Source organism: uncultured Bradyrhizobium sp., from assembly GCF_947648125.1.
Classification (GTDB): domain Bacteria; phylum Pseudomonadota; class Alphaproteobacteria; order Rhizobiales; family Xanthobacteraceae; genus Bradyrhizobium.
In genome coordinates this window covers 114615-343546 of record NZ_CANSMR010000001.1, presented here as the reverse complement: position 1 = coordinate 343546, position 228932 = coordinate 114615, and the positions used below count along the sequence as shown (strand labels likewise).

The window sequence follows — 228932 nt, the reverse complement described above, 5'->3', positions numbered from 1 at the left end:
ATCACGGTAAGGATCGGCGTTGATCGGGATTTCAACGCCAATAGGATTGCGGGGCCAGAAAGCGAAGTGTGGCAGGATCACTGGCTTGTAGCTGGCCACCGTGGGCGCATAGTCCCCCGACCATCGAGCAGCGACCAGCTTTCATGGCTTGCAAGAATCCCGGCACCGGCTGGAGGATCGATATTCTATGGCCCGATGGCGAAACGGAAGTTATCAAGGGTTTTGTTACGGAGCACGACGCGACCAAGTGGATTTCTGAGCACTCGACGACGTGGCAAGAAAATCCGGACCAATCGCGCTAGACGATTGACCCACCATTGGTGATCGCCGCCCATAGGCGACCGCTTCCTAGCGGCTTCTCTCCGCATGCGATCGGCGCCATCATCTGGCCCATGCACCAGCGTCGATCCTCCGATGGTCCCGTAGAGCGTTTTGGTCTAGCATGAAGCTGGGGCAGCGTTCGAACTCCCGAGTGGACAGCGATCTTGCGGTCCGACCGCGATGCTCCAGCGCGTACAATGGGCGGAGCCGCCTCTCTGGGCGGCGTCGGGTGGCCGTGGCCATGGGCCGTGCTGGCGTGGACCGCGCTGCTGGTGGCGATCGTCGTGTCGTTCAGGCCGACGGTCCCGGTTATCTGGGGCGACACGCCGCCCTTCGTGGAATCTGCGCTTCTTACGCTCGAGACCGGAAAGCCGACCGTGGCGGGTGGGCGCGATCCGGGTTACCCGGCGCTCCTGGCCGTGACGTTCGCGTTCGGAGGTGACCTCAGTACGGTGGTGCGGCTGCAGCAGGCGGCGTGGGCCCTCCTGATGTTGGCACTTGCAGCAACTGCCCAGACGGCGACGCGCAATGCCGCTGGGCTCGTGCCGATCATCCTTGTGGCTTTGTATCCGGGCCTGCTGCTGTTCAGGCACGTCCTCACCGCAGACCTTCTCTTTGCGGTGTTCGTCAATCTGGCAACGGCTGGATTGCTCGTTGCCACCTGCGCCGGCAGAACGGCGCGGTGCTGCGCGGTCGCAGCCGCCGTCCTGTGTGCAGCAGTCGCGGCGTGCCTCAGGTCGCAGGGAATGCTGGTCCCAATCGCCGTCGTCCTGGTGGGTGCCTGCGTCGCCCGGCCAGACACGCCCGCCCGCCTTGCCGTGATCGCCCTGTCCGTCGCGGCGGCGCTGGCCCTCCTCGCCGCCGGTTCCCGGTTCGGGGCTTCCAACTCCGACCAGTCGTCCACTGTGTTCCTCCCCAAGACACTGTTCTGCAATCACCTGAACATCGTACTTACAAGTGATGCAGCGCGACGCGAGATAGTGTCGGCGGCCGGCGACCGCGCCGACGCCACGATGGCACGGCTTGCCGCCGACTTCGCCGCGGAGCCGGGTCGCTGGCCCGTACTCGGGTTCTTCGGCGACGCGTGCCTCTTCGACGCTGCACTGGATCGAGACGTCGCCGACGATACCGGGAATGCTGTCGGCGCGGCCTCAGCCTATCGCAGCATTTTCCTGGCCGCCGTGCGCGATCGGCCGCTGGCCTACGCGGGCAAATTCGTCCATCAGATGGCCTATGGAGCGTCGGTTGCATGGCCGCCCTACGGACTCGAGCCCGCCATACCGGTGTCGACCGACGACGTGCCGCTCGTGTCCGACATCATAACGCGGCACGGCCGGGCGGCTCAGCCCATCGATCGGCAAGGCGGACCAGTTCGGATTGGCCTATTGTCCGACCTCCCTGGCATCTCCGCCTATCTGTTCAAGGCGTTGTCCACCGCCTTCGTTATCGCCGTCATATTTTGGGCGGTGACCGCCGTGTGGCGTCGGCGCCCCGAGTTCTCGGCGCGCGCAGGGATCGTGGTTGTGATGTGGGCGGCTTCGATCATGACCGCCGCCGGCGCCCACACCCTCGATGTCTGGCGATATTTGGTTCCCGCAGTGCCGATGGTGAGCCTCATGCTGTCCCTTTGCGCCGTCGAACTGGCCGCATGCCGGCGGAGGGACTAGTTGCGCCACTCGCGAGTCTCGTATGCGCGGAAGATCCGGGCGCATCGCCTGCGTGGGACGAGTCCTGACGGGACGCCGATCGGGACAGATCGGATGACGTCTCTCGCCCCGGAGGGCGCAGGGCCAAATAAGCAAGCCGCCGCAACTCGCGGCGGCCACGCACGACGGTGTCGAGAATCATTCCAGTGAAGAAGCTAAGGAAGGCGAGTATCATCAGTCCTGTCGAAAGAACCGCGGTGGGCAAACGCGGCACCAAGCCGGTCTCAGCATACGTGACGGCAACAGGCACCGCGATCACGATCGAAACGAACCCGAGCACCGCGCCGGCTGTACCGAAAAAGAACATCGGCTCTTCGGTTCGAAACAGCGTCAGGATTGTTAACAAGATGCGCCAACCGTCGCGGAATGTGGAGAGCTTGGACGTCGAACCTTCCGGCCGTACTTTGTAAGCGGTCACGACCTCGGCCACCGGCATGTGCAACTCCAGAGCATGGATGCTCATCTCCGTCTCTACCTCAAAACCTTCCGAGAGAGCTGGGAAGCTCTTTGCGAACCGGCGCGAGAATACGCGATAACCCGACAGGACATCGCTGAACGAGCGACCGAAGATACGCGATAAAATTCCAGTGAGGATCGCATTGCCGAGGCGATGGCCTGGCCGATACGCGGTCTTGGCGATCGAACTTCGTGCCCCTACCACCATGTCCAGCTGGCATTCGATCAACTTCCGTATCATCGTCGGAGCAGCCGCCGCGTCATAGGTCGCGTCGCCGTCGGCCATCACATAGACGTCGGCATCAACGTCTGCAAACATCCGGCGGACGACGTTGCCCTTTCCTGGCGTCGGTTCTGTTCGAACTATCGCCCCCGCAGCGCAGGCTACACTCACAGTGCTATCAGTCGAATTGTTATCGTAGACATAAATGACAGCGTCAGGCAAAGCCGCACGGAATGCTGTTACCGTGGCGCCGACGGCCGCCTCTTCATTGCGACAAGGAAGGATTACCGCCACGCTGTGTTGTTTCATGGCCTGACCACAAGGCCTGCAGTCTGCTCACCGGACGCCCGCCGACCGTCAGATCACCAGGCTCGGGGAGAACAGGCGAGTCACCTTTTTGCAGTCGCACATCATTGCCGGGTCGATCTTCCTGAGCCGCAGCAGACCCGCCCATCGCCAGGCACACTCCCATGGCGAGCGCCATCAGAAGAAGCAAGTGTCACGTTTGCTTCGGACACTGCATCTGTCTTCCCAAGCTCCACCACGACCTGGAATTCAGCCACGTGCCGTTTCAGCGCTAGCCTCTGCCAAACAAAGAAATCGCTTCCTCTTTCGCCCGTCACCTCTCGCGATTGAATCAGCGTCGCCACAAACCCTGCGCACTCGCGCCCTGGGCTTGAAGAGCGGAGTCATGGGGATTCGCAAATCAACACAAGCATCCGCTGATCGTTCCGTCGCCTGCCAAATTCATTGCGGCGCGCGATGATCCCCCGAGGGGTTGGCCACGCGATCCTCCCGCGGCTCCCAGGCACATGCTTCGACCCCGAGCAGATGCTCGCGATGTCCGGTCCGCGACGCGGTGCGAAGCGGCGATTGGCTCCAAGCGAGATATTGTCGCGCGCGGTTCCGTTTCGAAAAGCTGGGGCGTCTGCATCTTGATGCCGACACCCAGATTCACGGTGGCGTTCGTGCTGCGATCGGTGATGTCGATGCCGCGGAGACGGATGCTGCGCGCGCTATGGCGAAGCTGGCCGGTCAGCATCTTGAAGAGGGTGCTCTTCCCCGCTCCATTCGGCCCGATCAGGCGGTGGACATGGCCGGCGGACAACTCGAAATCGACCTGACGGAATCCCGTCCCTCTCAAGTGCGCTCAGACCTGGTCGACGAGGAAGACTGCTTTCCGGTTTGGCTTGCGAAAGCCGATCTCCATGGCGGCGCCTCGTCACCGCCGTCACCTCATTCCGGACTCGAAAGCCTACAGTCGGCCGGCTTTCGAGGCGGTTGAACCCTGGGCGGTCAACCTGTTCTCCTTGGACGATGGAGATCTGTCGTCGCAGTTCGCGCGGGGGAAAGGCGCCGAGAGCGGAATAGGATCGCGGAGCACCGTTACTCAAGGCGTGCTGCGCGCCACTTCGTACATTTATGATGGCGGGGATACCATCGGTCGCCGGGATCAACTTGCCTTCACGTTATCACTAACAGAACGCAACGCCCTAAGTCCAAGTTTCAATTGGACGAACAGCACCAGTTCTGCACCAAAAACGAACTCGACAGGCCACAACGAACACGACCGAAATCCAACCGAAAAGACAGTAAAATCAACGAAGCTAATCGTTATTCTGCCGCTCATAACGGTCTGGTTGCAGGTTCGGGTCCTGCCGGGCCCACCAATGAAATCAGTCCTCTAGCTCGTCTCTCTTGCGCCCAGCGGGATCGCCGCTCCAGAAACCGCACCAGATACGTGCTGCATCTGTTCGGCCCCTCGCGCGTCGAGCAGTCGTCAATCGCTTCCAGCTCGATCTCCGGGCCAACCGACACGGGCTTGGATCATTTGCTACCAGCCGGCAGATATCGTTCCTTGGCTCGAAACCTTTGGCTCATTCGCGCTCGCGGGCCAACCTGCCGCAGTCACAGGGAATGCATCTTGAACGAACTGCAGCGGAATGCCGGCTTGACCAACGTCGAGCTTGCTTCCCGCGTCAACCTCTCGCCGTCGCCCTGTCTTGCCCGCGTTCGCACGCTCGAAAAGCTCGGCGTGATCGACCGGCGGATCGCCGTGCTGGATCCTGCGATGCTCGGTATCGGCGTAACCGCCTTCATCCAGGTCAAGCTCGAAAAGCAGGTTCAGTTGTCGCTCGATAACTTCACCCGCTCGATCGATCGCTTGAGCCAGGTGATGGAATGCTACCTGATGACGGGAGATAGCGATTACCTTCTCCGCGTGATGGTGCCCGACATCGACGCGCCTGAAGACCTCATCGTCAGCAAGATTTCGCGCATACCGGGCGTTCTGAGCATTCGTTCAAACCTGGCCTTGAAGCGAATCTCGCACAAGACGGTGCTTCCGATCGACTCCAGCCAGCCGGTTCAAATCAAGTCGTGCAACTCCAATTCCCGACGCGTCGACCGGTCGGCCAAGCCGCAACACGACGCAGCGCCTCAGACGAGGTTTGACGGCGGCGTGAGCATTGATGCTTTGCGCACTTTTGATCACAACGCGAGCCTCTAGCGAGCGAGCCCGTACGCAATGCTATGGAACCACCGCCGACCACGGCCAGCAATCGGCCGCTCTCGTGGGTTTATGGTGCGCTCGGAGGGCGTTCGCATTTGCTGCGATTTCAGTCGCTTATCCCAACGATGAAGAGCTAGAGGTTCCTATCAACCTCAAGGGGCCGTTTCAGCTCCCGTTGCCGACCCGCAGCCCTGCGTCCCGAACGTAAGCAGCAACCGAAAAAGCCAACAAAAGCACCGAAGACCGATCCCAGTTGACCACCTTTATCGCCGTTTGTTCACGGTGTTTCGGTGGCTAATCGGTGGTTGGCGAAGCCCGATTCCAAACGCGAGTAAGGGATTTCTTCTCGCGGGTTGCAGGCTCGAATCCTGCCGGGATCGCCAGCTCATTTTCCTGCTCCAGTCTTCTCAATGGGTAGCGGTTGATTTTGGCTCACCGGGTCAGAAGGTGAGCCAACGCCTGTACCTGAAATGATCTTCGCGCCAGCACTCTCCGCGAGCCGGATGCGAGTTGCCTCCTCGATGTATCGTTGCGCTTCGCCTTATGGTTTTCCAACCATGCCGCGCCATCAGCTCAGGCGCGGTAACACAGTTCAGCGCGTGTCGGATTGCTGACGCCTTTCGGAGCTCGTGTGCGCGGCCGGGCGCGCCTGCCACGCGGCATCGATCAGCGAACCAATTACCAAATTCTGCGGCTGTGAAGGGCTTGCCGTGCAAGGTGCTGAGGAAGACCAATTGCTCCGACCTCGGACGCAGCTAAAGCTCATGAATCGGGCCAGATCATCGTCCAATGACCTCCGGCTCGGCCGCCCGCGGCCCCCAGCCAGCCCGGCTGGGGCAGCCGGCTCCATCATGATCTGCAGTTCTCTGTGAATGGAATCGCGTGGCTCGCCATGCCAGTGCCGGCCACGCCGCACACAGCGGCGAGTTCGCCAAGAACCCGACCCGGAAGGACTTCGTGCCGTCAGAGATCGAGGTGATCAGGGCGCTCGCCGCTCATCCGCGATGCTGAAGCGGTCGGCCAAGCGCCGTTTCGCCAGAGCCTCGATCTCAAAAGCATCAGCCTGCGCGCGCGATACCGGCGTCGACTGCCTACCTTCCAACAAGGCCTTTTATGAGTGTTTCCAGTTGCCTGCGTATCGCACGCCTAGCTTTTCTTTCCGCCGCTGCCAGCCAACGCTGGACTTCCCTCTTTCGACACGGTGTCCGAAGCTCCCTTGTCACACGTCGAGGTGCCTTTGATCGCTTGCGCCGTTGAGGTACGGATGATCCGATCGAAGGGATTGCGCACGATGACCTTGAGCGCTGCGAGATCGTCTTTGTTCAAGTAAGACATCTTTCCCGGTGGGGTCGTCACCATCTTGCCGATCGTCGAGGGAGAAATCCCGTGCTTGGCCATCAACCGCGCCAGCTTGATCGTGTCGCGTATGGTCTCGCTATCTTCGTTGCCGTGCACATTGGAGACGGAATGAACGCCTATCCTGGCATTCGGCGACACATAACGTTTCCTGCTTGTCAGAAAAATGAATGCGCAGGCTGAGTCGCATTCTCCGGAAACGTAGGTTGTGAGCTGCCGTCGATATGCAAGCATGGCAATCTGGAAGCCCTCATCAAGCGAGCCGCCGCCTGAGTCGAGATCGACACCATGCACGCGCCTCTCCGCGCCCACAAACCCGCGAAAGCGGACGAAATCGCCGGGCCCGATGTCGCCGCTCAGCTTTAGGACATCTCCCGTGCAATTGGGCACACGCACGATGTCCATCGCAAGACAGCTGGTTGACATCAGCAGCATCGCGGCGCTCAGCCCGGCTTTGGCCGCTTCTACGATCCGAGCCATGCCAATCCAACAGATCCTGACGACGCAGGTATTACCTCGATTGACGTTAAGCCATCGACGGCTGTCAGCGTGATCGGAGGAGCGGCCATGACGCTTGACTTAGGTCAACCGCGCGGCTGCCGTTCTCAACCGGGATTGATCGACGGGAGATCAGATGGTCAGCCCCACGCAGGCGATCGATCGCGCGACCTCCGTGACACCAATGACGATGATCTGCACGCCGATGCAAAGCAGGAGGAACGCAGACAACCGTGTCACCACGCTGGTTCCTTCTTCGCCGAATAGTCGCGCCATCGCACTCGACTTGCGATACGCATGGTAGATTGTAGCCGTCACGACGGATGCGATGAGGAACGAGACGACGTACGACGAAAAACGGCCGTCCAGGTCTGACGGTCGGGCGGTCCCGATGGCGATTGCCGTCGCAATCGTCCCCGGTCCGGTCGTCAGCGGGATAGTCAGCGGAAAGAAAGCCATCCTCTGGACAGTCGCAAAGCCGACCGTCGACGTCGCGTGGGTCCCGATTGCCGCGGGCGCCGCATGAAGCATCGACCACCCGGTCGCAGCAACCACGAGGCCCCCCGCGATGCGCAGCGCCGGCATGGTGATGCCGAAGAAATTTAGTATCTGGGTGCCGAGAAACAGCGATGTCAGCAGAACGCAGAATGCGTAGCCAGCGACTCGCAGAGCAATCCTGGCGCGCTCCGCCTCCGATAGTCCCATCGTCCTGTCGAGGAAGATGAAGGCCAAGCCATAAGGATTGATTATCGAGAAGAGCGCACCAAAGCCGAACAGGAATTCACCGATCCATCGCGATGCCAGAAGATCCGTCATGCCGCTGTGACCATCGCCCGATCAATTGCCCGCCGGGGACGACCACCGGGGTTCGATCGACACAGACGATACCGGGCTAGTCGAGCCATCTTGATCCAAGCTAGCGAAGGGGTTCATCGGTAGCGGGCCTTGCTAGCAGGAAATGACCTGTCAAATCCCACTGTTCAGGAAATGCCGCGCGACTTCAGATCAGTCCAGCTCGGTCTTTGACCGGCGTAACGGCGTGCTCATCTATGCGATTTTCGCCATGACGCTGCATATAGTGCCGCCTGGATCGCACGGTCCGATTTAGGCAACGACAAATCACCTAGTCGCGGTTACGTTTGGGCCGATCCAGGCGGAGCCTCTGCGCTCTCATGCGCTTCATTTCTTCGTCGAGCGCACTTATTTTCTCCGCGTGGCGCTCGTCCTTCGATTTTGGGTTTGTCGCTATTGCGTAACTTTTCGAGCGCTCTCTCGACCGAGAGCTTTGGGGTTTCGGCCATTGGTCCTCCGAAGCAATCTAATCGTCGTCCAATGCGGCTGGCAGCGGTGTTGCCGGGGTGGTACGAACTCCCTTTGCTTGCGGCATTTGGACAACGATCTGGGTGCCGCGTTACGCTCCTCTTCTCCCAAAAAGTAATCGGCAACGGTTTACGCCCTCCTCGCCCCTATAATCGGCTTACTGACAGAGGTGCTGGCGGCCATCCTCCCCGCGGAAATACGTGCCAGGTTGACATACAAAGCCCTGACCGTTGGATGGATAGTGATAATATCCGTAAGCGCCGGCCGCCGCTGCTGCACCAACAGCCGCGGTGCCGTAAACAGCCCTTCGTGTCTGACGGCGGGCAACACCCGCAACGCTCACGGGCGTTAGGGGACGGCCTACCCGGGCTTGTACGCTATCGACAGATATTGACACGCCGCGTTGTTCCGACCAGTCGAAGGACAACAGCATGGCACATCCGAAGACGCACGTCGCCAATGCAACTCTCTTCGCATTTATCATCATAGGTTGTTCTCCGATCCGACGTTCCCAACGAGGCAGGTTTGCAGCCATGGGCTCGTGAACCATTGACCTGGATCAAGCTCTGCGAAAATACGATGTGGAGCGTCTCGCCCCACAAGCGCAAGACGTTGCCACGCATATGTGTCACAATCGGTGGTCTTTCAAGCCGCCAAACCACGCGCCAAAATAGCCGGCGTAGAGCGGAGGCTTTTCCAGGTTCATCGAGTGGCCGACGCCCGGCACGATCACCAGCCGGCAGTTCGGCATCGCCGCCGCCATGGTCCGCAAATCGTCGGGCGCGATCCAGCCGTCGCCCTCCCCCCAGACAACGAGATGGGGATGACGGATTTCGGGCATCCGCCGCTCGAGTTCGCGGCTCTCCCGTTCCCGCGTGAGATTGACCGGAGTGCCGATCCATACTCCTTCGGAGACGCCAAACGTCTGATCCAGGATGCGCTCGAACAGGGTCTGGATTGCGCCCAGCCCCTCGCGGAACACCGGCACGGCATTCGGCCCAATGCTGTCCGGAAGGAACAAGGAAGATGCGGCCGTCGCCATCATCGCGCGCGTGACCTCACGGCTCGCCATCATTGCACGGAATAGCCCAATCTGCTCCGCGCTGAACGCAAGCCCAAGTGGCGTCACGGGATCGAGCGCAAATACCCGGCCAAACCGCTCCGGCTGCATCAGCAGCATGCGCGCCGCGATGATGCCGCCTGTGGAATGCGTCGCGAGATGACAGAACGGGATCTGCAGTGCATCGAGCGCCGCCAGCATATCGAGCGCATGTTGCTGCATCGAGTAGTTGGCATAGCCAACTGCCGCGGGCGGGCGATCGCTGTCGCCACAACCGCGCCAGTCGATTCCGATGACCCGAAGGCCGCTCGGGAACAGGGAGGCGGCGAGTTCGATCCAGTCCTTGCTGGCAAGATTGCCGTGGATGAAGACGACCGTGGTGTCGCCTTGGCCCCACTCCCGCCAACCAAGGCTGACCTCTCCGGCACGAACTTTGGGCATTGCAAGCTACCGATTCAATCCGAAACCCGACAGACAACCCTCACTTCTCATCGACGCCTTGGCGCGTGTCTTATGACGCGCTGCCGAGGGGCGATCTGACGATCCGGAAGCCCCTCGCTTCCAGCTCACGCATAATGGCCTAGGTCAAGTGCGCGCATTCCTCGGGCAGCATCCAATCGGGACCCCGCCAATCTGGATCGCCTTCCTTTGGATAGAAGGCAAACGCCGACCGAATGGCCGTTGCTATGGCATCTGCAGGATCGTCTGACATAGCCGTTGCTTCCCACTGATGACGAGACAACGCTACAAGCCAAGCCAGGGAACCGAGGACGGTGCTGCCGCGCTGCGTTCACTGCAGGCTTTATCTCCTGATGCGCAACTCACCTTCGAATCTACTTGTTCAAACCGGCCGTCGGATTCGGTCCATCCGGCGTCGGCGCAACGGCCATCGCTGAAACGACGCCATTGATGAGGCGATCGGTCTCGATCGGCGAACTGGTATCGAGATTTCCAGTCAACGCGAAATCGGTCACGTCAGCCGGAAATTCCACCGGATTGTCGGTATGGATGAAGTGTCCTGTATCCGGATAGATCTTCAGGATCGGGCGGTTGTTCGCGCGCGTCATCCGCATCATGAACGGCGTGATGATGTCGCGCCCGAGGTCCTTCAGCCCGTTAAAGGGAGTGCCGGGAATGAAGGGCTCCTTGTCGCCGAAGGCCAGGAAGATCGGGGCCTTGATGTCGGTCAGCCGCCGGTACAGATTCTTGGGATCATCCTGCTGCAGCTCCGAGACCATGCCGTAGATGTCGAGAATATACACAGTGGCCCACTGCTCAAGCTCCTTCGGATCGCCCCTGGTGAGACCGACGCGCTGCGCGGTATGGAACCGTGCATACTCGCTGTCGTTCATGAAGTAGCCACTCTTGCTGCGCCCAACCACGCCGGTGACGGGATCGCGCTTCTTGAAATAGAAGAAGTCGCGAATGTTCTGCTCGGGACGGGCGATTTCGTTCGCGAGTATCTGGGTCGGTCCCCAGACATCCTTCCATTTCTCGAAGTTGTGCTCGAGCGAGGCGTCGAACAGCTTTGCGGTCTTGCCCGGCGCAATCGTTATTTCGCGCGGATATTCCTCCAGGCCGGCCGGCGCCTCGAGGATCAGGCTCTTCACGGCGTCGGGATATGTCAGCGCGTAGCCCAGGATCAATTGGCCACCCAGCGAATGGCCGAGATAGGTCGCCTGCTTGACCTTGAGCTGGTTGACGACGAGGTCATAGACCACCTCGCGCATATCCTGCATGGTGCGCGCAGGGCTCTTGTCGAGATTGCCCGGACCTGACATGCCATAGTGCGGCAAGTCGGGCGCGATAACGCGCAGCCCGCTACGCAGCGCGTACTGCATGATATTGCCGTAGTGGCCGGCGAACGCCCCCTTGCCATGAATGATGACGAGGACCTTCGGATCCTTCTCCGTGCCATTGTATTCATCCATGTAGCCGATCTGCCAGGTCGTACCTTTGGCGTCCTTGGCGTTGGCGTACTTCACCGGATAGGGATAGGTGACATACTCCTTCCAGAAGGATTTCTTCGGATCGATGTCGGATGCCACACCCGGCGTGCGGAAGTTCTTGTCGACGAACTGCTGCGCTCGGTCGAGGCTGGCAACGTCCTCCATGAAGGCCACGAATTTCGGGTCGTTCTTGTGGCCATTGATGATCGAGAATACGCCGTAATGTGCAACCGGGCTCTCTTCGGCAATTAGGTCGGCGCCCGGGATGTTTTCGACTGCTTTCTCGGCGAGCTTGAAGTTGAGCCACAGGTCGTTCTTGATGTGCATGACCAGTGTGCGCGACTGGATGCGGCCGAGGTCGTTGTTGATATTGTGAAGCTCGCCAACGCGGTTGCGCCAAACGAGGTCAACGGCGTCATATAGCTTGGAGCGATTGATCACGTTGAGGCCGGCCTTCTCGTTCGGCGGATCCCAATAGAAGATTTCGGGCTGCACTGCGGTGAACGCCTGCGTGGTCCGGTACGAGAGATCGTATCCGGTCAGGCCCAACACCGACCAGCCGAATGCCATGCCCATCAACGGGTGCTTCTCCTTGGGCAGCTTGTAGTAGTCACCGTCGGTCTGCTGCCAGACGGGATCGGACTCGATCGCCGCCGTCATCAACTGGAACGTCCAATTGCCGACGGGATCTCCGGCGTCCGATTGCGTCGTGCCGCCGATCGGCATCAGCGCACTGACATATTCCGGATGCATGACGCCCCAAACATAGGTCTGGGTGCCACCCATCGAGACACCGGCCGCGAGCGCGACCCTGGCGACTTTCAGATGATCGCGAAGCATCCGGTAGTTTGCCTGCACCATGTCGAAATAGGTGTACTGGGGAAACTTGATCCCGAGGCCATCCGAGGGCTTGCTGGCGCCCCAGGTCCCAAGCGGATCGACCATCACGACGTAGTAGCGGTCAGTGTCGATCGGCCGGCCCGGTCCGATGATCGGGACGCCGCCCGACAGTGCGGCGCCCTTGACCCACTGCTCATACATGTCGGTCGAGTCGCCGGAGTAATAGGAGTTGATGACCACAGCGTTGGTGATTTCGCCGGCGGCGTTTCGCCGCGGCGTACCAACCGCGATGTAGGCGGTGCGCAGTTTTCCGCCGCCGAGTGATTCAAGGGTGACCCCCCCTCACCGCCATTTTCCCACTTCGAAGGATTGGCCAGGTCATACTTGCCGCCGAGCTTGAAGTCGGCGATCTCGTAGTATTGCTTCAGGCCGTCATGCTGGACTTGCGACGAGCGGCGCGTGAACGGCTGGGCGGCCGCAACCGATGCGCAAAAAGCGAGCAGCAACAGGCCAATGAAAAGGCGCCTCATGGAAATCCTCCCTGACCGGATTTTGGGGAAGGTTCCGGCGGGCATGCGCGGCCGTCGTTGACCTAAGTCAAGGGAACGGCCAGGTGCGCGCCGCAACTTGACGCTCGAAGCATCGACCAAGTGAAGCGAATGCCGTTCCTGTCGCATGGGTCGCACCGCATCCGTTATGAGCTGGACGGCCCCACTGACGCGCCGGCCTATGTGCTCGTTAACGGGCTTACCCAGTATTCGGAGCTCTGGGCGGCCTATCGGGACGCGCTGATCGCTAAGGGATTTCGTGTCGCGACTTTCGATCTGCTCGGCCAGGGCGCCTCGGCCAAGCCGGAGCTGTTCATCAGCCAAGAAGACCAGGTTGAGGCGCTTAGGCTCCTGATCGAAGCGCTCGGTGATGGTCCGATATTCCTCGGCGGCATCAGTTTCGGCGCACTGATCGCGCTGCGCTATGCGATCCTGCACGGAGATCGGCTGTCGGGCCTGGTGCCTATGAGCGCCTTCGCAGAATTGTCGCCGCAGCTCATGCTGCTCGGTAATGCACTGCGCACCGCCTTGATCCTGGGCGGCACCAGCTATTTGCAGGATTTGTTACTACCGATGAACCTTTCCGATTCATGGCTCAAGCCGCTGCTTGGCAAGCTCGACGCGGTGAAGCGGCAGGGCTGGTTGGTCAACGACGTCTATGCGCTGCAAAATCTGATGGAGTCCTTCCTCGAGTTCCAGCCGCTGACGCCGCAACTGGCCTCGATCAAGACGCCGACGATGATCCTCAACGGGGAATTCGACTTCCTCACCCCGCGTTCCCTGCACGAAACCCTACGCATTCACATCTCCGACAGCTCACTTGTCATCATTCCGAATGCCTATCACGCCTTCACGCTCGAGAAGGCCACACTGACGGCCGACCTGCTGGCACGCTTCGCCGAAGACGTCATGGCGAAGCGCTGGCAGGGCAAACAGGCGGTATGGATCGCACCCGACGACGCAGGTGGCGAGATGATGCCTTTCCCTGCCGGCTTCGACCACCTGCGCGCGATCCCTGTGCCAAGGACCACGTCATGAACCAGTTCCTCGGCCCGCTGGACCCTTCCGGGCGCGTGCCGCCGCTGCAGCAAACTCGGGTCGCATCATTCCTGGTCTCGGTGCATGGCGCGCTTGCACGGCAGCTGGCTTTCGCCTTGCCAGGCCAGTTCAAGGCCGGCTGGCAAACCGAGCTAAACACACAGTTGCATCGCGAGACCGAGATCGTTTCCCTTCTCCTGCGCGCGACTTCGTGGGCGCCTGATGTCACGACCTTCTACAACACGCTGATCTGGGAAATGGCTTGGATGCCCAATCCGGTTTCAGGCGTTGCCGATCACCGGCTTGCCACGACGATCGACATTGCGGCCCTCGGGCACGCCGCGCACGGCGCCGTCCGGCCCGCCGCCCTGCTGCCCGTCGAGGCTTCCGCGGATGATCCCTTTGTCGTGGCCTTGCGCCGGATCGAATTTGAAAGCAGCCGCCTGATCCAGGCGCAAATCCATTTTCTGAAAGGTGACGATCTCAAGCCCGTCCGCGACGCCGTCAGCGCGGCCGTGAACGATCGGCATCGGCAGGTGCGCAAATTGTGGACGGACGTGCTGACCAGCATTGGGATTGACCGTCACGCAGACGACGAATGACGCGGGCCTTGACCCAGATCAACGTAAGGACCACGCCAAACGGCAGTGTTCGCTGAAACATCCCGCCTCGGATTGATTGCCGGAGCCCAATCATGAAGGCCGTATCCGCCGAAGAAGCTGTTGCGATGATCCCGAACAACGCGCGCATCATGGTCGGCGGCTTCATGGGCGTAGGCACGCCGGAGCGCTTGCTTGACGAACTGGTCCGACAGAACAAATCGGGCCTCTTGCTGATCAGCAACGATGCGGCAACGCCCGGAAAGGGTGTCGGCAAACTGTTCGAAGGCTCGCAGGTGTCGGGCATGATCGGCACCCATATCGGGCTGAATCCGACGGCGCAGAAGCAAATGCTGGGCAAGCAGATCACGGTAGACCTCATTCCCCAGGGTACCTTCGTTGAACGCATCCGCGCAGGCGGCTGTGGTCTTGGCGGCGTCTTGACGCCCACCGGCGTAGGTACGCTGGTCGAGGAAGGCAAACAGAAGATCGAAGTCGACGGCAGGCCGTATCTGCTGGAGACCGCACTGCGCGCCGATTTCGCGCTCGTACACGCCTTCCTGGCCGACTACGCAGGCAACCTGTCCTATGCTCTCACCGCACGGAATTTCAATCCGGTAATGGCGATGGCAGCCGACACCGTGATCGTGACCGCCGAACATATCGTTCCGGTCGGCGTCATTGCTCCCGATCACGTCGTCACGCCAGGACCACTGGTCGACTATCTCGTCGCGAATGGGTGAACCATGGATGCCCAAACCATCATCGCGCGCCGTGTGGCGAAGGAACTACGCCCGGGTAACCTCGTCAATCTCGGCATCGGCATTCCGACCTTGGTTGCGAACTACGTTCCCGCCGAGCTCAGGGTGTTCTTCCAGTCCGAGAACGGCTTGATCGGCACCGGCCCAATTCCCGAACAAGGTATGGCCCATCCGCTGCTGACCGATGCCGGCGGCAAGCCGATCAGCGCGTTGCCCGGCGCGGCCACTTTCGATAGCGCGATGTCGTTCGGCCTGATCCGTGGCGGCCATGTCGACATCACGGTGCTGGGCGGCCTGCAAGTCGACGCCGCGGGTCATCTCGCCAACTGGATGATCCCGGGCAAGATGGTGCCTGGCATGGGTGGCGCCATGGACCTCGTCAGCGGTGCCAAGCGCGTCATCGTCGCCATGCAACATGCGGCAAAAGGAAAGTCGAAGATCGTGGCCAAATGTAACTTGCCTCTGACATCCGCGCGCTCCGTGGATCTCGTGGTGACCGATCTTGCGGTGATCGCTTTCCCGGGCGGCAAGGCGACCCTTCTGGAAACGGCTCCGGGCGTGACTGTCGCCGAGGTCTTGGCGGTGACGGACGCCGGGCTCACAATTCCCGATGCTGTTCCGGAAATGATCCTCTGAAGGGAGCAAGCCGACGCCATGCGGATTTTCAACGGGTTTGAACAACTCAAGGAAGCGGTAGGCACCGAAATCGGCGTCAGTGACTGGCTCGAGGTAACGCAAGAGCGCATTAGCAAATTCGCGGATGCCACTTGCGACGAGCAGTGGATTCATGTCGACCAAGAGCGCGCGAAGGCCGAAATGCCTGGAGGCATGACGATCGCACATGGCCTTCTGTCGCTCAGCTTGACACCGATGTTCATCCGCTCGGTAATGGGCCTGAAAGGGCTGAAGAACACGCTCAACTACGGGGCAGATCGGATCCGGTATCTAGCGCCGGTCCCGGCTGGATCGAAGCTGCGCGGTCGCGTCAGCATTGTCGAGGCCGTCGACGTGCCGCCGAACGGGCTGAGGGTCCACTACCGCGTAGCGATCGAGATGGAGGGCGGCACGCGCCCGGCTTGCGTCGCCGACGTCATCGGCCTGCATTACAGCTAACTGGACCTCCCACCCTCTAATCGATGATGTGGTAGCCCCCATCGACATAGAGTACGTCTCCCGTGATCAGCTTTGCACCATCAAGGGCAAGGAACGCTGTAGCCTTACCGACGTCGTCGATGCTGACGAGGCTGCGCGTCGGCGCCTGCGACTGCGCCTTGTCCATCAGTTCGTCGAATTCTGGAATGCCGGATGCTGCGCGCGTGGCAAGTGGCCCAGGCGAGATGGCATGGACCCGAATGCCTTTTGGTCCGAGCTCCGCGGCGATGTAGCGCACCGCCGCCTCGAGCGCCGCCTTCGCGACGCCCATGACATTGTAGTTCTTCACCACCATCTGGCTGCCGTAATAGGTCATGGTGAACATCGTGCCGCCGTTCTTCATCAGCGGTTCGGCGAGATGGGCCATGCGCATGAACGACCAGCAGGACACATCCATGGTCTTCTGGAAGCCCGCCCGGTCGACGTCGACCACACGGCCATGCAAAGCTTCTTTCGGTGAGAACGCGATTGAGTGAAGCAGGAAATCGAGCTGCCCCCACTCCTTTCCGATCCGCTCGAAGACTTTTTCGGTCTCGCCCTCGACCATCACGTCGAGCGGCATGAAGATCGGCGATTCCAGCGCCTTCGCCAGCGGTTCGACGTGCTTCTTGGCCTTCTCGTTCAGGTAGGTGACAGCGAGCTCGGCACCGAGCGCGCGAAACGCCTTGGCACAGCCCCAGGCGATCGATTGGTCATTGGCTATGCCGACGATCAAGCCCTTCTTGCCTTTCAGCGCGACGTTGGTCTCGGGATAAACCGGGATGTTCATGACACTCTCTCGCGTTTTGGATTTGGCGATGGCTTGTTCATGAGCAGCGTCAGCGTATGCTGCGCGATCATCAGTTCCTCGTCGGTCGGCACGACGTAGACGGGGGTTCGGCTGCCCGATCGAGATATCCTGGTGGCATGCCGTGCGTTCTCGACTGGATCGAGCTCGATCCCGAGCCATGCCAGCCGTTCCGAGATGCGGGCACGGATCGAAACGGAGTTTTCGCCGATCCCCGCGGTGAAGACGAAGCCGTCTAGCCCCTCCAGCGCGGATGCCAGCATGCCGGCGTTGAGGCCAACGCGATAAATGAAATAGTCGATCGCAAATACAGCCCGCGGGTCCGCGCTATTCTCGAGCTCGCGCATGTCGTTGCTGACGCCGGACAGACCTTTCAGGCCGCAGTCGCGATACAGAAAGTCTTGTACCTTAGGCACGGACATTCCCTTCTCGGTAAGCAGGTACAGGACTACACCGGGATCGATCTGGCCGGGCCGCGTTCCCATCGCGAGGCCATCGAGAGCCGTAAATCCCATCGTGCTTTCGACGCTCCGGCCTGCCCGCATCGCACACATCGAGGCGCCGCTGCCGAGATGAGCCACGATCACACGACCGACCGCGACCTCCGGCGCCACCTGCGGCAGCCGCTTGGCCACATATTCGTAGGACAGGCCGTGGAAGCCGTAGCGCCTGATGCCCTCGGCGTACAGCTGGTGCGGAATGGCATAGTGGTCCGCCAGCGGGTCATGATCGCGGTGGAACGCCGTATCGAAGCAGGCCACCTGCGGCAGGGTCGGAAAATTGGCTAGCAGGGATTTAATGGGCGCCAGATTGTGTGGCTGGTGCAGCGGCGCCAGCGGCGCGTAGCGTTCTAGCCGCGACACGACCACAGGGTCGATCAGCACCGGGTGCCCGTAATCCGGGCCGCCGTGAACAACCCGATGGCCGACAGCCACAGGGTTGATGTTGAGCTCATCTCTCAGCCAGGCGCCGGCGACGGACATAGCGGCAGGAACGTCGGCAACTGCTTCGATCGGATAGGCCCGGTCGGCCAGCGGCTCGCCGCTGGGGCCGCTGGCACGCATCCGCGGCCGGCTGCCGATGCCATCGATCTGGCCCTTTAGCTGCCGCGCCAGCCGGCCCTCGGCCTCCACCACGAAGACCTGGAATTTCACGCTGGAGGAGCCGGCATTGACGACGAGGATCGTATCCATGACAGTCACGCGGCAGCGATGGGAGCACCGCGACGCCGGGCCGCCGCGTACAGGCAGGCCACCGCAGCGGATGCCATCCGTGACCGCGCAGAATCGGCGCGCGACGTCAGCACGACCGGCACCCGTGCGCCGAGCACGATGCCGGCGCCATCCGCCTTGGCGAAATAGGCCAGGTTCTTCGCCAGCATGTTGCCTGACTCGAGGTCGGGCACGACCAGAATCTGCGCCCGGCCAGCGACCTCGGACCTGATGCCCTTGATCCGCGCCGCCTCCATGTCGATCGCATTGTCGAAGGCAAGCGGACCATCGAGTAACGCGCCGGTGATCTGCTTGCGGTCTGCCATCTTGCAGAGCGCCGCCGCTTCAATCGTCGACGGAATCTTCGCCGTCACCGTCTCGACTGCCGACAGGATCGCCACCCGAGGTGTCGTGCCGAAGCCGGCCTGATTGTAGAGGTCGACAGCATTCTGGATGATATCGCGTTTGTCGTCCAGGTCGGGGAAGATGTTGATGGCGGCATCGGTGACGAACACCGTTTCGGAATAGGCCGGCACGTCCATCACGAATACGTGGCTGATGCGCCGGTCGGTGCGCAGCCCGCCGACCTTTGCTGTCACGCTGCGCATCAGTTCATCGGTGTGGAGGCTGCCCTTCATCAGGACTTCGCCTTGACCTTCATGAATCAACTCGACGCCCCTGGCCGCGGCAGCAGCTTCAGTTGGCGGCGTATCGACGACCTCATAGCCCGCAATATCAATATTGTGCTTCACCGCGGTATCTCGGATCCGCCCAGCCGGGCCGACGAGAATCGGCTTGATGATGCCAGCCTCGGCGGAGTCGATCGCACCTCGCAGTGAGCTCTCATCGCAGGGATGCACGACGATCGTAGAGACCGACGGAACGCCCTTCGCGGCGACGATGAGACGATCGTATTTTGATCCCGGCTGGGCTTGGTTCGGTCCGGTTGCCATGACATCCATTACTCCGCTCCGAATTGCTATGACGCCCGGGCCTTCGGATCGAAGGGGACGGTGTTGTTGTGACCGTCGAGCCCGAACAGCTCGGCGACCTGGTTCAATCGCCTGGCCACCTCGCCGGATATCTCCGCGCTTGCCGACAGCACGTCCTGAATGGCGGCAAACGCTCTGCGGCGCTCGTCCATGTTGTCCGGCAGGAGTTTTGGAATGGCCGCTAGTGCGGCCTCTCGATTGAGCAGCAGCATGAAGAACTGCTCGCGGACCAGCATCTTGAACTCCGCGAGCGTCACGCGCGCGGCCTCATCGACTTGGCGAAGCCGCCGCAGCGCCTCGAGACTGCGCTCGTCCACCATGCCCCGGGCCGATCCGACATAAAGCAAGGCTCGAATGCCGGCCTCTCGCATACCACCGGACCTGATCCGGGATGTCAGCTCCGCGATGCGGGCTTGCAAGAGCTCTCGATGCTTTGAATCCATGTCGCGGCGTTGCGAGGGGGTCGACTGCGGATCAACCCCGACCGCGGCCTGCAAGGCCGGCGAGCCATAGATGGCAAGGAACATCGCCTCGCTCAGCGCCTCCTGCGAGTCGCGCCACTGATCGAGCGAACTGACGATCTGCTTCGATAAGCGCTCCTGGAACGCAAGGAAGGGATTGTCCTTGGCTACCGGCTTGCGCGCTTCGCGGGCCTTGTCCGCAGCGTTCTCCACCATCTTCATCCAGGGGTTCTCGCTGCTGAACGCCTCGTATTGCAGGCGGAGCGGATGCCAGTTGCGCATCATCTCCGCCATCTGTGGCGTCACCATCGATTTGACCCAAGGCTGCACGAATTTCTGATAAGCGGCGAGATTCATTTCGGAGACCCGTTTGGCAGTCTCGAACCGCCGCTCGTCCTCCGGCGAGTTCCCGCCCATTGCGCGGATGTCGTCGAGCGTACGGGCCTCGCAGCGCATCACCCACTGCCCAACCGCAAGCTCATCATTGAGCGTGTCGGATCCCCTCGCCTCGAACGTCGCCTCGTAAAGGCCGGGTGGCAGCACGTCGATCAAATCAATGTTGCTCGAGAATTCCGCATGCTCTTTCTTGGCGACGCCACCGGAAACGAATATACCGAGATGACCGACCGTCTCATGCACGGTGTAGACAATGGTCTGCCCATGCGCCCTGATCTCGTGGACATCCGCATAGAGATCCAGAATCCAGTCCAGCGCCTGTTGCGGAGGCGTGATGTTGTCCCCTTTTGAGCAGAACACCACGATCGGCGAACGAATATTGCGCAGATCGACTGCGGTTCCGTCGAACATCTTGACGCGCCCCGCGGCCAAGTTGTTGCCGATGAAGAGTTCATCGACAATGAACTGGATCTCCTCGGCATTGAGGTTGACGTGCCCGCCCCACCAGCGTTCGAACTCGAGATAGCGATCCGCCTCCGTGTCGACCTTGGTGTAGACGTTGTACTGCTTGGTCCACAACGTATTCGATGGATTCTGGTTCTCGAAGTTTTGCACCAGCCAGGCACCGTCAAACTTGCCTGCGCCGAGGTCACTGGAAAGCGCCGTCAGCCAGCTTCCGCCAAGCAGCCCGCCGGAGTAACGCATCGGGTATTTGCCGTGGACGCCGGCCCAATATGCGAGCGGCGCGCCCGCCACGATCACCGGACCGAACAGTTCCGGCCGTAATGCGGCCAGGATCATGATCGCCCAGCCGGCCTGGCAGTTGCCGATCACGCACGGTTTGCCATCAGCCTCGGGATGCCGCTCGATGACCTTTTCGATGAAGACGGCTTCGGCGCGCGCAATGCGCTCGATGGTCTGGCCCGGCATTGGCTCGGGCAGGAAGCCAATAAAATAGCAGGGATGGCCTGCCTTCATCGCGACGCCGATCTCACTGTCGGCCTTGAAGCCGCCGATCCCCGGGCCATGACCCGCACGTGGGTCGACGACAACGAACGGGCGGCGGTCGCGGTCGATTTCCACACCCTTGGGCGGGATGATACGCACCAACGCATAGTTGACAGGCTGCTCGAGCGTGCGGCCGTCCAAGATGAGCTCAGCTGCATAGCTCAGGACGTGCGGCGCCGTCTGGGCAACATGCTCGCGATACTGATCGCCGCGTTGGCGCAGGATATCCAGAAGCAGCACGCTACGCTGCCCGGCATCTACCATGTACTCCACGGCCTTGGCGACGACCCCAGACATTGGGCCGCCCGGGAGTTGCGGATTGTCCAGCGACATCGTTTCGGTCCCTCCGCCAACGCCCCGATTGAAAGCAGCTGGCGCGCCCGGATCGTTGATTTAGGTCAAGCCACGGGCGCGGCCGTGCGCGTTTCTGGCGCCGGAGGACAGGTTGATGCCCGTGCCTGAGAATTATGCAGCGAGCGAACGTCTGCGCGATGGCCGGAGCGTCGAGATCCGCATGTTACGGGCTGATGACGAGGAAGATATGTTGGCTGCGATCGGTCGCACGAGCAGCCAGTCGCTGCAACGTCGCTTCTTCGGCCCCAAGCGAAGCTTCTCGAAGACGGAAGTCGACTTCTTCATGAACATCGATTTCACCAGTCACGTCGCCTTGATCGCGCTTGCCGATGAGGACGAACACGAGGTGATCATCGGCGGCGGTCGCTACGTCGTCACGGACTCCGGAATGGCCGAGATCGCCTTCGTGACCATCGACGACTATCAGGGACTGGGCGTTGGCACCTTGCTCATGCGCCACCTTATTATTCTGGCGCGCGCGGCCGGGCTCGAGCAGCTCGTCGCCGACGTCCTGCCGGAGAACACGGCGATGCGGAAGGTTTTCGCCAAATTTGGCTTTCAGGTCCGCCGCGGAAGGGATCCGCAGGTCGTTTGCCTAGCGCTACCCCTGTGATGGCGGTGGAATTCTCCGCCCCCGCACTTCGAGGTGGAAGATTACCGGTCGGAACGACCCTCAATCGCCTTGGAGGAATATGTCATGAAGAAGTTGCCTGCCGAAGAGCGAGCCAAGAGCAGCCTCCCGAAAGACAATCGAACAAAACCGAAGGACGCGGCGGATAGAAATGACGTTCTGTCCACGATCGAGCCCTGGGATTGTGCAACCGTCGACCTGACTGCGTGGCTTCGAGAGAACGGTACGTGGCAGGTCTATCGCAAAAGGCCGTAATACGTGAGCGAAAGCACAACGTCAGCTTGACCAACGTAGCTGCGGGGTTCCGCGTCGCTCTAAAGAGCAGACGTCGGTGACGTCAAAGTGAATATGCACCAACGGCCATAAGCGGAAGTTGCCGTTCCGGCTCAATGAACGAGGCCACCAACTGAGGCGACCTCTTTATTGAGCGGTCCCAGCAACCTTGGGGGAGCCTGTGTGAGAGCCGGTGCTGGGGCCATCTACCTGCCGGTTGGTGCGTGTCGGGCCAAGTTCGCGCTTAGCCTTAAGGAGGCGGCGTAGCTATTGGTGACGACGGCCATCTAGCCAATCTTTCCGCCGCATCCATGATCTGAGCCTGAGATTTGATCTTGAGCTTTCTGAGCAGGCGCAGGCGTTGGACCGACACCTGCGCTTCGGTCCCGCCGATCTGCGCAGCAATGTCCGCGTCACACCGCCCGAGAGCCATTCGCCTCAGGAGCTTCTTTTCACGCGGGCTTAATATCAGTGCCGTCACGGCACGAGCATAGCGATGCCGATGATGGCGAGCGGGCTCAACCCGAGTAAAACAATGCAAACGCTTTCAAGTAGGCCATTGCCCATGACACAACTCCTGCGTTGGAGTTTAAACCTACTTCCGGTGGAACTCGGCAGGTAGTGCAAATTGTGCCATAGCAATTTGCTGAAATAAAAATGGCCGGAACAGATTGAGTTTTTCCTGCAGCAAAGCCTTCCCTTGGAGGTGAACTAGATTGAGCGGCGAGGCGCGCTGCGATCTACACGGTGCCCATCAGCGCCGAGACGCTCACCGAGCCGAAGCTACCGCTTGTTGGTAAAAATGGGCCATCGATCGCTCCTCGGCGCCGAGACAACACAGCGCATGCCCAAGTCTATTCCTAGAATTCAACTCCCCTTGCTTTAGGGCACAGTTCCGCCCTTTCCCTCCCTCCGGTCTGACTTCCCGGCTGGCCACTGGCGAAGTGGAACCCATCATGTTGATGAGCTGAGTACTCGCTTCCCTATGGCATCGCGCCCACCGCGGTGCTAGCTGAGAGCTGTCTTGGGCGCTCTCGCAAATCGAGTCGGTGCGGGTGGTCATCCCGTTGACGAAATGTTCTGCCTCTCGACCCTCGCCCGGGGATGCCGGACCGTATGGTCGCAGGTCGCAATGGGCACAGCGTTGCCTGCACATTTTGGATATCGCTCGCGCGAAGGCGTGTGGCGTCCGGCTCGCCGCTGCGGTTTGAGAGTGCTGCGCTCTGCGGTCATCATCATCGGCGGGGCGAACAATTTCGCCTTCCGGCGACGGGGGCATGGCCGATCTCGACCGTCGCTATTCTCACGCTGACTGCCAGTGGTGTGTTGATGGCGCCAGGACCTCCGAGCGGACAGCCCTCGCCCACACCAACGCCAAGCAGGCGTGGTGGTAACGTCAGCGCTCGCGCGCCGAACCATTGCTCAGATCGCCCCGGGCCCCCGAAAGGCCTTGGGAAGCCTTCGCGGTCGAGGTCAAGGTGGGTGGCGCAGGTCGGCGAAAGACTCTTGCCGGAGGCCCACCATAACAGTGGGTCATACGCGGTAGCGGGGGAAGGACCCGAACCTCCACCCCAAGTTTATGACGCCAGTGTCCGGGCCAACCATTGACTGTCGTAATAGGGCTGGTCCCACGAAGCGAAATTATCGCCCTCGTGGCCCCATCGTGCGGGCACCTTACAACTTTCGTAATTGGCGGGGCGCCTGCTAGTCATCGTCGACGAACCAACTCCTCCGGATCGACCCTTAGAGCCTTGGCTATCCGCTCAATCACCAAGAGCGACGGATTTCTTTTGCCGCTTTCGACCCCGCTCATAGACGCGGCCGCTTGTCGGAATGGCAATTACGAGGGCTAACCTAAGCTATTGAAAAGCTTGGTGGGCGCACCAGGGCTCGAACCTGGGACCCGCTGATTAAGAGTCAGCTGCGGGTTAAGAATAATCAATGACTTGCCAATCGCACACCTGGGCTTATCCGGCCGAAAATGGGCATTCGTCGCACGATCATAGTGATTAGGTGCACCGCGTTACCGAGAAGGCGGGACGAGCGCGATCGGCAGGCCCTTAGTCGCGCTTCAGCCACCGGATAGGTCGGCAGGCCCCAAATAGGTGATGTTTATCTGGCCGACGTCCTGGGCCACCTGTGCGCGGAGCAGTCCGGCTCTCCCAGGGTTAAGAGCGGCCTGGACCGTGCCAAGCGGCGAGCCATCGGTCGATAGGACACGCGGTTGACCGCCCCAGTGATGAATCTGGACGGACGTGCCCGGCGGCGGCGGCGCGCCAAGCCATGCCACGTTCGCCCAGTAGCGACGATCCGCCCAGGTGCGGTTTTCACGCGGTGTGAAACTCTGCACGAAGTCCGTCCACATGGCCTTGGTTTCCGCTGTCGGCCAATCCGGCTGCGCGCTCCATGCCGCGACGGCTTCCGAGTTGAGCCATTGCCGAAGCTCCTGACCCGTCCGGAAGGTGGCGCCGGTGTCGGTGACAGCCTTGATGGCACCGAGCCTCGAGTTGAAGCCGGCTTGGATAAGGATGGAGGCGGAGCGATTCAACGTGCCGGTTTCGACGGCGGGAACGGCGAGGCCAAGCTCATGGTCTTCGAGGAGAAGATCAAAGACGCCGACCGTATCGCCGTTTGCGGCCGCACGGACGCGGATCGCCTCCATGGCCCAAGGAAGGCGATAGACCAGGCCGCCCTCGATGAACTGCAGCGTTTCTGATTCCTGACCGGCAGCGATGCCGGCAAGAGGCTGGCCAAGAAGCCAGGCACGTAGGATATCCCGCCAATTTGCGGGCATGGGATCCGGCGTGAAGGGGTAGAAGATGAAGACGCGCTCGGCCAGCGCCGTGATGGCCGCGATCGCCGCCTCGGCGTCGCCTTGAACAATCGCGCCATTGGCCTGGATCAGGAGAAGATTTGCGTCTGGCGCGATCGCATCGAGCGCATGTCCGGTCGTCAGTCCGACCCCAGCCAGGAAGTACCCTCGGCGGCGCGCTGCTGTCGATTGGCTCCAGATAAGCCGGCTGCGGGAGACTAGGCCCGCCTTGAGGGCCTGTCGTACCTGCTCGTTCTGGCGCAGTAAACGCCGGTGCCAGAGGGAGGACTGAAGGATGTCGTCCAGCGCAGCCTCGATTCCCTCATCAGGGATGTCATTTTCGCCGATCAGGCTGAGGATGGCCGTGTCGAGCGTCGCAACATGCCGCTCCCAGTCGGCAAGAGCGCGCTCGCGTTCCTGGGGTTCCTCATTCGCGATCTCCGGGAAAGTCCAGGCAGCGGCGCTGTTGACGACATAGTTGACGAGCTGATTGAGATCACCGCCGATCCGTGCATGCATACGAGACAAAAGGGTCCAAACCAGAAGCGCCAGCCCGCTTTCCATGTTTCGCGCGCCGAGATCGTTGATGAGCGCTTCCCAGTTACGCCGCTTCTTCGCGATATCGTCGAACATCGGGAAGAGCACGATGCCTTCGACATCGACATAGGCACGGCCGGCTCGCCCGATCACGTTTTTGAACTCGGAGATTTCTATTCTTTCGCCATTGCGGTGGAGAGAGTGCATGACGACGGACGTGGCCGACAGGTTGAGGCCCTGCGCCAAGGTCGGCGAGGAGATTGTCACCTTGAGCACATTGTCGCGGAGCAGTCGTTCCACCTCCTTGCGGTACGCGGTTGGCAGGGCGCCATGGTGGAGCGCAACACCTAGGCGAAGGCATTTGAGGATTGCGCTATTCGGCCCCAGCCACTCCTCTCCCAATGCGATCGCGGTGCTTAGAACCGAAGGATCGGCTTCGAGCAGGGAACGCAGCGCACCGCGCTCACGAAGATCCACGATCACGTCTGCGAAGGGTTCGACACTTCGTCGCTCCGGGCAGAAGACCAGGACGGTCTGTCCATCCTCAACCAACCGCCAAGCCGTCGCCAGGCAAAGTTCGCGCTGATCGTCGGGAAAGAGGCGCTTTCGTTGGCGCTTTGGCGGAATCCAGTTCGGCGGCGCGGCCCCGGTGAGAAAACGCTGTACCCACGGACGTTCGTCTCCCACCCGAAGGTTCAATCGCGCGGAGGGCGACGTCCACACCACCTCGCCGAACCGCAGCCGGGTCGGTCGCCAGTCGTTTTTGATCAGGCCACCAGGGTGATCACGCCTCAACCACCCGGCAAAGTCGTCGAGTTGATCGCCGTCGGGCAAGATCGCCGAAAGGCACACAATTCGCCGCTGGAGCGCGTCCGGACGGCGAAGAAGCCGCTGGATCTGCACCTCGTAGCGGACCTCGCGCTCGTTGAGCCCGATCATATGCCCCTCGTCGAAGACCAGAAGACCAACGTCGTCAAGAAGAGATGGATCGTTACGCAGCGCGAAGTCGAGCTTCTCCGGCGTCGCCACCACGATGTCACGTTCCCGGATCGCGTCCTCGTCGAAGCCACTCACACCGATGCTGCCGTAGAGCGCCGAGATCGTCTTGCCGAGCGGGCCGAAGGTCCTCTGGAGGGTCGTTTCTGTCTGAGCCGAGAGGGCACGTAGCGGAGTGACGAAAACCACCCGCTTGCCGCCGGCGAGGCAGCGCAGGATGCATAGCTCGGCAATGCGTGTCTTACCGGCGCTTGTCGGCAGCGAAACCACCAGATCGTCGGACTGATCGACGGCGCGGGTTGCGGCCTCGATCTGCGATGGCCAGAGGTCGACCTCCGCCTTGGGACGCCGTTGAAGCAGTGCGATAAACAACTCGCGCAGCCGCGGCCAATCGGCCGCTTCGCCGCCTGCCGGTTGCAGCGGCACCCTCTCGTGGAAGGTGCTCGACCAGAGGTCGGACAGGAGATGAATCGCAATGCGATGCGCCCACCACTGCGGAAGCATGTTCAACTCGCTGCAAACGACGAGGCTCACACGAAGCCGCTCCAGTGCCTGATCGAGCAGCGGCCGCTCACCACGTTCTAGAGCCAGGAGAAACAGCGACATGGCCGCCAGGAAGCTGTCGGTCAGCGCAGTATCGAGCCCGTCGAAGAGGAAGTCGTTACCGCCATCGATGGGATTGGCCACGGCCTCGGTCTGATCGAGGTTGGCCTGGATGGCAGTGGCGATTCGAGCATCGCTACCTTCGCCGGAGGCCCGGTAGTCGAGCACGCTGGCGCGAAGAGCCCCGAAGTTACGCCGCATCAACTGGGCCAGGACACGTTCGATTGGTGAGAAATTCTCATCGGCTTCGACGATCGAAAGCAAGGAATAGGCGCGCGCGGAAAGATGCGCGAGATGATAGCTCGCGGCCGTCATCACGAAGTGGAAGTCGCGATCGATCTCCTGGCGGTTGCCCTTGGCGATGACTGCCTCAAGGGCAGTGGCGGCTTGCTCGAAGGCGGTGCGCGCTTGGGCAGCGTCACCGCCAAGTTCGCGGAGGCGCAGGCCAAGCCCGAGAAGCGCATAACCATAAGAGTGCAGATCGTGACTGAGCTGAGGTGCAAACGCTGGAGCTCCCGCCGGCAAAACGCCGTCGCGCCAGATGATCGCTCGCGCCTGGCCGCGAGCGATCAGGCGTCCGCGAAAGCCTGCGGTTGCGGCTTCATTGATGTCTGCGACTATCGCCTCAGGCGTTGTTGGCATTGGCGATCACCTGATCATAGACAGCGCCGATAAAGGCAGCATGGCCGTCGATGCGGAGGCCAATCCCCCACTGGTTGAAAGCACCTGGGTAAGCCTGAAGTGAGGTCGTCAGCATCGCCTCCGGTGAATTGCCGGAGAACGTGAATAGCAAGTGTCGTACACTCGCAGGCGGAATTCCGTGCTTGAGCAGGGCATCGTCAATCGCGTCCGCCAATGGCAAACTGCCGAGCTCGAGCAGACGCGCAGAAATATATGAAAGGGCATGCGCCGACGGTAGCCCCCCATCCTTGTCGAGGTTAGCTCGCGCCTCGGCTACAACCTGTGCCGTGAGTGTGGCGCGACTTTTCGCCTCTGTCTTCAGGAAGCGCAGTAGCTGGGTTTGCGGATCTTGAAGAATGCCAATCACGTCTTCGCCGCGCATCGCCATGTTGCGATGATCCTTCCATCGCAGCCGTTTAATCGGCGCGTGATAACCACCACTATGGGCGTCGATCCATTCCGTCGCATAAATTTCGCCAAGGTCGCCCGAGCGAATGGCCTTCGTCGTCGGGAGCTTACCCTCGATCAAGGCCGCGGCCGCGGGCTTTCCAAGCCGGCGGAGTGCTCGGGCGACGTGCTCCTCGGAAGCGTAGTGCCCTGGGATGACCGCCGCGGTCGCCTGAACGCCCGTTGCGAGGTTCGCAGCCTCGCCCGTCATTACTCTGCGGAAGTGATGTCCAACCTGCCCATCGGCAGAAACGCACCAATCGTTGAACTGTACCACCTGCACGCCCCTCCCTGCGGGTCAATAGTTCCGACGGGCTGGGCTATGACCGGGTGGTGCCTGGTTGAGCTTCTGTTCAATCGCTGCCACGCTCGCAAGCACATCCTCGAATGTCGGTGGCTCGCCAAAGATCATCCCGCGCATCGCGCGGTAGTCGGTCCGCAGCTGATCGACCATGTGGTCATGCGGCAAGAGCGCGAAGCTGCCTGGCGCCGCGCTCGCAAGATCGAAGTCCGGCCTGTTGAAGAACATTCGTGCATGCGCGACGCAGTCAGCGCCGAGGTCCGTGTCTGCCGCTGCCCCCATACCGACCGGCGCCTGCGCGAGAAGATAAAGATCATAATAATGTCTCGATACGCGCTGTCCGCCACCACGGAGCTCACCGCGCTTGTCAAACCAGCGACGTAACCCGTGGAGGATCGCGACCTTGTCCCAGAAGGTGCGCTGGGGCTCGACGGTACGCACTGACGGCACCGTCAAATCGAGCGCCGGCAGATCATCGTCGACGTAGGGTTTGATCGGCACTTCGCGGTTGGGATCGAGCGCCGACTTTGCGCCCGCCTCGATCTTGATCGCGGCCCGCACATAGTCCGAATGGGGGGTCGTTGCGGGATACCAGATCAACAGCGTCTGGCCGTCGGGGTCGGTGTCGTCGAGCTCGATGCGCCCGCCATTCGGAGTGAGGCCAGCGGTGGTCAGGCGGTTCGAGAGGATCCGGGTCAGCGCCTGACGCATGGGGCCAGCGATGTAGGCCTGGCATGCGTCCCTGATCGCATCGAGCCGGGCTTTGCGTTTTTTGCCGCTGAGCGCCTCGAGTTCGGCGACCGTCGCCGGGGCGTCGATGTCATCGCGAAACACGGTGATGTCGACGTCTTCGGAGAAGCGGTTGATCAAGCCGAACCCCTTGGACAAGGATGTTCCGCCTTTGAAGAGAAGGCGCGGGCTTCCTTTCGGCAGGCCGTGAAACAGCGCGTCCAGTGTCCAACAGACCCAGAAATCCTTCTCGATGTTTTGAGAGGTCGTGCCGAGCCGAGCCGCGGTGGTATCGAAGGCACTCAGCATTGCCTCGGTGCCTGCAGAGAAAACCTCGTCAAAAGCCGCGTTCATGCGTTCGGCGTCCGTCGAGTTGAGCGCGGTCCTGACAATGGCCTGGACGAGATGGCGGCCTTCGAGCGGGACCGATTGGCTGCGCGATCCTGCTGGCGACTGGCCGCCGAACGTCGGCGGCGACGATGATGATGATGATCATCGTCATCATCATGATCATCGTCGGCAGCGGCGGGATTTGCCGGTACATGCTGATCATCCTGGAGCACGGGTTTCAGAAAGACCTGCATCCAGGTCGGGACCTTCGTCAGCCCATCAATCAGATCTGCCTTGAGGGGCGGACCTGCCGCAGGATCATCGAGGAGCTTGCGAAGCTTGCGGCGCACCCGGTTGGCTTCGCCCTCGCGCGAGAGCAAATCGCGCATCCAGTGGAGCGCCTGAACGACGCGCATCCCAGGCCGTCCAGCCCAGAAGAGCTTGCTTGCCGCCGTCGGGCGAAAACTGATGGTGACATTGCCCAGTCGCAGCGCGCGGCGTCGTGCGTCGGAGTGGACGACAATCTTGGCTGGTACGGCATCCGTCAGGCCGAGGTCATTGGCCGCGGTCATGCCATCGACCAGCATGCGGACCTGGTCGCGGCGGCCGAGCGCCTCGATCACGGAGCGCGGATCTGGCGGATTGGATTTCTGCGTCAGCTTGTTGAAGCCGGGCCGGTCATAGAGCCCGCGATCGATCCGGCGCAGTTGCTCCGCCGTAGTGAGTCGCTGGAGCGCCTTGTCGATAGCGTCGCGCGAGCCGAGGTCGAGGAAGTCCGATGGCGTCCACGCCTTGCGTGGCACATCGCTTTGGATGCGCTGCAGGACGGCAGCTTTGAGGTCGGGCGCCTGGTCGCTCATGTCCGAAACTTGTAGACATTTTTCGGACAATGGCCAAGCCGGCTGTCCGAAATACGTATACAAATTTCGGACAACACACCCAAATTCCTCACCCGGAAAACTGGGGAAAACCCAGTCGCGCCCCCGGATACCCTTGACGGTCTCCGATTCAATCACCACCTTCACTCGTGTGAAGTGAGGATAATGAATTGCGGCACCGACTATTCGATCTAACGGGCGGCCAAACGGTCCTTTCAGGCGCTACCTCGGGACGCAAGCTGCTGAGTGCCCTGATCGCGGCGACGCCTTCGTCGGAGGCCCCGACACCGGCGTTCCTCGACTTCACTCAAATCGAGGTCGCTACCGCCTCGTTCCTGCGCGAAGCCGTGATCGGTTTTCGCGACTACGCCCGACAGTCATTGCGCAATGTCTACCCTGTTGTCGCCAATCTCCAGCCGGCTGTCGCCGAGGAGCTCGACTTCTTCGTGCGCGCCCGCGGAGACGTGCTCTGGAGCTGCGAACTTGACGCGGACGACACCGTCATCAGCGCACGGCTGATCGGCGAGCTCGATACCGCCCAGCGCTCGACCTTTGATGTGGCTCGCGAGCTCGGCACCATCACGGCCCCCGAACTTGCCGCGCGGTTCACCGACCAGCGAATCGGCCCCACCGCCTGGAACAATCGGCTGTCCGCGCTCGCATCCAAGGGCCTGCTTGTCGAACGCAAGCAGGGCAAATCCAAGTCGTTCAGTCCCCTCCTGGAGATTGCTTGATGGGCCTCGATTACATCCGTGCGCAGACTGGCAAGCCATGGCGCAAGCGCTGGAACGGTGGTCTCGACCGCCTGAAATTGCCGACGTTGTTCGAACTCACCATGTCCGAGACAGCGCGCACGGTGACCGCCCAGCTCGATGCCAGTTGCCGTCTCAAAGCGGGTGACACATTGATCGTCCAAACAGCGCCCGACGGCCTCACCGTCAGTGACGGCCTTCGCGCGGTCGGACACATCGCAAATCCCGCGTCCGAAATGACCGCGGCCATCGCAGACGGCGGCGGCTATGCCGAAGGCGTGGTCCAGCGCGTCGGACTGTTCGGCGATACCGCGGAGATCAGCGTGAAATGAACGACCGGCCGCCCCACGAACCGTCACGCCGTTTCCCGCAACCGCAGCGGCTTTGGGATGATGCGACGCAGCACACACAGTCGCTGGGCTGCCCGACCTGCCTCGAGCGTGACCGTTGTGGCGGCGTCCATACCGACGCCGGCATCGTCGATTGCCGCGACCTCTGCTCCTGCAAGGACAAGAGCAAGTGCGACATGGTCTGCCGGTTCAATCCAAGCCTTTTCGTCGCCCGCATGCGCGAAGTGCGTGGCTTGGGCTTCGAGAACGCGCCGCGCGTTCCGGCGAACGGCGTTCCCGACCTGCCGATGATCGTGCCCTTCGTTGACCACGGCTACCGGCGTGTGGCGGCCCTTGACGAGCCGGTGGTCGCGCTGTCGCTGTACGAGCTTATCAATCTCGCAACCGGCAAGCCGCATGTTACCTCCCGTGCCGAACTCGCCGATCGCTTCCGCTTCACCGAAGGCGCGACGATCGTCGTGTCGGGTGTCGACAAGGATAGCCCGATCGAACGCTGGTGGGAGCTGAAGGAACGCGGCGCGATTCTCGCCGCGCTGAAGGCGCTCGGTGTCGCGCTCATCAGCACGCCGAATTACAGCGTGCTGACCGACGTGCCGCGTACCGACAATCTCCACGGCATGAAGCGGATCCTGCTGGCTTGGACGGAGATGGCTGCGGCAGGCCTGCCGGCTGCGCTGCACATCAACGCCCGCACGCGGCATGATTACGTCCGCTGGGGCAACCTCATCGCCGAACGTCCCGAGATCGAGATTCTCGCCTTCGAGTTCGCGACGGGCTGCGGCCGCGGCGAGCGGTTCGACTGGCATGTCGCCCAGCTCTCTGCGCTCGCTGACCGCGTCAATCGTCCGCTCGCGCTGGTCATCCGGGGCGGTGGCCGCAGACTCGGCGTGCTGCGGTGCCATTTCGACAAGGTTTCTCTGATCGAGACTGAAGCGTTTTCCCGCACCATGCGGCGGCGACGCGCCTATTTGACCGAGTCCGGGCGTCTCAAATGGGCGAAATTCCCGACCCTGAACGGCGCGCCGATCGACGACCTTCTAGCGCACAACGTCGCGCTCGTCCGGGCTTCCTATGAGGCGGAAAGCCCCCCGGTGCGACTACGTCCGACGTCGCGCCGCATCCGGCGCGCAGCGAACGGAAATGGAGAGGCCGTCCAGCCAGGCCTTTTGCATCAAGTCCACCTGCCCGGTGAGGCTCGGGGCGTCGCCCCAGAGCCGCAGTGCGTGATCGCCACTGCGAAACCTTAGCTCGGCGGCATCATGGGCAAGGGCGCGAAACAACTGACCAATGCCGTAACCGTGGCCCGTGCTGCGCGCGTACCGCGAGGCGCCGTCGGACGCCGCGACCCGCAACGCCGCACCAGAGTCTTCGAGGCCGGCAAACTCCGGATTTTCCCGCAGGCTTGCAAGCACACCCCGGCCGGCGTCGGCGACGACAAATTCGAATGTGCCATCGCCGGCGGCATAGGCGATGACGCCAGTTTCAGGACGGCCGCTGTGCTCGAACACATTGTCCTGAAGCTCGCCGAGGGCTCCCATCAGGCCGGCGACAAGGCCCTTCGCCAGGCCCGCCGCCACCGCAGCGTTTTCCGCGTGCATGGCCCATTGCTCCCAGGCGATCTCGTCCGCACCGTCTCTCCCGGACTTGAGGCGCGACAGGGGAAACACGCCGGCGCGATCGTGCGCTGCGGCGCCGCTGATTACGCTGTCGCGAAGCGCTCGCGTCACCTGGTCAAATACCGGAGGCTCGACCGTGACGGCCTGATAGGCCTCTGGCGCGGCGACCGCCGCCATCGCGAGCTCGATGAGCGGCCCGATCCGCCCCGACCGGGCGAGCGCAATCGATCCGAGCTCCGGCAATCGGCCCGCAACTGCCTGCCACAGGAGATCGTCAACAACGTCGAAGTGCGCGCTGACGCGCCGTGGCTCGTCCAAAACGCCCCCCACCTTTTCCCTCATGGTCACTCGACCGAGCGCTCGGTGCCGGACAACTCAGCGCTAGCGGGACGGACTCACGTCCTGGTTGCAGTTTCACCGAGATCGTCTTCAGATACCACAAGATTTCATTGCCATTTGAGTTGAGGTCACCGCCATAAGCTCCGCCCGTTCCATAAAGCCGTCAGGTTTTGTCCGCCCCGTTCCCTCAGAGGACACATCCGCCGTTGCGCCCGGGACGGACGACGAGGCCATTCGGCCGCTCGACATTCCGGCGTTCCTTCGTCTCTTCCAGCTTCGCGGAGCGCAGATCATGTGGTTTCTCGGCGCCGGCGCGTCCCGGGCTGCCGGGATCAAGACTGCCGGCGACATGATCTGGGACTTCAAGCAGCGGCTCTATCGCTCGCAAAAGAAGCTGCCGCCCTCGGCGATCACCGACATCGGGGAGCCCGCCGTCCAACGCAAGCTGCAGGCGCATTTCGATGCCATCGGCGGCTTTCCGGGTGCGGGGTCGGAGACTGAATATTCCGCCTATTTCGAGGCGACCTATCACTCGCCGAAAGACCGTCGCGCCTATCTCGATGAGCTGATCGCGCGCGGAAAGCCGTCCTTCGGTCATCATGCGCTCGCGCTTCTGATGGCGCAGGATCTCTGCCGGATCGTCTGGACCACCAATTTCGACCGCTCGGTGGAGGATGCCGCGGCAGAGCATCTAGGTGGCACAGGACGGCTGGTCGTCGCCGACTTGAAGGAGCCCGAGAAAATTCGACGAGCTGTCGATGAAAACCGCTGGCCTGTCTATGGCAAGTTGCATGGCGACTACCATTCCGACTCGCTCAAGAATACTGACGCGGAGCTCCGCCAACAGGATGCCGAGATGCGGCGCAACCTCGTTGACGCCTGCCGCCGGCAAGGGCTTGCCGTCATTGGCTATAGCGGCCGCGACGCTTCGATCATGGACGGGTTGAACGAGGCCCTCGACGAGGGGCGTGGCTTCCCGGGCGGCCTCTTCTGGTTCAAGCGCGGCCAGGACACGCCCTACCGCGCGGTCACCGAACTGATCGCCCGCGCCCGCACGGTGGGGATTGACGCCCATATTGTGGAGGCGGAGTCTTTCGACGAGCTTTTTTCTGATCTCCTCCGGTTCCTGCCGCAGACCGCTGACAAGCTCGCCAGCCTTACCGGCGCCCCTCGGCCGCGGCTCGCGACCGCCAAGCTCCGGCCGAGCACTGCGGCGGTGCCGGCCATACGCATGAACGCGCTCGCGGTCAGCTCGGGGCCAGCGCTTTGCCGTATCGTCGACTGCACGATCGGCGGCGACAAGGAGATCGAGGAAGCCATTGCGAAGATCGGTGTCGACATCATCGCGCATCGCACCCGTGACGGTGTTCTGGCCTTCGGACGGGACAACGATATTCGCAAAGCGTTCGAGCCTTTTGGCATCAAGGTCTTCGACCACCATCCCCTGTCCTCGAAGAGGCTGGTCAAGGAGGGAGGTGAACGCGCCCTTGTCCGCGATGCACTATTCCGCGCAATTGCAGGCCGGCCCGGCTTAACCCTGGAACGTCGGGGCAATCGAGTGCGCCTTCGACCGGTGCCGGAGCAGGTAAAGCCGTCGATTTTCAACACCGCGACTGCCAAGCCCGTGGATATCGTATCGGGCACTGTACCCAACACCGACGTCGTCTGGAGCGAAGCTTGTGGCCTGCGCGTCGATTTCCGTCTTGAACAGCTCTGGCTTCTGGTTGAGCCTATCGTCGTCACTGAGCTTGCCGCAGACGCATCTGACGAAACGGTCGAACTAACACGCGAGTTTGTACGCGAGCGGCGCGCGCGTCGACACAATCGCCTCGCCAACGCCATGCTGGACGGCTGGATCAGCTTGATTGTGGGTCGAGAGCCGACCGTGCGTCTCAAGGCGTTCGGCATCGCGGACGGCATCGACGCAGAATTCGAGATTCTGCGGATCTCTGCGTTCAGCGGGATTGGAAAGAGATGAGCACCGCCACCCAGCCTTTCCGCCTGCCCGGCCATGTCGTGCTGCCAGAACCGAAGCTTCGCTTTGGCTCCAACGATCCGCAGGCCACCGATCTCCATCCGATGGAAGGACTCATCCGTTTCGGGCCCTATAGCCTTGGCAAGTTGTCGCCGGTCCCGAACCCGATCCGGGTCGGGATGATCGTGCCGGCCGAGCTCGAGGAAGCGCTGGTACGCCAAATGCGCGAACTCGAACAGGTGCATCAGCCGCGGGAGCGAAAGCAGTATCTGCCGCCCTTCCCCGGCTTTGAGAAGGTGTTCGGAGTGCGAATGGCGCGCGGGGCCGCGGCGAGCCGGATCCTTTTGTCGCAAGACCTCGACGGAGAGATCGAAGCTGCTGCGAAACCCCACGTGGTGTTGGCTGAAGCCCTGACGCGAGCACTTTTTGCGTTGCGTAACGCGCGTGACAGTTTCGATATCGTTGTCATTTTGCTCAAGGAGAGCTGGTCGCCGGCCTTTCGGGGACCGGCAGGCGACGATTTCGATCTCCACGACTATGTGAAGGCTTATGCCGCGTCCGAGGGGATTTGCGTGCAATTCCTGCGCGAGGACAGCGCGCTGAACTATTATTGCCGCTGCAGCGTTGCCTGGCGCCTGGGCATCGCGCTTTATACCAAAGCCGGCGGCACGCCTTGGGTGCTTGCCGATGTCGAGCCCGGCACGGCGTTCATCGGCATCGACTATGCGCTGCGCGCCGGCGGCGAGTCCACGCAACGCTTTGCGATCTGTTGTAGTCAGGTCTTTGACGCTGAGGGATCGGGTCTCGAGTTCGTGGCCTATGAGGCCGATGGCGTCCAGATGTTTGGCAAGAACCCGTATCTTCGCCGCGATCAGATGCTGAAGGTGATGGCCCGCAGCCTGGGCATCTATCAGCGCAAGCACTCGGGCGATCCGCCACGGCGCATCGTTGTTCACAAGAACACCGAGTTTCGGTCCGACGAGATCGAGGGGGTTTTCGATGCCCTCCCGAACGCGGATTCGATCGAACTGGTTCATGTGCAGCAGAGCTGCGGCTGGCGCGGAGTGCTCATCGCCGGACCACAGCGCCCGCACGGCTATCCATGCCAGCGCGGCAGCACGTTCCAGCTTGGTCCGCACGAGGCTTTGCTTTGGACGCAGGGTAACCTTCCGGCCGTGGCCAAGGGCAAGGACTACTACAAGGAGGGCAAGGGCACGCCGGAGCCGCTGCTTCTGGTTCGTCACGCTGGCCTGGGTGGCATTGATGATCTCTGCCGCGAGACCCTCGCGCTGACCAAAATGGACTGGAACAATGACGGGCCTTACGACCGCCTGCCCGTGACACTTAATTTTGCTGGGACGCTCGCCACGATCGTCAAGCGCATGCCCAGACTTCAACCGCACTCATATCCGGTGCGTTTGTTCATGTAGCCAAACCGCGCGCGCGTACGCTCATTTTTTCGCAGCAGTCTCGCGCACTGTTCAGACCCGCGTCCTTTGCTTCTCGTTCGAATGAAGACTTATGAGAGGCACCCAGGTGCATTATTCGACGGGTTGTCCGATTTGTTCGCCGCAGCCCTCTATTCTACGATGAGAGCATGGCCAGCCTATCCAAGTGGTCTCCACGGTATATGTTGGTGATGAGACCGATGGAGATAAGCCAATATGGCCAACGCAATGCTCGTTTAACTCGATACTCAACCGAGCCTTAAAATCTATTTCCAAACGCGCTCGAAGTATTCGGTGGGAATGGAGTTTGTTTCGACAACGAACTCAGCAGCTTAAGCGCTGGCTGGGGCGGGAGGGATCGAACCCCGCAATAATCCGTTGCCACACAAGGATTTTTCCATTCCGGCCCGCCCGTTTGATTCCATCTTTGATTCCAAAGCAAAAGCCCTCGTCGGAATGACCGACGACGAGGTGGCCTACATCGAGGCCATCGATGACAAACGCGACGTAGACGAAGCCGGTCCAGGTCGCGACATAGGTGAAGTCGGAAAGCCAGAGAACGTTCGGTCTGGGGACCTTGAACTGGCGGTTGACGTGATCCAGCGGGCATGGCGCGGCCTTGTCGCTGATCGTGGTCTTGACGGGCTTGCCGCGGATGACCCCTTGCAAACCCATGTCCCCCATCAGTCGCGACACTGTGCAACGGGCAACATCGAAGCCTTCGCGCTTGAGCTGTCGCCAGATCTTGCGCACGCCGTAGACAGAGAAGTTCTGATCGAACACGCGCCGAACCTCGATCTTCAGGGCAGCGTCCTGCCTGGCGCGCGCCGACAGCTTGGTCGGATCGCGCCGCCTAGCCACATGGGCGTGGTAGGTCGAGGGGGCGATCGGCAAGACCTTGCAGATCGGCTCGACCCCATACGCCCCACGATGATCGTCGATGAAGGCGATCATGGCTTGGACCGGCGGTCCCGTCGCAAAATAGGCGCTTGCCTTGCGCAGGATCTCGTTGGCCTGCCGAAGCTCGCGGTTCTCCCGTTCCAGGGCCTTCAGCTTCTCGGCCATGTCGGTCGGAACACCGGCTCGCTGCCCGCTGTCGACCTCGGCCTTCTTGACCCAGTCATGCAGCGTCTGCGGCGTGCAGCCAATCTTGGCCGCAATCGAGGTCACCGCCGCCCAGCGCGACGGATGCTCGCTCGCCTGATCCAGAACCATCCGAACCGCACGGGCCCGGACCTCGGGTGAAAACTTGTTCGTCGTCTTGCTTGTCATGGCTCCATCCTCTCAGGAGTTGGAGCCTCCGGCAAACCCGGGGCGGTTCACTGCTGCCGGTTTGATGGACACCGAGATTAGGTGTTTCATGAAGCCGGAGGTGGGCGATGAAGAGACGGAAGTTCAGTCGCGAGTTCAAGGTCGAGGCGGTCAAGCTGGTCAGGGAACGCGGGGTATCGGTGGCGCAAGCCGGCCGCGACCTGGACGTTCATGAGAACGTGCTGCGCAAGTGGGTCAAGGAGTTCGGCTCCGACCCGGTACAGGCCTTTCCCGGTCATGGCCAGATGAAGCCGGAGCAGCAGGAGATCGAGCGGTTGCGCCGTGAGGTCGCCAAGTTAAAGGCCGAGCGGGATATCCTAAAAAACTGTCCAGCGTTGTGACGCACCTGCGCGGGGTAGAAACAGCCTTGTGCTATCTTCTTGGCTGGGAGGGTAGCGGCCGTCAGCTTATTGGAGGCAGAATCCCCGTTAAAAAACGTGGTCCATGGGTGCATGCGGACTTGGGAGTGGTGACGCTGCTCCGGCGGCGATCCCGATTAGGAAGATGACGATTGGCATAACCCAGACCCTCCTGCCCATCATTAAATGGAGGACCCGCTTATGCCCAAGAGGACGACTAGTAACCGCCCGGAGCTGAAGCCGGTCAATGTCGGCGCGGCCGCCATCGACATCGGATCAAAGATGCACATGGCTGCGGTGAACCCAGCCTGCACTGATATGCCGGTGCGCACGTTCGGCACATTCACAGAAGACCTGCATCATCTGGCAGACTGGTTTAAGGCCTGCGGCGTGACGAGTGTCGCGATGGAATCCACCGGGGTCTATTGGATCCCGGTTTACGAGATCCTGGAGCAGCGCGGGTTTGAGGTCATTCTGGTCAACGCTCGCTACGCAAAGAACGTGCCCGGGCGCAAAAGCGATGTCAGCGATGCCGCATGGTTGCGCCAGCTTCATTCCTATGGCCTGTTACGCGGCAGCTTCAGACCTGATGCCGAGATTGCAACCCTGCGCGCCTATTTGCGCCAGCGGGAGCGGTTGGTGGAATATGCCGCTGCGCATATCCAGCATATGCAGAAGGCCCTGATGGAGATGAACCTGCAGCTCCATCACGTGGTCTCGGATATCACGGGTGCGACTGGCATGCGGATCATCCGAGCTATTGTTGCGGGCGAACGCAATCCCGACGTGTTGGCGACCTACCGGGATGCACGCTGCCATTCTTCCATAGAGACGATCCGCGCCGCACTGGTGGGCAACAACCGACATGAACATATCTTCGCCCTGACCCAATCGCTGGAACTCTACGACGTCTACCAGGCGAAGATGCTGGACTGCGATCGCAAGCTCGAAGTCTTGATCGCTGCGTTGGGCGACAGAGGGACAAAACCGGGCAGAAAGTTACCCAGGCCACGCGTAAAGACCAAGCAGGTCAACACACCCACGTTCGATGTCAGGACCGCGCTGTATGGTGTGCTCGGCGTCGATCTGACCGAGATCCATGGGTTGGGTCCGTCGCTCGCCTTGAAGCTCATCGGCGAGTGCGGCACAGATCTGAGGGCATGGCCGACCGCCAAGCACTTCACCTCCTGGCTCTGTCTCGCACCGGGCAACAAGATCTCCGGCGGCAAGGTGCTGTCTTCGCGTACGCGACGATCCTCCAGTCGGGCAGCCGCGCTGTTGCGGTTGGCGGCCACAACGGTCGGTCGAAGTGATACAGCGCTGGGAGCATTCTATCGTCGGCTGTCCTCACGGGCAGGTAAGTCGAAGGCCGTAACGGCGACCGCCCGCAAGATTGCGGTCTTATTCTACAACACGCTCCGGCACGGCCTGAGCTACAGGGATCCGGGTGCCAACCAATATGAGCAACAATATCGCAGCCGCGTCGTCGCCAACCTTCAGCGGAGGGCCAAATCGCTAGGCTTCCTGTTGCAGGCCATTCCGGGGGACGCCAATCCGGCTGTTTCTTAGGAAGGCCGCAGCCTTCTTCGCGAAGGAAGCGACATGAAGTTCGTCTTCATCGCGAAGCACCGGGCGATCTGGCCGGTGGCATGGCTATGCGATGCGCTGGGGGTGTCGCGGTCGGGCTTCCATGCCTGGCTGAACCGCTCGCCCAGCGCCAGATCTCGCAGCGACGAAGAGCTCGGCGGCAAGGTCAAGGCCAGCTTCATGGCCAGCGACCGCACCTATGGCGCGCGCCGGGTGTGGCGTGATCTGCTCGCCGACGGAGTGGACTGTGGCCTCCACCAGATCGAACGGCTGATGCGCCTGCAGGGGTTGCGGGCACGGCCGCGCCGGCGGCGCCTGCCGAAGGACAGCGGCGATCGGCAGCTCGAGACGGTGCCGGCGAACCTGCTGGACCGGCAGTTCGCTGCCGAGCGACCGAACCAGAAGTGGATCGCCGACTTCACCTATCTCTGGACCGCCGAGGGCTGGCTCTATGTGGCGGCGGTGATCGACCTGTTCTCACGCCGCGTGGTGGGTTGGTCGATGAGCGCCGCCATGACGGCTCAGTTGGTGACCGATGCCTTGCTGATGGCCGTCTGGCGCCGCGGCAAGCCGGATGCGCTGTTACACCACTCGGGCCAGGGCAGTCAGTACACCAGCGAGCAGTTCCAGCGCCTGATGGCCGACCACGGCATCGTCTGCAGCATGAGCCGTTCCGGCAACGTCTGGGACAACGCGGCGATGGAGAGCTTCTTCTCCTCGCTCAAGACCGAAAGGACGGAAGGTAAAACCTACAGGACCAGAGACGAGGCACGCGCCGCTGTGTTCGACTACATCGAACGATTCTACAACACGACCCGCAGGCACTCGACCATCGGCTACCTCAGCCCGGTTGAGTTCGAGCGCAAGGTGGGATTAGCTTAACCCGGTGTCCATCAAACCAGCAGCAGCTCATTCCTCCAATTCCGAGACAGCGGGCGGGGCAATCGTCGAGCTCTCATCGTCGAGATGCAGTGTTAGTTGCTCAACCATCCGCCGCAACCCTGACAACATCGCGGGGCTAGTAAATTCCGTTGGTTCAAACTCAAGCTGTTGGCGAACCGGCGCCCCCTAGCATTCACCTCGATTCACTTTGGAGCAAGCGACTACGCCCGGCTACAGCTGCCTTTACGCGGTATTGGGATGACGAGGAGCGGCGAAATGTCTGCCGAGGTTACCCCCAGCAGTCCCTGCATCACATCGGCGGGTCGCCCAGTGCAGCTGGAATACGGCTCGGACTTTGAGCAGGTTTTCGTACGGGTCAACGCAACCGCACTCTGTCCCACATGCTCCGAAGCCCAAGGCGATGTCTTGAAGCTGAACGAAGTTTCCGCGCGCATTTAAGTTGGCCGGGTCGCGCAGGTCGAAACCGATTGCACCATAGACCTCTTTCAATCGGTCCGCGAATTCGTCCACTTTATGAGCGTGAATCGCGGGATATCGAAAAAGAGGGTCTTTCGCTTTCGCCATGAAATTCAGCAACCATTCTACTTTGTCCAAACAACAAGTTTGATCCGCCTGAGATAAACGCTACGCGACGCTGAATGGCCCATGCCTTTACTTCGTCAGTGAATGCCGCGCCGCAGTCGCGCGTGTGCAGTCCCCGGGGTCGCACCTCGCTACGGCCGGGCCGGACCGCCCGCATGCCTGACCCAGTCGCCGCAGCCCTGCGGCAAGAGGAAGCGGCAACTGTTATGTTGATTGTGCCGGGAGGTAGGGTTTGCGATCGCGCATCATTGCGTTGAGGATTGCTAGCAGCTTTCTAGCTAGCGAAGGCAATGAGGGCGAGTTTGGCGGGTTTGCCGGCCTTTCGCAGCCTTTCGTAGAAGACTTTGAAGGTGCCGGCGCGGCGAACAGCGTTGAGGGCGGCCATGTAGAGGGCGTCACGGACGCGCTTTCGGCCGCCGCTGATCTTGCGCTTGCCACGGTAAACACCACTATCGACGTTGATGGGAGCCAGGCCGGCAAGAGCCGCCACCTCCTTCGGCCCGACATAGCCGAGCTCCGGCATTTGGGTGATGAGCTGCATGCAGGCGACGGGTCCCACGCCGGGCAGGGAGCGCATCAATTGCGCATCGTCAGCAAGCGCCGGCTCGGCTTTGATGAGTACGCTGATCTCGGCCTCGATCGCGGTAATCTCGTGATCGAGGACCTCGATGAGGCGAGTGATGCGTTCGGCCATGGCGCGGTCATCGGCTTCGCTGCGGCGGTTCTTCTCCTGGGCTCGCATGTGGACCAGTTGATCGCGCCGTTTTGCCAACCTCGCCAAGGCGTCGCGGGCGGGTGTGGCGGCCTGATCGGTGGCGGGCTTCATAGCGCGCGCAAAGGCCGCCAGCATCCGCGCGTCGATCGGATCGGTCTTGGCGAGCTGGCCGCTGGCGCGGGCAAAGTCGCGGGCACGGGCCGGATTGATCCGGGCAAAGCGGATGCCGGCCTGACGCAGAGCCTGGCGAAGCTCGAGGTCATAGACACCCGTGGCCTCAAAGACGACCAGCGCAGCGCATCGCCAACGCGCCACCAGCTGCGTAATGGCCTGTGGCGCGTTGGCGATGCGCTCGGACGCACCGACGGCTTCATCGAACACATCAAGATATTGTTTGGAGACGTCGATTCCGACGCAACGGAGAGGTATGATCACGGTGCCTGTCCCTGTGATGCGAGGTCTGTTGGCGCAGCCTCGTGCAACTGTTCAGGTTGAAAGATGGAACGGGCGGGAGACCGAGCCGGATCACGGCGTCAGGCGCCAAGGACCCAACGGCTTCCCGCCCACCTCATCATGACAGACCTTCCAGACACAGGACCTCGAAGCTGCGCGATGTTGATCGCCAACATGCCAAAATTCCACAGCTCACGATATAGTGATTTCATGAAACATATGATATTGTGACGTCATGAAGACGGTTACTTCGCAATCACTCAATGGGGTCGATGAGTACCTGCAGATTCAGGTACCGTCGGTCACGAAGCACCACCTCGGCATTCGAGCTGCGGAAGCGCGCGAGCCGATCCGGGTCGTGGTTCTGCGTGCACTGAAGGCCTAAGGCGTGACCGTTCCCGACGAAGCAATCTCCGATCGTCGAAAGAGGCGGCCATAGTGACGGACGAGTTCACCCCGCTCAGCATTCAGGACTATGTCTCGCAGGCGTTGACCACCGATCAGCGAAGCGACAGCGGTTCGCTCACGTTTCCGCTGCTCGGCCTGTTTGGCGAAACCGGCAGCCTGCTCAGCGAGGTCAAAAAGAAGCAGCGAGATCGAGCCTCGTATCTCGGCTACGCTGGTGCCGTCGTCGAGGAATTGGGCGACGTACTTTGGTATCTCACGGCGGTTGCCGCGCGTGGCGGGCTGTCCCTCGGCGATATCGCAGGAAATCTAAATCGAGGATATGCGGACTGGCAGCGTGCGCCTGATGACCTACTTTCATTCGCTTCCCTCCAACCCGCGATAATGACTCGACGATCGGAGCCGACGCTGGCGTTCGAGAAGACGCTGCTCCAGCTCGCGGGCGAAGTCGGCCTACTGATGACCGACCACGAGGCCGGCCGCCTGACCAATAACCAAGCAGCTTTGGCGGGCCGCCTGGTTGCGATCATGAGAACTGTGATTCAGGCCGCGAACGAGGCGGGCGTGACGCTTGAGGCGGCGGCGGTCAAGAATCTGAGCAAGATCTTCGATCGCTGGCCTCGCGAACGTATCTACCCGGCGCCGCTTGACGAGTCCGCGGAAGCTGAGGAGCAGTTGCCCCGCGACCTCTACGTCGACGTGTTCGAACGCAAAGTTCGCGGCCAGACCTACGTGTTTCAGCGCTGCAACGGCCTGAACATTGGCGATCGTCTGACCGACAACGCCATGACGGCCGATGACTACCGCTTTCACGACGTTTTTCACTACGCCTACGTGGCGGTCTTGACTTGGTCACCTGTCATCCGCAGTCTTTTCCGACTCAAGCGCAAGAGCGATCCCAAGATCGACGAGGCACAGGATGGAGCCCGCGCCACGCTGATCGAAGAAGGCGTGGCGACATGGATATTTGGGCAAGCCGTGGCCCTGAATTTCATCGCTGACGTTAGAGTTGGTGAGTTGCCGTTCGACATGCTCAAGCATGTCCGCCAGTTCGTCGCCGGGTATGAGGCGGAGCAAATTCCGTTGTGGCTTTGGGAAGAGGCGATCTTGCAGGGCTATGCCGCTTTCCGCTTTCTGCGCGAGCATCGGCGCGGACGTCTCCACATCGATACGAATAACCGTCGTTTGACAATCGAGACACTACCTTGAAAACGCCGAAGTCCTTTACCCAAGCCCTCGCCGAAACCCACCTGCCTTCGGTGTTCAACCCTTATGCCGATTGTTGTGCGACTTATGATCGAGCAGATGCGGCGCGCGTCCGGCGGCGGAATCTTGTGCGCTGCCTGGACGCAGCCCTAACCGCGCATGTCGACACGATCTGGATCGCCCGCGATCTGGGCTATCGCGGCGGCCGCAGAACAGGCGTGCCGCTGACGGACGAGGTCCATTTGGGCCAGGCGGCGGCGCTGATGGGCGGCATAGCGCTGGATCGCGCGACAAGAGGTCCGGCGGTCGCGGAGCGGACCGCCGCCATCGTCTGGAGCGTGCTCACTCGAATCGGCGAGCCCGCAGTGTTGTGGAATATATTTCCTCTTCATCCGCATGAGGCGGATGACCCCTTCTCGAATCGCTGCCACACAAGGGTCGAGCGCGAAGCCACGTGGCCATTGCTCATGGCTCTCGTTGCGATGATCAAGCCCCGCCGGATCGTGGCAATCGGCCGCGATGCCGGTATGGCGCTAAACGGCCTCGATATAACGGTCGAGATCGTCCGCCATCCAAGTTACGGTGGCCAAGCCGGGTTCATCTCGGGCGTCAATCACATCTACGGTCTCGCAGCCGACGATGACGACCGACAGACGCTCGAGCTTCCCTTCTCCGGCACTCAAGCCGCGAGAGGGGCTGCCGCCTGATCGAACTTTGCGATCATCGCAGTAATGTCGGACCGGCTGGCAGGCTTTCCGTTGCGGCGGGGCTGGTCGATTTCGGCATGGGTGGAAATGACGGTGAGCGCGCCGACCTTGAGGCCCGCCTCGTGAGCGACAAAGTCCATTAGGCGACCAAGGCCGATCAGGTTGCCCAGCAGCTTTTCGATGTAGAAGTGATTGCGATACATCGCCGTCAGGGTCAGCGTCTTTTCCGTGCCAGGTATGACCTTGAAGCTCATGAAACTGAGGCACTGTCCGCCATAAGGCGAATTATCGACATCCCTGACCGGATCGAACAGCGACAGCTCGAACTTGTTGAGGGCCCGCACATCCTCGTTTTTCAGGCGTTCTACGATATCCCAGAGCTGATTGGGCGCGTCACCCTCGGCCACCGGATATTGGATCATGCGCTCGAAATAGTAACCGGACCAGCGTTCGCTTCGCCGAACCTTCTTCAGAACATTGTCGCGGAAAATATCGAAGAAGGCAGGTGCGCCAAAGCGGCGATAAAGGCCTGCTGGAAAAATGGTGTTCGCCACCGTCTCCACCGACTTGTCGCAGTCAGACAGGAACTCGTCAACGACCGCGACTCGGGTATCCGCCGACGTTGCATTGGCGATCGGATCTGCAATATCGATGATCACATTATAGGCCGAGTGGCCCGGTCGATTATCGACGGCGCGCACGGCTTCGCGCCAGGCGCTCGCGCAGTCAGGCTGCGATGGGATCGGCAGGTACATCGACCTCCTCCAACAAGGTTGCGGCCGCATAGATGCGTGTGCCAAGGAACCGCTCCGTAAGCCAGCCGTAGCCGGCATCGCCCCAACTCGGCCCCCAACTGTTGCGCACCAAGACGGCGCGCTGGCCGTCGACCTTACCGTGGCCGACGGCGATGACGGCATGGCGTCGGTCCGGCTCGGGTTGCTCGCCGGGCGCTGGATCGACGACACCTTGTGGAGTGCGCTGATAGAAGGCGCGCGACAGCATCGTGAGGACGATCACCGGGCGCCCCTGATCTAATTCCCGGATGACGCGATCGATCGAGTGTGTAGCGATCGCGCCGTTGCGGCCGAACAGCTTGCCGACCTCGCGCGGCGGCGCCCATGACGCTGCATCTGCGGGTGTTGCCGATAGATAGGGCCAGCCGCTCTCTTCGGGTTGCCCATCCTTGCGGAGCGCCTCCAGCATTGAGGACAGGACTGCGCCGGTGTTCGGCATTCGGCCGGCGCGCCGTTGCGCCTGATAGAAGGCATATTCGCAGGACAACGGTACCCAGCCCTCACGTAGAGCGGCGTGTGCATCGCTCGCCGCGAAGGCAAGGCAGGTAGGGCGTGCCCCTTGATTGCGGGCAGCGCCGAAAGAAGCCCGCAGATCGACCGAAATCGTAATGTCGCTCATGCCGCCTCAAGCAGCCTCCGCCGTTCGGCGCGCGAAAGCCCCTCTTGCTCAGGACCGGTGAGATCGATGTCCATGGCAAGGGTGGCAAGCGGCGGATCAGGATCCCATGGTCGACGTTCGTCGATCGCGAGCCGTCCGCGATAGGTGTCCGGTGGCGCCGCCGTCACGCGCCTGATGACAGGCCCGCCGACGCCGTCGGCGTCAATCGCCTGCAGGTCATCGCGAACAATGGCGAAACCGCTCTCCTTGAGCTGATCGATGTCCCAGAGATAGCCTCCGCCGCTGTGTTCTTCGAGCCTGAGAACAAACAGATCGTTGCGGCTCCCATCGATGCGCGCTCCTGCGTCGCGCTCGGTGAGCAGCCAGACGTCGCCGCGGTAGTCTTGCGGCTGATACGCCTCAAGCAGGGCGACTTTCATCTCACGCGGTTGAGTCTGAAGAAGCTCCCGGGCCTGCGCCGCTTGGATGAATCTGTGGCGGGCGAGCGTCCAGCAAGTCGCCTCATAACTCGCGCCGATCCGCAACGAGAGCTGATAGACTGCACTCGGTCGCCGAAAGTTGGGAGCGGTCCAGCCCTGACGGGCCGCATGCCAAGCGACGAGCCAGCGCGGCATCATGAACTCGACCGCGAATGCGTCGGCCTCAACCTCCTGAAAGTCGCCCGTCGGCTGCGCCTGCAGCAGCATCCGTCGCAGAATGCTTTCGTCATCGAGACTGGGCTGATGCTGTAGCCGGAAGTGACCGAGCTCATGAGCCGCCGTGAACCGTTGAATGCTCATCGGACGCTGCGTCGTAACGAGGACGCCGGGCTCAGGTTCGCTCAGATAGGCACCAAGGAGTCCTTGCAGGGGCCGCACGAGCAGGGGCAAATTTAAGGCATGGATGGCCGCGAAGACATCGACGTTGCCGCCGGCCGCCTCGATCTGCTTACGCAGGTCAAGTTGCTGATGTAGCCGGGCCGCGGCCATCGTGCCGGCACGTACCGCGCTCGGATAATCCGCGGCCACCATCGATCAGCCTTGCGCGGCGCGCGAGCGTGCGCGCAGGTATTCGGCGAAACGCCCGAGCTCGGTGCGGTCCTGCTCCGATAAGTCGGCCGCCTTGCGCGCCAGGTGGGCCACATCGATTGGCAGGCTCGCTGCAGCGTCCTCCCCGGTGAAATAGCCCACCGGCTGACGGTACAGCTTAGCAAGCCGGGCGAGTTCGATCGCCTCGACGCGGCGCTGACCGTTTTCGATATCCGTGAGCGCCGTTCGTGGGATTTTTAAATAGCTTGCGACTTCTTCCTGCTTAAGACCGAGATACTTGCGCGCTTCACGTAACCGATCGCCCAAGAGTCGGCGCGCTTCGTCATCGTTGTCTTGATGAACTGCGAGCTCGGTCATGACTTCGTTCCTTTCTTCTTCGTCCACTCTTTCTCCAAACGGGGTAGTAGCTGGCCGAGTGCGCTGTCGACTGAAGTGTATCCGCCTGCCCGGACAACGCTTTCAGGCAGCTCAAACCCGACAATCGGTTCAACTGCGCATAGGATTGAAACGACCACCAACGAGTCCACGTGAACGGATGCTTTGGCGATATCTGCCGGTGCCGCCGGCAGGGCCAAGCCTCTAATCGAAGCCTCAATCTTGACGGCCTCAACCAACTCATCGCGCAGTTTTGCCTCGACGGCGGCCAAGGGAAACGGCGCAATCTTGACGGGCGGAGGCGCGAGTGTAACGGTTACCATCGTTGTGTCTATCTAGGACCCGTAGCCAATATAATGTCTGATTTTCCGACATTCAAGCGGTATTTCTTGCCTTCGGTCGAGGGCACCGTCAGCGCCCCCGCGCGGTGCAGTCGGAAGAGCTTCGCGAAGAAATCGGTGATCCTCGATTCGGCGCCATCGCCGACCAACTCGTTCCCGCCGAAACGGTAGAGCTCATACCCAGCGAGGCGAACTCGCGGTCAGCCGAGACCATGTCGCAACAGAAACCTAACGGGTTGCTTTCATTGGGTCGCTGGACGGCTAAGGCGTGAATGGCGAGCAGGTTTACCTATGGTCTTCCATAACAAGCCGCAGCGCCTTCGGGATGCGCTGTGCTTTTCCGCCTGAGATAAAGGCCACGCGTACACGCGCCGTGACTAAGAGATCGTCTGCGCGCCTGCATTCCTGCAGCAAGGTAATGGACGCGCCTCTCACCTCTTGCGGTAGCGTGACGACGTCAAGCACGTCGTCCAAGACCGCCGGCTTTAGAAAATCGATTGTCATCGAACGGACAACAAAGGTAAAGCCGGGCGCATCGTTCCGCGCTTCTTGGAGCAGCGCGTGCTGATTGGTTCCGAGCAGGCGCAAGTAATTCGTTCTGCCGCGTTCCATGAAGCGCAAAAAATTCGCGTGATAAACAATCTGACCGGAGTCAGTATCTTCAAAATAGACGCGGACCTGCATCTGATGGCGTCCGTCGCGAATTTCGCCGTCAAGAGAGGCTGTCACATTGCGATTCCCATTATTGCGGTTCCGAGAACCAATTGTCTTGCACAGAGGCGCTTTTCTGAGCAAGCGCCAAAACTCTTGGGCTTGGCTCCTGCAGTCGGAAGCTCTAGCGCCCTGCGGTGTGAATGCGGCATGCACTTTGCCGAGGATCAATAGCGGCCAGCCAGACAAAGTATCGCGAAGTGACCTGCTCCCCTGAGAGGCCCCCGGTTTAAGTTAGGGTTCTGCACTCCTGAAGTGCTCCCCGAAACTAGGCCAGGCTGTGCTGGAATTTTCCGGGGTTATGCTCATGCCGGCGGGGGCGCCGATGAGCCATTCAACAGCGATGTCGGCGCCGCCGTCGCTGGATTGTAAACGGCCGTGCGCTGTTCCAAGGCGCGATCGCGCCATCTTCCATCGATCAGGAGTCAAGTGTCAGAGTAAATTATCTTCATCAAACCACCAGAGGTGCAGCTTTCGTTGGGTCTTCGCCGAAGCCAACTGCGCGCCGGTTACGCATCGGCCAGAATTGCCCGACCAACGATCTTGCCTGCGGCGAGGCTGTTCAGCACGGTTTCTGCCTCGTCCAGCTTGTAGCAGGTCGTGGGAATTGGATTGATCGCGCGATTTCGGGCAAGCTCCATCAGTTCCGAGAACTCTCCGGGTGAACCGGCATAGCTGCCGCGGATCGTGAGAGAGCGCAGGGCAATGAGGGGAAGCGCCCAAGGGGCAGCACCGCCGAAAAGCCCGACGATGACGTATGTTCCGCTCTTGCCCAGGGCGTTGAACCCGAGTTCGGCAGTCGCCTCGGCGCCGACGAAATCGATCGCCGCCACAGGCGCCTCGCCAGCCGCAGCATGAATTTGCGCCACGGCATCCGAGGCGCTGGGGTCAATTGCCGCGCACGCCCCCGCGGCGAGGGCCGACGCCCGTTTGACAGGATCGATGTCAACGAACACGGGAGCCTTGGCATCCAGCGCTTGCAGCAGCTGTGCGCACATCAGCCCCAGCCCGCCGGCGCCGATGACCAGAAGAGCGTGATCCTTCAGCGTACTCTCGACCTTCTTGAGCGCGCCATAGGCCGTAAGCCCCGAACAGGCCAGCGGTGCGGCGGTTTCGGGAGGGATGCTTCCGATGTCATAGAGATATTTCGGATGAGGCACGCGGATCTGCGTGGCATAGCCGCCGTCAACGTGAATGCCGAGAAACTTTGGCGTCAGGCACAGTTGCTCTTCCCCCGAGACACAGGTCGCGCAGGTGCCGCAACCGATCCAGGGATAGACCACATAGATCTTTCCGGTGTCGAACTTGCCCGCATCCGGACCCTTGGCGACCACTTCACCTACGGTTTCGTGCCCCATCACCCGCGGCAGTTCAATCCCGCGCTTCGCGAATTCCAGTCGGCGGCCGTGACCAAGATCGTAACCGCCGTCGCGGATATGCAGGTCGGTGTGACAGACACCGGCGGCGGTCACGGAGAGGACGACTTCGGTTCCCTGAGGGGTCAGATCCGGCCTGTGATCCGCGCGCAGGGGCTGGCCAAATTCATGAACGCACTGACAATGCATGATCATATTCCTCTCTCTCAGAGCGCATCCACGATTGTTGCCGTGTGGATGCGCGGTCATTGGAATCCGGCAGGAAACCATCGCTCTTTTTCGGACGATCGACGCTTCCGCCTTGCCGAAGGGGGTTCTCCAACCCTCGCTTCTGCAGCGTTAGAAGAACTTCGCGATCCGGTTTCCCTCCGTTTTGATGTCCAATTTCGCAACTTGACCTATCACACCACAACTAGCGCGCTTTCCGACCGCCCCGATTGCTGACTGCCGACAGGCAAACTGCCAGCAGTAGCGGATCCGCAACCGGCAAAGATGGCGTCAGTTGGCGGTGTAGCCACCGTCGACCACCAGTTCCGCACCGTGCACGAACGAGGATTCGTCCGAAGCAAGGAACAGAACTACCTTCGACACCTCAATCGGCTGGCACGGCCGGTCGTAGAGCGTAGCGCCCATGATCGCCTTGCGGGTCTCGGGGTCACCGTGGAGCAGATCCTTGGTCATGGGCGTGTCGATGACACCGGGATGGACCGAGTTCACACGAATACCGAACTGGATCAGATCGACCGCGCAGGATTTCGTCAGAAGCCTGACAGCCCCTTTTGAGGCGATGTAGGCCCCTGCTGAGGGCGCGCCAACGATGCCATATATCGACGAAATGTTGATCACCGACCCGCCGTTACCTTTCATCAGCGGGACGAAGGCCCGAATGCCAAGCCATACACCGCGCACGTTCACGTTGAAGACGCTGTCCCACTCCTCGTTCGTGGTTTCATGCGCGGGTTTCAGGATGAGAATGCCCGCGTTGTTGACCAGGATATTCAGCTTCCCGGCTTTCGCCTTGACGGTATCGACGGCGACCGCCCAATCGCCTTCCTTCGTGACGTCCAGTGCCAGGAACTCGGCCTTGCCACCTTTCGCAACGATGCCGTCGGCTACCGCCTTGCCCGCAGCCGCGTCGCGGTCGCAGACGAAGACATAGGCCCCTTCGGCAGCCAGAACCTCGGCATGGGCCTTGCCCATGCCCATGGCGGCGCCTGTGACAAGCGCCACCTTGTCTTGAATTCGTTTCATTGGTTTTCCTCCCTTGATCTGCACAGTCATTCATGCCGAAAGCCATTAGTTGGCTTTCGGCGAGGTGGGCGAACTCAGGCCACTTCTTCCGTCGCTTGATCGAAGATCAAAGTCTGATAACCGCCATCCTTCACCGTGTTGATCGCGTTACGATAGTTGCCGAGGCCCGCCATGTAGAACATCACTGCGTTCTTCTTGCCGGGGATGTTTGCGCCGAAGATCCAGGATTCGGCTTTCGGGAAAAGGGTCGCGTCGGCGATCGTGCGGCACTGGCCCACCCATTCGTCGCGCGCCGCCGCGGTCGGCTCGATGGAATTCAGGCCCTTGACCTCCATCATCTCGATCACATCGGAGATCCATTCCACCTGCGTCTCGATGCTGGGCGGGAGGTTGGTGAAGGGACCGTTGGGGCCGAGGATCATGAAGAAGTTCGGGAAGTCCGTCTCCATCATGCCCAGATAGCCAAGTGGGCCGTCCTTCCACTTATCGCGCAAGGTCACGCCGTTCCTGCCGCGCATGTCGATCCGGGTGTAGTTGCCGTCAACGGCATCGAACCCGGTGGCGAAGATGACAACGTCCAGCTCGTGCTCTGCCCCGCTGGCAAGCCGAATGCCCGTTGGGGTGAACTCGGCGATCGGGTCGGCCTTCACATCGGCCAGTGTAACATTGTCGCGATTGTAGACGTCGTAGTAGTCGTTCCCGCAGAGCGGACGCTTGGCATAGATGTCCTTGGGCGTCAGCTTCTTAGCTATTTCGGGGTCTTTGACGATCTGGGTGATCTTCTTCTTGATGAAATTCGCCGCCGCGTCATTGGCGACCTGGCTGGTCGCGATGTCGCAGAAGGTGCCAAACATGAAATAGAAGCCGCCGCCGCGTCGCCACGCCGCCTCGAACACGCGCTCAAGTTCCTCGGGCGTGGCGGTCTCGGCCGGAACGGTGCTTTCCTCGAAGCCGAAGGCCACGACCGACGATTTCACCTGCTTCCAGATCTCGTCGTAGCTGGCCTTCTGGCTTGCGATCGTCTCGGCATCCTGCGGCGTATTGCCGATCGGAACGACATATTGCGCCGAACGCTGGAACACAGTCAGGTGCTTGGCGATCGGTGCGGTGGCAGTAATCACCTGAACGCCGGTCGAACCGGTGCCAATGACACCAACACGCTTGCCGGTCAGATCCACGCCTTCGGGCCAAGCGCCGGTATGCAGGATCTTGCCCCTGAAGGTTTCGATTCCCTTGAACTTCGGAAGGTTCGTGGCCGACAAGAGCCCGAGACCAGTGATCAGATACTTTGCCGTGACGCTCTGGCCCTTGTCGGTCGTCACCTTCCACAACCCGGTTGCTTCATCGAAGTGGGCGGCCGTGACCTTGGTGTTAAATTCGTAACTGCGGCGCAGATCGAGATGGTCGGCGACCTCGTTCATGTATTCGAGGATCTCGGGCTGGGTCAGATAGCGAGTCTTCCAGCGGCCCCGCTGCAGCAACTTCTTGTCAAAGGAAAAGCGGTAGACGAAGCTTTCGGTATCCGACAGCGCGCCGGGATAGCGGTTCCAGTACCACGTCCCGCCGACATCGCCCGCACTGTCATAGGCCTTGACGTTCATGCCCTGTTCGTTGCGCAGCTTGTGGACGGAATATAAGCCACCGAACCCGGCGCCGACGACGACGGCGTCATAATCCGCGCCTTTGGTCCGGGTCTTTTCAAGTGTCTTGTGCATGGTCTTCCTCCTTGGATATGGCTCCGCCGTCGCGCCGAAGACGCGGTTAACGGACCATTCGATTGTGATGGATGAAGGATGGCACTACGCCCGCCCGGGACGCAGGGCCACTCGATTAGAGCGAGCGATACCAAGCGGCGATGCGCGCCAGTTCCTGATCCGCCTCGGGGGCGCGGCCCGACAGGGCCGGGAAGACGTGCTGCATGCCCGGCACGACCGAAAGCGTCGCCTTCACACCTTGCGCCTTGGCCTTGTCAAAAAGCGTCTTGGAATCGCTCTGAAGCGTCTCTGCTCCACCGCAGGTGATATAGAGCGGCGGGAAGCCCGTGAAATCGTTCTCCAGCGGGTTCGCCAGCTTGTCCAGTGGGTCGGTCTGACTGCCAAGGAACATGCCCCGCATCGCCTCAAGAATGCTGCGGCTGACCAGCGCATCGGTGGCGGCGTTCGTTTGCAGCGTGGCGCCGCGTAGCGCCATGTCTAGCCAAGGCGAATAGACGATCACCGCGCCCGGCAGCGGCAGTCCAAGGTCACGGCACTTCAGGACGCTGGCGATGGCCAGGTTGCCACCCGCACTGTCACCAGCAGTAAGGATGTTCTTGGGCTCAAACCCTTGGGCCAGCAACGCCTTGTAGGCCGTGATCGCGTCCTCGATCTGCGCGGGGAATGGGTGTTCTGGCGCGCGGCGATAGTGCAGCACGACCGAAGTCACACCCAGCGCCTTGGCCAGATGCCCGGCCATCTTGCGGTGGCTGTCGGCGGAGCCCACGGCAAATCCGCCGCCATGGGTGTAGACGATGACGCGTGACGTGTCAGCGCCCGCGGGCAGCGCCCAGATCGCCTCGACCCCGCCAGCGTGATCGCTCTTGTAGCTGACGTTTTCGGGCTCCAGCGCGGGCTGGCCCCATTCGTCGAACATGCTGCGCAGATTCAGGATGGTGAGATTCGGATTTGCGACCATCTGGTCGGTCCAACTCTGATAAAGCGCGCGCAGCGCGCCGGCTTCCTTGTTGATTGCCATATTTCTCCTCCCAGAGATCGGTTTGTCTTGCAGATGCCTCGTCTGCCCAGTCGGTATCCAACTCGGCACACGCGGGTCGTGCGTCCTCCTACCAGTTTTCGATTCTAGAAAGCGTTGAAGTGGCCTGTATTGGATGCTCTTGCTCGATACACTGTATTTTCTTGCTGCCCGGGCGAGGCGCGCGCATCCCGCGTAGCATGGGCTGGAACGCCGCCAAGCCGGGCCTTGCAGCAGGATGCAATCCGTTCGGCACGCGAAGCGTGCCGAACGTGCTCGTAAGTGCGGAAGAGACGCGCGAGATACTGTGACCTTAATCAAGCGGTCTCTTCCTTCCGAGCTGGTGCGGCCGCGCACCCGGTGCCATTTGTCCTCGTCACGGCTGCTTCACCGCCTTGGCCTTTAATGCGTCGAGCTGCAGGAGAACTCATTTCTTCAGTCGTTACGAAGTCCCGACCTGTGCCGCGCCTGTGCCGCGCGAGCGGAGAGGTATTTATTCCGACAGGCGGAATATTATTTTGCAACTTGACCGAGGGAGCTGTTTCAGCCTAATTCTTGGCCGGCTACGCTTCAGGTGAAGAGCCGGATGAGGCCAAGGAAGGAACGCAACCCCGATGCGGGGCAGACCGGAAATTCCGTGGTCACCTTTGGCGCGGTCTGGAAATCCTGCGGGCCGTGGCCGCGAGGGCGAGGCGCTCGGCAACAGGGATTTCGCCGCTCGGACGGGAATTTCCAAGTCCAGCATATCGCGCCTAACCTATAGGTTACACAAGCTGGGATACCTCAGCCACGCCCCCGATGCGGCACGCTATCGAATGGCCACCCTGAGATCATCGATGAACTCCGAGATCACGAGGGTGAAAATTGGAGCTTGGTCCAGCCGGGCATCGAAGCCGCCATCGAAAGCTACGTCACGCGTGGCTATTGCAGTTCCTTTGGCGAATGGCGAAACGACGTGAATGCAGTCGCCGCGCCCCTTGTTCCCCGCGACGGCTCGCCCATCCTAGTCTTTAACTGCGGCGGCCCATCACATTCTTTGACGCGCGAATGGATCGAGAGCGACGTCTGTTTCGGAGATTGCCCTGTGACACCATGCCGCGCAACCTTATGTGACACCGTGCGACCGCTCCACTTGGCATGTTCTTGTTCGAACCGGTCTGGCGGACCGCTAGGCCTCGGGTCGCAGGATCGCACGACCTGCCCGATGCGGGAAGGCGTTATCGCAGTGATCGTCGACGCCGCGACCATCGCGTTATCCTCTTAGCGGAGCGGGAATCGCAGCATGGTCCTCGCGGCCACGAGAGCGGAGTTCGGCAAGGAGCTTGGCGCGCAAGTCAGAGCGGGCTGCTGTCTTCACCGGTGTCTGCCGCGTAGCGCAGCAAGGCCGGCATCTAAGGGATCGGAAAAAAATGCCCGAATGCACTGACATCTTTAAGAACGGAACGGCGGTCCAAGACGCGATGATTTGCCGCAGAACTGCTTCCTGAGCCCGGAAGATGCAGGACAGGGAGAAGCGATGAGTAAGTTTCTTGTGCCACCTGATAGAATACCTCAATGGATTCCGGGGGTAGAGACACTGGATTCTTCGCACCAGAACTGGAAGGGCGTTACCCTGAAGGGTTATCACTACGAAAGTCAGGCGGCAGCGATCCCGCCGATGCGTGATTACATGATCGTCGCTTATGGTGGCTCGTCGACATCAATGCGACGATCCACCGGCAGATTATGGGAGGAAGCGATCGTGGGCCGGGGACGGATTTCCCTGCTCACCCGTGCAGAACGATCCACCTGGACTTGGCGTGATCCGATCGAGGTCCGTCACATTTATCTCGGCCACGAAGGGATCGTATCCGCCGCCGAAGGTGTATTCGACCGCGACCCGCAATCTATCGAGATCGCAGATCGAGTTTCGGGGGAAGACCCCTTTATCTTGAACTGTTTCAACATGCTCGAGGCCGAGCTGAAATGCGGCAGGTTAGGGCAGCGCCTGATGGTTGACGCCGTGCGTAGCCAACTTTCCGTGCATCTTCTGCGCCACTACGCCATGGTCCGTTTGACCGACGACTCCGGCGCGGCCCTTACGGCGGCACAGAGGAAACGGATTATCGAATTGATAGAGGCCCGCCTGGCCGAGAATATTAGCTTGGACGAGCTCGCAAACGCCGTCGGCATGAGCCCCTTCCATTTTTCTCGCAGGTTCAAGATCGCTTTCGGGATACCCCCCTATTCCTATGTCATCCACGCGCGGGTGACCAAGGCACAGGAAATGTTGCGCCGTCGCAAGGTCGCCCAAAAGGTCATCGCGCTCGAATGCGGGTTTGCGGATCAAAGCCACTTCTGCAACACTTTCCGGAAGATCGTCGGCATCTCGCCGACCGATTACCAGAAAGCTGTATGATCCCGTTCTCGCCCCGTCAAGCAGTACTTGGGCACTGCTGTCGGGAGCCGATCATATCGGCTGCTGTGACCCCAGGGCCGAAGGATGTCCGGCGCTTCGTGGAACAGTGACACGTGTCGACCCAGCCGGCTTCCTCAAGGTCTCGACGCTCGGGATCGAGGAGCAGCGTGTTCACATCGAGATCGATTTCGTCGACCCGCCCGAAACGTGGTCGGCGCTTGGGCACGATTATCGAGTGATCGTACATGTAACGAGTCGTCCGTGAAGAACTCTGTAGAACTCTGGCTTCAGGCTGGAGCGGCCTGAAGCGCGGCGGTGAGAGCGGAGAGGATTTGGCGCAGCCGTCCGGCTGGGTGTGCAGCAGAAAGCGACGCAGCGCTCCGCTTCATTGGCATCATCCAGCTCCCACGCCTTGCGCGGTGTTCGGCGGACGCTGGCAACATGCTTCTTCGGGGAGCGCTCGGCGATATTGCGCGCCTTGTGCACCTGACAGCGTGGATCGGCGTCGTCCGACCGAACGTCGCCTTGACGGCCTTGGACAGCGCCTTGGCGCCATCGAGAACGAACAGGCGCGGCTGCTTGGGATCGAGCCCGCACGCCACGAGGTTGTCGAGTAGGGCCTGCACCGCTGCGGCATTCTCGGTGGCGCCCTGAGCTATGCGGGAAAGTGGGTCATGACGGATTGAGAGAGGCGGCGTATCGAGGCGGGTGTCGAGCCTGCCAGAACCTCTCAAGGAGAGCGATACGCCATGAACGAGACTACCAACATTCTAGCTTTCCGTCAGCCGTCTGCGGTTGACGATCCACTGACAGAAATTCTGCGAAATGGAGCCCGTGAGTTGCTGGCGCGGGCCGTCGAGATCGAGCTGCAGGCCTTTCTGGAGACGACGGCGGAGCTGAAGCTGCCGGATGGCCGCGCCAGGGTGGTTCGGCACGGCTTTGGCCCTGCGCGTAAGATTGCCGCGGGGATCGGCGCGATCGAGGTCGCCCGACCCAAGGTCAGAGACCGCGGTGCGACCGGAGCTGATCGGATCCGCTTCACCTCGGCGATCCTGCCGCTGTGGGCGCGGCGGACGAAGAGCCTGGATGCCCTGCTGCCGATCCTCTATCTGCGCGGCATCTCGACCGGCGATTTCCAGGAAGCGCTCTCGGCGCTGCTCGGCAAGGATGCGCCGAACCTGTCGCCATCGGTGATTTCAAGCCTGAAGGGGCAATGGCAGGGCGAGTACGAGCGCTGGCAGACGCGCGATCTGTCGACGCGGCGCTATGTCTACGTCTGGGCCGACGGCGTCTTCCTGCAGGCCCGGATGGAGGATCACAGCGAGTGCATGCTGGTGCTGATCGGTGCGACACCCGAAGGCAAGAAGGAACTTATCGGCTTCCAGGTCGGCGTGCGCGAGAGTACCCAGAGCTGGCGCGAACTTCTGATCGATATCCGGCGGCGCGGACTGCAGATCGCGCCTGAACTGGCGGTCGGCGACGGCGCGCTCGGCTTCTGGAAGGCGCTCGACGAGCTCTTCCCTGGCACGCGACGACAGCGCTGCTGGCAGCACAAGACCGTCAACGTGCTCAACAAGGTTCCGAGCTCCGTGCAGGGCGGCATGAAGAAAGCCCTGCAGGGCATCTCGATGGCGCCGAGCCGGGCCGTCGCGGAGCTTGCACTCGAAACCTTCGCCGAAAAATACGGCGCCAAATATGCACATGCTGTTGATTGCCTGATCAAGGATCGCGACGATCTGCTGGCATTCTACGACTTTCCTGCCGAGCACTGGGTCCACTTGCGAACCACCAATCCGATCGAAAGCGTATTCGCCACGGTGCGACACAGAACAGTTCGGACCAAGGGAGCGTTGTCGCCACAGACTGCCAAGCTCATGGTGTTCAAGCTGATCGAAGCAGCCTCGAAAACCTGGCGTCGATTGAAAGGCACAAATCAGTTGCCGAAGATCATCGCCGGTGTCAGATTTGCCGACGGCATCGAGGTCATTCCGACCCAGAAAAGCCACGCCGCCTGATCGGCCCCATCACCTAGATTCAGGCATAGCTCCCTGGCGCCCTCGACCAGCCCGAGAATGTGCTTGTCGCCGTTACCGTCGATGCCGATGGCGGCGATGAGCACGATGTCCTCGGCCACGTGCAGGCCGTCGATCTGAATGACGAGCAGATCGAGCTTGGAGATGTCGCTGGCGCGCCCTTCCTCCAATCGCTGCTGCGACAGCGGCACGAACCGGCGCGAGACGGCCGACTTCGACGTCCCCTCACCGTCGACGCGCGGAAGTGGCCCTTCCGGCAGCCGGACGGCGCGCCCGATCTTGCGGGTGGCGACCCCGATCAGCATCAGGTTCATGGCCGTCTTGCCGAGCCAGTCCTCGGCTGCCGCTGTTGTCCAGCTCGGCAATGGCATCCCCTCGCCGTCGGGTCCGCGCACCCGGGGGCCGATGATATCGACCTTGCCGCCCTGATAGCCAATCTTGCCGCGCGTGCTGCCCCAGCGGTGACCACGTCGCTATGGGCTCCGGGCTTGCCGGCGACCGCACAGATCCTCGACATCGGCGGCCATCATCGCGTGCAGCGCTTCGATGCCGGCGGTCAGACAGAAGCGTCCGAAGCAGGCATCCACAGCTTGCCACGCTTCTTCCATGCGCGGCGTGACGCGATGTGCGCGAGATAGGGCAGTTTTGTTCATGGCGTTGCCTTCCTTCAAGGGAATCGACACCCGGAGCCTACGGGCTCAAGGCGAGCAACGCCGCTCTGTCTATTTCAACATCGATCGGGACATTCCCGGGCATCTATACCGACGCGCATACCGACGGCTGGCTTATTTCACCGACGTGCTAACGAAGCTCGTCAACCTCTGGTCCGCCACTCGCATCGATCGAGAGCAGACCCCTAACCTAAAGCCGAGGTCTTTCAGGGGAGCAGGTCAGCTATTGCGGAAATCGTTTGGAGTGACGGAATGCGCGGCTAAGGTGGCTCTGATCGGTGAACCCACATTCCGCCGCGACCCACTTCAAGGGAAGACGCCTGCCTTCCAGCAGGCGCTTCGCCTTTTCGATGTGCCGCAAAAGAACATACCATTCCGACACCCCCTTCGTAGCCCCTGCTCAACCGTTGCATCAAGCATGCACGAAGGAGTAACATTACTCAAAAGCACGGCCTCACAATGAGGTCTGAATTTCGGGAGAACGCCATTGGCGGGTGTGCACGGTACGGTGCCCCACAGTATTGTTGTGACCGGGGCCAAAGCTGCCGGCTCACTTGAGGCGGCAGAGGACATCGTACGCCAGCTGGCGTCGGCCGAACTTGCCATGGTCTTGGTGTTCGTGTCACCGTTTTACGACCCCTCTTCGTTCATTAAGGAAATCTCTCAGCAAATGCCCGATACGCCGGTGTTTGGGTGCACAACCGCCGGTGAAATCGCCCCGCATGGCTGGGAAGAGGACAGTGTGGTCGCGCTGGGGTTCGCCGCGGAGGATTTCATCGTTTCAGCCTGCGTCTTGCCCGATCTTTCTTCGTTCAGGATCGATGGCGGAATATCGCTTTGCCGGGAGTTATACCGGGAATTCGCCCGCCGGACCGAACATTGCGATGCCGCACATGGTTCCTTTGGCTTGATCTTCATCGATGGCATGTGCCAACGCGAGGAAGCCGTGATGTCCGCGATCTACGCTTCACTGGAGGATGTTCCCGTCGTTGGCGGCTCTGCCGGCGACCGCCTGCAGTTCGAAAGGTCGTGGGTCTTCTACGATGGCAACGCCTACACCAATGCCGCGGTTCTGATTCTCATCCGGACTAGTCTGCCGTTCCGGCTGTTTAAATGCGACAATTTCGAACCAACGTCCAACAAAATGGTCGTGACCGAGGCCGACATAGAGTGCCGAGTCGTCAAGGAAATCAATGCGGAGCCCGCAGCCCTGGAATACTCCAAAGCGGTCGGCGTCGATGTCACTCAACTCGATGCGTTCGCATTTGCGGCCCACCCGGTTTTGGTTCGTGTCGGAGGCTCCTTCTACGCCCGCTCGATCCAGCGCATGGACTCGGACGCGTCGCTCCGTTTCTTCTGCGCGGTCGACGAAGGCATGGTGCTGACAGTTGCCCGTGCCCGCGACCCGGTCGAGTCGACACGGGAATTCCTAAACAAGATGAAGGACGAGATGGGCAAAGTGTCGATCTTTCTCGGCTTCGAATGCCTGTTTCGCCGGCTCGACGTCGAACGGCGTCAGTTATCTCGCGGGATGTCCGATCTGTACCGCCTCAACAACGTTATCGGCTTCCATACCTATGGAGAGCAGTACCGCTCTGTGCACATCAACCAGACCCTTACCGGCGTCGCTATCGGAACGAGGGCCCCACGATGAGTGAAGAGCAAATTGGCCGTATCGCGCTGCTGGAGCGTGAAGCCACCAAGCTGAGGAACGCTCGAGAGCTATGCGGGAAAGTGGGTGATGACGGAATGAGATAGGCGGCGTATCGAGGCGGGTGTCGAGCCTGCCAGAACCTCTCAAGGAGAGCGATACGCCATGAATGAGACTAGCAATATTGTTGCCCTTCGTCAGCCCGACTATGTGGATGATCCACTGACCAATATTCTGCGGCAGCTTCTGGCGCAAGCCGTGGAGATCGAAGTCGAGACGTTTCTTGCCATGGTGAAGGATTTGAAGCTGGCCGACGGGCGCGCCCGTGTCGTGCGGCATGGTTACGGCCCGGCGCGAACGATTGCGACCGGGGTCGGCCGGTCGAGGTCGCACGAGCGAAGATTCGCGACCGCGGGGCGGCCGGCGATGGCGAGCGGATCCGGTTCAGCTCGGCGATCCTGCCGCTGTGGGCGCGGCGCACCCGAAGCCTGGATGCGCTGTTGCCGGTGCTGTATCTGCGCGGCATCTCGACCGGCGATTTCCAGGAGGCGCTGACGGCCCTGCTGGGCAAGGACGCGCCGAACCTGTCGCCGGCGGTCATCTCCCGGCTGACGGCCGAGTGGCAGGGCGAGTACGAGCGTTGGCAGAAGCGCGATCTGTCGGCGCGACGCTACGTGTATGTGTGGGCCGATGGCGTCTTCCTACAGGCGCGCATGGAACACCACGGCGAATGCATGCTGGTGCTGATCGGCGCGACGCCGGAAGGCAAGAAGGAACTGATTGGCTTTCAGGTCGGCGTCCGGGAGAGCGCGCAGAGCTGGCGTGAGTTCCTGATCGACGTGAAGCAGCGCGGGTTGCAAATCGCCCCGGAAATTGCCGTTGGTGACGGCGCGCTCGGCTTCTGGAAGGCGGTAGACGAGGTCTTTCCCGGCACGCGACACCAGCGCTGCTGGGTGCACAAGACCGTCAACGTCCTGGACAAGGTCCTGCTCTCGGTGCAGGCCAACATGAAGAAGGACCTGCGCGAGGTCTATTGGGCGCCGAGCCGGGCGGCCGCCGAAGCGGCGATCGACGTCTTCGCCGAGAAATACCGCGCCAAGTACGGCCGGGCGGTCGAATGCCTCGCCAAGGACCGCGACGCACTGCTGGCCTTCTACGACTTCCCTGCCGAACATTGGGATCACTTGCGCACGACGGATCCCATCGAAAGCGTATTCGCCACCGTGCGACACAGGACGGTGCGCACCAAGGGCGCGTTGTCGCCGACCACCGCCAAGGCTGATGGTGTTCAAGCTGGTGATCGCCGCATCCAAGACCTGGCGGCGGCTCAAGGGCACAAATCAGTTGCCGAAGATCATCGCAGGTGTCAGTTTCCGAGACGGCATCGAGATCATCCAAGTGCCGGCAAACCACGCCGCCTGATCGCCTCGTCACCCAAAATCCCGCATAGCTCTTCGAGACCAGCCTTGAACTTACGCGAGAAGTGGTAGCTCAGCTCGGCAAGACCTGCCAGATCATCGAGCGTAATTTTTTCCGTTAGATTACGGTCGATGAAATCGGTCATCATTCGCCGCAAGCGAGGACTGAGCGAGCCCAGGTTGGGCAGCCGAAACTCCACGCCGGCATCAATTCAATTAGGATGAGATCCGGCGGCACAAGTGCTGTCATCCCTTCCTCCCTCAATCGGCGCGCGACCCTTAACAGGTCTTCTCCGAGCAAATCCAAGCCAGCACTCGGTGCCTTTTTTTCAATTTATAACATTACGCACCCCGCGGGTCACTTCAAATTCCTCCAGGTGCGGTCAGTCAAACTCCCCCACCGGTGAAGCAGGACACGATGATTGTTAGTTTGACTTTGCTTCACGGGCAAGAGTTTCAGCGGCTTCTTTGAGCCGATAGCTGCGCCCGTCGAACTCAAGCAGATGGCAGTGGTGCATCAGGCGATCGAGGATGGTGGTGCTCATGGTGTTGTCCCCCAGATACGCCCCCCAGTCCTGCACGACACGATTAGAGGTGACGATGACGCTGCGGCGCAGTTTGTAGCGCTGATGGATCAAGGTCTGCAGCAAGGCGCCGGCGTCGTCGGTGATGGCGCGAGCGAGGAACAGATCGTCCAGCACGAGGAGATCGCAGTCGATGATGGTTCGCAGCCGGACCTCACGTTGCGCCGGGGAGTTCAGGGCGTAGCGGTGGAAGAAGTCGTCGGTCTCAAGATACCGGACCTTGTGGTTTTGCAGGATCGCCTGATTGGCAATCGCCTTGGCGATGTGGGATTTCCCGGTGCCGGGTTTGCCGACGAGCAGCGCGTTCTCGCCGGCGGCAATGAACGCCAGGGTGTGGAGCTGGAAGCAGGTTTGGCGCGGCAATTTGGGATTGAAGGACCAGTCGAACTCGGTGAGCGTCAGTTTTTCATCGAGCCCGGATTGCTGGTATCGCCGCTCGATAAGACGGGATTGGCGGCGATCCAATTCGTCCTGCAAGATCAAGGAGAAGGTCTCGAGGAAGGATTGGTTTGCGCCCTGCGCCTGCAGCACGCGCGTCTGCAGCGTGTCGCGGACGCCCGACAGGCGCAGCTGTCGCAGACAACGCTCAATTTCCGGCATGGTCATCATGTGGTTGGGTCTCCAGTTTGAGATGAGAAGGCACAGCGGGAGCGCTCGTGGCGCCGGAGCTGGTCGGGGTTGCGCAGGCGCCACGAGCGCGGATTGCAGGGGCGCGGTCGTCGTGGATCACGGTCCGCTGAGCATTGTTGCCGGCGTCGTGCCGCACAGCACGGCTGAAGAGATCGCCGTATTCCGCGGGGGGACGGATCAGCGGATGATCCTGCGTGAGCGGCAACGTCAGCTGCGGTGCCGCGTTAACCTGCTCGAGCGCCTGTTCAAACAACCGCTCGACGGTCGCACGCACGTGCCTGTAACGGTAGATGCGGTTCTCGACGGCGTGCGCACAGGCCTGTTCGACCAGCCGTGCCGGATACTTCCGGCTCAGTCCGACAATGCCCCACATCGCGCGTTGTCCAACCCGTCCTTCGGTGTCGAACATCTGCTGGCACAGCGCCCTGGTCTGCGGCCCGACGCGATCGGCGCTCGACAGCAGCAAGGCTGTTTGCCGCGACGGATTGAACGGCCGCTCGTTGGTCGGCAGGACGACAGAGCCGGCATGCGCCATCCGGGGGTGTATGCGCAGCAGCGCCTGGGTGTGGCGGTCGCGGATCTCGATCGTGGAGACGTAGATCCGCACCACGACCTGGCTGCCGATGGGCGCAGGCCGCGGCGCGTAATAGCTGCTGTCGACGCGAACGGTGGTATCGTCGCAGACGGTCCGAATGACCTCGGTGAAGATACGGAAGGCCGCGACAGGCAGAGGCCGCAGGTGCGGTTTCTCCTCCTGGAACATGGCCTCGACCTGACGGCGCGTGCTGCCGTGGATGCGCTTGGAAGCCCAGGTCTCCTCCCAGTGCCTCAGGAACTCGTTCTGGGCCTCCAACGTCTCGAAGCGCCGGCCGGCCAGCGCAGTGCTCTGGGTATGTTGAATCGCATTCTCGACGCATCCTTTCCGATTGGGATCGGCCACGCGCGCGGGATCGGCGACCACGGCGTAATGAGCCAGCATCGCGCTGTAAATCGGATTGAGCTCGGGCTCGTGCAGGTCGGGCTTGAGGGCGCCTTCCTTCAGGTTGTCGAGCACGACATAGTTGGGTACCCCGCCAAAATACCGGAACGCCTCCTCGTGGAGTTGCGCCCAGATTTGCTGACTGGACTTCCAGACCACCCGGCGAAAGCTGCGCCGCGAGTAGCGCAGCGTCATGACGAACAGGCGGGGACGGCGGTACCGGCCGCTCTTCGGATCAACCGTCGGCGCGCCCTCGCCATAGTCGACCTGAGCTTCCTCGCCAGGCAGGAACTCAAGACGATCAAACTGCTCAGGATCAACGTGCCGTAACCGGCGCACAAACCGCTTGACGCTCTGGTAGCTGGACAGAAAGCCAAATTGATCAACCAGGTCCTGGTAAATCGCCTGCGCGTTCCGCTTCAGCCGAACCTGTTCTTCAATCCACGCCCGATGCGGTTCGCAGGACGAGCGGACAAAATTGCCGATGGCCGGCGTCTCCGACGCCTCAGCAGCCGGTGGTCGGGGTGGGGGAATTTGGCTGTCCACGCTCGCCGAGCCGGTGGTCACCTCCCCGGGGGAATTTGCCCCCGCCCCCCGCGAGCAGCAGCGCCCGGTAGCGGCGGATCGTCTTGCGATCGACCCCCGTCAGCCTGTGGATCTCGCGCTGGCTGGCGTTGCGACCGAGTAGCGTAAATACCGTGCTTTGCAGGTGTGGCTTCAAGACGTTCAACTCCCCGGCCCCTTGCTGGCTAAAGGGCCGAACATAAACGTCCTGTCTGACCCGCTACCGCTGTTCAGCGGCGTTGACGGGGATCATCAGGTGGGGGAGTTTCAGGCGACCATACCCGGGGGATTTTGACCGACCCACGGGGCGCATTTTCCGACAATAGAGTAAGTACATCGGGCATCGCAGGAATTCGGTAATGTCCGCGCCGGCCTCTCGTCGTCTTCACTAGACCACTTCCCCGGGATGAGCAATCATCCGGATCAAGCCAACACTTGAGCTGCCGAATTAAGTTCAAAATGGCTGAGGCAAACGGGAAAGAAAGAGCGCCGCGCTTCCGGGAGATCAATACTATGCTCAGCCGAAATCCGCCCCAGCAGAATCATGACTGACCACATTCGTCCACGGGGCCTCTTGAAGTGGTTGCGCTCGGTCCCTGTAAGCGCACGCATCTTCGCACTCAGCGTCATTGTCCTGGGCGTCGCGGCTTTTCTCGCCACGAAGACGCTGCTTCATGGGGTAGAGGAGATCGAAGCGGTCGATGCCTCGTATACCAGCGCGGCGATGGGCGCCTGTCCGCTCGGGTCGCGCGACGGGACTTCGGGACGACATGAACTGCGGAGCGCCAACGGCGTGCCCTTTACCGTAATAACACCCCGCAACTTTCGATCCGGTGTCACCCATCCTCTGCTGGTCGTGTTTGCGCCCGCCGGATTCGGCCCGGGACTCTCCGAACGTTACGCGGGCCTGACCGCCGAGGCGACCCGCGCCGGCTTCGTCGTGACTTATGTCGGCAGCATCCAAATGAGCTTGGTGACGATGGACCGGTTTGCGGGGGTGGTGCACGAGGTCGAAGAACATTGGTGTATCGATCCCGCCAGAGTTTATGCCTCTGGCCACTCGGATGGCGGCACAGTTGCTACCGCGCTATCCGTATTGCCTAGATTCAACCGACTTCTTCGCGGTATCGCCGTTAGCGGCGCCGGCTGGGAGAAAGCCGATTTCGACTCCGCCAGCTGTGTTTCGCCGCTGCCGGTCCTCATCATGCATGGCGCAAACGATGGGCATTTTCCAGGCTTTGGTCGCGACGCGGCTGCGTATTGGTCCGCCTGCAACCGCTGCAAAGACAGTCGAAAACCCCAAATGCAATCGAATCGGATTTGCTACACATTCATGGACTGCGCAGCGGAGACGATTTATTGCGAACCTGAGCGCAGCCATTGGCGCTGGGCCGGCGATCCGCCTGAAATCATAGGCTTCCTCGCTCGTCAGGCCAAAGCTGGTGCGCCCAGCACGCAGGTTCGGGAGCAGTCTCGTTGACATAAACCCGCATGCCGGGCTGATCTGTTTTGACGTTCGACAGCTGCCGCGCCGAGTTCGGCGCGGCAGCGTCACGGCTTCACGTTGACATGCACTGCCTGGATGCTAGAGGTGATCGTCCGATGTTGCTCGTCCGCCCAGTAAAGTTTGATCTCATTCGGTCCCGGCTTGGCCGGCAAGTCGAACAGGAACAGATAGCGGTTTGCACCGAGGCCAATGATCTGCTGACGCGTCGGCATCACGACTTTGTCCGCAAGTTCGGCATGGAGATGCACGCCGGTATGGGGGCCTCCCATCGTCATGCCCGCTAGATCGGCGGGCGTCTCGAAGATTACGCCCACTGTCGTGCCCACTGCGTCGCCATTTTGCGGCATCAGAATTTTCAACGACGGCGTTTCAACTGAGGAAGAAGCGGCCGAAGGCGCGACCTCGTCATGGTGGTGATGCTCAGGAGTCTGAGCCCGCGCCGCGATTGCCGCCAGCAGACCAACGGTCAAGACCGCAATGGCTTTGTATCGTTTCATTCTAATTCTCCTCTTCGTCTTTCTGTCAGTGGACATGGTTGTCCGGAAACGCCAAGATTTGCGGTTCGTCGTTTAGGATGCGCAGATCGGATAACAGTGTTTCAGGCAGCGTCCAACGCCCAGGGTCTTCGGCTGGAATCCATCGCGCGCGGATGAAGCCGAAGCGATCAATGAGAAATTCCATTCGGTCGCGTCCCATGCCGAGCTGGCGTCCGTCGCCGCGGTCGACGATGGTTCGCGATAATAAATCGTAGGCGGTGCGTATCTCATCCGCCTGATCCCGAAGCACTTCGACGCCCATCTGATCGGGAACCTTGTCGGAGACGAAGAGTATGTCGCAGCGGGCGGAACGCAGCGTCTCTGAAGCGCTCGCAAGTTGTCGGGCACGCTGTGTTGCGTCGGCGCCATTGCGTGATGGGAAGACCAAAAGCACGTTGGCGTGTTCGCGATAATCCTTAAGCTCGCGCTGCACGCCGTCCTTGTCCTCGAAGTAGAAATCAGGCGCGCCGAGCCAAGGCCGGCTCGGAACCACAGACGGCTGCAGGATGCGCGCCTGGAAACCTTCCGAGAAAGCGCGGAGGAAGTTTATTGTGTCCCACCGTGCCTGCTCATTTAGCACGTCCCCGAACGAAGGCATGCCGCTTGCTGGAATGCCGTGGCCGATCCACCAGTACATATCGCCCGCGGTGTGCAGCGCAGTGTGCGGCTCGCTGAAATTGGCGGGTGGTCGCACCAGCGAGCTCCGCAAGGGGCCGTCGCCAAGTCCTCCAACGCCGTGGCAGTCAGCGCACAGCTTTCTGAAATTGTGCATCCCAGCGACGATTGAGACGGTCTGGTAGGCGACGTTTGACTGGCGATAAGTGTCCGGGAATGCCTGGACTGACAGTTCCCTGCCGATAACGGACAGTCCAATTGCCGCCGCGAAAACACACGCGGCTCGTACCCAGGCCGCGCGTCGTCCGCGTGCCGCAAGGAAAAGACCGATGGCGGCGACTGTCACAACCGCGGCAATTGTTGTGACTAACGGCGTCGGCCAGGCCGGCCACGTTGCGGCCAGGGAGAATCGGAAAGGTAGAGGCCAGATAGGCCGATCATGGACGGCTGGCGTCGTCTGACCCAATACGGACGCGAGCGCCAAAATGAGTAAAGCCAGCAGAAACTCGACGCCCACTGATCGCGCCGCGCGCGCGTAACCGGGGTCGTGAACTGCAAATAGTTGTGGCAGGAAGCATCGGCGGAGGTGATTGGCGATCAGCAGCACTCCCGCAAGCAACGTCACTTTGCCGCAAATCAGCTGACCGTACTCGGTGCCGAGCAGATCACCGATTGATTCGACAAACGTGCTGGTGAGGAGCAAGCCAGAAACAACAATGACCGCCACAAAGACAGTCGCCAGAATCGAAAACCCGTGCAGCAGGCGCGCTGCGGCTGGCGATGCTGATGCGGAATGTTGCGCCGACCATAGCGCGAAGGCGATCCAAAGGGGCAAACCACCGATCCACAACAACATCCCAACGAGATGGCTGACATGTAATGGAACGAGCCAGTGCGTCGCTTCGTCCGCCGCCGCATGACCCGAGAGCGGGCCAATGCCGGCCGTCAGTGTCGCTATCGCCGACAAAGCGGCTAGAAAGTATTGGTCGCCTCCATTGCTGCCTAGCTTGAACGCCAGAAGTAGCGCCGGAAACAGCATGGTGGAACCGGTGACCAGGCCAGCCAACGCCGTCCTTCCGTGCCACGTATCGAGGACGTAAGCCCGAAGCAACTCAACGTTGTGGAACAGCTGAGTCAGCTGCTCTTCGACCGTAATCGAAGCCTGGAAAAGAATTGCGGCGGCGCTGCAGGCCAGATAGACAACGGCGATCCCGAGAAATTGGCTTTGCCAGCGGCGACTCCATCCGACAACCGCGGGATCACTCGTCCGCCTCGCCATCAGAAGAAACAATGACCCGCCAGCAAGCAGCGCCAAGCTGACGTGGCCAAGGCCTCGCAGCAAGGCAAGCCACATCGTTGGCGTCATCTCGAACTCGGCTGGTAACTGAACGTGAAGCCGTAATCGACAACATGCCCATCGCTAGAAAGCACGCGATAATTCACGGTGTAGGCCCCGGCGTCTTTCAATTCCGGCGCAGCCGCCCGCAGGCATTTCGGATCATGCTCGTCGACTGAGAGCGCGCCGAGTGGGATTTTCGCGCCGTTGGGAGCCGTCAGGCGAACCGTGGAGAACTTGAGTTCGATCGGTTCGTTGAAGCACAACTCGATCTGGCTCGGTGGGTGGTCAAGTTTGGCGCGGCTGCCAGGCACCGACTTCACCAAGCCGGCATGTGCCAGAGCAGAGCCGGAGCCGACCGCGCAAAACAGAGCGCAACAGAACGGTCCCGCGATCGCCCAACTGCGGCAAACCATTGTCAAACCTCTGTTTTTGTTTGAGATGTCCAAATCATTGTTTCAGCCTCCCCTCGCGGCCCGTCGCTTCCGAATCGCATAGGCGTAAAGGCCAAAGACAAAAATCGGAATTGCCCCGAGTAGCACGTAGAACATATGCGCACTGTGATTAATGCCGACGCTGAAGGGAAATCTCGACACGTACTCCCCATGCTCGCCTGCAGTTACGATCCCAACAAATTGACCCGGCTCTTGGAAATCATATTCGAGGGACACGCTTCCAGTCGGATATATCTTCTTCGGAAGATTGATGATGGTGCTCTTTTCGATTTCTGTTCCCGCCTCGTTGGTGTTTCCTGTATCGCGAGCGATGCGCACGGTTATCGGGATCTCACGTAAGATTGGATCGATCGCGTCCATTACGATGACCGTCTTACCTACCTGCGGAATATCCTCGCAGAATTCGGTGTTCCCTGCGTAGTTGCGAATTTGATAGCCCGTAAAGTGCATCAAATAAGGCCCGAGCCGCAGTTTGCACACGTCCTTTTCCATGGCGACCCCGCCATGGCCTAACGCTGGATCGGCGGATAACAGCCCCAATGTGGCAAGAGCGCGGACGCTCTTGCTGTATCTTCTCCCGTAGCGGGGAGCAGATTTCTTCTGCTCCCTGCCGAGATAGGGCTGAATACATTCGTTCTTCATTCGTGATTGTATCCAAGCGAAGGCGCCGCCATGGCTGCCACGACCTTAACGTTTGGTCATCTGTTGTTCGGTGAAGACGGGCACAATCGGACCGCCTATTTCGGCCATATGTCGCGTACCCGTCTCGTCAAAGAAAAAGACGAGGCCACCGATTCTGCTGTCGATGTCGTTGAGGAAGCTCATCAGACGCTCCGTCTCCCAGGCGGCATCGGTTGCTTCCATATAGACCTTTCGCGTCTCACCGGGCTGGATCGGCGTATCAGGGTCGATCTTCAGGCCAGTCGGCGCGATCAAGTCTTTCGGGTAGCCAGGATCGATGTTTTTTAATTCCGCAGGCAAGTCGCGGTTTACAAAGCGAAGCTGCGCGGTCGTGAACTCGCCGATCCGCACGGGATGCGTTCCGGAATTCGTGACCGTTGCAAAAAGACGCAACGTACGACCCGGCACATCATATTCGGCCCTCGCGTCTTTGATCATCACCGGGTGGGGAGCTTCGACAAGCGCCTCGACCTTGTTCGATCCGCCAGTCAGCGGAACCGTGTAGGGGAATGCCTCCGTTATGTACCAATAGCCGGCAACCGTTGCCACGAGAGCAATCACGATCACACTCGCGGCGACAACGTCGTCCGTGTCCGTCACCAGGATTTCGTCGCGCCCCTTCTGCGCCGCGAGCCAACGCGGGATGATAAGAGGCCTGCGGAGCCACCAGAGCAGCCAAACGGCTCCAATCAGGAACCAGAACAGGTGCCATGCTTGGACTCGATTGATGTTGTATGTCTGCAGGTCCGAGATATGGATCCCGGTGAGCGTGGTTACGGAGATTTTGTAGTCAGCTTGGCTGCCGGTGATCTCGACCCACTTGCCCGGACCGATGATTGGCCCCGCTCCCTTGACGCTGAGTTCCGGCTGAATGTGCCAAGTTCCCGGCACACGGCCCTTCAAGACCAATTTGAACTCATAGTCGCGGCCCAGTTCCATTCCGCGTATAGATTGTTGGGCTGGCATACCGTCGATGTAGCTTTCCACACGGGTCAAGCTCCCGCCTGGCGCGGTTTCACCCAGGAAGGTCAATTCGGGTCGAGCCGCCGCGTCTGGCCAGTCAGTGTAGAGGTGGAACTTCCCAGTCACCGTAATCGTATCGTTCACGGCGATTTTGTCAGCGCTCCACTGCACATCGTACCAGAGGACGGTTCGCGTGCGGATATATGGTTCGGTCGCCTTTTCGCCCAATGCCATTGCATAGTTCGGCAAAAGCGCAGAAATCACCAATAGGAGCAGCAAGAGGCAGCGGTAACGCCAGAATCCGAACTTCATGCCACGACTCCCGTCGTCTTGATTTCCGCGCCGACAGGCTTGGCGCCCCCTGACTGAACCTTGTCTTTCATCCCATAAAGCTGTTTGAACCGGTACCCGACAGGGATAAAGGTCGCCTTGGTGGCGAGGGTGCCGACAAGCCACCAGAAGAAGTACTGGAAGATGCAGACGAAAGCGGAAAAGAAGACCGAAACCCAGACCGGGCTACCGAACGTCCTCAAAGTGCCGCGTTCAATCAGACGGACATACTCGGGAGTGCCGGTTCGAGCGAAGGTGTAGCCCATTAGGCTGGCGAGCGACGTGACGCTGTCCATGAGCTTCACCGGCTGGAAATACGGGGCGAGAAAGGCCCAATTGCTCGGATAGAACGTCAAGCCGAACAAGACACCGCCGAAGAGCCCCGTCACGACAAAGCTGCGCGTGATGCAAAGCATCCCATCTAGGATCAGCGCGCCCGCGAAGAAGGTTCCCGGCACAACCAGCGTGATGGGGAAATAGGATAGACCTCCCCAGCTTTGATAGCGCTCAATCCATACACCCAAAGTGAACAGCAAAGCCGCCGCAGTGGCGCCAATCGGAAGCCGGAACAGGTTCCAGAAGATCGCTTGGAATGCGGCCGCCATCATTATTTGCACGATGGGGTAGATCAGCACCCAATATTCGCGATCTTTGAAATCGATGAAAAAGTCCCAGTCGCCTGCCAAAAGCAGAAAGTTAAGATAAGTCACCGACATTACGAGGAATGCGGCAATTACGATAATCATATAGTCGAACGTCCTCGACCATTTTGCCGCCTGCGGCGATAGCTCTGCAGCGGTCAGCACGGCTGCGTCATTCTTCGTCACCAGATCACCCTCCCGAGTTATTTGTTGGCATTATTATTGTTAGCATTATCAGGGTCCAACACCTCTGGGGCGAGACCGCCCCAGAGTTACAAGCCCATGTGCTTTTGCTATTCTGCAGGCTGCGACCGCACGACGCGCGCCTTATCCGCGGGGCTCAGCTGCTTGAACAGCTGCGCCATGCGCGACATCACCTGAACGAGCAGGCCGCCGAGCGCCAAGCCAGTCCAACCCAGCACCGGGAAGCCCCAATGCAGCGGATGGGAGAAAATCTCCTCGGTGAACCAGTACGCGTGGCCCCATTCGTTAAAGCCGAGGTTAGGCAGGATCAGGCCCGGCCCGATGACCACCATGAGCAGCGGCACCGAATAGGACTTGGCGAAAGCAGGCAGGCGCGTCGTTGCATACATGAGACTGGAGACGCCACAGACCATATAGAGCGGCACGCATGCGTAGAAGGTGACGATATGACTCGGCGTCAAAGCCGTGTCGCGGACGACGGTCTGGTGCCAAGTCGCATCGCCCTCGCCGAAAAAGACGGCGATCCACACGAAGGCGAAAATATAGATCAGAAACCAGCCGACGAGGTAGAAGTAGCGCTTTAGCTCTACTTCCGGCGTCAGGGCATCCATATTACGATCGCGCGTCACCCACAAATACGCCCAAATGACGAAGCCGGCCCCGAAGATCAGCGGTATCTCTGTTTTGAAGAGAGACATCCAGTAGGTCTCGAAAACAGGGGCCGTCGAGTCGAGGCCGTATTTGAACGCGAAAGCCTGCTGGTAGAGGCGCAGGCCCACATAAACCGCCAGCAGAAAGCCCCAAGCAAGCACGACCGGGATAAGGTTATACACCTTGGTGTTTGCATCGACAGACCCCCTGATCGGCTCTGCTGTCGACCTGCTATATTCGCGAGAGATAGACATGAAGCGATACCTCCTTTAGGTTACAGTCTACGGTTCTGCAACTTTTCGGCGCGGTCCGATACTTCGGCAGTATCATGCGCATTTTGCCCGCTAGGCCTGTTCACGCGGGCGAGCCGTTCCTACCTACTTCTTCGGCCTGATGGCGTCGGCGGTGCCCTGGATGAAGGCAGCGATCTTCGTCACGTCATCCTCCGACAGCTTGCCGGTGAAGTCCGGCATGCCGCGATCCATGTACGGCCCCTTGAACAAAGCATCCTTGAGGTTGCCAATGACCTCGGGAGAGGAGTAGCCTAGGTTTCGGATGTTTCCGCCTTTGTCCACGCCGGGAACAGCATGGCAGAAGGCGCAGTTGGCGACATAGAGCAGCGTACCGGGACCAACGTCCTCCGGCTTGTACTCTATGCCCTCTATCAGCTTCAGCGGCTTCATCTTCGCGAACACGGGCGGCTTGGCGTCACCGCCTAGTGCAAAAGTATACACTGTGCCGGGCATCTCGACATCGGTCGCGCGTGCAGCCTCACCATATATGCCGCCCCACCCAGCCGCAACCGACACGTATTGCGTGCCGTCGACCATGTACGTCGCAGCCCCCGCCACAACGCCTGTTCCAGTCGGCGTCTCCCAGAGCTTCTCGCCCGTCTTGGCGTCATAGGCCACGAAACGACCGTCAGCGGTGCCTTGAAACACGAGATTGCCGGCCGTCGTAGTCGTACCGCCGTTCCATGGTGAGTCGTAATCCTGCTTCCAGACCTGCCGCTGCATCACGGGATCCCAAGCGATCAGTCGCCCGAAGGGCTTGCTCTTTGGCGGCACAGCGTTGACTGAGTAGCCAAGATTCCATCCCGTTCCGCTCTGTGGCTTGCCAGGTGCGACCTCGTTGAACTTGAACTCCTTCTCCGACGTCAGATTGATCGGGACGTTCTGCGCCGGCAGATACACGAGCCCGGTCTGCGGATTGTAGGACATCGGATGCCAGTTATGGGCACCGTAGGGACCAGGGATCGCATCGAACGGCGCCTCACCGCGCGCTTCGGCAACCTCCATCGGCCGGCCGTTCTTATCGTAGCCGGTTGCCCAGTTTACATCAACGAAGTTCTTCGCCGAGATGAACTTGCCGTTGGTTCGGTCAATGACGAAAAAGAAACCGTTCTTCGGCGCATGCATCACCACCTTGCGCGGCGCGCCGTCGATCCTGATGTCGGCGAGGATCATCGGTTGGGTCGATGTATAGTCCCAACTATCGCCGGGCGTTTCCTGGTAGTGCCAAACATATTTTCCGGTGTCCGCGTTCAGCGCGACTACGGATGCGAGATAGAGATTGTCGCCGCCGGCCGGGCTGCGAAACTTGCGATTCCACGGCGAGCCGTTGCCGGTGCCGATGTAGACCAGATTCAGTTCGGGGTCATACACAATGCTGTCCCACGGCGTGCCTCCGCCGCCGCTCACCCAATATTTGCCCGCCGGATCCCAGGTCTTGGCGGCCTTCTCCATCGAGTCGTCTTCGTAAGGCTTGCTAGGATCGCCGGGAACGACGAACCAGCGCCAGGCCTGCGCGCCACTCTCGGCATCGTAAGCCGTGATGTAGCCGCGCACGCCATATTCGGCGCCGCCGTTGCCGATCAGAACCCGACCTTTCACGATGCGCGGTGCGCCAGTAATAGTGTATGAGCGGCTGTGGTCGATGACGGTGTCCTTTTCCCAGAGCTTCTTCCCAGTCGCGGCATCGAGCGCGATCAGGCGTCCGTCATAGGCACCCACATAGACCTTCCCCTTATAAAGCGCCACGCCGCGGTTCACGACGTCGCAACAGCCCTTGTATCCGATCGAGCGAGGCACTTCCGGATCGAACATCCACAGCCGCTTGCCGGTGCGGACGTCGATCGCGTGCACGACGCTCCACGACGCGGTGACATACATGATGCCGTCGACGACGATCGGGGTGGCCTCGACGCCGCGGATGGATTCAAGATTGTACGACCATTTCAGGCCCAGCTTCTTGACGTTCTCGGCATTAATCTGATCGAGCTTGCTATAGCGCGTTCCCGCGTTATCGAGGCCATAGGATAACCAGTCTTTCGTCGTTGCTCCGTTTGTTCGGATCGCAGCATCGTCGACGGCCGACGTAACTTTCTTTACGAATTCCGGCCCTCCTTTCGACGGCGTCTCCGCTTGCAACGTCTCCGCCGTCGCAAACGCAACAAGCACTGCTGCGATAACGAAAGCTCTCGGTAACCGCCGGAATGGCGTTATTCCCGCTGATCGTTTGCCCTCGTGCTCTGGTCGTGTCATCCCGCTCCTCCCAATTCTATTTATCTCCGATCGTCCAACTTCCGACGGGGCGTGCGTATAAACCACACGGGCTCACGCACGCCCAAGTCGGAAAACGGTTGGCCCCGGATGTTCCTGGTGCAATGCACGCCGGCTCAACGCGCCTCGTTCACGATGTGAATCTGGGTAAACTCGGCCAGCCCCTCTTCGGCGAGTTCGACCCCGACGCCCGATTTTTTGGCACCGCCAAACGGAATGTTCGGGCCGAAATCAAGATGCTTGTTGATCCAGGCGGTGCCGGCTTGCATCCGCATCGCGATGTCGCGCGTCTGCTCGCGATCCGTGCCCCAGACCGACCCGCCTAACCCCCAAGGTGAGTTATTGGCGCGCCTGAGCGCGTCTTCCGGGTCCGAATACTTTAGCACCGGCAGGATCGGGCCGAATTGTTCCTCACGCACCAACCGCGAGCTATCGTCGATGTCGGCTACGATCGTGGGGCGAATAAAATAGCCCGCACGATCCAGAGTCTCGCCGCCGGTAACGATACGGCCATCGGCGCGCGCATCGGCCAAAAAGCCCTTGACCTTTTCGTACTGCATCTTGTTCTGGAGCGGGCCAATGGTTGCACCCTGCTGCAACCCGTTGTCTACGACCGCGGAATCGGCCAATTCGGCGAGGCGCGTCACCATGTCGTCGTAGATCGACTCATGCACGTAGGCGCGCTTGATGGCCAAACAGACTTGCCCCGCGTTCATGAAGGCACCCGCGAAAATACCGGGCGCGACCGTCGCCGGATCGGCGCTCGGTAACACGATGGCAGCATCGTTGCCGCCCAACTCGAGCGTGAGGCGCTTGAGCGTGCTTGCCGCACTGGCCATGACCTTGTGACCCGTATCCGTAGAACCGGTGAACGAAATCTTGGCGACGTCGGGATGCTGAGTGAGGTGCCCGCCGAGATCGTTCAGGTCCGTGACGATATTGACGACCCCGGGTGGGAAAATTTCGGCGATGATCTCGCCCAGCTTCAACGTGGTCAGCGGCGTCGTCGGGGCCGGTTTGATCACCACGGTATTTCCGGCCAGCAGTGCCGGCGGAATCTTGAACCCCGTGATCAGCACAGGGAAGTTCCAGGGAGTGATCGCTCCGACAACGCCGAGCGGAAGGCGGTGCTGTTCGACACGGCGCGTTTCGTTGTCCTCGATCACCTTGACCGGCAAGTCCAGATTCGAGAGGTAGCGAATGAAAGCGCACGTGTAGATTATTTCAGCCGTGGCTTCGGCAAGCGGCTTGCCTTGCTCCTGGGTCAACAAGCGCGCAAGGTCTGTCTGACGCGCCTCGACCGCGTCGGCCAACGCAATCAGCATCGCGCGACGCTCGGCTATCGGACGGCGCGCCCACGCGGGAAATGCTGTCTTGGCAGCGGCTACCGCGGCATCCATCTGTGCGATCGAACCGCGCGGGCAAACTGCAAGAACCTCCTCAGTTGCCGGATCGATGACGTCCATGCTGGAATCGCCATCCACAAGCTTTCCGCCGATCAACAGTTTGTACTCAGTCATGTATGACCCCTCCCAGTAGTGACCATTTTTGTTCATATTGGAACGGGCCATTCCCCTTTACTTGGACTTTTCCGCCAACTAAGATAGCTTAAAAAGTGTGGACGCCATGATCAAACACGGTGCCGGAGGAAGCGTGCGAGGGAGAACGAGGTCATGCTTTTCGAAGCATGGGACGATGCCTTGAGATCTACCTGCGGGCACTACTACGCGGTCCCGCACGATCGTCAGAATTCGGTCAATGGACATTTCCTCGCGCAACGGCTGTGCGGGCTAGACATAGCAAATTTCGCTGGCAACCTCCGAAGAATAGACCGAACTCGCCGAGGCGTTCGCTTGGATGACTATGAACACCTGTATCTGCTTGTCCAGCTCTCGGGATCCACTAGAGTTGAACAGTTGGACTGCAGTTCGAATCTCCTGCCAGGCACACTGTATTTGCTGGATTCGACGAGGCCTGTGCAGCTTGTCTTTGACCGTGCGTGGACGCATTGTTTGTCGCTGCACTTGCCGCGTGCCGCTTCGTTGGCCGAGTCCGTCGCGCCACTACGCGTGGGCGAGGTCCTCAATGTGACGGCACCGGCCGCCCGGCGCCTCCACAGCTATATTCTCGATGCGGCGCATAATCGGAAGAGCACCCCGCAGGCGAAACCGGAATATCTGCTCGATCTGACCCGATTGGCTTTCGGCGCGGACGACTCCGAGAACCTCGTAAGCAGGACGCTGTCGCAAGGGTCGCGTTTCGAACTCGCGGTACGCGAGATGGAAGCCTTCGTGACCAAACCGGAGCTGTCGCTGACGTGGCTTGCCGATCGTATCGGGATTTCCGCGCGGCAGCTTGAACGCGATTTTCAGGCGCATGATACGAGTTTCGTGCAAGTTATGCGCGAGCAGCGGCTCAAGTTGGCCTGCAACCTCGTCGAGCTGGCCAAACGGGGCGGCAGTGAAGCACGTATTACCGACATAGCCTTCGCCTCTGGATTCCGGGACCTGTCGAACTTCAACCGAGCATTCCGAGCGCGATTCGGATTGACGCCACGGGATTACGTTCGCATGGCGCGACTTCCAGTTGCCGAGGCAGCTGTCTCGTCGCTGACGCCCGGGTCGATGGCAGTTCCTGATTCGTCACTATTGTGATGCATGTGGGACTACGGTGTAACTGCGTTATTTGAGCTCGGGAAAATTCAGCGGTCAACTACAACGAGAAGAGTCGGCCGAGAGCCGTTTTGTCATCGGACTACTGTTGCGCAAGCACATCTATAGCCTGTCCGACGAGGACGTCCATGAGCGCAGGGTTTATGACCCGTATTTCTAGCCCTTCACCGGCTTTCAGTTTTTCCAGCACGATTTCCCGCACGAGTGCTCCGATCTAAGGCTATTGGCGCAAGCGGCTTGGCAACAAACTGGAGCTTTTGCTGGTCGAGAGCTTGGCACACGACACTGGCGCGTTGCGGACGCGCGATCTGGAGCGGGTGACGGTGGACACCACCGTTCAGCCGAACGGCCATCACCTTCCCGACCGTGTTTGTCGATGATGCTCTGGTCGAGCTTGCCGTAACCCAAGTCGGGCGCTTGGATAGGCCCCGCCTGCACGTTGGCGTGACCTGAACAAAATACGAAAGCACGGCAGCGAACAATCGCACTACACCCCGCGCGACAGGTCGGATCCGATCAGCCCTTAACGCGCCGCATGGTCATGGCATGGCGAAAGCGGGAAGCAGCATGAGTGTTGATCGCAACTTGCACGATCTTCCCTGTTGCGAGCTTGTAGGTTCGCTGCACCTCGAGCGCCGTGGACCCGGCCTTGACTTTCAAACCGGGCGCAAGATCCGGCGAGATCAATGCGGCGGCAATCTCTTGGTGAACTTCCACAATGCTCTGACCAAACAAATCTTCGATCAGATGGAAGATCGGGCCCCGATGGCGCTGGAGCAGTCGGCCTATCGCCGCAAACTCGCGATTGATGTACACCTCGGTCCAACACACCGGCAACTCAGCGCTCTTGCTAGCGTGGCGCAATCCTCGAACCGCGAGCCATTCCTCTCCCTGCGCAATCCCGGTTCGTGACGCCAGCTTGTTGTCGATCTCAATCATTTCGATGGTATCGATCGCAAAGCGCACATCGGTTGCGAAAGCCACGAGATCGTTGATGGACATGACCTCATGAACGAATGAGTCGGTGGGCCGCGGCGGAACCACCGTCGTGCCGGCGCCCTGACGTGACGAAACCAGACTGTCCTCACGCAGCCGCCGCAACGCCTCACGCACGGTGTAGCGGCTGACCGAAAAGCGTTCGCACAATTCCTCTTCCGTCGGCAGTTGCGAACCGATCGGATACACGCCGCTGACGATCTCCTCCTTAAGCGCGCGCACGAGCTGAAGATAGAGCGGCTCACCGGACCGCGCGAGCGCAGGCGTCGCGGGTTTCCGCGCCTTCGAGCCCGCCAGCGGCGACTTCGTGTCAGTCTTCGATGCCATAGCCTCTCTTGGCGATCAGCGCAGTTCGCTCAAAGCTCATGAACTGCGTGCCATCGTCCTTTTTGCCGATCGTGCGAACAGTCACGAGGCCCTGTCCAGGCCGGGACGCCGATTCCCGCTTCGCCAAGACCTCCGATTCGGCGTAAATTGTATCGCCGACGAACACGGGCGCGGTCAACTTGATGTCGTTCCAGCCCAGGTTGCCAATGGCCTTCTGACTGATATCACTCACGCTCATCCCCACCACCATCGACAGGGTCAGGCAGCTATTGACCAGCGGCCGCTTGAACTCCGACTTGGCGGCATAGGCTTTGTCGAAGTGCAATGGGTGGGTGTTCATCGTGATCAAGGTGAACCAGGTGTTGTCGCTCTCGGTAATGGTGCGACCCGGGCGATGTTCGTAGACGTCTCCGACGACGAAATCGTCATAGTATCTACCGAAGCTTTCACGGTAGCGTTGAGGACCGATCCGATCGTGGCTTTGCATCATCTCCCCCCGAATTCGTGCGTTTTGTTGAGGATTTCTGTCGTGTGTTCGCCGAGAGCCGGCTCGCGCAGCACCGGCTGCGCCGGTTCATGGCGGAAACGGATCGGGGGACCGACGTGAAGCCGATTGGCGTCATCGCGGCGGATCATCCCGCGCTCCGTCAGGTTCGGATGCGCAACGGCTTCGGGCAGCGTGTTGACGCGGCCATAGCAGACATCGAGCGTAGCGAGATAGCCGTGCCATTCCGCCAGCGGCTTCTTGCGGAATTCGGCGGCAAGGAAATCGACGACCGGCTGTTGATGCGGACCGGGCCCCCGCAGGCAGAGTTCAACCAGTTCGGGCCGACCCAGCGCACCCAGCAGGTTATGGATGAATTTCGGCTCCTGCCCGGCCAGGACCAGAAAGCGGCCATCTTGCGTCTCATAGGGACGGTAGAAGGCGGCTCCCCCTGTGGTGCGTTCGTGGGCCGGAATTGGCTGCCGTCCCTCAGCAAAGGTCGGCCCCATAATATTGAGCATGCCGCCGATGGTGACATCATGCATGCTGATATCGATGTAGTCACCGAGCCCGGTGTTTTCCCTGCGGAGCAGCGCCATCAGGACGCCCGAGAGCCCCTGCAGCCCCGCCAGGACATCGGCAGCCGGAATGCCCGAAATCGCGGGCTTTCCGTCATTGCCGAGCGTCATGCCGACCAATCCGCTCTCGGCTTCCAGCGCAAGATCATGCGCTGGCCGTTCGCGCAATGCGCTGTCCTGTCCGAATGCGCTGATCGAGCAATAGACGATGCGCGGATTGCGCGCGCGCACCGCCTCGTATCCGACACCAAGGCGATCGACGGCGCCGGGACGAAAGGATTCCACGAACACGTCGGCCGTCTCGCACAAGGCGAGCAGATCATCGCGCTGTACCGGATCCTTCAGGTTGAGCACGACGCTTTTCTTGCCGCGATTGAGATTGCGGAAGAACACGGTGCTGGGTCCGTCGGAGAGTCCGATATGGCGTCCCGGATCGCCCTCGCCCGGCGGCTCGATCTTGACCACCTCGGCGCCATGGTCGGCCATCGCCAACGTCAAATACGGCCCCGGCAGGAAGACCGAGAGATCGATGACGCGGATACCCTCGAGCTTCATGGCGTCTCGGCTCGCTCGGCGGCACACACCTCACCGACATCGGCTGCTGTATTTGCGCCATAGGCCGCGCACGGCGCTTGGGCGAGCCGCTCGCCGTTGATCTTGATGGGATTGGCCAATACTCGCATATTGGGCTTCGCCGGATGGGAGATGGTGCGGATCATCCCGCTCGCTTGCAAGAAGGGGTTATCGAGCGCCTGTGCAAGATCGAGCACTGGAGCGACAGGCAGCACGGCATTCAGCTTCTCGAGCCAGAACGCCGTGGATTCGCGCTTCAGTTCAGCGTCGATAATTTTGGTCAGCACACCGCGATTGGTTTGTCGCAAGGCCTGCGTCGCAAAACGAGGATCGGAGCCAAGATCGGTGCGGCCGATGGTCTCGATCAGTTTTCTCCAGAACCTGTCCGTCATACACATGATGAACAGCCAGCCGTCCGAGGTCGGAAACGTCTGCACGGGCGCCACTGAATAATGTGCGCTGCGCGGCTGCCGCATCGTGGTATGACCTTCATTCAGATACCAGGTCGCCACATAGCCGAGTTGATGGAGCGCGACGTCGAGCAGGCAGGTATCGACATCGCAGCCCTTGCCGGTGGACCGCGCCTGGATAATGGCAGACAACAGCCCGACAGCCGCCGTCAGCCCCGTCGTCTGATCGATGATCGAGGGCGCGCCGAGCCGCGACGGCGGCCTGTCGGGATCGCCGGTGAGATGCATCAGACCGGATTCTGCCTGCATCAGATAGTCGTAGCCCGGCCACGATGCCCGTTCATTGTCCCGGCCATAGGCCGACACATGCGCGCAAACCAGCTTGGGATTGACGCTTGCGAGCGTCTTGTAATCGAGGCCCATCTTGGCTGGCAGATCGCCGCGCAAATTGTTCACCAGCGCATCAGCTGTCTTGATCAGCGCAGTGAGAGCCGCCTTGCCCTCAGCTGACCGCAAGTCCAGCGCGACGCTCTTCTTGTTTATGTTAAACGCCTGATAATATTCGCTGTCATTCGTTCCGAGGAAGTAAGGTCCGGTTTTGCGAGCGGGATCGCCGCCGGTTGCGGCATTTTCGATCTTGATGACTTCGGCGCCCAGATCCGCGAGCAGCATCGTGCCGTAAGGAGCGGCACCGAATTGCTCGACCGAAACGATGCGGACACCCTGAAGAGGCTTCATGCGGCCGGATTCCTCTTGATGAATTGCTTGGAAATGATGATCCGCTGCATCTCGTTGGTCCCCTCGCCGATGCAGGTCAGTGGCGCATCTCGATAAAGCCGTTCGATGTCGAATTCCTTGGAATAGCCGTAGGCGCCGTGGATGCGCATGCCCTCGATCGAATTCTCGAGCGCAGCCTCGCTGGCGAAATATTTCGCCATACCCGCCTCCATATCGCAGCGCTCGCCGCGGTCGAAAGCTCGCGCTGCGTCCAGCGTCAGCAAACGCGCGGCACGAGCTCGCGTAGCCATCTCGCCGAGCTTCAACTGAATGGCCTGATGCTCGCAAATCGGTTTTCCGAATGTCCTGCGAACTTGCGCATAGTCCGACGCCAGCTTCAGCGCGCCCTCCGCAATGCCAACGCCGCGCGACGCGACATTGATGCGCCCGAGCTCGAGACCGCCCGCAACCTGAAAGAAGCCCTGCCCCTCGACGCCGCCGATCAGATGATCAGCAGGCAGGCGATAGTTCTCGAAGACCAGCTCAGCCGTATCGATCGCCTTGTAGCCAAGCTTGGGAAGCTTCCGCCCGACCGAAAAGCCTTCCTGCTTCGGCGCAATAAAAAGGCTCATACCGTTGTAGCGCGGCTGGGCGCCGGGATTGGTCTTGACCAGAAGCGCAAGACACGAACCTTCCGCCCCGTTGGTGATCCACATCTTGGTGCCGTTGATGACGTAATGATCGCCTTCACACCTAGCGGTCATCCGGATGCCCTGCAAGTCGGTGCCGGCGTCAGGTTCGGTCAGAGCAAGACCGCCGCGGATCTCGCCGCTGGCAAGTTTCGGTAGCCATTTCGACTTCTGCTCCGGCGTACCGAACTTCTGGATCGCCAGCGCCAGCATCAGATGAGAGTTTATGATGCCCGTGACCGACATCCATACCGAAGAGATGCTCATCACGATCTTGGCGTAGGTCGCCGACGATAGACCAAGGCCCCCATATTGCGGCGCGATCGTTGAGCCGAACAGGCCCAGCTCCTTCATCTGTTCGACGACACCGTGCGGATAGCGATCCTCATGGTCGTATTCTTTCACAATGGGCTTGAGCTCGCGCGCAACCCAACGATCGATCATGTCCAGGATCTGACCGTCTTCATCCGCATCCACGCGGTTTTCCCGCGGCATTTGCGTCATGGCATTCCTTCCCCAGAATTGTCCGGATAACTAACATGTGATCTTCTAGAAAAGTTATATATTCCTTGCTTTGAAAGCAAGTAGAGTAATTAGTATTTGTCTGGACAAGTCGGCATCGCTCTCCGTCGGAAGCTTGGCGGACACGATGTGATGCTAATGTTCTAAGCAGGTTCCGCGGAGTGCTGAGTCTTCCAGATGCATGAGATTTCCTCGTCGCCGAACGCCGCTGTCGATGACGTCATCAACCCCCGTCAGTGCGTGCGGGCTTTCCTGCCGACGCCCGTCGAGCGCAGCATGGTCGAGCAGTTGCTCAAATTGGCAGCCCGCAGCGCCAGTGGCAGCAACATCCAGCCCTGGCGGGTTCGCGTCATTGCCGGCGACATCAACGAACGTCTGACCACGGCGATCTTCGACGCAGTGGCTCGCGACGGATTTGAGCCCTACCAGCGCGAACGGAACTACTACCCTGTCAATTGGCGCGAACCTTTCCTCGGCCGTCGCCGCAAGATCGGCTGGAGCATGTACAGCCTGCTCGAGGTCGCCCGGGGCGATTTCGAGGGAACGCAACGCGCGCGAATGCGCAACTATGAATTCTTCGGTGCGCCGGTCGGCATGATCTTCACCCTCGATGAAGATATCGAGATCGGAAGCTGGCTTGATCTCGGCATTTATCTGGGCACGCTGACGATCGCAGCGCGCGGCCACGGGCTACACACCCGTCCGCAGGCAGCCTTTGCCGATTTCCACAAGGTCATTCGGCCATTGCTCAACATTCCCGAAAAGGAAGTCGTCATCTGCGGCATGGCACTCGGTCATATCGACCCAGATGCGCCCGTCAACGAGCTGGTCACCGAGCGCGCGCCGCTCTCCGATTACGCCGGCTTCGATGGCCTCTGAGGCAATGCGATGACGCTGAGCCTTCTCAAGAAGGTCGCGATTGCCGAAGTCGGCCCGCGTGACGGTCTGCAGAGCTTTCCTCGCTGGATTGATACTGACACCAAGGTTGCGATCATTGATCGGCTGTCCGATCTCGGCCTTTCCGTGATCAAGGTCTCGAGCTTTGCCCACCCAAGAGTCGTGCCACACTTGCGCGACGCCGAAGAGGTGTTCGAGCGCATCAGGCGCAGGCCCGGGACGATCTATCGGGCTCCTGTGCCGAATGCGCTCGGCGCCGAGCGCGGTGCAACGGCCGGGGTCGACGAAATGCTTGGCCTGACTACGATCAGCGCGACCTATAGCCGCACGAACCAGAATATGACGATCGACGAGGCGATCGCACAAAACCTGGTGTCGTTCCTGATCGCGGAGGCACGCTCAATCCCCTTCGTGATGGCTCTCGGCATGGCCTTATGGTGCGCCTATGAAGGCCGGGTTCCGGAAGAAAACGCCATAGCGGTTGTGCGGCGCCTCCATGACGGCGGCATCCGGCGGTTCTATCTCGCAGGCGAGCTGGGGATGGAAGATCCCGCCCATGTCAACCGTCTATTCCGAAGGCTCGGCGAACTTTTTCCAACAGCCTCGTTCGGCTTCCACATTCACAATCGCTCGCGCATGGCGACCGCCAACATCCTTACCGCACTCAACGCCAACGTGGCGTGGCTGGAGGGCGCCGTCTGCGGCATCGGCGGCGGAATTGTGATGCCGACAAGGCTCGGCTCCCTCGGCAATTTCCCTACCGAAGATCTCGTGACCATGCTCGCCGAAATGGGCATCGAGATCGGGGTCGATCCGGAACGGGTCGCGGCAACCTCACGCGAGATTGCCGCGACCCTCGGCATCGAGCCGCAAAGCCATCGCGGGAACGGCGCGACGCGCAAGGCCGTCACAGAACTCGCAGTCACCAACCCGAACATGAGATATTCATGACCCATCCTCCGACGTTCCGGTCATTACTCGCTGTTCCCGCCTCCTCGCCGCGCTTTATGGAGAAAGCTGCACAGGGCCCGGCCGACTCGGTCTTTCTCGACTTGGAAGATGCGGTGATCGCCTCGCTCAAGCCGAAGGCACGCCAGGATGCTATCAACGCGATCAACCAGCTCGACTGGGGCACACGCGGCGTCGCCGTCCGGGTCAACGGCTTTGGTACGCCATGGAGTTGCCGCGATATCATCGAGATCGTCGAAGCCTGTCCACGGCTGGATTACATCCTGCTGCCGAAATGCGAATCACCTGAGGACATGCATGCGGTCGACGTCATGATCAGATCGGCCGAGGCCATCGCTCCACGCGAACGACAAGTCGGGATCATGGGACTGATCGAGACGCCGCGCGGCGTCGCCAATGTCGAGACGATCGCGCAAGCTGGAGGGCGGCTGCGCGCGCTGGTGTTTGGCGGGGGCGACTATCAGCTTGATCTCGGCAGCTTCCAGCGTGCCGTGGGCGCCCCCGCCGCCGACTACGTCGTGCTCACCGACGCCGACGCCCGCGGCGCGCGCGAGCGACACTGGAACGATCTCTGGCATTTTGCCACCGCGCGCATTGCCAATGCTTGTCGGGCGTTTGGCATCATGCCAATCGACGGACCCTTCTCAGGCATTCTAGACAGCGAGGGCCTGCACGCCGCGACCAAGCGTGCCAGCATGCTTGGCTTCGAATGCAAGATGGCTATCCATCCGTCTCAGATCGAGATCATCCATGAAGTGATGACGCCGTCCGCTGCGCAGATCACATGGGCAAACGAGGTGTTGGAAGCCATGGAAGCGGCCGCGCGCGAAGGCCGAGGCGCGGTGAAGGACAAGAACGGGGAGATGATCGATCTCATGCACATCAAGGTCGCCCAAAAACTGATCGATCGGGCAAAACGCCTCGGGAACAAGGTATGAGCGCACTAAGAGGTGTTCGCGTCTTCGATCTCGGCACGTTCATCGCGGGCCGCATTGCGCCACCATTCTTGGCAAGTGCGGCGCGGAGGTGATCAAGGTTGAACCGCGTACGAGCGGCGATTCGCTTCGCCGTCTGGGCACCAATACCGAATGTGGCGACACGCTGGTCTGGCTTTCGGAGACGCGCAACAATCTCGGCACCGAACGCCAGCGCATCGATCTCGCACTTTATGGATCGGTATTTCGTGGCCTTGACGAAATTGCGCCTGCCATCCAGAAGCTTGGCTATCTGCGCGAACGGATGGGCGCGGACGCGGTGAATGTCTGCCGTCACAGCCATTACGAGACACCTAGTGATCTGACGCTGACAAACGATTCACAAATCGGCGCGAAGCTGCGAGTCTGCGCCGATGAGGAAGATTGAGCAGATTTCGTGCAGCGCGGCTGATTGTGAACGATCGGAGCGGCTGGTCCGGGACCGCAATACGCCGCAGAAGGTGGTTTGGAGGGCGCGGATCGTGCTGTTGGCCAGTGATCGATTGACGGCGGAGGGGATTGCGGCGGCGGTCGGCAAGAGCCCTCACGGTCCGGCGCTGGCGTCGGCGGTATATGGCCAAGGGAGTAGACGGGCTGCTGAAGGACGCGACCCACCCGTCGCGGGTCAAGCCGCTGACGCCTGAGAAGGTCAAGCAGGTGGTGCACATGACGTTGCACGAGAAGCCGCAAAATGCGACGCATTCGAGCGTCCGCAGCATGGCGGCGGCAGCGGGCATTTCCTATAACGACGTCCAGAGAATCTGGCATGCGCACGGGCGCCGCATCTGGTCGAGACTTTCAAGCTCTCGCGCGATGCGACTTTGCCGCCAAGGTGGAGGACGTGGTCGGGCTCTATCTCAATCCTCCCGACAAGGCGCTGGTCCTCTGCGTCGATGAAAAGAGTCAGATTCAAGCCCTCGATCGCGCCCAGCCCGGCCTGCCAATGAAGAAGGGCCACGCTGGCACCATGACCCACGACCACAAGCGCAACGGCACCACAACCCTGTTCGCGGCGCTCAACATGCTGGACGGCCAAGTTGTCGGAACTTGCATGCCGCGCCATCAACACCGGGAGTTCCTGCGCTTTCAAGCTGATCGATCAGAAAACCCCGGCGCATCTCGACCTGCATCTGATCGTCGACAACTATGCCACTCATAAGACCCCGGCGGTGAAGCGCTGGCTCAAGGCGCATCCGCGCTTCCACCCGCACTTCACGCCGACCTCGGCATCCTGGCTCAACATGGTCGAGCGCTTCTTCGCCGAGATCACCCGAAAACGCTTCCGACGCGGCGCCTTCAGCAGCGTCGCACAGCTCAAGAGCGCCATCATGGAATATCTGGAAAACCATAATGCCGACCCAAAACCATTCAGCTGGACAAAATCCGCCGGCGAAAATCCTCGAAAAAGTCGCACGGGCGAAACGAGTGTTAGAGTTACAACACTAGCTCCGTCACGTTAGCCGGGATGTTGACGACGAGCCAATGCCACAAGCGCTGTCTGTCGGCGCGTCCTGATCAAAGCAAGTCACGGCTAAGCTCTTGGTCCATCAGGTGCACCGGACCACGCGAGATGGGGCGACTGATTGCCCTCGGCACAACCGAAACCGAAATCCTTTGAAAGGATATGCGCGTCCCTCAGATAGTCGCCGTCGCGGAAACTCTGGCTGGTCAGCGTGAAGGCCATGACTTGAACTCCCGGGTGACGAAACAGACCATCAATAATGCTACCGCGCGGACAGGCTAATCAAGCTCACCCTGAACGCCTGGCGTATACACGCAGCAGCTGCCTCCCGCAGCATGTATACGCCATGAGCGTTGCCCTTATCTGGGGTCGGCCACGACCGGCGCCTCCATAAGCCGGCCGCCGGCCAGTTCATCTTCCAGCATTTCGAGCGGCACCTGTTTGGTTTCAACGCCGAAGGCGAGCACGACGATGACTTGCAACAAAAGCAAGGCAACGACGTAGCTCACGACAGCCGTAACGCCGGCAAGTCCGTAGAGAAGGGTCGTGATCTGGGGCGTCAGGATCGTGAACATGCGGCCAAGCGTGTTGCAAAAACCTGCCCCTCGCATACGGATCACGGTCGGGAACAGCTCGGGTACATAGAGGCTCCAGGCGACACCGACGAGCACATAGATCGACGTCACGAGAGCAAAGCCATCGAGCGTGATGTAGGTTGGATCGACAAGATTTGGATAGATCGCCCCGAAGCAGATCGCAGCGAACGAAAAGATGATCATGCAAGGCCTGCGGCCGATCCTATCTGCCAGCCACATGCCGATGAGTGCGCCCACGGGTCCCCCAAAGCTCATCAGCGTGACGTAATTCAGGGATGTCGTGATCGTCAGGCCCTGTCGCACCATGAAACTCGGCAAGAAAGCAATGAAGCCGTAGATCACGGTATTCAACGTGATGAGGATGACGCTCCCCGTGATCGTTCGCCGGATCATCCCGATCGAGAACAACTCGCTAAGTTTATCGGCAGTGCTGCTCGCCCGAACACGCGCCGGGCAATTCGCCGGTTCCAGCTGTCGGCCCGAAGATCGCTCCACCTCGCTTTCGATCTCCTTGAGGACGCGCTCAGCCTCATCCATTTGCCCGTGGGCTGAGCCATCTTGGGGACTCTGGCATGCGCTTACGCAGCTGCCAGACGATTAGAGCGCCGATACCGACGATCACGAACATCCAGCGCCAACCGATGTTCGGAATAACAAGGCGGGCGATCAACGCCGAGAAGAATAGCGACGAGTTTGTGATGACGGCCAGCGCAGAACCCCACATCCCACGGCTTGACGGTGGCACAAATTCGGCGATCGTGACATAGCCGACGACGATCTCAGCTCCCAATCCAACGCCCATGACGAAACGCGCAACAATCAACCAGTTCATGGAGGGGGCAGCAGCTCCGGCAAGCGATGCCAACCCGAAGATCAACAAATTGGCCTGATACGAAAACCGTCGACCGCGGCGATCCCCCAGTATTCCCGCAAACCAGGCACCGACGACCATGCCGGCGAACGTAATCGAAATGAAGTTGGCGTTCTGGGCCGGCGTCGACCAACCGAGACCCAAAAGTGCTGCAAGCACGGCGCCCTGCAGATAGATCTCGAAGGCGTCGAGAAACATGCCGCCGCCGATGAGACCCAGCATTCGATCGTGGAAACTAGACGTGGGAAGTCGATCGAGCCGAGCACCGGCATTCACTGTCTTCATGGTTCCTCCCATGCGATATTCTTGTCCGGACAATTCCGCTGATTTAGCCAGGACTTGCGAGGTCCAGTCTCACGTGATCAGCGTAGCTTAAAAACCTCCGTCGTCAATTCCTGTGGAGGAATGAGACGGATCGGACTATCGATTTGTCCGAACAAATATACTCAATCTGAATCGGAAGAACGGCTTCGCGACAGTGTTGCCGCCGCTCGAACAGGGACGAGCTGGTGATCGCATTGATCTGACCATCGCTGGCCAGCATCGAAGGCCCTTGTGCGCACGGTTCTGAGACGATCGCGGAGCTCGGAGACAGCGTCTCAATGTCCGCACAGCAAGCTGAGGATGACGAGAGTCAGCGATACGCCAAGGTCGCGCTTCGGGCTATTCCTGCAGCGATGTCGTCTCCTCCCTTTTTGATTTGGCCGAATTTATTGTATTGGCCGACTATCGCGCTTTCGAAAGGAGCCCCCTGCTTCGATGGTCGTTTTCGACGCCGCTCGATGGCCTCGTTTCGGTCAAGCGCTCGACCACCGCCTCGTATAACGATGTCAGCGGCAGATGCAGAAGCTCCGCCGGCAGTTCTTTCAGCACTTCGGCGACCCGTCGTGCGACTAAGCTGCCGACATGCTGCGCGCGGCGCCGTTCAAGACGCTCGTCGACGTCGCGATGCCGCACCAGCCAGGCCTGGTGGCGGTCGACGGCTTCAGCGAGTGCTGCCACGCTCGCCTGATCCTGGATCGACGTGGAAAGAATCGGCGGCTGCCAATCGTCGCTTGAGCCTCGGCGGTCCGGCGCCTTGAGCTTCAGTACCGACGCGAGTTCGGCGGCCAGTTGTCGCGCGCCGGGCTGGTCCGCCTTGTTGACGACGAAAACGTCGGCGGTTTCGAGAATGCCGCTCTTCATCGCCTGGATCTGATCGCCGGCGCCGGGCATCAAGACCAGCAAGGTGGTATCGACGACATGTCTGACGGCATATTCGACCTGGCCTACGCCGACCGTTTCGAGAATGACTTCCGCAAAGCCCGCGCTCTCCACGATCTCGAGGATATCAGCCAGGTTGTCGGCAAGACCGTCGTGGCTGCTTCTGCTCGCGAGCGAGCGGATGTAGATGCGCGGATTGTGCGCCAGATCCTCCATGCGAATGCGATCGCCCAAGATCGCGCCGCCGCTGACCGGACTGGTGGGGTCGACCGCCAGAATGGCGATGTCGCCATCGCGGGCAAGACGACGGCGGGCGAGCGCCGTGATCAGGCTGCTCTTGCCAGCACCCGGCGGACCGGTCACGCCGATCCGGCGGCAGACGCCCGCGCTTCCTCGCGTGCTCGCGAGCACCTCGGCCACGGACGCATCCGCGGCGCGGCTGAGCGCGCGCGCCATCAGGCGCCGTTGCCTGGCCGAGCTTGCGGTCATGACGGCCCGATCTCCGTCACAAGTTCGTTGTGTTCGCCGAGCAGCGGCGGCGGCTGCAGCGTCTCGGCGTACCCTGCAATCTTCAGGGGATTGCCGATTGCGCGCATGGTCGCATCGCCTGCGGGGATGTCGACGACCATCCGGCGCGCCCGGACCTGTTCGCTCGCCAGCGCATTCTCCAACGTGCTCACTTCGGCCGCGACCACACCGAGCGGCGCGAGTCGCGCAGTCCAGTCGCGGGCATCCGATGTCTGCAGCACCTCGGCTATGGCGGCGACGACAGCCTCGCGGTTGGCGCGGCGCGCTTCCATCGTCGCAAACCTCTCGTCGGCCAACCATTGCGGCCGGCCGCATTCGAGGCTGAATTTCCGCCAGAAATCGTCATGGGTGATGAACAACGTCAGCCAGCCTTCCCCGGTCGGAAACACTTGCGCCGGCACCACGTAAGGATGGGCAGATTGCGCATAACGGCGCGGCCGGGCGCCCGAGTTCAGCCAGCCGGCCGCGATGTAGTTGAGCTGCGACAGCATGACGTCGTACATCGCGACGTCGACCTGACCGCCCTTTCCCTCCACGAGCTTGGCAACGAGGCCGAGAGCGCCCATGATGCCGGCGGAGTTGTCGACGGCCGAATAGCCGGTCTTGGTCGGCGGACTGTCAGGCTCGCCGGTCAACTGCATGACGCCGGTCATCGCCTGGATGACATAGTCGTAGGCCGGCCTGTCGGCATAGGGACTGTCGATGCCAAAGCCGGTCAACGCAACGCAAACGAGCCCCGGATTGACCGACCGCAACCCCTCGTAGGTAAGACCCAGCTTCTTGATAGCCGACGGACGAAGATTGGTGATCAGCGCACGGGCACTGCGCGCCAGCGCGTGAAATTGCGCCTGCCCCTCTTTCGAGGCCAGATCGATCACGACACTTCGCTTGTTGCGATTCAGGCTCGCGAAATATTCGTTATGCGGTCCGATGAAATTCGGACTGACCTTGCGGGCGATATCGCCCTCGCGTGGCTCGATCTTGATGACATCGGCACCCAGATCGGCCAGCAACAATCCCGAATAGGGACCGGCCAGCATGTGGCCGATCTCGAGGATCCTGATGCCGGCCAGAGGTCCGCTCATTTCAATGTCTCGGCGATGGAGGCAATGACGTCTGCAAGCGGCATCTCGCTCGTGTAGATCCGCTTCACGCCAAGCGCGTAGAGATCCGGCCAGTCCTCGGCCGGAATGGTCCCGCCCAGAAAGATCGGAATGTCGCCGGCCTCGACGGCCTCCAGGCTCGCGCGCGTCTGCTCGACGAGATCGCGATGGCTGCCCGACAACACGCTCAAGCCCACCGCGTCAACGTCCTCGTCCACCGCAATGCGTGCGATGTAGTCGGGCGTCTTGCGCAGGCCCGTGTAGATCACCTCGGCGCCGGCGTCGCGTAGCGCCAGCGCAATCACCTTTGCACCGACGTCATGGCCATCGAGTCCGGGCTTGGCGATCAGTATCCGCTTGCCCTTCAGCACAGCTTCGGATGTTCCGGTCATATCCCGATCGGCTCCTGGAAATTTCCCCACCGGCGCTTCAGCCGTTCGACCATCTCGCCGACGGTGACATAGGCATGCGCGCAATCGACCAGATAAGGCATCAGGTTTTCGCGGTCGTTCTCGGCGGCTTGCGCCAGCCGATCGAGCTCGCGTTCGGCCGCTGCATTGTTCCTGCGCGCGCGAAGGGCATCGAGCTTGTCGATGACGCGTTTCGCCGCGGTCGGGTCGAGCTTGAAGGTTTCGCCCGCTGAAGTTGTCTCGCCGGTTTTCGTAAAGGCATTGACGCCGACGATCACGGTCTCACCGCTATCGACGCCCCTCTTTCGCTCGAGCGCGCGCTCGGCGATACGAGACTGCATCCAGCCGTCCTCGATCGCCTTGATGACTCCGCCGTAAGCGTCGATCTCGTCCATGACGCGGCGCATTTCCTGTTCCATGCGGTCGGTCAGGAATTCGACCAGATGGCTGCCGCCGAGCGGATCGACCGAATTGGCGATGCCGCTTTCATAGGCCACGACCTGCTGCGTGCGCAGCGCAAGCTCGGCCGCAAATTCGGTCGGAATCTGGAAAGCTTCGTCGTAAGCCGCTGTAAAGATCGATTGCGCGCCACCGAGAACGGCCGCCATGGTCTCGATCGCAACCCGCATGACGTTGTTGAAGGGTTGTGCTGCCGTCAGTGACGACCCGCCGCAGACCACGCCGAAGCGGAACATCAAAGCCTTGTCGTCGGTGACGCCGCATCGCTCCTTCAAGAGCCTGGCCCAGAGCCTGCGGCCTGCGCGGAATTTGCAAACTTCCTCGAAAAAATCCATGTGGACGTAGAAGAAGAAGCTCAGGCGCTTGGCGAATTTGGCGACATCGCCGCCGCGCGAAATCAACTCGTCCACATAGGCAAGTCCGTTTGCGAGCGTATAGGCCATCTCCTCGACGGCCGTCGAGCCGGCGTCGCGCACATGCGCGCCTGCGATCGAAATCGGGTTGAAGCGCGGCGTGACATCATTGGCATAGAGGATGGAATCCGCAATCAGCCGCATCGACGGGCGGACCGGGAAAATCCAGGTTCCGCGCGCGACATATTCCTTCAGGATATCGTTCTGGATCGTGCCCGTGAGCTTTGCGCGCGGAACGCCCTTCTTGTCCGCACACGCCACATACATGGCGTAGATGATCGCGGCGGTTCCGTTGATCGTAAAGGACGTCGAGATCTTCGACAGATCGATGCCGTCGAACAGGACTTCCATCTCGGAGAGGTTCGACAAGGAAACTCCGACCTTGCCGACTTCGGGCCCCGCAATGGCGTCATCCGGATCATAGCCGCATTGCGTTGGCAGATCGAGCGCGACCGAGAGACCGGTCTGTCCCTGCTTGAGCAGAAACTTGTATCGCTCGTTGGAATCCTCTGCGCTGCCGAAACCGGCATATTGCCGCATCGTCCAGAGCCGCCCGCGGAAACCGTCCGGAAATATTCCCCGGGTGAAAGGATACTCGCCGGGAAAGCCGTCGTCGGCGCCATGGTCCTTCGCCGTGGCAACGAGCGGAAGCTCGATACCCGACGGCGTGCGCGCCAGATCTGCCGGAGGAGCGGCCTGCTTGAACAATGCGGTCAATAAATCCTCCTGTCAGCGTCTCCCAATGGCCATCTTCGCGACGGCCGACCAATGATCGTCGTGGACCCAGGCGGCAGCAAAGCACGCGCTTTCACGGCTGGCGCGTTCTTCCGTCGATCCGCCGAACCGGTGCATGATCGCAAGCGACTTGATCGCGCGCATGACTTGCGGACGTTGCTTCATCTCGTCGACATAGCTCTGCAAGAACCCGTTGGCCTGGTCGCCCGCCGGCGCAACCGCGTCGACAAGACCCAGCCGCTGCGCGTCTGCGGCGGCAAAGATTTGAGCGGTGGCAAGAATGCGCACGGCGCGACTCGGCCCGACCAGCGTAAACAGGTCGGTGCCGCCGCCCCAAGCGGTTGCGATGTTGAGCTTCGCCTGCAGGAAGCCAATGCGCGCATGCGCAAGCGCCACACGATGATCGCAAGCCATGGCAAGTTCGGCGCCGCCGCCGAGCGCGTCGCCGTTGAGAACCGCAATCACCGGCACCGGAAAACGACGAACGCAGTCAAACGCTGTGCGGGTGCGCGCGGCAAATGCGCGGGCCTCCGCCTCGCCGCGCAGCGCCTCGAGCTCCTTGAGGTCTCCGCCGGAAGCAAATGCCTTGTCGCCCGAGCCGGTCAATACCGCAAGCGACACATCCTCGCGCGCCGACCACTCCGCAAACGTCGCCCCAATCGTCCCAATCAAAGCATCACTCAGCGCATTGCGTTTTTCGGGACGCGTCAACGTCACGTGCAGGACGCCGTCAGAGAAGCTGGTTGCGACCAGATCGCTCACGAGTCCCTCTCGATCTCGCGGCAGATCTCCATCAAGCGCTGCTGCTGCGATCCGACCTCTTCAGCCATGCGATGCATGGGTCCCGCAACGGCAATCCCGTAGATGTCGCCGCCGAACTTCACCGTCGTTGCGACGGCCATGACGTCGGCCACGTTCTCACCGCGTGTGATCGAATAGCCGCGAGATGCGGCGAGATCGATCTCTTCGGCGAGCTTCGCACGATCGGTGATGGTGTTCTCCGTCATTGCATCGAGCCGCAGTTTTGCGATCGCCTCGACACGCGCTTTTGGAGGCTTTGCAGCGAGCAAGGCCTTGCCGATCGAGCTGGAGTGCAGCGGCTTCAGGTCGCCGGGCCGCGCGGTGTAACGGATGTTTTGCCTTCCTTCGAGCACCGCAAGGTAGATCACGGAGCCGCCTTGCTCCTTGCCAAGAATGGCCGTCTCGTTGGTCAAATCGCGCAGTCGTTCCAGGCGCGGCATCATGCGCTTGAGCCAGGGTTCGCCGGCCGCGACGGCGGAAGCGATATCGTACATTTTTCGGGTCGGATAGATCCCCTTCCGCCCGCCAACGCCGAACAGAAAGCCGCGCGCCTTCAGGGCACGCACCAGGTTGAAGCAGCTCGATAACGGCGCATCCAGCGCCGCCGCCAGTTCGGACAGCGACAGCGGCTGCTGCTCGCGGGCAAAAAGCTCGAAAAGATCAACGGTACGGCTTGCTGATTTCACATCCATGAAATAAATTTCACACTGAAGTTATGGACGAGTCAAGAGGACGTTTGGAGCACGGAATGGAGGCCAAAGCGGAGTTGCTCGAAGCGAAGGACAGCGAGCGTACGGGCAACGAGAAAAAGAGGCCCGGAAAAGCGCTGATCCTGGTCGTCACCATGCTGCCGCAGACGGTAACGGCGATGATCAGCATGGTTCCGCCGGTGATGGCCAACGAGATCACGACGGCGCTCGGTCTTTCACCGAAGATGGTCTGTTTAACCAGCGCAACTGAAACCGATCTCGTACCGGCAGGCGCACTGCTCAGCACCAGTCAGTTGGCCAGCGTGGCCGGACATCTGGGCTGGGGCTTCGTCGCGGACCGCGTGCGTTCGCCACATGGGGTTCTTGTGGCCATTGCGGTGCTGATGGCGATCGCAACTGCGCTGATAGGTCTATTCTCTCCAGCCTGGCCCATCGCCTGTCTCGCTGCATTCGTCATCGTCCGCGGCGGCACCGCAAGCGGATGGAATGGCGTCTACCTCGCCGAGATCATGAGCGAAGTGAAGTCGGTCGAAAAGCCGGGCTCGCGACCGCCGGCAGCCTCATGTTCGCCTATCTTGGCATCATCTTCGGTCCGCCGCTCTTCGGGATATTCGCTGCGCAGATCGGCTATCACGGCGCCTATTTCGCGATGGCCGCGGCCGTCCTGGCGACAGACCTTCTCATGACGACTGCGCGGCGGACGGATCGACATGACTAGCTAGATCGCCGGTGCCTCAGCCCCACACTTTGCATCGCGTGCAGACATCAGCTATCTCGGAACTCCAACATCAATGAGGAAGCCACGCAATGACCTTCAAACTCGTGAGCGAAAGCTTTCGTGATGGCGACTACCTCCCCGAGACTCATATCCTGTCGAAGGATTTCGGCTTTGGATGCGCGGGAGGCAATCAGTCGCCGCACCTTTCATGGTCAGGTGCTCCGAGCGAAACGAAGAGCTTCGCCGTCACCTGCTACGACCCTGACGCACCAACCGGTAGCGGATTTTGGCACTGGCTGGTTGTCAACATTCCTGCGTCGGTAACAGAACTGCCTCTCGATGCGGGCACCCCGAACGCCGGCAAGCTTCCAAATGGCGCGCTGCAGACGCGGACGGACTTTGGCAAGCCTGGCTATGGTGGGCCCTGCCCGCCCCCGAACGATCATCCCCACCGCTATGTCTTTACGGTATTTGCGGTTTCGCAAGAGAGCCTTCCGGTCACGGCGGATTCATCGGCCGCGGTCGTGGGATTCGACTTGCATTTCAGCACGCTCGCCAAGGCAACGTTGATGGGATTGTACAGACGTTAACGCTGCAAAGGAATCCATAGCGCAACAGTTACATCCGGGCTATACGGCGGCGCGCAAAGAGACGGATGTTTGCGATGACGCTATCGCGCCGAATGTCACCTGCCCGGCACTCTTTCGAACAAAAGGACCGCAAAGATGAACGATCAATTCTCTCTCGAAGGCCGCAACGTTATCGTTACAGGAGCGGGCCAAGGCATCGGAAAGGCGATATCCAAGACTGCCGTCGAACTTGGCGCCAAGGTCGTGGGCGTGGACCTCAATGCAGCTACCATCGATGCAGTTCAAAATGAGCTCGGGGCTGATCGTTTCCAGGCAGTCATAGGCAACGTGGCTGTCCCTGAAACAGCCGGGAAGGCCGTCGAAGCATGCCATCTGCACTTCGGGGACATACATGGGCTGGTAAACAATGCCGGGATCGTCAAGCCCGCAATGATCGAGAAGATGACAGTCGAGGCTTGGGCGGCGGTTATTGATGTTCATCTCACTGGTTCGTTTCATTTCCTGCAGGCGGTAGGTCGCGCGGCCATCCAACGCGCGAAAGAAGGCGCAAACGCGCCCTGCGCTATTGTGAACATCTCCTCGGATGCCGGCCGCAAAGGCACGATCGGGCAGATCAACTATGGCGTCGCCAAGGCCGGACTGTTTGGTTTGACAATGTGCGCGGCCCGCGAATGGGCGAAATGGAACATCCGCGTCAATACCGTGGCGTTCGGGGTGGTGGAGACGCCAATGACCGAGACCATCCGCGGTGAAAAGTTTCGGGAAAGCTACTTGGCACAGGTACCCCTCGGGCGCTGGGCTGATCCAGTCGAGAGCGCCAGGCCGGTCTGCTTTCTCCTCTCGGACGCGGCTTCATACATCACTGGCCAACATCTCTCTGTCAACGGCGGATATGTGATTTCACTGTAGGCGGAGAACGCAATCTCCCTCCATTTCACGCAGGCAATAGTGGCCCGACAGATGCTTGCTATGCGTCGTCCAGCACTTCGCACTGGCCGGACAGTTATTTGTCGGAAGCAGCGCGGCCACGCTGCTAGTTACTTGCCGTATTGACATCTATGCAAGCCAAATTGTGCTACTTCCCCAGGCCGCGCGACGATGCGCTAAAGTCCATGCAGCCAAGCTCTCAAGTGAACCTGGACGGAGGGCTCACGCAATTCGGGACGCGATTGACACTCCATCCGCGACTTGCGTCGATTCGAGCGATATCCCAAAAGAGTGGCTGTATTTATCAGAGGAGGACGCACATTGTGCCGCGCAAGCAGTAAGAAATACGCACTGACATCGGCTGTAGCGACGCAGCAAGTATTACGTTGTTCGGCCGCGATTTTCACCAGCGAGATTCATGGTCACTTAAACTTGAGCGACATGGTTAGATTCACGCGACTAACAATCTATAGCCTAGATAGACTCGTATCGAGCTTAATGCGCGATGAACAGGGGAATTGCGGCGCTCTTCAGCAGTGCCCGCGTCACCCCGCCAAATAAGACTTCACGCGACCGAGCGTGGCTGTAGGCTCCGAGCACAAGGAGATCGCTACGGGCCAGCAAGGCATGATCCGTGATTACCTGGGCAACCGGTCTGCCATCCGAACTCACCCGTTCGACGTTGACGTTGACTCCGTGTCGGCTGAGATAAACCGCGATGTCGGCGCCAGGCTCTTGACCATGCCTGGCGTTCGTGTGTGCGTCCACGACGATGACCGAGACCATGCGCGCGTTCTGCAGCAACGGCATTGCGTCCGCAATCGCGCGTCGCGCCTCACGAGTCGCATTCCAAGCCACAAGGATATTCTCGGCAATTGTTCCGGAGTTCCAGCGATCCGGCACGATCAGAACGGGAACCCCCGTGGCCAGCAGCATCGACTCGGCCGACCGATATTCAGGAAGCCCGCCAGGCTTTCGATGCCCGACCAGCACGAGATCGGCATGCAGGGAGTGAAAGAGCGCATCATCGGCACTATCGCTCGGACGGATCGTCCGAAACTCGAAGCTGATGCCTTCGTGTTCGGCCACACATTCGAATCGTTCACTGGCGCTCGCCACGGACCGCGCTTCCTTGGCTCTTTGCTCCTCGATCATCTGGGCGATCGCGTCGTGCCCGCGGACATAGGATGCATGAGGCCATTCGGAGGGCGTGACGAAGATGCCGACTAGATGAGCGCGATAGCGAAGGGCGAGCCTTACGGCGTAGCCAGCGCAAACGGAGCCGGCCGGCGGTTCATCGAGGAAGACTGCGATATTCTTAAGAGACACAGAACTTCTACGCTAATCTGATGCCCGCGGTGAAAGTTTCACTGCGTAGGGCGGGTATCGAGGAAGGCGACCACCTGCGCAGTGAATGGGTCATTGACATCGCCAGCTACCATATGCGAGGCGCCGTGCACATCGACGTAGCGGGCGTTTGGTAACTGGTCGACGAATTCGCGGGCAATGTCCTCTGATACTAGTTCGCTGGAGCCGCCTCGTACCAGCAGTATAGGGATTTGTAGCCGCCGTGCGGCGGCAGCAAGCCGCGCTTCGCGATCACGGTCAGCGCGTGCAGACATTCCGTGCACGAAGGCCGGATCATAGTGCCAGCGATAGCGGCCGTCCTTTCCACGCCTGAGATTTCTCCGCAAACCATCGAGGCTTTTGGGCCGAGGCCGGTGGGGAAGATAGGCCGCGATTGCATCAGCGGCCTCCTCAAGGGAAGCGAAACCATCGTTGATGTGCGCGGCCATGAACTTTCGGACGCGCTCGACGCCGACGGGGTCTATGCGTGGCGTGATGTCGACCAGAACCAAAGCTTCGGCAAGGCAGGCATCGGCTTCCCCTGCTGCGATCAAACTAGCCATTCCTCCGAGCGAAGCTCCAATCAATACGGGTTTGCGAGAAAGGCTGGTAGCGAGCTGACGCACATCATTTGCAAAGTGATCGATCTCATACTTGCCGTCGGATGACCAGCCGCTGTCGCCATGGCCGCGCTGGTCCACTGCGATGGCGCAATAGCCACAACGCGCGAGGACGGCTGCAGTGCGTTTCCATGCATGCCGCGTCTGTCCACCGCCGTGCAGAAGCAGTGCAGGAGGACGATCCGCGGTGCCCCAGACATCGCCTACGAGCTCGACACCATCCGCCATACAAAAGCGTTGCCGAATGGGAGCCGATCCGATTGGATCAGAATAAACGTGCATATCAGATCGCGTCCTTCCTTCTTAGCGAAAGCGGAGGCTGATCAAGGGCGCGCTCGATTTCATCGAATAGACGTGTACAGGCTTCAAGATCGTCCGCGCGAGCCCTTCCTAGTACGCGCTCCTGAATGTTGCCGCTGATCCGTGCTATGCGCTGCTGTAGCCGGCGGCCAGCTTGCGTCAAATAAATGCCGCGGGCCCGTCGATCGATTTCCTGTTCGCGGCGCTCGATCAAGCCACGGCTCTCCAACGCATCGAGAAGACGTACTAGAGACGGCCCCTGAATCCCGAGCGCCTCAGCAAGCTCCTTTTGCCGCACGCCTTCGCCCAGATGTCCGACATAAGCCAATGGCCGCCACGTCGCCTCCGTCAAGCCAAATGCCCGGAGTTCGCCGTCCACTGCTTGCCGCAGACGTCTTGCAATGTATGCCACGCGAAAGCCAAAGCTATGTAGATCGATCGGGTCGGCCATCTAGACTAGATAGCAAGCTACCTATCTAATTTCAAGATCCAAATGACGTCAAGTACTCACTGCGCATTTGCAGTCTAGTCGCCCGATTCATTCAGACTGAAGGGTAGAGATGCTTGAGCTTGACACGAGCATTCGAAGCGCAGATCGAAGTAACGTGGGTTCCTGCGATGATCTGAGCCTGCAATTCCCGATTCCCAACCCCGCGGGGTATAACGGTCGCGCCCGCAGCCCGCGCGGCTTCATCAAAAAGCAGTCCCGCGGGCACCAAATGGTGCATCCAAGTGCTCAGAATCACGTTGCCTGCTCCTATGCCCGCGGCCTGGAAAAGTCGATCCAGATCGTGACCCCGCCTCCCGGCAGCGCCGGTTCAAAGATCGGACCGGGCGACACATAGATGCGCGCTACGTCTTTCAAATCGGCAACAAGGAATCCACCGAAAGGTGGATTCGCTTTTTTGGCGCTCCAACAACTCTTCTGTTTTCATCACTGGCAGACGAGAAATATCCGCCAGCGATGCAACCTTGGCAGGGTCGAACCCGGGCCGTGTCAAAGCGCGCCTTGAGGCCCGGCGCCTTCGCTGCTGCCTTGCTGTAGGACATCGCGATGTCTCAATAGATGTCAATGAACATTGCTCCCCTACCTTCCTCCCTGCCCGCTTCAGATTGAGCAGTCTATGACGATCTGATTGAGTGCAGGCCATGATATGCCCGTCGCCACCAGATGAACCTGGAACGCATGAACATCCTCCAAGCCCAGATGATCGAGCGATCGGCCAAAATTCGGCTAAGCTTCGATACCGCGTTGAGATATGATCGTTGCGTCGCAGGCGACAGATTGCGGACAGTCATATTGTCGATCTTGCGTCGGCGGAGAGGGCTCAGCTGGACCATCGGAAAACCTCCTGTCTGAAGGGTTGGGCTCTGAAAACCTTCAATCCTCTCTGACAGGAGGCGGCCGTTACCACCTCTCCTCAAATGCCGCGCCAGCGGCTTCGTTCAATCCCTCGAGATTCAATCCGACCCCGTTCTAGTACCCACTTTTCTTGGAACGTGAGTCGTGATTCAAGGCGGGGATGATACCCGAGGCAAGAGAAGTCCACCTTTCGAGGAAAGATCGCAAGGTGCTTGAGGCGTGTTGTCGCGCACCGATGACATTGCAGCGCGATTTGAAGCGAGCGCGGATAGTCTTATTGGCGGCGGATGGGCGCAGCACCCGGTCGATCGCCAAGGAAGTTGGGGTCCAGCCGCGGATTGTCAGCCTTTGGCGGCATCGCTATGCCCACCAAGGCCTTGAAGGGCTGCAAGACAAGCCGCGGCCCGGCAAGCAGCCGATCTATACGAAGACGACCGACAAGCGGATTCTGAAGCTGCTGGATAGGCCGCCCCCCGCAAGGGTTTGCGCGCTGGACCGGCCCTCTGCTGGCCGAGGCGCTAGGCGATGTTGACGTTCAATATGTCTGGCGGTTCCTGCGCAGCCACAAGATCGACCTCGCGGCTCGCAAGTCTTGGTGCGAGAGCAACGACCCGAACTTTACGGCCAAAGCCGCGGATGTTGTCGGCCTCTACGTCGCCCCGCCGGCGAAGGCTATTGTGCTATGCGTGGACGAGAAGCCCTCGATCCAGGCTTTGGAGCGAGCGCAGGGCTATCTGAAGTTGCCTAATGGCCGCGCCTTGACCGGCCAGAGCCACGATTACAAGCGGCATGGCACCACAACATTGTTTGCGGCGCTCGAAGTCGCCACCGGAAAGATCATCGCTATGCATTCAAAACGACGTCGCCGTGTCGAGTTTCTCGATTTCATGAACAGCCTCACCGCAGCCTTTCCAGACCGAAAGCTTCACGTTATCCTCGACAACCTCAACACCCACAAGAAGAACGAGGATTGGCTCAAGGCCCATCCCAACGTGCAATTCCATTTCACGCCGACAAGTGCATCCTGGCTCAACCAGGTCGAGGTATGGTTCTCAATCTTGCAGGGGCAGTCGCTCAGCGGCACCTCCTTCACAAGCCTCAAGCAGCTTCAGGACCACATCGATGCCTACGTCAACGCGTACAACGACAAAGCCGAGCCCCTCGTCTGGACCAAGAAAAAGGTCCGTCAACGCCGGTTCAAAGGCCGCCGTATCACTCAGGTCTGATTCCGGGTACTAGTAGGTCCAGAACTCGCCGCGGAATGCGAAATTGTCGGGCATAAGCTTACTTGGCGGTGTGCCGACTGCTTCGGCTCAGTCTACATTCGGCTCGAACATAGAAGAGCCTTGAATATTCCTCTAGCTCGGAGCTGAAGCAAAGAAGAAATCAGAGTTCAGTCAGCTTCGCTTTGACAATCCGCGCATTACAGCTCGATCTGCCCAAAAGGGCCCACACCTCCGAAAAACCGGAAAACATCTTTGCATCCACAATCAGCTTGCCAGAGCACGATGGACGCGCCGCCTCACAGCTCAACCTGGCCTGAATCGGGGACGCCGATCGTCGACCCGCTTCGCCTTGGATATCGCGCGTTCCAGCGAATTTGGCGCAAGCACGTCGACCTCGAAATTGATGTTGGTGTCGTTCTTCAGCCTGCGCTTGATGAGCATGATCAATTCGCTGTCGAACTCCGCCAAATTCTCGGCGCACACCGCCGGATCCCGCTCGACCCGCACCGTCGCCGTGTCCAGCGCGCCGTTCCGTTCAAGCACGATCTTGAATTCGATGCCCGTCCCCGGCACCGACAGGAGGGAGCGCTGAACCTGGCTCGGATAGACATTGGCGCCGCGGATCAGCAGCATGTCGTCCAAGCGGCCATAGACGCCCATCGGAAGCCGCGGGTAGGTCCGTCCGCAACCGCAAGGCTCGTAGGTCATGTGAGATTCGTCGCCGGAATAAAAGCGGATCATCGGCTGCGACTGTCTTCGCAGATGTGTATACACCAGCGCTCCGCTCTCCCCGTCGGGAAGCGCGCGGTTGGCATCATCCTTCGCGACGACTTCGGTCCAGACCTCATCCTGCATGACATGCACGCCATGGCCCATCTCGCATTCGGCATTGGTGCCCCACGGGGTCATTTCGGACGTTGTCGCCATGTCGCGCACGACGATGCCCCATCCCGCTTCTAGCGCCTGACGTGTTCCCGGAATCGACGAGCCCGGCTCGCCAATGAATATTCCAAGACGCAGCGGCGATTTGGACGGATCGAGTCCCATCGAGCGCGCAACCTCGAGCATGTGCAATGCATAGCTTGGCGTTGTCACTAGCACGGTCGATTTGACCCGCCACATCAACTCGATCTGCCGTTCGGTCTCGCCCGCGCCGACCGGGAAGGCCGTCGCGCCCAGGCGTTCGATACCCAGCAGCGACCCCCACCCTCCCATGAACAGGCTGAAAACCGTGGCAAGCTGCACGACGTCGCCCGGCCGAACGCCGCAGGTGAAAAACGCCTGCGCCATGACATCGGCGATATAGTCCCAATCGCCGCGCGAGATCGCATAGAGTGTCGGTTTGCCGCTCGTTCCGGATGAGCCGTGGATGCGGCAGATATCGACGTCCAGCGACCCAAGATAGCTACCGAACGGCGGATGCTCCGCCTGATCATCGCGAAGCATCTGCTTGGTGATAATCGGCACGTGCTCGGTAAAGCTCGCGATCGAGGTGACCCTGTCGGGATGAAAGCCCGCCCGGTCGTAGTGCCTGCGATAGAACGGCAGCTTCTCATACGCATAGCACAACTGCCGCTGCATCAAGCTCAGAACCTCCGCCTCACGCTCTTCGCGCGTACGAGTTTCCTTGCCAGAATTCCAAAACTCCCGCTGTCCTGCCATGCGTCACCATCCCCTCCCGCCGCATCGCTGTTGAGCCGATGCTAATTAAACGATTGTTTAGCTCTTTGATGTCTTGACGTCAAGAAGATCGGCTCACGGGCTTGCGCAGGGCACCCCCAACCCGCCAGACGCCAGAGACGAAGCCGGCGGACGGCAATAAAGTACCAATAAATCAGTAGCTTTCTGACGTAACCTCGGACGTGCAGCGCCCTACCCTTTGCCATCGAGCGCGAAAAACTTGCCAAGTCGCCGACAAAGCGCTAAACGGCCGTTTAGTTAGCGATAGAGGTATTAACGTGGCTGCCACTGCCGCAAAGCAACAGGCGAACCGCTGGCCTGCCCTTCTGGACGCGGCGGCCATGCATTTCGCCGACCGCGGCTATCATGCGACGACCATGCGCGACGTGGCCGAGGCCGCCGGCGTCACGCCCGGCGCGGTCTATTTCCATGTTCCGACCAAGCAAGCCCTGCTCGTCGCCGTTTATGCCGAGGGCGTCGACCGCATCATTGGTCACCTGGAAGCCTCGATCAGTTACGCGACGGATCCGTCGTTGCGGTTTCGACGGGCCATCAAGGCGCATCTGGAATCCATTCTCGATGCCAGCGCGTTCGCGCGCGTGATCGTCCGCGTCCTGCCCGACGACGTGCCGGAGGCCGCGGCCGAACTCCGCGGTCACCGCGACCGCTACGAGATGCGGTTTCGTGCCCTCATCACGGCCCTGGACTTGCCTGAGGGCCGTTCCTCGACGCTGCTTCGGATGTTGTTGCTCGGCGCGCTCAACTCGACGCCGGTCTGGTACCGTCCGTCGAAAGGCGGACTTGACGCCATCGTCGACGAATTCGTCGCCATCTTCGGCGTCAGTCCATCCCGGCGCGGCACCGCCGCCCGACGGAGATCCAGGCGATGACGAACGTCGACGTACGGCCACTTCGTGTCCTCGTGACCAAGATCGGCCTCGACGGGCACGACCGCGGCAGCCGCATCGTCGCGGCCTATCTTCGCGATGCCGGCATGGAGGTGATTTACACGCCGCCGTGGCAGACTATCTCGGGCGTCGTCAAGCTCGCGACGGAAGAAGACGTCGACATCATCGGCGTCAGCTCGCTTGCGACCGATCACCTGATCGTGCCGAAAATGATGACTGCGCTCCGCGAAGCGGGCCTCGACCATGTGCGCGTCGTCGTCGGTGGAATCGTGCCCGACGAGGAAAAAGGCGCGCTGCTCGCGGCCGGTGTCAGCCGGATCTTCGGTCCTGGCGCTGCGCGTGACGAAATCGTCGACTTCGTCGCCGCGCTCGGCCGGCAGTCGCGTTCGGACCGAATCGATGAATTCTCGGAGGTGAATTCATGACCCAGACCGCGATCCAACTTCCGCTTCCCGGCTTCGAGCAGGCGCAGGGTGAGTGGCGCTCGCAATATTCGCGGCAGATGCGTGAGGAAAAGCCGATTCGCAATCGGTCGGGCATCGAGATACAGCCGCTCTATTCGCCGCGCGACTGGTCCGGCGAGCGCTATCTCGATGACCTCGGATTTCCCGGCCAGTTCCCGTTCACGCGCGGGATCTACCCGTCGATGCACCGCGGTCGGACCTGGACCCAGCGGCAGTTGATCGGCCTCGGCACGCCCGAGGACTACAACAAGCGCGTCCGGCGCATCATCGACGCCGGCGCCACGGCGATCAGCCTCCTGCCATGCTGCTCCGGGTTTCGCGGCATCGATTGCGACGAGGTCGATCCGGTGCTGCTCGGCACCTGCGGCACCGTGATCAACACCACGGACCACATGGACCGGGCGCTCGACGGCGTTCCAATCGGCGAAATCTCAACCGCCATGAACGACCCGTCACCATTCACGCTGCTTGCCTTTACGCTTGGCGTGGCGCGGCGACGCGGTATCGACTGGCGCTCCGTGACGGGCACCTCCAACCAGAGCGACTATATTTCGCATTTCATCGCCAACCACCAGTTCTACCGCCTGTCGCTGCCGGGATCGCGTCGGGTCCTGCTCGATCACATCGAATTTTGCCGGCGCCATGTGCCGAACTGGAATCCGGTGTCGGTTGTCGGCCAGCACATGCAGCAGGCGGGTGCGACCCCGGCCGAGACGATGGGTTTCACGCTTTCCACGGCGATCCAATATGCCGAGGATTGCATCGCACGGGGCATGGACGTTGACGATGTGTTGCGCCGCTTCACCTTCTTCTTCGACATCTCGATCTCGCTGTTCGAGGAGATTGCGAAATTCCGCGCCGGCCGCCGCATCTGGGCCAGGATCGCGCGCGATCGCCTAGGTGCTAAGGATCCGGCATGCTGGCGGTTCAAGTTCCATGGCCAGACGTCAGGCGTCGACCTGACGCAGCAGCAACCCCTCAACAACATCGCCCGCGTCTCGATCCAGGCAATGGCGGGTATTCTGAGCGGCCTGCAATCTCTGCACACCGATGCCTATGACGAGGCGATCGCCTGTCCGAGCGAGGAGACGGCGCGTGTCGCAGTGGCGACGCAGAATATCCTGCGCGAGGAAGCCCGGCTCTGCGACGTCATCGATCCCCTCGGCGGCTCATACTATGTCGAGCGATTGACCGACCAGATGGAGACCGAGATCGAACGTGTAATCGCCAAGATCGATGCGGCTGGCGGCATGTACAAGGCGGCCGAAGCCGGCCTGGTTCAAACCATGATTGGCGACTCCGCGCTCGCTTTTCAGGAGCGGGTCGACTCCGGCGAGCGCAAGATCGTCGGCATCAATTGCTACCAGATCGACGAAGATCCGACCGTTCCGCCGGCGGACCGGCCCGATGCGGATGCCATGCATCGGCACGTCGAACATTTCAAGGCGTTCAAGCGCGAACGCAGCCAGGGACAGGTCGCCCGCGCCCTGGATGCGCTGGCCCGCGCAGCCAACAGCACGGACCAGAACACCTTCGAGAAGGTGGTGGAGGCCGTTGACGTCGGCGTCACGCACGGCGAAGTGATTGGCTGCTTGCGACGCGAGCTCGGGTTCGGACATCCTCTGATCGTTGCCTGACGGGATGACGCGCGCCATGGAAACTTTCCACAAGCGGCTGCGCGCAGGCGATCCGAAAGCGGTCGCAAGGGCTATCACAGTCATGGAAGCGGGTGGGTCTGCCGCCGCCAATCTGCACCGCGCGCTGCTGCCGTCAACGGGGGCCGCCCTGACGGTGGGGTTCACTGGGCCGCCCGGTGCGGGGAAGTCGACGCTGATCGATGCCTTCGTCGCCGAGCTGCGCAAGAGCGGACGCACCGTCGCCGTCGCTGCCGTCGATCCATCCAGCCCCCTCTCCGGCGGTGCCGTGCTTGGCGACAGGATCAGGATGGGACGGCACACCGAAGATCCCGGTGTCTTCATCCGTTCGATTGCATCGCGCGGCCACCTCGGCGGCCTGAACGAAAGCATCCAGCCTATCATCGATGTGCTGGATGTCGCCGGCCGGGACGTGATCGTGATCGAGACTGTCGGCGCGGGGCAATCGGAGGTCGAGATCGTCGAGGTTGCCGATGTAAGGGTCGTCGTGAACGCCCCTGGCCTCGGCGATGATGTCCAGGCGATCAAGGCTGGAATCTTGGAAATCGCGAGCATCCTCGTCGTCAACAAGGCCGATCTGCCGCTAGCCGCCCGCACCGTCCGGCAACTGCGGAGCATGCTGGCCCTCCGCCGCGAAAACGATAGGAACGTGCCGGTGATCGAGACCGTAGCCAATTCCGCAAAGGGCGTCGCCGATCTCCTCGAGGCCGTTCTGAACCTGGCGCCGCGGGCGCCCTGGGAACGTCAGGCCCGGCGCCGCGCCCGCGTCCATCGTCTGGTGGCGGAAGCGGCCGCTGCCCAAATGCGGCGCCGTATCATGGGGCGAAGCGACGAGGCCTTCTTCGTGACCCTCGCGCGCGTCGAGGCAGGTGAGCTGTCCGTTGAGGCGGCAGCACACGCGCTAGCCGCGCACGACCAGGAACCTGCCCCTGAATCGTCTCAGCAAACGACCGTTAGCAAGCAAAATGAACCCGTTACCTGAAGATCCGATCAAGGTAGCGCATTGCTGCGCGACCTTCATGCTTTCCGGCGACGCGCCAGCGAAGGCTTTCGGCTTCTCGCTGCGCCGCGCCGCGCCAGGTGAAGCCGAACTCGAGATGACAGTTTCGCAAAATGGCCTGAATGTCTTCGGGACCTGCCATGGCGGCGTGCTTTTTACCTTTGCTGATACGGCGCTCTCGATCGCGTGCAACAGCCATGGTCGGCAATCGGTGGCTCAGCAATGCAGCATCACCTTCGTGCGGCCTGTGCGGCCGGGTGACCGCTTGATCGCGTGCGCGCTCGAACGCTGCCGCACCAGCCGTACGGCAATCTATGATTGTACCGTGACAAACGCGCAAGACGGAAAAGTCGTGGCAGAGTTCAGGGGCCACTCGCGGACGATCGCCGACGACATGCCGGCGTAGTTGCCAGAACGGCCCAGCAGATCTGCGGTCGTCGCTGCCGTTGCCAAAGAATTGCCCTAGACCTAGACACCGCTCGCTACGCTGATCCCCTCATCGGTCGCAACCTGACCGGGCTCAGCGGTTCTGAACCGACGGGCGCCATGTTGCTGCACAGGGCCGCGTACGGACTTGAAGGAAAGATCGAACCGCGAAACATCACAGTAGAATTCCAGACATGCGTTGGGGTTCGGGCAAGGAACAGTGTGTCTGGAAAGTTCAGGCGTCCTTTTTATTGATGATCAACTCGGCGTTTTCCGGCAGGGCATCGACGATCGTGACCCCGTCCGCGCGAATCCGGGCATGCAACCTGAAAGCCTCCAGTGCCGCGACCTGGGCCTTCTCGCTGTCGGCACCATCTTCCAGAACAAGTGACAACCGAATCATGTCGCGGTCGTTCTCTCGGGTGGCTACCGCCTGCGCCGCCTTTGCCCCGGGCGTGGCGATCACCACTTCCTCGACAGCGCGTGGATAAACGAAGATCTCGCGCACCTTCACTGCGGCGCCGACCCGCCCCTGAAGGGCAGAGATCCGTCGCACGCTGCCGTCATCATTGCTTTCCAGCGCAAGGGCACTGTCGCCGGTGCCGAAGCGAATCATCGGCCAGTCGGCTTGACGCGCGGTCACCACCACCTCGCCCGGCTGGCCATGGGCCGTGGGGTCGCCGCTGACAGGATCGCAGATCTGCACGATCCGATCGGGATGCACGACATAGCCTTCGCCCCTGTCCTCATAGGCGACGAGCCCCAAGTCAGCTGTGGCGTAGGCGGCCCAGGTAGAGACGCCATAATCGGCTTCGATCCGGCGGCGCTTGGCCATCCAGTCGCCCATCTCTCCGCCCAGGAATGCGGTTTTCACTTTCCAGGCATCGCGGCCGTAGGTCTTGATGACGGTGTCGGCCAGCGTCAGAAAAAACGCGGTCGAAGCGCAGATCGAGGTGACGCCGGTCTCCGCGATGATCTGGGCCTGCAATTCCCGATTGCCGACCCCGCCGGGGATCACGGTGGCACCCGCGGCCTGCGCGGCCTCATCAAAGAGCAGCCCCGCGGGCACTAGATGGTACATCCAGGTGTTCAGGATCACATCGCCCGCGCCTACGCCCGCTGCCCGGAACAGCAGGTCCAGCCCATGACCACCGCCGCTTGGCAGCGCCGGTTCAAAGATCGGGCCGGGCGACACATAAATGCGCGCTATGTCCTTCAGATCGGCGGCGAGGAATCCGCCGAAAGGCGGGTTCGCTCTTTGCAGCTTCAACAACTCTTCTTTCTTCATCACCGGCAGACGGGAGAGATCTGCCAGCGATGAAACCTTGGCGGGGTCGAACCCAGCTGCATCGAAGCGCGCCTTCAGTCCCGGTGCCTTCATTGCTGCCGCGCTGTAGGCGGTGGCGATGTCGTGATAGATGTCAATGGACATTGCTTCCGGTGTCCCCTGGTACGCCCGATTCAGATCGGGCAATCCTTACGGAAATTCGGAGCCCGCTTCTCGCGGTGTGACAGGACGCCCTCCTTTACGTCCTCACTCATGAAACCCAACATTTCGAGGGCTGTGGATGCGTCAAAGATCGGCCCGGCCTGGCGGAGCCAGTTGTTGAGCGAGTATTTTGTCCAGCGGATCGCACTCTGCGAGCCATTTGCAAGCTCGGTGGCGATGTCGAGCGCGGTCTGCTGAAGAATGTCATCCTCGACGCACATCGACACCAGACCGATCCGGTCAGCCTCCTCGCCCGAGACCGGCCGGCAGGTCAACAGGTAGTATTTGGACTTGGCCATGCCGCACAGAAGCGGCCAGATGATCGCGGCGACGTCACCGGCGGCAACGCCGAGACGCGGATGGCCGTCAACGATCTTGGCTTTTTTGCCGGCGATCGACACGTCGGCCAGGATACCGACGACCAAGCCGGCACCAGCGGCTGGACCATTGATCGCTGAGATGATCGGCTTGTTGCAGTTGATAATGTTGTAAACAAGGTCCTTGGCCTCCTTCCACGTCTTCATGATCCCGTGCGAATTGCCGATCATGCTCTCGATCAGGCTGAAATCTCCGCCCGCCGAAAACGCCTTGCCCGCACCGGTCACAATCACCGCGTTGATGTCGGGATCGCGGTCGATGTCGACCCACATGTCGGTCATCTGCGTGTGGGTCTTGGCATCGACCGAGTTGAACGTCTCAGGCCGGTCGAAGGTGATGCGCAGCACACGCTCGGCCGGGTAGTCGAACTTCAGCTTGTCATATTTGGAGTAACGATCAGACATGATAAAATCCTCCCTCATTGTCAGCCAGGCAGTCCTAGGACTGCTTTCGATAGAATGTTGCGCTGGATCTCGTTCGACCCACCGTAAATCGTGGCCGGTCGGGCCTTGTAGAAGCTCGCCAGAACATCGACGCCGACATTGCCGACCTGTAGCGGCCCCAACGTGGCCCCATCGGATCCCGCCGCCTCGATCATGAGTTCGGTGATCTTCTGAAACGTCTCGGTCACCCAGATCTTGAGCATCGAGACATCCGCGCCCAGCGTCTCGCCCCGCTTGAGCTGATCGGCGAAGCGCGCGTAAAGCGCTGCGTGATCCTCGACATCGAGGGCGACCTCAGCGAACCGGTCACAAAAGACCGGATCGTCGAATCGGCCGTAACTCCGGGCGAAGACTTCAAGCTGACCAAGCGCGTTTTGGGCCAGATTCGGTGCGCCAATGAACACCCGCTCGAAACTGAGCAGGGACTTGGCCATGGTCCAGCCCTTGTTCAGCTCGCCCACCAGGTTTTCGAACGGGGTGCGCGCATCATCGAAGAAGACCTCGCAGAACTCAGTCTCGCCCGCCAGGGTAGTGATCGTGCGGACCTCGATACCCGGCTGGTCCATCGGCACGAGAATGAAACTGATCCCCTGCTGCTTCTTGGGCGCCTTCGGATCGGTGCGCACCAGCATGAAGATATGGGTGGCGTCATGCGCCATCGTGGTCCAGATCTTCTGACCGTTGATGACGAATTCGTCGCCATTGATCACGGCGCTCGTGCGCAGGTTCGCCAGATCGGACCCGGCGCCCGGCTCGGAATAGCCCTGGCACCAAATGTCTTTGCAGCTCAGGATGCGGGGCAGCCAGTAGGCCTTCTGAGCTTCGGTACCGAACTTGATGATGAGCGGACCGACCATTTGCACGCCCATGTCGCGGCCTCGGTTGACACCCCAACGCTGCTGTTCCTCGTAGAAGATAAGCAGCTTGGACGCGCTCAATCCCATGCCGCCATATTCAGTGGGCCAGGCCGGCGCAACCCAACCGTTTGCGTGCAGCTTGCGGTGCCAGTGCTCGATCTCGGCAAATCTGGGCCGATGTGGCAGGTGGCGCAGCTCTTCGGGATATTCCGCTTCGAAGAACTGGCGCATCTCGCGGCGGAAATCGGCATCGCTCATCGCGTTCCAGTCGGTCATTGCGCGGCCTCCTCGAATTTGCGGGACTCCAGCCAGCGCCGACGATGATATGGCGCATCGCCCAGCCAGGCGGACAGCACTAGCGCCCGGTTCAGAAACAGCCCGATGTCGAATTCGTCGGTGTAGCCGACGGCGCCATGCAGCTGGATCGCTTCGCGGGTAATCTTCTTGGCCGCGGTGCAGGCGCGGGCCTTGGCGCGGCTCGCCTGGTGCGCGCGCAGGTGCGGGTCTTCGGTGGCGTCCATCAGGGCGAGCGCGTCACGCACGCCCGCTTCGGCTACCTCCTGCATGACATGCATGTCCACCGCGCGATGCTGGATGGCTTGGAACGATCCGATCGGTTTGTCGAACTGCTCGCGCGTCTTGATGTAGTCGAGCGTTATCTCCAGCGCCCTGGCGCTGACGCCGACAAGCTCGGCGGCTGCAAGCGCCGTTGTCTCGCTGACGGCGGCTGCGAGAGCCTTTGCGACTGCCGGGCCTTCGGCGAGCAACTCGGCAGGCGCGCCCGACAGGTGTAGCTCGGCCAGTATGCTGCCGTCGGACTGACGGCGTTTGTCGATGGAAACCCCCTTGGCGGCGAGATCGACCAAAGTGAGAACCGGTCCTCCGCCGGCCTCCGCCACGACGAGGATGCCGCTTGCACCAGCCGTCCCCGCGACCCAGGATTTCGCTCCGGTCAGAGTTCGGTTCGTGAACCGGCAGGACAGGGCGTCGGAGAGGTTCTTGGTGTTGCGCTCCTGCCATGCCGTTGCCAGGACCATCCTGCCGGTCAGCGCCGCGGGCAGAAACGCATGATCGGGGCAGAGCCGGCGCAAGAGGCCAATTGCGAGCCCGACCAAGGCAACGACAGGTTCTGGCGCGAGCACCCGGCCCGCTTCTTCGGCGATGATGCCGGCGGCGGCAAGTCCCATGCCGAGGCCGCCAGCCTCTTCAGGCACCGCGGGGCCGAACAAGCCGGCCTCGGCCAGTTCCGTCATCACGGCCGCGTCCCAGCCGCCGGCTTCGTCCCTGATCTTGCGCGCCCGGGCCACGCCGCCCGCACGCTCGAACAGCGTGCGGACGCTTTCGCGCAATAGACGGAGATCGTCCTGATCCTGATGTGAAGCGTCGCTCATTTTTCCTCCGATGGCTGGCGCTTGATCATCACCGGACTATCGGCAGTGAACACGACCTGTCTCGCGGGATTCTTGGCTCTGAGCGTATAGGTCAGCACGCCCCTGTCCGGCTTGCTCTTCGAGGGCACAACTGAAGTGACTTCCAGCTCGATGTCCAGCGCCTCGCCGGGCGGCTTGGGCAGGGACCATCTCGGCGAATTGAAAACCAACCCGCCGATATTGGCTAGCCCGGGCATCATTTCGTGTACGACCGGTTTGAACGCCTGCAGCATCGTCTGAAAGCCCGAGGCGATCAGGCTGCCGTGAATGCCAGTTGCGTAGGCCTCGTCGGTATGCAGCCGCTGCGGGTCCCATTTCTGGGCAAAGGCAATGATCTCCTCCTTGCTCAGCTGCGGGGCGCGGAATCTGTAGATCTGGCCCGGCTGGAAATCTTCGGGATACTTCATGAGGCCTTGCCCGCTGCCGCAAACCCGCCATCCACCCCTTCGGCGCTGCGCGAGATGCGCTCGCGATTGAATCGTTCGAGCTTGGGATAGACCTTCTTGAACACGCGCAGGAATTCCTCCATCGGCGCGTCAACGTAAAGCCCGTGATCGTTCACATATTCCATGTGCCGCTGATCGTTGGCGTTGAACTCATGAAACAGCGCGTCACTCTTGCCGTCGAAGACAAGCGGCTTGACGCCGAACCGCTCGCACAGCTCCATATTGAATGCGGGCGTGATCTTGTAAGCCTTGCCGTCGAGCCAGAGCTGCACGTAGCCGTGATAGATGAACAGGTCGGTGCCCATCAGCTCCTGCAGCTTCGGTGTGTTCAGGTGGTTGCGCACATCAGCGAATCCCAGCGCTGCGGGAATGCCGGCCGCGCGCAGGCAGGCCGCCAGCAGGATCGCCTTGGGCACGCAAAATGCGGCGTCCGCCTTGGCGATGCTGCTGGCGCGGTAGGCATCGACATCCAAGGCGAAGGTGTAGGGATCATAGCGGATACCGTCCCGCACCGCTTCGAACAGGCGGATCGCCTTTTCGGTCTGGGATGCATCGTCGGGTAGATCGCGCAAGGCCCGGGCGACGAACTGCTGGACTTCGGGGCTGTCGCTGTCGACGTAATGCGTGGGCGCGACGTATCTTGCGGCCTCTTCCGGAAGTTCTTTTTGGGAGTCCGTCATCACAATCACCTTCTGGAAGGGACAATTCTAACAATTGTTAGAATAGTGAGCCGCCTTGGCAGCGTCAATGTTCTTGGCGGCATCTCTCATGGGGCGGCCGGTCCGAAATCGCGGTTGTGGCAGCCCAGACCGGACGCAGCCTCGTCCCGGGAGGCGGCACGCGAAAGGCCCGCACGATCGGTAGCGGCAGGGCGGGCACGCACCTGTCCCAATTTGCACCTGCCAGCCGTATACGCCCCGCTTGGCGAAATGGTCGTCGGATGCCGCCTCGGTCGAGGACTTGACCACCGTGCAGCAGCAATCGGCCTCGGCCGGTAGCGGCGCTGAAATCCAGCGCGAGGATGTTGGTGAGCGGCTGAGCCATGGTAGCTAACCTCAGGCGAAGCGGGCTGTGCCGTTGTCCAGCACGACGACCTGACGCTCGGCGACCGAAGCTCTGAACCGCGCGCCGTCGCCTTCGCGCCAGATATTGAACCGCACCGTCTCGCCCGGATAGACCGGGGCGGAGAAGCGCACATCGAGCCCGGTCAGGCGGCTGGCATTGTAGTCCAGCAGCGTCTTCAGGATCGCGCGGGCCGCCAGCCCGTAAGTGGCCAGGCCATGCAGGATCGGGCGCTCGAATCCTGCCGCACGAGCGACCTTGGGATCAGCGTGCAGCGGGTTGTAATCGCCCGACAGGCGATAGACCAACGCTTGGCGCGGCAGCGTCGCAAGATCGCAGACATGGTCGGGCTCGCGTTCGGGAATAGCCGCAGGCGTCGGTCCCGGCTTGTTTTCGCCGCCGAATCCGCCATCGCCGCGGCAGAAGGTCGACATCGAGACTTTGGCCAGCGTCTCGCCGTTGGCGGCGTCGATGATGTCACGGCTCAGATAGATCACCGCGCCGCGGCCTTCGCCCTTGTCGGAGATCTGATCGATCCTGGTGCGGCCGATCAGCTCACCTTTGACCGGCAGCGATTTGTAGACGTCCAGCCACTGCTCGCCATGCAGGACCTTCTTCCAATCGACCCCGGTCCGCGGATCACGCAGCCAGAAACCAGGATAGCCGAGCGTCACGGCCATTGACGGCACGGCCAATAGCCCTTCCTCATAGACATAGGCCAGTTCTTTTTCATCGGTCGGGTCCTCACCAAAGCCCAGACCGAGCGCGTAGAGCATGGTGTCGCGTTCGGTGAGGGTCTGGGTGATGTCTTCGAATTCCCAGTTCGACAGAGCCTTATAATCGAGTGGCATCGCCTTGCCTCTCCGGTCGTTTCACAAGGTGTTCCCTGAACCCAGAATCGCTGTCACCTGGCTCGACAGCGTGCCGCCATTGCCGTGAGCGAGCGCCAGATCGACATTGCCGATCTGAAGTCCCGGCGCATCGCCTCGGATCTGCCGGGTCGCCTCGATTACGGTGAAGATACCGTACATACCCGGATGCACGCAGGAGAGCCCCCCGCCATTGGTGTTGACCGGCAGCGCACCGCCCGGTGCAATCCGCCCGTCAGCGACAAACGCGCCGCCTTCGCCTTTCTTGCAAAAGCCCAAGTCCTCGAGAAAGAGGATCGTGTTGATGGTGAAGGCGTCGTAAAGTTCGACCACGTCGATGTCGGACGGAGCCACCCTGGCTGCGGCGAAAGCGCGCGCGCCCGACTCCCTGGCTGCCGTGACGGTGAAATCCGGCATCTGCGAAATCTGCCGATGCGTGCTCTCGGCGGCGCTCGCAAGGACGTAAACCGGCGGTTTGGGGAAATCCCTCGCCCGCTCCGACCGCACCATCACCACCGCACCGCCCCCATCGGTGACGAGGCAGCAATCCCGCACGGTCAGCGGATCGCTGACCATGCGCGAAGCGAGCACATCCTCGCGTGTCAGATCGCCGCGGGCGAAGGCTTCGGGATTGTGCTTGGCCCAAGCCCGCGCGGCGACTGCCACATCGGCCAGCTGTTCGCGCGTGGTGCCAAATTCATGCATGTGCCGCGCCGCCGCAAGAGCATAGGCGGAGATCGGATAGCGCGGGCGATACATCTGCTCGTAGGGCGGCGGCCGCGAGGCCGTGACCAGCTTGCCCGACGAACTGCGCTGGTTCGAGCCGTAGACGATCAGCGCCACATCGCACAGCCCCGCCTCGAGCGCCATCGTGGCTGCGGTGATGTAGTTCACGAAGGAAGAGCCGCCGGTCATCGTGCCCTCGACAAAACGCGGGCGGATGCCAAGATATTCCGCCGCCATCAGCGCCGGCATGCTGTCTTCCATCATCGTGCAGAAGAGCCCGTCGACATCGGGCAGTCTCAACCCCGCATCTCCCAGTGCCGCCAGACCTGCTTCCGCCATGATGTCGCAGGCCGTCAGGCCCGGCGCCTCGCCAAAGCCGGCATGTCCGGTGCCGACGATTGCAGATTTACCGCGCAGCTTGTTTTCCATCTCTTCAGCCCTCTTCAGGCCTGCACAGCACGGCGGGTGTGCCGTCAATTTTTCCGGCGTAGGCAGTCACCGCCATGCCGATCCTCACGTCGGAAGGCGCGACCCCCTCAACCCGGCTCATCATCCGGACCCCTTCCTCCAGTTCGACGATACACACGTTGTAATCGCCGCCCTGATCGGGCGGGCGCCGGATGATTGTTGTGGTATGAATCTCGCCTCTGCTCGATGCCTCGCGCCATGCGAACGAGGTCCCGTAACAATGCGGACAGACCACCCGCGGAAAAAAATGAAAACGGCCGCACGCGTTGCACTTGGGAAGAACGACTTTGCCCGCTGCTAGCTCGCATCGGAAGACCGTGTCTGGCCCTTCCTGAACTCTCAAACTGTTGCTCCCTCACCGCAGAACCCGGCATTGCACTTCCCGGCGGTTCCGCCTCTATTTCTAACAGATGTTAGATTTCTGGCAACTCCAAATTTCGAGAGTTCGAGGTGCACATGAACATCAGCAAAGAAGGCCCGCTGCAGGGGTTGCTTGTGGTTGCGCTGGAACAGGCGGTCGCCGCACTTTTTCGTCGCGCCTGGCCGATGCGGGATGCGGGCACGCGCGCGTGACGTGATCAGGACGGCTCGCTGTGTGCGGGCAATACGAGCACATCTTCAGGGACTTGCCGCTTGATCTTTTCGATTGGGTCCGCATCAGGCTCGATCGAAACCACGGGACGTTCGGGGAGATTTTCGGAAGCACCTTGTCTCCCGATACGAGGAGCTTCAGGTCGGGGCAAGAGATGCAGGCGTGGTCCGGCGAGTGCTCGGATCCGTTGATGTCTCGCCATTCATGCAAGGTCGGCAATCCAGGCGAGCCGCTCGAACGGGGTAAAGAGCGGTTCGCGCCGGTGGCGGCTCAGAGCTTTTCGATCAGCTCGGGCATGGCTTGGAAGAGGTCTGCCACCAAGCCGTAATCGGCGACCTGGAAGATCGGCGCGTCCTCATCCTTGTTGATTGCGACGATCACCTTGGAGTCCTTCATGCCGGCCAGATGCTGGATCGCGCCGGAAATGCCGACCGCGACATAAAGCTCGGGCGCCACCACCTTGCCGGTCTGACCGACCTGCCAGTCGTTCGGCGCATAGCCGGCATCGACCGCGGCGCGCGAGGCGCCGACGCCGGCGCCCAGCTTGTCGGCGAGCGGCTCGATATACTTGGCAAAGTTTTCCCGGCTCTGCATGGCGCGGCCGCCGGAGACGATGATCTTGGCCGAGGTGAGCTCAGGCCGATCGCTCTTGGCGACCTCTTCGCCGACAAAGCTGGACAGGCCGGGATCGGCGGCCGGGCCAGCTGCGTCCACCGGTGCACTGCCGCCATCGCCGGTTGCGGCAAAGGTGGAGGTGCGCACGGTGATGACCTTCTTGGCGTCCTTGGACTTCACCGTCTGGATGGCGTTGCCGGCGTAGATCGGCCGCTCGAACGTGTCGGGCGCGACGACCTTGATGATCTCCGAGACCTGCATCACGTCGAGGAGTGCCGCGACGCGCGGCATCACGTTCTTGAAGCGCGAGGTCGCGGGCGCGACGAAAGCATCATAGGCGGGCGCGAGCGAGACGATCAGCGCGGCCAGCGGCTCGGCGAGGTCGTGCGCGTAAGGCTCGCCTTCGGCGAGCAGAACCTTCTTCACGCCGTTCAGTTTGGCGGCGGCGTCGGCCGCAGCCTTGGCGTTCTGGCCGGCCACCAGCACGTGGACGTCGGCGCCGAGGGCTGTAGCCGCGGTCAGCGCCTTGTTGGTGGCGTCCTTGAGGGCGCCAGCTTCATGTTCGGCAATCAGAAGCGTCGTCATCAGAGCACCCCGGCTTCGTTCTTGAGTTTCGACACCAGCTCGGCGACGTCCTTGACCTTGACGCCCGCCTTGCGGCCCGGTGGCTCCGTCGTCTTGAGAACTTCAAGACGCGCGGCGACGTCGACGCCGTAATCGGCGACGGTCTTGTCCGCGATCGGCTTCTTCTTCGCCTTCATGATGTTCGGCAGCGAGGCATAGCGCGGCTCGTTGAGGCGGAGATCGGTGGTGACGATTGCCGGTCCCTTCAGCTTCACGGTCTGCAGGCCGCCATCGACCTCGCGCGTGACCTTGAAGTCGGCCCCTTCGACCTCGAGCTTGGAGGCGAACGTCGCCTGCGACCAGCCGAGCAGCGCGGCCAGCATCTGGCCGGTCTGGTTCGAGTCGTCGTCGATCGCCTGCTTGCCGAGAATGATCAGGCCCGGCTGCTCTTCGTCGGCGACCTTCTTCAGGATCTTGGCAACCGCCAGCGGCTCGACATTGCCGTCGGCCTTCACCAGGATGCCGCGGTCGGCGCCCATGGCGAGACCGGTGCGGATCGTTTCCGACGCCTGCGCCGGACCAATGGACACCACAACGACCTCGGTGGCCTTGCCGCCTTCCTTCAGGCGCAGCGCTTCCTCGACCGCGATTTCGTCGAACGGGTTCATCGACATCTTGACGTTGGCGAGTTCAACGCCCGATCCATCGCCCTTGACGCGGACCTTGACGTTGTAATCGACCACGCGTTTGACGGCCACGAGCACCTTCATCGTGCGTTTCTCCTTGGGCAAGTTGACATGTTCCGGGATGCTGTCAGCAATCGCGGAGACGCGGTGGACGCTTTTGCTCGAAGGTCTCCATCGCTTCGCAGAAATCGTGGGGCCAGAGCAGTCTGCGCGTCACGCTCGATTTCGAGCGCTTCGTATAGGAACACACGGCAGTGCTGCGCATCACGCGCTTGACCATCTCTTTGCCATACATCAAATGCGCGGCCATCTCGCGGGCAATGGCGATGGCCGTTTCCTCGGTCCTCTCGGCCGGCACGTGTTCCTCGACGACGCCCAGCTCGCGCGCGGTCTTGCCGGAAATCTCCCGTCCTGTCATCGCCAGCAGGCGCGCCACCCCGGCCCCGGCGCGCTGTTGCAGCAGCCAGTTCGATCCAGTGTCGGGGCATCCGCCGACCCGCGCAAAGACCTCGCAGGCTCGCGCATCTTCGGCCGCGACTACGACATCGGCAGACAAGGCAAGACTCATGCTGGCGTTGAAAAGCAACACCGTCGACGGCCGCGACGAGTGGCTTGCGGAACCTGTTGGCCCCGCGCCCGCCTCTGTGAACGCGATCCACCAGTTCGTGCGTGGCGCGGCCGCCCTTGGCGGTCTCGGTGCGGAAGCCGACCAGATCTCCGCCGCTTGAGAAATGCTCGTCGCCTGTCATGACCACCGCACGTATCGTGCTATCCAGCTCCGCCTCATCGAGCTTACGGATCAGCGCATCGACGATCGAGACTGTGGGGATTGCGGGGCAGACAAATCGCAAAATGCCGATGGGCCCTTCGCGGACCATGCGCATCAGGTCGGTCATCGCAGGTTCTCTATCTGCCCTGCCAGACCGGCGCGCGTCTTTCGGCAAAGGCGCGGGGCCCCTCGACGGCGTCCTGGCTGGCATAGACGATCTCGTGAAGACGCTTGCCCTCTTCCAGCCCACCGGCACACCCCAGATCCATCGTCGCCCGCACACTGGCCTTGGCCGCGATCACCGACAGCGGCGCGCCTCTGGCGATGCGGGTTGCGAGATCGCGGGCACGGGCGCGCACCGCGTCAGGCGTGTCTTCGAGGTAGTTGGTGAAGCCGTAGTCGTGCAGGCGCTCGATCGGCATCAGATCGCCCGTCAGGACAATCTCCATCAGGATCGGCTGAGGAAGCATCGATAGCGCCGGCGCAGCCCAAGGCGAGCCACGGCCGATCTTGACTTCGGTGATCCCGACCTTGGTTCCCTTGAGCCCGACCCGCAAATCGCAGTTCAGCGTCAGCATCATCCCGCCGGCCATCAGAGAGCCAGTCATTGCAGCAATGATCGGCTTGCGGCAGGCGCGCATCGTTTCGTGAAACGGGTCGCGCATCTTGCTGAGAATGTCGACGCCCTCCTGGCGCGCTATCTCGGCTGCTTCCTTCAGATCGAGACCTGCGCTGAACACGCCGCAGTCTGCCGAAGTCAGGATCGCAACTCTAACCGTATCGTCGGCCTCGATCCGCTCCCATGAATCAGTCAACCCGTTCGCCGCAGCGATCGACAGCGCGTTCTTGCGCTGGGGCCGGTTGATGCAGACGGTGGCGATACCTCCGTCTACGGACACTTGGATCGGGTTGGGTTCCATTACTTGATCCTTGAAGTATTGGTCTTGAGACGAGCATTGAGCGCTGGCAGGGCCTGCGCACTCGAGATGCGCGCAGGCCGCTCCCAGTCACTCAACCTTGAATTTTGACGAATTCTCCTTGATCAATTTCCAGACCACATCGGTGTAATCCGCGCTCCAGTCGCTGAGCGGAACCCAGCTTTTTCCGTCCCACTGCTCAACTCGCGTCTTGCCACCGCCACCGTGATCCTTTGCGGTCACCGTGATCGGCGACATCACGCCGCTGCCGTCAAAGTTTTTAATGGATTCATATCCATCTTTCATCTTTTCAGCGTTCAGCGGCCAGCCGTATTTCTTTATTGCAATTCGAGCAGCCTCGAAGGCTGGGGCGTAGATAGCCAAGCCTGTGTTGTAGTAGACATCGCGCACCGACGTTTCCGGTCCGCTACCCTGGCCTTTGGAATACAGGTTCTCGAGCAAGGTCTTGACGAGTGGTACTTCCTGGCCGCCCGCAACGTTGGTGCCTCGAAGGATTCCCTTGGCCGCTTCGTCACCGATATTCCTGATGTCGACCTCATTCAGCCAGTTCACCGACAGGTATTTGTCGATCGGGAAGCCGTTACGTTTCATCTCCTTGAAAGCCACGACGTGTCCGCCGGCAAGAATCCAGCTGATCACGTAGTCGGGCTTGTCGCGGCGCATTTGCGTCCAAGCGCTCGCTTGGTCACTGCCTGGGAGAGGCACTGGATAGAGCTTCAGATCAAAACCCTCGGCCTTGGAAAGGGTTTTTAGAACTTCGATCGGCTCTTGACCGAAGGGATAGTCGAGATAAATGAAACCGATCTTGGCGCCGGTCAGCTTGCCACCCAACCGGCCTTTGATAAAGGCGACATCGTTGGCTGCTTGCTGCCAATAGGTGGGGCCCACGGGGAATATCCACTTGAAAACTTCCCCGTCCACGGCATCCCCACGGCCGACGAAGGATTGCATCACGATGTTGCCATCCTTCATCGCACGCGGCAGCACTGCGTTGGTCACGGGAGTCGAGAGGAAGTTAAAGATGAACACGCCCTCACGCTTGAGCTGTTCGTAACATTCCACACCGCGCTGCGGCTCGTTACCGTGGTCCCGGACGATGATTTCGACCGGATGACCGCCAATGCCTCCGCTCTGGTTCACATACTTGGCGAGATCCTGAGCTGCCTGAGCCACCTGCGGCGAGACGAAGGTGTATGCTTTGCTGAGATCGAGGCATGCACCGATACGGATAGCTTCCTGGGCCGAGGCGGTCTGACCTGCCATCCCGAGAAGGGTTGCGACAGTCAGGGCCTTTATCGTGCGATGAATAGTCACGTTGAACCTCCAGTTTCCTATTGTTTGCCTGCTCTATTAGCCCGTCGATCAGTTGTTGTTGGCGCGGCTGATGCGCTTGCCACGTCAATTGCCCTTGAACCTGGAAGAGCTGGCCTTCACGACCTGCCAGACGATGTTCTGGTAGCTGGCAAGCCAATCGGTCTGCGGAACCCAGGTCTTGCCGTCCCACATCTCGATGCGCGTACGCCCGCCACCCCCGTGATCATCCGCCGTCACGGTGATGGGCGCCATCAGGCCACTAGCGTCATAATTCTCGATCTTCTCTAGCCCGGCCTTGTAGGATTCGGCGGTGATCGGGTGGCCGTGGATAGCGACCGCCTTACGCGCGGCTTCGAACACGATCGAATACATCGCAAGGCCCGTATTATAGAGGACGTCCCGGGTTTTCTCGACTGGCCCATTGCCTTTCCCTTTGTCGTAAATTTCGGCCATGATCTCTTTATAGAGCGCGACATTCTGACCGCCGACAACATTCGTGCCGCGCTTAATTCCCTTCGCTGCCTCCGCGCCAATGTTCGCAATATCGACCTCGTTCAACCAATTGACCGAGATGTATTTCTCTATAGGGATGCCGTTGCGCTTCATTTCCTTTGCTGCAACTACATGCGCCCCCGCGAGCATCCAACTGATAATGTGATCGGGCTTGTCCCGGCGCACCTTCGACCACACGCCTGCCTGATCGTTCCCGGGCAACGGAACCGGATAAAGGATCAACTCGAATCCTTCCTTTTCGGACAGCGTCTTGAGAATCTCGATCGGCTCCTGACCGAAGGGATAGTCGAAGTAGACGAAGCCGACCTTCACGCCCGAAAGATTTCCGTCGTGCAGCTGCTTGATGTAGGCGATGTCGTTGGCCGCCTGCCCCCAATACGTCGGGCCAACGGGGTAAACCCATTTGAACACCGTACCGTCAACGGCGTCGCCCCGGCCGACGAGCGATTGCATCAGGATGCGCTGATCCTTCATCGCACGCGGCAAGATCGCCATCGAAACCGGGGTGGAAAGGGTGTCGAAGACGAAGACGCCCTCGCGCTTGAGCTGTTCATAGCATTCCACCCCTCGCTGCGGCTCGTTGCCATGGTCGCGCACGATCACCTTCACCGGCGCCCCATCGATCCCGCCTTTCAGGTTGACGAGATCGGCGAGATCGAGGGCTGCCTGCGAGACCTGCGGCGTAGCGAAGGTGTAGGCCTTGCTCAGATCGTAGCAAACACCGATTCTGAACGGTTCGGGATCGGCCGCCTCGGCGGGCACCGACATAAGTCCGGCGGCTAGTAAGGCCAAAAACAGTGGTCTTCCGATTGATTGCATTTCATTCTCCCAGTCTGTCTTGAATTTAGCCGCGTCAACTCAGCCAACGTTTGCGCCGACTGTAGTGTTTGATGTCATGGAAGTTTGTGGCTGAACCTCCGCCAAGATAGAATTCCTGAATGTCGGAATTCGATTTCAGGGCTTGCGCGGTGTCATGCATGACGACGCGACCGTTCTCGATAAGATAACCGTCGGACACGATCTCTAGGGCGGCCAATGCGTTCTGCTCGACCAGCAAAACCGATAGCCCGTGAACCTTGTTGATCTTCTTGATGATGTTGAAGATTTCGGCTACCAAGAAAGGTGCCAGGCCCAGACTAGGTTCATCGAGCATCAGCAACCGCGGCTGGGTCATCAACGCGCGGCCGATCGCCAGCATTTGCTGCTCGCCGCCTGAGAGATATCCCGCTTGGGAGTTCTTCCGTTCGGCCAGGCGCGGGAAATATTCATAGATCTTCTGCTTCTCCGCATTCAGGGTCGCCCGTGTCATCGACATCGGCGCAGCCGCGTCGAGATTTTCGTCGGGCGTCAAGTGCTCGAAAACACGACGGCCTTCGATCACATGGCAAATCCCCATCTCCACACGCTGTTGCGCGGGAAGATCGGTGATCAGCGTGCCTTCGAAACTAATCTCGCCCCGGCTAACACGTCCACGCTCGGCCTTGAGAAGGCCGCTGATTGCCTTCAACGTCGTGCTCTTTCCGGCTCCATTGGACCCGAGCAACGCCACCATCCCACCTTTCGGAACTTGGATGGAAACTCCTTTGATCGCTAACATGACGTTGTCGTAGAGGACCTCAATACTGTTCGTCGACAGGATCTTGGCCGCTTCTTTGTCGGGAGCCGGGGTCATCTGCTGCCTACTTCTTAAGTTGGTCAAAGGGCCACAAGATCAGGTAATCTCGAATGTTGCCATAAAGCTTGCCCAGCCCAAGCGGCTCGATCATCAGGATAATGATGATGAGGGCGCCGTAGACCGCGTTCGGAATATGGGCCAGCGATTCGACGTTCAGTTTCAGCCCGAGCGTCGACGCTCCTCCTGCTACGATCCCGTTGACGATGCTGGGCATCAACAAGATGAGCGCAACGCCAAAATAGGTGCCTATGATGCTGCCCAGGCCGCCGACAATGATCATGGCCAGAGCTTGGATCGACACAGCGACCGAAAACTGCTCGGGCGCGGCGAGGAAAAAGAATGTGGCAACAAGGATCGCGCCGCTGACACCGCCGATGAAGGAGGAGGTCGCGAAGGCTACGAACTTGTAGTAGAAGCTGTTCACGCCGAGAACGGCCGCCGCATAGTCCTTCTCCCGGACGGCCACAAGCGCGCGGCCTAGACCGGTCCGGCGCAGATTCAGCATGAAGATTGTGACGAGGAGGCACCAACCGAAAGCGACATAGTACAGGCCGGTATCCGACGTAATCTTCTGACCCAGAAGAGCGAATGTGGGTGCCTGCAGCGACGCATGCGAACCACCCGAGATCGTTGGCGAATGGGTTAGAACCCAATCCATCACGAACTGCATCGCGAGCGTGGTCAAAGCCAGATAGAGGCCCTTCACCCGCAGGGCCGCGAATGCGAACAGGCTGCCAATGACCGAGGCGGAGATTCCACCGATCAAGAGCGCGAATTCCCAGGGCACTCCGAACTTGGCCGCGTGGACAGCCGAATACGCGCCCACGGCCATCACCGCCGCATAGCCGAGATGCAGTTGGCCAGCCCAACCTGTCACCATGTTGAGCCCGAGCGCCGCCGCGGTCCAAACAAGCCACGGCAATACATAGCTGTTGAGGTACAGCGATCCGAAAAGGAACGGCGCTGCCAGGCCGAGCGCCAAGAAGAATAATGCAAGATTCCTGTCGGCCGGAATCTTGTAGAGCCGACTGTCGGACATGTAGCTGGCGTGATGTACACCAGATAACCGGTAAAACATCGCGTCAAACCCTTTCGATATCATGACGGCCAAACAGACCGTGGGGTCGAACCATGACAGTCAGGATGAGCACTGCGGCCACGATCAGGTCACGGCTGCCTCCTCCGACGAGCGGATCCAGATAGGTAGATCCCACATTCTCGACGATGCCCAGAATGAGCCCGGCGAGCATCGCGCCGAATATGCTGTCCAGACCACCCAGAACAGCTACGGTGAGCCCCTTGAGCAGCAGGAGCGACAGGGACTGATCGACGCCCTGAATCTCGCCCCATATGATGCCCGCCGCTACCGCGACGATGGAAGCGAGCCCCCAGGACAGGCCCACGCCGCGCTCGACCGAAATGCCGACGGACCAAGAGGCCATGTAATCGTCCGCTATCGCGCGCAAGCGGGTACCCAGGCGTGTCCGGAAGAACATGACGAAGACCACGAACAACAAGACCGCCGCGGCAGCGCCGACCAGGTTGATGCGGCTGATCAGGATGTCGCCGAGGAAGAGAGGGTCGGAACTGACGCCCAGATCGAAGGAGCGAGAGGTGCCACCCCAGATCGCGAGCGTCGTGCCGCGCAGGAAGATATCGATCCCCAAGGTCATCATGAGAATCATCACGATCGGCCGCCCCGCAAGCCGGCGCAACGCGACCCGCTCGATCCCCATACCGAGACCAAACATCGCGACGGCAGCCAGCGGAATCGCCGCCCAGAGCGGGAGCCCGGCATCGCGAGCGAGTGCCAACACGAGATAGGCTCCCACCATGGTGAGCGCGCCCTGCGCAAGGTTCGGCACGGACGAGGCTTTGTAGATCAGCACGAGACCGATCGCGAACAGCGAGTAGAGCAGTCCGGTGAGAGCTCCATTTGCCGTGAGCTCGGCCAGGAAAGCCAGTTCCATCTAAACCTCCCTGATAGGAAGGGTGCGGTCGACCGTTCCCCTGTCGCCTGTCTCATAGGTCACAATAGCGCTGACGTGGACCTTCCTGGATCCGTCATAGAGGGCCGCGATCACCTTCTGATATCTCTCCTCAACGACCGTTCGGCGCAATTTGCGGGTGCGCGTGATCTCACCGTCGTCAGGATCGAATTCCTTGTGCAGACTGACGAACCGTTTGAGCTGAAGGGGCTCGGAAAGGGAGTTGTTCACGCGCAGAAATGCCTGGCGCAGCAGCACGGCCACCTCTTCGCGCTGCGACAGGTCCGCATAGGAAACATAGGGCACGCCATTCCTTTCGGCCCAGTGCCCCACGGCATCGAAATCAATGCACACCATGGCCGTCAGTTCGTCGCGGCCGGCGCCGATCACGGCCGCGTCCTTTATGTAGGGGCTGAACTTCAGGCGGTTCTCGATATAATTGGGCACATATCGTTCCCCGCTTTTGGTGTGCATTACTTCCGAGACGCGACCCAGCACGACAAGATGGCCGTCGTTCTCGAGATAGCCGGCATCGCCCGTATGCAGCCAACCGCCCGCGAGGGCTTTGGCCGAAGCGTTGGGGTCGTCGTAGTATCCGGCAAAGACGCTGTCCGCCCGAAGCAGGATTTCGCCGTTGTCGGCAATTGTCACCTCGACCCCGGGGGCGGCTTTACCGACGGTGTGGAGACGGATTTCGTCGTTTGCCTGGATCGCATTGATAGCACTGTTCTCGGTCTGCCCGTAGAGTTGTCGAAGCTTGATACCGAGCGCCCGATAGAAGACGAACGTATCCTCTCCGATCGCCTCACCGCCGGTAAAGCCGTTCTTCACACGGCTCATGCCGAACTGGTCCTTGATCGGGCCGAAAATCAGCATCTCGCCGATAAAACGGCCAAGAGACTCCAGCGCGCCACCGCTCATGCCGTCGAGCTTGCGCCGCTCGGCGGCGATGGCCCGGTCCATGAAGAAGTGATAGAGATGCTTCTTTAGCGGCGTCGAATTCTCGATGCTGACCTGGATAGCGGTCAACACGTTGTCCCAGCTGCGCGGGGCGGCCAGATAGAAGGTCGGCGCGATCTCGCGCATATCGCGCAGCACGGTTTCCTGTCGTTCGGGCACGTTGACGGTGAAGCGCAGCAGAAGCGCGGCGGCCACGGTGATTGCATAATCGCCCACCCAGGCCATCGGCAGATAGGCCAGCACCTCCTCTCCAAAATCGAAGGCCCCCGCGGCGTGACCGTTCCGGGCTGCCGCGAGCACATTCTTCTGGCTAAGAACGACACCCTTGGGTTTGCCTGTCGTGCCTGACGAATGCAGGAACACCGCCGGATCGTCAGGCTTGGCACGGCCGAGCAGGTCGTCGCGCAACCCCGGCGCATCATTGAGACAGTGGCTGCCGATCTCGATGAGATGCTCCCATGACATCAGCCCCGGCGCTTCGTAGAAGCCGAGGCCCCGGCCATCGTCATAGACGATGTACTTCAACTGCGCAGCTCCGGCGCCACGCAGTTCCAGAATCTTGTCCACTTGCTCCTGGTCCTCGGCGAGCGCGGCCACGATCTTCGCTTCGTCCACAAAATGCTGGAGCTCTTCGAGCGTCGTGCCTGGGTAGGCGGGCATTGCGTAGACACCGAGTGTGGCCAGCGCCACCATCCCGCAATAGAGGCGCACGCGGTTGTCGCCAAGGATCAGCACGGCGTCACCCTTTTTCACGCCGAGTCCGTTGAGCCCAGCAGCGCAGGCCAGCACCTGTTCCGCATATTCAGCCCATGTCGTAGCCTTCCAGATCCCGCGCTCCTTTTCACGCATGGCGACATCTGCGCCGTGCTGGGATGCGTTCCGCATCAGGATCGACGCGACGGTTTCTCCGGTTATCGTCAGGCTGTGTCTGCACTCAGCCATGTGCCCCCCCGATGTAAGCCTCGACGACGCGGGGATCCTTGACGACCTCCTTCGGGACGCCGCTGGCAATCATCTCGCCGTAGTTCAGCGCCAGCATCCGATCGCAGATGCCGGTGATGACGTCCATGTGGTGTTCGATCAGCAGGACGCTCACGCCCCGCTCTGCCCTCGCATCCAAGATGAAGCGGGCCATGTAGCCCTTCTCCTCCTGATTCATGCCGGCCATCGGCTCGTCCAGGATGAGAAGGCGAGGCTCGGCGACCAGCGCCCGCGCTAGTTCTACCCGCTTCTTGAGACCGATCGGGATGCCGTCCACGAGTTCGTTGCGGATGCTCTCGAGTTGGAGAAACTCGATCACTTCCTCAACGATTTCGCGGTTTCGGATTTCCTCAGGCTGCGCGATCCACCAGTAGAGCGCGGTGGGCAGAACTCCGGGCTTCATGTAGATGTGCCGTCCAAGCAGGATGTTTTCGAGCACGCTCATGCCGTTGAAGAGCGCCAAGTTCTGGAAGGTGCGGGCGACCCCGAGCTTGGCGACCCGGTGCGGCGAGGTGCCGGTAATGTCCTTGCCATCGAGATGGATCGAACCTTTGTTCGGCGGATAGAAGCCCGTAATTGCGTTGGTTACGGTCGTTTTCCCGCTCCCATTCGGACCAACAAGTCCGAAGATCTCCCCTCTGGAAATGCTGAAATCCACACCCGTAACGGCGACGATGCCGCCGAACCGGCGCTCGATCCCCCGGCACTCCAGCACGGGGCCAGCTGCGGGATGCAGATTTTGCAGAGAGTGACTGCTTGTCATGTCATTCCCATCGCTTCAACGCCTCGTTCTCAATGGTCACGCGATACGGAAGTAGTCTGGCCGCCCGGTCGGCCAAGGATCGCCCCACAGCTGCTGGCCGCCGTCCACCGTCAACACTTCGCCCGTAATGAACTTGCCGGAAGACGCGGCCAGATAGACGACTGCCTCGGCGACATCCCATTCGTCCCCCGCGTGGCGCATCGGGTTCGCCTCCTGAAAGGTCGCTGCCCCCTCCTTCGGGTATCTCGCAAACCCAGTGCTTTCGCAGCACCCTGGCGCTACGCAGTTGACGCGAATCCCATGCGGCGCCCATTCCACGGCCAGCGATTTCGACAAGTAGATGACTCCGGCGCGCGCAGCGCAGCTGTGCGCGATTCCCGGCATCCCGCGCCAAATATCCGCGACAATGCTCACGATGGCGCCGGGACGTCCGGTCTTGACCCAGTTGCGGGCCGCGGCCTGCATCATCCACCAGGTACCGTTCAGGTTGGTGTCAATGACAGCGTTCCAGCCCTTCGGCGTATAGTTGAGAGCCGGCTGCGGAAACTGACCGCCGGCGTTGTTCACCACAATGTCGAACCCACCGAACTTATCTTCCACCGCATCGACAAAATCCTCCACCTGTGCGGGATCGCGGATCGTCATGGGATGCGCCAACACCCGGCCACCAAAGCTACGCAGAAATCCCGCGGCATCTTCAAGTTTCTCGGGGTTTCGGCCGTTGATGGCCAGATCAGCGCCAAGTCGTGCGAAGAGTGTCGCGATCGCGAGGCCCAGTCCGCCTCCGGCACCGGTGACGACGACTCCCTTTCCCGAGAAGAGCCGGTTCGCAAAGACCGTTGGCTGGTCGCGCAATTTGGCGCGAGCAAACCCGTAACCTGCGTCTGACATGGATTCCCTCCCAAGCGCGGATCGGACTGTTGTCCTTGATCCACCCAAAATCTAACGTATGTTAGAATGACATGCAAGCCGCTGCGGTCGAATGGCTTGCCCGCTGAACGCTGCGCGATTTCAATACGATTTGGGGAGGCCTTGCGCTTTCTCAGCGGTGAAGGACATCGGCATCTGGGCGATCAAGACAGCGACGCGCGCACATGCTCTCCAGGATGCCATCGGCACCGGTGCAGCCGCCGCGAGGCGTCCTGGAAGCGTTCAGCATGGCGGCACTCTTGTTCGGGTCTCAACTCACGAGTCACATGCGCTTGGCGACCTCTTCGAGCATCACCTCGGTCGCCCCCCCCGCCGATCGCCTGCACACGAGCGTCGCGCGACATGCGCTCGACCGGGGTTTCGCGCATGTAGCCCATGCCGCCGTGGAACTGCACGCAATCATAGAGCACACTGTTGACCAGCTCGCCGCAATAAGCCTTCACCATCGAAACCTCACGTACGCATTCAACGCCAGCTCGGTCGAGCCGCGCTGCGTGATAGATGAGCTGCCGACCCGCCTCGATCCGGGTTTGGCAACTGGCTAATCGCTGACGAACCGCCTGTTTGTCCCACAGCACGCCGCCGAAGGCCCTGCGCTGCTTGAGATAGGCCACGGTCATGTCGAGCGCCGTCTGCGCCTCGGCGCAGGCCATCGCGCCCAGAACGATGCGTTCGTTTTGGAAGTTCTTCATGACCGAGTAGAAGCCTCTGTTGACTTCGCCCAACACGTTCTCGGCCGGCACCCGCACGTCGTCAAAAATCAGCTCGGCCGTGTCGGAGCAGAGCCAGCCGGTCTTGTTCAGCGCACGGCCCACGGAAAACCCCTTGGTGCCCTTTTCGACTGCGAACATGGTGATTCCGCGCGAGCCCCTGGCGTTGGGGTCGGTTTTTGCGCCGACGAAGTACAGATCTGCATGAACGCCGTTGGTAATGAACATCTTGGTGCCGTTCAGTACCCAATCGGACCCGTCCTGTACCGCACGGGTGCGCATGCCGGCCACGTCCGAGCCTGCGCCGGGTTCGGTTATGGCGACGGCGGTGATCGTCTTGCCCGCGGTGATGCCGGGCATCCAGCGCGCCTTCTGCCCGGGCGTGCCGGCGTTCTCCAAATGCGGCGAGGCCATGTCGGTATGCACCAGCACCGTGGCCGAGAAGCCACCGAACGTGGACCGGCCGACCTCCTCGGCCAGCATCACGCTCGACATCACGTCGAGCCCGGCGCCACCATACTGTTCGTCATAGCGCATGCCGAGAACGCCAAGCGCGCCCATCTGGCACAGCACCTCGCGCGGGACCATGCCTTGCGCTTCCCAGGACTCGCCCCTGGGTTTCACCTCGGTCTCAATAAAGCGACGGAGTTGAGCGCGGATGATTTCGAGATCTTCGCCGAACGGGCCGGTGGGCGCGTCGATGGTTTCGTGTCGTGTCATATTTTGTCCTCCGGATCGATCCTCACAAGGGGCGCGCCACCGGCGACTGTGTCGCCCGACCCGCAATAGATCTCGGCTACCACGCCTGCGACGGGCGCAGGCAGGCTTTGCAAGAGCTTCATCGCTTCGAGTACCACCAGCGTCTCACCCTTGCTTACCCGGTCGCCGGGTGTCACGCGGATCTCGACCACAGCACCTGGCATGGGAGCGCTGAGTGTGTCGGCCCCGCCGGCCGCGCCGAAGGCGCGTTGAAGATGCTGGTCCTCGAGGGTGCGAAGTGGCACCATCATCGTGCCATCTGGCGTGGATAGATAGATCTGCCAGCGGTCGCCTGACCGCAGCACATGGCCTTGGCGGGTGAAGGGGCGACAGCGCGTCCGCCCTGTGAGACGCTGCGCGGTCAGGCGCGCATCCTCGACGTCAATTCTGGTGCCGTCGGGCAGGATCACCTCTAGCCGCGCCCGCTGCCCGGCGACCCTAATCGGAGCGTCGTCATCGCTCCAGTAACAGGCCGCGCCCGTCCGCCCCGCATTGCTGGTCACCCGCCAGGCGCCGAGGCTCTGCCAAGGAGTGTCCGGCGCCGGTGCAAGATGCAGGTGCAAGGCCAGCGCGGCCAAAGCGCGGGTTTGGTCGTCGGGCACCGGGGCGGTCCAGCCGCCGGGGAACATTTCGGGCAGTGCCGCGGTGTGGTGTCTCAGGGAGGCGAAGTCGGGATGGGTGAGAAGCGCTCGCTGATAGGCCAGGTTGACACCAACCCCACCGACCGCGAAGGCATCGAGCGCCTCGACCGTTCGCCGGATGGCTTGAGCGCGGTCAGGGGCGTGGACGATGAGTTTGGCGAGCATCGAATCGTAGTGATGCCCCACGACCGATCCCTCTTCGACCCCGCTGTCGAGCCGCACGGTTCTCGGAGGCGCCCAGAGCGTGATCGTACCGGTTTCGGGGCGGAAATTCTCGGCCGGGTTCTCCGCGGCAAGGCGGACCTCGATGGCGTGGCCATCAAACGAAACGTCCCCCTGCGCAAACCCCAGCGCCTCGCCACGCGCGATACGCAACTGCCACTCCACCAGGTCGATACCGGTGACGGCCTCCGTCACTGGATGCTCCACCTGAAGCCGGGTGTTCATCTCCAGGAAATAAAATTCGGCCCGCACGGGGTCGTACAGATATTCCACCGTGCCCGCCGAGCGATAGCCAATGCCCCGCGCCAGCCGGACTGCGGCATCGTACATGGCTGAGCGCAAAGCGTCGGGGATGTCCGGGGCGGGCGCTTCCTCAATCAGCTTCTGGTGGTTGCGCTGGAGCGAACAGTCGCGGTCGCCCAGATGCAGCACATAGCCATTCGCGTCGCCCAGCACCTGCACTTCGACGTGGCGGGCGCGCGGCGCGTAGCGCTCCAAGAATACCGCCGGATCGCCAAAGACGCTCTTCGCCTCGGCCCGCGCGGCGGCGATGGCCTCGCCTGCCGCGCCGAGACTGGTGACAAGGCGCATTCCCCGCCCGCCGCCGCCGGCGCTGGCCTTGACCAGGAAGGGCACGCCGAGCGCCTGCGCCTCCTTGAGAAGCCGATCGTCAGATTGATCGGCGCCGCGATAGCCCGGCAACACCGGCACGCCCGCGGCCTCCGCTGCGGCCTTGGCCTCGATCTTCGAGCCCATCCGCGAGATGGCCTGCGGTGACGGTCCGACGAAGACCAGCCCGGCTGCCTCGACCCGTGCGGAGAATTCGGCATTCTCGGACAGAAAGCCGTAGCCTGGATGGATCGCACCCGCCCCGGTGGCGCGTGCCGCCTCAAGAATAGCATCGATGTTCAGATAGCTTCGCGCCGCGGCGGCCGGACCGATGCAGACGGCATGATCGGCCTCGGCCACGAAGGGCGCATCGCGGTCAGCTTCGGAGAAGATGGCCACGCTTTCCAGCCCCAGCTTCCGGCAGGAACGCTGGATACGGCGGGCGATCTCACCCCGGTTGGCAATCAGGACGCGGGAGAAGCTCATTTCACACGCCATGAGGGCGCGCTCTTGCTAAGGAAGCTGTCGATCCCCTCAATGCCTTCCTCGGTTTCCCAGGCATCGGCAAGACGGTCGGCGGTATAGATCATGCTGTCGTCGAGATCGTGTCCCGCGACATAGGCGATCAGCCGCTTGGTGTCGGCCACTGCCCCGGGCGCGGCCTGCAGATGAGCATCAACAATGCGCTCGACCGCCTCATCCAGCGCCCCGGGGGCCACCACCTCGGTCAGAAGCCCGATCCGCTCGGCCCGCGCGGTATCGAAGAATGCCCCCGAGAGCATCGTTTCGCGCGAGGCTGCCGCGCCGATGCGCGCCACCACGTAGGGAGAGATGTTGGCGGGCAAGAGACCGAGCCGCACCTCGGTTAGGCCGAACCTCGCGCCCTCGGCGCCGAGCGTGTAGTCGCACACCGACATCAGGCCAACGCCTCCGCCATAGGCCGGGCCATTGATGCGCCCGATCAGCGGTTTGGGCAGCGTATCCAGGCGGCGCAGGAGTCGAGCGAGCGAAGCGCTCTGCTCCACCCGTTCCGTGCGACTCTTTTGCACGTTCGAAGCGAACCAGTTGAAGTCGCCCCCCGCACAGAAGCTCTTGCCCGCCCCAGTCAACACCACGACGCGCACCGCCCTGTCCTCGGCTAGGGCCGTCGTCGCATCGGTGAGATCCGAGATCAGCGCTGCGTTGATCGAATTGTGCTTGTCGGGGCGGTTGAGGATCACAGTGGCGACGCCGCGAGCGTCCACGTCGATCCGCAGCGTTTCATAGCGGTCGTAAACCATTGTCTTTCCCTACATTCTGAAGACAGGCGTGTGACGTCGCGCATCTGGAACCGAGGTCGTTATGGCCAGACACAGGCCCAGGATGTCGCGGGTCTGGCCAGGCTCGATCAGTCCGTCATCCCAGAGCCGCGACGTGGCGTAGTACGGGTCGGACTGTTTGGCATATTGCGCGCGCACCTTGGCCTCGATCCGTTCCAGATCGGCCTGCATTTTCGCGGGGTCTCCGCCCTTCTCGCGGCGCAATTCCATCATCACATTCGAGGCGATGTCGGCCGACATGGTGGCCAATTCCGCTGTGGGCCAGGCGAAGAGAAAGCGCGGCGCGAACCCCCGGCCGCACATGCCGTAGTTCCCCGCCCCGTAGGAACCGCCGAGCAGGACCGAAAGGCGGGGCACCTTGACCACCGACGTGGCGTAGACCAGCTTGGCGCTGTCCTTGGCGATGCCGCCGCGCTCCGCCTCGGTGCCAACCATGAAACCCGAGATGTTGTGCAGAAACAGAAGCGGTATGTTGCGCTGATCGCACATGGAGACGAACTGCGCGCCCTTGAGCGAGCTGTCGGACAAGAGCGCCCCGTTGTTGGCGAGAATGCCGACGCGGTAGCCGTGGATCCGGGCGGTGCCGCAGACCAGCGTTTCGCCCCAGCCGGGCTTGAACTCGCGGAATGCGCCGGCGTCGATCACCCGGAGGAGCACCTCACGCATGTCGTAGGGTTCTTTGCGGTCGGCGCTGATGACGCCGAGGAGTTCCGCGGGATCGTGCAGAGGTGCGGCAGCGCGTGCATCCGGAGCCATCGATCGTTTCAGGCCCAGATTGCCAACAATGTCGCGCATCAGCGCCAGAGCGTGGAACTCGTCTTCGGCCAGATGGTCGGATACGCCCGAAACGCGCGAGTGCATCTCGGCCCCCCCCAGGGTTTCGCCATCGACCACCTCGTTGATCGCGACCTTCACGATCGACGGCCCGCCCAGGTGGATGCGAGCGTTGCCGCGCACCATGATCACCTCGTCGGACAGCGCCGGGATGTAGGCCCCGCCCGCCGTGCAGCCGCCGAAGACGGCCGAGATCTGCGGCAGGCCGCTGGCCGACATATTGGTTTGGCGGAAGAAGGAGTTGCCGAAATGGCGCGCGTCGGGAAAGACGCGATCCTGCTCGGGCAGGTAGGCGCCGCCGCAATCGACGAGGTAGAGGCAAGGAAGCCGATTCTCGGCCGCGATCTCCTGTGCGCGGATGTGCTTCTTGACGGTCTCGTGATAGAAGGAGCCGCCCTTCACCGTTGCGTCGTTGGCGATCATGATGCACGGCAGGCCGTGGACGATGCCGATGCCGGTGACGATGCCTGCCCCCGGCACCTCGCCACCATACTGGCCCCAGGCAGCCAGGCTGGAAAGCTCGAGGAATGCCGTTCCGGGATCCACCAGTAAGTCGATCCGCTCGCGCACTAGAAGCTTGCCGCGCTTGCGGTGACGATCCACCATCTCGGGGCGCCCGCCGCCGGTGGCTTCCGCCATCCGGGCGCGAAGGGTGTCGACGCGGGTCGTCTGCGCCTCGCGGTTGCGAGCGAGGACTTCGGAGACGGGGGAAAGCCGTGTGGTCAGCTGGGCCATGCCGGATCGCTACGCTTCGTAAGAACACCGTTCAGAAACACGTCCGCATAGGCGGAGGCGAGCGCCTCGGCGCTGCCCCGCTCCGGATCGAACCATTCCAGCGTGGCGTTTAGCGCGCCGATCAACATCAGACGGAGCCGCCGGACATCGACCACCTCGCGCAGGGCACCGTCGGCCTTGAGGCGGCTCAACAAGCCGTCCCACTCGGCCTCATAGGCCCGTCGCGCCGGAAGGTTGGCATCGCGGACCGACTGAGGCACTTGGCCGAAGATGCGGACGTTGGCGGAGGAATAGTCGCTGACGTCCAGCAAAGCGCGCAGATGCGCCCGGATCGCGGCGCGCAGGACGGTTGCCGCATCTCCCCCCGATACGTCGGATATCGCGCGGCGCATCCTGTCGTGAACCGCCCATATGCCTTCGTCGAGGATGGCTACCACGATCTCGTCCTTCGATCCGAAGTGATAGTAGATGCTGCCGGCCTTGATACCGGCGGCCTCGGCGATCCTTCGCAGGGAGACCGCGCCATAGCCCTGCTCGCGAAAAAGCCGCGCGGCGACATTCAGGATACCGTCGCGGCCAACCGGCGCGCGGGAACTCTCTTCGGCAGCTTTCAAGACGGATGCGGTCAAGGGGGCACGCAGCTCTTCTACGAGCATAACTAACGTTTGTTAGCTTTGCTCTCCAGCCGTGTCAAGCGCCTCAATCAGGCCGCCACCACAGAGATGCGTGAGAGGCTTGCGTCGCCGGGAAAACCGGCGGAACGGCATCAGATGGTGAAGCCGCCGCCGCAGATCACGTACTGGCCCGAGATGAAGTCCGACTCCGGCGAACAGAACAGATAAACGGCGCCGGCCGCCTCCTGTGGCGTGCCAACCCGGCCCAGCGGGATCATCCGCTCCATCTGGCTAGCAGGGCGGGATTCACGCCGACCTTGATCTCCTTGTTCTCTACCAAAATCTTGCTGTCGCCGTCGACGCTGCCCTCGGTCAGGCAGGTGCGGATCGGTCCAAAGGCCACCGCATTCACGTTCACCTTGTAGCGCCCCCATTCCTTCGCCATCGTCCGGGTGACGCCCAGGATACCGGCCTTGGCGGCGGAATAGTTGATCTGGCCGGCCGGCATTGCCGCCGGTGGCGGCGATCGACGAGATGTTCACGACCTTCCGAAACACCTCATTGCCGGCGGCCGCCTCCTCCTTGGCCTTGGCGGCGATCTCCGGCTGGGCGGCGCGCAGGAATCCTGAAGGCGCGATCAGATGCACGTCGATGATCGCGCGCCACTGCTCGTCGGTCATCTTCTGGACCACGCTGTCCCAGGTGTAACCGGCGTTGTTCACAATGATGTCGAGCCCGCCGAAACTGTCGACGCCCGTCTCGACGAAGCGTTCGGCAAGGCCGTCCTACGTCACGCTGCCGGCGCAGACTGCAACCTCGCCGCCGGCGGCGCGGATCGCCTCGGCGGTGTCGTTGGCCGGATCGGCGTCAAGGTCGTTCACCACGACCCTTGCGCCTTCCGATGCGAGCTTCAGCGCAATCTCGCGCCCGATTCCGCGGCCCGAGCCCGAAACCAGGGCCACGCGGCCTTCGAGTTTCCCGGTCATGTCGTTTCCTCCCGTTGGCCTGCCTCAGGCCTTCTCGTACAGCGTCACCACACAGGCGCCGCCCAGTCCCAGATTGTGCTGAAGCGCAAGCCGGGCGCCCTCGACCTGGCGCGCGTCGGCTTGGCCGCGCAACTGCTGGACCAGTTCGGTGCACTGCGCGAGACCCGTGGCGCCCAGCGGGTGCCCCTTCGAGAGAAGGCCCCCCGAGGGATTGGTGACGTACTTTCCGCCATAGGTATTGTCGCCATCATCGACGAACTTCCCGGCCTCGCCGTGCCCGCAGAGGCCGAGGGCCTCGTAGGTGATGAGCTCGTTGTGGGCAAAGCAGTCGTGCAGTTCCACCACGTCCAGGTCTTCGGGCCCGATGCCCGCCGCCTCGTAAACCTGGTCGGCCGCCCGCTTGGCCATCGACGCACCCACGACCTCGCGCATGTCGTGTGCCTTGAACGTTTCCGGGCCGTCGGTCGTCATCGCCTGCGCGGCGATGCGCACCGAGCTGTCGAGCCCGTGCTTGTCAGCGAATGTCTTCGAACAGACGATCGCGGCCGCAGCGCCGCAGGTGGGCGGGCAGGCCATGAGTTTGGTCATCACGCCGGGCCACACGACCTGCGCAGCCAGCACCTCCTCCGGCGTGACCTCCTGGCGGAACAGCGCGACGGGATTCCTCGCCGCGTGCCGGCTGGCCTTGGAGCGGATCTTGGCGAAGGTTTCCAGCGTGGTGCCGAATTCGTCCATATACGCCTTGCCTGCCCCGCCGAAGTAGCGCAGCGCCAACGGGATCTCGGGATGACCGACAAGTTCGTCGGTTTCCTCGTCGAAAGCCTGGAAGGGGCTGACCCGGTCGTGGAACATGGCGCCGATGGCGCCGGGCGGCATCTGTTCGAACCCGAGTGCAAGAGCGCAATCCACCGCGCCGCTCTCCACCGCTTGCCGCGCAAGAAACAACGCCGTAGAGCCCGTGGAGCAGTTGTTGTTGACGTTGACTACCGGGATGCCCGTCATCCCCACGTGGTATAGCGCGCGCTGGCCGCAGGTGCTGTCGCCGTAGACGTAGCCTGCATAGGCCTGCTGCACCTTGTCGTAGTCGAGGCTAGCGTTTTCCAGCGCCGCGCGCGTGGCCTTCGCGGCCATCACGTCGTAGCTCTCAGACTTGCCAGGTTTCTGAAACGGCACCACCCCTACACCTACGATACAGGCTTTGTCACTCATTTTGATTTTCTCCCATCACATGGCCGTCCGGCCGAGCAGCGATTTCCAACAACTGAAGCGAGTGGCAGCTTCCTTCGGCGCTCTGGGCCATCTGCCCGGCCACACCGTCACATACCGTCACATCCTGAAGACACCGTAATGAGGATCGCCGATGGGTGCGTTGAGGGCCGCAGAGATCGACAGTCCCAGCGCATTGCGCGTATCGACCGGATCGAGAATGCCGTCGTCCCAAATCTCAGAGGTCGAGGTATAGGCCTCCACGTCGCGCTTGTAGCGCTCCAGCACCGGTTCTCGGATCTCGGCGATCTCCTCGTCGGTCAGTTCTTTTCCCTCCCGCTGCAGCTGACGAATCTTCACGTCGGCCAAGGTATTGGCCGCCTGTTCGGCGCCCATCACGCCGATCTCGGCCTGCGGCCACATGAACAGCGTGCGCGCGTCCCAGGCCCGACCGCACATGCCGTAATTGCCGGCACCGTACGAGGCATTGGCGATCACCGTGAACTTCGGCACCACCGAGCCACCTTGCGCCATCAGCATCTTTGCTCCGTCCTTGGTGATTCCGCGTTCCTCGTATTCGCGGCCGACCATGAAGCCCGTGATGTTCTGGAAGAAGACCAGCGGCGTGTGGTTTTGATTGCAGAGCTGGATGAAATGCGCAGCCTTGAGCGAGCTGTCGTTGAACAACACGCCATTATTAGCCAAAATCCCCACCTTGAAGCCCCAGACATGGGCGAAGCCGCAGACCAGGGTCGTGCCGTAATGGGGCTGGTATTCGTGGAATCGCGATCCGTCAACGATGCGCGCGATCACTTCGCGCATGTCGAACTGGATTTTGCGGTCCTTCGGAATGATGCCATAGAGCTCCCGCGGGTCGTAGAAGGGCTCTTCGATCGGCGCGGTCTCGATCACCGCTTTCTGGGGCCGCTTCCACTGACTCACGATTTCGCGAGCTAGCGCGAAGGCATGCGCCTCGCTGGCGGCCCGGTAATCGCCGGTGCCCGACACGCTGGTGTGCATGATCGCGCCACCCAGTTCCTGGACGCCAACGTCCTCTCCGGTCGCTGCCTTCACGAGAGGCGGACCGCCGAGAAAGATCGCGCCGGTGCCTTCAATGATGATGTTATAGTCGCTCAGTGCCGGGACATAGGCACCGCCCGCGGTGCAATGCCCACCGACGATCGCCAGCTGAGGCACGTTCATCCGGCTCAGTATCGTCTGGTTGCGGAACACACGGCCGCCGAGATGGCGGTCGGGAAAGACGCCATGCTGCAGAGGCAAAAAACCGCCCGCGCTGTCACAGATATGCACAACTGGCAGGCAGTTCTCGACCGCGACGTCGAGAAGCCGGACGATCTTCTTCACGGTCAGCGGATACCAAGCACCGCCCTTGACGCTTGCGTCATTGGCGTGGATCGCCACCTCACGTCCCTGCAGGATGCCGATGCCCGTCACGACACCCGCGCCAGGCACCGTGCCGTCATATGCGCGGCAGGCGGCGAGCGTGGAAAACTCCAGAAACGGCGTTCCGGGGTCGAGAAGCAAGTCGAGGCGCTCGCGAACCGTCAGCTTGTTCTGGCGCGCCAGGCGATCGAGATCGCGCTGCGGGCGTTCGTAACGGGCGGCGTTCTGGCGCGCATGAAACTCTTGCAGCCGCCCGGTCATGGCGGCGTAGTTTTCCCTGTAGTCAACGGCGTTGATATCGATCCGGCTCTGGATCCGGCGCATCTATTCCTCCTTGGGTGCAAGCCGCACCAGAACGCTCTTGAGACCGAAGCCTTGGCCAGGAGCAAATGGGAGTTCGGCCACCACGCCACCCCGGGGCGCGCTCAGTGAGGTCTCGAGCTTCATGCTCTCGATCACCAGGAGCATCTGGCCCTTTTCGACGCGGTCGCCGGCTCCAACCGCGACCGAGACAACGACCCCCGGCATCGGCGCCACGATACTGTCGTTCCCTGCACCTGCGCCGTCCTCAACCAGCCAGTCTGCCGGATCGATGCGCCCGACCTCGTAGGCGCGGCCGTACAGATGGATGAATGTCGCCGTCTCGCTTACAGCCATACGCAGCGGGATGCTTCGCCCCTCAAGCTCCAGCACGTAAGCGCCCCTGCCCTGAGAGGGAGTTAGGGCGCAGGGCACGGCCCGATCCCGTACATGAACGACATATCCCTTGCCGGTGTGGGCCAGCCAGATCGGAATTTCCCCGTTGCCGATCTCGAGTATCCGCCGCATCAGTTTCTCCAGGCCCCCATCAGCCGGTACATCTCGGGTATCTCATCGACCGTTCGGACAAGTCGCCTGTCCGACAGAGCCGTCGCGGCCACAAGGATATCGGTGACGTCCTCACCTGGCGCAGTCAGCACTGCTGCCTCTTCGGCGAGAAACCCTGTCGAGACGTCGCCTGCGAGAAAGCGAGGATGCGCCAGAATCGCATCGAGATAGCCGGTATTGGTGGTCACGCCTAGGATCACGTAATCCCGAACGGCGGCGCGCATGCGCGCGATGGCGGCGGTACGGTCAGGGCCATGGGCGATGAGCTTTGCAAGCATCGGGTCGAAATCGGTCGTCACCTTGCAGCCTTCCAGAATGCCGCTATCCACCCGAACGCCCGCGCCCTGCGGCTCTTCCACCAGGAGCACCTCGCCGATAGCCGGACGGAAATCGGCGGCGGCATCCTCCGCACAGATGCGCAACTCGATGGCGTGTCCGGTCTGGCGAATTTCCGCCTGGGCGTGGTTGAGTCCCCTACCGGCGGCGATGTGTAGCTGCTCGGCCACGAGGTCGATCCCAGTCACCATTTCCGTCACCGGATGTTCGACCTGAAGGCGGGTATTCATCTCAAGAAAATAGAATGCGCCATCGGGCGCATAGATGAACTCCACCGTACCTGCGCCGCGATAGTTCACCGCGCGCGCGATCCCGACGGCGGTCTCGCAAATCTCGGCCCGCTGCTCAGAGCTTAGTGCCGGCGAGGGCGTTTCCTCGATAATCTTCTGGAACCGACGCTGAATCGAGCATTCGCGTTCCCAGTAATGCACGACCTGCCCCCGCCCGTCGCCCATCACCTGCACTTCGATATGACGCGGCCGCTCGATATAGCGCTCTACGAACAAACGTCCGTCGCCAAAATAACGTTCGCCCTCGCGGCGTGCGGTCTCGATCTCCGCCTCGAGTGCGGCATCCTCGTGCACGACGCGCATTCCCTTGCCGCCACCGCCGGCGGAAGGCTTGATGAGCAGCGGATAGCCCACTGCGCGGGCGCGTTCGACGAAGGTGGCCGGGTCGTCGTCCTCGATGGCCGAGGGCGCTATGGGAAAGCCGCGCTGTTCGACGAAAGCGCGGGCGCGCACCTTGTCGCCCATCAGAGCGATTACCTCTCCGGTCGGACCGACAAAGCCTATCCCGGCGGTGTCCAGCGCCCGGACGAAGGCTGCATTTTCGGCCAGAAAGCCATAGCCGGGATGTACCGCATCGACGCCGATCCTTTGGGCGGCGGCCACGATCTGTGCGATGTCCAGATAGGCTGCGACCGGCGTCGCGCCGTCGATCTCGACGATCTCGTCCGCGATCAGGTGCGCGGGGCCGGGCTGTTCATTCACATGCCGCAGGACGGAAGTTGCAATGCCCTGCGTCCGCGCCGTGCGCAGGATGCGTGCGGCGATTTCCCCGCGATTTGCGACGAGAAGCTTTTGGATTTGCATGCCTGGCTCGCCCCTCATGCAGCCTGTTGGGCCGACAAGCCGCGCCAGGCAAGCTCGGCTGGCACGGGGATATGGATATCCAGCAGGATCTGACCATAGCCTTTGCCCTGGGGGTCGATGCGGACGGAGGCGATGCCGCCGCCGCCGAGGGAGTCGTGCAGCATGAAGTTCAGCGCATGAATGCCGGGCAGTTCGAAGCGCTCAACCGGTCCCTCGCAGACATGCGCGAAATGCTTCCTCACTCGCTCTTCGGTGAGCGCGGCGCGGATGTAGGGCAGGTATCCGGGTTTTCGCGCGATCACGCCAATATTGGCGATGTTGCCCTTGTCGCCCGAGCGCGCCCAGGCCAAAGTCACGAGCGGCACCGTCACCGCATCTGCGCCCGGATCGCCCGCTTCGCCGCGATACGGCTCGAGCGCAGGAAGCGTCGCCGCATCCGTCGATATCTGTACCGGGACCGTCGTTCCATCCACCTCCACCGTGACGGGCGTGCCGGACTTCGGATGCAGGAAGGAGAAAAGCCGCACGACCGGCTGTACCTTTGGCCGGCCCGCGAAGAAGCCGGTTAAGCCTTGCGCGGAGGAGACCGCCATCGGCGCGATCTCACCGGCGAAAATGTTTAGCGCGTCGCGGTCGTCATGGGTCACGCCGATCTTCAACACCACCTCGCGCGTGCGGGCGCGGGCATTCGCCCCATAAGCCGCCTCGGCGCCCAGCACCTCCACGCTGACCTGCCGGAAATCGGCCAGATTGCGCCCGCGGAAGATGCGGCGGCAGCGGGTCAGGATCGCCTCTGCCACACGTTCGGCCTTGGCCGGGGCCTCGATCGCGGCCAAGGTCAGCGTGGTGATCGCGCGCCAGCCGTCGGCATGGGTGGCCGACACCTTGTAGCTGTCGGTCCGTCCCAGCCCACGCGCGCCCCGCACCAGCACCCGGTCCGGCCCCACCTGATCCAGCGTCACCTGCGACCAGTCGCAGATCACGTCGGGCAGGATATAGCGCTGCGGATCGCCGATCTCATAGAGCATCTGCTCGCCCACCGAGGCCGGCACCACCAGCCCCCCGGTATCGGGCGTCTTCGTCATGATGAAGCGGCCGTCTTGCGCCACCTCGACGATCGGCATGCCCATGTCGTCCCAGCCTGGCACCTCTCGCCAGTCGGTGAAATTGCCGCCGGTCCCCTGCGGCCCACATTCGATCAGGTGGCCGGCAAGCGAACCCTGGGAGAGCCGGTCCCAGTCGTCATCGCCCCAGCCAAATTCATGCATCAGCGGCCCAAGCGCCACCGCACTGTCGACGCAGCGCCCGGTCACCACAATATCCGCACCCGCAGCGAGGGCGGCCGCGATCGGGCGCGCGCCCAGATAGGCGTTCGTGCTCATCAGCCTGTCGGGAAACGGCGCGCCCGAGAACATCTCGGTGATGCCGGCTGCCCGCATCTTCTCGGCTTGGTCCATGAGGTCGTCGCCGAGCACCGCGCCGATGCTGATCCTCACGCCGGCCGCCTCCGCAGCTCTGGCCAACGCCTCGCGGCAACCGCGCGGGTTCACGCCGCCCGCATTGGCGACGACCTTGATGCCCTTGCGCCTGATTTCGGGCAGGAAGGGCGCTAACGCCTGGACAAAGTCGGGGGCATAGCCGGCCTCGGGCGACTTCGCCCGCGCCCGCGCAACCAGCGACATCGTGATCTCGGCAAGATAGTCGAAGACCAGATAGTCGATGTCGCCCTTCGTCACCAGCTGTCCAATCGCCTCTGGCGTGTCGCCCCAGAACCCCGAGGCGCATCCGATACGCACGGTTCGCTCCGTCATCGCAACCTCCCAATTGCCCCACCCATTTGGGCTCAGACCGATCCCAAGATCGCCCCCCGGGGCGTTCCAGATTTCGAGGCGACTGCTGGCGTTGCAGACGCCGAGCATGGGTCGAAGCCGACACACGCAGCTCCGATGCCTTGGAAGTTTTCTAACATATGTTTGATTTTGGTCAACAACACAGGCTGTGTCTGGCGCAGCATCGAACGAATGGTCGCATGATGCTCTTTCGGCAGGCGTTCCATGATGTTGCGCGATATCCTGCGGCAAGGAAACAATTGGCGCATTCGTTAGGGGTGAATGCCGGATAGGCGTCGGCGATTGCGGCTTCGAGGGCATCGACGGTCCTGGCGGCGGCTTTGCGCAGGTTCGATTTGAATTTGGCAAAGGCGTTCTCGATCGCGTTGAAGCCTGGCGAATAGGGCAGCAGCAGAAGGCTGCCGCCGCCGGCCTCGATTGCCGTGCGGACGGCGGCACTTTTTTGTGCCGGCAGATTGTGCATCACGACGATGTTGCCGGGATTGAGGGTGGGCGCCAATAACTGTTCGACATAGGTGAGGAAAGCGACGGCGTTCAGAGGTCCGTCGAGCGTCATCGGCGCAGTTAGGGCGGTGCAGCGCAAAGCGGCGGTGAAGGTCGTGGTCAGCCAATGACCATGCGGAACCGCGGCGCGGCAACGTTGGCCGCGTTTTGAACGGCCGTAAAGCCGTGCCATTTTGGTCGAGGCGCCGGTCTCGTCGATAAGACCAACTTGTCGGGATTGAGCTGCGGCGCGAGTTCGCGCCAAGCCTGGTGCGCGTTTCGCGGGATCGTGAGCATGGATTTCAGGATTTCAGCGCATCATGAGTATAGATTTCAGACGATCGTGAGCAACGATTTCGCGGGATCGTGAGCAGCTTTTCGCAGCCCCGCGCGCCCGCTTCGGCCGACATCTCAAGCGGCTTAGGACAGCCTCGTCATTTAACGAGGAAGCCCAACGCCTACCCAGAGATTGTCGATGCGCCGGATCAGAGAAGTCTTTGGTCTCAAGCATGTTCAAGGCCTACTGGAACGGGCGATTGCCCGCACCATCGACATCAGCAACGGCGTCGTGCATGGTTATCTGCGCCGTGCCGGCGCTGTCGGCCTCAGTTGGCCGCTGGCAGATAGCCTGACTAATGAAGATTTTGAACTCTTGCTTTTCCCCGCGCCGCGGGCGGCCTCGCAGAGCCCTCAGCGACCTGTTTCCGATTGGTTCTATGTCGAGAAGGAACTGCGCCGGCGCAATGTGACCCGGCTTTTCTTTTGGGATGAGTACCGCAACGCCCATCTCGATGGCTTTGGCTATAAATGGTTTTGCACTACCTACGAGGCTTGGAAGAGGCGGGTCCATCCTTCGATGCGCCAAATCCATCTGGGCGACTAAGGCCTGTTTACAGTCAGGGATTCTCAAACCGGCAGAAAATTGATTCAAGGCTGAAAAAGGAGAACAGCCTTGATTCGATTGAAGTTGAGCGACGCCCAGTGGGAGCGGATCGCGCCGGAACTGTCGGGCAAAGCCGGTGACCCTGGCAGCAGCGGGCGCGACAACCGGCTCTTTATCGAAGCGGTTCTTTGGATTGCGCGCACGGGCTCGCCGTGGCGCGATCTGCCGGAAGCGTTCGGCAAGTGGTTCACCGTCTATACGCGCTTCTGGCGCTGGGCGCAGAAGGGAGTCTGGGAGCGGGTTTTCAAGGCGCTCTGCGAGGATCCTGATTTCGAATATGTCCTCATCGATGGCACGCTCGTCCGGGTCCACCAGCATGGCACCGGCGAAAAGGGGGACTCAAAATCAGGCCATAGGCCGCTCGCGTGGCGGCCTGACCACCAAAATCATGGCCTTGGTCGACGCCCTCGGCAATCTCATTCGCTTCGTGCTCTTGCCCGGCCAGCGTCACGACAGCATCGGCGTTGAGCCTTTGATCACCGGTCTCGATTTTGCGGCGCTGATCGGCGACAAGGCTTTCGACAACAACTGGCTGCGCGCCAACCTCCATGAACGCGGCGCTGCAGCAGTCATTCCATCCAAGGCCGACCGCGCCGGGCGCATCCCCCATGACGCCGAAATGTACAAATGGCGCCATCTGGTCGAGAACTTCTTCTGTTCCCTCAAGGCATTCCGGCGCATCGCAACTCGCTACGAAAAGACCGATGCCAGCTTTGCCGGCCTTCTCAATCTCGTCGCCAGCTTCCTCGCAAGCCGCTAATTGTAAACAGGCCTTAGAGCAAACCCTCGTCGGAGTTGTGTTTGATCGCGATATTCTCGTTCGCCTCAGTCGCGAGTACCATCTGACGCCGCTTAACCTTTCTTGTCTGGCATTCTAATTCTTTCAGGCATAGGCAACCAACCGGAACTGCTATTCGTATAGCCAGCGCTCGACATCCGGAAACAACCAGATCAGGTTGACGCAGGAACAATTGCCCCAACCAGTCAATTCCTATTTCATCCTATTTCAGGTTTGTTCCGTCGCAGCATAAAATACCCGAATGCCGAAGCGATGGGTTTGGCACGGTCGCCCTGCCAGGCCTGCGCTTCGAAAGCGACGATACGCAGCCCCTGTTTGACAATCGAAGCGGTTGCGTAGCAGTCGAGGGCGCGACCTGGGCGGAGATAATTGAACGTCAGACCAATTGGTTTGGGAGAAGCCAGAAGGCCGAGGTCGCGTGTCGCGCGAACGATGGCCGTTGTCTCGAGTAAGGCGCCAGTTATGCCGCCGTGGATGGCAGGAAGCATCGGGTTGCCAATGATCTGTGGTGAGAAAGGCATCATCAGCGTGCCCTCTTCACTGACGCAAATTCCGAGAAAGCGCGCGAACGGGCTGTTCGCGAATGGGCCGGTCTGATCCTCCGGCTCCTCAAGTATCCGCGACGGGTGATCGACTGACGGCCTATCCTTGTACAAATTGGGACGGTTTGCTCCAATCATGAAACAGGCCGTTGCAGTAGCGATGGGATCTTCCTGTGATTCCTGGTAGGCCGTCGCCCGTACAAAGGCGATCGACTGGGTTACTCGGTAGCAAAATGAATGCGCCTTAATGTCGAAGCCCGGCGTCGCCGGCTTTTGATAATCAATGCGGAGGTCGAGCGTGGCGATGGCGCGAGTACCATCGAGAGCAAGCTGAACGGCCATGCCGCAGCTCTCATCGAGCATGGCAGTCACAACCCCACCGTGAAGAACACCCGTCCCTGTGTCTCCGACGAATACGGCGTGGTATGGCAAGCTCGACCAGACTTCACCCGGAGCAGCGCGATTGAGATGAAGGCCACAGATTTGTCCGTAGGTCGAGCGATGCTTTTTGACAGCCCGCACCAATTCCGCGAACGGCAAGGGCGCATTGAATCTCAATGTTTTCGCCATTTTGAGATCTCAGAGCTCGGTCACGAGTGATCAAACATCGTGTGTTCGGCTTCGGGCATGTTTTTTTGAGGGCTTGCCTTCTCGGTGCTTTGGAAAGCGCGTCCGGCAGGACAGATCAGATCGGTCATAGACGCTATCTCCGCCCAACCTAATGCCGGACTACACGCCAAGAGAACCGCAGAGACGGCAAAGACCGCGGGTAAGTAATATCGATCTGTTCATTTGAGTCCAGTAAGCTTGTTTGGTCGTGCGGGATCAGCGCCTCGTAGAGTTCTCACAGGCCGGAATCCCTGCAGACCGCTTAGGCGAATGTCGGGCCCCGTGAGGCTATTGAACGGTCGCCTAACGATCTGAGGCGAACCCTTACGCGGCGGAAGCTGCATCAAGCATGCTGGCGTCTTAAGGCACCTCCGAAATCCGTAGCGGAATGCGCAAGCCAAAATCTCTATGAAAACAATACCGTATCGTTCTTCGGAGTCAACCGGAATGCTCTACGCGGGCGGCCAAGTGCTTCCCGCGCTCGGTCCCCGCGATGCGCTCGCAAAGCGCGCCCCGAACGTTCACGTAAACTAGAATTCGTCCTTGACCTCTTTCCCCGATTGTCGGAACGGCGCACGCAGGCGCGGCGACCTCGAGATCTTGCGCGGGGTGTCGCTGAAGATTGGTTGGGTCGGTGTGCCGGCGAGAATGGCTGCCGCCACAAGCACGGGCAGCGCGGACTGGCAAAGCCCGATGACGTGGTTTCCCTCTCCCAGACAACCCAGCGTTTCGACGACATCAGCGATATTGTCATCGAGTCCGAACGGGCCACATTCGACCGGAACTTCGGCCGCATTCCGCCAGATTAAGCAATGAACCTCATGACCGGGCAGCATCGCCAGAATCATGTCGCGAAGGATCATCGACCGCATGCCGGAGATCGGCGCTACGAGAAGGACGCGGGGCCTCTCGCTGGTACGACCCATCTGGAAACGAAGCAGACGGCTGAAAGGCCGTTCAATCAAAATCTGTTCCTGCACCGGCACTGATTTCCCGCCGATGACTGAACCTTTTCGATGCCCATCTCTGAAACGGGCTGCGTCGTGTGCGGCAGTGCCGCTGGAGCGTGAGGCGCGTTCCTGCTGTCGGTTGCACCGACGCTGAGAGCCTGTGAAACATCACGCATGGTCAACTGACACGTACAGCAGACGATCCAAGCCCACGGATCGGACAGCTTCGCATCGAAGCGCCTTCAAATGGATGCGCAACGACCGGCGAGACAACTTTTCCATCATCTCACCTAACCTGAACTTCTTGGGCCATCATGGAGGGATGGCGTGTTGATCTCGATCAAACCCACCGTTGGCAAATCGGCCCTTATGTGTGCAGGTTTTATCGACGAAACGGCTAACGAATTTGCGCGCCAGGCGTACTGTCGATTGCGGCCAGCCTCACGGTATACAAGGATATATCTGGGCTATGAGAACCGAAAGGTCCCTGCCATGAATTACCGAGCAAGACGCCGTCCTCAAAGCGCGTGCGAAGCTTACTGAATTCTCCCGAAATAGTCGGTTATGAGCATGAATGCAGCCGACGCGGCTACCTCGATCATTGAGACGGATTTTCTTCTAATTGGAGGCGGAATCGCCGCAGTGACGGCAGCGCAAACGCTGCGCAATGAAGGCGCAAAGGGCGGTATCATTTTGCTCGGAGCGGAGCCAGTCCCTCCTTACAATTGCCCGCTGCTCACCAAGAACATCGTCACGGGCGAGCTCCGACCGGATCAGATCCCGTTGCTGCCCCCGGAGCGCTATGCTGCAGATGAGATTGCCCTGCGCCTGGGGACCGCCGCACGCAATGTGCACCCCTCCGATCATCGTGTTACGGATCATACCGGTGTTGTTTATCAATATCGCAAGTTGCTGATCGCGACCGGGGCGCGGCCGCGGGAGCTCGATGTGCCGGGCGCTGGGCTCGACGGAATATTCAAATTCCGTACGCTCGCTGATGCGCTCGCGCTTCGCAAGTGGGTTTCGGCGGCTCCCGGTGCCCGCGCGGTGGTCATTGGCACGAGCTTTATCGGGATGGAAATCGCAACGTCGCTCGTCCGCATCGGCATCAGGGTCACAATGATCGACCAAGCCGCCACGGTTTTTCCAAAGGTTCAATCGCCGCGGCTCTCCGCCTATTTTCTCGATCGCTGCAAGCGCTACGGGATCGACGTGTTACTCGAGGACCGGGTCCGGGCCTTTCACGGAACCGGGCGCGTGGCCGAGGTCGAAACGCTCTCCGGCCAGCACATCGCATGTGGAAGCGTCATCCTCGCCGTTGGTGCCGTGCCGCAGACCGCCTTTCTCGAAGGATCGGGCCTTCGCGTCGAGGACGGCGTGGTCGTCGACGAGTTTCTGCAAGCCAGTTTCCCGGACATTTTCGCCGCCGGCGATGTCGCGACCTATCCGGATCCGATCGGGGTGTGGCAACGAACGAGCATTGGGATAATGCGCACCAGCAGGGGCACATTGCCGCCAAGAATATGCTCGGGCAGCGCGTCCCCTACCGCGACGTACCCCACTACTTCTGCGAATTTCTCGGTTTCGGCTTCACGTTTCTCGGGACGAGCGAAGGAGCCGAGCTTCGCATCGGCAGAGGTAGCCTCGAAGACAAGTCATTCGCCGAGTTCTACATTCGATCCGGGGCGATCACCGGGCTCTTCTCAACCGGGCGGCCCCCGGAGGAGACGCGCACGATCGACACCCTGATCCGCGACCGTGTCGATGTGCGAGCGGCACTCGCGCAGCTGACCGATCCTGATGCCGACCTTGGCGACCTCGCGCGGCAGACCGTATTGATCCTGCAGGGCGGTGGAGCGCTCGGCGCCTTTGAATGTGGCGTGCTGCGCGCCATGAACGAAAGGGGGATCATCCCGGATATCGTAGGCGGCGTTTCGATCGGCGCGATCAACGGAGCCATCATCGCAAGCAACCCTCACGATTCGGACAGAGCGCTGGACCAATTCTGGAACGACATCAGCATCGCGACGCCCGAACTCGCGCCACCCCATGCCAGCAATGCCTTCGCCATGGCAAGTGCCATGCTCTGGGGCATTCCGGGCTTCTTCCATCCGCGCTGGCTTGCGCCCGGAAAGGATGGCGAATGGTGGCCTTATCAGTGGACCAGCTTCTACGATGCGAGCCCGATCAAGGACCTGCTGCGCAAATATGTAGATTTCTCGCGGCTCAGAACGAGCCCGGTGCGGCTCATCGTCGGCGCCATCGACGTCGAGCTCGGCGAACTCGTCTTGTTCGATAGCCACACCGATGAATTGAAGGCAGAACATATCCTGGCGAGCGGAAGCCTTCCTCCGATGTTCCCCTCGACCACGATTGCCGGACGACGCTATTGGGATGGCGGGATCATCAGCAACTCGCCGCTTGAGCACGTCTTGATGCGATGCGGCGCGGACAACAAGCGCATCATCATCGTCGATCTCTTTCCCGGAAGACGGCCACTCCCAAACAATCTCGCCGAAGTGCTCGCTCGTCGCGACGAGATCACCTATGGCGAGCGGATCCGCAACGATGCCCAGCTCCGTGAGTTGGTTCAAGAGTTTCAGGCGCTTGTCTCGGAGGTGATGCTGGCGGTCGATTCCGACACTGCGGCCAGGCTGAAGGAAAGGCCGCGTTACGTTCACCTGATGGGCGGAGGTGGCAAGACGTCGATCACCCGGATCGTTCGCGCAACCTCTGAGCGCGAGCCTCCGGCCGCGGAATACGACTTCTCGACGCCGACGATCGCCCGCCACAAGCAGCAGGGATACTTGACGGCTAGAAATCTCCTTGCCGAGTCGCGTTCGCTGTTGTCGCGTCACGATCGGCCATCGCGAGATGACACTGCGGTCTCAACCACGCTTCGCCGGCTCACGCCGATCTGGGCCGATCCATAGCATTGGCCTATGCCTCAAAGTCGAGCCATAACGACGTTACAAATCTCAGCAGAACAGCTTCTCCGCGCTGCAGCGCCACTCGGCTCGTCCTTTCGGAAATCGGACCGCACTGCGAAATCATTGCTTCTTTCTCCGCATGCGCCGACTTCATCCGTTTCTTGGAGAATGATACCCTCCGCAACGAAAGGAGGCTCGACTGCAAAGGTTCAAACGTCGACCAGCGACGCCCCAAACTTGTGCAACATCCCGCACAACGCGTACCCGACCTTCCGCCTGTTGCTCGGGATCAACGTAAACATTACGCTTGCGATCGTCATTGGCACGGCTCCGCTACTTGACGCACCTTGCCTTTTTGGCACCTCGTACGCGCACGCGATTGATGTGGTGGACGACGCCCGCTCCCGGCATCGAATGTGCCAAAGGGTGATCGTTGAACAACGAATCACCGGAAGGGGTCGTCCAAATGCAGGTTAACACCATCGGCGTTGATCTCGCCAAGAACGTATTCCAAGTGCACGGCGTGGATAGCGCAGGCAAGGTCGTCATCAGCCGTCAGTTACGGCGCAAGCAGGTCATCGACTTCTTTAGGAAGATTCCTCCTTGCCTGGTCGGTATGGAAGCCTGCGGAACCGCTCATCATTGGGCGCGAGAAGTCTCCAAGCTTGGTCATACCGTGCGCCTCCGTGACACGCCCATCGATGCGGTTCGTGCCGATCAAGTCGGCCGATCAGCAAGCCGCGCTGATGTTGCACCGAACACGGGATCTTTTGATCCGTCAGCGCACGCAGCTGATCAATAGCTCCGGGCTCACCTTGCCGAGTTCGGCCTTATTGCGGAGACTGGACGCGAAGGTCTCGCGCAGCTTGCCGCGATCATCACGGACGAGAGCAATCGCGAAGCTCTTCCGTCCGCGATGAAACAGGCGCTGCAGGCTATTGTCGATCAGCTCGCCGCTCTGGAATTGCAGATCGGGGCTCTGGATCGGGCCATTCACGCACCATCACCGCACCAATGATATGAGCTCCCGCCTCGAGTATAGCGCGACAATCTGGGGTTCTTCCGCATATTTGGTGCATCGAGAGCAACGGAAGGTCGATTTCAGGCGGCCAGAAGCACGCGTCGACGCAGTAGCGGGTAGCTTGCGCGGCCATACATCTGTCGTTTGATGGCTTTGATCCTGCTGATCTGGCCTTCGACAGGACTGGTTGTCCAAGAGGTAGTTATTGCTGCGCGGACGGCGTCGACGTCGCGCGCGATGCCGCTGGCGAAGCTCTTGAGCTCGCTGTTGGCTGCTTGTGCGATCCACTCGTCGAGCTCGGCGATGTCGCCGCCGCCGGGGGGAGAAGGGACACAAACCGCTTCGCCAGCTCGGCTGCCGTGGCGAGTTCCGGCGCTTGGGCAAACAGGTGCCCGAGAAACAGCTTGGTTTCGGCATCGATCTGATCCAGATTCTGGCTCAAATACCAAGCACAGCGACGACGCGTAGGAGCTTTCCAGGTCGGAGGCGGTTGTGCTGCTCCTTCCGGGGCTTCTCGTTTACGCCTGTTCGCAGCCCATCGTGCTATCGTCACCCGGCTTCCGGTATAACCCTGCTGCTGAAGCTCCCGCCAAAGCTGCTGACCGACCCGGCTGCCTGAGGCCCAGCGCGCTTCAAGCCATGCCTCGAAGGGCGCGAGAAGGTGCGAGGGTCTAGAGGACGCGAATGGTCTGGCTCGCCGCCGGCGGCGAGCCAGCGCTGGACAGTGCGCCTGTCGACACCGAGTAGTTTGCCGATGCCGGATGTCGGACAACCTTGCGCGCGGAGGCGACAAATTTCATCCCAACGTTCGCGTCGCGCAGCTCGTCTATCCGCTCGCAATTGTGCAAGGCCCGGCGCTGGCGCGGAAACGCCGGTGATCGGAGTCTTTGCGGCTGCCATGATCTGCACCGCTGCGGCTAGGTTGCGACGATGGCGACCGACCGCATGACGCAAGGCATCCCCTAAGCTGTTAAGTAAGTGCCATCGGTCCGCGACCTGCACTGCGTCGGGCGCACCACAGCGGGCGCCGTCAGCATAAAGACCCGCACGATCACGGGCCACAATCTTGATCCCCGGCCAGCTCTTCAGCCAGCGAGCAACACTGTCGGCGTTACGATCCGGAAGCAGGTCAAGCACGCAATTGCGCTCCAGATCGCAGATGATCGTTCCATATCGCTGGCCACGACGCCAGGCCCAATCGTCGATGCCGACGACAGTCGGAGCAGCAAAATCCGGTAAGGGCGCCGAGTGAACCATCCGGAGCAAGGTGTCGCCGCTAACCGGCATGGCGAGTTTGTGCGATAGGCACGAGCCGGGCTCTCCGCCTACAGCAAAGCCGATCGCCAATTGGCTCTCGCCGAGACGGATTGTTCGTCTCGCTCTCGGCCGTACTGTCGTTGGTAGCCGCTCGGTAAATATTCGGCGCAGGCATCTGGGATTCGCGCATCGAAACCGTCGCGCCTGAAGCCGGATTTCGACCACCTGACCCTGCCATGGCAGATCGGCTAACCGTCGCGTGTAATGGCTGTGGACCCGACGAGTTTGGTAGCTGCAACAGGGACAGAGCGAGACCGCTGCCTTCGGTCGAGCCACAAGCACCACCCTGTCAGTTTGGGGAAGTATCTGGACAATCAAAAGCTCGGGGGAAATCAGCGAGCGGAAGGCTTGGAGCAAGGCGAATCACGGCGTCGACTGCGATTCCAACCTTATGCCCTTATTCGCGCCGTCCGTGAATCCCGCACCCTGCACCAAATATGCGGAAGAACCCCTGATTGTCGCGCGCTTCCCAGCCAGATTGTGGCGCTATAGCGCTGCCAGCCCTCCTGCTGGCAGCGCACCTCTCGGACCTCCGCCCGACCGTGGTGTTCGTGGATCGAGCGGAACGCCGCGCCCGCCTCAATGGATTGCAACTGAACTGTTGCGGATCAGCGACCAGCGCAGCCTTCGCACTGGACGCTGCGGCACGGAGCACCACGCACTCCAGTTACCGCGTGCTGACCACGCCCTCCTCGTCGATCACAAGAACATCACGAGTGGCGAACATGTCGCGGCTCTGTCCCCACCCATGCTCCGTGCTGCCGATGGTGCGCGGCGCGATACCCAATCGACTTTCGAGGTTCTCGGCGGCGATGCCGGAACGCTCCATGAACCGCGCGCATTTCAACATGGGGCGAGACATCCTCCACTTTCATTCTCACTCAGTCAGGGAGCAATGCTTTTGCACGTATAACGTTCACGGATCGTCGAATATGCGCAGCGAGTGCGGATACCGCCTTATCCGTGTCCCGCGCCATCGTAGCTTTGAATATTTCCTCATGCTCATTGTGCACTTCAAAAGGAACCGGTCCCCTCGTGCCAGAAAGTCGACGGTAGCGTTCGGAACTTTGAAACAAAACCTGTCTAAACCGAGCAAGCCAAGCTGAAGGCGACGCCGCCGCAAGCGCCTCGTGAAACTCCTTGTTCCGAACTTCCCACGCATCGAAGGCAATGGCGGGATCAACCTCGAGTCTTTCCTGCGCCCGAGCAAGACGGTGAAAGCAAGTGACGAGGTTATCTTCCCAAGCGTCATCGCCCAGCTTGATGCTCTCAGCTAACGCGCTTGTCTCCAACTTTATACGCGCATCTGTCAGATCCTCAAGGTCCGATAGCGACATCGGCGTCACGCGAAACCCTTTTTGGCCTTCGGTGATTACAAGCCGATCCGCCATCAATCGCGTCAACGCTTCGCGGAGGGTGCTACCGCTAATACCGAACGACGACTTTAGCGTTTCGAGATGAAGCTTGGAACCTGGTGGATACACTCCTTCAATGATCCGGCTTCTAACTACTGCATACGTAAACTCAATGGCCGTTGGTTTCTTCTCTGTAAACCTCGCGCCACCGAGACCCGTTCTTAATGGTTCCGCGGTCAACCATCTCTCCTTAGCTCCAAATCTGCCCGACCAACGTTGGCGCATGACCCTACTGGACTGGAGGACCGTCCGCGACGACGCGATCCGGTCTCGAAAGCGATGATATAGCCTGCCCACCGGTTTCACGCCATAAAATCACTTGACGAACAATAATAATATCGTTTTTATTACTAAAAGTCGATATATGAGGGGATGCAGAGCGCTCGGATTGAGAAGAGCGACCGTTGGTGGAGGGCCTTGCGCCTGCCCTAACGTCTCGATCCCTTGGTTCGTGCGCCCGCCATTCCGCGGTGGAACCCGCGGAAAGCAGTTGTGAGGAACGTCCCAAGACCCTGGGAGGGATATCGTGCAGGAAGCCTATCCGGACATTGCCCGAACAATCGACGCAAACGGGATCGCGACGAACCTTCATGACGTCGGATCGGGTGCGCCTGTCGTGCTTATTCATGGCTCGGGACCGGGCGTCACGGCTTGGGCGAACTGGAGAGCGGTGATCCCCGCGTTGTCTCGAGATAGGCGCGTCATCGCACCCGACATGGTTGGCTTCGGCTTTACCGAGCGGCCACACGCCGCTGAATACAATCTCGATCTTTGGATCAAGCACCTCACGGGTATTTTGGATGCTCTGAATCTCGAGGTTGTCGACCTCGTCGGGAATTCATTCGGTGGCGCGCTGTCGCTGGCCTTCACTATAAAATTTCCGAAGCGAGTTCGGCGCCTCGTTCTCATGGGTTCGGCGGGAGTCAATTTCGATCTCACCGAGGGTCTCAACGCCGTGTGGGGATATGAGCCATCCGTGCAGAATATGCGCAAGGTAATGGACTATTTCGCCTACGACCGAAGCCTCGTGAGCGATGAACTCGCGGAATTACGATACAAGGCGAGCATCGGGCCGGGCTTTCAGGAATCGTTCTCCGCAATGTTTCCTGCGCCGAGGCAGCGTTGGGTCAGCGCACTCGCCAGCAACGAGGACGATATTCGCGCCATTTCCCAAGAAGCGCTTATCTTGCACGGCCGCGATGACAATGTCGTGCCACTGGAGACCTCCCTTCGGCTGAATCAGCTCATTGTGGCCTCTCAGCTGCATGTCTTCGGCCGATGCGGGCATTGGGTACAAATCGAGCAGGCGGCACGTTTCATTCGACTCGTTGAGGATTTTCTCGCCGAGTCCTGATGTGCCCGCCTCTGGATAGGCGGTCCGACATTTCGAATAGTAAGGAGGAAAGAGTGAGCGTTCAGCGTCTCGGATACTTGGGCTTCGAAGTAACGGACGTGTCTGCCGGGAGTGATCCCCAATGAACACTGTGACGACAGTGACCTCGGAGGCGGTTAGGCAGGCAGCCGATCGCCTTTTCGAGGCGGGGCGGACAGGTATCCCAGCTTCGCCTGTGCGTGAGATGATCGGCCCTTGCGATGTTGACGTCGCGTACCAGGTTCAAGAGCTCAACACAAAACGGGCCCTGGAAGCTGGTCGTCGCTTGGTGGGTCGCAAGATCGGCTTAACGTCTCTGGCCGTGCAAAAGCAGCTGGGCGTGGATCAACCCGATTATGGGATGCTTTTCGCCGATATGGCCCGTAGCGATGGGGAAGAGATTTCTCTGAAGGATTTGATGCAGCCGAAGGTGGAAGCCGAAATCGCGTTCGTGCTGGAACGGGATATCGAGAGTGATCAGCCTACATTTGCGGATCTATTTCTGGCCATCGCTTACGCCGTGCCCGCTGTAGAAATCGTGGGTTCGCGCATCGCCAACTGGGACATCAAGATCAGCGATACGATAGCAGACAATGCATCCTCCGGACTTTACGTGCTGGGCTCGATGCCGCGGCGGTTGGATGCAGGAGGCTTTGACCTGCGCAGTTGCGAAATGATGATGGAAAAGGCCGGGCTAAAGGTAAGTACCGGCACGGGTGCCGCGTGTCTCGGATCCCCCCTGAATGCCGCCTTATGGCTGGCTCGGATCATGGCGCGTACGGGCCGTCCACTACGTGCGGGGGACACTGTTCTCTCGGGCGCGCTCGGGCCCATGGTTCCGGTGACGCCAGGCGATGTGTTCGACGTGCAAATCGACGGAATCGGGGGCGTACGGGCTTCTTTCTCGAAGGAGTAGGTTATGCGAGATGCCAAAGTTCAGTGCGCGATAATCGGGTCAGGCAATATCGGCACGGACCTCATGATCAAGATCATGCGCACGTCCCGACACCTCGAAATGGGCGCCATGGTGGGCATCGACCCCGAGTCGGACGGCCTCGCCCGCGCCGCGCGGCTCAACGTGCCGGTTACCCACGAGGGCGTTGAGGGGCTGCTAAACCTGCCCAACTACAAGGACATCCGGGTCGTCTTCGACGCTACCTCCGCCAAGGCGCATGTGAACAACAACGCGCTACTTCAGAAGGACGGCAAGAAGGTCATCGACCTGACGCCGGCGGCCATCGGCCCCTTCACCATCCCGGTGATAAATGGGGAGGCCAATCTCGACGAGCCGAACGTCAACATGGTCACCTGCGGTGGCCAGGCGACCATCCCCATGGTCTATGCGGTGAAGCGGGTAACGAAGCGCCTCGTCTATGCGGAGATCGTCGCCTCCATCTCCTCGAAGTCCGCCGGTCCGGGGACCCGCGCCAACATCGACGAGTTCACCGAGACCACTTCCAATGCCATCGAGGTGTTAGGTGGGGCCGAGCGCGGCAAGGCGGTGATCATCCTCAATCCTGCCGAGCCGCCGCTGATCATGCGCGACACAATCTTCACCCTCTCTCAAGGCGGGGATCGCGAGGCCATCGCTGAGTCCATTGCGGAGATGGCCGCGGCGGTACAGAAATACGTACCCGGCTATCGGCTGAAGCAAAAGGTGCAGTTCGAATCCATCGGCGGCAACGCGCCGCTGCGCATTCCCGGCATCGGTCCGTGCGAAGGACTCAAAACCACCATCATGCTGGAGGTCGAAGGCGCGGCCCATTATCTGCCGGCCTATGCCGGCAACCTCGACATCATGACATCCGCCGCGCTCGTCACCGCCGATCGGTGGGTAGGCCGCGTGCTCGCCAGGGAGGCCGCGTGATGGCCCGTACCGATCCCGACAAGCTCTATATCCAGGACGTCACGCTGCGCGACGGCATGCACGCCATCCGCCACCAGTATGATCTGGAGACGACGCGGGCCATCGCCCGTGCTCTCGACCGGGCGATGGTCGACGCCATTGAGATCAGCCACGGCGACGGCCTCAGCGGCTCCACCTTCAACTACGGCTTCGGCGCCCACGACGACGCCGAATGGATCGCCGCGGTGGCCGAGGAATGCACGCATGCGGTGGTCACGGTGTTGCTCATTCCGGGCATCGGCACGGTGCATGACCTGAAGCACGCCTACGAAGCCGGTGCCCGCTCGGTGCGCGTGTGCACGCATTGCACGGAGGCCGACGTGTCGCGCCAACACATCGAGGTAGCCCGAAAGATGGGCATGGACACGGCGAGCTTCCTGATGATGGCCCACATGATTCCGGCCGAGGTCCTTGCCGAGCAGGCGAAACTCATGGAGAGCTACGGCTCTGAATGCATCTATGTGACGGATTCCGCCGGGGCCCTCTTGCCGGAGGACTATACGCTGCGCGTCAAGATGCTCCGAGATGAGCTCCGGCCCGAGACGGAGATCGGCGTCCATACCCACCACAACCTCACCATGGGCGTGGCCAACGCCATAGCCGGCATCGAGGCCGGCGCCGTCCGTGTGGATGCCTCCCTTGCCGGCATGGGCGCCGGCGCCGGCAATGCGCCACTGGAAGCGCTCATCGCCGTGCTCAACCGCAAGGGCATCGACACCGGCTGCGACCTCTATGCCTTGATGGACGCGGCCGACGACTTGGTGCGCCCGTTGCAGGACCGTCCAGTGCGGGTAGACCGCGAGAGCCTCTCGCTAGGCTACGCCGGAGTCTATTCGAGCTTCCTGCGCCATGCGGAGAACGCCTCGAAGATCTACGGGGTAGACACGCGCGAGATCCTCGCCGAGCTCGGCCGTCGTCGCATGGTGGGTGGTCAAGAGGACATGATTATCGACGTAGCGCTGGATATGCAGGCACGCGCAAGCCAATGACCCGCACTGTCGATTGTTAGGTTGACAACTAATACAAGCAACGTGTGGAGGAGATAATGATGCTCGATTATTCAGCGCTTGCCGCATTGTCGCATCGCCTGGACGGACTGTTGCAGCATGATCGGGAAAAAGGGACGTCTCGCATTCACCGCGATGCATTTACTGACCCGGAAATCTTCGAACTAGAGATGAAATACATCTTCGAAGGGAATTGGGTGTTCCTTGCCCACGAAAGCCAGATTCCGAAGGCGAATGATTACTTCACGACCTATATCGGCCGACAGCCGATCGTCATCACACGCGACAAGGAAGGTCAGCTGCACTGCCTGATCAACTCATGCAGCCATCGTGGCGCGCAACTGTGCCGCTTCAAGCGAGCGAATCGCTCGACCTTCACTTGCCCCTTTCATGGCTGGAGCTTCTCCAACACTGGCAAGCTGCTGAAAGTAAAGGATGCTGACGGAGCCGGCTACCCTGATCAGTTTAACAATAGCGGCAGTCACGACCTAAAGCGCGTAGCCCGATTTGAAAGTTACCGCGGTTTTCTATTCGGAAGCTTGAATCCTGGCGTACCACCTTTGATAGAATATCTTGGCGATGCAGCCAAGATAATCGACTTAATGGTGAACCAGTCCGAAGAAGGGCTCGAAGTGTTGCGCGGCGTTTCGAGCTACACTTACGACGGCAACTGGAAGCTTCAAGCAGAGAACGGCGCAGACGGCTATCATGTCAGCACCGTACACTGGAACTACGTTGCTACGACTGGTCGCCGTGTTCAGCAGAGGGCCGATGACAAGATTAAGGCTGTGAACGTCGGTACTTGGGCCAAGCAAAAGGGCTCCTACTGGAGCTTCGACAACGGGCACGTCCTGCTTTGGACTTATTCCTCAACCCCCGAGAACCGGCCGCTCTACAACCGACGCGACGACCTTGTGCAAAAGTTTGGTGAGAAGAGGGCCGACTGGATGATCGGCGTCTTCCGCAACCTCTGTATCTATCCCAACGTATTCCTCATGGATCAGATGAGCACGCAGATCCGGGTGTTCCGCCCCGTAGCGGTGAACAAGACTGAAGTCACGATCTACTGCGTTGCGCCTAAAGGCGAAAGTCCCGAAGCCCGCGCACGGCGGATCCGCCAGTATGAAGATTTTTTCAACGCATCCGGCATGGCCACGCCGGACGACCTGGAAGAATTCCGCTCGTGCCAAATCGCCTATCAGGCGCGCGATCTGGTTTGGAACGACCTCAGCCGTGGTGCGAAACACCGCATCGAAGGGCAAGATGAAGAAGCCCGGGAAATGGGTATCCGCCCACTGTCGAGCGGCATGCGCGTCGAAGACGAAGGTCTGTTCGTCGATCAGCATACTGATTGGCTGCATCGCATGAATGCCGCCGTCAATCAGGAGCTGGCGCAAGCCGAACCGCTGCGCGCGGCTGGGGAGTAACGCCGATGACCGCACTCAAAGAGAAGACTGCGCCTGTGCAAGCCGCAATGACCTACGAGGAAATTCAAGCCTTCCTGTTCAAGGAAGCGCGCGCCCTCGATGACCGCGACTGGGATACCTGGCTGACCTACTATGACCAAAACGCAGTGTTCTGGATGCCGACCTGGGACGACTTTGACCAGCCGACGGAAAACCCACAGACGGAAATGTCTCTGGTCTATTACCCGACCCGTTCGGGTCTGGAAGATCGAGTGTTTCGTATAAAGACCGACCGTTCGTCGGCCACCAGCATGCCCGAGCCGCGAACTTCGCATAACATCTCCAATATTGAGGTTGTGGAGAGGCAAGGTAGCGAGGTTAAGGTGCGTTTCAACTGGTGCACCTGCAGCTACCGTTACAATACGACCGACACGTTCTGGGGCACTTCGTTCTACACGATCGATATGGCAACTGGTCGTCCTTTGATCACCAACAAGAAAGTGATTCTCAAGAACGATCAGATCCATCACGTGATCGACGTCTATCACGTGTAGTCCCCTCGGAAAATTCAAGCGCGTGAACTCGCCGCGTTGCAGAGAAGACCATGTCTTACAAGATAGCGCTCAATTTTGAGGATGGCATAACGCGCGTCATCGACTGCTACGCGGGTGAATGCGTGGCAGACGCTGCTTTCCGGCAAAAGATCAACCTTCCGATGGACTGCAGAGACGGCGTTTGCGGTACCTGCAAGTGTTTTTGCGAGGAAGGCAACTACGAGCTAGGTGCGCATCTCGATGAGGCGTTGACCTGCGAGGAAGAGCAACAAAGATATGTGCTGACCTGTCAGATGACCCTTGCGTCCGACTGCGTCCTAAAGGTTCCGACTACCTCGCTTGCCTGCAAGACGGCGGCGGAGGTCTACAAGGCCGAAGTTTTAGAGGTCAGGCCAGCGTCGGAAACGACATTCAGCTTGTATCTTGCCTTACGGCAAAGGATCGAATTTTTGTCGGGCCAATATGTGAATGTTTCCGTTCCCGGAACGGAGCATAAGCGACCCTATTCGTTTTCCTCGCCGTCGGGAGCGGAGACCGTCAGTTTCCTGATCCGCAATCTCCCCGGTGGTGTCATGAGCACCTATCTGGCGGAGCGCGCCGTCCCCGGCGACACGATGGAACTGACCGGGCCGATGGGAGCCTTTTATCTGCGCCCGGTCGTGCGCCCCCTACTTTTTCTCGCAGGAGGAACAGGGCTTGCCCCGTTTCTTTCGATCCTAGAGGAGCTTGCGGAAAAGGGCATCGAGCAGTCTGTTCGCATGTACTACGCTGTCACGCGCGACAGCGATCTTGTGGAACTGTCGCGACTGGAGGCGCTCAGGCAGCGGCTTCCGAGGTTCAGCTTTGAGACGATTGTGGCGGATCCATCCAGCTCTCACCCGCGTAGGGGCTTTGTCACCGACCACGTCGTAGCGGATGATTTAAACTTGGGCGACGTGGATGTGTACCTCTGCGGTCCACCGCCGATGGTCGAGGCCGTGCGCGATCACATAGCTAAGCTCGGGATCAGTCCTAGCAACTTCTACTTTGAAAAGTTCAACCCGGCCGACGCAGCTAGAACAGCCGAGAAAGTTGCGTGATGAACAGGTTCCTCAACAAGATTTTTGTCGTCACCGGCGCAGCACAAGGGGTTGGGCGGCGCGTTGCAGAGCGCGCTGCCAGCGAAGGAGCCAAGGTGCTGCTGGTCGATCGTTCTGAACATGTGAGCAGCGTTGCCAAATCGATCAGAAGCACCGGGGGAGAGGCAATGCATTTCCTGGCTGATCTCGAAACCTGGGACGGTAGCGAGCAGGTCATGGCTGAGGCACTGAAGCGTTATGGTCGCATCGATGTTCTCGTAAACAACGTCGGCGGGACGATTTGGGCGAAACCCTACGTCTATTACGAGCCCGATGAGATCGAGGCTGAGATCCGACGTTCCCTCTTCCCCACGCTTTGGTGCTGTCGTGCAGCGGTTCCAAGCATGATCGAACGTAAGAGCGGCGTCATCGTGAATGTCTCTTCTTGCGCAACGCGAGCGACGAAGCGAGTCCCTTACGGAGCCGCAAAAGGTGGAGTGAATGCAATCACCACCTGCCTCGCGCTCGAAGTGGCTGAGCAGGGCGTGCGAGTCGTCGCTGTTGCGCCAGGCGGGATCAGTGCGCCGGAAAGGGTGATTCCCCGGAATAAAGCCGAGTCGACTGAGCAAGAGAGGATTTGGTTGCAGGACATTTACAAGGAAGCTGTCGAGATGAGCATGATGAAGCGTCTCGGAACGCTTGATGAGCAAGCTGGCGCGATTCTATTTCTGGCCTCCGATGACGCTTCCTACATCACCGGCGTCACGCTGCCAGTGGCTGGGGGGCATCCTTCTTGACCTCACTCGAACCGCTGTGCCTACGAGGCTGTGTGGACGGGTTCTGTCGCGCAACGGGTAAGCGGAGATTTGCGGATCCGCGTGTCTTTGATCGATAGCGGGGCCTAAGAGGCTCGACCATGTTGATCGGAATGACAGAGCATTATGGAGCGAAGTGCCGCGAGTGCCCGTTGCTTCTTACCAGAGGTTGCATGCATGTTCAATATAAACCAAGGGAGATACGCTCAAATGTCGAAACTCGAAGTGGCTATGTTTGGTCACGCAGCCTATGTCGTGCCTGATCTGGAGAAATCGCTCTGGTTCTGGAAGGACGTCGTCGGTCTGATCGAAACCGAACGGACCGCGGATGCCGTCTATCTGCGCGCCTTCCAAGAGTTCGAGCATCATAGCCTTGTTCTGATACGGGGCAAGCAGGGTGAGGAAGCGCATCTGCACCATGTCGCCTTCAAGGCCAAGCGGCCCGAGGACGTGGATGCCTTCGCCGCCCATCTTCGTGGCCTCGGCGTCGCGGTCGAGGAGGTGCCGGCGGGCACCGAGGCGGGGCAGGGTGCGGCGATCCGCTTTTTCGTGCCGACCTCGGGCCATCCGATCGAGATCTATTACAACATGGCCCGCCCGCTTTCGCCCAAGGAAGTTCGCTCGGCGCTAAAGAGCCAGACCGCGCGCAAGGGGATCGGAATCTCGCCACGGCGGATCGACCACATCAACCTGTGGTGCGGCGGCTTCCCGCCCGACGAGACCATCGCCTGGATGTGCGACAACCTCGGCTTCAAGGTCCGCGAATTCATCCAGCTGCCCGAGTTCAAGCTAGGCGCCTGGATGAGTGTGACACCGCTGGTGCACGATGCCGCCTTCATGTTCGATGGCAACAGCCAGGGCGCACGCCATCACCACATCGCCTATTGGCTGGAAGAGCCGACCGAGATCCTGAACGCGCAGGAGCATTTCGCCGAACATGGCATCAAGGTCGATCTCGGGCCGGGCAAGCACGGGATCAGCCAAGCATTCTACACCTATCTGCGCGACCCGGCCAGCGGCATCCGCCTGGAAATCTTCGCCGGCGGTTACCTGATCTTCGATCCGGCCTGGGAGCCGATCAAATGGGACGCGCAAGAGATTGAGCGCGGCCTGTTCTGGTATGGGGACAGCATGGATCCGACGAAAGAGCCCGAGCACCCCTTCATGCCGACCATCGGCGTACGCGGAAGGGAGTAACCATGGAGCGTACCCGTCTCAAGACAGGCGCCGTCCAAACCAGCCTGTGCCGTCAAGGCACAGGCGAGGCAGTGTTGTTCATTCATGGCTCCGGGCCGGGCGCCGGGGGCCATTCCAACTGGCAGCTGGCTCTGCCGCCGCTCGGCGACCGTTTCCTGTGCCTTGCACCCGATCTGGTAGGCTACGATCAGAGTACCCATCCCGATCCGGCGCCTCGCGGCCCACGGGAATGGATGCGGCTCTGGGTCGATCAGCTGATCGGCCTTCTGGATGCGCTGAACATCGACAAGGCGCATCTGGTGGGCAATTCGCTGGGCGGGGCGATCGCGCTGAACCTTCTGGGCGAGCGGCCCGAACGGCTTCGGCCGGGCGGTGCTGATGGGCCCCGCGGGCGCGCCGATGCCGGCCACGCCGGAACTGGCACGCATCTGGGGCTTCTATCGTGATCCCACGGCGGCGGCGATGAAGTCGGCGATCCGCATGTTAGCCTATGACGAGGGCTTCATTGCCGACCGGCTCGACGGCATCACCGAATCGCGGGTCGCCGCAGCCACCCGGCTCGAGGTGGCACGCACCTTTGCGGCCATGTTCCCCGAACCCTTCGACGTGGCGGTCCTCGAGCTGATCCTGCCCCCGACGCTGCTCGAACGGATCGCACACAAGATCCTGATCCTGCACGGGATCCAGGATCGCGTCGTGCCGCTGTCCGGTTCGGTCCACCTGATCGACCACCTACCCGACGCGACGCTCTTGGCCGTGCCGAAATGCAGCCATTGGGTGCAGATCGAATGTGCGGATCTGTTCCATGCCGAGGTCGCGCGGTTTCTTTCACAGGAGACGACGAGGTGAAGCATGCATCGCTCGAAACGCTTGCCAGCTTTTCCATGGGCCCGATCACGATGCGGCCCTTTGCCGGAGACAAGCTGATGATCGTGCGCGCCGAACTTCCCGGTGGGTCGGTCGCCCCGCGCCATTCGCATCCGCACGAACAGTTGACCATCGTCTTTTCGGGCCGGGTGGAGGATGTCGCTGGGCGACGAGACCGCGATCCTCGGGCCGGGCGAGGTGGTGCACATCCCCGGCGGGGTGGAGCACGGCGCGGTCGCGCTCGAGGATGCGGTGATCGCGGATGTCTTCCACCCGGTGCGCGAGGATTTTCTCGAGAAGCTTGCGCAGACCTGAACCTGCGCTGCGGGGCTGCGGCAGATCGCGAACAGGCGAGTAGCCGCGACAGCGCCTCGCGCACCGTCGAGATGCTGACGTCGAACTCGCGCCGCAGGGAATCGACATGCAGCAGGCGCCGAGAGACAATGCAACAGTCGTCTTGATCTGATGAAAAGCAATTTATTTATCGTTGGCAGCGTTGACAGGAGCAAAACATGAATATGCAGACGCGGACAGACACTACCGAAGAGGGTATTGTCCACGACGCTTTCACGACGTTCCTGCGCCGCTCGGGCTCCCCCACCCTGCCGGCGATGCTTCTGATCCACGGCTCCGGCCCGGGGGCGACGGGCTGGTCGAATTGGCAATATCTGATGCCCGAATTGGGCGGGCGGTTTCATTGTCTCGCTATGGATCTGTGCGGCTACGGCGGCAGCCCGGTGCCGGACGCCATGCCGAAGAAAACCGCCGAATGGCTGGAGGTCTGGGTTGCGCAAATCGTCACGCTGGTGCGGAAGCTGGGCCTCGGCCGGGTGCATCTCGTCGGCAACTCGCTGGGCGGTGCCCTTGCGCTTCATGCCGCGCTGCGCGCGCCGGATCTGTTCGACCGCATCGCCCTGATGGGTCCGGTCGGCGTGCCCTGCCGTCTGACCCGCGAGCTTGATCTGATCTGGGGCTTCTACGACAGTCCTTCGGAAGATCTGATGCGCCTCGCCATGCAATGGTTCGCCTATGATCCCGCCTTCCTCGGCGACCGGCTGGGCGAGATCGCCGCCGCCCGCTTCAAGGCGGCGATGCAGCCCGAGATCCGCGCTGCCTTTTCCAGCATGTTCCCCGCACCGCGTGAGAAGGCGCTTGAGGCATTGGAAGTGCCCGATGCCGGCTTGCGGATGATCCGCCATCCGGTGCTGTTGATCCATGGGATCGAGGATGCCATCGTGCCGCTCGAGACCAGCCTGACGCTGATGCAGCGACTGGGCGGGCCGGTGCAGGCACATTTCTACAACCGCAGCAGTCACTGGACCCAGGTCGAGCACAAGGACAGTTTCAACACCCTGATCGCCGAATTCTTCGACGGCCGGATCTGAGGGCGGCTGCGATGTCGGACCGGAAAGTTGCCGTCGTGACCGGGGCAAGCTCGGGGATGGGTCTCGCCACGGCGCGCGAAATGGCGCGGCGCGGCCATGATCTGGTGCTGTCCTCGCGCCGGCCCGAAGTCGCGGCGGATGAGATCCGCAGCGCCTTCGGAGTGCGGGTCGAAGCAGTGGCGGGCAGCATCGCCGAGCCTGACCTGGCCGCGCGCCTCGCGGCGGCGGCGCAGGAGATGGGCGGAGCGCGGGCCCTTTTGCTCAACCACGGTGGCCCACCCGTCAAGCCGATGATGGCATTGACGGACGAGGACTGGTCGGGCGCCTTCGAGACCATGGTCGTGGGGCCGCTGCGGGTGATGCGGGCGCTCGTGCCGCAGATGCAGGCTGCCGCCGGCGGACGGGTGCTGGCGATCTCGTCCTTCACGGTCAAGGCCCCCTGGGCGGGCATCGGCCTGTCGAACGCGCTGCGCGCGGCGCTGGTCAACGCCCTCAAGACCGCAGCGCTGGAACTGGGGCCCGAGGGGGGAATCCTGGTGAACGCGCTGGCGCCCGGCTATGTCGAGACCGACCGCATCCGCGACTGGAACGACTCCTATGCCCGGCAGGAGAATGTGGGGGTGGAGGAAATTCGAGCCCGCACGCTGGCGACGATCCCGCTGCGCCGCTACGGCACGCCTGAGGGCTATGCGCGGCTTGCAGCCTTCCTGCTGTCGGAAGAGAACGACTACGTCTCCGGCCAGCAGATCCTGTACGACGGCGGCCTAGTTGTGGCGAACTGAAGGGGGGAACGATGCCGGCACTGCTTCTGGCCCGCGTCCGGGTCAATGATCGCCAACAATGTGCCGTCCATAGACATCATTTCAACGCCCGTGACGCTATGTCAACGGCCTAACGCCGGACTTGGATCCGCTCGTTCGTGGCGTCGTAAGCATCACCGACGGCTGCCCATTGCAGTGTTTTATCGGTCCGCTGGCACATTCGGTCGATCGGAGTGTCTCCGGCCTCATGTATGTAGCATCCACCACCGCTGTCGGGCCCGGCGCTCGATGTCAAGAGTCGGTGGCGGCTACTACGTACGTAAGGCCGCGTCCATCAGCATGTGCAGATTGCAACCGGTATCGAACCGATCCGGTCGAGCACCGTCATCAGCGCCTTGATCGGCGCATTGCCGGCGCCCGCCCCCTCACCGGCGAGCGGCGCATCGACGCGCACGGCGCCAGCCTTGATGCCCGCGACCGCATTGGCGACACCGAGCATAAGGTTATGGTACGTATGGACGCCGACCTCCGTCTCGGCGCACCGAATGTCTTCACCCGCTCGCTGCATTGCGAGGGCAGCAGTGCGCCGGCGGAATCCGTGATGTAAAATCGTCGGCCGCGTCAGCGGACGAAGCCTCTGAAGTCATTGATTCACGGCCTGATTGCTGGAGTTGGAAAGTCGGCGAAGGGCCGCGATCCGCCCGGATCCCGAAAGCACCGAAGATGCCTGTTCGGCGAGCGCCTGGCGCACGAAACCGGCAGGATCCGGCTGCATGACGGCGAAGGGGTAATCCGAACCCATCACCAGCGAGTGCGGTCCCATCATGTCCGCGACGTATCGCAATGTGCGGTGATCGTAGACGATAGAATCCATGAGGAACGCCCGAGCCATGTGCAAGGCCGAACTAGACAGATGCTCAGTGTGTTTCAGGCCCATCTCCCTCGCCCGTTCCAAGCGCGGGAGTAGCAGCGGCAAGGCACCACCGCCATGACTCAACAGAATATCGAGCCCCTCGAAACGCTCCGGCACGCCAGCAAGAAGCAGCGAGAGGGCGGCGAACGAGGTTTCGACCGGAAACACCGTGACGGCGGCATCCGCTGCGCCCCCGATACGCTCTAGCCCCGCAGGGTGCAGGGCGTGGACCATGACCATCATTCCCCTGTCGCGGCAGGCGACCCAGAAAGGATCGAAAGCCGGGTCGCCCAGCGGGCGACCGTTCACATGCGTTCCGATCTCGACACCGATGAAACCGCGTGCTGCCAGGTCGTGCACCATCTCCGCGGCCAGCTCCGGTTCTTGCAAGGGCGCCATGCCGAGGGCCAGGAAGCGGTCCGGCACTGCCTCGACGAGCTTCTGCGTGTCCGCGTTGACCGCGTCGCAGAACCGGCCTCCATTATCCGGTGCGAACCAGTAGGACAGCAGTTCGGGCATCGGCGATAGAACCTGGATGTCGATGCCGACGGCATCCATGTCCGCAATACGCCGCGCCGCATCCCAGCTCCGGCTGTCGATCCGGCGAAACTGCTTGCCGGCAAGGGTCACATCGGCGACGTCCTCCGCCGTCCGCTCGATGGCGGGCCAGCGCGGTTCGTCGCCGGGCGCAGCGGGAAGCGCCGGCGGAACGACATGTGTGTGGAAATCGACGACCCTGGCTACGGAACGCGTCCTCATGGTACAGAGCAACTTTCAGCGCCGAAACGCTGGCGCGGGGCGCGAGCCCCATTTGCAGAGACTGGTCGGCTCGAAACCGAAACTGCGCGGCTCATAGACGTCCTCGTTCTCGATCGCATCGACGCCGACGGAATATTCGAACACCATTCCGTCAGGCCCGCGGAAATAGAGGAACCGGGCGCCGGAAGTGGGATGCCTGCCTGGGCCGAAGACGATGTCGACGTTTCGCCCTGAAAGGAAATAATAGGAGCGAAGCACGTCATCGCTTTCCTCCACCTGGTGGTTGATGTGCTGAATGCCCGCCGTGTCGGAAGCCAGCAATGCGATCGTGTGATGAATCTCGTTCACCCGCATCAGCGGAATGTCGCCGATGCGATCCGAGACGCGGGCATTGCAGACTTGCGTCCAGAATGTCTCGTCGCGCACCGGATCGGTCGAATAGAGTCCGACATGGCTGAAGCCGGTTATTCCGGCGTCGCGGGCCGCGAAATAGCGTTTTCCGCTACGCTCCGGGCCGACCACGAGTTCGATGCGATTCCCGGTCGGGTCTTTGAAGCCGATGAACGCGTTCACCCGTCTGAGCTGACACTCCGACGCCGTGCCCGAATGCACGGCATAGCCCATGTCCGACAGCGTGCCGGCGGCCCGGCGAAGCTCGTCGAGATCGGTGACCTCAAATCCGACCGCCTGATCGGACGGGTCCCCGTCAAAGTAGCACAATGTGTGTCCGCGATCGTCGGAACGGAAATAGGTGGCGTGGCGCGCCTGTTCGCCGACCTCAAGCCCAAGACAATCGGTGGCGAAGGTCTGCGCATCCTCCAGGTCACGCGTTCCCAGACGCACGTAACTCACATCCTTGAGTTTGATCATGGCCCGATTCTCCTTGTCTTTCGCTGGTATCGCGCGGCGGTCAGGATTGCTTGATCTTGAGCTCAGCCGTTTCCGAAGGCTCGGATCCCCAGTTGCAAAGTGATGTCATGTCGGGGGCGAACTGGCGGGCATGATGGTTCGCGGGATCGATGCGGGCAGTATCGGTGACGAGCCCCCAGTGCAGTCCTTCCGCTCCTTCGAACCGGATGAAGATGGATCGCGAGGCCGGTTCGCGGCCGGGACCGTGCATGATGCGAACCTGGTGCTGCTGCAGGAAGTACCAGTTCTGCATGATTAGATCGATATCCTCCACCGTCAGGTCGAAGCCCCGCAGCCCCGGCCGGTCCGACGGATAAAGGGTGATCCGGTGATGCAATGTATCCGTCCCGATACAGGCGACATCGCCCAGCCAGTCGCGCAATTCGAAGCCGAGCAGCGCCGTCCAGAAATGCACGTCGCGCCGCGTGTCGAGACTGCACAGGGCAACCCCCGCCAGCCCGGTGACTCCGTTGTCGCGCACCGGAAAGAAGCGGACGCCGCTGTGCTGCGGAGATGAGATGAGGTGCAGGAGATTGCCGGAAGGATCGCGCAGCCGATAGGCCGCGCGCACCCAAAGGAGGTCGCAGGCTACGCGGTCGAGCTTCTCGGTCTGCGTTCCCGCCTGCGCCAGCCGCTCGGCCACCGCCTCCAGATCTTCCGGTTTGCGGTAGGCGATGCCGATGGCCGTCTCCTCTCCCGGATGCGGCGAGAAAACGAGCGTGCGGCGGCGGATGTCAGTGCGGAACCAAGCTTCGCCATTGCTGTCAGGAAGTGACGGCAGCCCAACGATATCGCGGGCAAATGCTGCATGGGCCGCCGGCACTCCGGTTGCCACCCGGATGTAGCCGATCTCGGCGATGTCGTTGACGGAGACGCCTGCGGCGTAATTGCCCATCACACGCCTCCTCCGACCAGGTTACAGGGCTCGGCGTTACCATCCACGGCCGGCAGGACGATCATGTCAATTCGTTCAAAATCCTCGTCGCTCATCTGGATGTCGGCCATCAGACTCAGCGGATCATTGCAACCGCACAGGACGGCGCCGTAGCGCCATTCCACCTCGGCGAGGATCTCCGTTCCGGCGCGAAGCTGCAGCGCGAGGGGAGAACTCGAACTGGTGCCGGCACAGCTCTGAAGCCCGTCGCCAATCGCATAGGCCTCGACGCGCACGCGACCGCGACCTAGCTTCTGCACCGACATTTCGATGTCAAATATGCCGAAGGCGGCGTCCCCAGTTCCCAATTCATAAAAATAGAACGCTCCTACCCGGCCGTATTTCACGGCTCCGAGACGATGGTCCTCGGGGACTTGGGGATCCGCGCGCTCGGGTGTGCGCGGCGGCAATGGGGCGAGCAGACACCCCTGCGCATAAGAAAAGCAGTTCACCGCGCCATTCCTCCCAATGCTCGCGGATTGGTCCGCGCTCCATGATGTCGCGAGAAACTACCAGATAAAAAAACATTTACAAGCAGGATGGACTGTTTTATTTAATCGTCAGCCGACCGGCTGATGGACCAGCGCAGCGGGAGGCGAAAAACAAAGAACTACGCGATGCCGTCATTTCCAAGCATGGCGACCGCGAACGGGAGGAACATCGGACAGATGGCGGATGCGATCGATCGAGTCTCATGCGCAATTGTGGGCGCCGGCCAGGCCGGGGCTCGAGCCGCGATCGCAATGCGCAACGCCGGTTTCGAGACCTCGATCGGCTTGTTCGGCGACGAAGACCTGCTGCCCTACGAACGCCCGCAGCTTTCCAAGGAATTCCTGCTGGCCGACGCCACCGAACCTGCCCTCATCAAGAAACGGCAGGAATGGCGCGATCTCGATATTGCCGTTAGCCTTTCTATCGCGGTTAGGCGCGTCGAGGCCGATACGCGCCAACTCGTTCTGGCAAACGGTAAGACCATCGGCTTCGACCAGGTACTGATCGCCACCGGCACAAAGCCGCGCCGGCTCGCCGCACTTGAGACGACCGATATCCCGGTCCACTATCTGCGCACGGCGGCCGACTCGCTTGCGCTACGCCGCAGTCTTCGCAAGGACGCTCGCATCGCCATCGTCGGCGGCGGCGTCATCGGGCTCGAGGTCGCCGCAGCCGCCGCGCAACGTGGCGCCATGGTCACCGTGGTCGAAGCTGCATCAAGCCTGCTTGCTCGCGCTCTTCCCTGCCCCATTGCAGAATTGGTCGAAGCCCGGCACAGGGCAGCGGGTGTTGCCTTTGTGTACGGCACGACCGTGACCGGGACGCAGCAAGGCGCTGTATGCCTTTCGAACGGAAACACGCTTGCCGCCGACGCAGTGGTCGTCGGGATCGGTGTCGAACCTGAAGTCGAGGCGGTCTGTGGCCTCGGGATCGCAGATGCCGATGGGATCCGGGTCGACCCTCAGGGACGCACCGCCCTACCCTTCGCGTTCGCCGCTGGCGACGTAGCGGTGCAGTACAGCCCATGGCACGGACGCTGGATGCGGATCGAAACATGGGCGAACGCGAACGCGCAGGCAGAAGTCGCTGCACGCGTGATTGCCGGGGGCGAAGCCAGCCATAATCAAGCGCCATGGTTCTGGTCGGACCAGCACGATTTGAACCTGCAGGTGGTCGGCGATGCGCTCGGGAGCGAAACCGTCCTGCGCGGCGATCCCGAACCGCACAAGGCGGTGATGGTGGCGCTGCGCGAAGGCCGCGTGGTCGGCGGCGTGACACTGAATGCACCGCGCGAAATGGCCGGTTTGCGCCGCCTGGTCCGCAGCCGTCCGCACCTCGCCCCCGAGGTTCTCGCCGACCCCACGACTGATCTCAGGAAACTGGTTGCATGAAAACGCCAGACAGCACATGGAGGAGGAAATGACACACAACGAACCGCTGCTACGTAGCGAACCGAGTACCAATACGTTCAAGGTGTCGCGTCAGGCGTTCATCGACCCGTCCATCCTGAAGCGCGAGCGCGAACGGATCTTCGCCGCCTGCTGGCTCTATCTCGGTCACGACAGCGAGATCGAGAAGCCCGGTGATTTCGTCACCCGCTCGGTCGGAGGGCGCAGCATCATTTTCGCGCGCGACCGGGAGGGCAAGGCGCGTGCTCTACTTAATTCCTGTCCGCATCGCGGCGCGCAGGTATGCCGCGAGCGCTCAGGCAACGCCAAGTCTTTCCAATGCTTCTATCACGGCTGGGTCTTCGGAGTGGACGGGCAATTGCGCAACCAGCCGGGCGAAGACAGCTACGGGAAGAAATTTAAGTCCGATTCCGATTCCAATATGCATCAAGTTCCCCGCTTCGAGAGCTATCGCGGCTTCAATTTCATCTGCTTCGATCCCGATGTCGTGCCTCTGGTCGACTATCTCGGCAATGCCCGCGAATACCTGGACCTGATATGCGATCAGTCGATCGAGGGACTTACAGTCATCGGCGGCATGCAGGAATACGCCATCAACGCCAACTGGAAGCTTCTCGTCGAGAACAGCATCGACGGCTACCATGCGATGAGCACGCATGCGACCTATCTCGACTATCTGAAGGGTACGACCGGCGGCTTGGCCAACATGGGTCTGGTCGGCGTCGGACGCGACCTCGGCGGCGGACATGCCGTCATCGAATACACCGCGCCGTGGGGTCGTCCGGTTGCCCAGCACATTCCGATGTGGGGCGAGGATGGGAAGCGCGAACTCGCCGTCATCCGCCAAAAACTCGAGGCGCAATACGGTTCGGAACGAGCGGAGCGCATCGCCATCAAAAACCGCAATCTGCTGATCTTCCCCAATCTGATCGTCAACGACATCATGGCGCTGACTATCCGGACCTTTTACCCGATCACGGAGAGCCGCATGCATGTTAACGCCTGGGCGGCGGGCCCGCGCGAGGAATCCGAATGGGCGCGAAAGTACCGGCTGTTCAACTTCCTCGAGTTCCTCGGGCCGGGCGGCTTCGCCACGCCCGACGACGTGGAGGCCCTTGAACACTGCCAGCGCGGTTATTCGACAGCCAATGAGTTGCGATGGAACGACATTTCCAAGGGAATGAATCGCGAAATTCCGGCGATGGACGACGAGGAGCAGATGCGCGCCTTCTGGCGTCACTGGAACAGTCTCATCAGCGCCAACGTCACGCAAGGAGCAGCAGCATGAGCCAGCTGGCCATGAAACCGAACGCGGGCTTCGGCCCGGCCGCGGACATCGAGCGTTTGCAGATTGAGGACTTTCTTTTCCACGAAGCCGACCTGCTAGACCGGTGGCGGCTGCCGGAATGGCTTGATCTGTTTACCGAGACCGCCGTCTACCATGTCCCGCCGACCGACATACCGGCAGAAGCATCTCCGGATACCAACCTGTTCTACATCGCTGACGACCGGTTCAGGCTAGGCGAACGGGTCAAGCGCCTGATGAAGCGCACCGCTCACGCCGAGTACCCACACTCGCGCACGCGACGCCTCATAACCAACGTCATGATCACCGATCGCGGCGCAGACGGGCTCGGAGTGACCTGCAACTTCGCCGTCTTCCGTACCAAGGACGGCGCATCGGTGACCTTTTTCGGTCAGGCGATCTACCGGCTGGTAATCCGCCAAGGTTCCCTGCTCATCGACAACAAGCGCATCGTCCTCGATACACCCGGGCTACGCGAGCAGGGCCGCCTAAGCATCATCCTTTGAGAGGGTCGAAGGATGGTGTCGCTCGCAAAACGCAAGAAACGGACGGACGGATGACGAAACGGCTGGAGGGAATGGTGGCGCTGGTGACCGGTGCCGGGCGCGGCATCGGCCTCGCCATCGCCGAGCGGCTGGCCCGCGACGGGGCTCGTATCGTGCTCTGCAATCTGGATGAGGACGAGGCGCGCGCGGCGGCTAGGGAACTCTCCGTCCTTCAGGGCGGTCAGGAGGTTCCCATCGCCATCGGCGATCTCTCGGACGAGACGGTCGCGAAAGCCGCGGTAAACACGGCAATCGATGCGCATGGTCGGCTGGACATCCTCGTCAACAATGCCGGCGGCGGGATCATCCTTCCATTCGCCGAGCACACACCGCAAACGATACGAACGACGATCGACCGGAACTTGTGGACGGCAATCTGGTGCTGTTATTACACCCTGCCAGTCATGCGCGAACAGGGCTTCGGTCGCATCATCAACGTCGGGGCAGATTCGGTGCGAAACGGGCTGTGGGCGCATGCCGCCTACAATGCGGCCAAGGGCGGCGTGCACGGCATGACCACCGGCCTTGCGCGGGAGTTCGCAATGGACGGTATCACCGTCAACACGGTCGCGCCCTGCGCGACGAACACACCGCAAATGGCCGAGATCAGCGCGCGCGATCCGGAGCTCGCGAACAAGTTCCTTTCGGTCATCCCCATGGGAAGGCCTGCGGAAATGGAAGAAATCGCGGCGCTTGTGTGTTACCTCGCCAGCCGCGAAGCTGCCTTCACCACCGGCCAGGTGATCAGCATCAATGGCGGGAGCACCATGCTATGATGGGTGCCGAAACCTTGGCCTGGCACCCGTTATTTCCGGAAAGTGAATTGCCGCCCGGCGAAATCCGCGGCGTCGATCTGCCCGACGGAACCCGAATCGCCATATACAATGTCGATGGCGTTTTCTACGCCACCCAGGACCGCTGCACCCATGGCGAGGCTTCGCTCTCCGAAGACGGCGTCCTTTGCGACCATTTCGTCGAGTGCTCCTGGCATTTCGGAACGTTCGACGTGATCACCGGCGAGCCGGGGCTCACGCCGTGCGAGATAGCACTTTGTACCTACCCCACCAAGATAGAAAACGGAATCGTCCATGTCGAAGCGTGACGCAACAGTCGCGATCGAAGGCAAGGTTCCTAAGCAGCCGCAAAGGCGCACCCAGCGCGAGCGTAGCGAGACCACCAAGAAACGGATCCTCCAGGCGGCGGCCACGGTTCTGCGCGAACACGGCTATGCAGGTTTTCGTACGGAGGTTGTCGCGCAGGAGGCGGGATTGTCACGCGGCGCGATGCTTCACCATTTTCCGCGCAAGAACGATCTCCTGATCGCGACCCACAAGGAACTCTACAAGCGCGCCCTGGAGGAAAGCCTCAGGGTCATGAAGAAGAACGCCAAGGCAAATGACCTAGACGCAATGATCGCCGATGGCGAAGCCTTCTTTCTCGGCGGCCATTTCTTCAGTGTTCTCGATGTCGTGCTGTCGGCTTCCACTGACCCCGACCTGCGCGACGAAATCCTCAACATCAGCCGCAATGCGCGCCTGCCGATCGAACAGGCGTGGCGCGAGCGACTGTCCGCCTCAGTACCCCAAGCCCTGGCCGACGACATCGTGTTCATGACCCTCAACATGATCCGCGGCTACGCGATGCGCACCCTCTGGGACGAGGACAGCGAACGCTACAAGCGCATGGTTTCCATGTGGAAACAGATGATCGAACTCCTGTGCGCACAATACGGTGCCAACACTGGAGTATCTATGCGCCAGTTAACCGGCGTAAATGCGCGTCGCAATATCGGCTGATCTTAAACCGAGAACTTCGGTCAGGAACAGCAGTGTCCGCTGCACCTGTTCCCGACACGTAATGATCGATATCGAGAGGGCTACCGACGGCGGCGTTGGGCCGTAGGCAATCCGGATTGGAGTAATGGACACGCTCGTTCAATGTCACATCTGCGCGGAAGTGACTGAATGGCGGGAGCGTCGATTTCGAATCGAGGACAGACTCAACTTATGACTGGAGGGAAGTTGGGGAGCAGGTCAAAGGCTGAGAGTTGCGCAGCTGACAGACGCATCACGCCGTTCTCGATTTTCGGCCAAGACCAGAAGACGTAAATCGCGCCGTCGAATGGATCGCCGCCCACCATGTCGCGGACCAGCGCCGCCAAGCCGTCCACGCCTTTACGGAAGTCGATCGACAGCGTCGCCACAAACACGCGCGTGGCGCCCGTCGCGCCGATCATTTGCTGGCCTTCAACGCGCCGATGATCGTCGCCACCATCGTCGGGTCGGCGCCAAGCCATATCCAAACCCGCGATCCTTTGACGTCCAACTCGATCGAATGCGGGCTCGCCACGACCTCCGGCGTTTTGCCGCCGACGTCGGGAAACGAAGCTCCATTCGTGACGTCGAAAATGATCGGCGCAAACGCCGGCGTCGCGACGTTGTCGTCGCCCCTTCGACGCGCCTCGCGACGCCAGCCGAACAACTGCTGCGGCGTCAGGCCATGGCGGCGCGCGACATGACTCACTCGCGCCCCGTGCTCATAGCTCGCCGCGACAATCGACGCCTTATCTTCCGCGGTCCATATCCGCCGCCGTCCCGCGCCGGTGAAAATCTCCAGCCGCCGCGCCGGGGGCTCGTCCTTGGACACGTTATTATGCTCTGTGATCGACACGTATCGGAGCCTCCAAACGCTCCGAATATCTTCGTTCACCCAGCGCCCGAAAAGGTGGGGCCAGAACACCGCTTACAGAAAAGCAGCCAAGCACTGCGTTGCCTAGCAACACAGTGCTTGGGCTGCCTTCGTTTCACGACATGAGAACTCGCCCTTGTCTTGGAGGCAGCGAGCGTTCCAGTCGATCCGCCGCGCTGCAATCGGACAAGCGCTAAGATTTGACGGGATAAATTGCACCGCCTGAGCCTATCAGTGGGCGATCAAGAGTGGCAGGGGAGAGTCCTGAAGCAGGAATCGTGTTACGCCGCCAAAAATGAACTCTCGCGTTCGACTGTGACTATACGCACCCAGCACGATGAGATCGGCATCAATACGTAACGCATGACCTAAAATAACGGCCTCGATCGGCTGACCTTGGGATTTGAGCTGAACGACATCAACATTCACACCATGGCGGCTGAGATAGAGCGCAATATCTGCACCGGGCTCCTCTCCGTGCCGCGGGTCCGCCCACGGATCAACAACAACGACCGAGACCGATTGCGCTGCCATCAGCAGCGACAACGAATCCGAGACCGCACGTCGGGCTTCGCGGCTGGCGTTCCAAGCAACAAGCACACGTTCGGCGATGGTCCCGGCCTTCCACGCATCAGGCAGCATCAGAAACGGAACGCCTGTCGTAAGCAGCAATGTCTCCACCGACCAGTAGTTGGGCAGCCCGCCCGGTCGTGGAGCTCCCACGATGATCAGATCGGTATAAAGAGAATGCAGCTTGGCGTCATCGACATCTTTTTCACGAATGATACGGAACTCAAAACTGATGTCCGCCCGTTTAGTGGCGGCCTCAAAGCTTTGGTTTGCAGCACTGGATATCGCAATCTCTGCCGCCTTATGACGTTCTATAAGTCGTGGTATGGCTTCGGTTCCTCTAACAAAAGACTCTGTAGGGTCTGCATTCCAGCCGGGCGGCGCCGCAAAGATCCCAATGAGGTGTGCGCCATGTCGACGAGCCAACTCCACCGCGTAGCGAGCGCGAGCCGCTCCAGTTCGTGATGGCTCCACGAAAACTGCAATGTTCTTGATGGCCATCGCTAGTAATCCTCTGGAGCCTCGAAAAGAACGAGTGAAGAGACGTTCTCAAAACAGATCGACACCGTCGCGTTCATCCTCCTTCAGCGACATGCCGAACCCAACGATTGCAATGCCCCCAAACAGCGCATCGAAAACGAATATCAGTGGCGCGAGCGTCGTCGGCATGGCCAAGAGCGATGCGAAGGCGATCCAGAGCCCGCAGAGCATGGCAACCAATCCAGAGCACAAAATCCAACTTGCTCCCTCCTCGGGAGACGCTGTCAAACCAATCCAGATTCGGGCCGCGCCGCTTGCGAACATGAGAGAGACAACATAGAGCAGCGATAGAGGATACGTGAAATCCTCATCCCGAGAGAGCAGTAGGCCCGCGAGGAGACAGGATACAGCGCCCAGCAACCAGTCCAGATAAAGCGCGCCTCTCGCAATTTTTGTGACGAACAGCACGATTGCAATTCCGCCGAATATGGCCGAACCACCGCTTAAGTGACCTGGAAGACGTTGAACTGCGAGTGCATCGGCGAGGAACACGGTACTGAGCGCGACAAGAATTACACCGAGAAATACAAGCCTCAGCCAATCGCGGCCGCCGCGAAACCTGCCCTTAAGCAGCCGCCGATACCGTACAATTGCATTTTCTGTTCCGCTCTCTCTCATTCGATATCGCCCATGACTGACAAGTCGCCTGAACTTCATCTGACCATTCGGCTCCATGACGGAATATCTTTGCCTCACGAGCTAACGGCGATATCGAACTGATGCGCGATTTCGATCTTCCCGAACCCTGGCTTTGAGTTTTGCGCGTAGGGTCTGGAAGGTGACGTACAGCATGGGGATCAGGAAAATCCCAAGCGTGCTGGCGGCGATCATCCCGACGAGCACCGGCGTGCTAATGTTATGCCGCGCGGTCATCGATGCACCATCTGCCCAGACGGGCGGCACCAGACCGAGAATGAAGGCGACCGAAGTGATCATCACGGCACGGAAGCGCAGTTTGACGCCAAGCATGGCCGCCTGCCTGATGCCAAGACCGATGCTCGCTGCTCTTTGGCGAATTCGACGTTGAGGGTGCCGTTCCTGGCCGCCCGTGCGGACAACACCATGATCTGGGTGTAGAGGTCGAGGATGACATGGGCCAGACCGAGTCCCGTGAAGGTGGCCACCCCATCAAGACGAAACAGAAGATCGCCCTTCTTGATATCAGCTCCCTCGACAAAAGAGCGTTCTTCGAGAAAGCCCGTGACGCCGGCCAACTGATCGACGCATCCGATGAATTGTATGCGCCCAATGATCTCGGTCGTCTTGGTGACGGCCGTCGTTCCGGCCTGAACAATGGCAACGGTCGGAGACGCGCCGCTGCCGATCGGGGCGAGTGCAGACGAAGCAACAGCGACAGCTGCGCCGAATGGCACAGCGGCTTGGAAGACCATTGTCATGCGGCCAACTCCGTGGGCTCTACAGCCCAATCGTTATTCGTTATATACATACGTACCGAATGTTTGTAAACACCTGCAACTGCGAAAGCCAGCTATGCGACGGACAAAGGAACAAGCCGAGGAGACTCGGCGCACCATTCTAAAAGCCGCCGAAATGCTTTTTCTCGAGAACGGTTACGAGAACGTCTCTCTTGACGAGATCGCTTCGGCATCCGGCGTCACGCGCGGAGCCGTACACTGGCATTTCCGCAACAAGCCGGGGCTGCTGTTTGCGATCCGTGACGAGATGCGCCAGCCTACGCAATATTTGGCCGAGCGATTGGCGGCGGACACCACCCTCTCCCCTCTCGGAGCCCTTGGCGATGTGATATCAAGCACGTTCGCCCATCTGCAGACGGACCCGCGACAAAGGCGCATGCTCAGGGTGCTTCTGCAATTCGACTGGTCGTCTTCAGAGGACGAATCCGGCGACGGAAATGATTTTCAGCAACAGTTCCGGGATTCACTGGTCAAGGTATTCGCGGCTGCGAAGAGAAATAAGGTGCTACCCGCGCCCTGGACGCCCCAGACCGCCGCGATCGCATTTAGCGCCCTCGTGAACGGTTTGATCAACGAATGGGCGCGGGGAAAAACCGATTTCGAACTTGTGCCCGACGGCACAGTCATCGTGCGATCGGTCCTGGACGCGTGGAACATGCTCGCAAAATCGGTCCCATCGTCTACAACCTGAACACATACCATTCCGCGAGCGCAAAAATCGTTCCCTTTCAATTCTTGGAAAGAATTTCGGGAAGGCCGCAATATTTGTGCTGCAACAGCCGCTCCCGACGCCCTGGAGGGACCTCGTCTTTCATGACCATGGCTCCCTCTCACGCAATCTTAGGAGTGTACATAAAAGGAGGGTGATTTTTCAAATCCGCCTCAGGAGGCCCCTATACCGCTGTGTGCGGTGTGAAGCCACCGTCGAGTTTCTACGTGTCCAAGTCCGGCCAGCTCGAAAGCCGGCACAATCGCATCTTGGCGCTTTTGCCATCCTGACAACGATTCGCTGGGACTGCGGCCTCGATACTCTACGATTTGAATGAAAGCGAACCAAGCTTTGAAGTACGGCTCCGACGAGGGCCGTCTTGCGTGACGGGGTCGTGGTCGAGTAGCTCGGCCATTCGGCTTTGCCCTCACAGATCCGGGCGGGCGGCTTTGGCGAGTAGGCCGGCGGAATCTCACCGCCGGCCTCTCATAGATCCCAGCGTGAGACTCTCGCCTCACTGGGCTCCCATCAGGCGAACGAGCCGCGTATGCCGATCTTCCAGTGTGCGAACGACCCGGGACGTTCTCGAGATAATCGTTCGAGGACGCGGCCGGCCTTGGCCTTGCGACCCATAAAGCGTTTGAACTTCCGCATCATCCAAGCCTCGATTGTCTGATTGACGTATCGAAGGATTGGCCCCAGAGCCGCCTGCGTGAAACGACCGTAATACTCAATCCACCCCCGCAGGAGTGGATTAAGCTGCCGAGCGATGTCAGCCATTGACACATGGGTCCGTCTTCGGAGGTTCAAATCCCGGATTGCCGCCCGCATGGACTTCAGCGCCGAAGCGCTGACCCCAGGTAAGAAACTGCAGAACACCGAGGCGTCTTGCGAGTTCTTTGCCCGTCGGGGCCGGAAGCAGTAGCCAAGAAAGTCAAACTTGACGTTCGAATAGCTCCCCTTCCGCCGGCTGTCCTTGCAGTAGACAATCCTGGTTTTGGTGGGGTGCATCTCAAGTCCGCATTCCACCAAGCGAGTTTGTAGCTCGGCCTTTACGGCTTCCGCTTCTTGCTCGCTCCGGCAGTGCACTAGACCATCGTCTGCATACCTACACCATGGGAGGTCAGGGTGCGCCCGCCCCATCCAGAGGTCGAAAGTGTAGTGCAAGAAAAGGTTGGATAAAATCGGGCTGATCACGCCACCCTGAGGGGTGCCGCGGGTTCGCTCGATAATTATTCCGTCCTTGTCCATAGGTGCCGTCAGCCATCGTTCGATGTAGAGCAGCGCCCACTTGCACGTCACGTGCTTCCGGACAGCCCGTAGCAAGAGCTCGTGCTCGATGTTGTCGAAAGACTACTCGACAGACTACCCACCACCGCGCTCATCATCTCGACGACTATCCCGATCAGGTAACCATCGTTCGGTCGCACCATCCTTTTGAGGGATCCGCGCTTAATGTGCTTGGCTGGTGTCATCGACGCGGCGAACTTCATCTGACGCTTGTACTGCCCGATGGTACCCGTGCCCTTGTACCGGCCGCGTGGACAGATCTGCCTATCGCACAACATTTACCGCGTGCAAGCCCGCAGTGCGCTCGAGCGGCATTCCTGGCTTCCCACGCCGAGCTGCTGCACGCCCGGACGATCGTCGACGCTTTGCTGCGGCAATTGGATGCCGCGCATACTGTCCTGCCACCGGAATCGGAGGACAGCCATGCAGCAGCTAAGCTTTCTCGACCCACCACCTCAGCGCGGGGCCGTACCCGTATGGGAGGCCCTCGATAAAGAGCAGCGCGCACATCTCGTGCTGCGACTCGCCCGACTAGTCGCCCGAGCAATCGCCACTGCCGGAGATCACAACGATGAACGAACTGAGCAAGATCACCGCTGAGCACCTACGCCGATGCGCAATCGTCTACGTGCGTCAGTCCAGTACGACGCAGGTCGAGCATAATCGCGAGTCCACTGCCCGTCAGTACGAGTTAGCCGAACGCGCCGCGCGGCTCGGTTGGCGACGCGATCAGGTAAAAATCATCGATGAGGACCTCGGTATTTCCGGTTCCGGCCTTTCCGAGCGCATCGGCTTCGCGCGTATGACCGCGGAGGTCGGCCTCGGCCAGGTGGGCATCGTGCTCGGCTTGGAAGTCTCGCGACTAGCGCGCAATAATGCTGATTGGTACCGTCTGCTCGATCTATGTGGCCTGACCCACACGCTCATCGGTGATGGAGATGGGATTTATCATCCGGGCTTGTTCAATGACCGCCTGGTGCTCGGGCTCAACAGGCTCGTGACATGATGCACTACCTCATGATGTTATTGAAAAGGCAGCTTTTGCTGCCGTGCGTCTGGTGATACTGCACGGCCGTTTCGGATTGCACGACGCACCGTCGGCCGATCGAGATCTTCTTCGCGGATCACGCCAGCACAGATCTGTCTGCCGGGCAGTATCCCGTCCCGGATCAGGCGAATAACCGTCATTTTGTTGATGCCAAGACGACTCGCGGCTTCATGCAGTATTAGCTCACGTCGCTCTGCCCGTTCGCCCTCGCGATAGACTGCGATCTGGTGTGTGCCGCGGAAGTTGCGGACGCGCAGCTCGTTCCAGCTGTTGCCTCTGGCCGAACGTATTCTGAGCCGATTGAGGACAGGAGCGATGCTATGGTCGGGCAACACGCGAGCGAGTTCGCCGACGAGCTGCACGGTCTCCTTGTCGGTCTTGAAGCGATTTTGGCCGATGCGGTTCTTCACCACTTCAAGTCGGGTGTGATCCCCGCCCTGCCAATGCACGACGAGGCACAGTCGATCGCCCTCGATCGTGACAACGATCTCCGTGAGAACCGCCCGCAAGATCCGCTTGCGGATTTCGATGGAAGCATCGGGATGGTTCCAAACTCGCGGCAGGTCATCAGCGAGTGCCAGCAGCATCGCGCGATCATCTTCACTCAGCATCCGTGGCTGTTCGTGGCGCAGGTTCTCCATCTGCTCCTCGAGTCGTACCTGCGCTGCGAGGCATTCATTCCATCGCCGTTCGAGCTCGCCGGCGACCAGCCGGTTGTCGGGATCAACCGCATCGTATTGCCGACGCGCATGCGTCGCTTCGTAGCATGCTTGTTCCAATGCCAGCTCGCACTGTCGCAACCGCTCTACGCCAGCCTGCTCATGGTCGGCGATCAATTGGAGTGCGGCTTCCAAGGCCAGCGGTGATACCGCGCGCAGCACTTCTGCCGACACCGCCGTGTCGATGCGCATATTGCTAAACGCAATGCAGTTCTTGTTGCTAAGGTTCGCGATGTCGGTCGTGCAAACATAGCGCGCACCCTTACGTTCATTGTGATGCACCTTCAGCTTGCGTCCGCAGTGTCCGCATCGCAGCAATCCAACCAGCAGCCCACTGCCGTTACGCACAGAACCTCGCACCATCGCCCCTTTCATGTTTGCGTTCCCTGCGATGACCTTCTGGTTCCGATCATACTCCTCCCACGTGATGTAGCCATCATGGTGGTTGCGAATCACCACATCCCACTCCTCCGGCCGACGCACTATACCGTGTGTGGCGACCTTGCGTCCTCCCTCGAACCGAACTCGGGTGAAGGTGCGACCGTAGACGTACGCTCCAGCATAGACCGGATTGGTGAGCAGCCGGTGCACAGTATTGTAGCGCGGCAAGCGCCATTGCACGCTCCGTCCCTGAGCACCATGGACAGCAATTGGCAGATCGATTCGTTCCTGCCGCAGCCACAAGACAAGCTGGCGCACGCTGCCAATCTCAGCGAACTTGCGGAACACGAGCGACAGTGCCTCGCGGATCCGTTTGTCCGGGTCCTGTTCCAGGCGATCATCAGCACCGCGTCGATAGCCGATTGCCACCGTCGTGTTCAGCTCGCCGCGCGCTGCTTTCAGACGCAGCGCCTGCTGTGAACGCTGCCGAAACATCGACAGCTCGAGCTCGCTGAATGTTCCCTTCAAACCCAAAAGCATCCGATCATTGACCGATCGGGGATCGTAGATCCCATCCTCATCGATGATCAGGCTGTTCACAACGACACAGAATTCCAGCAGCGTATGCCAATCGCGGCCGTTGCAAGCCAACCGCGAAGCCTCGATCGCAAACACCGCGCCCGCGGTACCGGCGCAGATTGCCGCAAGCAGACGCTCGAAGCCGGGCCGGGCGGCGCCGCCGCCCGAACGACCGAGATCCTCGTCGATGACGATCACGTTCTCCCAGCCGAGAGCGCGCGCTCGCGTCTCCAGAGCATATTGCCGGCGTCGGCTCTCGGGGTTGTTGAGCAGTTGGTCCGGCGTTGATTGCCGGACGTAGACGTATGCATCGCGCGACAGATGCTCAGGGGTGATCTTATTCATCGGCGGCCTCGCGCCGCTGCGCCATGTCGGCCGCTATGTGCGGTGCCATGAGCAGCTTTAGCAGAGATGCTACTTCTGTCCGAATCCGCGCGGGTATTCGGTTCGGACCGAGTATGTTTGTCGTGCGCACAAACAGATCGGGTTGTCGATTGCCGCCTAGTCGATCGATCATCGTTCTCCTCCCTCATCCGAGTCGCGGGTGATAAGGATAGAACAGCACTATCGATCATGCTGCGCAGCGCGTAGAGTGCCTCAAGAGGCAGGCGCGGTCGTTCGACTATTGCAAGCTGCGCCGCCCAGGGCTCCGTCATCCACGCCGGCAACAGCGCGGTGCCATCGCGTTGCTCAATGACAAAATGAGTGCTGCCGCCATGCTTTAACCGACGTACAACAGCAACGCGCTCGCCTGCATGCGGGTGATGCGGGTATTGGATCAGAACATCAAACAGATGTTTCTGGGCAGTATGTCGCCGTCTCGAAAGGTACGATGTCAGAGGCAGAGCTGCATGTGCTGCGTGCGCGGCTGCTCGGTGGCATCCGCAACAAGGCCGCACGCGGAGAACTGCACCGCGGGCTGCCGGTGGGTCTGGTACGGGGCGACGCCGACGGGGAGGTGCTGTTGCATCCTGACGAGTCGGTGCAAGCCGCGATCCATGCTGTCTTCGACCGCTTTGCCGAATTCGGCTCGGCACGACGCGTGTGGCTGTGGTTCCGCTCGCAAGGCCTGCGCTTTCCGCTGCACTCCAACAGCCTTGTCGATCTCCGCTGGGTCGTCCCCACTTACACAAAGATCCACCAGGTCCTCACCAACCCGTTCTATGCCGGCGTTTATGTGTATGGCCGCACCCAGCAGACATGCTATCTCGATGCGGGCGGTCGAATCCGAAAGCGCATCAGACAACGCGACCGCGAGCAGTGGCCGGTGTTCATTCGTGACCATCATGCCGGATACATCGATTGGAATACCTTCGAGGCGAACCAGAAGCGCCTGGCGCAGAACATCCGTCCTCGACCGCACCAGAGCGGGGGTGCCGTGAGAGAAGGCGCAGCACTCCTGCAAGGCCTCGCCGTATGTGGACACTGCGGTCGGCGCCTGGCCGTACACTACAGCGGCCGGTTCTCGGCGCCCGGATATCACTGCGCCGGCAAGAACATCGTCAACGGCCGGGGCGAGTACTGCCTCAACATCGGCGGTGTGCAGATCGATGCGGCTGTCGCCGAAGCGTTCCTTGCGGCTCTCGCGCCCGCAGGCCTGGAAGCCTCGCTCCAGGCGATCGAGCAATTCGGCGCCGATCACGAGACGGCTCTCGCGCAGTTCCGTCGCGACGTCGAGCGTGCGCGCTACAACGCGCAGCGCGCCGAGCGACGCTATCGCGCCGTGGACCCGGAGAATAGACTCGTCGCGCGAGGACTCGAAGCAGAATGGGAAAGCGCTCTGCTGGAACTCAAGACTGCCGAATCCGAACTCTCGGACCGCGAACATGCCCGACCGCGCTCGCTTACGCACGAAGAACGCGACGCGGTCCTTGCACTCGGTAAAGACCTCAAGCGTATCTGGTTCGCTCCCACGACGAGCGATCGCGATCGCAAGGAGTTGCTCCGCACGCTGCTCGACGATGTCACCTTGAGAGTCGAGCGCGATAAATACAACGCTCACCTGACGCTGCGTTGGCGCGGCGGTCTCTTCAGTGAAGTTAATGTCCCATTGCCGCACTCGCATCCATCGCCGATCCGCACCGCCGACGATACGATTGATCTGCTGCGGCGACTGGCTGCACATTATCCCGACACCAAGATCGCCGGCATCCTCAATCGCCAAGGCCGTACAACGGCCACAGGACTGTCGTTTACGGCAAATCGTGTGTCGAGCCTGCGGACGCACTGGGAGATCCCGTGCTTCGAGCCGAAACAGCAAGTGCAGGACGGCGAGTGCATGACGATCGAGAAAGCAGCACGCGCTCTCGGGATCGCACCCTCTACTTTGCATCGCTGCCTCAACGATGGCTTCATTGCCGGAGAGCAGATCACACCTGGCGCGCCGTGGCGCATCCGTATCAATGACGAGTTGCGGTCGCGCTTTGTGGAGAGCGCGCCCGAAGGTTACGTGAAGATGTTCAAGGCCATGAATCTACTCGGCGTCTCGCGGCAAACCATCTTGCAACGTGTAAAGCGCGGCGAGCTTAAGGCCGTTCACGTCTATCGCGGACGGGCAAAAGGCATACGAATTCAAGTACCTGCAGCTGCTCCAGACCTCTTCGACCCTCTCAAAAAAACTGAAGGTGTAGTATGACGCAACATCCAAAAATCTTTCCAGATCGAGATCCACCACGACGTCGTAGCCCTCGGCGATGTAGCGTTGTGCCTGGGCTACGGCCTGATGCGCCGACCGTCCCGGCCGGAACCCGTAGCTGTGCTCGGAGAACGTCGAATCCCATTGTTCTTGAAGAACCTGCAACACGGCTTGCTGAATCAGGCGGTCGACGACACAGGGAACGCCGAGCTTTCTGACTCCACCATCCGGTTTTGGGATTTCCACCCGCTTAACCGGCCGTGGCTGATAGTTCCCGTTGAGCAATTGGAGCCGAATTGCTGGCCAGTGCTCCCGCAGGAATGCCTTGGCGACGCCGATGGTCATTCCATCGACACCAGGGCCTCCCTTGTTTCCTTGAACGCGTTTCCACGCTCTTTGAAGGTTCTCGCGGCTACACACCTCCTCCATCAGATGTTCTGGGAAAGCCGGACTTTCGGTCGCCGTCATCGCCACAGACGGTTCGGCTCCTCCGGTCGCGGCAGCAGGGGTTTCACCCCGACCATCCGTGCCTGAGGCCAGTCGTCGCTGGTTTGTCTGCCGCTTTCCGTTCATGAGGTTCCGGTCCTACTTGCCTTTCTCACTCGTTCGGGCCTTCAGCCATCGTTTCCGACTTTGCCTATCCGTTGCTCCGCTTTTCAGCTTTGGAGTGCCTCAATAGCTTCGCCGACAGCATGACCTATTTTACGCCCTCTGCTGACTTCTGCCAGGTGGTCAGACGACCTCACGGTTCGTCTCAGTCGCCGTGCAGCGACGCCGGGCAGATCTCCCGGGGTAAGTTCAATCGCCTTCGATGCACGACCGCCGGATCTACGCTTCGCGTCTTTGATGGATATGGACTTTGCGATGTGTTGCCCGCTCGTCCGACACTGGCGCCTCTTAACGGTTCTTGTTCATCGGCCCGCATCTTTGATCCACGCTTCCTTCAGACCCCGCCTCGCGGCGGCAGCCCTTGCGTTTCTCTATCCCCTCACCTCCATCAGGTTGGGTGGAAGACTTTCACTTCCGAGCTATTGAACATGCCCGGCACACAACGAAGCCGCTGCGCGGCATTGAATTTGTTGCTGGAGTGGGAGTACCAACAAGCTTGCTGCCGTGGGCAGGCAATGCTTCGAACCAATAGGCTGGTACGGTCGGATCAACAATGGCAGCGACCAACAACATCTCGACACATCCCAGGGACGATGCCGTAGCGACTTTCTGTAATTCCGTCGCGCTCGTTGAAGGCCGTTACCGGACGTTTCGCGGCACGGTTGTCACGCGTGACTTTTCCGCCACGCCTAACCCATTGACAGCACTGGCGGTCAACAACCTACTTTCCCCTATTAGCAACATCCATGCCATACCGCCCAAGTTGTGGATGCGTCTGGCGATCGTCGACGATCATCGGCCTTGAATCTCGCGTGTTGTTCGGGCGGGGCAGCGGCTCGTTCAAACCGGCTTCTATGAGGTCGCACGCTACGACGGAGCGCGCGGCTGGCCTTTGCCTCGCGACCTCACAGAACCCTCAAGATTCCCGAATCGGATTTTCAATGATTCATGGATGGTCGGCTTTTGGAGGGCCGACCATGGTGGGCACGAAGTCGAATTGGGAAGACGAGCTTGGGCGCTGGCTCGAGCCATTCCTGGATCGTTTAGGCCACAAGGCGCGGCGGCGGATGTGTCCGCTTTCTATCTCGGGATTGATTGGACCGGGTGATCGCAAGAGCGTCCAGCCGATGGCGGCGCGGCTGGCACCGGGCGAGTATGACCAGTTGCACCATTTCATTGCTGATGGCGTTTGGGATGCAGCGCCATTGAAGGCGGAATTGCTGGTTCAGGCCGATCGCCTGGTCGGCGGCAGGGATGCGGTGCTGGTCATTGACGACACGGCAATGCCGAAGAAGGGCGATCGTTCGGTTGGTGTCGCTCCACAATATGCCTCGTCTCTCGGCAAGACGGCCAATTGCCAAACATTGGTGTCGCTGACGCTTGCGCGGGGTGAAGTGCCAGTCATGGTGGCATTACGTCTCTTCGTTCCCGAGAGTTGGACGAGTAATCCGGTGCGTTTAAAGCGTGCGGGTGTTCCAGTCGAGCACCGCGCAGCGCGGACCAAGCCAGAGATCGCCTTGGCGGAGATCGACCGCGTCATCGCCTCCGGTGTGCGTTTCGGCTGTGTGCTTGCCGATTCAGGGTACGGCTCCAGCGGGCCTTTCCGTCAGGCTTTGAGCGAGCGCGGTCTGCTGTGGGCGGTGGGTCTGTCGCGGCGCCAGAACGTCTATCCCGCCGATATTGCCCTGATCTTCCCAATCGCGAAGACCGGAAAGCCCCGAAAATACCACATCCCTGATCAGCCACCGGTCTCTGCTGAAGCGTTATTGGCCGAAGGCAAATGGCAAAGAATCAGTTGGCGGCGGGGCACCAAAGGTCAGTTGACATGTCTCTTCACTGCCTGCCGTGTCCGCGTTGCGGATGGCCATAAGCACCGGATGCTCGATAACCGCATGCAGCGCATGCCTGGCGACGAGGTCTGGCTCGCCGGCGAGCGGCGGTCGACCGGGGAGCAAAAATACTATGTGTCGAACCTGCCGGCCGATGCCACCATCAAGACGCTCGCTGCCACGATCAAGGCCAGGTGGGTCTGTGAACAGGCCCACCAGCAGCTCAAGGAGGAGCTTGGGCTCGACCACTTCGAAGGTAGATCCTGGACGGGATTACATCGACACGCGTTGATGACGATGATCGCCTACGCCAATCCCGCCGCCTCAAAGCAGCGGGACGGAAAAAAAGAATCTCAGGACCGCCACCACAACCAAGCATGCCGGCCATCAGGCAAGCGATCCTCGACCTCTTCGCGCGACCTCCACCCCGACAATGTCCTCACTGTAACAGGTTCCTTGCAGATATCGCCAAGCCTAAAGTGCCAAAGTAGTGCTAGGTGAGAAAGAGCCGCTGCGGAAAAGCCGGACGCGCCGACTTCACCAATCCGATGCGCGAGGTTGTTCGCGAACGGACAGCAGATCTGGCCTGCGGCGATGCCAGCAAGAAACGTCTGCCTGGATGCTCGGCCATAAAGCGCGTTCTTTTGTTCCGCCGTGCTACATGACACGATCACCGTCACGCGGGCGGGCAGTGCCGGAACGCGGAGCGGCGTCGGTTTGATGGACACTCGGCCGAGCCAATCCTCCTTGCGTCCGGAATCAACTGAACAAAGCTAGCCGATCGTCAGGTAACATCATGGAGCCACTTATGTGGCTAAACATATCAGCCCTTGCCCTGTTTCTCGTGCGATGGGTCTTGCGCAGCTCCCGCTGTCTTGAACGATGGAAAACCGGCTTCCAGAGATTGGGCCTCGGCGGTTCGAGAACGACCCGCTTCAGGTCGTCGCCGCTGAGGACGATGATGACGAAGTTCAGTCTACCGTTCTCACGTGTCAAGCTTCCACTGATGGCCTTTCCCGAGGTCGCTTTCTCAGCGATGAACACCGCGTCCGACACGCTCTGCCGTATGCCTTTTAGGGCAGCGAAGTCGACGCGATCGTTCCCGATGAGGTGGATGAAGCGACCTCGTCGCCCCTTACCGCTCCCGACTGCGCATCGATCGCGTTTTCCCAGGGAGTCCTTTATAGTCTTGACACAAAGGACAGACGTATCCTTCCCGCCATCGAAGCTGATGTCTACGGTCCTCGAACCAGCATGCAATCCTTCAGCAATCTCCATGGCTCTGCGCAGCGGCACCTGCACCGACCGGAACAGTTCGAGCTCGCGCTCAGTGATCCTGTGGTCGATCGCAGAGTCATCGCCACGCTGCTCGTCCTGAAGTGAGGGTGTGAGAGCAGCATGAGCAGCCACATCCGAAGGTGTGAGCATCGTCAACTCAAGTGCGACCATTGCAAAGATCATCCCGTTTGGGATCAGCCACCTCCCCTGGTGTCGCAAACGCCGCTTCCGGCCGTCTGCGATCCAAGCCCCTCCCCTTCTTCGAGATGAAATCGCGGTCAAGGTTGAGAGCCTCGGGACGCCGCCAAATTCGGTCATTCGTGACGGTTGGTCTCCGACCCAAGGATCGCAACATTGGGGCCTCCTCCCCTCCCGCTCGGGGAGCGTCGCTGCGCATTGAGACCGTAAAGGATCGGCACGACAAAAACCGCAAGCGCGGTCGAGACCACCGTTCCGAAGATCAGTGAGATGGCGAGCCCGCCGAAAACCGGATCGCCGACCATGATCGCCGAGCCGAGGACGATGGCGAGCGTCGTCAGCAGGATCGGACGAAGGCGCACGGCGCCGGCCTGCCGGACCGCCACATCGAGCGGCATCCCGTACTTGAGGTTGTCCTGGATAAAGTCGATGATCAGCAGTGAATTGCGGATTACCACGCCGGACAGTGCAATGATGCCCACCATCGAGGTTGCCGAGAAGTCGGCCCCAACCAGCCAGTGCCCCGGAAAGATGCCGATGATGCCGAGCGGCACCGACGACATGGCGATCATCGGGATCAGGAAGGAGCGGTAGTAGGCGACGAGAAGCAGGTAGACCAGCATCAAGGCGCCGCCGAGGGCGTTCCCCATATCGCGGTAGATGTCGAGGGTCATTCGCATCTCGCCGCCCCACAAAAGCCGGTAGCCGTCGATGGTGTCGGGCGCGTCGCGGTTGAGACCGAGATTGCCGGTCTTCAACGGCCGGCCGTCCGGCGCGGTAATGCTGTCGAGCCGCCGCTGAAGGTCGAGCACGGCGTAGAGCGGCACGGATTTCGACAGTTCCGCGCCAACGAAGGTGACCTTCTCGTTGTCGCGATGCAGGATCGGCCGGTCCGCCGACGCGGGCCGCACCTCAACCAGTTCGGAGAGCGGCACCGGTTTGCCGTCAGCATTGCCGACGAATATCCGGTCGAGGCGGGTCGGGTCCACCGCAAAGCGGCGCGGCACGAAGGCCCTGACGTCGACCGGATTCTTCTCGTCAGGCAGATGGACGCGACTGAGGATTTTTCCGCCGTAAACAAGCGACAGCGCCTCGGCAATCTGGGCCGTGGAAACCCTTGATAGTGCCGCCTTCTCCTTGTCCGGCACCATGCGGTGTTCGACGATGTCGAACGGCTCGGTATTGGTGAGGTCGACGATATCGTAGGTCGTAGCGAACGCTTTGAGAACCTCGGCCGATAATGTCCGCAGCCCCTCCGAATCCGGGCCGTACAGTTCAGCGAGGACTGTGGCGCGCAAGGGAGGACCCGGTGGATCCTCGACGAGCGCGACCTTTGCTCCGGGATAGGACACGCGGATGGCGTCAACCTTCGGCCGCAGCTCGCGGACGATGTCGATCGAACTCTCCCAGCGGTGATGCTTGTCGATCAAGTTCACGCGGAGTTCGGCGACGTAGTTGCCTGTGCGCCCGGCCGTTCCCTTGAACAAGCCATTGAAGTCCTCAACGCCTGCCTGCCCGATCCAGGTCTGGTAGTTGAGGACGCTCTTTTCCCTTGCGAGCAGCGTCGCGACCTCGCGCACAAACCCGTCGGTGACTTCAACCGGGGCGGTTTCCGGCATAGAGATCACGATGTTGAAGGTGTTCTTGTTGTCCTTCGGCAGGAAGCCGAAGGGGACGCCCAGCGCCGAGACCGTCCCCCCCACCCCGGCGGGACGGACAAACTGCCAGGCCCCCTGCATGATGGAGGCCCCCATCAGGAGGAGGATGACGACCCCGAAGGTAAGCCGCATCAACCGGCGCTGCTGCAAGGGCGTGATGAGGCGCAGGTAAAGACGCTCCATCTTTCCCGGCTCTCCATGGGTCGCCTCCTGCATATGTGCATCCTCCTCCTGTACGGCGTGGCGATGGAGCCAGCGATTGGCCGCCCAGGGAGTGACGACATAGGCCACCAGCAGGGATGCCGCCATGGCGATCGGTACGTTGTAGGCGACCGGATAGAAGTATTGTCCCGCCATGTCGGTGATCAAGAACAGAGCACTGAACACCAGCATGACCGCAACGGTTGCAAGGTTGGTGGCGTTGCCGATCTCGTTGGTCGCCTGAACCGTGATCGCTTCCTTGCCGATGCGCGACCGCTTGGAGCCGTAGTGGCGATGGATGTTCTCGATGACCACGATGGCTGCGTCCACGAGGAGGCCCAGGGACAGGATGAGCGCGAACAGGGTCACCCGGTTGATGGTGACGCCTCCGAGCAGGTCGGCAGCGAGCGTGATCGATAGAATGAGCGGCACCGTCACCATGACGATCGACGCCTCGCGCCAGCCGAGGAAGAAGATCAGCACCAGGCCGACTGTCGCCAGCGCAATGAGAAGATGCTCTAGAAGGAGGTTCACGGCGGCATTCGCCTTTTCACCGTCATTGCGTGTGACGATCACCTGAACGTCCTTGGGCACCAAGGATGCCTGCATGCGCTCGACGCGGTCGATCACGGCATTGGCCACCACCACCGCATTGGCGCCCTTCTTCTTGGAGACGGCGATGGTCACCGCCGGCAGATCCGCCGAGTCTGCCTGGCCAAAGCGCGGATCTCCGGGTCCGAACGAGAACCGGCTGAAGGTAGTGATCTCGGAGGGCGGGCCGTCGGTTGCGGTCGCCACGTCGCGCACATAGACCGGGCGGCCATTGTAAACGCCGACGACCTGATTCAGGACATCTTCCACCGATGCGAAGGAAGCGGAAAGCTTGATGGCCTCGACCTTGCCATCGCGCACCGTCGGCTCCAGGGGCGCTGACAGATTGCTCGCAAAGAATGCGGCGTAGGCCTGGCTGAGCGTCACGCCGAAAGCCTGCAGGCGATTCGGATCGAGTTCGATCGCGATTTCCCGCCTCCGGCCGCCCTGGATACTGACCACCGAGACATTATCGGTGCTGCGCAGCCGCTCGGCCATGCGCTCGGCGACCCGCCTCAAAGCATAGTCGTCGTATTGGGACGAGGCCAACGTGAAGGTCAGAATGGGCACATCGTCGGCGTCGATGCTGCGCACAAACGGAGTCCCCGCATCGGTCGGCAGGCGGCTGCGGCTCGCAAGCACGCGGTCGTAGAGCTTGACCAGCGACTCCTCCTTCGGCTGGCCGACCTTGAACTGCACCTGAACCGTGCCAAGGGAGTTTTGTGCCGTGCTCTCGATGTGATCGACGCCGCTTATTTCGCTCAGGATTCCTTCGAGGGGCGTAACGACCAGATCCTCGACCTCAGCGGCCGAGGCTCCCGGCAGGCTGACGGTGATCAGTGCGGCGGGCACCACGATCTGCGGGTTTTCTTCGCGCGGCGTCCGCAGAACCGCCAGCACGCCCATCAGCGCCACTGCGATGATGAAGACGATGGTCAGCTTCGAGGTGATGAAGGTCTGGGCAAGACGCCCGGTGAAGTTCAGGTGACGCTCGTTCATCGTGCGCTCTCCGCCGCCTCAATCACCGAGCCATCGCGCACCGCATCATTGGCGGCGGCCAGGATGGTCTCCTCACCCGACAGCCCAGCGACAACCTCCACGGAGTCGGCGAGCTCCCGCCCGGTGCGCAGCCAACGGAACCGCGCCACCTTGCCGTCGAGCACGAACACGCCGTCGAGGCCACCGCGACGGACTACGGCGTTGCGCGGGACAGCCGGCGCCTTCCGCATGCCAAGGAGGATTTGCGCGCGGCCGAACATGCCCGGCACCAGAGACGGGTCATTGGGGAGAATGACGTTGATCTCGTAGCGGCGGGTGACGTCATCGCCCGAAGGTACAATGCCTCGGATTTTGCCGCGGAACGGGATGTCCTTCAGTGTATCGATCCGGACCGTGACCGGCGTCTTAGGGCCGATCAGAGCAAGGCTGCTTTCGGAGACGAACGCCTTGAACAACAGGACCTCGTGGGATTCCACAGTCAGGATGGTGGATCCCGCCATCGCCATCTCGCCGCGGCGCTTGGCGACGGAGACGATGACGCCATCGACGGGGCTCGTGATCGTGGCATAGCCCTTTTGCGCCTCGGCGGCGGCGAGAGCCGATCGCGCCTTGTCGAGCGTCGCGCCGGCGATGTCGAGCCTCACCTTCGCCTTGCGCAGCGTTTCGGTCGCCACCGCGCCGGTCTGGATGAGCTTGCCGTATTTCTCGACGTCCCGTTCGGCATCGTCCAAATCCTCCTGGCTCGCGCGAACGGCGGCCTGCGCCTGGCGGATCGCCTCGTCGATGTCGGTCTGGTCGATGCGCACGAGCAGTTCGCCGCGAGAGACCTTATTCCCCTCCCGGACGTCAAGCTGTTCGATGAAACCCACCACACGCGAGGACACGTCGACACGTCCGTCGGAGACGACGGAGCCTGGGACCGTGTAGGTGATGGGAATATCAACAACATCGACTCTGGTCACAGGCGAGGCAATCGGCTTGACTGCACGCTGCTCGTTCGCAACCTTTTCGTTGCAGGTCGTAAGAAGCATGAGCAGAGCCAGAAGGGCGGCGCCGCGGAAAGCGCTGAGCATTCTTAGTCGTCCTTTGCTGCTATATCTGGAAAGGTAGGGCACAAGGTCGTTCCGGGCGGTGACGGACGGTTCGGATGCATCGACCGTCCGCCCGCTCGTCGAGCAGAAGGCCGCGGGGTTGCACGTCGTCGAGCGTAACGCTGGCGGTCGACACGACTGTGGGGAATCGTTCGAGCGACCAATCCCGGGGGACCGGCAAGGTCGTTTGCAGGACGGAGCGGACGCTCCGGCTCCGAATAAGCAAGCCTCTGAGGGTTCGCTGCACACGCCCGCCCCACCCGCAAGCGCCGTCACGGGGCGCTCTCCTCGGCAAAAACAAGCACGAGCCCGGCGATTGAGAGCGGCCCATCCTATTGAACTGACCTAAGAAATTGATCCGCATTGATCCCGGCGCGGCGCGACTGGCGCATCTGTGCGATGTTGATCCTTGAAAAGTTCATTCGAATGAGTTAACTTCTATCGCATGAAAAGGGAAGAGCCTCTGATGAAAACAGACGAAGCGACACCCAGCGGACACGAAATGCGGAGCGCGAAAACGCGCTCTCGGTTGATTGAGGCTGCGATCGAGGTGATCGGTGCTGTCGGATATGAAGGAGCGAGCACACGCACGCTGGCGAAAGCCGCGAAAGCCAATCTCTCGGCCATTCCTTACCATTTCGGAGGGAAGAAGGAATTGTATTTGGCGGCCGCAGAGACGATTGCGGAGTATGCCCATGCCCGTTTCGGGGAAATAGGCAGCATCCTGGAAGGGCCGCAAACAGGCGACAAAGCTGCGCGCTTCGAGGAAGCACTGGTAAGTCTCCTGCAATTCCTCTTGAGGGATGCCGAGCCGCACACGTGGACGATGTTTGTGGCGCGGTGTGCCTATGACAATGACGAGGCCTTCGCCCTGATCCATGAGCGGGCGATCGTGCCCTTATTGGAGCATCTCGTCGAGTTCGCGGGCGATTTTTACAAAGGCGCCCCGAAAGGTGAGGCGCTACGGCTGCGCGTAAGCGCGATCGTCACCGCGATCATCAGCTTCAGGCTCCTTCGCGGCATCCTGCTTCGCGGCATGGGCTGGAAGACAATTCAGGACAGCGGCGTGCGCCAGATCGAAGAGATGATCCGCGACCTCTGTCGCAGTGACTTCCTGGAAGTCCGGCTTTCCCAATGACAGGTGAGCGGAAAGGCGGCCGGTTCGGAGCATTTCATCGTTTTCTATCCCCAAACAAGCAAGGAAACAAGCAATGACCGAACAATCTTATGCGCATGAGAGCGTCGCTTGGGCAAAGCAGCGGCTCGATGACTTGGACACGATCATATCGGAGGTGGAGAAATCCTCCGCCAACTTGAAGGAGAGCGCACGTAAGGAGGCCGACCGCGCGCTGGCACGCTTGCAAGAATCCCAGGTCAATCTGCGGAGATTTTACGACGGCCTGCGCACGGAGGCCGACGCCGTCAAGCGCAGTACCCAGGAAGTTCAGAGTGCGATCGAGGCCGAGTGGGTCAATGTGGAATCGGCGTTCCAGTCTTTCCTGTCGGCTGCCGGGGATCAGGCGGATACGGTGCGCGATGTCGTTGCCGCGCGCGCGCAAGCCCAGCGCCGGTCGTGGGAGGCGTCCCTGACAGCCCTGCGCAAACAGGCGACTGAGATCGTGGACAAGGCGCGCGGCGAGTTCGACGCCGCGATCAAGCGCCTATCGGACGAGACCGAGAAATTTCAGAGCCGGATCGGTGAGGTCAAGGATGCCGGCGACCAGTCCTGGAACGCCGTGAAGAGCGGACTTGCCGAGGCCAGGGCCGTTCATGACCGTACAATCCAGAAGATCAAAGAGGCACTCTCGAAGCTGCTGTAATGCGGTCCCTTCGACTTGCGACTGTCCCAGTTCAATCTCCAAGAGAGAAATGACATGAAATCACGTTCCTGGGCTTTTTGCCTTGCAATCCTTGCCGAGGTCACGGTTTGCGCAGCCGGCTTTGCGCAGGACCAGGCCCCGCACGCCGCTCGGTCCAATCAGAACCAGCCGTCATCGGCCCGGCAGGCGATACAGTGGTCGCAGGACCGGCTCTCCGAATTCGACGCCGCCATCGCCAATTTGGAGCAGGACCTCGCCAAGCGCCAGGCGGATGTCCGTGCAAAGGCCGACGCCGCGCTCAAGGAACTTCGGGACACGCGAGAGGCTTATCGCGTCAAGGCCGAAGAAGCCGCAGCCAACGCGCGGACCTGGACGGATACTCAGGTCGCCGATGCACGCAAAGCGCTCGACGAACGCTCGAGCGCGTTCCAGGCCAAGGTGGGTGAGTATCTCGATACGGTAAAGGCCGATCTCGCTACCCGTCAGGCCGTACTGGAGGCTGAATTCGAGGCTCGCCAGAAGGCATGGCAGAAATCGATCGATGAGCTGCGCACTGAAGCCGACAAGCTCGCCGCCAAGCAGAGAGCGGGCATTGACGCCCGCATCGACGGCCTCAAGGCCCAGGTCGATGAGGCAAAGGTACGGGTCGGACGCCTTCAGACGGCCTCGCGCGAAGCATGGGACGCCGTGATGCGAAACTATGCCGACGCCCAGCAGCGCTTCGCCGACACATACAACTCGATCCGCAAGTCCATCAAGGACGCGATCCAGTAGTCCTATACGCTCGGACCCGGGGGGAGGACTCGTTTCGATCCTCTCCTGTCCGGGCGGATAGGCTCTCCTCTTGCGCAAGAATCGCGGAGAAGACGATGAGCCTTAAGAGTGAAATCGCGGCCCTACGGGCGGAGCTAGACGCCCGAGCCCACGGAACAGCGACCGAGCAGAGAAGCCCGAGCCCGTCGCCTCGCGTGGAGGAGCAGCAGGCAGGCGGCACGCATGACCCGCATGACGTCGAGACGCTCCTGAAGATGCTGAACGACATGCTCGACGAGTTCGGTGAAGAGCTGGACAAGTACCCCAGATTGACCGCGCTCAGTGTGCTCTGCGTCGGCCTTGTGCTCGGCGTCGTTATCGGTCGCCGGCTCCGCTGACCGTTTCCCGCTCCGATCGAAAGGCCAAACCATGTCCACTCTCAGCTCGGCAAAACTCTATGCCCGGATGGCGCTGCTTCGCCGCCAAGTTCTCCTCCGGCAACTGATCCGACGCACGATGGCGGGCGCGTTGGCGGTCGCCGCGATCATCGTCGCCGCCGGTCTTGCGACCTACGCTCTGTTCCTGACGATCCGGGTTCCGTTCGGCGACCTCGGAGCTACCTTGGCGATTGCTGCGATCTATCTTGCAGCAGCGTTCAGTTTGCTGGTCTACGCTCTGCGGGAGCCAGCCTCGCCCGAGCTTGAAGCGCTCGCGGAAATGGAGGCGGCCGCACTCGAGACCGCGATGGCTGACTCACAGGGGGTGGTAGAGATGTTGACAGCCGCAGGGCATCGCATCGAGAGCCTTGGCGATAGCCTCACACTTGGTTTCGGTATCTTGTCTGCGCTGCGCAAACTGCTGGCGTCCCGCAAATCTTGAACAAGCCGTTGGAGGAACCGTCCGTTCAAAGATGACGATATTGACCGACGGAGAACTGCCGCCAGACGTCGACGAACAAGGCGGCGATCGAGGGGCCGCGAATGAGGGTTCGCCTGCACAATAAACATCGGGTCAATCGCAAAAGCTGCCGGCGGCGACCGAATCCGACCGAGTCGAAGCCATTATCCCCTCCATTCGGCGTCAAGCACCTCGTCGCCGTGCGCGCGGCGGTGCTTGCACGGCGCGAGCGCACGGCAAAACGCTTCAAGGGGCCTGCCGACGGGCTTCGGCTCGCGGTGCTCGGCGTGGTTCTGATGAGCCTGGCAACACTGGCTTTAATGGACCCGATTTCCGGAAGGAAACTCCCCGACTACGTCCCCGGCATTTCGGCAATCTTCGGCGGCGTGATGCTCTGCATCGCCATCATCCGAATCGGTTGGCCGGCTCTCTATCTCGATTGGATCGCGAGCGGACTACTGTATATCGGCCTCGGAGCCATCCTTTACAGGAACTCGACCGCAATCTCGAATGAGATCTTCGTGCTGTTCTGCACCCTCTTCCTTGCCTCGGCCGCCCTGCGGATCTGGATCGCCGCGACGCTCGGCGCCAAGGACGACAGGACGGCATGGCTCATGGCCGGCGGCCTGACCGGTTTGTTCTGCTCCTTCTGGACCATCGTCATGTGGCTTACAGCGATAGCAATCGATCCCGACCTCGTCGTCTGCGTCGATGTCGTGCTTTACGGCCTCTCCATCGCCGGTTTCGGTCTGTCCCTGCGTGAGCCAGGGGCATGGGACACTTCGAGGTGATTTGTTCAAGTTCTGGACGGGGAACGAAATTTCACGCCGGAAAGCACGGCGATGATCCGGAACTGCATCGCCGTTCGGAGCCGGACGATAAAGCTAGCGGCGGGGTTCTCTGCCGGCCGCCGCGGTCATTTCCTCGCGCTCTCTTTGCCCGCTTCGGCATCGCCGCCGTAACATTGACCCGGTCAAGCGGCGGTACCCCAAGGCTGCCCCTCGCCTCCGGCAAACGAGCCAGCCGCCTTTGCGTCGCCACAACACGAATGCCACGGCCCGCCTTTCGTGCATGAATTCACAGCAGCGCGCGGCGAGGAATCAGACGTCGAAGAAACACGGTTTCTCCCGGCCCCTGCAGATTGATCGTGCAGGTATAGACGGTCCTGCCGTCGTGCTCACCACGCGCCGCGGATATCCTGATGAGATGGGCTCCGTAACGGAACAGCGCGATGTCACGTAGACCGACCTCCTCGTAGGAAATCTGCGCAAAGCGAGCCAACGCCGCCTTTAGAATGCGCTGGCGCGTAAGGCTTCCGGACCGCTTCTTGGGCGCCTTTAGCGGTTTGCTCAACCTCGCTCAATCGCTGTTCACATAGATCCAGGGCTCCGAACTCAGGTTAACGGAGGTTTTCGGCTTGGGTGAAGTCTGATTCCGTTGCGTGGCCCTGATTCGGAGCCGCCGCCATGAGTTTGACCATTCTCATACCTGCCGAGAAATCGCGTCTTCGGGCGCTGCTTGACCATTTTGCCTTAATCGAGGACCCACGCGATCCGTGGCGCGTGGCACATCCATTGCCGGAGGTTCTGCTGCTGGTTGTCTGCGGCACGATTGCCGATTGCGACGACTACGAAGGGATCGCCGAATGGGGCGAGGCCCATCTGGCGTTCCTGCGTGGCTTCCTACCTTATCATCACGGGGGTCCGGATGCGCGGTGGCTCAACATCCTCATGAACCGCATCGATCCGGGATTCTTCTCGGCTGCTTTTACGGCCTGGGTGCGGGAGACTTGGCCCGATCGTCTGGATCTTATCGCCATCGACGGCAAAACCTCGCGTCGAAGTCACGATCGCAGCGCCGACAAAGCGCCGCTTCACCTCGTCTCAGCCTTCGCAACCACCAGCCGCCTGGTGCTCGGCCAGGAAGCTGTCGCGGACAAGACCAACGAAACAACGGCGATTCCGATCCTGGTTGAGCGGCTCGCCGCCAATGATGGTCTCAAGGGTGCGCTGGTCTCGATCGACGCCATCGCCACGAATCCCGCCGTTGCCACCACGATCAGGCGCGCGCAGGCCGACTATCTCCTGGCTGTGAAGGCCAACCAGCCGACTTTACGCGACGAGATCGAGACACTCTTCGCCGAGGCTCCTGCGGCCAGCCTCCAGAGCACCACCGACGTGGATAAAGGCCACGGCCGCATCGAGCAGCGAACGGTCACCGTCGCCCGCGAGGTCGACTGGCTCAACGGCGACCGCCGCTTTCCCGGCGAACTGCGCCTGCCCGACGTCGCTACGATCATCAGGGTGGCTTCACGTGCCGAATTGAAAGACCGCGGCCGCTTCGAGACCCGATACTACGTCTCGTCCGCGACCCTGTCGGCCTGTCGCGCAGCAGAAGCCGTTCGCGGCCACTGGGCCATTGAGAACAGCCTCCACTGGGTCCTCGACGTCACCTTCAGCGAAGACCAATCGCGCCTGAGAACGGGACATGGTGCGAAAAACATGGCCGTCGTCAGGCACTTCGCCATCAACCTTATCCGCGCTGTCGACGACAAGCGAAGTATCAAGCTCAGACGCAAGCGCGCCGGCTGGCAGCCCGGCTACCTCGCCACAATCCTCGGACACCCTTCGCGTTAACCTGGATTCGGAGCCCTGGACATAGATCAAGCTGACCACCAAGTCGGCCTCATATTGAAAAAGCTGGGATTTCCATGAAAGGATGCTGTTTGGCCAGTTAATTTGGAGCGATGGCCGTTCTAGTCGGCGGCTATCTCTTCGGAAAGATGCTGAACTGGTATTCGGCGGCGTTTTAAACTTTGAGGATTCATTCGATTTAAGAACGGTAGTTCGTGGGCACCGTTGTTAAGTGAGGAAATCCTCAGTAGATGCTAACTACTAGAGTTCCGATTCCGAAGTTCGCAACCTATCGCGGCGACCTCTGATGCGAACTTCGGAATCAAAGGAGCTCTAGCAACTTATTGATGCTAGTGCGGCTCTTGAATTTGAAGTTCCTATAACGAACTCGCGGCAAAATTGATAGGAACTTCAAATTCGCCGCACTAGTCGCCGGCGCCTCTGAGTGAGGCACCGGTGCATGCTGGGCAAAACCAGCCGCCAGAGCGGCAATGAATATGGGAATGCTATCGTGCTTCTTTGTGACGAGAAGACCTGATGCAGGACATCAAGCCCGACGGTAACGGCACGAGCGCGCGAGTGCGGCCCAACGCACTGGATGCAGCGACGCCTGACGCTATGGTGGCCAACCCGCTCGCGTTGATTCCGCAGCCGCCCTCGCCTTCAAGCAAGCCTGTGGCGCGAACGAGATTTCGGCTTTGGTTCGTCCTCGCCGCACTGCTCGTCGTCGTTGGCGGCGCCGGTAGTGGCTGGTACTGGTGGCAACACTACCGGGCGGCGCTGCCCGATGGCATCGTTTGGGGTAATGGTCGGCTCGAGGCCGATGATATCGACATAACGCCGAAGTACCCCGGGCGCGTCGCCACCCTGCTGGTCGATGAGGGTGATCTCGTCAAGGCGGGGCAAGTCGTGGCCCGTATGGACACACGCGATGCGCAGGCGACGCTGCAAAAAGCCGAAGCCCAGGTCCAACAGGCTAAGCGCACGCTTGAGGAAGCCTCCGCCAACGTGGTGCAGCAAGAGACCCAGCAGAAGTTCGCCGCGCAGCAGTTTGATCGCACCAAGACTCTATTTGAGAAGGGCTATGCGACCAATGAATTACTCGACCAGCGCCAGCAGGCATTGGACGGTGCCAACGCCGCTTTGAACGCAGCGACTGCCAAGGTCGGTGAAACGGAGCATGCGCTCGCTGCGGCGATGCAGGATGTCGCCTACAACAAGATCGTGGTCGACGACGGCGTGCTGGTGGCTCCGCGCGCTGCACGGGTGCAGTATCGGTTCGTCAATACCGGCGAAGTGATCGGCGCCGGTGTCAAGATCTTTACCCTGCTCGACCTGTCGAAAGTCTACATGACGGTGTTCCTGCCGACCAAGGATGTCGGCAAGATCGCGCTCGGCGCGGAGGGGCGGATCGTGCTCGATGCGCTGCCCGACTTGGTCATCCCGGGCAACGTCTCCTTCATCTCCCCGACGTCGCAGTTCACCCCGAAGACCGTCGAGACACAGTCGGAACGGGACAAGCTGATGTTTCGGATCAAGGTGCGAGTCGACCCAGACCTGCTCGCGAACCATATCGCTGACGTGCGCACCGGTCTGCCGGGTGTCGCCTATATCCGCTTCGATCCCAAGGTCACATGGCCCGCGCATCTACAGCCAAATCTGCCGGCCGGTGCCGGGTCGAGCGCCAGCACCGGGGCGGTGCCGAAATGAATGAGCCGGAAGGCCTTGCCGCGCGGCTGACCGACGTCGCCCATCGTTACGGTGCCATATCGGCACTCGCCGGCGTAACGCTCGATTTGCCCGCGGAAATCGTGGTCGGCCTGATCGGGCCGGATGGCGTGGGCAAGTCGTCGCTGCTCGGCCTCATTGCCGGCGCGCGCAAGCTGCAGTCGGGACAGGCACAAGTGCTCGGCGGCGATATCGCCGATGCGCGGCACCGGCGTGCCATCTGCCCGCGCGTCGCCTACATGCCCCAGGGACTTGGCAGCAATCTCTATGCCGAACTCAGCGTCGCCGAAAATATCGATTTCTTCTCGCGCCTGTTCGACCAGGCCGCGGCAGAACGCACGGCTCGGATCGACGAGCTGTTACGGAGCACCGGTTTGGCGGCCTTCCGCGATCGGCCAGTACGCAAGCTGTCTGGCGGGATGAAGCAGAAGCTCGGCCTATGCTGCGCGTTGATCCACGACCCGGATCTTTTGATCCTCGACGAGCCGACGACTGGCATCGACCCGCTGTCGCGCCGCCAATTTTGGGAGTTGATCGACACCATGCGTGCCAGGAGGCCGGGCATGACCGTGCTGGTCGCGACCGCCTATATGGAGGAAGCGGAGCGGTTCGACTGGCTGGTCGCGATGGACGGCGGGCGTATACTGGCGACTGGCGGCGCTGCAGCGCTGAAGGCGCGTGCGGGCGCGGCCACACTCGAGGCCGCCTTCATCGCACTAGTGCCCGAGACGGCTCGCGATGGCTACCGGGCCGTTCACATCCCACCGCGCCAGACGCAGCCCGGCCCACCAGCCATCGTGGCGCGCGGCCTAACGCGGCGTTTCGGTGATTTCGCCGCCGTCGATCACGTCGATCTCACGATCGAGCGCGGCGAGATCTTCGGATTTGTCGGCTCCAACGGCTGCGGCAAGACGACCACGATGAAGATGCTCACCGGCCTGCTGCCGGTGACCCAGGGCGAGGCGCTGCTGTTCGGCCGCAGTGTTGGCGCCACCGATGTCGATATGCGCCGGCGCGTCGGGTACATGTCGCAATCCTTCTCGCTCTATGGCGAGCTGACTATCCGGCAGAACCTAGAGCTGCACGCGCGGCTGTTTCAGATCCCGGCCGACCGGGCAAAAACGCGCATCGCGTCGCTGGTCGAGGGCTTTCACCTGGCCGGGCATCTCGACGAGAGGTCAGATCACCTGCCACTCGGTATTCGTCAACGGCTCTCGCTCGCGGCCGCCGTCATCCACGAGCCGGAGATGCTAATCCTAGATGAGCCGACCTCCGGCGTCGACCCGATCGCGCGGGACGAGTTCTGGGCGCGGTTGGTCGATCTTTCGCGCAACCAGGACGTCACGATCTTCATCTCCACCCATTTCATGAACGAGGCGGCGCGCTGCGACCGGGTCGCGCTGATGCATGCCGGGCGCATCCTGGCGACCGCGGCGCCGGCAGGGCTCATTGATGCGCGCGGCGCCGCCACGCTGGAAGAGGCCTTTATCGCCTATCTCGAAGAAGCGACCGACCAAGCCCAGCCGACCGCAGAGCGGGCCATGGTACGACCAGGGATTGATATGCCGCGAACCGCTTCGTCGCGATCCCATCCGGCCGCATCTGCCGGAACCGACCGTACGCCGTCGCCGGCCACCTGGTTCAGCCCCCGGCGCCTCATCGCCTATGCCCGCTGCGAGATGCTGCAGATCCTGCGTGACCCGATCCGGCTGGCGATCTCGTTCTTCGGCACCGCCCTCCTGATGCTGGTCTTCGGCTACGGCATCACGTTCGATGTCGAGCATCTGACCTTTGCTGTGCTCGACCGGGATCAGACGCCGGAGAGCCGCAACTACACTGAGGAATTCGCCGATACGCGCTATTTCGACCAGCAAGCGCGGCTTACCGACTATGCTGAGCTCGATCGGGGGCTCAAGAGCGGCAGGCTCTCCTTCGTGATCGAAATACCGCCCGGCTTCGGTCGCGACGTGAAGCGCGGCACGGCGACCGAGGTCTCCGCCTGGATCGATGGCGCCATGCCTTTTCGCGCCGAAACCATCCTGGGCTACCTGAACGGCGTTCATTTAAGCTACCTGACGCGCCTTAATTTACGCGTGACCGGGACACAGACGCCGTGGCAACCGGTCCAGATCGCGACCCGCGCCCGCTACAACCAGGACTTCAAAAGCATCTACGCGATGGTGCCCTCGGTGATCGGCCTTTTGCTGCTCTTCATCCCGGCGATCCTCATGGCACTTAGCATTGTGCGCGAGAAGGAGCTTGGCTCGATCGTCAACCTCTACGTGACGCCGGTCAGCCGGCTCGAATTCCTGCTGGGCAAGCAACTACCTTATGTTGGCCTCGCGATGGTGAACTGCGCTTCAATGGTGGCGCTCGCCGTATTCGTGTTCCAGGTGCCGGTCAAGGGCAGTGCATCGGCGCTGACGCTCGCCGCACTCATCTATTCCATCGCGACCACTGGCATCGGGCTTCTGATCTCCGCGTTCACCACCACTCAGGTCGCCGCGCTGGCCGGCACGGCGATCCTGACCCTGATGCCCGCGTTGCAATTCTCCGGCATGATCGTGCCGGTCTCCTCACTCTCGGGTATCGAGGCGGCGATCGGCTACGGTTTTCCGACGACATACTTCCTGAAAATCAGCGTGGGCGCCTTCACCAAGGCGCTGAGCTTTGCGGACTTGGCCGGCAATCTGCTCACGCTCGCCGCCTTCGTCCCGGTGCTGACTGGGTTCAGCCTGCTTTTTCTGCCGAAGCAGGACCGCTGAATCATGAGCTCGCTGTCCAACATCTGGCACCTCGGCATCAAGGAACTGCGCAGCCTGGGCCACGACACCGTGCTGATTGTGCTCATCGTCTTTGCCTTCTCCTATGCGATCTACAGCCTGGCGACCGGCATTTCCTTCGAATTGCGGAATGCCTCGATCGCCATCGTCGACGAGGACCACTCGCGCCTGTCGAACAATATCGCGGCCGCCCTGCTGCCTCCCTACTTCAAACCGCCAGAACAGATCGCCCCCGGCGAGCTTGTTCGGCGTCTAGATAACGGACGCGATACCTTCGTCCTCGACATCCCGCCCAAGTTCCAGGCCGACGTTTCGGCTGGCCGAGCGCCCACGGTCCAGCTCAATACCGACGCCACGGCCGTGGTGCAGGCCGGCATCGGAGCCAATTATATCCAGCAGATCGTAACCGACGAGGTCGATAGATTTTACTATGGCATCGACAGCCAGCCGGACCCGGCGGTAGCGTTGCGCACACGCATCGCCTTTAACGATAACCTGGAATCCTCGTGGTTCATGGGCGTTGCATGGCTCATCAATGTCGTGACGATGCTTGCCATGGTTCTGTCGGGAGCAGCCGTGATCCGTGAGCGCGAACATGGCACGCTCGACCATCTGTTGGTCATGCCGCTGTCGCCCTTCGAGATCGCCATGGCGAAGGTCTGGGCCAATGGGCTCGTAATCACGATCGCCGCCGGACTCTCGCTTAGGTTCGTCGTGCATGGCGTGCTTGGACTGCCGACGACAGGATCATTCGCGCTCTTCTTGGCGAGCGTGATGCTTTACCTCTTCTTCGCCTCGGCCGTGGGCCTCCTTCTCGGCACGGTCGCGCGCTCCATGCCGCAATTCGGGTTGCTCTTCATCCTTGTTGTACTGCCAATGATCATGCTCTCAGGGAGCTACACGCCGCTCGAAAGCATGCCGCACAGCCTACAAATCGTCATGCAGGCGGTACCCTCGACGCATTTCGTCAAGATCGCGCAGGCGATCCTGTTCCGAGGCGCGGGATTGGACATCATCTGGCCGAACCTGGGCGTGATTGTGGGGGTCGGCGGCCTGCTCTTCGCCCTCGCGCTATCGCGTTTCCGGGCGTCAATCTCGCAGGAAGTCAGCTAAACCTTGCGCGGAAGGGGCTCGAGGATGTCCTGTCCGAGATCACTTGAAGCAATCTACAGCAATTCTTTGGGGGTGATCTTTGAGACTGCAGCGGTATCGAAAACTTACGGATGGACACAATGGTCTTCGACGTCGAGGAGCGGGTCGTCAATATGAACTGAGGTCGCATCCTTCGGACATCAGTGAGCGCAAGGGGTTTAAGACCAACTCTGCGCGGAAATTTGCAGATCGGGTTGATATCGTGAAAACAGACGATCGGATCACAGGGCAAGCGAGCCAGTCGGAAGACGCTTTCAAGGAAGCGCCGGTTCAGCTGCGAGGAATCCGTCCTGATACGTCGTCATCCTTTTCGAATCCCTTGTTGTGGGCCGTTGTTAGCGGCAGCATCAATAAATCAGGCGAGCGCGCGATTTTTTAACGGTGTTGCAGGTGCTTTTGCAGGTAATGTTCCCGGTGATTGTCGGAGTTGCCGCGGGCTACGCCACACTCGGTGGTGCTGGAGCTTCCTTCCATGCGGCTGTGAGATTTTTCCACGCAGACGCAGGCACAAACGCTCTCATATGTGCCCCGTATGCCTGCACGTGGCGACCGTCGCCGATTTCACACCAGGTCATAGCGTAGTCCAAGCCTTGCGCCTTAGCGGCCTGTCTCGCGTGTTTGTCACGGAAACGTCCGACCTTGCGCCGAAAGCGTACCTTGTCTCACGGCAGATCCGCCGTCCGAATTGATCTGGATCAAGGTGACCCACTGCTGATGTGCTCGAATATTTTTCACTGAAGAAACAGGCAGGCACGGTCGTGCGGCAGATTATGGTGGCGACTGACGGCTCCGGCGGCGCAGATCGCGCGGTAGATTTTGCGGCGGAGCTAGCGAAGGCCGCAGGCTGTGCTCTTTCGATCATAACGATCGGCGGAAATCTATCTGGTGAGGAACTGAGACAGCTTGCGCATGATGTGGGATGCAGCATAGGCGATGTCCTCGATTCGCTTTCAGGCCAGATTCTGGCGCACGCGCGGGAAAGAGCCCAGCGCGTCGGCCTACCGGAGATTCATATTCAAACCGGATGGGGCGATGCGGCCACAGCCATTATCGAGACGGCGCAACGGGAAAATGTCGACGTCATCGTAATTGGCCGGCGGGGCCGTGGTCGGCTTGCCGGGCTGCTGCTCGGAAGCGTCTCGCAGAAACTGGTCAGTCTCTCGACCTGTCCCGTTATGGTCGTTCCCTGACCAAGAGTTGGAGCGGCACGCTCGGGAAACGGCGACGCAGATATTGCCGCTTGCCTCCGCCATTTCAGTCTCTGAGTGGGCACTGCGTTTGCGCCGCCGTTCGCTACGAGCGCCTCGAGCAGCCGGGACTTCGATCCCATGAGGCGGACCTTGACTTCTGGGCGAGCGCGCGAAGATGATCGCGGCAATAGCCACCACCTTCAAGACGGATAGCTGGCGCGCGGCGCGGGCGAACTTGCTGAGCATCTGCGGCGTAACCGCTTGGCTCCCTGAGTGCTGAAGCATGGCCTGGGCGCGCTCGGCGTCGGCCTTCGCCTGATCACGAATGGCCATGAGGCCATCGATGCGATCCTTCAGCGCCGGGTCGTCCTGGTCGGCGACGCCCGCCTCGATGGCGTCGTAGAGGCGCTTGAGGCGCGCTTCGGACTCCGCCGCACGGCAATGTACTCGCGCTGGCGCTCCGATCGCTCCTACCGCTGGTCGAGGACCGTGGCGAGGATCGTTTCCAGCCGCTCGGGCTGGAGCAGGCGGTCTTCGAGATGGCTGGCGACAAGATCGTCCAGATTCTCCATCGGCACCGCCATGCCCTCACAAGCGGCCGGTCCCTGCCGGGCCTTGGTCGAACAAGCATAATAGCGATAACGCCCACCCTTGCCGGTGCGGATGGTCATGGCGCCGCCACACTTGGCGCAATGGATCAGGCCGGTAAGCATCGTCGGGCCGCTGATGACGGCAGCCGGCGTCACCTTGGGATGACGAGCCTTTAGCTGCGCCTGCACCGCATCAAACGTCTCGCGGGCGATGATCGGAGGCACCGGCACGACCGCCACCTCCGTTGTCGGTTTCAGCTCCTTGGACTTGGACCGCTTGTTGAATTCATGCTCGCCCATGTGAGTGCGGCGGGTCAGGATGCGGTGGACCTGGCCGATGCCCCAGCGCCCGCCGTCGCGGGTGAAGATGCGGTTGCGGTTGAGATAGCTGACGATGTTCTTGACGCCCATCAGGCCGTGCGCACCGTCGCCAAGGGGCGCCAGCCGTTGGATCAGCCGCACCGTCTCAGCGTGGAGCGGGTCGATCTCCAGCTTCTTCTTGACCTTCGCACCGCGCGTCTCGGCAGCGACCGTGCGATAGCCGATGGGCGGCAGCGAGCCGTTCCGGAAGCCTTGCAGCGCATTCTCCTTCAAAGCCCGCATGACGTGCTTGGCGTTTTCCTTCGACTGATATTCGTCGAACAGCGCCATGATCTGCCGCATCATGACGTGCATGGGATCGTCGCCCATCTCCTGGGTGATGGAGACGAGCTTCACCCCATTCCTCGCCAGCTTCCTGACGTAGAATTCCAGCTCGAAGTGATCGCGGAAGAAGCGGCTGAACGAGCGGACGATCACCACGTCGAAGAGCGCAGGGTTGGACGTGCCCGCTTCGATCATGCGCTGGAACTCGGGGCGGCGGTCATTGGTCGCCGACGCGCCCGGCTCCACATAGATTTCGACGAGCTGGTAGCGGCGCGAGGCGCAATAGGCTTCGCCCTACCGCTTCTGGTCGGCAATGGAGACATCGTGCTCGGCCTGCCGCGCCGTCGAGACGCGAAGATAGAGGGCGGCGCGCAGGGGGGAACTGTGGAAGCGGCAGCGGTCATGCCCGGCCTCCTCTTGCGGTCGTGCCGGGCAATCTATGTCCTGTAAGGGGAAGGACCAGTTCGATTCGGTCGCAGAGCAGCGTGGGACAATCTTTCGCCCACGGCGCTCGATGCGGACGATGCCGTAGCTCGCCAGTCTGTGAAGCGTGCGCGACAGATTGGGTTTGGCCTGTCAGTTCGACCAGTTCATCTAGGGATTCAGGCGCGCGCTCCGCGATCAGGCGCAGCATCGTGCGATTGTCCGCCGTCAGCAGGCGCGCAAAAGACCCTGTTGACGGAAAGCACACGGCGGGAACGCCGGGCATGGCCGTGCGGCTGTCGTCAGCATCTCCGATTCCGACTTTCAGTCTGTGCATCGCTTCTCCTAGTCTTAGTCTAGCACGTCACGAGGACAATTATTATCATCACAAGGCAACTATTCAGGCGGCAATCGAGCATCCCCACCGTCAATCTGTCATTCGGCCTGCAATATTTGACCCCCTAAGCCGGGGGATCGGCGTCCAAAATTTGCGCGGATTGACAATTTTCCCGGCCATGTGGTCGATGCCCTGCGCCTGCGCACAATGCTTGCCCATCTGGGCCGCACACTGCACGTGGGCCTCCTCGCCGACTGCTTCTTCGATCCTGACATGGTACCTCGACCGCGAGGGAGAGACCCCAGGCCGAAGCGCGCCCGCACTTTCCCATTGCCGGCCGGATCGCTGTCCCAATGCCTGCATAACGCGACGTCATCTGGGACCTTGGCAGGTGTCGAACTCTGACGGTGAGGAGATGCTCCGCGCGAAGCGTCTTTCATCGCTCCAACGCGAAATCATCACAGACGATAACGAACGCAAGCGGCAGCTCATCGCGCCGCTTCTCGAGAGACCGCCAGAATGACGAAACCGATCAGTGCGGCCGCGCACGCTGCGATCGACGCCGCAATGGCGCGGCTGCTCGCAACAGCTGACGATCGGGCAACACTTACCATCGCCCGACTTGCATCGGAAGCTGGGCTGCTCTCACGTACAACGCTCTATCGAGCACCAGAGCTGCTCGGCAGATTTCAAGCCGCGTTGAAGCAATGCAATGCTGACTGCGCCACTGCGCTTGCAGTTACCGATCGCATTGATGAACTAGAAGCCGAGATTGCCATGTTGCGCGGTCGGGAGACTGATGAGATGCGAGAACTCCGAGCCGCCAATCGCAACATGACTCAACACATTCAAGCTCAGGCTGCTCGTCCGCGAGCAGGAACAACAAATCGCAAAGCTTCAGCTTGAACTTTCTGGATCGGCGCGAGTGGTGTCCCTGGCTGGACCAGCTCGACGTTGACCGCTTCGCACCCGCTCCAACCGTTTTCGGCGGCTGCGCCAGCCGCGATCGGCGCGGATAAAGGCCTCCAGCATGTGCGGTATCAATGCTGTGGTTTCAATGGGTTCGTAGAGCTTGGCATGCTCCGCGGCATACGCATCAAGCTCTTCCTTGAGGGGCTCGGAGAGCACGATGGTGAGCCGCACCATACCTTGCTTGGCCAGTCGACCAAGTTTCAGATCCGCCACACTCATTCCTCCGATAAATGTGACTGAGACAGTTGGCTGTTCCGATAATCGGCATAGCTGAAGAGATCACGATAAACGCTTGCAGGCACTTCATGCGTGATCTTGACCGGCTTGTCGTCGTCAATTGTGCTGAGCTTGAGTTTTGTCATGTTGATCACCCCCTGTAAGCTTCGAGCACGAGATCGCGGTTGACGATAACCCGCACCGGAAATCCCGGTCGAATGGTCAAGGTCGGCTGAATGTTGAGATTGCGCCGCACCACCTGCTGACCAGTCTGATTGAGCGAATCCCCTGCCCCACGCCGTAGCGCCTGAATGATGGCGCTGTTGGTATTGTTAACGACCGTCCCAGAGTTCACCTCGGTCTCGACGGCGAGCAGCGTCGATAGCGCCGTGCTCCGAGTAACTCTTTCCAGTGGTTATCGACCTCGTCCTCAAGTCCGGAATATCCCGCGACACCCGCGCCGGGCTGTCGCTCCAACACGATCGAGCGCCCATTCGGCATGATGAGCCGGGTCCAGACTAGGAGCACGCGTGACTGCCCAAATGCGACCTGGCTATCGTAGGTCCCTATCAGTCGCGCTCCTTGCGGAATTAGCCTGATACGCCCGGTCGGAGTATCGAATACCGCCTCTGTCACTTGCGCCGTGATAACAGCTGGTAAGGAGTTGGCGTCGACAGCCGTCCGGAATTCACCAATGGACGGGCGAAGGCATGCTCGGCTGCAAGTTCGAGCACGGCGTTGCGAAAGCGGCGGCTCATCTCCGAAGTGCCCCCGTGATTTGCATGTCGCAATGTGGCGTAGCTCAGCCGCGCTCGATCAGGCTTTCGGCCTTGGCTTGTAGCCGGTCCATTGCGCTTCGCAGCACCACGCGTTCGCCACGATCTTGCCCGAGCGACGGGCGATCATCGGCTCAAGCAACGCGCGTGTCAGCTTGATCGGTCATCGGCAATCTCAAGGCCGAGCACCGCATGGGCCGAAATTATCTGTGGTTTCCCCAGGGCGACGCTGCCAACGCCGTCCTCGCCGCTGCTAGCTACAACTTCCGCTGCTCACCGGCTGGCCCAGCCTTTTGCTGCGCCAAATCCCCTCGCTCTCACTTGCCGCACTTCAGACCGCTCCAGCCTGAAGCCAGAGTTCTTCACGTACGACTATTGAAATTGCGATATAAATATTCTCCGCATCTCGTCCAAAATTGATTGGAAGCAACATTTAACCAGTGTTGGAATTTTCGTGAAGGCCAGAAGCAGCCTGGCCTATCTAGCGGGGCTGCATTCGTGCGCCTGCGTCGATGCTGATCGTCGTGGCGTTGAGATAGGCATTCTCGGCGATGTGCTTGACCAGGCTGGCAAACTCGTCGGGTTGCCCCATCCTGTTGGGATAGAGGATCATGCGGTCGACGATCGACTGCGAAACCTTCGGCGGCATGCCGGCGACCATCCCGGTGTCGAACAGCCCAGGCGCGATAGAGACGACGCGAATGCCATATTCAGCGAGATCTCGCGCGACAGGCAACGTGAGGCCGACCACGCCAGCCTTGCTGGCGCTGTAGGCCGCTTGGCCCACCTGCCCTTGCGACGCTGCGCCGGACGCGGTGTTGATGATAACGCCACGTTCGCCGCTCGGGTCCTCTGGTTCGTTGCGGCTCATAGCTAACGCCGCAAAGCGGATGACGTTGAAGGTTCCGGTGAGGTTGATGCCAATAACCTTGTTCCAGGTCGCCAGCGGAAACGGCTGCTCCTTCGAAAGAGTCTTGGCTGCATCGGCGACGCCCGCACAATTGACGGCGATATGAACCGCATGGAAAACTTCGAGCACGGCATCGACGCTGGATCGGACGCTGGTCTCGTCGGCAACATCGACAACGCGCCCGAACGCGCCGCTCCCCAGTTCCCGGCAAAGATCGGCGAGCCGCGCATCGTCACGATCAAGGGCGGCGACGCGCACGCCCGCCTTCGCCAATATCACGCACGATGCCCGCCCCAGCCCCGACGCGGCGCCGGTCACGATCGCGACTTTTCCATCCAACTGCATGAACGCCCTCCTGCTCGATCTTCTGTATCAACGGCCAAGGATGGTGATGGAGGCTACAGCCTCTTCGATACCCTGAAGGCCGCCGCCGTTTTCGGCGAGCGCGATCCGCGCCCCTTCGACCTGCCGCGGTCCCGCCTCGCTGCGCAGTTGCGCCACCAATTCATGTACCTGCCCGATCCCGGTGGCGCCGACAGGATGTCCCTTGGATTCAAGTCCACCGGACGGATTGACCGGTATGCGTCCGCCGAGCGAGGTGTCGCCGCGCTCCGAAATGATGCCGCCTTCTCCGAAGTCGCAGAATCCGAGATTCTCGATCTGGATGATCTCGCCCATGGCCGTCGCGTCATGCACCTCGGCGACGGAGACGTCATCCGGACCGATGCCAGCCTTGTCATAAGCCTTTTTAGCCGCGAGCGCGGTACAGTGCCGCTCCACTTCAGACGGATCACGATCGCTGCCAGTCTGGATCACCGATGCCAGCACGCGGATGGCCCGCGACTTCCCGAGACCAAGCCGCTTCAACCCGGCCTTGGTCACAAGGATCGCTGCCGCCGCACCGTCGGATATCGGCGAGCACATCGGCAACGTCAATGGATAGGTGATCGGCGGGGCATTGAGCACTTCGTCAACCGAGTAGGCATTGCGGAACTGCGCCAGCGAATTTTCCATGGAATGCCGATGGTTCTTCGCCGCCACCACCGCAAGCTGGCGCTGCGTGGTGCCGAACCGCTTCATGTGCTGACGTGAGAACGCCGCGTAGACATCCATGAACACGCTGTAGGGCTTGTCCGAAGTCGAGCCTTCCGGCACCTCAACGCCCTCGCCGAGCGCCAGCAGCCTGTCCCGAATTTCACCATCGCGGCTGACGTCCCAGGCACTGTCGAACGCCTCGAACATCAGCTTGCGATCTGTGGAGAACATCTTCTCGGCACCGAGCGCGAGTGCGACATCGCCCTCACCCGCCTTGAGGAAAGTCGCCGCGAGGTTGAATGCCGTGCTGCCGCTGGCGCAAGCGTTCTCGACATTGACCACGGGAATGCCGCCGATGCCCATTTCGCGCAGAAGGATCTCGCCACGGATCATGTGTTGGCGCTCCATATGACCCTGCGACGCATTGGCGAAAAAGGCCGTCTCGATGTCGGCCTTCCGCAATCCCGCATCGCCAAGCGCCGCGTCCACCGCCCTGCGCGCCAGAGTCTTCATATCGATATCTAGCATGCGCCCAAACGGGGTCATGCCAACGCCGACCACATAGATGTCGCTCACCGCGCCCTCCCTTAAGGATTGGAACTCTTCTCTTGTCGCTGCCTGGTAAATATCCCCCGGCAAAGCCGGGGGCTTTAGGAATTGGCCGCTCAAAGCGGCCGTGGGGACGCTAACGCGTCCCCGATTTTGTTGGCCGCCTGAAGGCGGCCTTAGCGCCACATATTCAATTGGTCGAGCCGGGTATCCTCGGCCTCCTGCTTGCGGATTTACTCCCTGATCACCACTTCGTCTCGACCGACGGTCGAGATGAAGTGTCCCCAGGCCCAGAAATGCTGCCCTACGAAATTGCGCTTTCACTCGCCGTAGACGCGGGCCAAGTGGATCGCGCTCTTCCCCTTGATGTACCCGATCATTTGCGACACCGCATATTTGGGCGGGATCGAAATCATCATGTGAACATAATCGAGCATCAAATGCCCCCTCTTCTATCCTGCACTCCTTCTGCATTGCCAATCTGCGGAACACTTCCCCGAGATGTTGCCTCAACTCCCCTGCAGCGCCTTCCTTCGGCACTTGGGAATGAAGACCACACGATAATTGCACTCCCATTCGCTGTGGCTTAGGCTCTCGTAATCGTCCATCGCGAAACTCCTTCTCGTGTGCGTGGTGGCTCACGAGTCGCGAGTTTCGTCGATGTATAACTGCCTGAAATGTCAAACTTATGCTGCCTCCCCGGCAGAGCCGGGGGTCTCCCTTCGTAGACTAGTCTTTCAGCTCCGGTAGCGCGCACAGCACCTGCTCGGTATGCTCGCCAAGACGAGGCACGCCCGAGCGCGGCCCGGGATGCTCGCCGGAGAAAATCAGCGGCTGTGCCACGTGATGGCGCCGCTCGCCGTTGCCATCCGCCACCTCGCGAAAAAGCCCGCGCGCGCGGAAGTGCGGATCGGCGGTCACTTCGCTCAACGAGTTTACCGGCCCCCACGGAATACCCGCGACGTCCAGCTGCTCCGCCCAATCGGCCCGATCGCGCGTCGCCAGCAGGGCAGCGATCTTTCCCTGCAACGCATCGCTCCGCACGACCCGCTCGCCACGATTGAAACCAGCCGCATCAGGCATGCCAAGCAGCTCGCACAGCGGCCGCCAGAACCAGTCTTCATGAGCGATCGACAAAGTGAGGAGACGACCGTCCGCACATTTGAAGATGCCATAGGCCGGCTCGGCGCCTATGTCGGCAAGCGGCGCACCGTTCATCACCGGACCCAGCATCACCGACATCCAGGACACTAGGCCATCCGTCATCGAGACGTCGACATATTTTCCTTTTCCCGTGCGTGCGCGCTCGAACAGCGCCGCCAACGCGCCGACGGCAGCGAACATGCCGGAAGACAGGTCTCCGACCGCGATGCTTCCCGGATCTTCCACTGAGCCCTGCCCGGCGTGACGAAAGAGAAACCCGGCGAGCGCCTGATAGGAGATGTCGTGGGCCGGGCGATCGCGATATGGCCCGTCCTGCCCGAAGCCGGAGATCGAGACATAGACCAGCCTCGGGTTGAGCTCCGCCATCGCCTCATAACCGAAACCGAGGCGCGCCATGGTGCCCGGACGAAATCCTTCCATCAGGACGTCAGCAGAAGCGACCAGCCTGCGCAGGTTCAGCTTGCCTTCGACGCTCTTGAGATCCAGCGCCACCGACTGCTTGCCGCGATTGAGCGCGCCATGAAAGCCCGGAAACTGCCGTGCCGGGTCGCCAGCTCCCGGGCGCTCCACCAGGATCACCTCAGCACCAAGGTCACTCAGCAACAAGGTTGCGTAGGGTCCTGGATACTGCTCGGCCAGACTGATTACCCGAATTCCAGCGAGGGGAAGACTCATCTCGATGCGCTTTCCGGCAGCCACTTGACTTGTATTAGTCCTCGAAGTCTGTAGCATAACTGCGCAAATAATCAATTAACTTGAAAGTCAATTTTGCGGGAGAGAGCGGTGGAATCGGTAATTTCTGAAATTCGGGGCGGCGCGATGTGGATCACGCTGAACCGGCCGGATGCACTCAATGCCATCACTCCCGCAGTGGTTTCGGGCATCAACGCGGCGCTCGACAAGGCTCAGCTGTCGGACGTCCGCGCGGTGGTGCTGACCGGAACGGGGCGCGCGTTCTGCGCCGGCGCCGACCTCAAATTCGTACGCGGCGAAGCGGGGAACGACGAAACGGCGCTGAGCCGCTTTCTCGATACCGTTCTCCTCGTCATGAACCGGCTCGAGACGTTTCCCATGCCAGTCATTGCGTCGCTGAACGGATTGACGCTGGCCGGCGGGCTGGAGCTGACGCTGTGCTGCGATCTCGTTGTTGCGGCGCGCTCGGCCAAGCTCGGCGACGCGCATGCAAACTATGGGCTGTTGCCTGGCGGCGGCAGCTCGGTGCGACTGCCGCGCAAGATCGGCCCGACCCGCGCAAAATATCTGCTGTACACCGGCGAGTTCGTGCCAGCCGAACAGCTTGTCGCCGCCGGACTGGTCAACGAGGTCGTCGATGACGAGATGCTGACCCCGGCGACCGAGGCGCTGGTCGCCAAGCTCGCCAACAAGAGTCTGCTCGTGCTTCGGCGCATGAAGGCGCTGGTCGATGACGGCCTCGAGCAACCTTCTGCGATAGCCTTGCGACAAGAACTGCTCGCCAGCGAAGTCCACGCCCACAGCCACGACTTGAAGGAGGGACTTGCCGCATTCGAGGAAAAACGCAAACCACGCTTCACCGGCAAATAGGAAAAGCAAGCAAGCCGGGGGACGCAAAGAGGAGATGGTAATGAGCCGGGAGACGCGCTTCACACTGCTGTAGCAGATCCAGCATGCGGCCTACCAGCTCGCACCCTCCGTTCGGGAGATGTTCGATCGCGCAGGCCTCGCTCCAGCCGATCTCAAGACCGTGGACGATCTGTCGCGGCTGCCTGTGTTCAAAAAGGAGTCGCTGGTCGAGCTGCAACGCCAGCGACCGGTATTCGGGGGATTACTTGCAGCAAAGGATGAAGAAATCGTCCGCATCTTCGTCTCTCCTGGCCCCATCAACGAACCCCACTTCAGGCACGATCGCGACGGCTGTGGCTTCGGCACCGCCTTTGCCGCCGCCGGCCTCGGCCCCGGCGATCGCGTGCTCAACACCTGGTCCTATCATCTCGTGCCTGCCGGCCTTCTGCTCGACGAAGGCCTGCGCTCCGTCGGTGCGACGGTGATTCCAGCCCGGCACAGGCGGCAGCGAACTGCAGGCGAAGCTGGTGATCGATCTTGGCGTGACCTGCATCTGCGCCTCGACCACCTTCTTTGTCACGCTCGCCGAAGCCATCGAGGCGATGGGTCATCCGCTACCCGGTGGCTGGCAGGTCAGAACCGCCTTGCTCGGCGGCGAACTCGGCGACTGGCTCGGCAAGCGCCGTCGTTTGGAAGCCAGATACGGCATCCGGACCTTCGCAGTGTATGCGACGGCAGACTTCGGCGTGATCGGCTTCGAAAATGGGGCGCAGGATGGCGGCTACGAGATTCATCAGGACCGTATAGTGCAGATCTGCGAGCCGGCGACCGGAGTTCCACTTCCGCAGGGCGAGCCCGGCGAGATCGTGGTCACCACGCTGACGCCAGGCTGGCCGCTGATCCGGTTCGGGACCGGCGATGTCGCCGCCGCCACGGCAACGAATGCCGATGGCACAGTGCGCAGGATCGGCATGCTGCAGGGCGCGTCGGCCAGGCGGTGAAAGCGCGCGAGAGATATTCATCTATCCGCGGCAGCTCGAAGACCTCGCCATTGCCATTCCAGGAATCGGCCGCGCCCAGGCCATCGTCACTCGCCCGCAACTGCGGGACGAAATCACGGTGCGGCTTTCGCTGCTTCCGGACGCGGACCGCGACGCCGTCATGGCGGCCGCGCCGGGCCGCTTCAACGCGCTGTCGCGTCTGAAGGCCGACCGTATCGAGGTGGTGGGCGCCGAGGAACTGCCGGCCGATGCTCCGTTCGTAGTCGACCGGAAGGACGCGTGAACCCGCAAGGCATCGGCGCGGCGTCTCAGCCGAGCCACCGTTTGCGGCGCCGGTAATGCTTGATGTCGCGGTAGCTCTTGCGCTCGCCTTTGAGGTCAAGTCCGAGATAGAACTCCCGCACGTCCTCGTTGTTTCGCAGCTCCTCTGCGGCGCCTTCGAGGACGATGCGTCCATTCTCCATGACGTAACCGTAGTCGGCGATATCTAGCGCAACCCGCGTGTTCTGTTCGACGATCAGAAGCGTGGTCCCGCTTGCCTTGAGGTCTTTCAGCAGCGCGAACACCTCGTCGATCATTAGCGGCGCAAGGCCGAGCGACGGCTCGTCGATCATGATCAGGTTGGGATTAGCCATCATCGCCCGTCCGATCACGACCATCTGCTGTTCGCCGCCGGACAGATAGCCGGTTATGCGATCCTTGAGCGCGGCAAGGCGGCGAATGCGATCGTAAACATTATCGAGGCGCTTGCGCACCTCGCGACCCGACGATTCCATATGGCCGCCGACCAGCAGATTTTGCTCAACGGTCAGATGGCGCAACACGCGACGGCCCTCCATTACATGGATGATGCCGCCTCGAACGACTTCGGTCGGATCCGCCTTATCGATCCTCTTGCCGTCGAAACTGATGTTGCCGGAAGTTACCCGGCCGTCCTCGACGCGTATGATGCCGGAAATTGCCTTCAGAGTCGTCGACTTGCCTGCGCCGTTGCCGCCGAGCAGCGCAACGCATTTGCCATCAGGCACGGTGAGCGAGATGCCCTTCACCGCCAAAATGACGTCGCTGTAGATGACTTCAACGTTGTTCAGTTCGAGCAAGACGCAAGCCTCCCGAAGGGATCCGGCCGGGCCTGTGAGACCGGCCGGACGACTTCACTTCACCACTTGTTGATGGATGGCACCGGCACGCTCGCGGCCTCGATGTACTTGCCATCCTTGATGGTGGCGATACTCGCGACCAGCCCCTGCGTCGGGAACGGCCCGTCGTTCGAGAACTTGGTGTTGCCGAGAATCTTGAAGGTATCGTCCGCCGAGATCGTCGTCGACATCAGCGCCTCGCGGACCGCTTCGCCCGTGATCTTGTCGGCACCGACCTTCTTGGCCGCAGCTTCGATGGCCCGCATCGCAATCAGCGCCTGACCAAGCCCCTGGACAGCCGAAACGGTCCATTTGGCCTTGAGATTGTACTTGCTCTGGAGCATTTCGAAGAACTCACGCCCCGGCGTCTTTGCGTCGGTGGGCGCGGCCATCGCATAGACCTCATAATCGCCCTCCATCTGCTTGATGTCGCCGATCGCGCGACCGGATTCCGCCAGTCCGTTGTGCGAGCTCACGACAATCGGCACATTCTTGCCGAGCGACTGAAGCGCACGCTTGGTGGCGACCACCGCGGCCGTATTCGTCATGATCATGATCACCTCGGCACCCTTGCGGGTCACGCGGTTGACCTGGGTAGTGAGGTCGGTCGGCTGCACTTCTGTGAACACAACCTCGACGACCTCGACCTTCTCGGGATTGTCGGCCGCGTAGCGCTGGACGCCCTTGTGCTGATCGACATAGGCAGGCGATGCTTCCGACGAAATGATCGCGACCTTCAGCGGCCCGCTGCCGCCGCGCTTCTGACGAAACCACTCGAAGAAGGCCGCGGCTTCGTGGCTGTAGGTCGGGCGCTGATTGAAGATCCACGGATCGGGCTTCCAGGCGAAGCCATACGCGGCGGTCGACATCACCATCGGAATCTTGTCGGATGGCAGCCGCCCCTGAAGCGCGGCCACGTCAGGTCCACCGACCCCAAGCACGATGATCGGGTTGAGCTCGGCCTTGATGCCAGGCCACAGGCTTGCCACCTGCGCCGCGTCATAGCGGTGATCGTAATCCTTGATGCCGAGCTTGACTCCAATCTTCTTGCCAACTTCGGCATTCCACCAGTCGATGACCGGCCGGCGCGCACCGATCAGGTCCTTCATCACGTCCGCATAGGGACCGGTGAAATCCGCCAGGGACGCGACGTTGTAGGTGCTCTCGGCACGGGCCGGTGCCGTGACTGTCAGCAAGCCGAGCGCAGCGGCCACCCCAGCAATCTTGATGTGCTTCAAGATAGTCATTGTCCAGTTCCTCCCATAAGTGTTCTCAAAGTCCAAGTGCCCGGCCTTCAATAGGGAAACGGCCAAAGGCGATAGGATCGTTTCAGGATAGTCCAGCGATGCATCAGCCCGCGCGGTTCGAAAATCAGGAACGCGGCGATGATCCCGCCGAGAAACACATTCATCAGTGCAAACACCACATCGCCACCGAGCGAGGGAAATTGCGCTACGATGCTGGGACCAAGCGTAACGAAGCTCTCCTGGATCGCCTTGATGACGAATACGCCGATCAACGCACCGGTGATCGAACCGAGACCTCCGACAATGACCATGGCAATGAACCAGATCGAATGGAACAGCGTGAACTGGTCAACGGCGACAAAGCGCACGTAATAGGCCCACAATGCCCCGCCGGTCCCCGCGTAGAACGCGCCGATCAGAAAGGCGATTGCCTTAGTCCGCACAACGTTGATTCCCATTAAGCCGGAAGCGACGTCGTCGTCGCAGACTGCGACGAAGGCGCGCCCGTGTCGGCTGCGCACGATGCCGTAGGCACCGAACACCATCAGTGCCGTCACGGCCAGACAGAGATAGTAGATCGACGTCTCGCTGACGAAGCTGACGCCGAAAATCTGCGCAGGTTCCAGCGTCAGGCCGTTCGATCCGCCGAACCACGACTGCGGCAGATTGAGGATCAGGAAATGAAACAAGGTCTGCGCCGCGATGGTGGTGAGCGCCAGGTAAAAGCCCTTGATGCGAACCGCCGACAGCCCAAAGATGAAGCCGAATACTGCGGCGGCGCAGCCTCCGAGCGGAATGCTGAGCCAGAATGGCAGATTGAACTTGATGGCCAGCGCACCGGTGGCGTAGGCGCCGACCCCCATGAAAGCGGCCTGACCGAGATTGATCTGCCCCGCGTATCCCATGTTGATCTGCAGGCCGATCACGACCACGGCCATGATCAGCATGTTGGTCGAGATCGCGACGAGGCGCGGCCCCAGAACATGGGGCAGAACGACCAGCGCGACGAGAAACAGAAGAAGCGCGACCCATTGTCCGCGGGTGCGGATCAAAGCTTGATCGCGTTCGAAACTGGTGGCGAATACGCCTGCCGGATCCATCGGTCAGACCCTTTCGATGGTCTTCCAGCCGAACATCCCAGTCGGCCGAATAAAGAGGATGAGCAGCATGATGATGAATGGAAACACGGTGCCGATTGCACCGCCCACGATCGGATCGAGGTAGGCGGTCACGAGGCCCTGAATGATGCCGACAATAAGGCCGGCCAGCAGGACCCCGGCGATCGCCTCGAAACCCGCCAGCAGCGCCACCGGCAACGCTGCGAGGCCGATATCGGAGGCAAGGAAATTCAACGACTTTCCGCTGAGGAAGATGACGGCGCCGAGCGTCGACAGCACGGCGCCGAGAGTCCATGCGAACGCGATAGAGCGCTTCACTGAAATTCCCATCGACAATGCCACCTGGTGATCCTCGGCGACCGCTGTCATGCGCAGCCCCGCCCGCGTGCGGTTGAAGAACCACGACAGGCCGAAGCCGACGATCACCGTGATTACGCCGCCGATAAGAAGCGAGCGAGGGATAAGAATGTCCCCGATGATCACCGGCTGAAGCGGGAAGATGATCGGGAACGGGCGCACCTGCGGCCCGAACAGGACGAGGATCAAACCGCGGATCAGGATCAGCAACCCGATCGTGACCATGACCATAGCGAAGACCGACTCGCCGGCGAGGCGGGAAAAAAAGACGCGTTCGACCAGGAGTCCGAACAGTGCCGCCGCGACGAATGCGAGCGGAAGACCGATCGAGAGCGGTAACCCAAGCGAGGCAACCATCCACCAGACAATGAAGCCGCCGAACACGACAAGTTCGCCCTGGGCGAAATTGAAGACCTTCGAGGCACGATAGATGACCACGAAACCCATGGCGATGAGGGCATAGAGCAGCCCGACCAATGCCCCGTTGATGAAATAGTTGACGAAATCGATCATGCGATGGCTCGTAACGGTGCAGCAGCGTTTCCGGCCTTGTCGCCTTTAACGACGTCGTGGATGGTGACGTGAGCAGAGAGCGTTCCCTTTCGCCCATCCTGGTACGTCACCGCGATGTCGAGCTTCTGATCATCCCGGCCGCCGTACATCGCCTCGATCAGCACGGCATAGCGTTCGGCGAGAAATTCGCGCCGCAGCTTGCGCGTACGGGTCAGTTCGCCTTCATCCGGATCGAGCTCCTTCGGGAAATTGGCGAAGCGCCGGACCCGCGCATGTTCGGGCAGGAACAGGTTGACGCGTGCAATCTCGCCGCGCACCAGTTCGGCCACTTCGGCCTTCTGCGAAAGATCGGTAAAGGTGGAGAAACTGATGTTGCGATCCTCCGCCCACCGCGACACCACGCTCATGTCGATATTGATCAGCGCGCCGATATAGTCGCGCGTATCGTCGCCAAGCGTCATGATGTCCTTGACGAACGGACTGAAGCGCAGCCGCGTTTCGATGAACTGGGGCGGGAATCGTTCGCCGGAGCGAAGCTGCCGGAGATCGTCGAGACGCTCGAGGAATACGAGTTCGCCGCTGTCCGTAACCGACACGGCGTCGCCCGTTCGGTACCATCCTTCCTGGACGCGCTCGGCGACGCTGTCAGGCTTCTTGTAATAACCCTGAAAGAAGCTTCCGCCGCGAATGAGCAGTTCACCCTGCTCCGACACCTTCCATTCCAGCGACGCGCCGGATTCGGGGTGCGCGTTCAGCCAGTGACCCACCGTCTCGAGATTGTAGCGATCGCCCTGATGCAGGGTCAGAAGACCGATCTCTGTCGTGCCATAGATATTGCGCAACGGCACGCCGATGGCGTGGAACAGGCGGAACACATCCGGCGCCATCGTAGACCCGCCACACAACGCGAGCTTGATGCGGGTGAGGCCGAGCTTGTCCCTCAGCGGCTTCAACACCAGCATCTCCGCGAACGGGAGCGCAAGCTGCGCGCCGAACGGGATCGGCTTGCCTTCAAGACGCGCGACGTGGACCTTGTGGCCGATATCGACACCCCAGGCATAGATCGCCCTCCGAATTCGGCCAGCGTCGAGCATCCGGCCCTGGATGGTGGCGGCGAGGCTCTCCCACTGCCGCGGGGCGAATAGCATGACCTCGACTGCGAGCTCGCGGATGTTGTTGAGGACCTCCTCAGGCGATTCCGGGAAGTTCACCACCAACGGCAGCAGGAGACCGATCGTGACTCCGAAGAACTGCTCAGTCGCCCAGGCCGGGGCGATATAGGTGAGATACTCCATGCCAGGCTTGATACCGGTCGCCGCAATCACGCGATGCGCATTGTCGACGAGGTAGCGATGGGTCAGCACCACGCCTTTCGGTCGCCCGGTGGTTCCTGACGTATAGGACAGCACGGCCACGTCGTCGGGTTGCCCCGCCTCGACCAATCGCCGGAACCGATCGGAATCTTCGGCCTGACGGGCGCGCCCGGTCTCGAGTACCGTCCCGAACGGCGCTAGGCGATCGTGACGATAGGACCACATCCCGGTATCGTCCCAGTAGATCATCTGGCGAAGGTGCGGAACGCGATCGAGAATCGCGAGACCCTTGTCCACTTGCTCCTGATCCTGCGCCACCAGACAAACCGCATCGCTGTCGTTAAGTAGGTATTCGATTTCATCGGCGGTGATATCGGGATAGAGCGAGACGATCTTGCATCCGATCGAGAAGGCCGCGAACTCGCTCCAGAAATTCTCTGGCTCGTTCTCACCGATAATGGCCACGGTCTCGCCGCAGCAGATACCCATCGCGTCAAGGCCGAGAGCCAGGGAACGTACCTTCTCGAGGACATCGCCGTAGGTGTATTCGCGCCAGATGCCGCGATATTTGTGCCGCTCGACAAGCTGGTTCGGCGCAGCACTGGCGCGCTCGAGCAACAGTTGCGGAATGGTACGCATCGGCAGCATCAGCGATTTCCTTCGCCCAGATACGCCTTGAGCACCGCAGGGTTTTGCTGAATCTCCAGCGGAGTCCCCTCTGCAATCTTGCGGCCAAAATCGAGCACCACGATGCGATCGGCAAGATCCATGACGACGCCCATGTCGTGCTCGACCAGCACCACCGGGATCCGGCGCGCCTCGCGAACGTCGAGAATGAAGCGCGCGAGGTCTTCCTTCTCCTCAGAATTCATCCCGGCCATCGGCTCGTCCATCAGCAAGATGCTCGGCTCCTGCGCCAGCGCACGGCCAAGATCGACGCGCTTGCGCAGGCCATAACCAAGGCTGCCAACCGGCTGATGGCGGATGGACTCGATTTCGAGCAGCTCGATGATTTCCTCGACCACCTCGCGGTGCCGGATCTCCTCGCGCCGGCAAGGCCCGAAGTAGAAGAACGCCGACGGAATCGAGCTCTTCATGTGAATGTGACGGCCGACCATGATATTTTCGATCACGGTCATGTTCGAAAAGATGTGCGTACCCTGGAAGGTCCGAGCCAGGCCGGCCTTCACGATATTGTGGACGCCCATGCCGGAAAGCAGCGAGCCGTTGAATCTCACTTCGCCCCGTTGCGGCCGATAGAAGCCGCTGAGGCAATTCATCAGGGAGGTCTTGCCCGCACCGTTCGGCCCGATCACCGCAAGCAACTCGTCCGGAGCTACCGTGATGGACAAATTGTCAAGCGCGACGACACCACCGAACGCCATCCGGATACCGCCGGCGACGAGAACCGCAGCGTTTTGCGCCGCGCGGCTCTGCGAATCCAGACGGACAGGTGAAACGGCACTCAACACGCGCCCCCTTCACCAACGCAATCCTGCGACATTCATCCTCCCCGGGGTATGCGGCATTTCGACCGGGCGGCGCCCCGCCCAAGCCGGTCAATCCCTGACGGATTTTTGTGACCAATAAGGATTATTTTTAACTTTATAGTCAATTATCGTCAAGCCCACTCGGAGACTTGCAACTCGTCTCCGCGCAACCGAACCGATCGAACGCATCCAGCACCGCCAGCGAGAACGCAGCAACAGATAATGATTGCTGGTTGAATAGCCTCCTCCGGCTCCGAATGAGCCAGCTTTTCGTGCGTATTCACGCACAGCTTTCAACCAAAGCACGCTTCGCGGCCTTTCGGCCGCAATGGAACCGCCGGAAGTCGAAGCGGCAGAGTCTCGATTATTTAATTGACTGTCACGTTAAATATCCTAATGTGTGGTTGAATACGGAAGATAACGGCGTTCCTCGGGCAACGTTCCGCTACTGGTTTCCGACGGTTGCGAACGGCCCTGCTCCAACGACGCTCCGCAATCTCCAATAACGACACGCAAAGGAGGAGCCGGGATGGCGCGGCCCGAAAGCAAATCTTTTTCGTTCCTTACCGACCAACAGACGATGGTCCGCGACGTCGCACGCAAGGTTGCAGCCGACGCGATCACCCCCACCGCTGCGGAACGTGATCGCACGGCGGCGTGGCCGCACGCCGAATTGAAGGCCCTCGCGAATCTTGGCTTCATGGGTATGTTACCGTCCGAACAATACGGTGGTTCGAACGCAGGATTCGTCGCCTACTGCCTGGCGCTGGAGCAGATCGCGGCCGCCGATGCGGGAGTGGGCACTATTTTCCATGTGCACAACGTCACGGCCTACACCATCGCATCGCGCGCCAACGAGGAGCAGAAGCAGAAATATCTGCCGCCGATGCTGCGCGGCGAGAAGATCGGCGCCTTTCTTCTCACCGAGCCGCAGGCGGGTTCGGATACTGCTGCGTTTCGCGCTACGGCACGCCGCGAGGGTGATCATTACGTTCTCAACGGCACCAAGCAGTTCATCTCCAACGGGAGCGAGGCAGGCACTACCATTGTGCTCGCCCGCTCCGATCCGCAGGCCGGCAAACACGGCTTCACGACGTTCATCGTCGATCCCACCACGCCCGGCTACAACATCGCGCGTGTCGAGGACAAGCTCGGCCAGCGCACGGCCCATGTCGCGCAGATCCAGCTCGACAATGTTCGCGTTCCCGCGGAGAACGTGCTCGGCGAGGTCGGCGGCGGCTATCGGATCGTCATGGGCGGCCTGTCTGACGGTCGGATCGCGATCGCCGCGCAGGCAGTCGGCGTCGCCCAGGCCGCACTCGACGCTGCGATCCGCTACGCCAACGAGCGCGAGGCGTACGGTAAGCCGATCGTCGAACTGCAGGCGGTGAGCTTCCGTCTCGCAGAAATGGCGGCCCAGGTCGATGTCGCCCGGCAGTACTACATCCACGCGGCGCGGCTTCTCGAAGCCAGAGCGCCATGCGCCAAGGAAGCGGCCATTGCCAAGCTTGTCGCTTCAGAGATGGCGGAGAAGGTCTGCTCGGACGCGCTGCAGATCCACGGCGGCTATGGCTACCTGAAGGATTTTCCGGTCGAGCGCTACTATCGCGACGTTCGCGTCTGCAAAATCTACGAAGGAACCAGTGATATCCAGAAACAAATCATCGCACGCAGCCTCTCGGCCTGACGTCTCCAGGAATTGACTTTGGGGAAATAATTTTGACTATGGGCGCTAGAATCACGAATCCGAGATACTTGGCACCTCATGAAGAAGGCATCGACAGCAAGGCGCGGGCGCCATGCCTCTGCCTGGAAAAGCGTCGTTCTGAGCCGGGAACAGCAGTTCTCGCTCAAGCGGGGTGCGCTGCTTCGTGAGGCCGGCCGCGCATTCAGCCTTCGTGGTTATCACAACAC

Annotated in this window: 203 protein-coding genes, 25 pseudogenes and 1 other annotated feature (1 of these 229 only partly in view); of the genes and pseudogenes, 92 read left to right on the top strand and 136 right to left on the bottom strand. The window is 61.0% G+C overall.

Annotated elements, in window-relative coordinates; translation table 11 throughout:
- The first annotated feature begins 569 nt into the window (after positions 1-569).
- Positions 570-1988 carry a hypothetical protein gene (locus Q0030_RS01660; RefSeq protein ID WP_298362499.1) on the top strand — a complete coding sequence of 473 codons (1419 nt, stop codon included), beginning with the start codon at positions 570-572 and terminating at the stop codon, positions 1986-1988.
- On the opposite strand, the gene Q0030_RS01655 is transcribed toward Q0030_RS01660, so the two are convergent.
- On the bottom strand, positions 1936-3015 hold the full coding sequence (locus Q0030_RS01655) for a glycosyltransferase family 2 protein (RefSeq protein ID WP_363323415.1): 1080 nt from the start codon (positions 3013-3015) through the stop codon (positions 1936-1938). The two genes, Q0030_RS01660 and Q0030_RS01655, sit on opposite strands and share 53 nt — an antisense overlap.
- A 604-nt stretch (positions 3016-3619) precedes the next feature.
- Positions 3620-3850, bottom strand: a pseudogene (locus Q0030_RS01650) (ATP-binding cassette domain-containing protein); the annotation flags it as partial.
- Positions 3851-4630: 780 nt separating this feature from the next.
- On the opposite strand from Q0030_RS01650, the gene Q0030_RS01645 reads away from it, so the two are divergent.
- Together Q0030_RS01645 and Q0030_RS01640 are read left to right on the top strand one after the other, a co-directional pair.
- The gene (locus tag Q0030_RS01645) at positions 4631-5215 is read left to right on the top strand and encodes an Lrp/AsnC family transcriptional regulator (RefSeq protein ID WP_298362496.1); all 585 of its coding nucleotides are present in this window, start codon (positions 4631-4633) and stop codon (positions 5213-5215) included.
- 885 nt (positions 5216-6100) lie between these two features.
- On the top strand, positions 6101-6229 hold the full coding sequence (locus Q0030_RS01640) for a hypothetical protein (RefSeq protein ID WP_298362493.1): 129 nt from the start codon (positions 6101-6103) through the stop codon (positions 6227-6229).
- Positions 6230-6364: 135 nt separating this feature from the next.
- Here the strand turns inward: Q0030_RS01640 and Q0030_RS01635 are convergent, their stop codons facing one another.
- From Q0030_RS01635 to Q0030_RS01615, 5 genes are all read right to left on the bottom strand, one after another.
- A complete protein-coding gene (locus Q0030_RS01635) occupies positions 6365-7054 on the bottom strand; it encodes an ATP-dependent Clp protease proteolytic subunit (RefSeq protein WP_298362490.1) in 690 nt (229 codons plus the stop codon).
- 150 nt (positions 7055-7204) lie between these two features.
- Entirely contained in the window at positions 7205-7888 is a 684-nt protein-coding gene (locus Q0030_RS01630; RefSeq protein ID WP_298362487.1) for a MarC family protein, read from the bottom strand.
- Positions 7889-8549: 661 nt separating this feature from the next.
- Positions 8550-8825 carry a hypothetical protein gene (locus tag Q0030_RS01625; protein ID WP_298362484.1) on the bottom strand — a complete coding sequence of 92 codons (276 nt, stop codon included), beginning with the start codon at positions 8823-8825 and terminating at the stop codon, positions 8550-8552.
- Between the two features lie 195 nt (positions 8826-9020).
- Positions 9021-9893 carry an alpha/beta hydrolase gene (locus Q0030_RS01620; RefSeq protein WP_298362480.1) on the bottom strand — a complete coding sequence of 291 codons (873 nt, stop codon included), beginning with the start codon at positions 9891-9893 and terminating at the stop codon, positions 9021-9023.
- Between the two features lie 392 nt (positions 9894-10285).
- Positions 10286-12481 (bottom strand): alpha/beta fold hydrolase, encoded by a 2196-nt coding sequence (locus Q0030_RS01615; RefSeq protein ID WP_363323414.1) that lies wholly within the window; start codon positions 12479-12481, stop codon positions 10286-10288.
- A 419-nt stretch (positions 12482-12900) separates the two neighbouring features.
- Here Q0030_RS01615 and Q0030_RS01610 point away from each other — a divergent pair, with 419 nt between their 5' ends.
- From Q0030_RS01610 to Q0030_RS01590, 5 genes are all read left to right on the top strand, one after another.
- The gene (locus tag Q0030_RS01610) at positions 12901-13827 is read left to right on the top strand and encodes an alpha/beta hydrolase (RefSeq protein ID WP_298362477.1); all 927 of its coding nucleotides are present in this window, start codon (positions 12901-12903) and stop codon (positions 13825-13827) included.
- Positions 13824-14429, top strand: coding sequence for a hypothetical protein (locus Q0030_RS01605; protein ID WP_298362474.1), 606 nt, complete (start codon positions 13824-13826; stop codon positions 14427-14429). Before Q0030_RS01610 ends, Q0030_RS01605 begins: the two co-directional genes overlap by 4 nt.
- 92 nt (positions 14430-14521) lie before the next feature.
- Positions 14522-15169 (top strand): CoA transferase subunit A, encoded by a 648-nt coding sequence (locus Q0030_RS01600; protein ID WP_298362471.1) that lies wholly within the window; start codon positions 14522-14524, stop codon positions 15167-15169.
- A gap of 3 nt (positions 15170-15172) precedes the next feature.
- Positions 15173-15823, top strand: coding sequence for a 3-oxoacid CoA-transferase subunit B (locus Q0030_RS01595; protein WP_298362468.1), 651 nt, complete (start codon positions 15173-15175; stop codon positions 15821-15823).
- 18 nt (positions 15824-15841) lie between these two features.
- Positions 15842-16300, top strand: coding sequence for a MaoC family dehydratase (locus tag Q0030_RS01590; protein WP_298362465.1), 459 nt, complete (start codon positions 15842-15844; stop codon positions 16298-16300).
- A 16-nt stretch (positions 16301-16316) separates the two neighbouring features.
- Here Q0030_RS01590 and fabI read toward each other — a convergent pair whose 3' ends face one another.
- From fabI to Q0030_RS01570, 4 genes are read right to left on the bottom strand one after another with little or no spacing between them, the layout of a single operon-like run.
- The gene (fabI, locus tag Q0030_RS01585; protein ID WP_298362461.1) at positions 16317-17108 is read right to left on the bottom strand and encodes an enoyl-ACP reductase FabI; all 792 of its coding nucleotides are present in this window, start codon (positions 17106-17108) and stop codon (positions 16317-16319) included.
- The gene (locus Q0030_RS01580; RefSeq protein WP_298362458.1) at positions 17105-18319 is read right to left on the bottom strand and encodes an acetate/propionate family kinase; all 1215 of its coding nucleotides are present in this window, start codon (positions 18317-18319) and stop codon (positions 17105-17107) included. The genes fabI and Q0030_RS01580 overlap by 4 nt, the downstream gene beginning before the upstream one ends.
- 5 nt (positions 18320-18324) lie before the next feature.
- A complete protein-coding gene (locus Q0030_RS01575) occupies positions 18325-19290 on the bottom strand; it encodes a phosphate acetyltransferase (RefSeq protein ID WP_298363218.1) in 966 nt (321 codons plus the stop codon).
- A gap of 26 nt (positions 19291-19316) precedes the next feature.
- Entirely contained in the window at positions 19317-21527 is a 2211-nt protein-coding gene (locus tag Q0030_RS01570) for a DUF3141 domain-containing protein (protein WP_298362456.1), read from the bottom strand.
- Between the two features lie 115 nt (positions 21528-21642).
- Between Q0030_RS01570 and Q0030_RS01565 the strand changes: the two genes are divergently transcribed.
- Entirely contained in the window at positions 21643-22161 is a 519-nt protein-coding gene (locus Q0030_RS01565) for a GNAT family N-acetyltransferase (protein WP_298362453.1), read from the top strand.
- A 541-nt stretch (positions 22162-22702) separates the two neighbouring features.
- Here the strand turns inward: Q0030_RS01565 and Q0030_RS40550 are convergent.
- The 6 genes from Q0030_RS40550 to Q0030_RS01540 all read right to left on the bottom strand — a co-directional run bounded on the left by Q0030_RS40550 (position 22703) and on the right by Q0030_RS01540 (position 30748).
- Positions 22703-22933, bottom strand: coding sequence for a LuxR C-terminal-related transcriptional regulator (locus Q0030_RS40550; protein WP_363323412.1), 231 nt, complete (start codon positions 22931-22933; stop codon positions 22703-22705).
- A 1227-nt stretch (positions 22934-24160) separates the two neighbouring features.
- A complete protein-coding gene (locus tag Q0030_RS01560; protein WP_298362451.1) occupies positions 24161-24265 on the bottom strand; it encodes a helix-turn-helix transcriptional regulator in 105 nt (34 codons plus the stop codon).
- Positions 24266-24523: 258 nt separating this feature from the next.
- The gene (locus Q0030_RS01555) at positions 24524-28042 is read right to left on the bottom strand and encodes a DEAD/DEAH box helicase (protein WP_298362448.1); all 3519 of its coding nucleotides are present in this window, start codon (positions 28040-28042) and stop codon (positions 24524-24526) included.
- Positions 28026-28805, bottom strand: coding sequence for a Hachiman antiphage defense system protein HamA (locus Q0030_RS01550; protein ID WP_298362446.1), 780 nt, complete (start codon positions 28803-28805; stop codon positions 28026-28028). The genes Q0030_RS01555 and Q0030_RS01550 overlap by 17 nt, the downstream gene beginning before the upstream one ends.
- Before the next feature lie 21 nt (positions 28806-28826).
- Entirely contained in the window at positions 28827-29912 is a 1086-nt protein-coding gene (locus Q0030_RS01545; protein WP_298362443.1) for a nucleotidyl transferase AbiEii/AbiGii toxin family protein, read from the bottom strand.
- Entirely contained in the window at positions 29909-30748 is an 840-nt protein-coding gene (locus Q0030_RS01540) for a DUF6088 family protein (RefSeq protein WP_298362441.1), read from the bottom strand. Before Q0030_RS01540 ends, Q0030_RS01545 begins: the two co-directional genes overlap by 4 nt.
- A 188-nt stretch (positions 30749-30936) precedes the next feature.
- Between Q0030_RS01540 and Q0030_RS01535 the strand changes: the two genes are divergently transcribed.
- The 5 genes from Q0030_RS01535 (at position 30937) to Q0030_RS01515 (ending at position 37228) form a co-directional block, all read left to right on the top strand.
- Positions 30937-31500: a hypothetical protein gene (locus Q0030_RS01535; protein WP_298362438.1), complete on the top strand. Its 564-nt coding sequence runs from the start codon at positions 30937-30939 to the stop codon at positions 31498-31500.
- Entirely contained in the window at positions 31500-31850 is a 351-nt protein-coding gene (locus Q0030_RS01530; RefSeq protein WP_298362435.1) for a hypothetical protein, read from the top strand. The genes Q0030_RS01535 and Q0030_RS01530 overlap by 1 nt, the downstream gene beginning before the upstream one ends.
- A complete protein-coding gene (locus tag Q0030_RS01525; protein WP_298362432.1) occupies positions 31847-33115 on the top strand; it encodes a hypothetical protein in 1269 nt (422 codons plus the stop codon). The genes Q0030_RS01530 and Q0030_RS01525 overlap by 4 nt, the downstream gene beginning before the upstream one ends.
- A 1000-nt stretch (positions 33116-34115) precedes the next feature.
- Complete coding sequence (locus tag Q0030_RS01520; protein WP_298362429.1) at positions 34116-35801, top strand: SIR2 family protein; 1686 nt, start codon at positions 34116-34118, stop codon at positions 35799-35801.
- Positions 35798-37228 (top strand): hypothetical protein, encoded by a 1431-nt coding sequence (locus Q0030_RS01515; protein ID WP_298362426.1) that lies wholly within the window; start codon positions 35798-35800, stop codon positions 37226-37228. Before Q0030_RS01520 ends, Q0030_RS01515 begins: the two co-directional genes overlap by 4 nt.
- A gap of 507 nt (positions 37229-37735) precedes the next feature.
- Here Q0030_RS01515 and Q0030_RS01510 read toward each other — a convergent pair.
- Positions 37736-38518, bottom strand: a pseudogene (locus Q0030_RS01510) (IS3 family transposase); the annotation flags it as partial.
- Positions 38126-38234: a sequence feature (AL1L pseudoknot), on the bottom strand. Its footprint overlaps the pseudogene before it by 109 nt.
- Positions 38519-38625: 107 nt before the next feature.
- On the opposite strand from Q0030_RS01510, the pseudogene Q0030_RS01505 reads away from it, so the two are divergent.
- The 4 genes and pseudogenes from Q0030_RS01505 to Q0030_RS40545 form a co-directional block, all read left to right on the top strand.
- Positions 38626-38880 (top strand): annotated as a pseudogene (locus Q0030_RS01505) (transposase); the annotation flags it as partial.
- A gap of 237 nt (positions 38881-39117) precedes the next feature.
- Complete coding sequence (locus Q0030_RS01500) at positions 39118-40485, top strand: IS110 family transposase (protein WP_298362424.1); 1368 nt, start codon at positions 39118-39120, stop codon at positions 40483-40485.
- Positions 40486-41385 (top strand): annotated as a pseudogene (locus Q0030_RS01495) (IS3 family transposase); the annotation flags it as partial.
- Between the two features lie 168 nt (positions 41386-41553).
- A complete protein-coding gene (locus Q0030_RS40545; protein ID WP_363323411.1) occupies positions 41554-41844 on the top strand; it encodes a hypothetical protein in 291 nt (96 codons plus the stop codon).
- A gap of 418 nt (positions 41845-42262) precedes the next feature.
- Here Q0030_RS40545 and Q0030_RS01490 read toward each other — a convergent pair whose 3' ends face one another.
- Complete coding sequence (locus Q0030_RS01490) at positions 42263-43138, bottom strand: transposase (protein ID WP_298362422.1); 876 nt, start codon at positions 43136-43138, stop codon at positions 42263-42265.
- 253 nt (positions 43139-43391) lie between these two features.
- On the opposite strand from Q0030_RS01490, the gene Q0030_RS01485 reads away from it, so the two are divergent.
- Genes Q0030_RS01485 through Q0030_RS01475 form a run of 3 tightly spaced genes read left to right on the top strand, consistent with a single transcriptional unit; the run spans position 43392 to position 45474 of the window.
- On the top strand, positions 43392-43541 hold the full coding sequence (locus Q0030_RS01485) for a hypothetical protein (protein ID WP_298362420.1): 150 nt from the start codon (positions 43392-43394) through the stop codon (positions 43539-43541).
- 53 nt (positions 43542-43594) lie between these two features.
- Positions 43595-44770 carry a nucleoside triphosphate pyrophosphohydrolase family protein gene (locus Q0030_RS01480; protein ID WP_298362418.1) on the top strand — a complete coding sequence of 392 codons (1176 nt, stop codon included), beginning with the start codon at positions 43595-43597 and terminating at the stop codon, positions 44768-44770.
- The gene (locus Q0030_RS01475; protein ID WP_298362416.1) at positions 44767-45474 is read left to right on the top strand and encodes a uracil-DNA glycosylase; all 708 of its coding nucleotides are present in this window, start codon (positions 44767-44769) and stop codon (positions 45472-45474) included. The genes Q0030_RS01480 and Q0030_RS01475 overlap by 4 nt, the downstream gene beginning before the upstream one ends.
- Here the strand turns inward: Q0030_RS01475 and Q0030_RS01470 are convergent.
- The 10 genes from Q0030_RS01470 to Q0030_RS01425 all read right to left on the bottom strand — a co-directional run bounded on the left by Q0030_RS01470 (position 45447) and on the right by Q0030_RS01425 (position 54702).
- Entirely contained in the window at positions 45447-46229 is a 783-nt protein-coding gene (locus Q0030_RS01470) for a hypothetical protein (protein ID WP_298362415.1), read from the bottom strand. The genes Q0030_RS01475 and Q0030_RS01470 overlap by 28 nt on opposite strands.
- Positions 46201-46887 (bottom strand): C1 family peptidase, encoded by a 687-nt coding sequence (locus Q0030_RS01465; RefSeq protein WP_298362412.1) that lies wholly within the window; start codon positions 46885-46887, stop codon positions 46201-46203. Before Q0030_RS01465 ends, Q0030_RS01470 begins: the two co-directional genes overlap by 29 nt.
- The gene (locus Q0030_RS01460) at positions 46884-47897 is read right to left on the bottom strand and encodes an ImmA/IrrE family metallo-endopeptidase (protein WP_298362410.1); all 1014 of its coding nucleotides are present in this window, start codon (positions 47895-47897) and stop codon (positions 46884-46886) included. Before Q0030_RS01460 ends, Q0030_RS01465 begins: the two co-directional genes overlap by 4 nt.
- A gap of 3 nt (positions 47898-47900) precedes the next feature.
- Entirely contained in the window at positions 47901-48272 is a 372-nt protein-coding gene (locus Q0030_RS01455; RefSeq protein WP_298362407.1) for a helix-turn-helix transcriptional regulator, read from the bottom strand.
- Positions 48269-48613: a hypothetical protein gene (locus Q0030_RS01450; RefSeq protein WP_298362404.1), complete on the bottom strand. Its 345-nt coding sequence runs from the start codon at positions 48611-48613 to the stop codon at positions 48269-48271. Before Q0030_RS01450 ends, Q0030_RS01455 begins: the two co-directional genes overlap by 4 nt.
- Before the next feature lie 303 nt (positions 48614-48916).
- On the bottom strand, positions 48917-49360 hold the full coding sequence (gene ybgC / locus Q0030_RS01445) for a tol-pal system-associated acyl-CoA thioesterase (protein ID WP_298362401.1): 444 nt from the start codon (positions 49358-49360) through the stop codon (positions 48917-48919).
- Positions 49361-49851: 491 nt separating this feature from the next.
- Positions 49852-50913, bottom strand: coding sequence for an alcohol dehydrogenase (locus tag Q0030_RS01440; RefSeq protein WP_298362398.1), 1062 nt, complete (start codon positions 50911-50913; stop codon positions 49852-49854).
- Between the two features lie 303 nt (positions 50914-51216).
- Positions 51217-51969 (bottom strand): glucose 1-dehydrogenase, encoded by a 753-nt coding sequence (locus Q0030_RS01435; protein WP_298362395.1) that lies wholly within the window; start codon positions 51967-51969, stop codon positions 51217-51219.
- 74 nt (positions 51970-52043) lie between these two features.
- Positions 52044-53684, bottom strand: a complete 1641-nt coding sequence (locus Q0030_RS01430) for an NAD(P)/FAD-dependent oxidoreductase (protein WP_298362392.1) — start codon at positions 53682-53684, stop codon at positions 52044-52046.
- A gap of 115 nt (positions 53685-53799) precedes the next feature.
- Positions 53800-54702, bottom strand: coding sequence for an alpha/beta hydrolase (locus Q0030_RS01425; RefSeq protein ID WP_298362389.1), 903 nt, complete (start codon positions 54700-54702; stop codon positions 53800-53802).
- Positions 54703-55313: 611 nt separating this feature from the next.
- Between Q0030_RS01425 and Q0030_RS40540 the strand changes: the two genes are divergently transcribed.
- The 3 genes and pseudogenes from Q0030_RS40540 to Q0030_RS01415 form a co-directional block, all read left to right on the top strand.
- Positions 55314-55658: a helix-turn-helix domain-containing protein gene (locus tag Q0030_RS40540; protein ID WP_363323409.1), complete on the top strand. Its 345-nt coding sequence runs from the start codon at positions 55314-55316 to the stop codon at positions 55656-55658.
- A 557-nt stretch (positions 55659-56215) separates the two neighbouring features.
- Positions 56216-57097 (top strand): AraC family transcriptional regulator, encoded by an 882-nt coding sequence (locus Q0030_RS01420; protein WP_298362386.1) that lies wholly within the window; start codon positions 56216-56218, stop codon positions 57095-57097.
- Between the two features lie 94 nt (positions 57098-57191).
- Positions 57192-57350, top strand: a pseudogene (locus Q0030_RS01415) (secretion protein HlyD); the annotation flags it as partial.
- A 116-nt stretch (positions 57351-57466) separates the two neighbouring features.
- Here Q0030_RS01415 and Q0030_RS01410 read toward each other — a convergent pair.
- Positions 57467-57777: pseudogene (locus tag Q0030_RS01410) on the bottom strand (transposase); the annotation flags it as partial.
- A gap of 69 nt (positions 57778-57846) precedes the next feature.
- Here Q0030_RS01410 and Q0030_RS01405 point away from each other — a divergent pair.
- Positions 57847-59112 carry an IS256 family transposase gene (locus tag Q0030_RS01405; RefSeq protein ID WP_298362383.1) on the top strand — a complete coding sequence of 422 codons (1266 nt, stop codon included), beginning with the start codon at positions 57847-57849 and terminating at the stop codon, positions 59110-59112.
- Between the two features lie 29 nt (positions 59113-59141).
- Here Q0030_RS01405 and Q0030_RS01400 read toward each other — a convergent pair.
- Both Q0030_RS01400 and Q0030_RS40535 read right to left on the bottom strand, forming a co-directional pair.
- Positions 59142-59783, bottom strand: a pseudogene (locus Q0030_RS01400) (transposase); the annotation flags it as partial.
- A 241-nt stretch (positions 59784-60024) separates the two neighbouring features.
- Complete coding sequence (locus tag Q0030_RS40535; RefSeq protein WP_363323408.1) at positions 60025-60183, bottom strand: helix-turn-helix domain-containing protein; 159 nt, start codon at positions 60181-60183, stop codon at positions 60025-60027.
- A gap of 105 nt (positions 60184-60288) precedes the next feature.
- On the opposite strand from Q0030_RS40535, the gene Q0030_RS01395 reads away from it, so the two are divergent.
- Both Q0030_RS01395 and Q0030_RS01390 read left to right on the top strand, forming a co-directional pair.
- A complete protein-coding gene (locus Q0030_RS01395; RefSeq protein ID WP_298362380.1) occupies positions 60289-61455 on the top strand; it encodes an FIST N-terminal domain-containing protein in 1167 nt (388 codons plus the stop codon).
- Positions 61456-61617: 162 nt separating this feature from the next.
- Positions 61618-62874, top strand: a pseudogene (locus Q0030_RS01390) (IS256 family transposase).
- On the opposite strand, the gene Q0030_RS01385 reads toward Q0030_RS01390, so the two are convergent.
- From Q0030_RS01385 to istA, 3 genes and pseudogenes are all read right to left on the bottom strand, one after another.
- Positions 62843-63016: a helix-turn-helix transcriptional regulator gene (locus Q0030_RS01385; RefSeq protein ID WP_298362377.1), complete on the bottom strand. Its 174-nt coding sequence runs from the start codon at positions 63014-63016 to the stop codon at positions 62843-62845. The pseudogene Q0030_RS01390 and the gene Q0030_RS01385 overlap by 32 nt on opposite strands.
- Before the next feature lie 279 nt (positions 63017-63295).
- Positions 63296-64063, bottom strand: coding sequence for an IS21-like element IS1631 family helper ATPase IstB (gene istB / locus Q0030_RS01380; protein ID WP_298362374.1), 768 nt, complete (start codon positions 64061-64063; stop codon positions 63296-63298).
- Positions 64041-65793, bottom strand: a pseudogene (istA, locus tag Q0030_RS01375) (IS21 family transposase). The gene istB and the pseudogene istA overlap by 23 nt, the downstream one beginning before the upstream one ends.
- A 378-nt stretch (positions 65794-66171) precedes the next feature.
- Here istA and Q0030_RS01370 point away from each other — a divergent pair.
- On the top strand, positions 66172-67107 hold the full coding sequence (locus Q0030_RS01370; RefSeq protein WP_298362371.1) for a hypothetical protein: 936 nt from the start codon (positions 66172-66174) through the stop codon (positions 67105-67107).
- A gap of 71 nt (positions 67108-67178) precedes the next feature.
- Here Q0030_RS01370 and Q0030_RS01365 read toward each other — a convergent pair whose 3' ends face one another.
- The 9 genes from Q0030_RS01365 to Q0030_RS01325 form a co-directional block, all read right to left on the bottom strand.
- Positions 67179-67631 carry a hypothetical protein gene (locus Q0030_RS01365; protein WP_298362368.1) on the bottom strand — a complete coding sequence of 151 codons (453 nt, stop codon included), beginning with the start codon at positions 67629-67631 and terminating at the stop codon, positions 67179-67181.
- Positions 67632-67656: 25 nt separating this feature from the next.
- Positions 67657-69651 carry a CopD family protein gene (locus Q0030_RS01360; RefSeq protein ID WP_298362365.1) on the bottom strand — a complete coding sequence of 665 codons (1995 nt, stop codon included), beginning with the start codon at positions 69649-69651 and terminating at the stop codon, positions 67657-67659.
- Entirely contained in the window at positions 69648-70037 is a 390-nt protein-coding gene (locus tag Q0030_RS01355) for a copper resistance CopC family protein (protein WP_298362362.1), read from the bottom strand. The genes Q0030_RS01360 and Q0030_RS01355 overlap by 4 nt, the downstream gene beginning before the upstream one ends.
- A gap of 42 nt (positions 70038-70079) precedes the next feature.
- Positions 70080-70718, bottom strand: a complete 639-nt coding sequence (locus tag Q0030_RS01350) for a hypothetical protein (protein WP_298362360.1) — start codon at positions 70716-70718, stop codon at positions 70080-70082.
- 45 nt (positions 70719-70763) lie between these two features.
- Positions 70764-72032 carry a bacterial ammonia monooxygenase, subunit AmoB gene (gene amoB, locus Q0030_RS01345; RefSeq protein WP_298362357.1) on the bottom strand — a complete coding sequence of 423 codons (1269 nt, stop codon included), beginning with the start codon at positions 72030-72032 and terminating at the stop codon, positions 70764-70766.
- Positions 72029-72877, bottom strand: coding sequence for a methane monooxygenase/ammonia monooxygenase subunit A (locus tag Q0030_RS01340; protein ID WP_298362354.1), 849 nt, complete (start codon positions 72875-72877; stop codon positions 72029-72031). Before Q0030_RS01340 ends, amoB begins: the two co-directional genes overlap by 4 nt.
- Positions 72878-72984: 107 nt before the next feature.
- Positions 72985-73800 carry a bacterial ammonia monooxygenase, subunit AmoC gene (amoC, locus tag Q0030_RS01335; protein ID WP_298362351.1) on the bottom strand — a complete coding sequence of 272 codons (816 nt, stop codon included), beginning with the start codon at positions 73798-73800 and terminating at the stop codon, positions 72985-72987.
- A 123-nt stretch (positions 73801-73923) separates the two neighbouring features.
- A complete protein-coding gene (locus Q0030_RS01330) occupies positions 73924-76089 on the bottom strand; it encodes a PQQ-dependent dehydrogenase, methanol/ethanol family (RefSeq protein ID WP_298362348.1) in 2166 nt (721 codons plus the stop codon).
- 134 nt (positions 76090-76223) lie between these two features.
- Positions 76224-77627, bottom strand: coding sequence for an aldehyde dehydrogenase family protein (locus Q0030_RS01325; protein ID WP_298362345.1), 1404 nt, complete (start codon positions 77625-77627; stop codon positions 76224-76226).
- Between the two features lie 153 nt (positions 77628-77780).
- Between Q0030_RS01325 and Q0030_RS01320 the strand changes: the two genes are divergently transcribed.
- Together Q0030_RS01320 and Q0030_RS01315 are read left to right on the top strand one after the other, a co-directional pair.
- Complete coding sequence (locus tag Q0030_RS01320) at positions 77781-78761, top strand: helix-turn-helix domain-containing protein (protein WP_298362342.1); 981 nt, start codon at positions 77781-77783, stop codon at positions 78759-78761.
- 79 nt (positions 78762-78840) lie between these two features.
- Positions 78841-79145: pseudogene (locus tag Q0030_RS01315) on the top strand (transposase); the annotation flags it as partial.
- Positions 79146-79295: 150 nt separating this feature from the next.
- Here Q0030_RS01315 and Q0030_RS01310 read toward each other — a convergent pair.
- Genes Q0030_RS01310 through Q0030_RS01290 form a run of 5 tightly spaced genes read right to left on the bottom strand, consistent with a single transcriptional unit; the run spans position 79296 to position 84030 of the window.
- Positions 79296-80102: a GntR family transcriptional regulator gene (locus tag Q0030_RS01310; RefSeq protein ID WP_298362339.1), complete on the bottom strand. Its 807-nt coding sequence runs from the start codon at positions 80100-80102 to the stop codon at positions 79296-79298.
- Positions 80086-80589, bottom strand: coding sequence for a MaoC family dehydratase (locus tag Q0030_RS01305; RefSeq protein ID WP_298362336.1), 504 nt, complete (start codon positions 80587-80589; stop codon positions 80086-80088). Before Q0030_RS01305 ends, Q0030_RS01310 begins: the two co-directional genes overlap by 17 nt.
- Positions 80589-81719, bottom strand: coding sequence for a CoA transferase (locus tag Q0030_RS01300; RefSeq protein WP_298362331.1), 1131 nt, complete (start codon positions 81717-81719; stop codon positions 80589-80591). Before Q0030_RS01300 ends, Q0030_RS01305 begins: the two co-directional genes overlap by 1 nt.
- Entirely contained in the window at positions 81716-82885 is a 1170-nt protein-coding gene (locus Q0030_RS01295) for a CoA transferase (RefSeq protein WP_298362328.1), read from the bottom strand. The genes Q0030_RS01300 and Q0030_RS01295 overlap by 4 nt, the downstream gene beginning before the upstream one ends.
- Entirely contained in the window at positions 82882-84030 is a 1149-nt protein-coding gene (locus Q0030_RS01290) for an acyl-CoA dehydrogenase family protein (RefSeq protein ID WP_298362325.1), read from the bottom strand. The genes Q0030_RS01295 and Q0030_RS01290 overlap by 4 nt, the downstream gene beginning before the upstream one ends.
- 222 nt (positions 84031-84252) lie before the next feature.
- Between Q0030_RS01290 and Q0030_RS01285 the strand changes: the two genes are divergently transcribed.
- The 5 genes and pseudogenes from Q0030_RS01285 (at position 84253) to Q0030_RS01265 (ending at position 88361) form a co-directional block, all read left to right on the top strand.
- A complete protein-coding gene (locus Q0030_RS01285) occupies positions 84253-84954 on the top strand; it encodes a nitroreductase (protein WP_298362322.1) in 702 nt (233 codons plus the stop codon).
- Positions 84955-84963: 9 nt separating this feature from the next.
- On the top strand, positions 84964-85923 hold the full coding sequence (locus Q0030_RS01280) for a hydroxymethylglutaryl-CoA lyase (protein ID WP_298362319.1): 960 nt from the start codon (positions 84964-84966) through the stop codon (positions 85921-85923).
- The gene (locus tag Q0030_RS01275; protein WP_298362316.1) at positions 85920-86879 is read left to right on the top strand and encodes a CoA ester lyase; all 960 of its coding nucleotides are present in this window, start codon (positions 85920-85922) and stop codon (positions 86877-86879) included. Before Q0030_RS01280 ends, Q0030_RS01275 begins: the two co-directional genes overlap by 4 nt.
- A complete protein-coding gene (locus tag Q0030_RS01270) occupies positions 86848-87303 on the top strand; it encodes a CoA transferase (RefSeq protein WP_298363217.1) in 456 nt (151 codons plus the stop codon). The genes Q0030_RS01275 and Q0030_RS01270 overlap by 32 nt, the downstream gene beginning before the upstream one ends.
- Positions 87290-88361: pseudogene (locus Q0030_RS01265) on the top strand (IS630 family transposase). Before Q0030_RS01270 ends, Q0030_RS01265 begins: the two are co-directional and overlap by 14 nt.
- Before the next feature lie 85 nt (positions 88362-88446).
- On the opposite strand, the gene Q0030_RS40530 reads toward Q0030_RS01265, so the two are convergent.
- The 9 genes from Q0030_RS40530 to Q0030_RS01220 all read right to left on the bottom strand — a co-directional run bounded on the left by Q0030_RS40530 (position 88447) and on the right by Q0030_RS01220 (position 96188).
- Positions 88447-88599 (bottom strand): hypothetical protein, encoded by a 153-nt coding sequence (locus Q0030_RS40530; protein ID WP_363323406.1) that lies wholly within the window; start codon positions 88597-88599, stop codon positions 88447-88449.
- A 137-nt stretch (positions 88600-88736) separates the two neighbouring features.
- Positions 88737-89510 carry an MFS transporter gene (locus tag Q0030_RS01255; RefSeq protein WP_298362313.1) on the bottom strand — a complete coding sequence of 258 codons (774 nt, stop codon included), beginning with the start codon at positions 89508-89510 and terminating at the stop codon, positions 88737-88739.
- Positions 89503-90129, bottom strand: a complete 627-nt coding sequence (locus Q0030_RS01250; protein ID WP_298362310.1) for an MFS transporter — start codon at positions 90127-90129, stop codon at positions 89503-89505. Before Q0030_RS01250 ends, Q0030_RS01255 begins: the two co-directional genes overlap by 8 nt.
- Before the next feature lie 441 nt (positions 90130-90570).
- Positions 90571-91536 carry a methylmalonyl Co-A mutase-associated GTPase MeaB gene (meaB, locus tag Q0030_RS01245; RefSeq protein ID WP_298362307.1) on the bottom strand — a complete coding sequence of 322 codons (966 nt, stop codon included), beginning with the start codon at positions 91534-91536 and terminating at the stop codon, positions 90571-90573.
- Positions 91533-92660 carry a CoA transferase gene (locus Q0030_RS01240; protein WP_298362304.1) on the bottom strand — a complete coding sequence of 376 codons (1128 nt, stop codon included), beginning with the start codon at positions 92658-92660 and terminating at the stop codon, positions 91533-91535. The genes meaB (Q0030_RS01245) and Q0030_RS01240 overlap by 4 nt, the downstream gene beginning before the upstream one ends.
- Complete coding sequence (locus Q0030_RS01235) at positions 92657-93070, bottom strand: cobalamin B12-binding domain-containing protein (RefSeq protein WP_298362302.1); 414 nt, start codon at positions 93068-93070, stop codon at positions 92657-92659. Before Q0030_RS01235 ends, Q0030_RS01240 begins: the two co-directional genes overlap by 4 nt.
- Positions 93067-94677 carry a methylmalonyl-CoA mutase family protein gene (locus Q0030_RS01230; protein ID WP_298362299.1) on the bottom strand — a complete coding sequence of 537 codons (1611 nt, stop codon included), beginning with the start codon at positions 94675-94677 and terminating at the stop codon, positions 93067-93069. The genes Q0030_RS01235 and Q0030_RS01230 overlap by 4 nt, the downstream gene beginning before the upstream one ends.
- Positions 94678-94689: 12 nt before the next feature.
- Positions 94690-95457: an enoyl-CoA hydratase/isomerase family protein gene (locus Q0030_RS01225; protein ID WP_298362296.1), complete on the bottom strand. Its 768-nt coding sequence runs from the start codon at positions 95455-95457 to the stop codon at positions 94690-94692.
- Positions 95454-96188 carry an IclR family transcriptional regulator gene (locus tag Q0030_RS01220; protein ID WP_298362294.1) on the bottom strand — a complete coding sequence of 245 codons (735 nt, stop codon included), beginning with the start codon at positions 96186-96188 and terminating at the stop codon, positions 95454-95456. Before Q0030_RS01220 ends, Q0030_RS01225 begins: the two co-directional genes overlap by 4 nt.
- A gap of 56 nt (positions 96189-96244) precedes the next feature.
- Here Q0030_RS01220 and Q0030_RS01215 point away from each other — a divergent pair, with 56 nt between their 5' ends.
- The 3 genes from Q0030_RS01215 (at position 96245) to Q0030_RS01205 (ending at position 98423) form a co-directional block, all read left to right on the top strand.
- Entirely contained in the window at positions 96245-96892 is a 648-nt protein-coding gene (locus Q0030_RS01215) for a hypothetical protein (RefSeq protein ID WP_298362291.1), read from the top strand.
- A gap of 121 nt (positions 96893-97013) precedes the next feature.
- Positions 97014-97514, top strand: coding sequence for a YbhB/YbcL family Raf kinase inhibitor-like protein (locus tag Q0030_RS01210; protein ID WP_298362288.1), 501 nt, complete (start codon positions 97014-97016; stop codon positions 97512-97514).
- A gap of 135 nt (positions 97515-97649) precedes the next feature.
- The gene (locus Q0030_RS01205; protein WP_298362286.1) at positions 97650-98423 is read left to right on the top strand and encodes an SDR family oxidoreductase; all 774 of its coding nucleotides are present in this window, start codon (positions 97650-97652) and stop codon (positions 98421-98423) included.
- Positions 98424-98936: 513 nt separating this feature from the next.
- Here Q0030_RS01205 and Q0030_RS01200 read toward each other — a convergent pair.
- The 3 genes from Q0030_RS01200 to Q0030_RS01190 are packed head-to-tail and all read right to left on the bottom strand — an operon-like array spanning position 98937 to position 101159.
- Complete coding sequence (locus tag Q0030_RS01200; RefSeq protein WP_298362283.1) at positions 98937-99770, bottom strand: universal stress protein; 834 nt, start codon at positions 99768-99770, stop codon at positions 98937-98939.
- A 38-nt stretch (positions 99771-99808) separates the two neighbouring features.
- Positions 99809-100690 carry an alpha/beta hydrolase gene (locus tag Q0030_RS01195; RefSeq protein WP_298362280.1) on the bottom strand — a complete coding sequence of 294 codons (882 nt, stop codon included), beginning with the start codon at positions 100688-100690 and terminating at the stop codon, positions 99809-99811.
- 1 nt (position 100691) lies between these two features.
- Positions 100692-101159 carry a MarR family transcriptional regulator gene (locus Q0030_RS01190; protein WP_298362278.1) on the bottom strand — a complete coding sequence of 156 codons (468 nt, stop codon included), beginning with the start codon at positions 101157-101159 and terminating at the stop codon, positions 100692-100694.
- Between the two features lie 109 nt (positions 101160-101268).
- Between Q0030_RS01190 and Q0030_RS01185 the strand changes: the two genes are divergently transcribed.
- Positions 101269-101553 carry a hypothetical protein gene (locus Q0030_RS01185; RefSeq protein WP_298362276.1) on the top strand — a complete coding sequence of 95 codons (285 nt, stop codon included), beginning with the start codon at positions 101269-101271 and terminating at the stop codon, positions 101551-101553.
- Between the two features lie 266 nt (positions 101554-101819).
- Here the strand turns inward: Q0030_RS01185 and Q0030_RS01180 are convergent.
- A pseudogene (locus Q0030_RS01180) lies at positions 101820-102049 on the bottom strand (phage integrase N-terminal SAM-like domain-containing protein); the annotation flags it as partial.
- 182 nt (positions 102050-102231) lie between these two features.
- On the opposite strand from Q0030_RS01180, the pseudogene Q0030_RS01175 reads away from it, so the two are divergent.
- Positions 102232-103297, top strand: a pseudogene (locus tag Q0030_RS01175) (IS630 family transposase).
- A 303-nt stretch (positions 103298-103600) separates the two neighbouring features.
- Here Q0030_RS01175 and Q0030_RS01170 read toward each other — a convergent pair.
- A complete protein-coding gene (locus Q0030_RS01170; protein WP_298362274.1) occupies positions 103601-104878 on the bottom strand; it encodes a phenylacetate--CoA ligase family protein in 1278 nt (425 codons plus the stop codon).
- A 377-nt stretch (positions 104879-105255) separates the two neighbouring features.
- Here Q0030_RS01170 and Q0030_RS01165 point away from each other — a divergent pair, with 377 nt between their 5' ends.
- Genes Q0030_RS01165 through paaI form a run of 5 tightly spaced genes read left to right on the top strand, consistent with a single transcriptional unit; the run spans position 105256 to position 109410 of the window.
- Entirely contained in the window at positions 105256-105867 is a 612-nt protein-coding gene (locus tag Q0030_RS01165; protein WP_298362273.1) for a TetR/AcrR family transcriptional regulator, read from the top strand.
- Entirely contained in the window at positions 105864-106310 is a 447-nt protein-coding gene (locus Q0030_RS01160) for a cobalamin-dependent protein (protein ID WP_298362271.1), read from the top strand. The genes Q0030_RS01165 and Q0030_RS01160 overlap by 4 nt, the downstream gene beginning before the upstream one ends.
- On the top strand, positions 106307-107986 hold the full coding sequence (locus tag Q0030_RS01155; protein WP_298362268.1) for an acyl-CoA mutase large subunit family protein: 1680 nt from the start codon (positions 106307-106309) through the stop codon (positions 107984-107986). Before Q0030_RS01160 ends, Q0030_RS01155 begins: the two co-directional genes overlap by 4 nt.
- 16 nt (positions 107987-108002) lie before the next feature.
- Positions 108003-108986: a methylmalonyl Co-A mutase-associated GTPase MeaB gene (meaB, locus tag Q0030_RS01150; protein WP_298362265.1), complete on the top strand. Its 984-nt coding sequence runs from the start codon at positions 108003-108005 to the stop codon at positions 108984-108986.
- On the top strand, positions 108970-109410 hold the full coding sequence (gene paaI, locus Q0030_RS01145) for a hydroxyphenylacetyl-CoA thioesterase PaaI (protein WP_298362262.1): 441 nt from the start codon (positions 108970-108972) through the stop codon (positions 109408-109410). Before meaB (Q0030_RS01150) ends, paaI begins: the two co-directional genes overlap by 17 nt.
- 255 nt (positions 109411-109665) lie before the next feature.
- On the opposite strand, the gene Q0030_RS01140 is transcribed toward paaI, so the two are convergent.
- From Q0030_RS01140 to Q0030_RS00975, 34 genes and pseudogenes are all read right to left on the bottom strand, one after another.
- Positions 109666-110862, bottom strand: coding sequence for a hypothetical protein (locus Q0030_RS01140; protein ID WP_298362259.1), 1197 nt, complete (start codon positions 110860-110862; stop codon positions 109666-109668).
- A 29-nt stretch (positions 110863-110891) separates the two neighbouring features.
- Positions 110892-111701 carry an enoyl-CoA hydratase/isomerase family protein gene (locus Q0030_RS01135; RefSeq protein ID WP_298362257.1) on the bottom strand — a complete coding sequence of 270 codons (810 nt, stop codon included), beginning with the start codon at positions 111699-111701 and terminating at the stop codon, positions 110892-110894.
- Positions 111702-111721: 20 nt separating this feature from the next.
- Positions 111722-112873: an acyl-CoA dehydrogenase family protein gene (locus Q0030_RS01130; RefSeq protein WP_298362254.1), complete on the bottom strand. Its 1152-nt coding sequence runs from the start codon at positions 112871-112873 to the stop codon at positions 111722-111724.
- Positions 112870-113988, bottom strand: a complete 1119-nt coding sequence (locus tag Q0030_RS01125; RefSeq protein WP_298362251.1) for an acyl-CoA dehydrogenase family protein — start codon at positions 113986-113988, stop codon at positions 112870-112872. Before Q0030_RS01125 ends, Q0030_RS01130 begins: the two co-directional genes overlap by 4 nt.
- On the bottom strand, positions 113985-114434 hold the full coding sequence (locus tag Q0030_RS01120; RefSeq protein WP_298362248.1) for a MaoC/PaaZ C-terminal domain-containing protein: 450 nt from the start codon (positions 114432-114434) through the stop codon (positions 113985-113987). Before Q0030_RS01120 ends, Q0030_RS01125 begins: the two co-directional genes overlap by 4 nt.
- Positions 114431-115153, bottom strand: coding sequence for a transglutaminase family protein (locus Q0030_RS01115; protein ID WP_298362245.1), 723 nt, complete (start codon positions 115151-115153; stop codon positions 114431-114433). The genes Q0030_RS01120 and Q0030_RS01115 overlap by 4 nt, the downstream gene beginning before the upstream one ends.
- Before the next feature lie 375 nt (positions 115154-115528).
- Complete coding sequence (locus tag Q0030_RS01110; RefSeq protein WP_298362242.1) at positions 115529-116386, bottom strand: MaoC/PaaZ C-terminal domain-containing protein; 858 nt, start codon at positions 116384-116386, stop codon at positions 115529-115531.
- A gap of 21 nt (positions 116387-116407) precedes the next feature.
- Complete coding sequence (locus Q0030_RS01105) at positions 116408-117559, bottom strand: thiolase (RefSeq protein ID WP_298362239.1); 1152 nt, start codon at positions 117557-117559, stop codon at positions 116408-116410.
- A gap of 4 nt (positions 117560-117563) precedes the next feature.
- Positions 117564-117941: an OB-fold domain-containing protein gene (locus Q0030_RS01100; RefSeq protein ID WP_298362236.1), complete on the bottom strand. Its 378-nt coding sequence runs from the start codon at positions 117939-117941 to the stop codon at positions 117564-117566.
- Between the two features lie 519 nt (positions 117942-118460).
- On the bottom strand, positions 118461-119390 hold the full coding sequence (locus Q0030_RS01095; protein ID WP_298362233.1) for an FAD-binding protein: 930 nt from the start codon (positions 119388-119390) through the stop codon (positions 118461-118463).
- Positions 119390-120139: an electron transfer flavoprotein subunit beta/FixA family protein gene (locus Q0030_RS01090; RefSeq protein ID WP_298362230.1), complete on the bottom strand. Its 750-nt coding sequence runs from the start codon at positions 120137-120139 to the stop codon at positions 119390-119392. The genes Q0030_RS01095 and Q0030_RS01090 overlap by 1 nt, the downstream gene beginning before the upstream one ends.
- A gap of 43 nt (positions 120140-120182) precedes the next feature.
- Positions 120183-120611 (bottom strand): enoyl-CoA hydratase/isomerase family protein, encoded by a 429-nt coding sequence (locus Q0030_RS01085; RefSeq protein ID WP_298362227.1) that lies wholly within the window; start codon positions 120609-120611, stop codon positions 120183-120185.
- A gap of 85 nt (positions 120612-120696) precedes the next feature.
- Positions 120697-120933 (bottom strand): annotated as a pseudogene (locus tag Q0030_RS40525) (hypothetical protein); the annotation flags it as partial.
- 28 nt (positions 120934-120961) lie between these two features.
- Entirely contained in the window at positions 120962-121744 is a 783-nt protein-coding gene (locus tag Q0030_RS01075; protein ID WP_298362222.1) for an enoyl-CoA hydratase-related protein, read from the bottom strand.
- Positions 121745-121831: 87 nt separating this feature from the next.
- Complete coding sequence (locus Q0030_RS01070) at positions 121832-123076, bottom strand: ABC transporter substrate-binding protein (protein WP_298362219.1); 1245 nt, start codon at positions 123074-123076, stop codon at positions 121832-121834.
- Positions 123077-123160: 84 nt separating this feature from the next.
- A complete protein-coding gene (locus tag Q0030_RS01065) occupies positions 123161-124408 on the bottom strand; it encodes an ABC transporter substrate-binding protein (RefSeq protein WP_298362216.1) in 1248 nt (415 codons plus the stop codon).
- 34 nt (positions 124409-124442) lie between these two features.
- Positions 124443-125261, bottom strand: a complete 819-nt coding sequence (locus Q0030_RS01060; RefSeq protein WP_298362214.1) for an ABC transporter ATP-binding protein — start codon at positions 125259-125261, stop codon at positions 124443-124445.
- A 7-nt stretch (positions 125262-125268) separates the two neighbouring features.
- Positions 125269-126303, bottom strand: coding sequence for a branched-chain amino acid ABC transporter permease (locus Q0030_RS01055; protein ID WP_298362211.1), 1035 nt, complete (start codon positions 126301-126303; stop codon positions 125269-125271).
- A 43-nt stretch (positions 126304-126346) separates the two neighbouring features.
- Positions 126347-127234, bottom strand: a complete 888-nt coding sequence (locus Q0030_RS01050) for a branched-chain amino acid ABC transporter permease (protein WP_298362208.1) — start codon at positions 127232-127234, stop codon at positions 126347-126349.
- Positions 127235-129154: an AMP-binding protein gene (locus Q0030_RS01045; protein ID WP_298362205.1), complete on the bottom strand. Its 1920-nt coding sequence runs from the start codon at positions 129152-129154 to the stop codon at positions 127235-127237. It abuts the gene before it with no gap.
- Positions 129147-129956, bottom strand: coding sequence for an ABC transporter ATP-binding protein (locus Q0030_RS01040; protein WP_298362202.1), 810 nt, complete (start codon positions 129954-129956; stop codon positions 129147-129149). Before Q0030_RS01040 ends, Q0030_RS01045 begins: the two co-directional genes overlap by 8 nt.
- A gap of 36 nt (positions 129957-129992) precedes the next feature.
- Entirely contained in the window at positions 129993-130847 is an 855-nt protein-coding gene (locus Q0030_RS01035) for an SDR family oxidoreductase (RefSeq protein ID WP_298362198.1), read from the bottom strand.
- A 182-nt stretch (positions 130848-131029) separates the two neighbouring features.
- Positions 131030-132316 (bottom strand): acyl-CoA dehydrogenase family protein, encoded by a 1287-nt coding sequence (locus Q0030_RS01030; protein ID WP_298362195.1) that lies wholly within the window; start codon positions 132314-132316, stop codon positions 131030-131032.
- The gene (locus Q0030_RS01025; RefSeq protein WP_298362191.1) at positions 132313-134313 is read right to left on the bottom strand and encodes a biotin carboxylase N-terminal domain-containing protein; all 2001 of its coding nucleotides are present in this window, start codon (positions 134311-134313) and stop codon (positions 132313-132315) included. The genes Q0030_RS01030 and Q0030_RS01025 overlap by 4 nt, the downstream gene beginning before the upstream one ends.
- Positions 134310-135107: a crotonase/enoyl-CoA hydratase family protein gene (locus Q0030_RS01020; RefSeq protein ID WP_298362188.1), complete on the bottom strand. Its 798-nt coding sequence runs from the start codon at positions 135105-135107 to the stop codon at positions 134310-134312. The genes Q0030_RS01025 and Q0030_RS01020 overlap by 4 nt, the downstream gene beginning before the upstream one ends.
- A 9-nt stretch (positions 135108-135116) precedes the next feature.
- Positions 135117-136715, bottom strand: a complete 1599-nt coding sequence (locus Q0030_RS01015; RefSeq protein WP_298362185.1) for a carboxyl transferase domain-containing protein — start codon at positions 136713-136715, stop codon at positions 135117-135119.
- Positions 136703-137344 carry a TetR/AcrR family transcriptional regulator gene (locus Q0030_RS01010; RefSeq protein ID WP_298362181.1) on the bottom strand — a complete coding sequence of 214 codons (642 nt, stop codon included), beginning with the start codon at positions 137342-137344 and terminating at the stop codon, positions 136703-136705. Before Q0030_RS01010 ends, Q0030_RS01015 begins: the two co-directional genes overlap by 13 nt.
- 137 nt (positions 137345-137481) lie before the next feature.
- Positions 137482-138315: pseudogene (locus tag Q0030_RS01005) on the bottom strand (SDR family oxidoreductase).
- Positions 138316-138339: 24 nt separating this feature from the next.
- The gene (locus Q0030_RS01000; RefSeq protein ID WP_298362178.1) at positions 138340-139524 is read right to left on the bottom strand and encodes a lipid-transfer protein; all 1185 of its coding nucleotides are present in this window, start codon (positions 139522-139524) and stop codon (positions 138340-138342) included.
- 117 nt (positions 139525-139641) lie between these two features.
- Entirely contained in the window at positions 139642-141249 is a 1608-nt protein-coding gene (locus tag Q0030_RS00995) for a carboxyl transferase domain-containing protein (RefSeq protein WP_298362175.1), read from the bottom strand.
- Complete coding sequence (locus tag Q0030_RS00990) at positions 141250-141753, bottom strand: biotin/lipoyl-containing protein (protein ID WP_298362172.1); 504 nt, start codon at positions 141751-141753, stop codon at positions 141250-141252.
- Complete coding sequence (locus Q0030_RS00985; RefSeq protein WP_298362170.1) at positions 141753-143222, bottom strand: biotin carboxylase N-terminal domain-containing protein; 1470 nt, start codon at positions 143220-143222, stop codon at positions 141753-141755. Before Q0030_RS00985 ends, Q0030_RS00990 begins: the two co-directional genes overlap by 1 nt.
- Before the next feature lie 14 nt (positions 143223-143236).
- On the bottom strand, positions 143237-145033 hold the full coding sequence (locus Q0030_RS00980) for an acyclic terpene utilization AtuA family protein (protein ID WP_298362167.1): 1797 nt from the start codon (positions 145031-145033) through the stop codon (positions 143237-143239).
- Between the two features lie 256 nt (positions 145034-145289).
- Positions 145290-145798 (bottom strand): annotated as a pseudogene (locus Q0030_RS00975) (transposase); the annotation flags it as partial.
- 232 nt (positions 145799-146030) lie between these two features.
- Here Q0030_RS00975 and Q0030_RS00970 point away from each other — a divergent pair.
- Positions 146031-146432, top strand: a pseudogene (locus Q0030_RS00970) (IS21 family transposase); the annotation flags it as partial.
- A gap of 75 nt (positions 146433-146507) precedes the next feature.
- A protein-coding gene (locus Q0030_RS00965) for an IS5 family transposase (RefSeq protein ID WP_298362164.1) occupies positions 146508-147258 on the top strand; the annotation gives its coding sequence in 2 pieces (ribosomal slippage) (positions 146508-146833 and positions 146832-147258; 753 coding nt in all).
- 236 nt (positions 147259-147494) lie between these two features.
- On the opposite strand, the gene Q0030_RS00960 is transcribed toward Q0030_RS00965, so the two are convergent.
- Together Q0030_RS00960 and Q0030_RS00955 are read right to left on the bottom strand one after the other, a co-directional pair.
- Positions 147495-148409 carry a hotdog domain-containing protein gene (locus tag Q0030_RS00960; protein WP_298362161.1) on the bottom strand — a complete coding sequence of 305 codons (915 nt, stop codon included), beginning with the start codon at positions 148407-148409 and terminating at the stop codon, positions 147495-147497.
- A 569-nt stretch (positions 148410-148978) separates the two neighbouring features.
- Complete coding sequence (locus Q0030_RS00955) at positions 148979-149428, bottom strand: hypothetical protein (protein ID WP_298362158.1); 450 nt, start codon at positions 149426-149428, stop codon at positions 148979-148981.
- 540 nt (positions 149429-149968) lie between these two features.
- On the opposite strand from Q0030_RS00955, the gene Q0030_RS00950 reads away from it, so the two are divergent.
- The 3 genes from Q0030_RS00950 (at position 149969) to Q0030_RS00940 (ending at position 153130) form a co-directional block, all read left to right on the top strand.
- Positions 149969-151147 carry an NAD(P)/FAD-dependent oxidoreductase gene (locus Q0030_RS00950; protein WP_298362155.1) on the top strand — a complete coding sequence of 393 codons (1179 nt, stop codon included), beginning with the start codon at positions 149969-149971 and terminating at the stop codon, positions 151145-151147.
- A 17-nt stretch (positions 151148-151164) separates the two neighbouring features.
- Positions 151165-152331 (top strand): patatin-like phospholipase family protein, encoded by a 1167-nt coding sequence (locus Q0030_RS00945; protein ID WP_298363216.1) that lies wholly within the window; start codon positions 151165-151167, stop codon positions 152329-152331.
- A gap of 463 nt (positions 152332-152794) precedes the next feature.
- Positions 152795-153130, top strand: coding sequence for a hypothetical protein (locus tag Q0030_RS00940; protein WP_298362152.1), 336 nt, complete (start codon positions 152795-152797; stop codon positions 153128-153130).
- On the opposite strand, the gene Q0030_RS00935 is transcribed toward Q0030_RS00940, so the two are convergent.
- The 5 genes and pseudogenes from Q0030_RS00935 to Q0030_RS00920 all read right to left on the bottom strand — a co-directional run bounded on the left by Q0030_RS00935 (position 153107) and on the right by Q0030_RS00920 (position 156261).
- Complete coding sequence (locus tag Q0030_RS00935) at positions 153107-153325, bottom strand: hypothetical protein (protein ID WP_298362149.1); 219 nt, start codon at positions 153323-153325, stop codon at positions 153107-153109. The two genes, Q0030_RS00940 and Q0030_RS00935, sit on opposite strands and share 24 nt — an antisense overlap.
- A 104-nt stretch (positions 153326-153429) precedes the next feature.
- On the bottom strand, positions 153430-153798 hold the full coding sequence (locus Q0030_RS40520) for a transposase (RefSeq protein WP_363323403.1): 369 nt from the start codon (positions 153796-153798) through the stop codon (positions 153430-153432).
- A 100-nt stretch (positions 153799-153898) separates the two neighbouring features.
- Positions 153899-154942, bottom strand: a complete 1044-nt coding sequence (locus tag Q0030_RS00930; protein WP_298363215.1) for an ISL3 family transposase — start codon at positions 154940-154942, stop codon at positions 153899-153901.
- 215 nt (positions 154943-155157) lie between these two features.
- Positions 155158-155486: pseudogene (locus tag Q0030_RS00925) on the bottom strand (AAA family ATPase); the annotation flags it as partial.
- Between the two features lie 61 nt (positions 155487-155547).
- A complete protein-coding gene (locus Q0030_RS00920) occupies positions 155548-156261 on the bottom strand; it encodes an FCD domain-containing protein (protein ID WP_298362146.1) in 714 nt (237 codons plus the stop codon).
- Positions 156262-156607: 346 nt separating this feature from the next.
- On the opposite strand from Q0030_RS00920, the gene Q0030_RS00915 reads away from it, so the two are divergent.
- From Q0030_RS00915 to Q0030_RS00850, 14 genes are all read left to right on the top strand, one after another.
- Entirely contained in the window at positions 156608-157435 is an 828-nt protein-coding gene (locus tag Q0030_RS00915; protein ID WP_298362143.1) for an alpha/beta fold hydrolase, read from the top strand.
- 121 nt (positions 157436-157556) lie between these two features.
- The gene (locus Q0030_RS00910) at positions 157557-158369 is read left to right on the top strand and encodes a fumarylacetoacetate hydrolase family protein (RefSeq protein ID WP_298362140.1); all 813 of its coding nucleotides are present in this window, start codon (positions 157557-157559) and stop codon (positions 158367-158369) included.
- 3 nt (positions 158370-158372) lie between these two features.
- Positions 158373-159320, top strand: a complete 948-nt coding sequence (locus Q0030_RS00905) for an acetaldehyde dehydrogenase (acetylating) (RefSeq protein ID WP_298362137.1) — start codon at positions 158373-158375, stop codon at positions 159318-159320.
- Complete coding sequence (dmpG, locus tag Q0030_RS00900; protein ID WP_298362134.1) at positions 159320-160348, top strand: 4-hydroxy-2-oxovalerate aldolase; 1029 nt, start codon at positions 159320-159322, stop codon at positions 160346-160348. Before Q0030_RS00905 ends, dmpG begins: the two co-directional genes overlap by 1 nt.
- Before the next feature lie 56 nt (positions 160349-160404).
- Positions 160405-161793 (top strand): benzoate 1,2-dioxygenase large subunit, encoded by a 1389-nt coding sequence (benA, locus tag Q0030_RS00895; protein WP_298362131.1) that lies wholly within the window; start codon positions 160405-160407, stop codon positions 161791-161793.
- Positions 161794-161798: 5 nt separating this feature from the next.
- A complete protein-coding gene (gene benB / locus Q0030_RS00890) occupies positions 161799-162326 on the top strand; it encodes a benzoate 1,2-dioxygenase small subunit (RefSeq protein WP_298362128.1) in 528 nt (175 codons plus the stop codon).
- 50 nt (positions 162327-162376) lie between these two features.
- Positions 162377-163405, top strand: coding sequence for a benzoate 1,2-dioxygenase electron transfer component BenC (gene benC / locus Q0030_RS00885; protein WP_298362125.1), 1029 nt, complete (start codon positions 162377-162379; stop codon positions 163403-163405).
- Positions 163405-164181: a 1,6-dihydroxycyclohexa-2,4-diene-1-carboxylate dehydrogenase gene (locus Q0030_RS00880; RefSeq protein WP_298362122.1), complete on the top strand. Its 777-nt coding sequence runs from the start codon at positions 163405-163407 to the stop codon at positions 164179-164181. Before benC ends, Q0030_RS00880 begins: the two co-directional genes overlap by 1 nt.
- Positions 164182-164409: 228 nt before the next feature.
- A complete protein-coding gene (locus tag Q0030_RS00875; RefSeq protein ID WP_298362119.1) occupies positions 164410-165396 on the top strand; it encodes a VOC family protein in 987 nt (328 codons plus the stop codon).
- Between the two features lie 2 nt (positions 165397-165398).
- Entirely contained in the window at positions 165399-165842 is a 444-nt protein-coding gene (locus tag Q0030_RS00870; RefSeq protein ID WP_298362116.1) for an alpha/beta fold hydrolase, read from the top strand.
- Positions 165796-166245 carry an alpha/beta hydrolase gene (locus tag Q0030_RS00865; RefSeq protein WP_298362113.1) on the top strand — a complete coding sequence of 150 codons (450 nt, stop codon included), beginning with the start codon at positions 165796-165798 and terminating at the stop codon, positions 166243-166245. The genes Q0030_RS00870 and Q0030_RS00865 overlap by 47 nt, the downstream gene beginning before the upstream one ends.
- A 174-nt stretch (positions 166246-166419) precedes the next feature.
- Entirely contained in the window at positions 166420-166578 is a 159-nt protein-coding gene (locus Q0030_RS00860) for a hypothetical protein (RefSeq protein ID WP_298362110.1), read from the top strand.
- 197 nt (positions 166579-166775) lie between these two features.
- A complete protein-coding gene (locus Q0030_RS00855; RefSeq protein WP_298362107.1) occupies positions 166776-167648 on the top strand; it encodes an alpha/beta hydrolase in 873 nt (290 codons plus the stop codon).
- An 11-nt stretch (positions 167649-167659) separates the two neighbouring features.
- Positions 167660-168430 (top strand): SDR family oxidoreductase, encoded by a 771-nt coding sequence (locus Q0030_RS00850; protein ID WP_298362105.1) that lies wholly within the window; start codon positions 167660-167662, stop codon positions 168428-168430.
- Positions 168431-168732: 302 nt separating this feature from the next.
- On the opposite strand, the pseudogene Q0030_RS00845 reads toward Q0030_RS00850, so the two are convergent.
- From Q0030_RS00845 to Q0030_RS00825, 5 genes and pseudogenes are all read right to left on the bottom strand, one after another.
- Positions 168733-169015, bottom strand: a pseudogene (locus tag Q0030_RS00845) (4-hydroxy-2-oxovalerate aldolase); the annotation flags it as partial.
- A gap of 37 nt (positions 169016-169052) precedes the next feature.
- The gene (locus Q0030_RS00840) at positions 169053-170081 is read right to left on the bottom strand and encodes an amidohydrolase family protein (protein WP_298279806.1); all 1029 of its coding nucleotides are present in this window, start codon (positions 170079-170081) and stop codon (positions 169053-169055) included.
- Between the two features lie 15 nt (positions 170082-170096).
- Positions 170097-170951: a VOC family protein gene (locus Q0030_RS00835; RefSeq protein WP_298362101.1), complete on the bottom strand. Its 855-nt coding sequence runs from the start codon at positions 170949-170951 to the stop codon at positions 170097-170099.
- Between the two features lie 40 nt (positions 170952-170991).
- Complete coding sequence (locus Q0030_RS00830) at positions 170992-171885, bottom strand: VOC family protein (protein WP_298362099.1); 894 nt, start codon at positions 171883-171885, stop codon at positions 170992-170994.
- Complete coding sequence (locus Q0030_RS00825; RefSeq protein ID WP_298362096.1) at positions 171885-172376, bottom strand: hypothetical protein; 492 nt, start codon at positions 172374-172376, stop codon at positions 171885-171887. The genes Q0030_RS00830 and Q0030_RS00825 overlap by 1 nt, the downstream gene beginning before the upstream one ends.
- A 123-nt stretch (positions 172377-172499) precedes the next feature.
- Here Q0030_RS00825 and Q0030_RS00820 point away from each other — a divergent pair, with 123 nt between their 5' ends.
- The 6 genes from Q0030_RS00820 to Q0030_RS00795 are packed head-to-tail and all read left to right on the top strand — an operon-like array spanning position 172500 to position 177472.
- A complete protein-coding gene (locus Q0030_RS00820) occupies positions 172500-173807 on the top strand; it encodes an FAD-dependent oxidoreductase (RefSeq protein ID WP_298362093.1) in 1308 nt (435 codons plus the stop codon).
- A gap of 28 nt (positions 173808-173835) precedes the next feature.
- Positions 173836-175113: an aromatic ring-hydroxylating dioxygenase subunit alpha gene (locus tag Q0030_RS00815; protein ID WP_298362090.1), complete on the top strand. Its 1278-nt coding sequence runs from the start codon at positions 173836-173838 to the stop codon at positions 175111-175113.
- Positions 175110-175637 carry an aromatic-ring-hydroxylating dioxygenase subunit beta gene (locus Q0030_RS00810; RefSeq protein WP_298362087.1) on the top strand — a complete coding sequence of 176 codons (528 nt, stop codon included), beginning with the start codon at positions 175110-175112 and terminating at the stop codon, positions 175635-175637. The genes Q0030_RS00815 and Q0030_RS00810 overlap by 4 nt, the downstream gene beginning before the upstream one ends.
- Before the next feature lie 50 nt (positions 175638-175687).
- A complete protein-coding gene (locus Q0030_RS00805; protein ID WP_298362084.1) occupies positions 175688-176452 on the top strand; it encodes an SDR family oxidoreductase in 765 nt (254 codons plus the stop codon).
- Positions 176449-176778 carry a non-heme iron oxygenase ferredoxin subunit gene (locus Q0030_RS00800; protein WP_298362081.1) on the top strand — a complete coding sequence of 110 codons (330 nt, stop codon included), beginning with the start codon at positions 176449-176451 and terminating at the stop codon, positions 176776-176778. Before Q0030_RS00805 ends, Q0030_RS00800 begins: the two co-directional genes overlap by 4 nt.
- Complete coding sequence (locus tag Q0030_RS00795) at positions 176765-177472, top strand: TetR/AcrR family transcriptional regulator (RefSeq protein ID WP_298362078.1); 708 nt, start codon at positions 176765-176767, stop codon at positions 177470-177472. The genes Q0030_RS00800 and Q0030_RS00795 overlap by 14 nt, the downstream gene beginning before the upstream one ends.
- A 203-nt stretch (positions 177473-177675) precedes the next feature.
- On the opposite strand, the gene tnpB is transcribed toward Q0030_RS00795, so the two are convergent.
- The 5 genes and pseudogenes from tnpB to Q0030_RS00770 all read right to left on the bottom strand — a co-directional run.
- Positions 177676-177912, bottom strand: coding sequence for an IS66 family insertion sequence element accessory protein TnpB (gene tnpB, locus Q0030_RS00790; RefSeq protein WP_298362075.1), 237 nt, complete (start codon positions 177910-177912; stop codon positions 177676-177678).
- Entirely contained in the window at positions 177909-178385 is a 477-nt protein-coding gene (locus tag Q0030_RS00785) for a transposase (RefSeq protein WP_298362072.1), read from the bottom strand. Before Q0030_RS00785 ends, tnpB begins: the two co-directional genes overlap by 4 nt.
- Positions 178386-178595: 210 nt before the next feature.
- Positions 178596-179435, bottom strand: coding sequence for a universal stress protein (locus Q0030_RS00780; protein WP_298362067.1), 840 nt, complete (start codon positions 179433-179435; stop codon positions 178596-178598).
- 48 nt (positions 179436-179483) lie between these two features.
- Positions 179484-180092 carry a hypothetical protein gene (locus tag Q0030_RS00775; RefSeq protein WP_298362064.1) on the bottom strand — a complete coding sequence of 203 codons (609 nt, stop codon included), beginning with the start codon at positions 180090-180092 and terminating at the stop codon, positions 179484-179486.
- A gap of 81 nt (positions 180093-180173) precedes the next feature.
- Positions 180174-180589: pseudogene (locus Q0030_RS00770) on the bottom strand (efflux RND transporter permease subunit); the annotation flags it as partial.
- Between the two features lie 376 nt (positions 180590-180965).
- On the opposite strand from Q0030_RS00770, the gene Q0030_RS00765 reads away from it, so the two are divergent.
- Positions 180966-181601 carry a TetR family transcriptional regulator gene (locus Q0030_RS00765; RefSeq protein WP_298277682.1) on the top strand — a complete coding sequence of 212 codons (636 nt, stop codon included), beginning with the start codon at positions 180966-180968 and terminating at the stop codon, positions 181599-181601.
- A 546-nt stretch (positions 181602-182147) separates the two neighbouring features.
- Here the strand turns inward: Q0030_RS00765 and Q0030_RS00760 are convergent.
- Positions 182148-182960 carry a reverse transcriptase domain-containing protein gene (locus tag Q0030_RS00760; protein ID WP_298363214.1) on the bottom strand — a complete coding sequence of 271 codons (813 nt, stop codon included), beginning with the start codon at positions 182958-182960 and terminating at the stop codon, positions 182148-182150.
- Positions 182961-183480: 520 nt separating this feature from the next.
- On the opposite strand from Q0030_RS00760, the gene Q0030_RS00755 reads away from it, so the two are divergent.
- Entirely contained in the window at positions 183481-183915 is a 435-nt protein-coding gene (locus tag Q0030_RS00755; protein WP_298362060.1) for a recombinase family protein, read from the top strand.
- 17 nt (positions 183916-183932) lie between these two features.
- Here the strand turns inward: Q0030_RS00755 and Q0030_RS00750 are convergent, their stop codons facing one another.
- Entirely contained in the window at positions 183933-185981 is a 2049-nt protein-coding gene (locus Q0030_RS00750; protein ID WP_298362057.1) for a recombinase family protein, read from the bottom strand.
- 487 nt (positions 185982-186468) lie between these two features.
- Here Q0030_RS00750 and Q0030_RS00745 point away from each other — a divergent pair, with 487 nt between their 5' ends.
- Complete coding sequence (locus Q0030_RS00745; protein ID WP_298362054.1) at positions 186469-188271, top strand: recombinase family protein; 1803 nt, start codon at positions 186469-186471, stop codon at positions 188269-188271.
- A gap of 24 nt (positions 188272-188295) precedes the next feature.
- Here the strand turns inward: Q0030_RS00745 and Q0030_RS00740 are convergent.
- Positions 188296-188616 (bottom strand): annotated as a pseudogene (locus Q0030_RS00740) (reverse transcriptase domain-containing protein); the annotation flags it as partial.
- An 817-nt stretch (positions 188617-189433) separates the two neighbouring features.
- Here Q0030_RS00740 and Q0030_RS00735 point away from each other — a divergent pair.
- Complete coding sequence (locus Q0030_RS00735; protein WP_298362051.1) at positions 189434-189685, top strand: hypothetical protein; 252 nt, start codon at positions 189434-189436, stop codon at positions 189683-189685.
- A gap of 172 nt (positions 189686-189857) precedes the next feature.
- Positions 189858-191094: pseudogene (locus tag Q0030_RS00730) on the top strand (IS701 family transposase); the annotation flags it as partial.
- A gap of 374 nt (positions 191095-191468) precedes the next feature.
- Here the strand turns inward: Q0030_RS00730 and Q0030_RS00725 are convergent.
- The 3 genes from Q0030_RS00725 to Q0030_RS00715 form a co-directional block, all read right to left on the bottom strand.
- Positions 191469-192158 (bottom strand): peptidase, encoded by a 690-nt coding sequence (locus Q0030_RS00725; protein WP_298362049.1) that lies wholly within the window; start codon positions 192156-192158, stop codon positions 191469-191471.
- A 143-nt stretch (positions 192159-192301) separates the two neighbouring features.
- Complete coding sequence (locus tag Q0030_RS00720) at positions 192302-195634, bottom strand: efflux RND transporter permease subunit (protein WP_298362046.1); 3333 nt, start codon at positions 195632-195634, stop codon at positions 192302-192304.
- Complete coding sequence (locus Q0030_RS00715) at positions 195631-196707, bottom strand: efflux RND transporter periplasmic adaptor subunit (RefSeq protein WP_298362043.1); 1077 nt, start codon at positions 196705-196707, stop codon at positions 195631-195633. Before Q0030_RS00715 ends, Q0030_RS00720 begins: the two co-directional genes overlap by 4 nt.
- Before the next feature lie 484 nt (positions 196708-197191).
- Between Q0030_RS00715 and Q0030_RS00710 the strand changes: the two genes are divergently transcribed.
- The 6 genes from Q0030_RS00710 to Q0030_RS00685 all read left to right on the top strand — a co-directional run bounded on the left by Q0030_RS00710 (position 197192) and on the right by Q0030_RS00685 (position 200986).
- Positions 197192-197863 (top strand): CerR family C-terminal domain-containing protein, encoded by a 672-nt coding sequence (locus Q0030_RS00710; protein WP_298362039.1) that lies wholly within the window; start codon positions 197192-197194, stop codon positions 197861-197863.
- A gap of 73 nt (positions 197864-197936) precedes the next feature.
- A complete protein-coding gene (locus tag Q0030_RS00705) occupies positions 197937-198545 on the top strand; it encodes a hypothetical protein (protein ID WP_298362036.1) in 609 nt (202 codons plus the stop codon).
- Between the two features lie 15 nt (positions 198546-198560).
- On the top strand, positions 198561-199319 hold the full coding sequence (locus Q0030_RS00700; protein WP_298362034.1) for an MbeD/MobD family mobilization/exclusion protein: 759 nt from the start codon (positions 198561-198563) through the stop codon (positions 199317-199319).
- 95 nt (positions 199320-199414) lie between these two features.
- Positions 199415-199696, top strand: coding sequence for a hypothetical protein (locus tag Q0030_RS00695; RefSeq protein ID WP_298362031.1), 282 nt, complete (start codon positions 199415-199417; stop codon positions 199694-199696).
- A 31-nt stretch (positions 199697-199727) separates the two neighbouring features.
- Positions 199728-200177: a hypothetical protein gene (locus tag Q0030_RS00690; protein WP_298362029.1), complete on the top strand. Its 450-nt coding sequence runs from the start codon at positions 199728-199730 to the stop codon at positions 200175-200177.
- Positions 200178-200278: 101 nt separating this feature from the next.
- The gene (locus tag Q0030_RS00685) at positions 200279-200986 is read left to right on the top strand and encodes a hypothetical protein (protein ID WP_298362027.1); all 708 of its coding nucleotides are present in this window, start codon (positions 200279-200281) and stop codon (positions 200984-200986) included.
- A gap of 286 nt (positions 200987-201272) precedes the next feature.
- Here the strand turns inward: Q0030_RS00685 and Q0030_RS00680 are convergent, their stop codons facing one another.
- Complete coding sequence (locus Q0030_RS00680) at positions 201273-201548, bottom strand: hypothetical protein (protein WP_298362025.1); 276 nt, start codon at positions 201546-201548, stop codon at positions 201273-201275.
- Between the two features lie 113 nt (positions 201549-201661).
- On the opposite strand from Q0030_RS00680, the gene Q0030_RS00675 reads away from it, so the two are divergent.
- The 5 genes from Q0030_RS00675 (at position 201662) to Q0030_RS00655 (ending at position 209681) form a co-directional block, all read left to right on the top strand.
- Complete coding sequence (locus Q0030_RS00675) at positions 201662-202831, top strand: ISAs1 family transposase (RefSeq protein ID WP_298362022.1); 1170 nt, start codon at positions 201662-201664, stop codon at positions 202829-202831.
- 534 nt (positions 202832-203365) lie between these two features.
- Complete coding sequence (locus tag Q0030_RS00670; RefSeq protein WP_298362019.1) at positions 203366-204538, top strand: HlyD family efflux transporter periplasmic adaptor subunit; 1173 nt, start codon at positions 203366-203368, stop codon at positions 204536-204538.
- A complete protein-coding gene (gene rbbA / locus Q0030_RS00665; protein ID WP_298362016.1) occupies positions 204535-207321 on the top strand; it encodes a ribosome-associated ATPase/putative transporter RbbA in 2787 nt (928 codons plus the stop codon). The genes Q0030_RS00670 and rbbA overlap by 4 nt, the downstream gene beginning before the upstream one ends.
- A gap of 3 nt (positions 207322-207324) precedes the next feature.
- A complete protein-coding gene (locus Q0030_RS00660) occupies positions 207325-208452 on the top strand; it encodes an ABC transporter permease (RefSeq protein ID WP_298362013.1) in 1128 nt (375 codons plus the stop codon).
- 755 nt (positions 208453-209207) lie between these two features.
- On the top strand, positions 209208-209681 hold the full coding sequence (locus Q0030_RS00655; RefSeq protein WP_298362010.1) for a universal stress protein: 474 nt from the start codon (positions 209208-209210) through the stop codon (positions 209679-209681).
- 470 nt (positions 209682-210151) lie between these two features.
- Here the strand turns inward: Q0030_RS00655 and Q0030_RS00650 are convergent, their stop codons facing one another.
- Positions 210152-211162, bottom strand: coding sequence for a recombinase family protein (locus Q0030_RS00650; protein WP_298362007.1), 1011 nt, complete (start codon positions 211160-211162; stop codon positions 210152-210154).
- Positions 211163-212195: 1033 nt separating this feature from the next.
- Here Q0030_RS00650 and Q0030_RS00645 point away from each other — a divergent pair.
- The gene (locus Q0030_RS00645) at positions 212196-212582 is read left to right on the top strand and encodes a hypothetical protein (protein ID WP_298362004.1); all 387 of its coding nucleotides are present in this window, start codon (positions 212196-212198) and stop codon (positions 212580-212582) included.
- Here Q0030_RS00645 and Q0030_RS00640 read toward each other — a convergent pair.
- The 7 genes and pseudogenes from Q0030_RS00640 to Q0030_RS00610 all read right to left on the bottom strand — a co-directional run bounded on the left by Q0030_RS00640 (position 212574) and on the right by Q0030_RS00610 (position 217973).
- Positions 212574-212867, bottom strand: a complete 294-nt coding sequence (locus Q0030_RS00640; protein WP_298362001.1) for a DUF2274 domain-containing protein — start codon at positions 212865-212867, stop codon at positions 212574-212576. The two genes, Q0030_RS00645 and Q0030_RS00640, sit on opposite strands and share 9 nt — an antisense overlap.
- A 26-nt stretch (positions 212868-212893) precedes the next feature.
- Positions 212894-213010, bottom strand: a pseudogene (locus Q0030_RS00635) (DUF2274 domain-containing protein); the annotation flags it as partial.
- Between the two features lie 5 nt (positions 213011-213015).
- Positions 213016-213512: pseudogene (locus tag Q0030_RS00630) on the bottom strand (TrbI/VirB10 family protein); the annotation flags it as partial.
- Positions 213513-214121: 609 nt separating this feature from the next.
- On the bottom strand, positions 214122-214895 hold the full coding sequence (locus tag Q0030_RS00625) for an SDR family NAD(P)-dependent oxidoreductase (RefSeq protein WP_298361998.1): 774 nt from the start codon (positions 214893-214895) through the stop codon (positions 214122-214124).
- Positions 214896-214922: 27 nt separating this feature from the next.
- Positions 214923-216224 carry a thiolase family protein gene (locus Q0030_RS00620; protein ID WP_298361995.1) on the bottom strand — a complete coding sequence of 434 codons (1302 nt, stop codon included), beginning with the start codon at positions 216222-216224 and terminating at the stop codon, positions 214923-214925.
- 143 nt (positions 216225-216367) lie between these two features.
- Positions 216368-216742 (bottom strand): annotated as a pseudogene (tnpA, locus tag Q0030_RS00615) (IS200/IS605 family transposase).
- A 121-nt stretch (positions 216743-216863) separates the two neighbouring features.
- Complete coding sequence (locus Q0030_RS00610; RefSeq protein WP_298361992.1) at positions 216864-217973, bottom strand: CaiB/BaiF CoA-transferase family protein; 1110 nt, start codon at positions 217971-217973, stop codon at positions 216864-216866.
- 108 nt (positions 217974-218081) lie between these two features.
- Here Q0030_RS00610 and Q0030_RS00605 point away from each other — a divergent pair, with 108 nt between their 5' ends.
- Positions 218082-218861, top strand: coding sequence for an enoyl-CoA hydratase/isomerase family protein (locus tag Q0030_RS00605; RefSeq protein ID WP_298361989.1), 780 nt, complete (start codon positions 218082-218084; stop codon positions 218859-218861).
- A gap of 241 nt (positions 218862-219102) precedes the next feature.
- On the opposite strand, the gene Q0030_RS00600 is transcribed toward Q0030_RS00605, so the two are convergent.
- On the bottom strand, positions 219103-219393 hold the full coding sequence (locus tag Q0030_RS00600) for a hypothetical protein (RefSeq protein WP_298361987.1): 291 nt from the start codon (positions 219391-219393) through the stop codon (positions 219103-219105).
- Between Q0030_RS00600 and Q0030_RS00595 the strand changes: the two genes are divergently transcribed.
- Complete coding sequence (locus Q0030_RS00595; protein WP_298361984.1) at positions 219368-219841, top strand: hypothetical protein; 474 nt, start codon at positions 219368-219370, stop codon at positions 219839-219841. The genes Q0030_RS00600 and Q0030_RS00595 overlap by 26 nt on opposite strands.
- Positions 219783-220124 carry a hypothetical protein gene (locus Q0030_RS00590; RefSeq protein WP_298361981.1) on the top strand — a complete coding sequence of 114 codons (342 nt, stop codon included), beginning with the start codon at positions 219783-219785 and terminating at the stop codon, positions 220122-220124. Before Q0030_RS00595 ends, Q0030_RS00590 begins: the two co-directional genes overlap by 59 nt.
- A 25-nt stretch (positions 220125-220149) precedes the next feature.
- On the opposite strand, the gene Q0030_RS00585 is transcribed toward Q0030_RS00590, so the two are convergent.
- Genes Q0030_RS00585 through Q0030_RS00560 form a run of 6 tightly spaced genes read right to left on the bottom strand, consistent with a single transcriptional unit; the run spans position 220150 to position 226997 of the window.
- Positions 220150-220941, bottom strand: a complete 792-nt coding sequence (locus Q0030_RS00585) for an ABC transporter ATP-binding protein (protein ID WP_298361978.1) — start codon at positions 220939-220941, stop codon at positions 220150-220152.
- A gap of 59 nt (positions 220942-221000) precedes the next feature.
- The gene (locus Q0030_RS00580; RefSeq protein WP_298361975.1) at positions 221001-222227 is read right to left on the bottom strand and encodes an ABC transporter substrate-binding protein; all 1227 of its coding nucleotides are present in this window, start codon (positions 222225-222227) and stop codon (positions 221001-221003) included.
- Between the two features lie 47 nt (positions 222228-222274).
- Entirely contained in the window at positions 222275-223327 is a 1053-nt protein-coding gene (locus tag Q0030_RS00575; protein ID WP_298361972.1) for a branched-chain amino acid ABC transporter permease, read from the bottom strand.
- Between the two features lie 3 nt (positions 223328-223330).
- Positions 223331-224215, bottom strand: a complete 885-nt coding sequence (locus Q0030_RS00570) for a branched-chain amino acid ABC transporter permease (RefSeq protein ID WP_298361969.1) — start codon at positions 224213-224215, stop codon at positions 223331-223333.
- Entirely contained in the window at positions 224212-226176 is a 1965-nt protein-coding gene (locus Q0030_RS00565; protein WP_298361966.1) for an AMP-binding protein, read from the bottom strand. Before Q0030_RS00565 ends, Q0030_RS00570 begins: the two co-directional genes overlap by 4 nt.
- Entirely contained in the window at positions 226176-226997 is an 822-nt protein-coding gene (locus Q0030_RS00560; protein ID WP_298361964.1) for an ABC transporter ATP-binding protein, read from the bottom strand. The genes Q0030_RS00565 and Q0030_RS00560 overlap by 1 nt, the downstream gene beginning before the upstream one ends.
- Before the next feature lie 550 nt (positions 226998-227547).
- Between Q0030_RS00560 and Q0030_RS00555 the strand changes: the two genes are divergently transcribed.
- Together Q0030_RS00555 and Q0030_RS00550 are read left to right on the top strand one after the other, a co-directional pair.
- Complete coding sequence (locus Q0030_RS00555) at positions 227548-228705, top strand: acyl-CoA dehydrogenase family protein (RefSeq protein ID WP_298361961.1); 1158 nt, start codon at positions 227548-227550, stop codon at positions 228703-228705.
- 78 nt (positions 228706-228783) lie between these two features.
- Positions 228784-228932: the beginning of a TetR/AcrR family transcriptional regulator gene (locus tag Q0030_RS00550; RefSeq protein WP_298361958.1), read on the top strand. Its footprint extends 496 nt past the window's final position; the window shows 149 of its 645 coding nt (coding positions 1-149); the start codon lies at positions 228784-228786; its stop codon lies beyond the right edge, outside the window.

What these genes read in the sequence shown, in the direction of transcription:
- Q0030_RS01655 (WP_363323415.1), bottom strand. Translation starts at nt 3,015, where the DNA reads ATGAAACAACACAGCGTGGCGGTAATCCTTCCTTGTCGCAATGAAGAG.
- Q0030_RS01635 (WP_298362490.1), bottom strand. Translation starts at nt 7,054, where the DNA reads ATGGCTCGGATCGTAGAAGCGGCCAAAGCCGGGCTGAGCGCCGCGATG.
- Q0030_RS01630 (WP_298362487.1), bottom strand. Translation starts at nt 7,888, where the DNA reads ATGACGGATCTTCTGGCATCGCGATGGATCGGTGAATTCCTGTTCGGC.
- Q0030_RS01625 (WP_298362484.1), bottom strand. Translation starts at nt 8,825, where the DNA reads ATGCTGTTGTCCTTCGACTGGTCGGAACAACGCGGCGTGTCAATATCT.
- Q0030_RS01620 (WP_298362480.1), bottom strand. Translation starts at nt 9,893, where the DNA reads ATGCCCAAAGTTCGTGCCGGAGAGGTCAGCCTTGGTTGGCGGGAGTGG.
- Q0030_RS01610 (WP_298362477.1), top strand. Translation starts at nt 12,901, where the DNA reads ATGCCGTTCCTGTCGCATGGGTCGCACCGCATCCGTTATGAGCTGGAC.
- Q0030_RS01605 (WP_298362474.1), top strand. Translation starts at nt 13,824, where the DNA reads ATGAACCAGTTCCTCGGCCCGCTGGACCCTTCCGGGCGCGTGCCGCCG.
- Q0030_RS01600 (WP_298362471.1), top strand. Translation starts at nt 14,522, where the DNA reads ATGAAGGCCGTATCCGCCGAAGAAGCTGTTGCGATGATCCCGAACAAC.
- Q0030_RS01595 (WP_298362468.1), top strand. Translation starts at nt 15,173, where the DNA reads ATGGATGCCCAAACCATCATCGCGCGCCGTGTGGCGAAGGAACTACGC.
- Q0030_RS01590 (WP_298362465.1), top strand. Translation starts at nt 15,842, where the DNA reads ATGCGGATTTTCAACGGGTTTGAACAACTCAAGGAAGCGGTAGGCACC.
- fabI (WP_298362461.1), bottom strand. Translation starts at nt 17,108, where the DNA reads ATGAACATCCCGGTTTATCCCGAGACCAACGTCGCGCTGAAAGGCAAG.
- Q0030_RS01580 (WP_298362458.1), bottom strand. Translation starts at nt 18,319, where the DNA reads ATGGATACGATCCTCGTCGTCAATGCCGGCTCCTCCAGCGTGAAATTC.
- Q0030_RS01575 (WP_298363218.1), bottom strand. Translation starts at nt 19,290, where the DNA reads ATGGCAACCGGACCGAACCAAGCCCAGCCGGGATCAAAATACGATCGT.
- Q0030_RS01570 (WP_298362456.1), bottom strand. Translation starts at nt 21,527, where the DNA reads ATGTCGCTGGACAATCCGCAACTCCCGGGCGGCCCAATGTCTGGGGTC.
- Q0030_RS01565 (WP_298362453.1), top strand. Translation starts at nt 21,643, where the DNA reads ATGCCCGTGCCTGAGAATTATGCAGCGAGCGAACGTCTGCGCGATGGC.
- Q0030_RS01560 (WP_298362451.1), bottom strand. Translation starts at nt 24,265, where the DNA reads ATGAGCGGGGTCGAAAGCGGCAAAAGAAATCCGTCGCTCTTGGTGATT.
- Q0030_RS01555 (WP_298362448.1), bottom strand. Translation starts at nt 28,042, where the DNA reads ATGCCAACAACGCCTGAGGCGATAGTCGCAGACATCAATGAAGCCGCA.
- Q0030_RS01545 (WP_298362443.1), bottom strand. Translation starts at nt 29,912, where the DNA reads ATGAACGCGGCTTTTGACGAGGTTTTCTCTGCAGGCACCGAGGCAATG.
- Q0030_RS01540 (WP_298362441.1), bottom strand. Translation starts at nt 30,748, where the DNA reads ATGAGCGACCAGGCGCCCGACCTCAAAGCTGCCGTCCTGCAGCGCATC.
- Q0030_RS01530 (WP_298362435.1), top strand. Translation starts at nt 31,500, where the DNA reads ATGGGCCTCGATTACATCCGTGCGCAGACTGGCAAGCCATGGCGCAAG.
- Q0030_RS01525 (WP_298362432.1), top strand. Translation starts at nt 31,847, where the DNA reads ATGAACGACCGGCCGCCCCACGAACCGTCACGCCGTTTCCCGCAACCG.
- Q0030_RS01520 (WP_298362429.1), top strand. Translation starts at nt 34,116, where the DNA reads ATGTGGTTTCTCGGCGCCGGCGCGTCCCGGGCTGCCGGGATCAAGACT.
- Q0030_RS01515 (WP_298362426.1), top strand. Translation starts at nt 35,798, where the DNA reads ATGAGCACCGCCACCCAGCCTTTCCGCCTGCCCGGCCATGTCGTGCTG.
- Q0030_RS01500 (WP_298362424.1), top strand. Translation starts at nt 39,118, where the DNA reads ATGCCCAAGAGGACGACTAGTAACCGCCCGGAGCTGAAGCCGGTCAAT.
- Q0030_RS01485 (WP_298362420.1), top strand. Translation starts at nt 43,392, where the DNA reads ATGAAGACGGTTACTTCGCAATCACTCAATGGGGTCGATGAGTACCTG.
- Q0030_RS01470 (WP_298362415.1), bottom strand. Translation starts at nt 46,229, where the DNA reads ATGTACCTGCCGATCCCATCGCAGCCTGACTGCGCGAGCGCCTGGCGC.
- Q0030_RS01465 (WP_298362412.1), bottom strand. Translation starts at nt 46,887, where the DNA reads ATGAGCGACATTACGATTTCGGTCGATCTGCGGGCTTCTTTCGGCGCT.
- Q0030_RS01460 (WP_298362410.1), bottom strand. Translation starts at nt 47,897, where the DNA reads ATGGTGGCCGCGGATTATCCGAGCGCGGTACGTGCCGGCACGATGGCC.
- Q0030_RS01455 (WP_298362407.1), bottom strand. Translation starts at nt 48,272, where the DNA reads ATGACCGAGCTCGCAGTTCATCAAGACAACGATGACGAAGCGCGCCGA.
- Q0030_RS01450 (WP_298362404.1), bottom strand. Translation starts at nt 48,613, where the DNA reads ATGGTAACCGTTACACTCGCGCCTCCGCCCGTCAAGATTGCGCCGTTT.
- Q0030_RS01440 (WP_298362398.1), bottom strand. Translation starts at nt 50,913, where the DNA reads ATGATCATGCATTGTCAGTGCGTTCATGAATTTGGCCAGCCCCTGCGC.
- Q0030_RS01435 (WP_298362395.1), bottom strand. Translation starts at nt 51,969, where the DNA reads ATGAAACGAATTCAAGACAAGGTGGCGCTTGTCACAGGCGCCGCCATG.
- Q0030_RS01430 (WP_298362392.1), bottom strand. Translation starts at nt 53,684, where the DNA reads ATGCACAAGACACTTGAAAAGACCCGGACCAAAGGCGCGGATTATGAC.
- Q0030_RS01425 (WP_298362389.1), bottom strand. Translation starts at nt 54,702, where the DNA reads ATGGCAATCAACAAGGAAGCCGGCGCGCTGCGCGCGCTTTATCAGAGT.
- Q0030_RS40540 (WP_363323409.1), top strand. Translation starts at nt 55,314, where the DNA reads ATGCGGGGCAGACCGGAAATTCCGTGGTCACCTTTGGCGCGGTCTGGA.
- Q0030_RS01420 (WP_298362386.1), top strand. Translation starts at nt 56,216, where the DNA reads ATGAGTAAGTTTCTTGTGCCACCTGATAGAATACCTCAATGGATTCCG.
- Q0030_RS01405 (WP_298362383.1), top strand. Translation starts at nt 57,847, where the DNA reads ATGAACGAGACTACCAACATTCTAGCTTTCCGTCAGCCGTCTGCGGTT.
- Q0030_RS01385 (WP_298362377.1), bottom strand. Translation starts at nt 63,016, where the DNA reads ATGACCGATTTCATCGACCGTAATCTAACGGAAAAAATTACGCTCGAT.
- istB (WP_298362374.1), bottom strand. Translation starts at nt 64,063, where the DNA reads ATGATGACCATGCCGGAAATTGAGCGTTGTCTGCGACAGCTGCGCCTG.
- Q0030_RS01370 (WP_298362371.1), top strand. Translation starts at nt 66,172, where the DNA reads ATGACTGACCACATTCGTCCACGGGGCCTCTTGAAGTGGTTGCGCTCG.
- Q0030_RS01365 (WP_298362368.1), bottom strand. Translation starts at nt 67,631, where the DNA reads ATGAAACGATACAAAGCCATTGCGGTCTTGACCGTTGGTCTGCTGGCG.
- Q0030_RS01360 (WP_298362365.1), bottom strand. Translation starts at nt 69,651, where the DNA reads ATGACGCCAACGATGTGGCTTGCCTTGCTGCGAGGCCTTGGCCACGTC.
- Q0030_RS01355 (WP_298362362.1), bottom strand. Translation starts at nt 70,037, where the DNA reads ATGGTTTGCCGCAGTTGGGCGATCGCGGGACCGTTCTGTTGCGCTCTG.
- Q0030_RS01350 (WP_298362360.1), bottom strand. Translation starts at nt 70,718, where the DNA reads ATGAAGAACGAATGTATTCAGCCCTATCTCGGCAGGGAGCAGAAGAAA.
- amoB (WP_298362357.1), bottom strand. Translation starts at nt 72,032, where the DNA reads ATGAAGTTCGGATTCTGGCGTTACCGCTGCCTCTTGCTGCTCCTATTG.
- amoC (WP_298362351.1), bottom strand. Translation starts at nt 73,800, where the DNA reads ATGTCTATCTCTCGCGAATATAGCAGGTCGACAGCAGAGCCGATCAGG.
- Q0030_RS01330 (WP_298362348.1), bottom strand. Translation starts at nt 76,089, where the DNA reads ATGACACGACCAGAGCACGAGGGCAAACGATCAGCGGGAATAACGCCA.
- Q0030_RS01325 (WP_298362345.1), bottom strand. Translation starts at nt 77,627, where the DNA reads ATGACTGAGTACAAACTGTTGATCGGCGGAAAGCTTGTGGATGGCGAT.
- Q0030_RS01320 (WP_298362342.1), top strand. Translation starts at nt 77,781, where the DNA reads ATGCTTTTCGAAGCATGGGACGATGCCTTGAGATCTACCTGCGGGCAC.
- Q0030_RS01310 (WP_298362339.1), bottom strand. Translation starts at nt 80,102, where the DNA reads ATGGCATCGAAGACTGACACGAAGTCGCCGCTGGCGGGCTCGAAGGCG.
- Q0030_RS01305 (WP_298362336.1), bottom strand. Translation starts at nt 80,589, where the DNA reads ATGCAAAGCCACGATCGGATCGGTCCTCAACGCTACCGTGAAAGCTTC.
- Q0030_RS01300 (WP_298362331.1), bottom strand. Translation starts at nt 81,719, where the DNA reads ATGAAGCTCGAGGGTATCCGCGTCATCGATCTCTCGGTCTTCCTGCCG.
- Q0030_RS01295 (WP_298362328.1), bottom strand. Translation starts at nt 82,885, where the DNA reads ATGAAGCCTCTTCAGGGTGTCCGCATCGTTTCGGTCGAGCAATTCGGT.
- Q0030_RS01285 (WP_298362322.1), top strand. Translation starts at nt 84,253, where the DNA reads ATGCATGAGATTTCCTCGTCGCCGAACGCCGCTGTCGATGACGTCATC.
- Q0030_RS01280 (WP_298362319.1), top strand. Translation starts at nt 84,964, where the DNA reads ATGACGCTGAGCCTTCTCAAGAAGGTCGCGATTGCCGAAGTCGGCCCG.
- Q0030_RS01275 (WP_298362316.1), top strand. Translation starts at nt 85,920, where the DNA reads ATGACCCATCCTCCGACGTTCCGGTCATTACTCGCTGTTCCCGCCTCC.
- Q0030_RS40530 (WP_363323406.1), bottom strand. Translation starts at nt 88,599, where the DNA reads ATGGCCTTCACGCTGACCAGCCAGAGTTTCCGCGACGGCGACTATCTG.
- Q0030_RS01255 (WP_298362313.1), bottom strand. Translation starts at nt 89,510, where the DNA reads ATGGATGAGGCTGAGCGCGTCCTCAAGGAGATCGAAAGCGAGGTGGAG.
- Q0030_RS01250 (WP_298362310.1), bottom strand. Translation starts at nt 90,129, where the DNA reads ATGAAGACAGTGAATGCCGGTGCTCGGCTCGATCGACTTCCCACGTCT.
- meaB (WP_298362307.1), bottom strand. Translation starts at nt 91,536, where the DNA reads ATGACCGCAAGCTCGGCCAGGCAACGGCGCCTGATGGCGCGCGCGCTC.
- Q0030_RS01240 (WP_298362304.1), bottom strand. Translation starts at nt 92,660, where the DNA reads ATGAGCGGACCTCTGGCCGGCATCAGGATCCTCGAGATCGGCCACATG.
- Q0030_RS01235 (WP_298362302.1), bottom strand. Translation starts at nt 93,070, where the DNA reads ATGACCGGAACATCCGAAGCTGTGCTGAAGGGCAAGCGGATACTGATC.
- Q0030_RS01220 (WP_298362294.1), bottom strand. Translation starts at nt 96,188, where the DNA reads ATGGATGTGAAATCAGCAAGCCGTACCGTTGATCTTTTCGAGCTTTTT.
- Q0030_RS01215 (WP_298362291.1), top strand. Translation starts at nt 96,245, where the DNA reads ATGGAGGCCAAAGCGGAGTTGCTCGAAGCGAAGGACAGCGAGCGTACG.
- Q0030_RS01210 (WP_298362288.1), top strand. Translation starts at nt 97,014, where the DNA reads ATGACCTTCAAACTCGTGAGCGAAAGCTTTCGTGATGGCGACTACCTC.
- Q0030_RS01205 (WP_298362286.1), top strand. Translation starts at nt 97,650, where the DNA reads ATGAACGATCAATTCTCTCTCGAAGGCCGCAACGTTATCGTTACAGGA.
- Q0030_RS01195 (WP_298362280.1), bottom strand. Translation starts at nt 100,690, where the DNA reads ATGCACGTTTATTCTGATCCAATCGGATCGGCTCCCATTCGGCAACGC.
- Q0030_RS01190 (WP_298362278.1), bottom strand. Translation starts at nt 101,159, where the DNA reads ATGGCCGACCCGATCGATCTACATAGCTTTGGCTTTCGCGTGGCATAC.
- Q0030_RS01185 (WP_298362276.1), top strand. Translation starts at nt 101,269, where the DNA reads ATGCTTGAGCTTGACACGAGCATTCGAAGCGCAGATCGAAGTAACGTG.
- Q0030_RS01170 (WP_298362274.1), bottom strand. Translation starts at nt 104,878, where the DNA reads ATGCAGCGGCAGTTGTGCTATGCGTATGAGAAGCTGCCGTTCTATCGC.
- Q0030_RS01160 (WP_298362271.1), top strand. Translation starts at nt 105,864, where the DNA reads ATGACGAACGTCGACGTACGGCCACTTCGTGTCCTCGTGACCAAGATC.
- Q0030_RS01155 (WP_298362268.1), top strand. Translation starts at nt 106,307, where the DNA reads ATGACCCAGACCGCGATCCAACTTCCGCTTCCCGGCTTCGAGCAGGCG.
- meaB (WP_298362265.1), top strand. Translation starts at nt 108,003, where the DNA reads ATGGAAACTTTCCACAAGCGGCTGCGCGCAGGCGATCCGAAAGCGGTC.
- paaI (WP_298362262.1), top strand. Translation starts at nt 108,970, where the DNA reads ATGAACCCGTTACCTGAAGATCCGATCAAGGTAGCGCATTGCTGCGCG.
- Q0030_RS01140 (WP_298362259.1), bottom strand. Translation starts at nt 110,862, where the DNA reads ATGTCCATTGACATCTATCACGACATCGCCACCGCCTACAGCGCGGCA.
- Q0030_RS01135 (WP_298362257.1), bottom strand. Translation starts at nt 111,701, where the DNA reads ATGTCTGATCGTTACTCCAAATATGACAAGCTGAAGTTCGACTACCCG.
- Q0030_RS01130 (WP_298362254.1), bottom strand. Translation starts at nt 112,873, where the DNA reads ATGACCGACTGGAACGCGATGAGCGATGCCGATTTCCGCCGCGAGATG.
- Q0030_RS01125 (WP_298362251.1), bottom strand. Translation starts at nt 113,988, where the DNA reads ATGAGCGACGCTTCACATCAGGATCAGGACGATCTCCGTCTATTGCGC.
- Q0030_RS01120 (WP_298362248.1), bottom strand. Translation starts at nt 114,434, where the DNA reads ATGAAGTATCCCGAAGATTTCCAGCCGGGCCAGATCTACAGATTCCGC.
- Q0030_RS01115 (WP_298362245.1), bottom strand. Translation starts at nt 115,153, where the DNA reads ATGACGGACTCCCAAAAAGAACTTCCGGAAGAGGCCGCAAGATACGTC.
- Q0030_RS01110 (WP_298362242.1), bottom strand. Translation starts at nt 116,386, where the DNA reads ATGCCACTCGATTATAAGGCTCTGTCGAACTGGGAATTCGAAGACATC.
- Q0030_RS01105 (WP_298362239.1), bottom strand. Translation starts at nt 117,559, where the DNA reads ATGGAAAACAAGCTGCGCGGTAAATCTGCAATCGTCGGCACCGGACAT.
- Q0030_RS01095 (WP_298362233.1), bottom strand. Translation starts at nt 119,390, where the DNA reads ATGACGACGCTTCTGATTGCCGAACATGAAGCTGGCGCCCTCAAGGAC.
- Q0030_RS01090 (WP_298362230.1), bottom strand. Translation starts at nt 120,139, where the DNA reads ATGAAGGTGCTCGTGGCCGTCAAACGCGTGGTCGATTACAACGTCAAG.
- Q0030_RS01075 (WP_298362222.1), bottom strand. Translation starts at nt 121,744, where the DNA reads ATGGAACCCAACCCGATCCAAGTGTCCGTAGACGGAGGTATCGCCACC.
- Q0030_RS01065 (WP_298362216.1), bottom strand. Translation starts at nt 124,408, where the DNA reads ATGCAATCAATCGGAAGACCACTGTTTTTGGCCTTACTAGCCGCCGGA.
- Q0030_RS01060 (WP_298362214.1), bottom strand. Translation starts at nt 125,261, where the DNA reads ATGACCCCGGCTCCCGACAAAGAAGCGGCCAAGATCCTGTCGACGAAC.
- Q0030_RS01055 (WP_298362211.1), bottom strand. Translation starts at nt 126,303, where the DNA reads ATGTCCGACAGTCGGCTCTACAAGATTCCGGCCGACAGGAATCTTGCA.
- Q0030_RS01050 (WP_298362208.1), bottom strand. Translation starts at nt 127,234, where the DNA reads ATGGAACTGGCTTTCCTGGCCGAGCTCACGGCAAATGGAGCTCTCACC.
- Q0030_RS01045 (WP_298362205.1), bottom strand. Translation starts at nt 129,154, where the DNA reads ATGGCTGAGTGCAGACACAGCCTGACGATAACCGGAGAAACCGTCGCG.
- Q0030_RS01040 (WP_298362202.1), bottom strand. Translation starts at nt 129,956, where the DNA reads ATGACAAGCAGTCACTCTCTGCAAAATCTGCATCCCGCAGCTGGCCCC.
- Q0030_RS01035 (WP_298362198.1), bottom strand. Translation starts at nt 130,847, where the DNA reads ATGTCAGACGCAGGTTACGGGTTTGCTCGCGCCAAATTGCGCGACCAG.
- Q0030_RS01030 (WP_298362195.1), bottom strand. Translation starts at nt 132,316, where the DNA reads ATGACACGACACGAAACCATCGACGCGCCCACCGGCCCGTTCGGCGAA.
- Q0030_RS01025 (WP_298362191.1), bottom strand. Translation starts at nt 134,313, where the DNA reads ATGAGCTTCTCCCGCGTCCTGATTGCCAACCGGGGTGAGATCGCCCGC.
- Q0030_RS01020 (WP_298362188.1), bottom strand. Translation starts at nt 135,107, where the DNA reads ATGGTTTACGACCGCTATGAAACGCTGCGGATCGACGTGGACGCTCGC.
- Q0030_RS01015 (WP_298362185.1), bottom strand. Translation starts at nt 136,715, where the DNA reads ATGGCCCAGCTGACCACACGGCTTTCCCCCGTCTCCGAAGTCCTCGCT.
- Q0030_RS01000 (WP_298362178.1), bottom strand. Translation starts at nt 139,524, where the DNA reads ATGAGTGACAAAGCCTGTATCGTAGGTGTAGGGGTGGTGCCGTTTCAG.
- Q0030_RS00995 (WP_298362175.1), bottom strand. Translation starts at nt 141,249, where the DNA reads ATGCGCCGGATCCAGAGCCGGATCGATATCAACGCCGTTGACTACAGG.
- Q0030_RS00990 (WP_298362172.1), bottom strand. Translation starts at nt 141,753, where the DNA reads ATGCGGCGGATACTCGAGATCGGCAACGGGGAAATTCCGATCTGGCTG.
- Q0030_RS00985 (WP_298362170.1), bottom strand. Translation starts at nt 143,222, where the DNA reads ATGCAAATCCAAAAGCTTCTCGTCGCAAATCGCGGGGAAATCGCCGCA.
- Q0030_RS00980 (WP_298362167.1), bottom strand. Translation starts at nt 145,033, where the DNA reads ATGACGGAGCGAACCGTGCGTATCGGATGCGCCTCGGGGTTCTGGGGC.
- Q0030_RS00960 (WP_298362161.1), bottom strand. Translation starts at nt 148,409, where the DNA reads ATGGCGAAAACATTGAGATTCAATGCGCCCTTGCCGTTCGCGGAATTG.
- Q0030_RS00950 (WP_298362155.1), top strand. Translation starts at nt 149,969, where the DNA reads ATGAATGCAGCCGACGCGGCTACCTCGATCATTGAGACGGATTTTCTT.
- Q0030_RS00940 (WP_298362152.1), top strand. Translation starts at nt 152,795, where the DNA reads ATGCAGGTTAACACCATCGGCGTTGATCTCGCCAAGAACGTATTCCAA.
- Q0030_RS00910 (WP_298362140.1), top strand. Translation starts at nt 157,557, where the DNA reads ATGAACACTGTGACGACAGTGACCTCGGAGGCGGTTAGGCAGGCAGCC.
- Q0030_RS00905 (WP_298362137.1), top strand. Translation starts at nt 158,373, where the DNA reads ATGCGAGATGCCAAAGTTCAGTGCGCGATAATCGGGTCAGGCAATATC.
- dmpG (WP_298362134.1), top strand. Translation starts at nt 159,320, where the DNA reads ATGGCCCGTACCGATCCCGACAAGCTCTATATCCAGGACGTCACGCTG.
- benA (WP_298362131.1), top strand. Translation starts at nt 160,405, where the DNA reads ATGATGCTCGATTATTCAGCGCTTGCCGCATTGTCGCATCGCCTGGAC.
- benB (WP_298362128.1), top strand. Translation starts at nt 161,799, where the DNA reads ATGACCGCACTCAAAGAGAAGACTGCGCCTGTGCAAGCCGCAATGACC.
- benC (WP_298362125.1), top strand. Translation starts at nt 162,377, where the DNA reads ATGTCTTACAAGATAGCGCTCAATTTTGAGGATGGCATAACGCGCGTC.
- Q0030_RS00880 (WP_298362122.1), top strand. Translation starts at nt 163,405, where the DNA reads ATGAACAGGTTCCTCAACAAGATTTTTGTCGTCACCGGCGCAGCACAA.
- Q0030_RS00875 (WP_298362119.1), top strand. Translation starts at nt 164,410, where the DNA reads ATGTCGAAACTCGAAGTGGCTATGTTTGGTCACGCAGCCTATGTCGTG.
- Q0030_RS00870 (WP_298362116.1), top strand. Translation starts at nt 165,399, where the DNA reads ATGGAGCGTACCCGTCTCAAGACAGGCGCCGTCCAAACCAGCCTGTGC.
- Q0030_RS00865 (WP_298362113.1), top strand. Translation starts at nt 165,796, where the DNA reads ATGCCGGCCACGCCGGAACTGGCACGCATCTGGGGCTTCTATCGTGAT.
- Q0030_RS00860 (WP_298362110.1), top strand. Translation starts at nt 166,420, where the DNA reads ATGTCGCTGGGCGACGAGACCGCGATCCTCGGGCCGGGCGAGGTGGTG.
- Q0030_RS00855 (WP_298362107.1), top strand. Translation starts at nt 166,776, where the DNA reads ATGAATATGCAGACGCGGACAGACACTACCGAAGAGGGTATTGTCCAC.
- Q0030_RS00850 (WP_298362105.1), top strand. Translation starts at nt 167,660, where the DNA reads ATGTCGGACCGGAAAGTTGCCGTCGTGACCGGGGCAAGCTCGGGGATG.
- Q0030_RS00840 (WP_298279806.1), bottom strand. Translation starts at nt 170,081, where the DNA reads ATGAGGACGCGTTCCGTAGCCAGGGTCGTCGATTTCCACACACATGTC.
- Q0030_RS00835 (WP_298362101.1), bottom strand. Translation starts at nt 170,951, where the DNA reads ATGATCAAACTCAAGGATGTGAGTTACGTGCGTCTGGGAACGCGTGAC.
- Q0030_RS00830 (WP_298362099.1), bottom strand. Translation starts at nt 171,885, where the DNA reads ATGGGCAATTACGCCGCAGGCGTCTCCGTCAACGACATCGCCGAGATC.
- Q0030_RS00820 (WP_298362093.1), top strand. Translation starts at nt 172,500, where the DNA reads ATGGACCAGCGCAGCGGGAGGCGAAAAACAAAGAACTACGCGATGCCG.
- Q0030_RS00815 (WP_298362090.1), top strand. Translation starts at nt 173,836, where the DNA reads ATGACACACAACGAACCGCTGCTACGTAGCGAACCGAGTACCAATACG.
- Q0030_RS00810 (WP_298362087.1), top strand. Translation starts at nt 175,110, where the DNA reads ATGAGCCAGCTGGCCATGAAACCGAACGCGGGCTTCGGCCCGGCCGCG.
- Q0030_RS00805 (WP_298362084.1), top strand. Translation starts at nt 175,688, where the DNA reads ATGACGAAACGGCTGGAGGGAATGGTGGCGCTGGTGACCGGTGCCGGG.
- Q0030_RS00800 (WP_298362081.1), top strand. Translation starts at nt 176,449, where the DNA reads ATGATGGGTGCCGAAACCTTGGCCTGGCACCCGTTATTTCCGGAAAGT.
- Q0030_RS00795 (WP_298362078.1), top strand. Translation starts at nt 176,765, where the DNA reads ATGTCGAAGCGTGACGCAACAGTCGCGATCGAAGGCAAGGTTCCTAAG.
- tnpB (WP_298362075.1), bottom strand. Translation starts at nt 177,912, where the DNA reads ATGATCGGCGCGACGGGCGCCACGCGCGTGTTTGTGGCGACGCTGTCG.
- Q0030_RS00780 (WP_298362067.1), bottom strand. Translation starts at nt 179,435, where the DNA reads ATGGCCATCAAGAACATTGCAGTTTTCGTGGAGCCATCACGAACTGGA.
- Q0030_RS00775 (WP_298362064.1), bottom strand. Translation starts at nt 180,092, where the DNA reads ATGAGAGAGAGCGGAACAGAAAATGCAATTGTACGGTATCGGCGGCTG.
- Q0030_RS00765 (WP_298277682.1), top strand. Translation starts at nt 180,966, where the DNA reads ATGCGACGGACAAAGGAACAAGCCGAGGAGACTCGGCGCACCATTCTA.
- Q0030_RS00755 (WP_298362060.1), top strand. Translation starts at nt 183,481, where the DNA reads ATGAACGAACTGAGCAAGATCACCGCTGAGCACCTACGCCGATGCGCA.
- Q0030_RS00750 (WP_298362057.1), bottom strand. Translation starts at nt 185,981, where the DNA reads ATGAATAAGATCACCCCTGAGCATCTGTCGCGCGATGCATACGTCTAC.
- Q0030_RS00745 (WP_298362054.1), top strand. Translation starts at nt 186,469, where the DNA reads ATGTCAGAGGCAGAGCTGCATGTGCTGCGTGCGCGGCTGCTCGGTGGC.
- Q0030_RS00735 (WP_298362051.1), top strand. Translation starts at nt 189,434, where the DNA reads ATGGCAGCGACCAACAACATCTCGACACATCCCAGGGACGATGCCGTA.
- Q0030_RS00725 (WP_298362049.1), bottom strand. Translation starts at nt 192,158, where the DNA reads ATGGTCGCACTTGAGTTGACGATGCTCACACCTTCGGATGTGGCTGCT.
- Q0030_RS00720 (WP_298362046.1), bottom strand. Translation starts at nt 195,634, where the DNA reads ATGAACGAGCGTCACCTGAACTTCACCGGGCGTCTTGCCCAGACCTTC.
- Q0030_RS00715 (WP_298362043.1), bottom strand. Translation starts at nt 196,707, where the DNA reads ATGCTCAGCGCTTTCCGCGGCGCCGCCCTTCTGGCTCTGCTCATGCTT.
- Q0030_RS00710 (WP_298362039.1), top strand. Translation starts at nt 197,192, where the DNA reads ATGAAAACAGACGAAGCGACACCCAGCGGACACGAAATGCGGAGCGCG.
- Q0030_RS00705 (WP_298362036.1), top strand. Translation starts at nt 197,937, where the DNA reads ATGACCGAACAATCTTATGCGCATGAGAGCGTCGCTTGGGCAAAGCAG.
- Q0030_RS00695 (WP_298362031.1), top strand. Translation starts at nt 199,415, where the DNA reads ATGAGCCTTAAGAGTGAAATCGCGGCCCTACGGGCGGAGCTAGACGCC.
- Q0030_RS00690 (WP_298362029.1), top strand. Translation starts at nt 199,728, where the DNA reads ATGTCCACTCTCAGCTCGGCAAAACTCTATGCCCGGATGGCGCTGCTT.
- Q0030_RS00685 (WP_298362027.1), top strand. Translation starts at nt 200,279, where the DNA reads ATGAGGGTTCGCCTGCACAATAAACATCGGGTCAATCGCAAAAGCTGC.
- Q0030_RS00675 (WP_298362022.1), top strand. Translation starts at nt 201,662, where the DNA reads ATGAGTTTGACCATTCTCATACCTGCCGAGAAATCGCGTCTTCGGGCG.
- Q0030_RS00670 (WP_298362019.1), top strand. Translation starts at nt 203,366, where the DNA reads ATGCAGGACATCAAGCCCGACGGTAACGGCACGAGCGCGCGAGTGCGG.
- rbbA (WP_298362016.1), top strand. Translation starts at nt 204,535, where the DNA reads ATGAATGAGCCGGAAGGCCTTGCCGCGCGGCTGACCGACGTCGCCCAT.
- Q0030_RS00660 (WP_298362013.1), top strand. Translation starts at nt 207,325, where the DNA reads ATGAGCTCGCTGTCCAACATCTGGCACCTCGGCATCAAGGAACTGCGC.
- Q0030_RS00645 (WP_298362004.1), top strand. Translation starts at nt 212,196, where the DNA reads ATGACGAAACCGATCAGTGCGGCCGCGCACGCTGCGATCGACGCCGCA.
- Q0030_RS00640 (WP_298362001.1), bottom strand. Translation starts at nt 212,867, where the DNA reads ATGAGTGTGGCGGATCTGAAACTTGGTCGACTGGCCAAGCAAGGTATG.
- Q0030_RS00625 (WP_298361998.1), bottom strand. Translation starts at nt 214,895, where the DNA reads ATGCAGTTGGATGGAAAAGTCGCGATCGTGACCGGCGCCGCGTCGGGG.
- Q0030_RS00610 (WP_298361992.1), bottom strand. Translation starts at nt 217,973, where the DNA reads ATGAGTCTTCCCCTCGCTGGAATTCGGGTAATCAGTCTGGCCGAGCAG.
- Q0030_RS00600 (WP_298361987.1), bottom strand. Translation starts at nt 219,393, where the DNA reads ATGCAGGTCACGCCAAGATCGATCACCAGCTTCGCCTGCAGTTCGCTG.
- Q0030_RS00590 (WP_298361981.1), top strand. Translation starts at nt 219,783, where the DNA reads ATGCCGATGGCACAGTGCGCAGGATCGGCATGCTGCAGGGCGCGTCGG.
- Q0030_RS00580 (WP_298361975.1), bottom strand. Translation starts at nt 222,227, where the DNA reads ATGACTATCTTGAAGCACATCAAGATTGCTGGGGTGGCCGCTGCGCTC.
- Q0030_RS00575 (WP_298361972.1), bottom strand. Translation starts at nt 223,327, where the DNA reads ATGGATCCGGCAGGCGTATTCGCCACCAGTTTCGAACGCGATCAAGCT.
- Q0030_RS00570 (WP_298361969.1), bottom strand. Translation starts at nt 224,215, where the DNA reads ATGATCGATTTCGTCAACTATTTCATCAACGGGGCATTGGTCGGGCTG.
- Q0030_RS00565 (WP_298361966.1), bottom strand. Translation starts at nt 226,176, where the DNA reads ATGCTGCCGATGCGTACCATTCCGCAACTGTTGCTCGAGCGCGCCAGT.
- Q0030_RS00555 (WP_298361961.1), top strand. Translation starts at nt 227,548, where the DNA reads ATGGCGCGGCCCGAAAGCAAATCTTTTTCGTTCCTTACCGACCAACAG.